We start from the raw sequence: 193,583 nt of genomic DNA on the forward strand, positions 1-193,583 counted from the left end.
AGGATTCCCAGTGTGATCGCATTGGCCCAGATAAAGTTTTTCCAGGTGAATTTGTAGTTTCTTGCATAATATACCAGGCAAACGGCCGGTACCGCAAGCATCCCCATCATGTGTACTCCTACAGAAAGTCCCAATACAAAGAAAATTAGGATGATCCATCTTTCACTGTCTTTTGCCAGGTATTCGTTTTCCCATTTGGTAATAAGCCATACCAGCAGGGCAATAAATAGGGAAGCCATGGAATATACCTCTCCTTCTACTGCAGAAAACCAGAAGGTATCCGAGAAGGTAAAGCATAAAGCCCCTACCGCTCCCGCAAAAAGAATGGAGATTTCCTGGTGTTTTGTAATTTCATCAAAATCCTTGTTCAACAGCCGTCTTACAAAATGGGTAATCGTCCAGAATAAAAATAAAATCGTCAACGCACTGAACAATGCAGACATCGCATTGATCACAATAGAATAATTTTCACCTTTTCCTAAAGCAAAAATGGCTGCCACGGCACCCACAATCTGGAATAAAGCAGCTCCGGGAGCATGCGTTACTTCAAGTTTTACAGCTGAGGAAATGTACTCGCCGCAGTCCCAGAAACTGAAATTGGGTTCTATGGTCGACAAGTACGTGAAAAATGCAATGACGAAAATCACCCATCCTAAAACGGTGTTCCATTGCCTAAAAGTCCAATTTTTCATAGTATTAAATCAATTACGCGAAAATAAGGCTTTTATACCATTCTGTGGTGTTTTTAACAAAATTTAAAAATTTTGGCGTAGTATTTGCGATTATACTTCAGCTAAGATTGCAAATCAGAAAATAAATTTTGCTGAATCGCTGGCTTGAAATCAAACAAAAGTTTAGTAATTATTTATTTTTTTGTATTTTTGCGGTCAGATTTTTATTGAAAATAACAAATAATGAGTAATGTTTACGATAATATTCTTGGCCTAATAGGAAATACTCCTATGGTGAAGCTTAATACTGTTACAAAAGATATTCCTGCAACCGTTTATGCCAAGTTAGAATCATATAATCCTGGACATTCCACAAAAGATAGAATAGCACTTCATATTATAGAAAATGCTGAACAAAAAGGTTTATTAAAGGAAGATTCTGTAGTTGTAGAAACTACTTCAGGAAACACCGGATTTTCTATAGCGATGGTCTGTATTATCAAAGGATATAAATGTATTCTGGCGGTAAGCGACAAAACGAAGCCCGAAAAAATTGCCTATTTGAAAGCATTAGGGGCTACGGTATACATTTGTCCTGCCAACGTGGCTGCAGATGATCCCAGATCTTATTATGAAGTAGCTAAAAGAATAGCTTCAGAAACACCAAATTCAGTTTACATCAATCAATATTTTAATGAATTGAATATTGATGCACACTACCAGACTACCGGTCCTGAAATTTGGGAGCAGACAGAAGGTAAGGTTACCCACCTCTTCGCCTGCACTGGAACGGGTGGAACATTGTCCGGTTCGGGTAAATTTTTGAAAGAAAAAAATCCGGATATCAAGATTATCGGTGTGGATGCTGACGGTTCTATCCTGAAGAGCTACCACGAAACGGGAGAAATCCATAAAGAAGATGTTCATCCTTATCAGATTGAAGGAATGGGGAAAAATTTAATCCCTTCTGCTCTTCTTTTTGACAAGGTAGATGAGTTTGTAAGGGTAAATGATGAGATGTCTGCGTACAGAACCCGTGAAATAGCCCTTAAAGAAGCTATCATGGGAGGATACACTACAGGAGCTGTCACTCAGGCACTGATTCAGTATGCCCAATCGCATGAGCTTACCAAAGATGATATTATTGTCCTGATCTATCCTGATCACGGATCGAGATATATTACTAAGGTATACAGCGACAAATGGATGGCCGAACAGGGTTTTGTAAATAACTGCGTACACAATTACGATGAAGTTTTCAAGACAGAATTTATTAAATAGATTTAAATAAACCACGATACAAATTAAGCCTTTTGTGTTCTGCAGAAAAGGCTTTTTCACTTAAAAATTACGATACAAATGTTAGATATTTTTGACCGCATCAAACAAAATCCAGGTCCATTGGGACAATTCGCTGATTACGCTGAAGGATATTTTGTTTTCCCAAAACTGGAAGGTCCGATTGGCCCAAGAATGAAATTTCAAGGTAAGGATGTCATTTTCTGGAGTGCAAATGATTATTTAGGACTTTGTAACCACCCGGAAGTTTTAGAAGCTGACGCAAAAGCAGCTGCAGAATTCGGAATGTTTTATCCGATGGGGGCCAGGGCTATGTCAGGTGAAACCCAACAACATCAGCAATTGGAAAAAGAATTGGCAGAGTTTACTCAAAAAGAAGCTGCTTATTTATTAAATTTCGGTTATCAGGGAATGGTTTCAGCCATTGATGCATTGGTTACAAGACATGATGTAATTGTGTATGATGCTGATTCTCACGCTTGTATTGTAGACGGAGTTCGTCTTCATATGGGAAAAAGTTTTACTTTCAAACATAATGATATTGCCAGCTTAGAAAAAAACTTAGAAAGAGCAACTAAGGTAGCCGAAGAAAACGGAGGCGGAATTCTGGTCATCACTGAGGGTGTTTTCGGAATGAGAGGAATGCAGGGGAAACTGAAAGAAATCTGTGATTTAAAATCAAAATTCAATTTCAGACTTCTGGTAGATGATGCACATGGTTTCGGAACTTTGGGTAAAACCGGAGCGGGAGCAGGTGAAGAGCAGGGATGCCAGGACCAGATTGATGTATACTTCTCTACTTTTGCCAAATCTATGGCAGGCTTCGGAGCTTTCCTTTCGGGAGATGAAACCATCATCAGGTTCTTAAAATATAATCTTCGTTCTCAGATTTTTGCTAAATCTTTAACAATGCCAATGGTAATCGGAGGATTAAAAAGACTTGAGCTTTTGAGAACCCGTCCGGAAATTAAAGCGAAATTGTGGGAAAATGTAAAAAAACTTCAGGACGGTCTTAGAGAAAGAGGTTACAATCTTGGAAATACCAATACCTGTGTAACTCCTGTTTTCATAGAAGGAACTACAATTGAAGCTACTCTTTTAGCTAAAGATCTTAGAGAGAATTATGGAGTTTTTACATCAGTGGTAGTATATCCTGTAATTCCTAAAGGAATGATCTTATTAAGATTAATCCCGACAGCTTCTCACACAGATTCAGAAATTAATGAGACTCTGGCTGCTTTTGACGGTATCCGTGAAAAATTAACTTCCGGACACTACAGAGAAATGGAAAAACAAATGAATATCGAATACAAGCAAATGTAATACGATATCATTATATAATATTAGAAAAACCACTGAAAGTAATCAGTGGTTTTTTATAAAATAAACTGGAATGAAATTAAAGGGTTATTTGTTAGGCATATTATCGTCCGTTTCATTCGGACTGATCCCTATTTTCATCCTGCCGCTGAAGCAGGCCCATTTTTCTATGGACATTACTCTGTTCTATAGATTTTTGTTTTCTGCAACAATGGTTGGCGGATATCTGCTCTATTCCAGAGAAAGCTTCAGAATCAATAAAAAAGAAACTCTGGTCCTTGCTGTTCTGGGAGTCTGCTATGCCCTTTCTTCAGAATTTTTGTTCATTGGCTATGATTTTCTTACCCCGGGAATTGCTTCTACCGTCCTGTTTATTTATCCGGTTATTGTAGCTTTGATCATGTTTTTCTTTTATAGAGAAAAGCTCACAAAACTTTCTGTACTCTCTCTGTTTTTGGCTTTTGCAGGAGTTATTGTATTATGTTTAAAAGAAAATGGTCTGGAAATCAATTTTGCAGGTCTTGGAATTGTGATGCTGAGTTCATTATTTTATGCGCTTTATATGGTGATCGTCAATAAATCTGACCTTAAAGTATCGGGATTCAAGCTTTCATTCTACTCTATGCTTTTTACTTCAGCATTTTTTATGATAAAAGCTTTTTCCGAAAGTGAATCTTTTGCCATTCCTTCCGTATCCATCTTCTTAAATTTTATAGTTTTTGCTTTTCTCACTACCGTCATTTCAAGTCTGTGTTTGGTATATGCCATAAAATATATCGGGTCTACTCCGACTGCTATTTTAGGAGCATTGGAACCTGTGGTCGCAGTAATGGTGAGTGTTTTTATGTTTCATGAAAAATTTACGGTAAATCTTCTCATTGGCATCGTACTCATCCTTTTAGGAGTCATCCTTAATGTCATTGCAGACAACAGAAAGCCGAAACTTAATGAACCCATATAAAAAGTGACTGCCTGACAATTATTATTCCATAACAATTTTTTATATTATATTTACTCATCAAACTGATGGGCAAATACAATATGCGAATTATTCCGAAGATCGTTTTTTCTCTTATTACAAGAATATTTTTATGTACAGCTTTGTTGTTTTCGGAACCGTTATCATGGCAGTTTAGATTTTTATGTGTGATCATTTTTTGTATTCCCTGGATAAGATTTTTCATGAATGATTTTGACAGGAAAAATATTGATCTGTATCTTAGCTATAAGCTTCTGTTTCTTACCACACCTGTTTTATACGGCCTTATCCTTTGGAAATTTTTTGAATTATATCATTTCAGTTTAATTACCCGGCTAATTTTATTTCTTTTGCCGGTAATAGTAAGTTTTTTTATTAAAACGAAAAGTAAAGATATTCCAGACAATGCTCAGAACATCTTACAAACCATGAGTTATTACTGTATTCCGTTCTTTTTAGCGGCCAATATAGCTTTTGATTTTTCCAAACCAGCATCGAAAGAATATTTTATTACCGATAAAGCCAGTCCTATAGAAGAAAAAATGGGATTCAGAAGGTTACTATAAAATTACGAACTATCAGTTTAAGGTTATTCCGAAAGAAAAAATGGATACTATTGAAGTTAAGAAATATAACATTCCTTCCAAATATAAAAACGACTATGAATATTTGAATTCATACTATTTAAAAGAATATCCAAAACCTCTTACCATATACGCAAACCGCAAAACGTATCATAAATTTGGAAAAGGAAATTATCTTGATATTGAAACCTATCCAGGATTATTTGGTTTAGAATGGACTTATTATCACTGGAAACTTAATCATTAATATTGATAAGGTGTAGAAAGAATTATCAAAATACTTTTAAACTTTCCTGCTTAGCTTTTTCATTTTAGGTGAATTTAAAATAACTTTGCAAAAATTTCCTGTTGAAAGATCTTCTTCTCATTACTCCGCCTTTTACCCAGCTTAATACTCCTTATCCGGCAACAGCTTATATAAAAGGTTTTCTGAATACCAAAAATATTTCCAGCTACCAAACCGATCTGGGGCTAGATGTTATTTTGGAGTTATTTTCGAAAAACGGACTTGAGAAAATCTTCAGCACAAAAATCAATCTTCAGGAAATATCAGAGAATTCACAGCGGATTTATGCATTACGGGAAGAATATATAAGGACAATAGATCAGGTTATTCCTTTTCTGCAGGGAAAAACCCCTACGTTAGCCAGACAGATCTGTAGCATGAATTTCCTGCCGGAAGCTTCCCGTTTTAATCAGCTGGATGATATGGATTTTGCATTTGGAAACATGGGGCTTCAGGATAAGGCGAAGCATCTTGCTACTTTATATTTAGAAGATCTTTCTGATTATATTATCGAAAATATTGATTCAGATTTCGGATTCAGCAGATATGCGGAACGCCTTGGAAAAAGTGCCAATTCTTTTGATGAACTGTATTCAAAACTATCCAATAATCCAACCTTTATCGACAGCTTTACCCTTAAAATTCTTCAGGAAAAGTTAGAATTGGTTCAGCCAAAACTGGTCTGCTTTTCAATTCCTTTTCCGGGAAATCTGTATGCCGGGTTCAAATGTGCCCAATTCATTAAGAAAAATTATCCCCACATCAAAACTGCTATGGGCGGCGGTTTTCCCAATACGGAATTACGGGAAGTAAAAGATCAGAGAGTCTTTGAATTCTTTGATTTTATCACTCTCGATGATGGTGAGCTTCCTCTCGAGCTACTTTACAACAGCTTACCTACCTCAAAAGAAACCGCCGAGTACAAGAGAACATTTTTAATTGAAAATCAAAAGGTTACTTATAAAAATAATTCTAAAAGACACGATTATAAACAGGCTGATATCGGTACACCGGATTATACAGACTTAAAGTTAGACCAGTATATTTCAGTGATTGAAATTGCCAATCCAATGCACAGTTTATGGAGTGACGGGAGATGGAACAAACTGACCATGGCCCACGGCTGCTACTGGGGAAAATGTACATTCTGCGATATTTCTCTGGACTATATCAAAATCTATGAGCCTATTTCCGCTAAAATTTTAGTGGACAGAATGGAGGAACTGATCAAAACAACCGGTGAAACTGGATTCCATTTTGTAGATGAGGCAGCTCCACCAGCATTAATGCGGGAAGTTGCCCTGGAAATTTTACGAAGAAATCTGGTTGTTACCTGGTGGACCAATATCCGGTTTGAGAAAAGCTTCACCCGTGATTTATGTTATCTGCTAAAACTTTCGGGATGTGTCGCTGTTTCCGGAGGACTGGAAGTGGCCAGCGACCGGTTGCTACAATTGATAGACAAAGGTATTTCTGTAGAACAAGTGGCAAAGGTAACAAGAAATTTCACCGAAGCCGGAATCATGATTCACGCATATCTGATGTATGGCTACCCTACTCAGACTATTCAGGAAACAGTAGACTCTTTGGAAATGGTAAGGCAGATGTTTGAAATGGGGATTCTTCAAAGTGCTTTCTGGCATCAGTTTGCCATGACAGCGCACTCGCCTGTCGGAATAAATCCTGAAGAATTTGGAGTGACTCCTCTGAAGCAGGAAATTCTGTTTGCCAATAATGATATTGATTTTAAGGATAAAACCGGAATCGATCACAGCCAGTTCAGCTTTGGATTGAAAAAATCTCTTTTTAATTATATGCACGGAATCAATTTTGAATTTCCGCTTCAGGAATGGTTTGATTTTAAAATTCCAAGGACAACAGTTCATCCTGATTATATTCATGACTGTCTTCTGGATGATACCCAATTCGGCTTTAAAGGCAACTCAAAGGTTGTTTTCCTGACCAAAAACGTAATCGCTGAGAATCGCATAAAAAATAAAAAGAAATACTCCGGTGCATATACGCTTCTTACGTTCCACTTAAAAACCAATATTGTAAAGGTAGATCTGGAGCAGGATAAAGCGGAATGGCTAATGAATGTGCTGGAAGAAAATTCTATAGAGAATCCGAAAAAAATTACAGCTCAGCAACTTAAGAATCAGTTTGAAGAAAAATTTGAAGATTTTGAATTATTCTGGTTTTCGAAGCCGATGCAGCAATTGAAAGATAATGGGATTATTCTGGCGTTATAAAAAACATGAGAATAATAAACCTGTTTAAACTTTTTCAGATAAAAGAGTTACCAGAAAATTAGCAATTTAGAGCTGCAAAAAAGAGCTAAAATCTGGAACTCATTAGCAAAAGATAAACTGGACAAATCAATAATCCCTTATATATTTTACCAGTCTGCAGGTACTGACTTTCTTTTTGTAACTGGTTTATTTCGGCAGGAGATAATTCTGTGAATATAATATTCCAGAAATTAACAAAAGGAAAAAGAAGACCATGCAGTTTTACATATTCACTCCTTCCATCCAAATTATTTCTTTTTAAAAGCTTCCCATATATCTTAATGTGAGGTTAGAAAGTACACCATTTGGAGTAATTGTAGAAGGAAATAAAAAACTTGCATCCCTGTAATACCTGTTGATAGAGAACCGGATCCTGTCATTTACATTTAAGGTCACAAACCCCGATATGGCTGTATTACTATCAAATACTGTTCCTCCAGTGGGAAAACCATATGCCGTTCTAAGATTGGGAACAGGCTCTGCCCCGTTAACCAGAACTATTCCTTCATAGGCATCTCTGGCCGCACTAGGGCTACTATTGGCACAATGAAGTGATATAACAGCTTGTATATGATACGTCCCTGCTTTTTTCACCACTAACTCTCCTGCCGCATTAACATCAAAATTACCTGTATCATTCGCAATTAATGTACTGCTGTCAAATCCTAATGTTCGTACATTGGTTGATGCTGAAGTCAATGCCCCTTCATCAAAGGTATTCTTACAGCTTACATAGGTAATGGTTTTATCCTGCGTCATTTTATTCATAGAAAAAAAAGGGATCCACGTACTGCTTGTATTGTTCCACCAGTAAAACCCTCTTTCAATAGCCTCGGTCAAAGGATCTTCAAAGTCAAGAAAAACCAGCAATCCATGTTGCTTTGCATCCGTTACATTCAGTGAGGTTACCCTGGGAATAATCACTCCTTCATTGTTCAGGGGATTATCTTTATCTTCAGTCATAATTTCCAGGGTCGTTTTCGGAGTATTGGTATTGATACCCACCTGAGAGCTCAATAACCCAAAACAAAAGAAACTACCCAGTACAAGTAAGGTTGAATTTATATTTTTCATAATTAATCTAAATAAGATAAGGTTAACGTATAAACGGATTCCGGCCCAATTGCTGTACTGCAGGAACTAGTTCTCCTTGTTTGCACAGAGATTCTCTGGCCTTTTGTAAATGTTATGATATTGGAAATCGTATGATTCGTACTTCTATTAGCATTATCAGCCGCAGGTAATGGGGATTTGGATATAAGGGTGGGGCTAGCTCCATTATCAATAAAAATGCCTACTTCTGTCGGGGTTGCCCCCAAATCCCCTATATTTTTATAGATTCCTCCGGTAAAGAATAATGAATAATTTCCGGTTTTTCCAATAATAATATCTCCGTTCTGCAAAGTATAATTGGCATCCGGTGCTTCCAATGACGTGAAAGTGGTTTTAAACCAGACATTGTTATTAGCATCGCCACTGGCTATCACCGGAAAGCCGCTTCCGGAAGCAATTGTTTTAAAAAGGTTTTTTCCCAAAATCTTGGTCTGGAATATATATTGCCATAATTTTTTGTTGTCATCCCAAAAATAGTACCCCTCAAAACCGGCAGCTCCGGTGCCGGAATTATCTAAAAAAACCAACATCGCATTCTGGATCTGGGCTGGATCTGTAGCCGAGAACCTGCTGACGGTAGGGAATAATATTCCTGCTGAATTCTCAGGTGTATCGGGAGTTTTTGCCTGAATATCCAGCATTGCCTTAGGAGAATTGGTATTGATCCCTACTCCACTTTGTGCATGCAGACTTATTAAGGGTATTATCAGAAAACAGGTAATAATTATATTTTTCATAGCTCTAAATCTTTTAATTAATCATTCAGATAAGTCATCGTAATGCAATTTGTTCCATAGCCTGTATAGACACTGCTTCCGGTTTCTGTTGTTTTTTGTATGGTAACCTGGATGAGGTCATTCTGAGCCATGGATACGATCCCGCTAAGCGCTACACTGGTTGCTGTCGTTCCTTCATTGGTTAAAGAATTGGAAGTCGTCAGAATGGTTGTCCCATTTTTTTTAATTCTGTAGGTATATATAGCTCTTTGTTCATTAGCAATACCTACTGTTTTCTTTAAAGCAGAATTAAAGCTGATCAGGTAGTTTCCGCTTTTTCCAACAGTAATCTGATCCCCCGAAACTGAAAAACCAGTCGGATTAAATGCTTTAAGAGTATTGAATAGAACAGCATTTTCTGTATCTCCTGATGCTGAATACCCACTTCCCGTTACCACATAAATAGCATCATCATAGGTTCGGTTAAAAGTGCTTAGAAAAGAAACCCAGTCTGTACCGTCCCAATAATAAAACCCATCAGGAAGCGTAGCATGCTGAAATAAAAAAACAGTATGTCCTTTAGCCTGAGCAACGGGAAAAGCCTTGACCCTGGGAATTAAAATTCCATCAATTCCTGTAGGTGACGAAATATTAGTCGGCTCTACGTGAAGAGTGGCAGATGGTGTCTGAGTTTTTATTCCAACCTGTGCCACAACTAAATGAAAAATTGCTGAAAGAAAAAAAATGATAATTGTTATTCTTCTCATATTGTGAATTTGTTAATAATAAACTTGTTTAAACTTTATTTTTTTGAGGAACAAAATAGAGAAAGCAATGTAATGCAAAGCTATCCAGCTCATTACTGAAGTTTAAAAGTATATTAATAACGATTTAAACTATCCAGCCGGGCATTTGCTTTATTGTTAGTCTAAGTTGATTTGGCTATTTAGACATCTACTTTTCTTAGTTATCTTTTGTGAATACAGTAGCAGAAAGGCTACCCTTACCCCAGTTAAAATTACTTCCTACTGCATCCCACATATTAAATCGAGTTTGTGTTACTGTAGCTTCTACATAACCATTAAGGGTATAGGTTACTGTAGTATCAGAAGCAGTATTGTTAACGATCTCTTCGGTAAAGCTGCCTGCAACACTCATCATGTGAGTGGCCGCATTTGCAAAGGGTACGGAATATTTTCGGGAACCTCCCTGTTCTTCTATTCCATTTTTCAGGAAACGAATCCCAAAATATCCGCTTACTTTTCCATTCGGATCAGACCCTACCACAGTAGCACCTATAGGATAAGTACCCATAGGTACACTGTATGACATTAAAATCTTCGCTGTTGAATTTGCCGGAATAGTTACTACAAGGGAAAGCCCCAAATCAATATTATTTATAGTACCTGCAGGGGCATCCACCGGACCTGTGGCAACATCTGCCAACACATCAGAAAGCCGAAACTCACTCTCCTGAACTGCAAGCTGAAGCCATTGTAAGGATGGACCGTCAAAATAATAGTACCCCCTACTGGTAACATTAATTGTTTGCCCTGAAGGAGAAGAATCGGGGGAAGTCACATATACAATAGCACCTTCCTGAGCTATCGTATAGGTTTTATTATTTAGCTGATCTCCTGTAATACGGGGCGCAATCACTCCATCTAATACAGAGGTGACGGCAGGCTTACCCACCACATCCAAAGTTGCCCGAGGGGATGAAGAATTTATACCTACTTGAGATTTAATAAGAACCCCAATTGTAAATGACATAAAAATAAATATTCTTTGCATTACTTATATTTTTTAATTTATGGACATAATTATAATAACTGATGCAAAGTTATAGATATGGCAAAATAACACCAACGAAAGGCACACTGCAAGACCAATGCTCGAATACTGCAAAAGCACTGCAGTAAGAAAAGTGTAATAGCTGATGAATTCTATAATACCAAAAAGGTCTACGTTTTATGACCTTATAATTCAATATTCAATTTGAAGATTTTGAATTATTCTGGTTTTCGAAGCCGATGCAGCAATTGAAAGAAAATGGAGTAATTTTGAGTTTGTAATTTTTTAAATAAATTAAAAAAAATCCCGGAAAATTAAATCTCCAGGATTTTTATGAGTATTCAAGGTCAATACAATTTTACTTTTCAGCATTTCCCTTCATAACGTCACCAACAATTACCTTTTCCTGAACTTTAATAAAGTTTGGGTCCATAATTGCCATTCTTTCTGCAATGGCTTTATAAGTAGGAAATTTTAACAGGGAAGCTCTGCCGGACATTTCCCTGTAAATGGTGAAAATTTTTCCGTTAGCCGTTTTGATCTGTTTTGTCGTTGTAATATATTTTCCGATGTATTTACTCTTAGCGTCATACACCTCAATATCTATAAAAGTTTTGTCCATAACAGTATCCTCAGAACCGAAACTTACAGGAAGGTTGGTAAAGTAGCCGACAGGAACACCATTGCTTATGATCTCTCCTACCTTATTGACTTCAATGTTCAGTTTATCAATTTTACTTCTTGTAGTATAGGCATCTTTGGTTTTGGTATCCAGCTTCCTTTTCGGAATATTTTTAAATATATCATCAAGGTTTTTAATATTGATCCCTTTATTATCAATAATTTTCAGACCCTTTATGGAGGTGTATACTGCTGATTTTTCTTCCCCGGAAAATGCTGACGGAGAAATATAATCCAGCTCTATGGCTTTATCCCTGTTGTAGACCCTGTTCAGTCTTATATAACTGTCTCTTACAGAATCCACTATACTTTTATCTATAAACTCTATAGTATACATCGGGGTATCATTCAGGTCCATGAATGTATAGATACTGGATTTATTGGAGAGCTTAGCAACATGAACGCCGTCAAGACTTATAATACCTCTTTTGGTTTTGAAATTTTGGGCATTACACAACATTCCCAAAACGGTAAAGAATATGATTATACTTTTCTTCATAGAATCAGACTTTTACACAGCATAAAAAAAGTGTAACCAAAGTTACACTTTCTTGAAAATATATTTAGCTTTTCATTTAATTATTCACAAAGGATGATTCCTTTATCATGATTAAATTCTACAACACCGCTTTTGATAGGGTAAGAAAAAACAGAGTCTTTATCATTTTCTTTAGTAAAGTTTTTAGCATAAGCTTCACCAACTGAAGATGTGAAAAGCTTTACTTTACCTCCGATCAAAGAAGAAACGATTGCAGCGTGATTTTTCATAATGTGGAATTCACCACTTTTTCCCGGCAACAATACAGAGTCTACTTCCCCTTCAAAAACTACGTATTCTGGTGTTAAAATTTTTATATTCATTTTTTTTATGAATTATAGATTATAGATTTTAAATTTTAAATGATTATTCAATCTAAAATCTAAAATTTAACATTTAAAATTTTCTTAAGCGTTTTCAGCTAACATTTTTTGTCCAGCCTCGATAGCTTCCTCGATAGTTCCTTTCAGGTTGAAAGCAGCTTCCGGTAAATGGTCTAGTTCACCATCCATAATCATGTTGAATCCTTTGATGGTATCTTTGATATCTACCAATGATCCCGGAATACCTGTAAACTGTTCAGCTACGTGGAAAGGCTGAGATAAGAATCTCTGAACTTTTCTGGCACGGTAAACTACTGATTTATCTTCTTCAGAAAGTTCTTCCATACCAAGAATTGCGATGATATCCTGAAGCGCTTTGTATCTCTGAAGAATTTCTTTTACTCTCTGAGCACAGTCGTAATGTTCATCACCGATAATTTCCGGAGCAAGGATTCTTGACGTAGACGCCAATGGATCTACCGCAGGATAAATACCCAATGAAGCAATTTTTCTGTCCAGTACCGTCGTTGCATCCAAGTGAGCAAACGTAGTTGCAGGAGCCGGGTCAGTTAAGTCATCCGCAGGTACATAAACTGCCTGTACTGAAGTAATTGAACCGTTTTTAGTTGAAGTAATTCTTTCCTGCATCGCTCCCATTTCAGAAGCAAGAGTTGGTTGGTAACCTACTGCTGAAGGCATACGACCAAGAAGTGCAGATACCTCAGAACCAGCCTGTGTAAAACGGAAGATGTTGTCTACAAAGAAAAGTACGTCTCTACCTTGTCCGCTTTCACCACCGTCTCTGTAGTACTCAGCCAATGTAAGACCAGAAAGTGCTACTCTGGCTCTTGCACCTGGCGGCTCGTTCATCTGTCCGAAAACGAATGCAGCTTTAGATTCTTTCATAGCTTCTAAGTCTACTTTGGAAAGATCCCAACCTCCGTTTTCCATAGAATGCATGAAATCATCACCATATTTAATAATTCCTGATTCAAGCATCTCTCTCAAAAGGTCATTTCCTTCTCTCGTTCTTTCACCTACTCCGGCAAAAACTGAAAGACCTCCGTGTCCTTTTGCAATATTGTTAATCAACTCCTGGATCAATACTGTTTTACCTACCCCGGCACCACCGAATAATCCAATCTTACCTCCTTTTGCGTAAGGCTCGATAAGGTCGATTACTTTAATACCTGTAAATAAAACTTCTGCAGAAGTTGAAAGTTGATCAAATTTTGGAGCTGGTCTGTGAATTGGCAGACCACCTTCTTTAGAAATATTTTGAAGTCCGTCGATAGCATCCCCAACAACGTTGAATAGTCTTCCGTTCACAGCTTCACCAATTGGCATTGTAATAGGATTTCCATATCCGATTACTTCCTGCCCTCTTTGAAGACCGTCTGTAGCATCCATTGCAATACATCTTACTGTATCTTCACCAATATGCTGCTCTACTTCTAAGACTACTTTTTCACCGTTTCCTTTTGTAATTTCTAACGCGTCATAGATACTTGGAATTGCTTCCACATCTGTGAAGACAACGTCGATTACCGGACCAATAATTTGAGAAATTTTACCTTTAATTTGGTTTGCCATTGCTAAATTTTTTCTTGGTGCAAATATAATGATTCTTCATAAACCTACAATTGGTAAAAAAAAGATTTTTATCATACTTTTTTATTAATGTACCAATCTGTCAATTGAGCAATATAGCAAATAATTATTGGTTAGAATATTGGTAAACTGTTATATTGATACATTGCTACATTATACATATATTTGCAGTCAAATTTTTTCCGTTTTGAAAGTTTTCAAGAATTTTAAAGATTATTCCTCCCAAAAGCCTTTAGCATTGTCTCTGGGAATGTTTGACGGAGTACATCTCGGGCATAAAAGTATCATCGATGAACTGATTAATGTGGGTACAGAGAATAATCTGGAGACAGCGATCCTTACTTTCTGGCCGCATCCGCGTTTCGTTTTTAACCCGAATGAAGATCTTAAGCTTCTGAATACGCTGGATGAAAAGAAACAGCTGATCGAAAAATACGGAATCAATCATCTGTTTCTGAAAGAATTTGATGAAGAATTCAGAAACCTTACGGGAGAAGAGTTTGTACGCCAGATCCTGATCGACAAGCTGAATGTAAAATACCTTATTATAGGCTACGACCATTCATTCGGGAAAAATAAGAGCGGAAATTTCGAACTTCTTCAAAAGCTTTCCAAAGAACTGGATTTTGTTGTTGAACAGATGGAAGCGATCAATATCCACGAAAACAATATCAGCTCTACGAAAGTCCGCAATGCTCTTCTGACTGGAAATATTAAAGAAGCCAATGAAATGCTTGGTTACTCCTACTCTGTTTCCGGCACCGTTGTTCACGGGAAAAAGATTGGGCGGACAATCGGCTATCCTACAGCCAATATTGATGCTGAATCTATTAAACTTCTCCCTAAAAAAGGAGCTTATATTGTAGAAACCGAGGTAAAAGGCCGGCGATATAAAGGAATGCTCAGCATTGGTACCAATCCCACTGTGAACGGAGAAAAATTAACCGTTGAAGTTTATATCCTTGATTTTGATGGCGATATTTATGATGAAGAAATCACGGTAAGATTCAGGGATTTTCTTCATGACGAGATCAAATTCGAAGGTCTTGAAAAATTGATTGAAAGGTTAGATGAAGATAAAAGGCTGACCCGGGAATTTCAATTCTAGCTATTTATAATTTCTTCTTTTGCTTTTTTCGTTAATGAATTAAAAACCAGTTCATAAGACTGATCTATTAACTTACAGATAAGATCTCTTTTCAAACCATCAACCATGACGGAATTCCAATGGGTTTTATTCATGTGAAATGCACCCGTGATCTGCGGATGCTGTTCTCGGAGTTCTGCACTCCACTCAGGGTCAGTTTTTACGTTGATGCTCAATGGCTGTCTTTCAAGCCCCATTAATAAAAACATTTTTGTGCCTACTTTCATCACAAGGGTTTCGTTATCAAAAGGAAAAGTTTCTGTAACTCCTTTTTTAGCAAGACAGTAATCTAGAATTTCGTCGGCATTCATGGATTTTTATAAATGATAAGTGATTAATGATTATTGATATTAATTTCAAATGTAGTAAATTTAAGAAAGAAAATACCATCTATATAAATCACAATTATTATGAAAGCTTTGGTCATTGGCGCAACGGGCGCTACAGGAAAGGATCTGGTGAAACAGCTGCTCAGCGATAAAGAGTTTGAGGAAGTCGATATCTTTGTAAGAAAGCCTGTGGATATTCAGAATGACAAGCTGAAAGTTCATGTGGTTAATTTTGAAAAGCCGGAAGAATGGAAAGATAAAGTGAAGGGTGATATTGCATTCTCATGCTTGGGAACAACGCTGAAAGATGCCGGAAGCAAAGAAGCCCAGAGAAAGGTAGATTTTGATTATCAGTATGAATTTGCCAAAGCAGCGAAGGAAAATGATGTGGAAGACTATATACTGGTTTCTGCTTATGGAGCAAACCCCACATCTAAAATCTTCTATTCTAAAATGAAAGGTGAACTGGAAGAGGCTGTGAAACAACTTCATTTTAATAAGATCACTATTTTTAAACCCGGAATGCTGGAAAGAAAAGATTCGGAAAGAACCGGAGAAGTTCTGGGCAGCAGAATTATAAAATTCGCCAATAAGCTGGGACTGCTGGAAAGTCAGAAACCTTTGCCTACAGATATTTTAGCAAAGGCGATGATCAATTCTTCCAAGATAAAAAGTAATGGGTATTCCAGTATTAAGCTTGGGAATATTTTTTGTTTTGCGGAGAAAAGCAATGATTAAAGTGAACAGCTTTGAATTATAAACGCTTCAGCTCCGTTCAGCGTGACATTTCTAATACTACTGTATTTTCTAGCTGTCACGCTGAACGGAGCCGAAGCATTGTTTTATAAATTATCTACTTCAGATATTTTGTAATAGCTTCATCCGTAGGTTTTGTAGTACTTACGAAAGTATCTACCAGTTTTCCGTTTTCATCGATGAGAAACTTTGTAAAATTCCAAAGGATGGTTGTATTTTTTACTCCGTTTAAGTCTTTTTCGGTTAAGTATTTGAAAATAGGTGCTGTATCATCCCCTTTTACAGAAACTTTAGCTGCCAGAGGAAAAGTCACCCCATAATTTTTCTGGCAAAAAGCCCCGATCTCTGTATTGGTTCCCGGTTCCTGGCCTCCGAAATTATTGGCGGGAAATCCTACAATAACCAGTTTGTCTTTATATTCTTCATACAGCTTTTCCAAATCTGCATATTGTGGTGTAAATCCACATTCCGATGCTGTATTGACAATAAGGATCTTTTTTCCTTTAAAATCTGCAAAGTTGATCTCTTTGCCGTCAAGGCTTTCAACTTTGAAATCATATATTGTTTTTCCCATAAGTTCTTTGGTTTTAGATTGAGAAACTTCACTTTTCTGATTGGTACAGCTCTGTAAAAATGCCACAAAAGAAAGCAGCAATAAGAAAATCTTTTTCATTCTTATAATTTTAGTTGGCAGTTTTGCCGCAGTTATTTTCAAAATATAATGCAGGATCTTTTAAACAGGTCTTATTTCCTTAATTAAAATTTAAATGTGTTGTAAGGAAAAACCTTATTGACATCAATCCTGTTTAAGACCATAACGAAGTCTCCATCCTTTTTAGTACTTGAGGATTCAATTCTGAAAGGCATGAAAAGATTTCCTACTTTCTTGTAATCGGCATATATCAACGTTTCATCTTTTTTGATTTCTTTTAAAAGCATATACGTTTTTACGTCAAAGTAATAGATGTTCTTATTTACATTTTTGGTAAGCTCCACTTTGTGGCAGTAGATTTCACCTACTTTTTCTTTTCCTGCATATTTAGCATCAAAACCTTTATTTTCCCAGTCAATGAAATCATTATCAAAGCTTTCAGGTATGTATTCAGGGTACACCTGAAGCTTGTTGGTTGCATAATTCATTGCGTATCCTTTAGCTCCGTCAAAGCCTTCAATTGCAGTTTCTTTTCCACCGATGCTGATCACCGTTTTGGTAAGATTGGGACGCTGCTGGTAAATTTTTATAGGATATTCATCTTTGATTCCTAAGATCACTTTCCCCTGCAGCAGCACTGAATTTAAGAGCTTCCAATTCGTTAATCCTCCGGACAGTTCTATATTTTTATCTATAATTTCTTTTGCGGTCTGAGAATATAATGAAGTGGCAAACGTTAAAAGGACTAAGTATATTATTTTTTTCATTTATTTCTTTTAAAATAGCTATCTAAAGAAGGTTTGAAGACAAATTCCGGCTCATTCCGTTTCTTTTTGGATACCAGATTTCCATTGGTATAAGTGAAAACGGTTCCCAGATCTTCATTAAAATCTATTGGTTTTGCAAGATATAATATTTTATTTTCAAATCTATAATTCACAGGAGTTTTTATACTCCGTTCTTGAGATGGTATGACCAAATACGATGGATATATTTTATTGTTCTTAAATTCCAGTACAAGAAAAGTATAAATATCTATAGCTCCCGTTGTTGTTGTTTTAGTGCTATGATTAATTTGAGCATAGAATTTTTTATTATTCAAATTCTGACATTTCAGATTTGAACAGTAAAATAATAATATTAAAAATAATATCCTCACTTATAGTTTATATATTCATTCAAATATAAGGGGAATTGTACGAAAAAACAAAAGACGATGAGCAATGCTTTCAGTATTTATTCTCAAATTAATTTCCGTGCTTTCTCCAGATCTTCGGGAGTATCGATCCCTACTCCAATGAAATTGGTTTCTATCAATTTTATCTTCATTCCGTATTCAAGATAACGGATGCATTCGATCTTTTCTGATATTTCAAGGGGTTTCATTTCCAGCTTTGAAAACTGAAGCAAGGCATGCTTCCTGAAAGCATACACACCAATATGTTTGTAGTAATTTATATCATAGGAAACTTCCCTGTGAAAAGGAATTACAGAACGGCTGAAATAGAGGGCAAAACCGTTATTATCCGTTATTACCTTGACATTATTCGGGTTTTCGATTTCTTCTTTTTCCGTTAGTCTGATTTTTAATGAAGCCAGAGAAATTTCCTGGTTAGCATCATCCTTAAAAACGTCGATAAGCTGTCTTAAAGGCTCCAATTTAAGGAAAGGTTCATCACCCTGAACATTGATCACAATATCACAATCGATATTCTGTACAGCCTCTGCAATACGGTCGCTTCCGGTTTCATGCTGCCCGGTCATCACGGCTTTTCCACCGTTTTTCACAATTTCATCAAAAATAATTTCTGAATCCGTAGCCACAAATACTTCATCAAACAATCCTGTTTCTGAAACATTCTGATAGGTTGTCATGATTACTGTTTTTTCACCTAACATCTGCATAAGCTTTGCCGGAAAACGGCTTGCTTCGTAACGGGCAGGAATGACAGCTATGATTTTCATTGATTACTTATTATTAAAGTTATAAATTAAAAGTTATGAATTATGAGTTAAATAATTCTCCAAAAAGATAATTCTGATTTGAATAGCTTAAAATTTAAGTTTCCAGGAAAGACTTTATGGGAAGTTGCACGAATACAACTGAATTTTATTTGTGTCTTACTATTAAAACGCTTCGACTCCGTTCAGCGTGACATTGCTAATACTAACTATTGACTATAACAATGTCATGCTGAGCAAGGTCGAAGCATCTGTTTTTTTTAATATAACAATCTAATCGTGTAACAGTTTATCAATAGTGTAAGTACCGGAATTATTACATTGATACATCGTTATATTGTTACATTAATTAAAAATTATTTAAGATTATTCAAAGCATTTTCAAGCTTCGGAAGCATTACTTTGATCTCGTCAACTGCTAAACCTCCTACTGAAGCACGGAACCAAGGCTCGGATTTTGCCTCTCCGAATGCTGAGAACGGTACAAGAGCAACTCCGGCATCATTAATTAAGTAAAATACCAGATCTGAAGAATTTTCAATCACAGATCCGTCCGGTTTTGTTTTTCCGATATAATCCAATCTGATCGTTAGGTACAGTGCTCCCATCGGTTCGATGCTTTCTACTGCCAGTCCTTTTCCTTTTAAATCCTGGATTCCACCGTGAAGAACTTTTAAGCTTTCTTCCAGTTTTCCTTTGAAATCTTCTACAAAAACATTTACATTGTCAGGGTTTTCAAAGAATTTCGCAGTAGCTTCCTGTTCAGGCTTCGGAGCCCAGGCTCCAACATGCGTTAACAGGGCTTTCATTTTATCCAAGATATGAGAAGGGCCAAATCCCCACCCTACACGTACTCCGGTTGCAGCAAGGCATTTAGAGATACCGTCGATATAAATGGTGTATTCTTTCAGTTCAGGGAAAAGAGAAACCGGATCCACATGCTGTGAACCGAAAGTAAGATTAGAATAGATCTGATCATACATCAGGTACAATGGTTTTTCATCTTCACCTCTTTTTTTGTTTTCTTCCAGAACCAGTTCACAGATATCTGAAAGCTGCTCTTTTGTAAACATTGTTCCTGTAGGATTCAGTGGTGAACACAGCGCCAAAAGAACTGCACCGCTTAAGTGCGGTCTCAGATCGTCTGCTGTAGGAAGGAAATTGTTTTCAGCAGTGGTCTTAACTTCTACAGCCTCTGCAGAAGTAAGGTAAGCATAATGGTTGTTGTTCCAGGATGGTGTAGGATATACTACTTTATCCCCTTCATCTACGATTGTTTTATAAACGGCGTAGATCAATGGTCTTGATCCGGCAGTAATTAAAATATCGTTGGGTGAATAATCCAGGTTCCATCTGTTTTTCAAGTCTTTGGAAACTTCTTTTCTTAAAGATAAAAGTCCGTTGGCCGGCGGATAATTCGTGAGATTATTCTGATATGCCTTCTGAATCTCCTCCTTCAGCAGTGCCGGGATGGGATAGAGATTAGAATTCAGGTCACCAATAGTAAGATTGGCAATTTCCGCTCCTTTTGCTTTTAAATCATTTACTTCATTACCAATTTTTACAATTTCTGAACCAATCAGGTTCGCCGCTAATTTTGAAACTTTCACTTTATTTTTATTTAAATTTATTTTTTTATGGGATTAGGAATTAGGTTTTAGGGCTTAGTTTCGGGTGCAAATTCCCTAATTCCTAAATCCTAATCCCTTATTTTCTTATGTCAACTGTAAATCTTTTCTTACGTCTTCTATTTTAGCTTCCAAAGATTTTAATTTATCTCTAAAATCAGCCTCAGAAGTAACCGCATCTTTTACAGAAATATAAAATTTAATTTTCGGTTCTGTTCCTGAAGGCCTTACGCAGACTTTGGTTCCATCCTGGGTATAATAAATCAGTACATTCGATTTCGGAATGTCATTCATTACTTTAATTTCATTCTTTGAAACAGAAAAACTGGTTTGTTCTTTAAAGTCCTTCACTTCTTCTACTAATGATCCGGCCAGTTCTTTCGGTGGATTTTCGCGGAAGTTTTTCATCATGTTCTGAATCTCTTCAGCTCCTTCTTTTCCTTTTCTTACAATGTTGACCAATCCTTCATAATACATTCCAAGATCCTGATAAATCTCGATCATGTATTGGTACATGGTTCTTCCGTTGGCTTTACACCACGCAGCGATTTCACATGCAACAAGGATGCTTCCGCATGAATCTTTATCGCGGACAAAATCTCCGGTCATGAAACCAAAACTTTCCTCACCACCACAGATGAATTTTTCCTTTCCTTCTGCTTCACGGATCATTTTTCCGATCCATTTGAATCCTGTAAGTCCAGCTTTACAGTCAACGCCAAACTTTTGGGCAATATCAAAGAAAATATCTGAAGTTACGATCGTAGAACCAATGAATTCTTTTCCAGTAATTCTTCCCTGCTTTCTCCATTCATTTAAAATATAGTACGTAAGAATTGTATTGGTCTGATTACCATTCAGAAGCTGCATTTCTCCATCAAGGTTTCTCACGGCAATTCCCAGTCTGTCCCCGTCCGGATCGGTTCCGATTACAATGTCTGCATTGGTAATTCTTGCCAGGTCCATGGCCATTTCAAGTGCTGCCGGCTCTTCTGGGTTCGGAGATTCTACCGTGGTAAAATTACCGCTTGGAATCATCTGTTCTTTTACCAGATCTATCTTTTTGAATCCTGCTTTTTCCAAAGCCTTTGGAATCGTTGTATAAGTTGTTCCGTGGATAGAGGTGAAAACAATATTTAAATTCTCTTTTCCTACATTCTGGTAGGTTGAGTTTTCAATACAGGCATCAATATACACATCATCCTGCTCTTCCCCGATCCATTCGATCAGGTCATCATTTCCGTTGAATTTAATTTCGTCGAATTTTACAGAATATACTTCGTTGATAATCGCTTCATCATGTGGCGGAACAATCTGTGCACCATCATTCCAATATACTTTATACCCGTTGTATTCAGGCGGATTGTGTGATGCTGTCAATACAATTCCTCCATTACATTTCTTATCTCTTACGGTGAAGGACAATTCCGGGGTCGGTCTGTGATCTTTGAAAAGAAGCACTTTAATTCCGTTTGCTGTTAGAACATCAGCAACCAGTTTCCCGAATTCTTTTGAATTATGTCGAACATCATAGGCAATGGCCACTTTAATTTCTTCTCCTTTAAACTGCTGGAGCATATAATTCGCCAATCCCTGTGTTGCCTGACCTAATGTATATTTATTCAAGCGGTTGGTTCCTACCCCCATGATACCTCTCATTCCTCCTGTTCCGAATTCAAGCTCCCTGTAAAAAGAGTCTTCCAGGTCCGGAGAATTGCTGTCGATCAATACCTGTACGGCATCTCTTGTCTCTTTATCGAATGTATCACTTAACCAAAGTTTCGCTTTTTCTAATGTTGTCATATGTGTATTTAAGTTTGGAAGCAGGAAGTTTGAAGATGGAAGGTATTCTGTACCAAATTCGCATATCCTGCTTTTATTTTTACTATTCTTTTTGTTATATTTTGTTGGAAGATGGAGGCTCGAAGATGGGAGAAATTCATGTCTCAGCTTCAATTTTCCACTTACTATTCACTTTATTTGTTTTAATTAATGTACTGCGATCACTTTTACCTTAATCTTCATCCATCCTTTAGCTGATTTCTAAATGCTATAATCTGATTCATTAGATTATAACTTTCATTATATATTATCTTAAATTCGTCTTCTGAAATATAATTTCGATTTTTCGCCTTATACAGGCAAGTTACAGTTTCAGCTAGAGAACGAATTGAGTACCCTAAGAATTTCTTAAATTCCGGTTTGGACTGTAAAATACTTCCCTCTGAAATATTAAGCGCTATAGAATCAGATGCTCTTCTTATTTGAGAGGTTAGGTTGAAAGCTTCATCTTTTGGGAAATTTTGAGAAAACTTGAAAATTGTTTCTCCAAAATTCATAGACTTTTGCCAAATAATTAATTTCTCAAATTTGAAACTCATCCGTTTTTTTTCCTATGATAACTTCCCTCCTCCATCTTCTATCTTCCTTTCTAATTATTCTAATTATTCTAATTTCTTATTCTCAACCTTGGTCGTCTTATCTATTTTAAATGCACGAATCGGGTCGTTATAGTAAATAAATTTGGCAGTATTCTGCACATGTCCTTTTAAAGAATCTTTTACGTTAACTTCTGCATAATTCCCGTTTTTAGAGTCAATATTCAGATTATCTATTTTCCAGTACGGCGCGATCAGACTTGCTGTGTCTGAGATCTTTATCACCGCATTTTTGGTAAGTCCCAAAAAGTTGGCGCGGCTTCTGTTCTGCATTTCCACTTCTGCTCTTCTCGTGTTCACTGAACCCATAAAAGTAGCATAATTTTTTAAATTAAGCCTAAAATTATCAGTCTTAATTTCACTTGAAATATTCATTTCTACAGAATCTGCCACTGACACTTTTTCAAGGTTATATTTTGAATAAATGGTCACATTATAAAAATCCACACCTTTTGTCCCTCTTTTTTCTTTGATAACAAGAGTTTTGTCTTTAACCTCTACATCCAGATTACTGGCTACGTTTGGGTAAGTTTCGATTTCTACAAAATTTTTAGCTCCTCTGGCATAAAAGACACGAAATTTGCCTTCCAGATCCAGATTCACAAATTCTGAAACATCTACATCTTTTCTTTCAATATTTCCTTTCGGAGAAACTTTCCCGCAGGATACCGCCGCCAGAAGTAAAAATGTGTATACTATTTTTTTCATATTCAAATTAAAATATTGTATATAAAATCAAACTTATGACCGTACTTTCCACTCCCATCAAAACATAAAGAACCAATACCCGCCACAGTAAACCTGGTTTTGAGTACGATTTTTTAAAAGCATTCCAATACGTAATTGCCGGGAAGAGAATAGAAAGACCGAATATAATTTTGTCGATGAGATCGAAAATCCATGAAACAGGTTTCCATAAACCGATCAGACTCACGATATCGTCCAACAAAAATAAGATTAAAATTCCTAAAAGACTTACTGTTCCGATGATAAAATGCTCTGCAATATTCAAATTTATTCTTTTAAATAAAAAATAAGCATTGATTGCAAGCATCGGAATAATAACAAATAAAATAGTTTTGGAATATTTGGAAAAAAAATTTTTCATATTCAGAACGTCATCCGAAAGAACTTCTGCGGGTGAAAATTTTTCGTAAAAATGATAGCCTAAAACATTAAAACCAAAAAGAATCAGTAACAACGATATAAAATTGTTGTATCTGATTCTTTTTCCTGAAATATAATCCATCGCCGTTTCTCCCGGTCTGAATGAAATATTTTTTAAAGTACGAAAAAATTTAGCTTCAACATGCCAAATCGATCCGAGAATATCATTTTTAACTAAAGAATGTGGAGTTATTCTTGCTGTGTCCGCTTTTTGTCCGCAATGAGCACAAAACTCATCGGAGACTGAACGACCACAGTTCAAACAACTTTTTTTATTCATTTTAATGATTTAATACATTTCTTTAACCATTTTCAAGTGAAGCCGAAAAAATTATAAGAGCAACAAAAGCTGCTGTTATGGCTATTCCAATTATCAAAGGTATCCAAATTGGCTTCTTTTCATATTGTTCTTCATTGGGAAGTATTTTGGGAAAAAATAATATGCAAAGAATACTCCCACCAATTAAACCACATAAATATGCATAAGAATTTTTCGGATTCTCCTGAAGTGTTCCTAAAAATATTGCAATGAATGTCAGCAAAATAGAAACTCCTAAAACAATATACGCTTCAGTCTTCTTTTTAGCTTCAATTAAATTTTTATATAATAAAACTCCACCGAAAAGTGTAGAGAAAAATATGGAAAAACCTAAAATAGCTTTTTTAGAATATATTTTCGGTAATTTACTTTCCATATTAAATCACTTCATCAATATTATAATTCTTATGTTCCCGGTTGGTCCTGATAATCATTTCGCCCAGAAATCCGGCTATAAAAAGCAGTGTTCCCATAATCATCATTGTCAGGGCAATATAAAACCACGGATTATTAGTGATCAAATGTCCGTAAATTCCTCTTGCCACATCAATCAGTTTTGAAATTCCCAGCCAAAGTGCAGAAAGAAATCCTACGATAAACATTACGGTTCCCACCGCTCCGAAGAAATGCATGGGTCTTCCCCCGAATCTGCTTACAAACCAAAGGGTTACCAGATCCAGAAAACCTCTGATAAATCTTTCGGTTCCGAATTTTGAGGTTCCGTAAGGTCTTGCCTGGTGCTGTACTTCTTTTTCCGTAATTCTTCTGAATCCGGCATTGGCAGCCAGTACAGGAATATAACGGTGCATATCTCCATATACATCTATGGATTTCACTACCTGTTTTTTATATGCTTTTAAACCACAATTGAAATCATGAAGATAAACTCCTGACACTTTTCTTGCCGCTGCGTTAAAGAGTTTTGACGGAACATTCTTCGTCATTACATTATCAAAACGTTTCTTTTTCCAGCCTGAAACAATATCATAATTATCTTCGGTTACCATTTTGTAAAGCTCTGGAATTTCTTCCGGAAAATCCTGTAAATCAGCATCCATGGTAATCACCACATCTCCGTTTGTTCTTTCAAAAGCAGCATGAAGCGCCTGTGATTTGCCATAATTCCTGGAAAATTTTATTGCATGGATCTGAGGATGCTGAACCTTCATATTTTCGATGATGCTCCACGACAGATCCGTACTTCCGTCATCTACGAACCAGATTTCATAAGACAGGCTGTTGGTATAACAGACATTATCAATCCTTGAAAAAAGCTCTTCCAAAGAATCTTCTTCGTTTAATAACGGAATAACTATAGATAAATTCATTTAATTTTAATAAAATTATTCTTGATTTTCTGTTTCCTGGTAAACTGTTCTTGTTCGGAAAAACGCTCCAAAAAACACTGACAAAACTACGTAAAATATAAGTATTGCTGCAAAATATCCTGAAAAATGACTTGCCGTAAGCATATCTTTTCCTTTGATGGCTTCAGGAGAGAAACTTGGCAGTCTTTCCTGATATTTTTTGTCTAATTCATCAATGTCTTTCTGATGTTTCATGATCTTTTTTGCAGACTGATACTCAGTGTCTAATTCGGTTTTCTGCCTCTGTACATACTGATAATTAAGTAATTTTTTAGCAGCAGGATCTACGAAATTAAGGAACGCATAAATGCTGAAAATAGAAAGAATTCCTCCGATAAACATCGGAATGAACGCCCTGGAAAATGCATCTTTAAAACTTACCACTCTATTTTTGTTCCAGAAAGATTTTACGGACCAAAAAGCACCGCCTGCATATAAAATAGGCAGAACAAACGCATTGATTTTCAAAGAGGTATCAAAATAATTGATGCCTGAGAAAAAGTAATAGGCTACAAAAAAAATGATCATTGTAGCGATAAAAAGTATAATTCCTAATGTTGATGGACTTTTCGTCATGTTAGATTTTTTAGAAAAAGTTGAAAAATTATTACACTAAATTCCAGCTGTTTAGCTTTGTTACTGCATTTTTTCGACTAATTTTCTTTAATTATATTTTGAAGTTTATAAATTATTCCTACCTTTGCAACGGCAAGTCCTAAACAACCAGCTCCTGAGAATCCTCCAGGGTGGGAACACAGCAAAGGTAATTGGTCGTAGCGGTGTGATTTAGGTAGCTTGCCATTTTTTTTTGGTTTAAGTTGAAGTAAGGTAATTGGAAAATTATCTTTTTTTGTTTCTATACTTTTCAGCATTTCAATTTCCAGATTACCCTTCATTTTTTATATTAAAATTCAAACTCCTCTCCCAGTTTAGGAAGAACAAGTTCTACATTTTTATCAGCAAAATGCTTTAATGCACTTTCGTGGTTGATCTCAATGGCGGGGAATGTATCAAAATGGCATCCGATAACTTTTGGCGTTTTCAATAATTCTGCTGCTGCAAAAGATGCTTTTCTCGGGCACATCGTGTAATGGCTACCGATGGGAAGGATAGACAGATCAATATTCCCGAAGAGTCTTGGGAAAAGCTCCATATCAGCCATAACGCCGGTATCTCCAGCCAAATAGATATTTTTACCTTCAGGAAGTCTGAAAATATATCCTACAGGAACGCCTCCATAGCTTCCATCCGGAAACGAACTTGTATGATGAGCCGGTACCATGGAAATTTTAAGATCGTCGATTTTTGCCGATCCTCCTAAGTTTACATCATCTTTATTTTTTGCGGTTTTAAAGTAAGCGCAGATCTCAGGAACCGCAATAATTGTTGCTTCCGGGTGAAACTGCAATACTTCCTCTACATCAGCAATATGATCACCGTGGGCATGGGTCAGCAAAATATAATCGATCTTCTGTGCCGATATATCAAAGCCGGATTGCGCTTTTTGGTAATTGTAAAAAGGATCACTTAAAATTGTTTTGTCTTTGTATGTAAACAAAAAACAGTTTTGTCCTAAAAATTGTATTTTCATTTTTAATTGATTTTTTAATTAATTTTTTTAAACATTTAAACACAAATAGCTCAAATATTTTTCACGAATATCACTATAAAATATTAGTGAAAATTTGTGTAAACATTGGTGTTATTTGTGTTTTATTTAAACGCAAGGAGCGCTAAGATTTTTTAATAGATTAAATGTTTAAATCCGCAAAGGTTTTATGTCAGATTATTTCTGTGGAAATTTATCCTCAATCAATCTTAAATTAATTCCGTGTTCTAAATAGGCTTTGCAACCATCGAGAACTGTTGTAAAACCACCTGTATTGTCATTGATTATTTTTAAAAGGTCTTCACCCGTCTGGCTGAACCCATAGCTTTTAATGACCACTAAAGTTCCTTTTTCCATTGTTTTAAATTCATAATCCACCTGGACAGCCGGATCTCCCCACTCTGTTTTTATCAGCTGGTTTGGAATAATCTGGTGAACTTTTACCTCAGATTTTGCGCCATACATTTCCCACTCCCAGGTAATGGATTTGCCTTCCTCTAATTTTCCGGTAGACTTTGTAAACCAGAATTGAGTAGTCACTTCGGGGTTGATAAATGCCTCAAAAACATCTTCAACCGGTTTTCTGATAAGCATTTGAGCTTGAACGTAGGTATCTGAACTCATAGTAATGGTATTTATTTAAAGAAATTAAGCCCAATTGCTGTAAGAACCGCCATTGTAAAGGTAAGAATACCCACCTGTTTTAGGAACGGATCTAAGTCTTTAGGCTCTTTTACAGACATAATTTTCCTTCTGAGCTTAGCAAATGGAATCAGCAGAATCATTACGATGAAAACATAATAGTTTTGAGACTGTATGAAACCGTTTAATCCTAAAAATATAAGAATTAAGACCAACGGAAGCTGTAAAAGGATCATTTCATAAATCATTGCATTTTTGAAACCAATCCTTAATGCAAAACTATTTTTCCCCGACAGTCTGTCGCTTTCTATATCTCTCATGTTGTTGAGATTAAGAACTGCCATGCTCATCATTCCTACGGCTGTTCCGGGCAATAGCATATCCCAGCTGAAGGTTTTTGTAAACAGGAAATAGCTTCCACAAACTGAAACCAAACCGAAGAATATAAATACGAAAAGGTCTCCCAATCCCATGTACCCGTAAGGTTTTTTCCCAACTGTATAACCAATTGCAGCCAAGATACAGGCTACTCCCAATCCTATAAAAATATAGAATTCGTTCATATAATCCGGAATGAAGGCAATATACAACAGAGCAATTGTGGCAATAAAGGATAAGGCAGAGAAAAGGATCACGGCATTTTTCATTTGTTTTGCTGTAATTTTCCCTGAAGCTACAGCTCTTGATTCCGCTTCATTTATTCTTTTTGTATCGGTTCCTTTTACACCATCACCGTAATCATTGGCATAGTTTGATAAAATCTGGTATAAAAGCGTCACCAGAATTGCCAAAGCAAAAATTTTCCAGTCCCATGTTCCACCTTCTCCGTAAAGTCTCCATTTTGCAATAAAGGCTCCCATTATAATTCCGCTTAAGGAAAGCGGTAAAGTTCTTAGCCTTGCGGCTTTTATCCAATCTGACATAAATATTTAGATGTTAGATATTAGAAGTCAGAAGTTAGATCAAAACCATATAAGTCTAGTATCTAATTTCTAACCTCTAACTTCTTATTTTAAGAGATCCACTGATTTTCCCCGAAGTCCGGTTTTCTTTTTTCAAGGAATGCATTTCTTCCTTCCTGCGCTTCTTCCGTCATATAAGCCAAACGGGTTGCTTCACCTGCAAATACCTGCTGACCAACCATTCCGTCATCTGTCAGGTTCATTGCAAATTTCAGCATTCTGATGGAAGTCGGGGATTTTGCCAATATTTCCTGGGCCCATTCGTAGGCTGTATCTTCTAATTCTTCATGCGGGATTACGGCATTAACCATTCCCATATCCAAAGCTTCCTGAGCGGAATAGTTTCTTCCTAAAAAGAATATTTCACGGGCCTTTTTCTGACCAACCATTTTCGCAAGATAAGCAGATCCATAGCCTCCATCGAAACTTGTAACATCGGCGTCGGTCTGTTTGAAAATAGCATGTTCTTTACTCGCTAAAGTAAGATCACATACCACGTGAAGTGAATGTCCGCCTCCTACTGCCCATCCGGGTACAACAGCAATAACCACTTTCGGCATGAAACGGATGAGACGCTGAACTTCAAGAATATTAAGACGGTGTCTTCCGTCTTCGCCTACATATCCCTGATGGCCTCTTGCTTTCTGGTCGCCTCCGCTGCAGAAAGCCCAGCCTCCGTCTTTGGCACTTGGTCCTTCTCCGGAAAGCAGAACAACCCCTATTGAAGAGTCTTCATAAGCGTCATAGAAAGCATCATACAGTTCTGAAGTGGTCTTTGGTCTGAAAGCATTTCTCACTTCCGGTCTGTTGAAAGCAATTCTGGCTACCCCATTACATTTTTTATAGGTAATATCTTCGTATTCTTTGGCGGTTTTCCACTCAATCATCTTATAAAAATTTTTCTCAAAGATACGGAATTGCAAAGAATTTTCAGGGTGAAATTTAACGATAATCAAGGTAAAAAATCAAGGCATGCTTCAGATGAAAAAAAACAAAACCGGAACATTTCTGCTCCGGTTTCATTTATGATTCAGGTAAGGAATATTATTTTGCTTTTGCTTTAAGCTCAGCTTCCTTAGCTTTCAGATCTTTAATTTTATCTGTATTTTTTGTTACGATATAGATCTCCTTCAATGCAGTAAGGGCATCAAGATTTTCCGGTGCAGCCTTGTACCATCCTTCAGCATATGGAAGTGCTTTAGTAAATCTTTCTCTTCTTGCATCGATCAGTTTCGTCGCTTCTTCAGGCTTTTCCTTTCTTAATGCATTGATCTGCTCTACAGTTTTTGAATCGTCTCCGATCACTGTATAAACAAGGTTCTGGTGAGCATTGTCAAAGTCAGGTTTGATTTCGATAGCTTTTTTGAATGACGCAAGGGCATCTTCTACTGTCGCAGGATTTTTAGACTGCATTACTCCAAGGTTGTACCAGTTGGTAGCATCATTAGGGTTTTTAGCCAGCTGTTCTTTAAGTGCTCCGATGAATTTTTCTGTATTTCCAGAATCGTAGTAAGCTGTAGCCTGCGCTTCTTTAAGTTTGGCATTATTTGGATATTTTGCCAGTCCTTTTTCGATAATCGCCAATGCTTCATTAGGTTTCTTTGCGTTCATAAGCAAAGTCGTTAATGTTTCATACAGTTCCGGCTCAACACTTGGTGTCTGCTCTGTTTTGAAATCTGAATAGTCAGGATTCTTTTTCATAAGCTCCCAGGTAGCTTTGTCTAAATTCACTACCTGACCGGATTTTTTCTCCTTCGCAGTATACGTGGTCTGAACTCCTGTAAAACCTGAATTGATAAGATCTGTATATATTTTGATGGATTCGTCGGTATTATTTGCCAAAGCATAGCTAAGTCCTGCATAATACATATATAACTTATCATCCTGGCCACTGGTTTTTAATAAGTTATAAACTTCTAAAAACTTAGGCGCGGCAACGGTATAATTTTTTGCATTATATGCATCCATTGCAGCTTTGTTCGCTTCCTGCAGCTTGGCATTTACATCGCCCTTCTGACCGAAAACGAAAGCAGAAGCTACGATTGCTATACCTAAAATGAGTTTCTTCATAATAACTATATTATATTAATTGTACGTTTTATTCTTCAGAATCAGAATTCTCATTTTCCTCAGCCGGGTTTTCTTTTTCAGCCTGCGGTTCTGTATTGTTTTCCTGGTTATCTACAATTCCTGTTTCTTCTTCATTTTCTTCAGAATCTTCTTCTACCTCTTTATCCATTTCTACTTTTGCAATGGCTGCAATTTCGTCATTTTTCTTAAGGTTGATCATTTTTACACCCTGGGTATTTCTTCCCATTACTCTCATCTCATCCATATTCATTCTGATGGCAACACCGGACTTATTGATGATCATCAATCCGTCTTCGTCTGTCACATTCTGAATAGCGATCAGATTTCCTGTTTTTTCGGTAATGTTCAGGGTAATAACTCCTTTCCCTCCTCTGTTGGTAATTCTGTAGTCTTCTACAGCAGTCCTTTTACCGTAACCTTTTTCGGAAACGACAAGTACTGTTTCTTTTTCTACATCATTCACAACAATCATACCAATTGCCTCATCATTATCGTCCATGGTAATACCGCGTACCCCAATGGATCCTCTACCTACTTCTCTTACTTTTTCTTCAGGGAAACGGATACATTTACCGTTTTTCGTAGCAATCATGATCTGGGATGTACCGTTGGTAAGGTATGCACCCAACAACTGGTCATTATCTCTGATCTCGATGGCATTAACCCCGTTAACTCTTGGTCTTGAATAAGCCTCAAGGGATGTTTTCTTGATCGTACCGTTCTTGGTAACCATCACTACGCTCATCTGGTTTACATATTCCGCGTCTTTCAGGTTGTTGGTTCTGATGTATGCTTTGATCTTATCATCCTGCTCAATGTTGATCAGGTTCTGTACTGCTCTTCCTTTGGATGTTTTTGAACCTTCAGGAATTTCAAATACCCTCAGCCAGTAACATCTTCCTTTTTCTGTGAAGAACAACATGTACTGGTGATTGGTTGCAGAAACAATATATTCAAGGAAGTCTTCATCCCTTGTCGTTGCTGCCCTGTTACCTACACCACCTCTGCTCTGAATTTTGTATTCAGAAAGTGAGGTTCTCTTCACATATCCTGCGTGTGAAATGGTAAGTACTACCGCTTCATTCGGGATAATATCTTCGATAGACATTTCTCCTCCTGAATAGTCGATTGCAGTTCTTCTTTCGTCGCCGTATTTTTCTTTAATTTCAAGCAATTCTTCTTTGATGATCTCAAATCTTCTCGGTTCATTGGCTAAGATATCTTCCAAGTTCATGATCTCTTTCATGATCGTGTCATATTCGTCACGGATCTTGTCAAGTTCCATTCCTGTAAGACGTGCCAATCTTAAATCAAGAATAGCCTGGGCCTGAAGGTCAGAAAGTTCAAATGCTTCGATCAAGCCTTCTTTTGCCGCCTGAGGGTTAGCACTGTGACGGATAATAGAAATTGCTCTGTCTAAGGAATCCTGAGATCCGATCACTTTCATGAAACCTTCAAGGATGTGAGCTCTCTCTTTGGCTTTCTTAAGCTCATACTGAGTTCTTCTCACAATCACTTCGTGTCTGTGCTCTACGAAATGGTGGATAATATCCTTTAAATTCAGCTGTTCCGGTCTTCCTTTAACCAACGCAATGTTGTTAACGCTGAAAGAAGTCTGAAGGGCTGTATATTTATATAGTAGGTTTAAGACAACATTAGGAATAGCATCATTTTTCAGTTCATAAACGACACGCAAACCATTTCTGTCCGATTCGTCTCTTATTTCATGAATTCCTACAATCTTGTCATCTTTTACAAGTTCCGCGGTTCTGGCGATCATGTCTGCCTTGTTTACCTGGTAAGGAACCTCGGTAACGATGATGGCATTTCTGTTTCCGATTTCTTCGAAATTCACTTTTGCTCTCAGCACTACCCGCCCTCTTCCTGTATGGAAAGCATCCCTTACTCCATCGTAACCGTATATAATACCTCCAGTAGGGAAATCCGGTGCTGTAATATGGTGCATTAATTCATCGATCGTGATTTCTCTGTTATCGATATAAGCACAGATTGCATCAATGGATTCTGAAAGGTTGTGCGGCGCCATATTGGTCGCCATACCTACTGCGATCCCGGAAGTTCCATTAACTAAAAGGTTAGGAACTTTTGTAGGCAGCACGGTGGGCTCCTGCATACTGTCGTCAAAGTTATTCTGAAAATCAACAGTTTCCTTGTCCAGGTCTGAAAGAATCTCATCAGAGATTTTTTTCAGTCTTGCTTCGGTGTAACGCATTGCTGCAGGCGGGTCTCCGTCCATTGAACCGAAGTTTCCCTGTCCATCTACCTGGGGATAGCGTAAGCTCCATTCCTGAGCCATTCTCACCATTGCATCATAAACTGAGGAGTCTCCATGCGGGTGATATTTACCCAAAACATCCCCAACGATTCTTGCAGATTTTAAATATTTTCTATTAGAAAAAACCCCTAATCCATACATACCGTAAAGTACTCTTCTATGAACGGGTTTCAGGCCGTCTCTTACGTCCGGCAACGCTCTTGAAACGATAACCGACATCGAATAATCGATATAAGACGATTTCATTTCATCAACAATGTTGATAGGAATCAGTCTTTCTCCTTCTTTTTGCATAAACAAATTTATTATAATGACAGTCAGACCTTTAGCTGTGCGTCTGAAAATTATTTATTTCCAATTTTTATTAACGGGCTAATTTACGAAATTTTTACCGATTTTTGTGCTAGAATTTATCCACAAAATCTTAAAAATTCATAAAATATGAGCTTATTGAGTATAACTTTCCACTGTACGAAAAACAATATCGAAGAATGGGAAAATTATATCGACGAAACACTGGTGCTGATGGCGGAAAACCTTATGGATGTCAATAAATATATTCTTTCTGATGTACACAGCGATTATATTGAAGAGGGTAAGAATTATAATCTGCTTCTGATGTTTGATAATGATGATCTGAGGGAAGATTTCATCAAAAGTGAGATGCTGAACATTTCGGAAAGAATTGAGAAAAAATTCGGAACGGAAGTTATGATCTTCAATACATTTCTGAATCCTAAGAAATCGAGATTTTAAATACAAATCAAAAGCCCTGAAAAATCAGGGCTTTTTTTATTTTTTTTAATCTCTGTGTCTTTTGTGTCCTTTGTTTTTATGATGATGACCTCTGTTGTCATAGTCATAATAGTACACTCGTTTTTTCACCTGTCCCGGAGCATAGTATCTTGCACTTCCTCCATACACTTTTTTAGCCTGCCCAGGTGGGAGTCTTCTTACATGATGCTCATGCACCACACATGATGTCATCATCAACATAACGGTTACCGCTCCTGCTACTTTCATTAAACTTTTCATATTTTCCACTTTTTCAAATTTCAACAGGGAGATAACAAGGTTAGTGCCAAAGTATACTTAAGCATTTTTGAGTTAGAAAATTTGAAGGTGAGATTAAATTTTTGTGGAGCAAAAAGTGAGTTATTTAATTATATTGAAAGATTTAAAGAACTGCCCGGTGCTTTATTATTTATTCTATACTGTCACTTCGTTTTTCAAACAGGACAACATCTTTCCACTGTCCGTTTAGTTTTCCTATCTTTTTCCTTACTCCTACGGTTCTGAATCCGTTTTTCTGGTGAAATCTTATGGAAGCTTCGTTCTCGGGAAAGATACTGGCCTGAAGGGTCCAGAAACCGTGGCTTTCGCTGTCAAGAATCATCTTTTTCAGCAGTACTGACCCTAAACCCTTGCCCTGGTAGGTATTGTCAAAATAAATGCTTACTTCGGCAACGCCTTTGTAACATTCCCTTTTGCTTACCGGCTTTAACGCGCACCATCCTACTATTTCATTGCTTTCATTTTCAAGCACCCAGCGACAATCGTTGAAATATTCCATATTCCATGCTTCGGCAGTGGGAACTTCTGTTTCAAAAGTGGATATCCCACCTTCTAATCCCTGCTTATAAATTTCCAGCACTCTTTTTTCATCACCAGGAAGCATTTCTCTTAATTCGTAATTCATTCTATTTAATAGTATTTTCTTTTATTCTTTCTTTTGATTCTTGAATAGTGGGTCTGCTTTTCTTTCTCATCTTCTGAAATAACGCTTATATTACCATCAACTTCAAGAATAGAAAGCTTAACATCTCTTATTTTCTCCACGCCGTGCTCTCTTATGGCTTCTTCCAGTTCATCTCTGGTAATCTTCACCCTGTTCAGAGCAGTCTGATCTATTACTCCATCCCTGATCAGGATTACGGGATCTTCTTCCATAAATGTTTCGAACTTCCGGTTGGAGAACATGAGTCGTTTTAGAATAAAGTTGGCTGCAAACAAAACAAGCGCTGCAATAAGACCGCCCTGCAGAGAGGTATCCGGCCCTACCATTGCATTCTGAACGGCATTTGAAATAAGGAGAAGCAGAACCACATCTCCTGCATTGAGCTGGGAAAGCTGGTTTTTACCAAAGAGACGGATAGCGATCACCATGAAAAGGTAAACGCATAGGGAACGTACAACAACATCAAGAATAGGATTCACTGATCATATTTAATAATCAAATGTATTAAATTTTATGATCGGCTGTTCAAATTATTTTAAACCGAAAGGATTAATTGAGGTTATTTTACAAAAAGTGTACTTAGTAAAATCTTGGATAGAAGGTCGGCAATATCTATTCTGTAGTACTGCAATTCTGAGAAACTGAAAAACTGGTCTGATTATTTACTCAAAGGCGAAACAATCATTAAACCTGATCATAAAAAAAGCTGCTCTAAAGGCAGCTGAATTTTTAAGGACATTGAGAGATTGGAACCTCACTGCATACTATTTTGTTCATCCATTCACAGTATACACAGTATTGTTTAGGCTGTCCTCCGTACACTGATTTTAAATCTGCTTTTGTCAGTTTTTTCAAATTTTTCATATTGTTTTAATTGTATGGTTGATTGAATATATAACGAATTTTTTAATGTTTTATTATCTATAGATCAAACCAACAGGTTATAACCTCCCTCTTTATCTTAACATAACACAAATATGTGTTTTAAAATTTATTTTATATCTTTAATCAACCAAACATCACACACTTAATCACTAAAAATATTAAAATGATCACACCAAAAGGAGCCCAGGTCGGGCAATTCGAACCAGCAAAAAAATCACTGATATCCAATGGCCTTCTTTCCGGGCAGGACGAGATGGCCAATTATAACAAGGGCGTATGCCACGATGTGGTAGCTTATGCCCTGTATATGAGAGGTGCAGCCATATCTCCGGATGAACTTGTACAGTTCCGTGCACAGGGATGGCTCAATAAATTCAATTATCCCGCAGGCGAGAAGTGGGATGGTTATGCTATAATTCCCAAAGGAAAAGCCATCGGTTTTTACAGGCTAAGAGATAAAACGTGGTTCCATTCGGCTGTCACTACCGGAAACGGTGCGGAGATCAGATCCGTGAACGGATTTTCACTGGGTACAGCATGGTCGGTTCCTGTAGATATGAAATGGGTTTTGGGTAAAAAGAATGAAGACGGAACCTTCAACTACGACGGTACAAAAATAGAAGTTTATATATCTTCTTTATAAACAGCTAAGCCCTAATTTAATTTCTATAATTTCATTGAAATTAAATTAGGGCTTTATTATTTTAAAAAACATAACAGTGATCAAGCTCTTTTTCAAGTACGTAATTCTAATTATTGTTTTAATATAAGTCAGTGTTTGTGGTAGAATAATTTTCTTACCTGTTATTGATTTCAACGGTTACAGGCATTTCATAGGTATAGGCAACTATATTTTCGTTTAGTTTTTTACGGTCTACCCTGTAATCAAGTTCACTTAAAACAGTTTCAATTTCTTTGCTTACGATTTTACAATCGCCATCAGAATGAACATTCACTATTTTTCCGTTTTTTGCAATATCAAATTTCACTACTGAGTTTACCACTCCTTGTTTATAGTCGGTGTTGGTAAGATCGAAGTTTTCCATCAATCTATTTCTTATTTCATTGAAGGTATCATTATTCTTACTCAACTGAATTTCCTCAATTGTATTATTATTTGATGTTTGTGCTTTAGCAGGATTTGTTAGAGCTATGAATCCACAAGCTAAAAATGAGGCGATGAATATTTGAATTTTATTTTTCATAACTAATTGGTTTTAAATATTATGTATATCTTTTTTACCAAAGTTATGAAATAATTCATATTAAATTCACATTAAGTTAACATTAAATTAATATTGAAAATTAATTATCTGATTTACAGCTAAATAAAATTAAAATAATTGAAAAAAAATTAATATTAGAAAGTGAAATAGCCTTGTTTTATCCTCGGTATTAACTCTTTATAATAGAAAAGAATCTGTGAAAGCAGATTCTTTTCTATAGTAAATAAATTTTCTTATTCTAGCTCTCTCTTCAGAAACTTTCCGGTCAAACTCTTCTTAGATTTCACAATCTCTTCAGGAGTTCCCTGAGCCACAATCTGTCCACCATGTTTTCCGCCTTCCGGTCCTACATCGATAATATGGTCTGCCAACTTGATCACATCCATATTATGTTCAATGATGATAAATGAGTTTCCTAATTCCACCAATTGGTTGATCGCTTCCATCAGGATCTTTACATCTTCGAAGTGAAGGCCGGTCGTTGGTTCATCTAGGATATAAAGGGTGTTTCCGGTTTGTCTTTTCGCAAGTTCTGTGGCCAGCTTGATACGCTGCGCCTCTCCGCCTGAAAGTGTTGTCGACTGCTGTCCAAGCGTAATGTAACCTAATCCTACATCCTGCAGGGTTTTTACTTTCGCAAAAATCTTAGGAATCGGCTGGAAAAAATCTACAGCTTCACCAATCGTCATATCCAAAACATCGGAAATAGATTTTCCTTTGTAGCGTACTTCCAGGGTTTCCCTGTTGAAACGTTTTCCGTTGCAGGTTTCACAATGTACATATACATCGGGAAGGAAGTTCATTTCAATCACTTTCAGTCCTCCACCCTGGCAGGTTTCGCATCTTCCGCCTTTTACGTTGAACGAGAATCTTCCCGGCTTATAGCCCCGGATCTTACTTTCCGGAAGTTCAGCAAAAAGATTTCTGATGTCCGTAAACATACCTGTATAAGTTGCAGGATTTGAACGTGGTGTTCTTCCGATCGGAGTCTGGTCTACATCTACAATTTTATCAATATTATCCAGGCCTTCAATCTTTTTGTACGGAAGAGGCTCCTGAACGGCTCTGTAAAAATGTTTGTTTAGGATCGGATATAAGGTCCCGTTGATCAGGGAAGATTTTCCGCTACCTGAAATTCCGGTTACCACAACTAGTTTTCCTAACGGAATATCAAGGGTAACATTCTTAAGGTTATTTCCAGTAGCTCCTTTCAACAGTATATTTTTACCGTTTCCTGCTCTTCTTTCTGAAGGAACTTCTATCTTTCTTTTTCCGTTGATATAGTCTGCCGTAATGGTATCTGCTTTTAACAGGTCTTTCGGTTTTCCCTGCCACAGTATCTCGCCTCCGAATTTTCCGGCTCTCGGGCCAATATCCAATACCTCATCGGCTTCCAGGATCATATCTTTATCATGCTCTACAACAATGACGGAATTCCCGATGTCTCTAAGGTTCTTCAATGAATTAATCAGTCTCTCATTATCTCTCTGGTGCAGCCCGATGCTTGGTTCATCCAGAATATACAAAACATTCACAAGCTGTGACCCGATCTGCGTGGCAAGACGTATCCTCTGGGATTCTCCACCGGAAAGGGTTTTAGAGCTTCTGCTCAAGCTCAGATAATCTAATCCTACATCCAGAAGAAACTGAAGTCTTGTTTCGATTTCTTTTAAAATTTCGTAGGCAATAATCTTATGTTTTTCTGAGAATTTATCTCTGACGTCGGATAACCATTCTTTTAAATCGGATAAGCTCAAGGCATTTACCTCAGCAATATTCTTTCCGTCTATTTTAAAGCTTAAGCTTGCAGGCTGAAGGCGGGTTCCACCACATTCAGGGCATGTTTCCTCAGTAGTAAAATGTCTTTCCAGCAATACTGCCTCGTAAGATTCTCTTTCCTCAATGATCTCTTCCATAAAAGTGATCAGACCATCGAAGCTTATTTTTATCTTCTTGGTAATTCCTGCATATTTCAGGTCTTTATTAAATTCTTTATGACATCCGTTGTAAATGTAGTCCAAAGCTTCTTCCGGAATATCCTTCATAGGTGTTGCCATTCCCAATCCAAAGATCTCAAGGATATTTTTGATCTGTGACAGGATCCATTTGTTGGATTTAATATCTTCCAGCGGCAATAGTCCACCCTGATTGATGGATAGCTTAGGATTCTCAATAAAGTAATCTGTATTGATCTTTTTGATGGTTCCCAAACCTTTACATTCCGGACAGCTTCCTTTCGGAGAGTTGAAAGAGAATGTATTGGGTTCCGGAAGTGCCAGTGAATGTCCTGTTTCTGCATCCATCAGGTTTTTTGAGAAGTATTCAATATCTGTACCTCCCAGTTTCTGGATTCCGATAATTCCCTCACCCATTTCCATTGCGGTGCGCAGAGATTTCTCCATTCTGGTTTCGGAGGCATTCTCACCGATGATCCACCGGTCGATCACAATGTCGATATCGTGGGTTTTGTATCGGTCCAGCTTCAGATCATATTCTATATCCTGCAGCTCACCGTCAATCCTTGCCTGGCCGTAGCCTTTTTTTGCCATCTGCACGAAAAGCTCATGGTAATGACCTTTTCTGGAACGTACTACAGGCGCAAGAAGCATTATCTTCTCGCCTTTATAATTTTCCTTGATGGTTTCCAGGATCTGATCTTCTGTATAACTTACCAGCCTCTTCCCGGTAGAAAGGGAATATGCATCGGAAACCCTTGCATATAACAGACGCAGGTAATCGTAAAGCTCGGTTACAGTTCCTACGGTAGATCTTGGATTTTTATTGGTGGTTTTCTGCTCAATGGCAATTACAGGAGATAAGCCTTCTATCTTATCTACATCCGGACGTTCCAGACCACCCAGAAACTGGCGCGCATATGCCGAAAATGTTTCGATATAACGACGCTGCCCTTCGGCAAAGATGGTATCAAAAGCCAAAGAAGATTTCCCGCTGCCGGAAAGCCCTGTAATTACTACCAGCTCGTTGCGCGGGATCTTTACATTAATATTCTTAAGGTTGTGCTCACGTGCTCCGTAAACTTCTATATATTCTGTTGATTTACTCATAATTTGGGGTGATCCTACCTGAAAATCACAATGTGCAAAATTACGGAATTTTATGGAATTGTATGAACCGGAAAGTTTTTATTAAAGTTTAATTTTAGTTAAATTTTTAAGCTTGATGAAATGATAATTCTTAACAAACTGTGATTGTCAACTTTTGTTTATGCTCCGGCTAATATTGCTGATATTAAGTTTACTTCTATACCGCAAATAAAAAAGACTGATGTAATGTATCAGTCTTTTTTTAGTTTATCTCTGTTCTTATTTCACAAATGAATTGTAAGCATTCAGTACAGATTCATAAGAGGAATCGAGCTGCTGGATATCGCTGTCAGAAATTTTTCCTGAGCCTTTAGCATTACGGATCAGTTTTCTGTAGGTATCCAAAAAGCTGGACGCACTTTTATTGAAGCTTTCAAACAATGATTTTTTATAAGAATACTGCGGATCTTTGACATTGAATTCTAATTTTGAATTGGCTTCCACTGCTTTGGCAAGCTCATCATACTTTTTCTGAGCTTCCGCTTCATTGAATTTTCCTGAATACTGTTTATCCAGTACATCAATATTAGAGTCCAGAGAATTCATTACTTTTTTGGAAGAAATGATATACTCTTTCATAGGATGATCTTTCAGAACCACTTCTTCTGCAGCATCTGTTGCAGGTTTGATCTTAGCCACTACATTTTCTCCCGCCGTAAATAAAGCCTGGGCTTCAGTTTCAATATCCTTTGTCAGGGCATCTGCTTTTGCTCCTTTATCGTCTTTATAGTCTTCAGAATTCATATAGGATTTAAGCTCTTCAAACTTTTTCTCTATACTTTCCTTTTTGGCTTTGTAGGTATTAAAGTCTGCTTCTATTGCTGCCTTGTCTTTGTCGAAACCTGACGGTATTTCTTTGATCTTGCTGAATGCATAATCCATAGAACCTATTACAGGCATTATCATGGTATTCCCTCCTTTTGCTTTCGCTACGGCTCCATCTGCATATCTCAGAATACTTTCTATATGTCTGGATGTATTTTTGTAAGAATCCAAAAAGTTATTATTGAAATCAATGATAGCATTTGCTTCGCCTGCACTGCCAAGATTCAAAACAGATTTGCCCAGTTTACTGACGTCTTTTTTACAGCTGATCACACTGACTGATATGAAGGTCAGAGCCATGGCAAGGACGATAATCTTTCTCATATTTTATAGTTTAAGTTTAGTTGTGATTTATATTTCGTCAAGATCGATATCTTCATTGCTTATTTTCACGACATATTCGATCCCGTCAATTGCTTTGGAAATGATTTGGTTTCTGAGAATATTGGCCATATTTTCCCAGTAAGCCCTTCCATAGAAGGAATAATTCTGCGGAATGATTTCTATTTCAACAGTTCTTACAAAGCCTTCTTTCGGGCGGTTGCTGATCATGGTTCCTCTTCTTACCCTTACTTCCTTTACCTCATCTTTCAGAATCATTCTACAGTAGTTTTTAACATCTTCCAGGGAAATGATTTTGTCTCTTGTGGTTAAAGCATACCTGTAAGCCTGAATACTGTCTGTACCTTTCTGTTCTTCGGACCCCCCTATAGTTTCTGTGAGAAGAACAACGGTCTGTGATTTCAGCTGATTGGAAAGTTCTGTTCCCGGGCGCATATGATTGGCCAGTGTGCAGTGTGTCACCCAAAATGAGGCATAAGTATGGTCTGTTTTTTCTACAGGCTCCATGATAACATAATTCAGCTCCTGTCTTATATTTCTTTTTGCATTGTTCACTTTCTGAACCATCGTCTTCATTTTGTCTGACATTTCGCTTAGAACTCCTTTGACATTATCCCTGTTTAAAAGTGAAAAAGCAGCAATCTCATCTCTTGTCAGCTCCAGAACATTGGCGATCATATCTACGGCATTTCTATTGGTAAAACGCTCCATTCCGCCCTTTCTTACCGTATACAATCCTTTTTTAAGATCATCTGCAGGAGTAAAAGGAATCTCCGTGTATTTTCTTCCGTCTCCATCCTGAACCTCATCTACATAAAGGAAATGTTCGCCTTCGTCCGTAACCAGAGGAATATTGTTTCCCATAATATCCAGACTGTATTCTGTTTTCTTCCAGCCTCTGTTATATATAGGGAAAGCATTCATTACAAATGAAAAATTATCTAAGATCTCAGCAGAAAACTGCGGCGGAAATTCAAAAGTTAGCCATAAATAGCGCTTGTCTCCGATCTGCTTTCTGATCTCCTCTTTTTCGTTCAGGAAGTCCAGATTTTGCGGCAATACTCCAGGCTCTGAAAAGAGGCTGCTTGAAAGTCCGGTGATCTCTATGAATTTATGACGGTAAATACTTTTGATATCTTCAATAACTTTATTCCGGATCGACTGTTCTCTGAACATCTGCTCATATCCGTCCTGTTGACTGCTGGTAAGATAGCTCAGTCCTTCTCTTACGAATAAGGGATTCCCATTACTGGTAACGGTAATATAAGGCAGCAGTTTATAAACGAAATCAATATGCTCAAAGGCAGGGTTGGAACAAAATACGCTGATATATTTAGGGAAATTTTCAGTAACATATCTGCTTACATCTACTCCTATTGTGACCTTCCTGTAATCTTCAGGCTTCCCCTGGAATCTCGCCACCGGTATTTTATTCAGTCTGTCATCTATACTGTAGCAGGTATTTCCTACAAACATTACGGCTGTCTGTATTTTATTGATTCTTACATTTCCTACCGGTGTAAAAGGGATATTAAGCTGTTTGTCCGATTCTGATTTTACCGTTGATGTCATCTGCTTACGGTAAAAAAATTCGGTATGTTCCAGTAACACTTCCGAAGACTCGTAAGGCAGCGTAAAGGCAACCGCATGAGCCGGAATCGGATGGGTATAAATGGATGGTGTCAGAAGCTTTGCCAGTTTCTCAAGGATTCTCGCATTTACGGTCTGAATTTCGTTATTAGCCTTAAAAACTTCTGTACTGAATGCATCTATCAGCAGTTTTACAAAAGGATCCAGAGACTGCGGGCTTTTCAGCCCCCACACTTTAGTGGCGTTCTGAAGCATTCTTGCCTTTACAGATTCTTTGGAATATATATTTTGATCTAAGTTCATAAATTTTTCTTGCTGTTAAAAACAATTAGTCAATAGACATCGGACTTAAAAATAATTCTGTAGAAAAGCTGAAACGCTCTCCCGTTGCCTCCATTTTTGCATTGATGGCAATTCTTACTTTCTTTTTGATCTCTGTGTGTTCTTTGGTATCGTAGCTGTGCTCTACAAATTGAATGTGTGCATCAATCTGTGGATTGACAATGCGGGGTTCATATTCCAGAATCTGTCTTCTGAGGCTTTTAATGAAAACGCTCTCCCAAACGGCGCTGGTAACTCCATTATCGAATTCCAGATTCCATACGTCGTTTCCATAATTGTCATCATATCTGTTTTCGCCTTTCTTGGTGGTGATCAGCAGCATGATATTATGCGCAATGCTTTCGCCCATGTCGCAGATATCAATGCTTCCGCCTTCAGTCATTAAAGTTGAAGGAACGAAAGGCATTCTGTAATTTGGTGTATCCATAGTCTGCTTTTTATTTTACTTCATAGTTTAGTTTAAAAAGAACTACCAAAATACACATTTTCATGAAATAAATAGGAAAAGAAATCAAAAATCTCATTGAAAAAAGGGCTTCCAAACGAATTTGGGAGCCCTGAAATATTATAAAAACGGTTGAATTTTATCCTATTAATCTGTCTGCTTTTTCCTGTTAATGAAATAATACACAGGAAGTCCCAGAAGCACCATTAAAAATCCAGGCCAGGTATATTGTTGTTTGTAGATCAGGAGAAGTACACAAAACCCAGTTCCTATCAAGAGATAGATAACAGGCGTCACCGGGTAAAGCCATGTTTTATAAGGCCTTTCAAGATCCGGCTTTTTAATTCTTAAATAAATAACTCCGAAAACCGTAATCATGTAGAAGAGAACGATCACAAAAGAGATCATGTCCAGAAGATTACCGTACTGCCCGCTAAGACATAACACAGAAGCCCAGATTCCCTGCATCCATAAAGCATTTTCCGGAACTTCATTCTTGTTGTTCTTTTCCGCAGACTTAAAAAACATTCCGTCTTTTGCCATTGTCTGAAATACTCTGGCTCCAGCAAGAATCAGCCCATTGTCACAGCCGAATGTAGAAACCATTACAAGAACTGCTATAATGATGGTGCCTGCACTTCCGAAAATATTCTGTGAGGCTGCCACTGCAACTCTGTCATTGGTGGCAAAAGCAATACTATCTCTATCCAGGGCATTCAGATATACATAATTAACGGCCAGATAAAGGATCATCACTGCAGAAGTTCCATAGATCATTGATTTCACAATATTTCTCTTAGGATTTTCTACTTCTCCGGAAACGAAAGTTACACTCTCCCATGCTACCGAACTGAAAACAGAGCCTACCATGGCTGCTGCAATTCCCCCAAGCAAGGTCATTCCACCAATCGGCTCCCACCCTTCTTTAAGGAAATTACCGCTTATGTCTTTTTTAAGATTATTAAATGAATCAAAACCCAGACTGAAATTTTCGGCCAGATGTGAAAAATCAACCAAAATAAATCCAACAGCAATTAAGCCCAGTAAAGCAATGATTTTTGACCCTGTAAATACATTCTGAAGCAGCTTTCCGCTCTGTACACCTCTTGTATTAATATAGGTAAGTAAAAGGATAACGGCTATTGCCAGAATCTGTATCCATGTAATTTTGAATTCTCCGCTCTGGAAAAGAGGAGCTGCATCATTCAGTGACGGCACCAGATAAGCTGTGAATTTACCGAAAGCCATTGCTACTGCCGCAATCGTTCCTGTCTGAATCACTGTAAATAAACCCCATCCGTACAGAAATCCCATCTTTTTTCCAAAGATTTCTTTGAGATAAGTGTACTGCCCGCCTGCTTTTGGAAACAATGCTGAAAGCTCTCCATAGCTGATTGCCGCTGCAACAGTCATCACTCCGGTGATGATCCATACTACGATCAGCCAGAAACCGGAGCCCAGGTTCCGCATCATATCGGCACTTACAATAAAAATTCCGCTTCCGATCATAGATCCCATTACCAGCATAATGGCGTCCCAAAGTTTCAGTTTTTTCTGCATAGTCAAGTATAGGCATCAAATATAAACAAATCTGAGATTGATTTTGATATTTGTTGAAAATTTACAACATCACCTGCTTTTTATCAAGTTTTTGTCGAATTGTTATTCAATTTTAATTAGTACTTTTGGAAAAAATATTAAAAATGAAATTCAAGGCTATATTATTCGCGGCAGCTGTAAGTGTTTCTACTTTAGCTTTTGCACAGGAGACATCACAGAAAAAGTCTGGACCACCGGCAGGAAATGCTATTGTAGGTGATGCATACGGAGCTGCCGTAACTTCGGAGTCTAAAGCCATTACAGTAGATAAGCTAAGCAAAAAGCTTAAAAAAGACAATAAAAAAGTTGAAGGCGTTGCAGTTAAAGGAAAAGTAACTGATGTATGCGAGAAAAAAGGATGCTGGCTTACCATCCAGACTGAAGACAATTCCCAATTTTTCGTAAAAATGAAAGATTATGCATTCTTCGTACCAACAGCCTTAAAAGGTAAAAATGTTGTATTGGAAGGTACTGCAGAAAGAAAAGTCACTTCGATAGACGAGCAGAAGCATTATGCCGAGGATGCTAAGAAACCTCAGGCTGAAATTGACGCCATCACATCTCCTAAAGAAGAGATCAGGTTTGTTGCCAATGGAATTAAAGTAGTGGACTAATTCCCTGTATAAAAATAATAACGTCCTCAAAAAGTAATACTTTTTGAGGACGTTATTATTTTATGCTCTCGCAGATCTTACGATGTTTATGTTAAGCCAAATTAAAAAACTTTAGACTCAAAAACTGATCAGATCAGATGCAGGCTCTATATTTTTAATCTTCTATGGTAAATTCTGCCGGTGCATCCAGTTTCGGATATTTGGTAGCGGCTACAAATTTCTTTCCTGTACAGTCTATTTCCAGCCAGCCTTTTCTTTTTTTCACATCTCCCACTTCCATCACAAAAGGTACAAATGATATTTCATCTTTTCCTTCTTCTATAATTTCGCGGTATTGAACTGCTACATCCAGAATGCATTCATGATCTGTATTCAGCTTTACGTTTCTGTAAATAATGTCGTAATGCGTTTCCTGGTTTTCAGGGATTTCGAGGTATTTCTTCCATCCTTCTGTATCCGAGTTCAGCTCACTGATTGCTTTTAAAGCATAATATAAAGCAACCGTATAGTATTTCCTCGTTCCAGTCCTTGTATAATCATCTATGAAATGCCCTCCCTCAAACAAAATAGTGGGCATTCCTGCCTTAATGAAGTTGTCGCCTGTGGAGGTCGGGTAAAATTCATCAGAATATCTGCCGATCTGGTCCGGAATTAATTCTTTTATGTGGTCGTAAATTTTACCAATTACAGCCATACATTTTTTCCTGTTATCAGTTATGGTACGTTCTTCATTTTCAGAAGGTGCCAAAAAGGAGAGCGTTGCCGGATGTATCCCGTCTGTCGTAAAAATTGTCCTTTGTTCATGCAGATTTAATGCATAATCATATTTTTTTGAGGCAACGGCTTTTTTTAGGAATTTAATTTCCGTACTCGACTCATTATGAAAGTCCCTGTTCAGATCAATATCTGCAGCATTCAGCCTTGTCCATCTTTCTGAACCGTCAGGATTGAGCATAAAAATAAAATCAAGCCTGATCTTACTGAAAAGATCTTCCTTCATTTCCGGAGCCTTATCCAAAGTTTCAAGAAGATCAAGCATTGCATGACTGGCATTGGATTCATTCCCGTGCATCTGCGACCATGCAAGAACGTTAATAGTTCCTGTTCCTATGCTTAGCTGGTATATAGGCTTATCTAAATATGATCTTCCAATCTCCTGAACATAATCGCTGAGATTAGTCTGTAAGTAAGAAAATAATTTATCAGGGGAAATATAGCGGTTTGAGAAATTAGGATTTGGAGAATAGAGCTGTTCAAAATTCATATAAGATAATTTACAAGAGTCAAATTTACTGATTTTTAGGCAAAAAATATTAGTTAACATTTGTAATTTATCTAAACAGACCTGACTGTCATTTTGTCTGTTGATAAAATTGTTAATTGAATATTTCGTAATTCAATTATTTTAATTTATTGAAATTCAATACTTTATAATGTTTATATCAATTATATTTAGAATCTTACTTTAAGTGAATAAAAGCCTATTAATCAGTAAATAGGCATAATATTACTAAACAAGATTAATGTGGAAAACTTCGTCAATTACAAGTTTATACAAATGTAAACTCTTGTTTTTTTGTATTTATTCTAGAAATTCGATCTAAATTTAGCTCTTATATGACTTTCACCACTCTCATCAGAAAATAAGGATCACTTAGTAGACTTAGCTTTAATATATTTAGGCTTAAAATGTTATTAATTAGATGTTTATATTTAAAATTTACGTTTGTATACAACAAATAAAAATATTTACCTACTTAAAATCTTTTATTTTCCAGTAAATATGCCATAACTCTGAATATATTTTAAAATATTACTAATCATGGATTTATCATATAATTAATAGGCAACCCAGCAGTATTGGAGTCTTAACAAAGTATAAGATTACAAAGTAAACAATTATGGAAATTACAAGATCAAAATGGGGTTTACTTTGTTAAATAGAGTTTTAGTAGTAAAAGAATTAATATAAATAGCTCTATTTAAGCCAATTATATCTATTTACATATGTATACTTATAAAATTAAATATTATTTACTTTTGTAATTTGCTTATGTAAATTTATTCATTTACATTTGTAAAGTAATTAACAACTTATTTTTATGAGTTTAAATGAGAGAATTTCCAAAGTTATAGAGTATTCCAATCTCAGTCCTTCTGAATTTGCAGATGAGATCGATGTACAGCGTTCTTCCATTTCGCATATCACTTCCGGAAGGAACAAACCGTCTCTGGAATTTATTATAAAGATCAAATCAAGCTTTCCGGAAATCCTCTGGGACTGGCTGGTTACAGGTGAAGGTGAAATGCTGAAATCTGAACTACCGGATGTAAAATCTGCTTCAGAAGAAAAACCGGAAGATGAGAAAGGGAAACCTACTCCGCTACCCGATCTGTTTACGATGATGAAAGATGATGAAGATTTCGGAGTTGAAGAGGAATCTGACACTCTGAAAGAGAGCCCGCGAGAATCGTTTATACCACCCCCATATAAGACTCAGGAAAATTTATCCAATTCTCAGCGATTAGAACATCCGAATAAAAATATCATTGATCAATTCGCTGATAATCAAGGAAATAAAATAAAAAGGATTGTGCTCTTCTATGAAAACGGAAAATTTGAAAGTTTTGAGCCATAAAAACCCGGCTACAGAAAATGGCCGGGGTAAAAAAATAATTGAAGAAGAAAACTAAAGCTTATTGTTTTATTAGTTTTGTAATTTTTGTATGTCCGCCTTCATTTCTGATCTTCAGAATGTAATTTCCTTTTGGCAAATCTGAAATGCTATAGTCTTCGGAACCTTTCAAGGTTCTTACTATTTTTCCGGAAACATCCATAATTTCCACACTGTTTATGTTGAGCCTTTCAGGATTATTGATTCTGAAACGGTCCCTTACCGGATTAGGATATACCTGGATCCTGTTGTCATACTGCATGGTTTCCTGTGTCCCTAGCGTAGTCGCTGTAAACGTAACAACAAATGGCATATCTAAAGGGACATCAGGAGCTGAAGAAGGATTTCCGGCATCAACTAGAGAAGTCCACGTTCCTAAAATGGCATCAAATTGTTTAGCATTAAAAGCAGGCAGTCCGCGGCTTCCAACGATAGTAACCGGTGGTAAAAAGCCTGCATTGGCCATCACCACATTCTGCAGCTGATACTTTATCCAGTAGGTTCCGGCTCCCAGAGTAACCGGTGTATTAGCTGTTATTTTCCATATTTTTCTGGTGGTACCGGGAACTGCAGCAGCGGGTACTACAGTATTTCCAGTCCTGTACATGGTAGCGTCTGCTCCTGCGGAAAACCTGTTGGTGGTGTCATCTCCAAATACACTTACAGCCCCTGCTACGGAAGGATCCGAACTGAATATGTTTACCCTTACGGTATTAAAAGGAGCCGTAGTTCCTGCATAATTCGTCTGATAGGCAAAAAAATCTATAGCTGTAATCTGCCACGAACTTCCGGCTGGAATAGTAAAATCATCAGCGAGAAAAAAACTTGCCGCAGCTGAACTGGACGTTCCGCCTAAACCAAGACTGGTATTGGACTCTGTAGTGTTTCCTGTATTATTCTGAAGTTCAGACCACGTGTATCCGGCAGGTGCCGCTGTTCCACTTTTAGAAGTTGCCCCGGTACTTAAGCCTCCGTTATTATAGGTTTGGGCGATGCCAAAATTAGCCGCTATAAAGGCAGCAATAAGTAATGCTTTTTTCATACTATTAGTTTTTAATGGTTTAAACCAAATATAGCTAATAACAATAAATAAAACATTATAAATTAAATATTTTTATTATATAATTAATTAATTAACGAATATAATAAATTATAATCAATACGAATAATGTTTGAAATTTGCGTTAGATACAGCTTTTATATGGATATAATAAATCAAAAGGCCTGCAGAAAAACTGCAGACCTCATATACTTTTTAAAGAAATACTACTATTTCTTTCTTCTTTCCAATTCTTTCTTGATAAGACCCAGTTCTCTTCCCGTCTGTCCGGCCACAGAAGTGTTTTCTCTGGCTCTTCTTGTAAGATAAGGCACAACATCCTTTACAGGTCCGTATGGAAGGTATTTAGCCACATTATAGCCTTTATCTGAAAGATAGAAGGTAATATTATCACTCATTCCGTAAAGCTGCCCAAAATAAATATGAGGATTTCCGTTTTCAAGCGTCTTGGATTTCATTTTATCCATAACCAATTCGGATGAGATCTCATTATGGGTTCCAAAGAATGCAGATACTTTATCCAGATGATTCATTACAAAATCAATTCCGGCATTATAATTCTTGTCTGAAGCTTCTTTATTAGGCTGGATAGGGTCTGCGTATCCTTTTTCTGCCGCTCTTGCTCTTTCCTTCTCCATATAGGCTCCGCGAACGATTTTATATCCTATAAAATAATTCTTTTCTCTCGCTCTCTGAAGATGGGCTTCCATATATTCCAGTCTTCCGGTTCTGTACATCTGGATCGTATTCCAGACGATTGGCTTTTCCCGGTTGTATTTCTCCATCATTTCTTCGCAAAGCTGGTCTGCCGCATCCTGCATCCAGGTTTCTTCGGCATCTATCATCACTTTTTTGTCATTCTCATGGCAAAGACTGCATACCTCATCAAATCTTCTTACGACTCTTTCCCATTCTTCTTTCTGACTTGAAGTAAGCTCAGCACCACTTCCTACTGCTTCATACAGATCAATTCTTCCAAAAGCAGTCGGTTTGAATACAATAAAAGGAATAGCAGGATTTCCCACAGAGAACCTAATGATATCTTTGATTTCTTTACATACCGCATCAAAGGTTTCTTCATCCTCTTTACCTTCAATAGAATAGTCGAAAATACTTCCCACTCCTCTTTTGAAAAGCTGTTTTACCGCCTTCATACTTTCTTCACGGGTCTCACCACCACAGAACTGTTCAAACAAAGTGCTTTTTACAATCCCGGTCACGAAAGGAAAATTATTGTGTACCGTAAAATTAAGAACAGAAGTTCCAAGGCTGGTAAGAACAGGCTGTTCAATCATTTTAAACATCCAGTACGCCTTTCTCAATTGTGCATCAGACTTGTCTGCAAATGCAACTTTAGTATCGTTAAAAATGGGCATTCCTTTTTATTAAATTTAGTTTGTAAAGGTAATAATAACTTCAGTTTATTTAAAGAAAATTTTCTACAATTTGCTTTCAATTCCATTCAAAAGCATAGCAATGATTCCTACAAAAACCCAGAATCTTAATATGTTGAGTGTGAAGAATTTACTTCTTCTTGTAGATTTAAGCAGAAGGTAGATACAGAAGATCATGACAAACAGGCCTCCGGTAAAGTAATACGCCATAAAACCTGATATCCCTGTTTTGGTGATAAGCTTCATGGAAACAGCCATTGTGGTAATCACCAGAGAAATGATGATGATCTGGGTATTTTTATTTTTAAAATAATTTGGAATGGTTGTATACCCGAATGCTTTGTCTACACTTTTCGTGAGCATATCTTTCACAATATCGATGCACAGAAGGATGAGAAAAAGGAAAACAGCCATCAGCAATACTTTTTTGGAAAAGGTTTCGTAATAAACCATCATTCCGAAAAAAGGATACAAGGTAAGGCTTACAAAAGTAAGGTTGTTAATGATCAGTAACCGGCTTAACTTATGGCTGTAAAACCACATAAAGAACTGGTACACAAGAAAAAAAACAAAAACCTTATGGGAGATCATCCATGCAACGCCAAGAGAAATCGCAGTAAGAGCAAGGTAAGCGTATAAAAAATATTTCTGCTTGATAAAGCTCTGAATCCTGGTCCGGAACGGTTTTACCACATGATCTTTTTCCAGATCATAAAACTGGTTGATGATTCCTCCCGCCAAAATGGTTATAACGGTACAGAAAATAATACCGTGTACTTTAAAATCGAAGACAAATTTACTGAATGTTTCATCCTGATTGAAAAGGAAAAAAGTAGATACATACAGCGCAAATGTAAGGAGTGCCGCTACAAAAAATCTTGCGCCGATCAGAAAGCCCACGAATTGTGAGAATCTGTAAAATATGGATTTAGAGATATAGTTTTTAGACTGGAAAGTTTCTTTTTCAGAATTCATTCCAGCCTGTTTAAAATCTGTAAATCACTTCTTTTTGGAAGCCATCAAGCATTTTTTCTGCTTTTGCGTAGTCTTTGGTGAAGCCCAGAATATATCCTCCGCCACCGCTGCCACAAAGTTTCAGATAGTAGGCGTTAGAGTCCAGTCCTTTTTTCCAGATGTTGAAAATACTTTCAGGGATCATTGGACGGAAATGTTCATAGGCCCAGTAAGAAAGCTTTTTCAGATTCCTGAAAAAAGGATTCATGTCTTTTTTAAGGAAAGATTCAATGCATGCGTTATTGTAACGGATGAATTCTTCTTTTAATGTTTTTCGGAAACCTTCCGTTTTCATTTTTTCAAAGAAAATCTGTATCATAGGCCCCGTTTCTCCTGTAATACCACTGTCGATAAGGAATATGGCACCTTTTCCTGCTTCACCATCCGGGATAGAGACCCTGTCCAGGTTTTCTTTATTCTCGATAAGGATCGGGAGGTTCATATAGCAGATCAGCGGGTCCATTCCTGAACTTTTACCATGGAAATAGCTTTCCATTTCTCCAAAAACGGTTTTTAATTTTTTCAGATTGTCTTTCGAAATCTGCTCAGGATCCAACTTATTGAGCGCATATTTTTCAAAAATAGCAGCTACCAAAGCTCCTGAACTTCCTACGCCATATCCCTGAGGAATATTGGAATCGAAGAAAAGTCCGGATTCAATATCACTTTTAAGGCTTTCGATATCTAATTTAAAATCATCAGAAAGGTCAAGCGTTGCAAGGAAATCAGAGTATTTCTGCAGATGTTTGTTCGATTTAAGTTCAAATTCAGAACTCAAATCTGAGAATTTCAGGGTTCCTTTATAGAAACTGTAAGGTACTACAAGCCCCTGGGAGTCTTCAATCATCCCATATTCTCCAAAGAGAATTATTTTTGCATAAAATAGAGGGTTCGTCATCTTGACAATAAATCTTTTTGCAAAGTTAAAATTATTCCGCTGAATATAAGCAAAACTCACGCCGAATTCCAATTTATTTACATATAATTGGTTTTCCTATTAATAACTTAGAAATAGAAGTCATTTTCGATGAACACAAAAAAAAGCCTGAAATCTCAGGCTTTATTATTGAATGGCGTAAAATACAATTAATGCTTGATTAATTTTTTATTCACTGTTTCTTTCTCTGTCTCCACCGTTACAATATAGTTTCCTGTCTGGATGGATGAAATATTTATTTCCTGCTTATTTCCTTTTAATGAAGATCCTGACATTATGAGCCTTCCTGCTTCATCATAAATTTTATAAGATTTTAAAGCATCTTTAGAAGAAATAACAATTATATTTTTAGCAGGATTTGGATAGATATTGATAGCATGATCATTTTTAGTTACCTCATTAACTCCAAGAACATTGCAGGAAAAATTCGCTTTCCAACCATTATCTGTAACTCCCGGGTCCGATACAAATTTTACCGTAATAGCTCCTGAAGAATGTGTAGAAGTAAAGGGACCCGGCACTGTATTTCCTGTCAGGTTATTTCCATTGGCAAACAAGGGAGATGCTGTAGAAGGCCCATTATACACATACATAAAATCATAATCCTGCTCCAATGCAAACTCTGTAAATGTCATGGTAAGCGCACCTGAAACCGGGTAAAATGTTTTAACGATCGTTTCATCATTTTTGTAACCTGCAGTCTGGCCTCCTGTATCTGTAAACAATGCACCGTCGCACCAGGAAGCATCCGTAAGGAATATCTGTGTTTTTTGGAAAGCATTAGATCCTGAACAGGTTGTTCCTACCGATAATTTATAATAAGTTGCAGGCTGAAGGCCGCTGAAACTAAGGTTCTGTGAACTCGTAGTCCCTGATGTTACAGAAGTTTCATCCATTTTGGTAAGCTTATATTTCCATGATGTAGAAACAGCATCCGTAAAGGCTGCATTGGCTGAAACCTGGGTAATGTTTGCAACATTCACTCCTGTGACGGTTGACGTACAGGCAGTGGTACAGTTTGTACCCAGGCACGGCTTCGAATCAACCGTATTCCTGATCAGGGCAGCAGGCTGTGGCCCAAAACCATTATTGAAACTGATTCCTACCCCTGAAATCAGGTGGCAATAACTCATAATGGTTCCCTTCTCTGTTGTGGAAGGAATCGGTCCTGTACAGCCTTCACTGTAACCTGCCTGAGCTCCACAGCCATCAATGGCGGTATCATTGCCGTTCCAGGCACAAGCATGGGTATGAGGAGAGCCTAAGCTATGCCCCATTTCGTGCGTCATCGCCTGAATAGTCCATGAATATACAGGTACGTTTGAATAAGTCTGTGAAATACCGGAATAAGCATGTTTATAAGTTCCGCATAAAGAATTCACATAAGCAACACTTGTAGTGGCTGGTGCATTGATAAGATGGGCTAAATCACCATTAAACGTCTGTCTGTTATTTCTAAAATTCCCAAGATTGGCATTAGGGTTTCCGGTATAAGGATCCGGCGTTGTCCAGATATAGATCTCATTTAAAGCCACTTTAATATCGTCGTTACTGTAAAGAGTGGCAATATTATTATGAACGGCTGTAAGCCAGTTAGTAGTGGTCGTGATGTCTGAATTATTATTCTGATAAGGCTTGTAGCATACCTCATAATAAATTCTTACACAATTTTCCGTCATCGCTTTCTTGCTTACAGACGGGTCGAATGATACTTTTTTGGTCTGGTTTTCTTTCAGTTCATCCACACCGCAGACGAAAGGATTGGCACCGGTGAGTTTTGACTCAGAATAGCTCACAAAATCTTCAGTATTCTTTGCTTTCCCCAATACCACATTCCCAAGCCCGGAAGTAGAAGCCACTCCTACAATATCATTATTAAAAAAGCTGAAAGCTGCAATAGAGGTGTTATCACCTTTCACGATTCCGATATAATAGGCACCCGGGGTATAGTTTACGATTTCTCCTTTATTGGTAACCACCTTAAACTCATTGGTAAAGATCCTGTTCTTATAGAGCTCAACAGTAATCTGCTTATCACCTTCGAAAGGAAAGCTTATTTCAAGGTATTCAGGTTTTTCGTTAATCAGCCTTTTCAGTTCAGCAGATTTTACGTTCATGACGGTAATGTCTGTCGCTGCTCTTTTATATTCTGAGAGCTTTTGTGGTGCCTTATTCACTTCGAACAGATCATACTTTTGAAAAGTATTTTTCTCAGCATGAAATTCAGAAATTTTCTGTGCAACGGGTCTCAGTTTCTGAGCAAAGCCAAAGACCAAGCATTGCAGAAGACATAGCAATAGGATTTTTCTTATCATTTTTACTTAATTAGATGTGCAAATAAACAAAAAAAATCAAATTAGAGTGATAAATAATTAATATTTTAAGATAATTTTTTACTCAGACCGCAATAAATACAAAGATGAAGCTATATTTCTTAAATTGAGACAATATGGGATTTTGAAGCAAGAAAAAAGGCGTTATCAAATAACGCCTTAGTATTTATAAAGTATCTCTTTCTTTCCGCATATTGACTTTAAGAAACCGGATCAGAACAAGTCCTGCCGCGAAAAACAAAGTCATGGATAAGGCTGCGATACGCATATTATTGAAATGTTCAATCAGTGTGGCAAAGATGAATGTACCGATAATGATTGCTATTTTTTCCAATACATCATAGAAGCTGAAATACGTGGTATTTTCCATAGAATCTTCAGGAAGAAGCTTTGAATAGGTTGATCTTGACATAGCCTGAAGTCCACCCATTACCAATCCTACTACCGCTGCCACTCCATAGAACTGATATTCTACCGTAGGATTTTCTTTGTTAAGGAAATAAGCCCAAAGACAAGCAACAATCCAAAGTACGATAGCAATAGAAATCACGTTTCTGTTTCCTATTTTTCTTGATAACCTGGAGAATATGACGGCTCCGATAATCGCTTCGATCTGAATAACCAAAAGGGTTCCGATCAGTTTATCCTGGGCCAGGTTGATTTCACTTTTTCCAAATAAGGTAGCCATCAGGAAAATGGTCTGCATCCCGACACTGTAAAAGAAGAAGCTGGAAAGGAAGAATTTTAGGTTTTTATCCTTAAACAATACTCCACCTACTTTGAAAAGCTCATGAAAACTTTCTTTAGCAATGTCTTTATAAAAGCTCATATTGTCTTTAAGAACTTCAAAGAAACCACCCTGCTCTTCATGTCTTTTAAAGATATTCTTATAGTTTAAAAGGACAAGGTCTTTAGGCAGTTTTTCTTTAACATCTCCAAACTGAGGAAGATGTTTAAATGTGTATTGGGAAAATCCAAACCACCATGCACCGGTCAACAGGAAGCTTATTCTTGTAAATAACAGCTGCTGTGCGGCTCCTTTTGCAAAAACCTGAATAAGTACCAGACAGATCACCACAAGAACGACAGAACCTATATATCCGTAAACATATCCCCTTGCAGACAAAGCATCCTGTTTATCACGGGTTGCAATATCCGGCAGGAAGGAATTATAAAATACCAAACTTCCCCAGAACCCGACACTCGCCGTAATACTGAATAGAAGGCCTAAAAAAACATTATGCATTCCCGTAAACATAGCCAGTCCCATACATGAAGTCGCTCCAAGATAACAGAAAAACTGCAGGAATGATTTTTTATTCCCGATAGTATCCGCTAATGATGACAGAAATGGAGACAGTAACACTACAATAAAAAATGATATGGTCAATGAATATCCATAGACTGCATCCGGCTGATATTCTTTCCCGAAAATCTTGATCATGTGTCTTACCGGAACATCAATCCATGATTTTGTTTCTTCCACATACTCCTTTTTTTCGTAAGCAGTTGTCAGTATGGAATAGTAAATAGGGAAAATAGTAGAGGTAATAACCAATGAGTAAACAGAGTTCGCCCAGTCGTATACAGCCCAGGCTTTCATAATCCTTGGATTATTCTTTATGTTTTGAGGCTGTTGATTCTCAATTTCAGACATTTCAAATAAATATTAGTAGCACAAAAATAGAAAAACCATTAAGAAATCGATTAGAATTTAGAAAAATTATCGATTCCTTAATGGTAAAATATTCCTCGAGAGAATATTACATATTTTCAATCACGATAGCAGAAGCTCCTCCACCACCGTTACAGATAGCTGCGGCACCGTATTTTGCATTATTCTGCTTCAATACATTAATCAGTGTTACGATAATTCTGGATCCTGAACTTCCCAGGGGATGTCCAATTGCAACTGCTCCACCGTTTACGTTTACTTTGGATGCATCCAATCCTAAGATCTTATTATTGGCAAGACCTACTACAGAGAATGCTTCGTTGAATTCAAAGAAATTAATATCAGAAATTTCCAAACCTGCTTTTTTAAGAGCAATCGGTAAAGCCTTTGCAGGGGCAGTCGTGAAGTTTTCAGGCTCCTGAGCTGCATCAGCATAAGAAATGATTTTAGCTAAAGGCTTTAGACCCAATTCTTCCATTTTTTCTTTAGATACAAGGATCAGGGCAGAAGCTCCGTCATTTAATGTAGATGCATTGGCAGCAGTTACCGTTCCTCCTTCTTTTTTGAATACGGTAGGAAGCGTTGCAATCCTGTCGAAGTTTACCGCTTTGTATTCTTCATCTTCAGCAAAAATTACCGGATCTCCTTTTCTTTGAGGAATTTCAACAGGAACCACTTCTTCAGCGAATTTCCCTTCGCTCCAGGCTTTTGCAGATCTTTTGTAAGATTCTATGGCAAAATTATCCTGATCTTCTCTTGAGATACTGTAATCTACAGCACATTTCTCTGCACAAACTCCCATATGCACTTTACCGTACACGTCTGTAAGGCCGTCCAATACCATTCCGTCCTGCATTTTGATATCGCCTAACTTAGTGGCAACTCTTGCATTATAGTAATGTGGAACCAATGACATATTCTCCATACCTCCGGCAACGATCACTTCAGCATCACCTGCCTTGATAGCCTGTGCCGCCATAGTTACTGCTTTCATTCCGGAAGCACATACTTTATTGACTGTGGTAGAAGGTGTCTCAATAGACAGACCTGCACCCAAAGCCACCTGACGTGCCGGCGCCTGGCCTTCTCCTGCCTGCAGTACATTTCCCATATAGATCTCCTGAACATTCTTAGGATCAAGATTAATTTTATCTAATGCTCCCTTTACAGCAGCAGATCCCAGCTTTGTAGCAGGAACGGTTGAAAGGCTTCCCATAAAACTCCCGATAGGCGTTCTTACTGCGGAAACGATGAATACTTCTTTCATGTGTATTATATTTTACTTTTTTTAACAAATGCTGCCTTCCGGCTGCATTATACTATTCTATTTTTTTGCTTTTATGTAAATAACCTCATACTGGTTATTTTCAATTTTAGTATGTATTTTCAGGGCATTATCCTGAGTTTCCACAATTTTATTACTGAAAACATCTCCTATACGGATACGGTCATCATTGGCGGTCTTATCCAGCACAATCGCTTTATAATTGCAGTCGTCCACAAAAACTAAAGTGGATTTTATGTAGTCTTTACCATTATTGAAATATTCGGTCTGAATATTATCTTTAATGGTCATATACCAGATTCCCGCCGGATAATTCGGGCGAAGGAACTTCCCTTCTCTTATATTTTTGCATTTAGCCGGTTGGTCCGGTTTATCAAATGCTGTCTTTTGAGATTTTGCCTGTGAAAATATCAGCATCAATAAGGCTGCTGATCCTATTTTTAAATGCTTCATATCTGTGTCCGTTTATTTACTTTTTTATTTCCTGTAGCGAAAACCATAAGGAAAGCTCCCAGAAATTCTACAACCCAGCCCCACCTCAATTTTACAACTCCTGCAAAAGCCTCTCTCCATGATTTAAACGGCAGAAAGCTGAAATATTCCAGAGACTGCATCTTAACGGCAACGAGTGTAAATGCAAAGAGCAGAATCAGCAATACACCAAAGAATCTTACTACTTTCGCACTGCTGTTCACAATACCAAAGACTGCACATGCTGCGAAAATCCAGCACGCAATAGCCAGATAATGATCCAGTTTCCAGTAGTTCCAGTTCCCGATAACAGGAATATGAACAAGAGGTAAGAAACTACCCGCCACTACTAATAATAATCCTAATAACTGAATATTTTTCATATTTACTAAAGTGCCAAAATACAAAAAAAAACACACTTTTAAACAGTGTGTTTCAAAAACGGATGATTGGCATACAAACATTCGTTAGTATCAATAAAAATCAATTAAAATTATATTATATCTAAAAAATATTGCATTTCATTATTTAATTAAAAAATGACATTGACGAATTCTATACCGATCTGGACTCCGTATTTATTCTTTAGAAGAGCACTGTCATTGAATATAGGCGTAAAATCTTTCTGAACAAATATTTTAAGACCTCCATAACTGATTCCGAACTTTCCACCGACGATGAAGTTGTTTACCCCATGCATTATCCTTTCTCTTTCTACAATTCTTCCGGAGTTTTCATTTGAATATTTTATGTAGTCCACACTTCCCACTTTCACACCGCCATAAATCCCCATCACCAGGCTCAACTGTCTTTTCTTGTTATCAAGATACTGAACTCCGTCATATTCTGTATATTTCGGATTCAATACAAATCTCAAATCTACAGGGATATACAGATAGGTAATGTTGAGTTGGGTCTTCTTTAAATTTCCCTTGTCAAAATCATCTACGAACAAAGTGCTGTCTTCCTGTTTAAAAACTTTTCCGTATTTGGGAACATACTGATCGAATCTAACCCCTAAGCCAACACGGTAAAATACAGGACTTTTAAAGCCCCCGATCTGATCTTCATATCTGATTGCCATTTCTGAAGAGTTGATGATGGTGTTTCTGGTATCAGAATCTTTATTGTAAAAGTTAAAAGGTTCATTTTTTGAAGTCAGGCCTGCTCCCATTATACTGCCGGATAATTCTAAAGTCTGTAAGGACTGCTTGGGATTTTTTGCTTTCTTTTGCCCTAATTTCATATTAAGACCATTAAATCCTAGCCACATTTCGTTTTTACCCGTACTGTCCCGATCCATAAAAACAGCATTTCTGACCATTTCTGTAGTGGCAGCCTGCAGCTCGCTTTGCTGTGCATCTACTTTTTCATTGATGGATTGCTGATATTTTGAAGCAATTTCGGAACGCTGTTTCTCCTTTTCCTCCGGTGTGATTTTATTATCTTTAAAATCTTTATCAACGATATCCAGTTCTGCATTCATTTTGGACTTCTCAGCAACTACAATGCTGTCAATTTTTTTCGAATAGAGTTTAATCTGCAGATTCATATCCGGCTTTTCCTGGGCAGCGCTGTATGTAAAAGCCATTACAGCAGCCATAAAGATCAACTTTGTTCTCATATTTTATAATTTTTAGACCATATTTTAGCTCTGTCCTTATTTCAGGGCAGTATTTTGATTTTATAAAAAGTTCAGATTATTTGGATTCCAGATAGACCGTTACTCCTAAAACAGTTACATTGCCTACATTCGGAACAATATTATCAAATTTGAAGGCTCCAAGCTTACGTTCATCTTTACTGGCTTCTTGCCGGGCTTTATCATATTCTCTGCCTAAAAGAAGTTCATCAGGATTGATATAGTTTGATTTTGCCTTCTTAACTTCTGCCAGTAAAGGAGGATTGGGAATCATAATATTTGCCGCTTTTTCATTTTTAATGATATTATTTTCCGGTTGAACAACTATATTTTGCTCTTCTTTATGTTCAGCCACCTGAGTATCGTCCGATCTTTCTTTTTTCGGAATTAATACATGATCAGAATTAATTTTTTCCAGATTGTCTTTTACAATTTTTCCTGCATTCTCCTGCACAGGCTGATCATTCGAAACAAGCGTCTGGTCTTCCCCATCTGCATTTATGGGATCTGAGGTTTTTTCAAGAGGTTTTTTAACAATATAATCTGTTTGCTTGTTGTCTAATTTCGTTTTATAATTGTTATAATAGATCAATGTTCCTGCAGATACAAAGAGCAATACAACAGCAGCATACTTCCACCACTGAAAAGGCTGTTTTAATGGGATTTCAGAGGTCTGATCCAACTTCTGGTCTAATCTGTCCCAAAGATCTGCAGAAGGCTTAATTTCGAGCCCTTCGTAGTCAGACTTTAATTGTTTCAGTATCTCTTTTTTCATTTTCTTCTGCTTTTAAAAATTCTGTGAGCCATTTTTTTGCTTTGCTTAGCTGGCTTTTGCTTGTTCCCTCTGAAATATTCAGTATTTCTGCAATTTCCTGATGCTTTTTTTCTTCAAAAACATATAAATTGAAGATCAGCCTATATCCTGCCGGCATCTTTGAAAATATTTTCTCCATATTAATTTCTTCCAGCCGTTCATCTCTATCTTCATCGGGATACTCGTCTGCAATTTCTATATCGGCATAAAGAATATTCCTGTTCTTCCTGACAAAACTGATAGAATCATTGACAACAATTTTTCTCAGCCAGAACGGAAAGCTTTTCCAGTCTCTACATTCGTCCAGTTTGGTAAAGCATTTCATAAATGCACCGATCAGGATATCTTCTGCATCATGCAGGTTATTCGTATAAGAATTTGATATGGCAAGCATTTTAGCCGAAAACATTTCGTAGAGAGCCTTCTGGGCCATCCGGTCCTGCTTTTTAGCCAGTAAAAAATTCTTTTCGAGGTTCTCCATGTATCGGTTTCTAACTATAAGACGGAATTATTTGTAAAAGGTTGCCCCGAAAATAAAAAAATTGCACTTTTTCTCAAAAGTGCAATTCATATTTTAATAATCAGTTCTGCAGAATTAATGCTTCACCGGAGAAATTTCTTCCGGATTATGTTTATGTCTGAATAAAACAGCAAAGAAAATGGCAAGAATCAATGCATAAATTGCAAATGAGAGCCATATATTCTGCCAGTCTTTCACCATTACTGCAGATGAAAGAGTTCCGTCAGCATTTACTGCTGAATTGAAGCTGTTTTTAAGGATTTCCAGGAAAGTAGGATTATCAGCTGTTGTGTCAAGGTAAGCAGAAAGGTCTGAAGCATTCGTAAATTTGTGCGTGAAAAATTTGTCGATAGCCCAGCCTGCAATATAGCTTCCGAAAAGGGCGCCAAAACCATTGGTCATCATCATAAACAATCCCTGAGCAGATGATCTTATCTTTTTATCAGTAGTCGTTTCTACGAAAAGAGAACCTGAAATATTGAAGAAATCAAATGCCATTCCGTATACAATGCATGAAAAAATGATCAGTGAAAGCCCGAATCCGTCCGGAACACCATAAGCAAAGAATCCGAATCTAAGTACCCAGGCCAGCATAGACATCAGCATTACTTTTTTAATTCCGAATTTTCTCAGAAAGAATGGAATTGCCAGAATAAATAAGGTTTCCGAAACCTGTGAAATCGACATGATAATCGTAGACCTCTGTACTACAAATGAATCTGCATATTTTGGAAAATGTGAAAATTCACTCAAGAATACATCTCCGTAGGCATTAGTCAGCTGAAGCGCTGCTCCTAAAAGCATTGAAAACAGGAAGAACAATGCCATTTTATAGCTTCCGAAAAGCTTAAATGCATTAAGGCCTAATTGTTCAGATAACGGAGCGTTTTTATCGATCAGTTTCTGAGGCGGACATTTTGGTAAAGTCAGAGCATAGATTCCCAGAAATATAGCAATAGCCCCGCCAATATAGAACTGTCCTTCTGTAGCCTTATTTCCTGTAAGATTGGTAATCCACATCGCTACAATAAATCCGATAGTTCCCCATACCCGGATAGGCGGGAAATCTCTCACGACATCCAGATTACTGTTTTTCAGAATGGTGTAAGAAATGGAGTTCGCCAGGGCAATGGTAGGCATATAAAAGCACATTGCCAGAAGCATCAGCCAAAAGAAAGAATTAGGATCTGCGGAATGAGGCAATACAAAAAGGATAGCCCCGTAAAGGATATGCAGTACAGAAAATATACGTTCTGCATTCACCCAGCGATCGGCAATAATCCCGGTAATGGTCGGCATAAAAATAGAAGCTATTCCCATGGTTCCGAAAACGGCTCCAAACTGGGTTCCGTCCCAGTGTTTTGTACCGAACCAAAAATTAGCCATCGTAATCAGCCATGCTCCCCACACGAAAAACTGAAGAAAGCTGAGGATGGTAAGTCGTAATTTTAAATTCATAGTTTAGTATAAGTGTTCTTTTAGTCAATTCTCTTTTTCCTCCTTTTAATTTCTTCCTGAATTTCCAGAGCGGTGTCAAAGTCCTCCTCTTTTACAGCTTCATCCAATAATTTTTGCAGCTCTTCCATAGATACCGCTTTTAAATTATCTTCAGACTGTTCGGTTTCGGAGAACGGCTGTTCTTCTTTGGAAACGTCTTCCAGTTCAAGAAGGATTCCGGCTTCATTAAGAACCTGCTGGGTGGTAAAAATAGGGGCGTCAAATCTTACGGCCATTGCTACTGCATCAGAAGTTCTTGCATCAAGGATCAGCTCTTCGTTATTAGCTTTATTTTTGAAATTAATATTAGAAAAAAATACGCCGTCTACGATCTGGTAAATAATCACTGAAACCAATTCATAATGAGCAGAAACTATAAATTTTGTGAATAAATCATGGGTAAGCGGACGGGGCGGATGGATGTCTTTTTCCAGTCCCAGCGAAATAGACTGAGCCTCGAAATTTCCTATAACAACAGGTAATTTTATATGTGATTCTTCATGTTCCAATAACAAAGCGTAAGCCCCCGATTGGGTCTGGCTGTACGATATTCCGCGAATAATTAGCTGCTTATAATCCATAGCTACAAATATAGATTAATTTTTTATTGTGATTTTAGTTTTTACGCAAAAATAAAAGCCCGGAAAAGCCCGAACTTTTATTTTTATGTGAATTGTAAATCGTGAATTACTTCGTGCCAATTTTAAAATTCACTATTGACTTGCGGAGCAAAATTCACTATCGATTTTATCCTTTTATTGCTTTGATCTTCTCTGTTAATGCAGGAATAATCTGGAATGCATCTCCTACTACTCCATAATCCGCAGATTTAAAGAATGGTGCTTCCGCATCATTATTAATTACTACGATGGTTTTAGAAGAGTTTACTCCGGCTAAGTGCTGAATAGCTCCGGAAATACCTACTGCAATATAAAGATTAGGTGAAATTGCTTTACCTGTCTGTCCTACGTGTTCTGTGTGAGGTCTCCATCCGATATCAGAAACCGGCTTGGAACATGCTGTTGCAGCACCAAGTACATTAGCAAGATCTTCAATCATTCCCCAGTTTTCAGGACCTTTCATTCCTCTTCCTGCAGAAACTACTACTTCTGCTTCTTTAAGGTCTAATTTACCTGAACTCTGTTCATGAGAGATAACTTTAGTATCTTCGTTAGCTACGGATAGATTTTTAACTTCTTCTGATCCTGATACAGCGCTTTCTTTTACTCCGAAAGCATTTTGAGAAACGGTAATGATCACACCATTCCCTTCAGCTTTTGCATGCATAAATCCTTTTCCTGAGAAAGCTTTTCTTTTCACCTGGAACGGGGAAAGACTTTCAGGAGCTTCCAAAACATTGGTAATTAAAGAATAGTTCTTCATTACCGCAAGCATTGGAGCGATAGAAGATGCGTCTGTAGTGTGAGGGAAAACAATAGTGTTTCCGTCTGCCACTTCACTTACAGCCTGAGCGAATGCCTTTGCTGAAAAGCTTTTAAGACCTTCGTCTTTTACATTGATAACGTTTGATGCTCCATATTTATACAATACATCTGAAGAATCGGTAGGGTTTACAGAGATTGCCGTAACGGTGTCTCCCGCCTGGTCTGCAACTGCTTTAGCATAAGAAACTGCCTCTAAAGCTGCTTTTTTGTAAACTCCATTTATATTTTCTGCGTATACGAATACTGCCATTTTTTTTAAATTTAAAGATTAAAAAATTTAAGGATTAAAAGATTGGATCCGGTCCGGAATTTAAACTTCCTTTTGGGATTCCAGCTTTAATGTTTAGATTACTTTAGCTTCTTCGTGAAGTAACCTTACCAATTCATCCAAATTGTCAGGAGAAACCATTTTCACAGCAGCTCTTGGCGGCACACTGTCATAAGTTACTCCCTGAACTTTCACCTCAGAAGAAGCAGGCTCTACTACCTGTAAAGGCTTTGTTCTTGCAGACATGATCCCTCTCATATTCGGGATGATCAAATCTTTTTCGTCTACCAATCCTTTTTGTCCTGCGATTACAGCAGGTAATTTTACTGATATAGTTTCTTTTCCGCCTTCAATTTCTCTTACAGCTGTAGCTTCGCTTCCATTTACGTCTAAACCTACAGATGCATTAACGAAAGGCTGATTTAACAACTGAGCGAGCATTCCCGGTACTGAACCTCCGTTGTAATCGATAGATTCTTTTCCGCAAAGGATAAGGTCATATCCTCCGTTTTGAGCTACTGCAGCGATTTCTTTCGCTGTAGAATAGCTGTCTTTAGGATCAAGGTTCACTCTCACGGCATCATTGGCACCAATAGCTAATGCTTTTCTGATCACCGGTTCTGTAGCAGCATCTCCTACGTTGATCACTGTTACAGTTGCACCCTGAGATTCCTGAAGTTTAACCGCTTTTGTCAACGCAAATTCATCTAAAGGATTGATTACCCACTGAATTCCATTTTTGTCGAAAGCAGATTTATCTGCCGTAAAGTTAATCTTGGAAGTAGTATCCGGAACACTACTGATACAAACTAATATTTTCATGTGTACTATTTTATTTTTTCCCTTTTGGGCATAAAAACCTTAGTGTTTTATGCTGAGATTCTGTTATATTTTACGTTGCTAATATAATTAAAAAATATATTATGCATGCATAATACTTATTTTTTTACTATTCAATACATTAAATGTATTTACTAGGCTGGTTTTGTTGCCCTAAACTCTATTTTACTGGGCAAAACCCGCGGATTCATTTTTAAAATATCAAGGACAAGATTCCCCATATCTTCAGGCTGGATCTTCCAGCTGTCTTTTTCTGAAGGAACATTTCCGTTAAAATTGGTAGCTACCGATCCAGGCATGATAACTGTAGATTTGATGTTGTATTTTCTCAGATCAATCATTGCCGCCTGAGTAAATCCTACGACTCCAAATTTGGATGCATTGTAGCCTGTCCCATTTTCAAAGAAGTTGGCACCTGCCAGACTCGAAACGGTGATGTAATAGCCTTCTGTCTTTTTTAATTCTTCTACGGAAGCCTTTAATGTATAGAAAACACCTGTAAGATTGGTTTCTATCATATCATTCCACTCTTCGGCAGTGAGTTTATCTACAGGTTTGAATATTCCCAATCCTGCATTAGCAATTACAAAATCCAGCCTTCCGAACTTGGCGATGGTGTACTTTACAGCTTCTTCTTCACTTACCAGGCTTCTTACATCTGAAACGATACCCAAAACATTTTCTGAATACTGCTTCAGCTCTTCTTCCGCTTTTTCTACGTCATCTCTTTTACGTCCTGAAAATGCTACTGAAATACCGTTTTCCAACAATATTTTTGCTATTCCAAAGCCAATCCCTTTGGTTCCTCCGGTTATATAGGCTACTTTATTTTCTGGCATAATGTTTAATTTTAATTCTCTAAAATAACAAAAACGCTCCAATTGAAGCGTTTTATATAGACTAAGATTTATCAGGTATTATTTTTTGATGAATTGTTTAGTGTAGTTTCTTCCTTCAGTTTCTACATTTAATAAAAGTTATTTTTTAATAAACTTCTCAGAGAAATTACCGTTTTCAGTTCTAATATTGATCAAATATGTGCCAGCAGGAAGATTTCTAACATCTATTGCATCATTTTCTAGCCTCGACTGAACCTTTTTACCAGCCGCCTCATAGATTTCAATGCCTTCTATCCTGGCAGAAGCACTTATTTTAATAAAATCTGAAGCGGGATTAGGATACACAGCTACCGTATTTTTATTTACAGCATTATTTGCCACAGATAATATCGCTTGGTTATATACTTTAACATTGTCAATATAGGCTGTACCGTCTGCATTATCGTGTACAAAACGCAGCTGGTTTATATCTATTGATTCCACCGCAATACCGGAGTAAACCAAAGCTCCGTTCACATAGTATTTAACATCCGCGGCGGTTCCTACAACTGTAATATGATACCAGGAATTCGGCTGCCATGTTCCTAAAGCAGTTTCCATTACAGGACTCCCTGATAGTATTTTCAGTACTTTAATTGCACCGGAATTATCAAAATCGAGTCTGACAATATATTTTTCATCAGCGCTGCTTACTCCCTGAAAGCTAAAAATCGATCCATTAAGCTGGGACATACTGATATCGAAAGAAACCGTGAAACTGTTATAAGGAAGCAGTACAGGAAGATTATCAAATGCGCCGATAATGGGAATGGATTGGGTTCCATAAGTATTCTCTTTTACAATCTTCAGAGAATTCATTCCATCTGATGCATTATCTATAGAAATGATCTGGTTAAGCACATTCGGAGGCATATCACCAGTGGGTGTACTGATCCAGGTTCCCTGTCCGTGGATATTCCCGGTATAAAATCCGTCTGCATTTTCAAACGAAATGGTCTGCTGTGCAAAGGAAGATATTGAAAGCAAGCAGAATGCGACGGAGTAGTTTTTTTTCATAGCCATTATTTTAAGTTGAACTAAAAATAATCACATACATTAACTAAAAAAATACCATTTGATAGGGATATTACCATAAAAAAACGTAAAGCGCTCCGATTTTGGAACGCTTTACTGAATATGATTATAAAATATTTAATTATTTTGAATAATTCTCGAAGAACAACGGAATACTTTCAATTCCTTTATAGAAATTAAACAGTCCGTAATGTTCATTCGGTGAGTGAATTGCATCTGAATCCAGCCCAAAGCCCATCAGCACAGACTTTGCACCCAATACTTTTTCGAACATTGCCGTAATCGGAATACTACCTCCGCTTCTGTAAGGAAGAACTTCTTTACCAAATACAGTTTCCATGGCCTGCTTAGCCGCTAAGAATTCTTTGGTATCGCTTGGCAGAACATATGGCATTCCTCCGTGGTGAGGTGTTACTTTTACTTTAACATTCTCAGGAGCAATCTTTTCAAAATATTTTGTGAATTTTTCCGTGATTTCTTCAGGAGTCTGATACGGAACGAGACGCATTGATATTTTAGCAGAAGCTTTGGAAGGAATTACTGTTTTAGCGCCTTCTCCTGTATATCCTCCCCAGATACCGTTACAATCTAAAGTAGGGCGGATAGAGGTTCTTTCAAGCGTTGTATAGCTTTTTTCCCCTTCCACTCCATTCAGTCCGATAGATTTCTTGAATTCTTCCGGATTATCCTTCAGTTTGTTCATATCTGCTCTTTCAGCATCTGATACGGTTTCTACATTATCATAAAATCCATCGATGGTAATATGCCCGTCTTCGTCGATTAATTTAGCAATCATTCTGGAAAGCACATGAATCGGGTTCGGGACCGCTCCTCCGTACAGCCCTGAATGAAGATCCCTGTTCGGTCCTTCCACTTCAACTTCCACATAGCTTAATCCTCTTAAACCAGTCGTAACAGTTGGCTGTTCGTTGCTGTAAATATGGGTATCAGAAATTAAAATACAGTCGCAAGACAACTTTTCTTTGTTTTCATTAACGAAATCTCCCAAACTTACGGAACCTACTTCTTCCTCACCTTCCAAGATAAACTTGACATTACAAGGAAGAGAATTTGTCTTCATCATCGCTTCAAAAGCTTTTAAATGCATGAAAAACTGCCCTTTATCGTCCGCAGAACCTCTTGCAAAAATGGCTCCTTCAGGATGAAGTGCTGTTTTTTCAATATAAGGTTCAAAAGGTGGTTTTGTCCAAAGCTCTAATGGATCTGCCGGCTGAACATCATAATGTCCGTATACCAATACTGTTGGCAAATTTTTATCTAAAAGTTTTTCTCCAAAAACAATAGGATATCCTTTGGTTTTGCATACTTCTACATTGTCAGCTCCTGCATTTTTAAGATATTCTGCAACAACATCCGCACATTTCAATACGTCATTTTTATAAGCCGGATCTGCAGAAATAGAAGGAATTCTCAATAACTCAAATAATTCATCCACGAAACGCTGTTTGTTTTCATTGATGTAATTTAATGTCTCTTGCATTTTAAAAATTTGTTTCGTTAAAAATAAAAAAAATGCCCTGCTTGAGCAAGACATTCATATAATACTTTATTGTATTTAAATTATTTTGTAAATCTTACAGACATTTTTCTGTCAGATGCTCTTTCTGCATCAGATGCTTTTGCATCCACTTTTGCAAATTGGCTTCCATATCCCTCAGCTGAAACAATCTGTCCACCAGCACCTAAACCGGTAAGCTGAGCTTTGATAAAGTCTGCTCTTTCCTGAGATAATTTTACATTTTTAGCTTCATCTCCGGTTTTGTCGGTATAACCACCGATTTTGATTTTTGAATCAGGGTAAGCTTTCAAAATTTTAGCCAGGTTATTCAACTGCTCCTGAGAACCGGCTTCTAACTGATTGGCAGAACCCATTTTGAAGTTAACATTATCAAAATCATACCATACATTTTTCAATCCGTCTTCTGTGGCAGAAGCATATTGTCCGGATTTCAGGTATTTTACAATGCTGTCTTCCATTCCGTTAGCAAAACCTTTCAGAGCAACCCCATTTAAATCAATAGAAACCTGAGATCTCTTCTCAGCATGTTCAGAACCATGTCCTGCAGCAGCTTCATGACCGTGTGCTTCACCTCCACCCTGTGCATCGTCAGAATATCTTTCTATTCCTTCTTCCAGTTTCAGAGTATTCTTGTTTCCTCCGGCCTGGATCTTTTTACAGCTTACGGCTACTGTTGCAACAGCTAAACATATAATGAATTTTTTCATATGTAAAATTTATTTTTTAAATGTCATATGGAATCGCATTATTTTAGCCGGTTATCATATTTTAACAGCAAGCGATTTCATGCTTAAATTTTTGATTGCCCAAAAGTAAGAAATCCTGCTTTTTTCGGCAACATTTTTATACTGATTTTAAAATAATTTTACCTTTTTTGGATTGTGTAAAAATAAGGTAGCCTTCTCCACCGTCTTTTATGCCATATTTCTTTTTGATATCTTCAGGTTTTAAGGGATAATTCTTTGAAATGATATTAAACTGCTCTTTCTTTTTAATCTGCTTGGATTCAACAGCTTCCATTTCTAAAATCCTGCCGGGAAAATCATCGATCTTCTGATCTGAAGTATAAAGATGGGTATTGGGGTGAAGTTTTTTAAGTCCGAATCTTTCTGAGATCAGATTAAAAACCCCTGCTTTCAAAATACTGTTGTTGGGAATATATATGAATTTTTCAGGCTCAGCATATTCTGCCCGGGCATTTTCTTCCTCTCCGAATTTAAACAGAAAATCAGATTCTTCACTTTCCAGATTAATACAATTGACCGTTATCTCGCCTCTCTTTTCATTCGACAGAAAAATGACCGCTTCTTTAACATCGTTTTTTACGGCTATAATTTCAATCCTGAAAATACCCGGTAAGACTGAAACCAGATATTTCAAATCGATTAACGGAGACAGTTTTATAACTACCTGGTCTGCCGCCATAAGCAACTTTTCCTTAATCTGAATAACATCAGGCGAAAGATCTTCGAGCAGAAAAACTTTATTTTTGTTCTTGTCCCTTCTTGCAGGATCTAAATAGATAACATCAAAATATTCCTTATTGATGTTCAAAAAATCCTCCAGGTTTTGATTAATGAATGTAGCTTTTCGGTTTAAAATTCCCCAATTATGTTCTACAATATTCAACAATTCAGAATTCTGCTCTACCAAAGTAACTTCTTCAAAATTTTGGGACAAATAATAGGCATCAATTCCAAAGCCACTGGTCAGATCAATGAATTTATTTCCTTTAAGAATCTGTGATTTGTAGAGTGCTGTGTTTTCTGAGGATGACTGTTCTAAATTAAGCTGGGGCGGAAAAATAACTCCCTCTTTCAGCAGAAAAGGGAATTTTTTCCGGGCGGTCTGCCGACCTTTGATCTGCTGGACAATTTCCTGCATGGAAACCTCCGGAAACGGGGATTTTTTTAACAAAAGAGAATGCAGATCTGTGTTTAGATTTGCATTGATATAGTTTTGAATTTCTAAATTGGAATGCCACGAATGCACGAATACTTTATTTTAAATAGTTACTGCTTATAAAATGACTCTTTTATAATTTAATTTCAATTCGCCAAAATTAACAATCAATGCTAATTTATTTCCAGAAACTTTTAAATAATTAATTGCCTGTGCTAAATCAACATCCACAATCTGACTTTTGCCTTTTATTTCTAAAATAATTTTTTCATTAATTACAAAATCTGCATAAAATTTGTGCGGAAGAACGATTCCTTTATAAACTACCTCATATTCTTTTTCTCTTTCATAGAATAATCCAGCTTTTCGAAATTCTAGTTCCAATGCATCTTTATAAACAATTTCAGAAAAGCCATGACCTAGATAATTGTGAATTTCCATACAAATCCCAACAATCCGATATGACTCTTCCTTATAAATAATATTCATCTGATAATCCATTTGTGCCTGAATACAAATTTAATAAAATATATTCGGGTATTCGTGGCATCAAATATGATGAATACTTACTCAAACATTTCAGCCCATCGTACGGCTTTTATTTCTTTTTCGCTGTAAAGATCCTCAATTGATCTTTTAACGTCTAATTTGGGGTATAAATTGACTCCAATCAGTTTTATTTTGCCTTCTTCTACCCATTTTTGTTCTTCAACAGCATGGTCATAGATCTTTTTCTGAATAATTCCCTGCTTTAAAAGCTCAAGATAACCACCCGCTTCTTCCACTTCAACAAACAGTGCCCAAGATTTTTCTGCAATCTGGCGGGTAATGTCTTCTACATAATAACTTCCATTTGAAGCGTCCTCAAAAACATTAATGATGCTTTCATAAGCAAGAACAATCTGCTGCTTGAAGGAAATTTCTTCGGAGTTGTCAGTGCTTCTGTTTACAAGATAGTTGTTGCTGAATACCGCATCTGCCCCTGCAATCATTGCGGAAGCCAGTTCCAGTGTCGAACGGATCAGGTTATTTTCACTGTCTGCAACAGCCTTATTCCTTAAAGATGTTTCTGCAAAAATATATGGCGTTTCATTTAAACCATATTCTTTGGAAAGCTGGTTAAAAACTATTTTAAAGGCTCTCAGCTTAGCCATCTCAAAGAAATAATTTCCTCCGACTGCTATTCTGAAGATCAGCTTGTTCAAAATTTCAGTGCCATACGCTTCAGCAAGTTCCTTTGTTTTCGCCAGTGCGATTCCCAACTGCTGGTAAATTGCAGCTCCGGCATTCTGATGAAGTGAAATATCAACACTGATGTTTCTTCTGAAGTCTTTTGATAAAAGTTCTTTAGCCAGCTGATCATCAATGATGCCTTCTTTTTCCTTAAAAACATCAATCAGTGAAAAATACTGGTCTTCTTCTTTCGGGCTGATATGGCCGGCCAGATCTTTATTATTGACAAAGATTGTTTTTTGCTCAAGGTTTTCTACGTTGTGGTCTAAGATAAATGCAAATACATCTTCTTCCAGACTTTCGTGATATCTTGCCACGAGATGGGTATTTTCCTCAACTTTTGGCAGGTTTGCCAATGGTTTCTGAACTTCACTGTAAAAAGGTTTCACATCAATTCCTTCCAGATTTTCTTTATTTAAGACGGAATAAATGTCTTCTGTTTTAAGCTGTTTTTTTACTAAATTTTCCCAGTTTGGAAGTATATCTGCTGACATTGGCTGTTTATTATGGGTGAATGGTGAATTTGGAAAAATTAACTATTAACCATTGGCAATTCACTATTTCAGTTATAATTTTTCATTGTGAATGGTAAATTTTGCTTCGCAAGTCAATGGTGAAGTATTAAAATTGACTATTAACCATTGACCATTCACGATTACGTTTATAATTTTTGTGAATGGTGAATTTTGCTTCACAAGTTAATGGTGAATTTATTAAAATTGACTATTAACCATTGACCATTCACGATTACGTTTATATTTTTTATATGAATTGTGAATTTTGCTTCGCAAGTTAATGGTGAAGTATTAAAATTGACTATTAACCATTCACAGCAAAGCTAATTGACTTTTCACATTTCAAATCTCTTATTTTTTAGCACTGTTTGCGCTGTCCACTACCAAAATGAAGATTTCCTCATCCGGTTTTTTCATGAAATAATTTTCTCTTGCGTATTTTTCTTTTTCCGACTTATTGTTCATCAGCTTTTTATAAAAGGTATCATTTTTTTCGTACTCTTTTTTATAATATTCCAGCTGGTCTTCATATCGGCTGATTTCGCCATTCAGTTCATTAATAACAAGGAAAGAGGTTTTATCAAAGAAAATCATCCATATCAGGAACATACAGATCGTAATGGTGTATTTATTCAGAACATATTTCTGGATAATTTTGAATGTTTCAGATTTCGGCTGAATGTCTTTAATAAGTTTGTTTTCTTCCATTTTAATGTTTTCTCAACGAATTTTTAATAACAGTAGTTAAAAAATCAATCGCTACGGAATTCTGTCTCATATTCGGAATGATCAGATCTGCATCATTCTTGGACGGTTCTATGAATTCCTGATGCATTGGTTTCAGTGTGGTCTGATAACGGTGGAGGACTTCATTCAGGTCTCTTCCCCTTTCCTGGGTATCACGCCTGATTCTCCTGATCAGTCTTTCGTCTGAATCTGCATGAACAAATACTTTTAAATCAAATTCTTTCAGCAGTTCTTTGTTCGTCAATACCAGAATACCTTCTACTACCAATACATTTTTAGGTTCTACAGTGACGTGGTCGCCAGTTCGGGAATGGGTAACAAAGCTGTAAATGGGCTGTTCTATAGACTCATTATTTTTTAAAGCTTTTACATGTTTTATCATTAAATCGAAATCTATAGACTTTGGATGGTCATAATTGAGCGCCTCTCTCTCGGTCAGTGTCAGATTTGGGTTGTCGTGATAATAATTATCCTGAGAAAGGATATTCATTCCTTCAATATCAAGCTGTTGCAGTATCTTATCAACAACTGTAGTTTTGCCGGATCCTGTTCCTCCGGCAATTCCTATTACAAGCATTCTTTTTAGTTTCTTTATAGTTGGTACAAATATACTATTTTAGATGAATGCAAATAAAACAATCCCTGCAGAATTTAGATTAAACAAAAAAAATCCGATGCATGGATATCAGATTTTAAAGATATTTTTTTGACAAAATTACATTTCCAATAAAAAACTCTGCCGCGTGGCAGAGTTCCGTTTATACTATTTCGCTTGTTAATTCTCTTGAAAGGAGTTTCTCATGCATGGGCTTAAGGAGGTCCATAGAACCTGTTTTTACCGTGCATTTTCCTTTGTAATGAACCAGTATGGTACATTGCTCTGCCTGTTCCAGAGTATGCTTACAGATTTCGACCAGACAATCTATCACATAATCAAATGTGTGGATGTCATCGTTATGGAGAACCAGTTTATATACTTCATCTGTATCATCCAAAACCAGTACTTCTTCTTCATACTGGCGTTTTGGATCTTCGTAATCTTTTATACTATAAAAAATCATGTCTACCTTTTTAAACTTCCCCTATTTTATCGGCCAGATCATTAAATACATTCGGGCCTTCATATACTAATTCTACGAGCTCTACGCTCTTATTATTCATTTTCAGAATTTTGAAATGGTAGTTTTCCAAATCAAATTCATCGTTCTCCTCCGGAATATCTTCGAGTTCGTGCAGAATGAATCCTGCCAATGAGTTGTATTCACTTTCTTCGGAAAGAGGCAGTTTTTTAGGTAAATGCTCATTAATTTCGTCCAGCGGCTGTGTAGCCTGGACCCAATAAATATTATCCCCTATTTTATCCACCAGCTTATCTTCATCATCCTCTTCATCCTGTATTTCCCCTACAAGTTCCTCCAGGATATCTTCCAGGGTAATAATACCTTCTGTTCCTCCAAATTCATCAATAACGATCGCAAGGTGCTGCTTTTTCTGCTGGAAGGTCTTCAGAAGGTCTGAGATCTTTTTGCTGCCAACAACAAAGAATGCATCACGCATAAGATCTTTGAGATCCTCATGGTTAAGGTCTCCTTTTCTCTTTACAAATTCCCTGATGATCTCTTTGGTATAGAAAATACCTATCACATTATCTATGGAATCAAGATACACTGGAATACGGGAATATCCGCTATCCATAATCTTGTTGATAATTTCATTGATATCTTCTTCAAAGTCAATAGACGTTATATTCTGTCTGGGAACCATGATCTGCTTGGCGGAATGATCTGTAAAATCAAATGCATTTTTAATGATCTCATAGTTCTCTTCTTCAATCTCACCGCTGTCAGCACTCTGTTTTACCAGAAGCTGAAGTTCTTCGGTGGAGTGAATTTCCTGTTCTGAGGCCGGATGTATCTTAACTAATCTCAGAAATGTGTTCGACATCAGGTTCATTAACCAGATAAACGGCTTGAAAACCGTGTAAAAAACCCTTAATGGAACTGCTGTAGCCATTGTAGTTGCTTCCGATTTTCTAATTGCAATAGATTTCGGGATAAGCTCACCAAATACAATATGCATTACTGTAATCAATACAAAGCTTGTCACCACAGAGATTGTGGTAATTGTTGTCTGGGTAAGCTCCACATTCAAAGAATGGAAAATACTTTCAACCACGTGATGCAGGGCACTTTCACCTACCCAACCCAACGCAAGAGATGCCAGGGTAATACCAAGCTGTGTAGCAGACAGATATTCATCAAGATGCTTGATAATATGCTCCGCCTGTTTTGCCATAGAGTTACCTTCGGCTGCTTTTAACTGGATCTGTGAATAACGAACCTTAACAATTGAGAATTCTGCGGCTACGAAAAAGCCATTTAGTAAAACAAGAAATAAGGCTAGCAAAAGCCTGACTATATCCGAGTCCATTTAGAAGTTGTATAATATTTTAGTCTACAAAGATAGATAAAATATAAATAACAAAAAAAGCATCGACAATATCGATGCTTTAATATTATGTTAAAATAATTCTTTACGAATTTTTCAAAGCTTCTGCTCCGGAAACGATCTCTAAGATTTCGTTTGTAATGGCAGCCTGTCTTGCTTTGTTGTAGAAAATTACAAGATCATTCTTAAGTTCCTGTGCGTTATCTGTAGCTTTGTGCATTGCTGTCATTCTAGCACCGTGCTCAGAAGCAACTGAATCTAAAACGGCTTTGAAAACCTGTGTTTTAATCGCTTTAGGGATCAGATTGTCAAGAATCTCGTTTCTGTTCGGCTCAAAGATATAATCTGTTTCTACTTGAGTTTCTTCAGCATTTTCAGCCATAGAAATCGGAAGAAGCTGCTCGGCAGTTACTTCCTGGGTAGCGGCATTAACAAATTTGTTGTAAATCAGATAAACTTCGTCAAATTTGCCTTCTTTAAAGCTGTTCATTACTCCTTCAGTAACATGAGATACTGTATCAAAGTTTAAGTTATCAAAAACAGCACTTTCATTAGAGTATACCGTACGGGTTCTTCTTACCGCATCAAAAGCTTTTTTACCGATGGTAAGCACTTCAACTTCGTATTGAGACTTATCTCTAAACTGGTTGTTAAGCTCTTTTACGATAGATGAGTTGAAAGCTCCTGCAAGACCTCTGTTTGAAGTAACAGCGATGAAAAGAATCCTCTTCACTTCTCTTTTTTGAGCATAGACAGAAACCTGATCGGGATCAGAGCTAGAATTTACATTCTGGATGATTTCCTGCAGTTTCTCAGAATAAGGTCTTAGCATTACGATGGCATCCTGTGCTTTTTTAAGCTTCGCAGCGGAAACCATTTTCATAGCACGTGTAATCTGCATCGTAGATGAAATTGACGTAATTCTACCTCGTATTTCTTTTAAGTTTGCCATTAATTTGGGTTCAAAGTTTATGGTCTAAAGTTTAAGGTTTAAAACGGATTCTAAACCTTAAACAATGAAGATTTTAGTTATATTTAGAAGCTAAATCGTTAGCCGCCTGCTTAAGAACGTTGGTAATATCGTTGTCGATTTTACCTGCTTTAATAGCCACCATTGTATCAGGGTGCTTAGATCTCAGGAACTCGATATATTCAATCTGGAATTCTTTTACTTTTCTGATAGGAACGTTTCTTAAAAGGTTCTCCGTTCCAGCGTAGATCATAGCCACCTGGCTGTCTACAGGAAGTGGAGAGTTTACCGGCTGCTTAAGGATCTCAACGTTTCTTTCTCCTTTAGAAATTACTGCTAAAGTAGAAGCATCAAGGTCAGAACCGAACTTAGCGAACGCTTCCAATTCTTTATATTGAGCCTGATCTAATTTAAGTGTACCAGATACTTTTTTCATTGATTTGATCTGAGCATTACCTCCTACTCTGGATACAGAGATCCCTACGTTGATCGCAGGACGAACCCCTGAGTTGAATAGATCAGACTCCAGGAAGATCTGTCCGTCTGTAATAGAGATTACGTTCGTTGGAATATATGCAGAAACGTCACCAGCCTGAGTTTCGATAATTGGAAGTGCAGTTAATGAACCACCACCTTTTACGATTGGTCTTAATGAATCTGGTAAATCGTTCATCTGGCTCGCGATTTTATCATCAGCTATTACTTTCGCTGCTCTTTCCAATAGTCTTGAGTGAAGATAGAAAACGTCTCCAGGATAAGCTTCACGGCCCGGTGGTCTTCTCAATAGTAGAGAAAGCTCACGATATGCTACAGCTTGTTTGGACAGGTCATCATAAACGATCAAAGCCGGTCTACCAGTGTCTCTGAAGAACTCACCGATAGATGCTCCAGCCATAGCAGAATATACCTGCATTGGAACCGGATCGGATGCGTTAGCTGCAACAATTACAGTATATGCTAAAGCTCCTTTATCAGAAAGGGTTTTAACGATTTGTGCTACAGTAGAAGCTTTCTGACCGATAGCAACATATATACAATATACAGGCTTACCTGCATCAAAGAATTCTTTTTGGTTGATGATCGTATCGATCGCAACGGTAGTTTTACCTGTCTGTCTGTCTCCAATGATAAGCTCTCTCTGACCTCTTCCTACAGGGATCATAGAGTCAATTGCAACGATACCTGTCTGTAAAGGTTCTGTTACCGGCTGTCTGAAGATAACTCCAGGCGCTTTTCTTTCCAATGGCATTTCGTATAAATCCCCAGTAATAGGACCTTTACCATCGATAGGGTTACCAAGAGTATCTACTACTCTTCCTAACATTCCTTCTCCTACTTTGATAGAAGAGATTCTGTTTGTTCTTCTTACTGTATCTCCTTCTTTTACTAATTTACTTTCACCAAGTAAAGCAACACCTACGTTGTCTTCTTCAAGGTTAAGTACAATACCTTCTACATCACTAGAAAATTTCACCAACTCTCCGTATTGTACGTTTTCTAACCCGTATACACGAGCAATACCATCACCGATGGTTAAAACTGTACCTACTTCCTCAACGTTGGATTGAGTGTCGAAGTTGGCCAATTGCTGTTTTAAGATCGCAGATACTTCTGCCGGATTTATTTCTGCCATTGTATGGTTGTTTTTGTCTTATTTAAAAAGTTTAATTTTTAGATCTTCGTTAGAATATTTTGCTATGAACAGGTCAATTTTTGATTCGTCGGCATTGCCATTCTCATCAAATATACCGGACTTGTAAATATTTTTAATTATATCTTTATCTGATAAATCAGTAACAAGTTCTTTATTGTTTTTTAAAAATCTTACCGTATAAATTATTTTAGTCCAGTAAGGAGATTCATTGGGATAAATTGGAGGTGTCTTTTTCACTTCATAGGTTGATCCCAAAGCTGAAACAATTTCGTTATCCTTTACATCAGACAGGATAAAGTTATAATTATTAGTTTCAATATGATAGGTTTCCTTGTCATCAATAAACACTTTGTCCTTCTTGATTTTTACTTTTTGTCCAAAAGCAATACAAGAAAAGGCAAGCATAGATATAAATAAAACCTTTTTCATATTAGTTTAACTGAAAATCTTTTTTAACCTGGTTAAGTTTTGTCTTTACAGATGCATCGATCTGCTGATCACCTACTCTTAGAATATAGCCTCCTAAAATATCAGGCTTTACATTTAAATTCAGATCAAAGTTTGAATCTGATTTTACCAGATTGGTAGATCTTAGAATCTGATCAAGGTTCTCTTTAGAAAGCTGAGTTGCCGTAGTAAGAGTTATTCTCTGTACACCGTTGATATCCTCTACTTTATTGATGAACTCCTGAGCAATATTTTTCAGTTGGTTCTCACGTCCGTGCTTGATCACTAATCTGATCAGGTTCTGTGAAGAAACTGAAAAATCTTTAAAGATCTGGTCTGCTACCTCTATTTTCTTTTTTGCATCAATGTAAGGTGTAAGGAAGAATTTATTCAAATCTGCAGATTGAGACATGATCTTCTTTACATCTTTCATTTCAGAAAATACAGCAGCGGTCTGGCCTGTTTCATTAGTGAAATCAAGCAGTCCCTGTGCGTATCTTTTAGCTACTTTAGATGTAAGCATTCTTAGTTAAGGTTAGATTTGTTTAAATAATTTTGAACTAATTCGTTTTGAGCTTCGTTGTTATCCAATTTTTGCTTAAGGATAGATTCAGCGATGTTTACAGATAAAGCACCGATTTGAGTTTTGATGTCTGCCATAGCAGCATTTTTCTCAGCGTTGATTGTCTGTTTAGCTGCTTCAATCATTTTATCTCCTTCATTTTTAGCAGCATCTTTAGCCTCACCTACGATTCTATCTTTAATCTCTCTGGCTTCTTTAAGGATAGCGTCTCTTTCGATTTTAGCTTCACGAATAATTCTTTCGTTATCTTCTTTTAAAGTCTCCATCTCTTTTCTTGCTAATTTAGCTTGATTAAGAGCATCAACAATAGAAGTTTCTCTGTCATTGATTGATTTTAAAATAGGTTTCCAAGCAAATTTGCCTAACAAAAATAATAATGCTAGAAAAATAACAGACTGGATAATAAATAATCCTGATGAAAACTGGTGAATTAATTCCATTATATAAATGTATAAATAATTATTACTTTTTTTTAAATTAACATTGCTGCAGCCAACCGCTGCAACAATGTTTTTTTGTTTGGCTTATGATGCGAATAACGCAGCAAATGCAACACCTTCTACTAGTGCAGCTGCAATAAGCATAGCAGTTTGGATTTTTCCAGATTGCTCAGGCTGTCTAGCGATAGCTTCAAGAGCAGCAGCTCCGATTTTACCAAGACCGATACCTACACCAAGTACGATAAGACCGCCACCAATAATTCTAGGGATTTCCATAATAAATATAATTTAAAAAATTGTTTTTAATATTTTAAGCTTCAAACTTGTTCTTATTAATGAGCAGCATGATGTTCGTGCTCATGCTCTTCTACAGCCATTCCGATGAACAGTGCAGAAAGCATTGTAAAGATATAAGCCTGAAGGAATGCTACCAATACCTCAAGGATATAGATAACTAAAGTTAAGAATGGGAATGCAACTCCGGCAATCCAGTTCTTGAAGATATAAATTGATCCAATAAGCGTCATTACAACGATGTGTCCTGCCGTCATGTTGGCAAAAAGACGGATCATCAATGCAAAAGGCTTAGTTAAAGTTCCTAATAATTCAATAGGCAACATGATGAATTTCATTGGAACAGGTACACCCGGCATCCAAAAAATATGCTTCCAGTAATCTTTATTAGCTGAGAATGTTGTAATTAAATAAGTAAGAATTGCAAGGAAGAATGTCATGGTAATATTACCTGTAACATTGATTCCGAAAGGCATTAAACCTAAAACGTTTAAAAGTAAGATAAAGAAAAATACAGTTAATAAATAACCCATAAATCTTTTATACTTGTGTCCGATGTTCGGAATAGCAATTTCGTCTCTTACAAAAATAATCAAAGGCTCTAAAAATCTTGCAGCTCCTGTAGGAACAACGGATTTCTTATATGATCTTGCCATCCCTGTAAATAATACAAACATTAAAAGTGAAACTAAGAAAATGATCAGTACACTTTTAGTAATTGAAAGGTCTAAAGGTTTTTCATTTGTAGGATGACCATCTTTATCTAAAGTTAAAGTTCCTGCTGCGTCAGTCTTGTAGATTTTTTCATGGTGGAGTTTATAATAAGAACCATCTACTTCAGTTGTTTCACCATGCATGAAACCTTCTTTACTGTTGCTCATGAAAGCATGAAAACCGTTATCATAAAAAATAACAGGAAGAGGAAAACCAATATGGTGACCATCCTTATCCACCATCAATGTAAAATCGTGAGCATCCAACAAGTGATGAGTGATGAACTCCTTGTTTTCTTTAGTTGCTTTGTCTTTCTCAGAAAGCTCTTGGGCAGGAGCCGTCCCAGCAGTGGCCTCACCGTGCTGTGCAGACACTAAGTTTAATACAAAAATACTGTAGAATAAAACTGCGAATTTCTTAAACATTGATAGGTTTTTTTCGTTGTGCAAAAATATAATATTTTTTCTATTTTCAATAAATAATTTTACTGTTTTTTGTCATGATTAATCAGCTTAATTGCATAGTATGTAAGCAGTGTTGTCAGGACGAAATATGGTAATATAAAATGAAATTTATAGCCCGGAATCACTTCAAAGTTCAATTTTTTACGAATTAAGTACATCAAACCAAATTTTAATAGAATAAGCCCAATTACTGACAACCCTAAAAACTGAGGTACAGTTCTATTAATTATATTCACCAAAGTAATCATCATCATAAACATCACACTTAAAAAAAGATAAAATTTAACTATAATAATCTCATCTAAGTGAAAAACAAATTTCCAGAGGGAAAAATGGATCAGAAATGTTAAAAAGAATAATACCGTAACCAGGATATTAGGATTTAATTTCATTATACAACTTATTTTCAACCTTGTCAATGCTAAGGTTTATTTTAACTGATCACAAAAATAGACTTTTTCTATCGTATTTTCGTACGATTTGATTTTTATCATTTTTTGCATATATATAATATTACGTATCCCAAGGCTTTGGATATGCCTAAAAATTCCTTATTTTTGCAAACCTATAATTTACAATACATATGTTTAATAGTTTACAGGATAAATTAGACAAGGCTCTACATAATATTTCCGGACGCGGAAAAATCACAGAAATCAACGTGGCGGAAACCGTAAAGGAAATCCGTAGAGCGCTGGTAGATGCCGATGTTAACTATAAAGTTGCAAAAGATCTTACCAAAAGAGTTCAGGATAAAGCTTTAGGGCAGAATGTTCTTACTTCCCTTACACCGGGACAGCTGATGACGAAGATCGTACATGACGAGCTGGTAGATCTCATGGGAGGTTCTCAGGAAGGAATCAATCTTTCAGGAAAGCCGACCGTAATCCTTATTGCTGGTCTTCAGGGATCCGGTAAAACGACTTTCTCCGGAAAACTGGCCAATTACTTAAAAACAAAAAGAACTAAAAAGCCTTTATTGGTTGCCTGTGATGTTTACCGTCCGGCAGCGATTGATCAGCTTAAAGTATTGGGCGGTCAGATCGGGGTTCCTGTATTTACAGAAGAAGGTTCTACGAATCCGTCTACTATTGCTGAAAATGCGATCAATTTCGCAAAAGCAAATGGTCATGATGTAGTGATCGTCGATACAGCAGGACGTCTTGCTATTGATGAGCAGATGATGAATGAAATCAAATCTGTACACTACTTCATCAAGCCTCAGGAAACTTTATTCGTAGTAGACTCCATGACGGGTCAGGATGCCGTAAATACAGCAAAAGCATTCAACGAGGCGCTGAACTTTGACGGTGTTGTTCTAACGAAATTAGACGGTGATACGAGAGGGGGTGCTGCTTTAACGATCCGTTCTGTAGTTGAAAAGCCTATCAAATTCATCTCTACCGGTGAGAAAATGGAAGCTTTAGATCTTTTCTATCCGGAAAGGATGGCGGACAGGATCTTAGGAATGGGAGACGTTGTTTCCTTAGTAGAAAGAGCTCAGGAGCAATTTGACGAGGAGGAAGCTAAAAAACTACATAAAAAAATCGCTAAAAACGAATTCGGTTTTGATGATTTCCTTAAGCAGATCAACCAGATCAAAAAGATGGGGAATATGAAAGACCTTATGGGAATGATCCCTGGAGTTGGAAAAGCGATCAAAGATGTTGAGATCAGCGATGATGCCTTCAAACATATTGAAGCGATTATCTACTCTATGACACCAGATGAAAGAAGAAGACCTTCCATCATCAATACCCAGAGAAAACAGAGAATTGCAAAAGGTGCAGGAAGAAAAATTGAAGATGTAAATCAACTGATGAAGCAGTTTGAGCAGATGGGTAAAATGATGAAGATGATGCAGGGGCCTCAGGGAAAACAGATGATGCAGATGATGAGCAAAATGCCGAATATGCCGGGCATGGGCGGAATGATGGGGAAATAACAAAGCCTTCAACAACAAAAGACATAAAAAAACTCTCAGAAATTCTGAGAGTTTTTTGTTTTTTACTTGAATTTGTATCCTAACCCGATCTGGAAGAAATTCATCTTCAGTTTTTCGTCATTTATTGGATCTTTGATCATATTGGTCAGTCCGAAACTGTAACGGGCATCTACGAATAGTCCTTTGTATACATTATAATCAGCCCCTAAAACCAAACCGAATTCAGCAGACTTAAGGTTATCATCAAAATTCTTTTCAAGGAATTGTTCACCTTCATTGATAGCCTGTGGATTTGCCATTCCTCCTGACACATCAATATTCACTTTTGTACTTGTTCTAAAGCTTACAAAAGGACCTGCATATACTCCCAGTTCAGGGGTAGCATAATATCTGGCTGTTATTGGAACTACAATTCTGTTGAAATTGAATTTCTCCGTAACCGTGATTCCCATTGTTGAAACTTCAGCTTTTCCACCTAAATTGGCATATTGAACTTCTCCCTGTAATGCAAATTTGTTATTGAGCTTATGCTCTACCAAAGCTCCTATATAGAAACCAGATTTTGATTTCAAGCCTCCGCTTGCCCCCTCAAATGCGTCAAGGTCTTCGTTAGAAGTTAGTTTAGATAAAGCATAGCCTGCTTTAACTCCGAATTTTGTTTGTGCATTCATTCCTGCAAAAAATGCAAGTGCTGATGCTAATAAGATTTTTTTCATGGTTATTTATTTTATTTAAAAATTGTTTTTAAAGATAAAAAAGCCCTAAAAATAATTAGGGCTTCTATGTTGACAAATGTTTTTTTAATTACTTAGCAAATACATATTTAACTCCGAAAGTTACAGAAGATAAATTCAAACCGAAGTTATAGTTGTTAGTAGCATCACCATCTTTTGGCTTATAGTTACTGTAACCGAACTCTCCGATTGTAGCTTCGATAGACCAGTTTTTGTTTAAGAAATAATCTAAACCTGGCTTCACAGTAACACCAACCTGAGTATATTTAGCTTCAGTAGAAACTGAAGTTGTAGATGTAGTGCTTCCTGTTGTAACTACTGAATTGCTTTCTGTTTCAGTTTTTCCAAACTGCATTGGCACTGCCAATTGTCCGAAAATATATAACTTGTCAGATAAAGTCCAATATTTTCTTACGAAAGGAGCAACAACAAAAGCAGGCTTCTTAGTGATATCCTCGCTTACAACTGTAGCACCTGGCAATGTTGTAGTAGTTGTTTCAGTTGTTTTTTCAGTTTGGTAACCAACTCCAACTCCAACTGCAAGGTTTGTTCCTACGAAATATCCAACTGTAGGTAATACGTTGAAGTTTTCCTTTTTGTAGTTTCCGTTATCACTTTCTACTTGAGAATACCCAACAGAACCTGATAAATATGCAGTTCCTTTTGCAATCTGTGCATTAGATAAACCGAAAAGTGCAACAGCACCAACTAATACTAATTTTTTCATTTTATAATAATTTTAATACTTTCTGAGGGCAAATTTACAGTGGGTTCTGCGAATATTAAAATTTGTTAACGTGATTAATATCATCGGTAAACATTGGTGTTTTCCGGAAATAATGCATATTCATGATATGATTTTGATTTTTTCACAATGTTTAGAATAAAAAATTTACAATTTTTCAATAACAGCGGAATATATTTACTTTTTTAGATTTATCATTTTCTCATAAATCTTTTAATATTCGCGATTATCCTAATAAATACAATCTTAAAACGTTAATTTTTAAGAGGTTAGTCTTAATAATTAACCTTTATTATAGAACATCCCATTCTCAATTCATTAAAGCCCAGATCATTTAATAAAAACTCCGGCTTAAAAGCCGGAGTCTAATGCATTATTTTAAGATTTCCTTATTTCAGGAAGAAGTTGTACCCAATATTAATGGCACCAACATTCCAGTTGGATCTATACCATCCGTAATCACGCTTGTTGCTGATGGTCTGGTAGCCCAGATAAAGCTCACCTTTAGACATCTGGTATCCGAATTTAGGCTGTGCATAGAAACCACCGTCTACTCCGTCTTTTACAGATATTCCATACCCAAGATCTAATCCTACAAATATAGGCGCTCCTGAGAATTTGTATTTTCCGGAAACTGCTACAGGAATAAATCCGAAATCATCAAAATTATCTTTTCCAAAGAAATGAGAATATCCTGTGGTAACCCCAAGGTCAAGTCCTTTTGTAATGTTCCACATATAGGCAGCATCCACTCCTAACGTAAATGAAGAAGCATCGCTGGCATCACCTACCGGAACACCGATATGGCCTCCCAGTTTAAAACCTTCCTGCGCTTGTGCAGCACCTCCCAGCAATGCAAAAGCACCTAGTAAAAATAGTTTTTTCATTTTTTAAATAGTTTGATTGATCCTGCAAAATTACTAAATATTTTAATTATTAATACAAAACCAACGAAAGTCATTCATAGAAACAATAAAAAAGCGGACCAAAATTTTGATCCGCTCTATATCTTTAATTTCGTTTTAAAGAATTAGTTTCCTCCGAATTTGAAACCAACACCAACTTGCAGGAAGCTGTTTGTCATTTTCCCAGCATTGTCTTCTTTTACTAAATTGGAAACTCCCATATTGTATCTTGCATCAAAGAACAATCCGTTTTCAAGCATGTATTCAGCACCGATGAAAGGAGCAATATTAAGCTTGTTTACGTCATCTTTAATATCAACTTCATCATCACCTTCAAGTTCCAGACCAGGAATTCCTATTCCAGCATCAATAACAGTTTTTTGCTTGGCAGAAAGAATAATTCCGAAACTTGCCCCTGCAGAAACTGATAAACCTTCAGTTATGAAATATTTAGCAGAAACAGGAATTAATAAAGTACCGAAAGTAAGTTTGGTTTTCTCTCTGAAGTAAACATCATCCTGACTTGCATTGTAGTCTTCTTTTCCTCCAAGTGGAGAATATAATATCTCTCCCTGCAAACCGAATTTATCACTTATTTTATGTTCAACCAAAGCTCCTACATAAAATGTGTGACTAGGATCCGTATTTCTGGCTTCCAGATCATCCATTTGCTCATCAACCTTAATTGTGGACATTGAATAACCGGCTTTAACACCGAATCTTGTTTCTTGAGCGCTTAAATTAGCGCTTACTACAGCTGCTGCTGCAATAAGTAAAAATTTTTTCATGATTATTTTTTTAGTCGGTCACAAAACTAGGCTTTTTTTTTAAAACACCAAACAGTGGCTAAAAAATATATTCACAAACAATTAATACCAAATCTAAAATCATTAGATTCAAGCAGCTCTCAATTTAATCTTTCAGTCTTTTGTCCTCTTCATTGTATGCCAGAATGATCTTTTTCACAACAGGATGTCTTACAACATCTTCTTCAGTAAGGTGTACAAAACCGATTTCTTTAACGTCTCTAAGAATTCTCATCGCTTCCTTCAGTCCGGATTGCTGTTTCGGCGGCAAATCGATCTGGGTTGGATCTCCGGTGATGATGAATTTGGCATTCATCCCCATTCTTGTCAGGAACATTTTCATCTGGGCATGCGTTGTATTCTGGGCTTCATCCAAAATTACAAAGGCATCATCCAGCGTACGTCCCCTCATAAAGGCTAAGGGAGCAACTTCAATGACTTTCTTCTCCATGAATCCCTCCAGTTTTTCATGGGGAATCATATCTCTAAGCGCATCATATAAAGGCTGCAAATACGGGTCAAGTTTTTCTTTAAGGTCTCCGGGTAAAAATCCAAGACTCTCCCCTGCTTCTACAGCAGGTCTTGTCAGGACAATCCTTTTCACTTCCTTATCTCTCAAAGCTCTTGCTGCCAACGCAACACTGGTATAAGTTTTCCCGGTTCCCGCAGGTCCTATGGCAAAAACCATATCTTTTTTTTCCGTTTCTTTTACCAGTTTCTTAAGATTGGTGGTTTTAGCTTTAATAATCTTGCCGTTGACTCCCTTTACAATAATATCCTGATCGAAAATCAGCTGTTTTTCATTTTCGTCCTTGATATTCAGAACATTCTCAACATCTTTTAAAGCAATAGAATTGTTTTCAGAAATAAATTTTACAAGATTATCCAGTTTTTGTCTGAGTATATCTAAAGCCTCCTGATTGCCCATTGCGAAGACAAAATGATCTCTTCCGGTAATCTTAAGGGTGGGAAAGCTTGATTTTAATAAGTTGAAATATTGGTTATTAACGCCATAGAACGTCTTTACATCGATGTCTTCCAAATCATATGTTAATTCAAACATGCAGTATTTTATTTTTATTAGATTTTAAAATTAAAGCTTTTTTTCAAATTTAGATCAATTCTTTCTACAATCTTTTGGGGCTTTCTTTTTATTTTAAATAACTTTGCAGTAAACACCATTTATTCTACCAACGATTCATGTCAATTATTACCCTTACTTCGGATTTCGGAAATTTAGATTACAGAGTTGCTGCTGTGAAAGGCAAAATTCTGTCTTTAAATTCTAAGGTTAATATTGTTGATATAACCCACGATATCCAGGCTTTCAACCTTATACAAACATCTTATATCGTGCGTAATGCCTATAAATATTTTCCTAAAGGAACCATTCACATTCTTTCTGTAGACAGTTTTTACAACAGATCCAGGAAAAACATCCTGTATAAAGCAGATGGCTCCTACTTTTTAGCGGCGGACAACGGACTCTTAAGCCTTGTCTTCTTTGATATAAAACCGGAAGCGATATACGAGATCACTCTGAACAACCGCTTCGATGATGTGGTAAACTTTACCTCCACGGATGTTTTTGTGCCTGCAGCAGTACATCTTGCGAACGGCGGACTCCCGGAAGTAATAGGAAGGAAAATAGATTCGGCCAAGGAACTTCTTTTCCCGAAACCTGTCTTCAATGAATCTGAAAAAATGATCATTGGTGAAGTAACTTATATTGATAATTTCGGAAATATAATCTCAAATATCAGTAAAGATTTTTTTGAAAGCACCGGTAAAGGAAATGAAGGTTTTACTATAAAATTCAGAAATTTAACACTTTCAAGGGTATATTCCAGCCATACGGAAGTGGTTTCCGACTGGGAAAGGGAAACAGAATTCCACGGACAGTCTGCAGCGATCTTCAATGACAGTCAGCTTTTGGAGCTTACAATCTATAAAGGAAGTAAAAAAAACGGGGCCAAAAGCCTATTTGGGCTTAATGTAGGCGAGAATATCTACGTTGAATTTGTCTAAGATTATATATTCCATAAAAAAACCGATTTTTTTTATATATTTGTCAAAATCTAAAAATTAAAAATGGCAGAATACAAATTATTGCTTCCTTCCATGGGAGAAGGTGTTATGGAAGCGACAATTATCACTTGGTTATTCAATGAAGGTGATAATGTAAAAGAGGATGATTCCGTAGTTGAAATTGCAACAGATAAGGTAGATTCAGACGTTCCGACACCAGTTTCGGGGAAAATTGTAAAAATCCTGAAACAAAAGGACGAGGTTGCTAAAGTTGGTGAGGCCATTGCCATTTTAGAAATTGAAGGAGAAGGCGGAAATACAGCTTCAGAGGAAGCACAAACAGAAACTCCGGCGACCGCTCCGGATACAGAAACTTTAAAAGCTATTGAAGAGCCGTTACAGGCTGCAGCTTCCAATGTAGAATTTTCAGGAGATCTTTACCTGTCACCATTGGTAAAATCAATCGCACAGCAGGAAAATATTTCTGAATCCGAGCTTAAAACAATTAAGGGAAGCGGTTTGGAAGGAAGAATCACAAAAGAAGACATATTAGCATACGTTTCCAACAGAGGAAGCCAGCCGGCTCAGCAGGCAGTTTCTGCACAGGCAGCAGCTCCGGCAGCACCAAAAGCTCCGGCTTCTGCACCGGTTTCTACGGTTCCTGTAGCAGCAGGTGATGAAATCATTCCAATGGACAGAATGAGGAAGATCATTGCTGAAAACATGGTAAAAGCAAAACAAATTGCTCCGCATGTTACTTCTTTCATCGAAACAGATGTTACCAATGTTGTAAAATGGAGAAACAAGCATAAAGATATTTTCGAAAAACGCGAAGGAGAAAAACTGACTTTCATGCCGATTTTCGTGAAAGCTGTAGTGAAGGCTATCCAGGATTTCCCGATGATCAATGTTTCCATCAACGGTGAAAACATCATTAAAAAGAAAAATATCAACATCGGTATGGCTACTGCCTTACCGGACGGAAACCTTATCGTTCCTGTTATCAAAAATGCTGATCAGCTGTCTCTTTCAGGTTTGGCAAAAGCGATCAACGATCTGGCTTACAGAGCAAGAAACAAGAAATTAAGACCTGAAGACACTCAGGGAGCTACTTATACTATTTCCAATGTAGGAAGCTTTGGAAACCTGATGGGTACACCTATTATTCCTCAGCCGCAGGTGGCTATTCTAGCTATCGGTGCTATCGTTAAGAAGCCTGCTGTTCTTGAAACCAAAGACGGGGATGTCATTGCTATCCGTCAGCTGATGTTCATGTCTCACTCTTATGACCACAGAGTGGTAGATGGATCGTTAGGCGGAATGATGCTGAAACATGTTCATGATTATCTTCAGAACTGGGATCTGAATACAGAAATTTAACAGATGATGACGGATAAGTGACCTATTTTTTTTAAAAATCATGTGGAACTTATCAAAACATTTTACCATACAAAACCTTCGATCTTTTCGAAGGTTTTTTCTATTAAAAGATTATCTGTACATTTGAGTCAAATCATGAAACAAAATAATCTTAAATAAAACATCACAACCATCTCAAAATATGAAAAGAGTAACTTTGCTTGCAATAATTTCGTTATGTGTCATCATTGCAACTTATTTTGTTGAATTTATCATAGGATTTTTCAATACTGACAATATCATATACATATACCGTTTTTGCAGTGTATTGAGTCTATTGGGTTATGTTGGCCTCTTACCCTTCTTTATTAAGCTTTATCAAAAACAGCAATAATGGATAAAGAGTTAAGAGAACTTTTCGAAATCAAAGAAGATGAAAAAATATTAGTTTCAGAAGAGAAGCCAAATATTGCAAAGCATATCCTTATTCGTCTTGCCATATTTATAGCTGGAACTATTGGCTTTACTGTAATCATACTTAATTCCAGCGGCTGGGATGTTTTAGGTTACCTGATATTTATGTTTGCATTTCATGTTATATGGTTTATTGGTATTCTTATTGAAACATTCATCCTGCATATCAATAAAAAATACATTCTAAGGAATACTAATCTGATATTTTTGGCTGCTGTAGTGATTTTTTACTGTATAGCATATATTGCTGTTTTTAATCCACAGATTTAGTCATTATCAATATAAAAGCTTCCTCAAAAGGGAAGCTTTACTTTTGCAATGAACATAGAAAATTCTCGCTATAATGATTTTTAAAACTGAAGATAAATTCCTTTGGTCACTTCAAAAATCTGTAACATTTTATTACAAATACAAACTAACGATGTAATAGAATATCTTCTCAACTGTTTTATAATAAAAGCAAAAACCAATATTCCAAAAATATGAAACAAATTCTTCTGACAGCTTTAGCTTTAAATATTTCTGCCGTCGCTTTTTCACAACAAACCAATCAGTTCAAATTAATTGATAATTATGTAAAAGAAGCCATTAAAACAAATCAAATTCCTGGTTTGGCTATTGGCATTATAAAGGATGGTAAAGTAATTTTTGAGCAATATTACGGTGCAGAAAATCTGGAAGATCAAAAAAAAGTAAGCCAGAGTTCGATGTTTAGGATCTATTCAACTTCAAAATTAATGACCAACGTCGGCATTTTCCAGTTGATTGAACAGGGAAAACTATCTTTAGAAGACAATATTTCAAAATATGTCGAAAATCTCCCGAAAGACTGGCAAAATGTCAAAGTAAAGAACCTCTTAACCCATTCTTCAGGAATACCGGATTTTATTGCTTTCAGTGATATTTTGCCTGAATATTCCGGCTCTAAAACTATGGAACGTTTAAGCAAAGAAAAGATGGATTTTAAAACGGGAAATGAATTCAGATATAATCAAACGAATTATATGCTTCTTTCAATGATTATTGAGAAAATCACAGGTCAATCTTTCGAGAATTTCATTTTGGGCAATCAATTTTATGATGCAAAAAATCAGGTAGTTTTTTCTTCAAATGCTCTTGAAAAAATTCCAAACCGTATTATAAAGTATAATTATAATCCGGAAACAGAAAAATATGAAAAGTCTGCAGATGTCGAAGGAAAAAAGGCTCATCCGGGAAATGGACTCGCAATTACCCTACCCGCTTTTTTAAAATGGTGCAGCCATTTGAGTAAAAATGATTTTCTTAATCAAGGAACGAAAGACATGATGTGGCAGCCGTTTGAATACGGAAACAAAAAAGATGTTTTTGCCTATGGCTGGGAGATCAATAAGGCAAATAATATACCGTCTTACGGTTTTTCTGGTGGAAATGTCAATGCTTACAGGATTTTCCCACAAAATGATATGTCAATTATCATGATGTCAAACGGATATAATTTTTTCCCTGCACAATATCAGATTATTAATCATATTGCAGCTATTATAGACAAAAATTTAACTGATAATTATCTGCTGGCAGAAGAATCTATTATTGCTGAATTCGCTAAGCCGAATAATCCCGATGCTGAAAAGAACTACTATACGATCAAAACAAAAGACCCAAAATGGGATTTTGAAGGTACATTAAATAATATCGGATATATTTTACTCAGAAACTCAAGGGTTAACGAAGCCGTAAAAGTTTTTGCATTAAATGTTAAAGAAAAACCTCAATCAGCAAATGCTTTTGATAGTTTGGGTGAAGGTTATTTTTCAATTAAAAATTACACTTTGGCCCTGGAAAGTTATAAAAAATCTTTAGAATTAAATCCTGAAAATACTAACGCTTCAAATATGATTAATAAAATACAGAACTTAACAACAAAGAATTAAATAAGATTTAAAATCAAATCGTTCAATAAAATCAATCCCGCGAAAGTTGGGATTTTTTATTTGAAAATTTGGGTAATAATTTTATCTTTAAGACAAAACTGTTTAAAAAATTGAAAATTGAATTAAAATAAGTTTTTAAAGCAATTGGTCTAATTGAGAAACAAATTATATCATTGATAATTTAGCTGTAAATTCACACCACAAAAATACAAAATGCTGAAAATTCTCTTCCTCATCCGAAAAGGTCTTAAAAAGTCTTTTGACAATATCCGCAACGAGCAACTGAAAAACAACCTTCTGCAGGCCATTCCCTTCTGGATAGGTTCTGTGATCACCGGTTTTTTTGCAGTGATGTATGCTAAGATATTCGCATGGGGAGAACATCTGCTGCATTTTATTATGAACTGGCATGCCTGGATGATCTTTATCATTGCTCCCATTGGTTTTGTCCTTTCATGGTGGCTGGTAAAAGAATTCGCTCCCAATGCCAAAGGAAGCGGTATTCCGCAGGTGATGGCCGCTGTAGAGCTTGCCAATCCAAAGGAACATACCAAAATCCGGAGTCTTTTAAGCCTGAAGATCATTGTTTTTAAAATCATTTCTTCCGTAGTTCTGGTGATCGGAGGCGGAGCCGTGGGGCGTGAAGGGCCAACCATTCAGATTGCAGGATCTGTTTTCAGGAAAGTAAATGAATACCTTCCCCACTGGTGGCCGAAAATCTCCAAGAAAAATATGATCATGACTGGTGCGGCGGCGGGACTTGCGGCGGCATTTAATACGCCTTTGGGCGGTATTGTATTTGCTGTGGAAGAACTATCCAAAACCCATATCAATTATTTCAAGACCGCTTTATTTACGGCAGTAATCATTGCGGGCTTAACAGCCCAGACCTTAGCAGGTTCTTATTTGTATTTAGGATATCCGAAAACAAATAATGTCTCTCTGATGGTCATGTTTCCTATTATTCTGGTAGCAGGAACTGCCGGAATTCTGGCCAGTCAGCTTTCCGTCATGATGCTTAAGATGAGTGACTGGAAGAAAAGAAGGCTTAAAACCGATAAAGCCAATATCATCTTTCTGGTGCTTTGTGCCCTGTTTATCGCTTCTATAGCATATTTTATCAACCGTGAGATTCTCGGATCCGGAAAAGAAATCATGGAACGTGTTCTATTTACTAATGATAAGCATGAAGAATGGTATGTTCCAGTATTAAGAATGCTTGGCCCTGCCCTGTCCTTTACATCAGGTGGCGCTGGAGGAATTTTCGCGCCGGCACTTAGTGCGGGGGCCAGCATAGGGTCTGTGATCTCAGGGGCGATTCATCTGACAGCCAACGAAACCAATGTAGTCGTTCTTGCGGGAATGGTCGCTTTTCTTACCGGAATTACCAGAGCACCGTTTACTTCCGCTATTATCGTGCTGGAAATGACGGACAGACATTCCCTGATCTTCCATCTGATGCTGGCGGGAATGGTATCTTCTATTGTCTCCATCTTAGTGAGCAGACATTCTTTGTATGATGTTATCAAGGTAAATTTTTTAACGGAAATCAGGGAGAAGGATTAGTTTCGTGATACGGGGTTCGAGTTTTCAATTGTCAGTTATTAGTTGCGAGTTATGATTTTAAAGATCCTCTTATTGGAATAATTAGAAATGGTTTAAAGCTTTAAACTTAAAACCCTGAACTTTAAATGCTGAATTCGAAACCCGCAGCCCGAAACAATTTCACTCCAAATATTGTATATTACAAATATATTTTCTAATTTTGCACCTCGAAATAATTAACAAATTCATTTAACATTATGAACAATTACGAAACTGTTTTCATTTTAACTCCCGTTCTATCTGATGCTCAGGTAGAGGAAGCAGTGAAAAAATTTGAAGATCTTTTAAAAGAAAAGAACTGTGAAATCGTTGCCAAAGAAAACTGGGGATTAAAAAAACTAGCTTATCCTATTCAATTGAAAAAGAATGGATTCTACACTTTAATCGAGTTTAAAGGTGAAGGTAATGTAGTTGCTGATTTAGAATTGGCATTCAAACGTGACGAAAGAGTAATCCGTTACCTGACTACAAAACTTGACAAGCACGCTGTTGAGTACGCTGTAACTAGAAGAACTAAAATCAAAGCGGCTAGAGCTTAATTATTAACCCAATTTTTAAAAAAGACAAGACATGGCAATAGACGAAATGGCTAAACAAGCCTCAGCTGGAGGAGAATCTGAAGTAAAATTCCTTACTCCACTTGATATCAATACAAAATCTGAAAAGAAATATTGTAGATTCAAAAAATACGGAATTAAGCACGTTGATTACAAAGATGCTGATTTCTTATTACAGTTCGTAAACGAGCAAGGTAAAATCTTACCAAGAAGATACACTGGAACTTCTTTAAAATACCAAAGAAAAGTTTCTGCTGCTATCAAAAGAGCAAGACACCTTTCTTTACTACCTTACGTAGCTGACTTATTGAAATAAGACAAAAAAATAAATAAGAGAAGAGGGCAACCTCTTCTTTTGTTGCTGAATAAATAATTTAATTCTAACTTGATTTTAGATTTCAGATGTCAGAAACAAGGCTTTAAGTCTAATTTCTAATATCTAACTTCTAACATCTAAAAAAAGGACAACAACAATGGATATCATCCTAAAAAAAGACGTAGAAAACTTAGGACTTGAGTTTGATACAGTAAGTGTAAAGCCTGGTTATGCCAGAAACTTCTTAATCCCTCAAGGATTTGCACTTTTAGCTACTCCTAAAAACAAAGCTGCTTTAGAAGCTACTTTAGAAGCTAGAAAAGAAGAAGAAGCTAAATTAATCGCTGCTGCTAACGCTGTAGTAGAGCAATTAAAGAAAACTTCTGTTACTATTCCTGCAAAAGTAGGTTCTGGTGACAAACTATTCGGTTCTATTAACAATGCAGATCTTTCTGCTGCTCTTGAGAAAGCTGGAGTTTCTGTAGAGAAGAAATACATCAAAATCCCAGGGAACACTATTAAGAGAACTGGTAAAGTTACTGCAAACATCAGACTACACAGAAATGTTGAGTACAACTATGAATTCGACATCGTATCTGACGCTCCGGTAGAAGCTCCTAAACCAGCTGCACCTAAAGCTAAAGTAGTAGAAGAAACTCCTTCTGAAGAAGCTTAAGATTCTAAAGAGATTTTCTCAAATATATAAACCACTTCCTTTGAAGTGGTTTTTTTGTATTTTGTTGTATTGATATCTTTTAAATATCCGTCTTTTGTGTTGCAAAATATCCATCCCGAAGTAGGGTCAGGAAAAGCTTGAGGTAAATATTTATTTTCTTTTTTCCATAGAATTTCTCAAACACTACTCTATATCATGAATCAGAAATCACAGAGCCACCAAAAAACTCTCAAACCCTCAAACTCAAACTTCCCTCCCACACAACTTACCTATCCCCTTTCAGTTTCTGCTGATATTCCGTGGGCGGCACCCCGATTACTTTTTTGAAAATATTACTGAATGACGACAGGCTGTTGTAGCCTACCATCATCGCTATTTCATACATATTATATTTTCCTTCCAGCATTAATTCCAGGGAACGCGTAATTCTTAAAGCCCGTAAAAAACGAACGTAATTCATGCCCAGAATCTCTTTAAATTTCCGCGAAAGAGTTCTGGTGCTCATTCCGAATTCTTTAGCCGTAGATTCAATGGTGAGAGGCTTTTCGAGATTAGCATGGATGTATTTTGCAATCTTCAGCAGGGTTTCATCTTTTGGGAATGGATGCTGAACCGGAAAAGCCAGCTTTTTATCTCTTTTTTCAGGAAGAATTCCTTTTAAGGCTTTAAGGAAATAATATTTAGCTCCATCATTTTTTGTGATTTTCCCATCCCAGTCTTTGGTATATAAAATCATTTCCCTGAGTAAGTGACTGACGGAATAGATATTAATTTCATCAAAGAAGCCACTTTCATTTTCCTCTTTTTTAAAATAAAAATTGTACAAATCTACTTTTGGGCTGGTTGAGAAAATATAATGCGGCGTTCCTGCCGGGATCCACATAAAACATCTTGCCGGAAGATACCAGTGCTTAAGATCTGTAAAAACATGGACAATTCCGCCCTCAGCATATACCAACTGAGCAGAACTGTGATGATGGATGTCCGTAGTAACATCTCCTGTGAGCACATTATAAACATAAAATTCTGCATCATCCTCTTCTACTGCTTCAAAATGGCTGTCATTCATTGAATAAAGGTAAGAAGAAAATTTCAGTTTGGCGTAAATGAGCAAATCTTTTTCTGCTTTCACAAATCAGGTCCGATACTCCACAGCGTAACTTTGCAGCATCAAAATCATTTTAGCAAAAATCCTTTAATTAAATTATGAATATGATATTTAACGCTGGCAGATATCAGTGCATGGCGTTGTGCTTACTGTTGACAGGCAGTTTTGTACACTCACAAATGATCGATTATCAGCATCTCAGCCTTCAACAGGCTATTGAGACTGGTTTGAAATACAACAAAAACCTGCAGATAAGCCATTTAAAAAAGGAAATGTCTGCCACAAGAGAAAAAGACCTTGCCATGGAAAAGCTGCCAGATATAGAATTTCACACCAGCTATCACCAGGTGACCAATCTTTTCCAGTATCAAAACGGTTTTTTCAATAAAGCCACGAAATATGATGTCATTAACGGAATGTATGATTTTACCCTTTCAGCATCAATACCGGTCTATATGGGTGGGAAAATCAGGAATGCGGAGAAAAAAGCATCTATTGATACTGAAATTTCTGCTCTGAGAACCCATCAGGATGAAAGACAGCTTAAAATGGAGATCATTACGGCTTTTCTCCAGATCCATCATTTAAAGGAACAGCAAAATCTTATCAATGATAAAATGAAGGAGGATTCTGTAAATATCAAACAGGTAAAAGCTTTAAAAGCCAATGGAGTTGTGACGGTAAATGAAGTTCTGAGAACATCTTTGCAGCTTTCCAATCATACGATGAGCTGGACAGAGCTGGACAACGATATACAAATTGCCGAGCATCAGCTTAAAACCATTCTTTCGCTTCCGGAAAACCAGGAAATGCATGTAGATACAGAGGATCTTATTTCAGACAGAGCTGCTATTCCCTATATTGATGAACTGACGGAAACTGCTTTAAGTAATAACGAATCCGTAGAAATGACCCACAAAAATCTTTCGTTAAAAGAATTGGATCAAAAAATCACGCGGGCGAATTATTTACCCCAGATTACAGCAGGAGGAGAATACTTTATCAAATATCCCAATATGATGTTCTTTCCCCCTGAACCCTACGCCTACCGTTTGGGAATGCTTGGAGTAAACCTTACTTATCCCATCGAAAACCTGTATAAAAACAAATACAAGATGCAGGAAGCCCGGGAAAATATTGATCTGGCAAAGCTCCAGATTGAAGAGAATGATGAAAAGGTAAGACATACCGTTTATGAAGCCTATAAAAAATTCGAAGAAACCGATCAGAAAGTAAAGATTGCCGAAGAAGCTATAGGCCAGGCCAAAGAAAACTACCGCATTGTAAAGACAAAATATGCGAATAAATTAAGCCTGATCACAGAACTCATCGATGCAGATAATGCTTATCTGGAGGCTGAATCCAATCTTATTTCCGTAAAAATTAACCGACAACTAAAATATTACCAACTCCAGTACACGATTGGAAACTTATAAAAACTATGGCAAAGAAACAACTGACACAAAAAGAAAAAAGAATCAACAAATCGATTACGCTTCTGGCCTGGATCCTGATCATCAGTGGAATTACTGGGATGGTAAGCTTTTATCTTTTCTCAAGGAAAAATGTGACCACAAACGATGCCCAGATCGAACAGTATATTACCCCGGTTTCCAGTAAAGTTTCAGGATTCATTAAAAGCATACGGTTTGAAGAAAATCAGTTCGTGCATAAAGGTGATACCCTGATCGTGATCGACAACAGAGAATTCATCAACCAGGTAGAAATGGCTGAAGCCGGCCTTCATGCCAACGCTGAAAATATTGCGACCATTGAGAGCGGCGTCAATACAAAGGAAAGTGATTCAAAGATCATTGATGCCAAAATAACTTCAGCAAAAATTGATATATGGAGAACAGAACAGGATTTTAAAAGGTATAAAAACCTGGTGTCTGAAGATGCCGCCACCGAACAGCAGTTTGAACATGTAAAAGCTTCCTATGAGCAGGCCAAAGCCAGTCTTTTAGCTTTAGAACAGCAGAAAAATGCAGTAAAAGCCGGTGCTAATGAACAGCAGACAAAAGTAGCCCCGGTAAAAAGCCAGGTCCGGCAAAGCTCTGCCAACCTGAACAATGCGAAACTTTTTCTTTCATACACCGTGATCACAGCCCCATACGATGGCTGGGTAGGCAAAAAAACAATCCAGGAAGGACAACTGATCAAAGAAGGCCAGGCGCTGGTACAAATGGTAAGTAAAGAAAAGTGGATCATTGCCAACTATAAAGAGACACAACTCGGACAAATCGATACGAAGCAGGAAGTAACAATTACCGCAGATGCTTATCCTGATATTGAGTTTAAAGGAAAAGTGGTTTCCGTCTCGCCTGCATCAGGTTCACAGTTTTCTCTGGTAAAGCCTGATAATGCTACGGGTAATTTTGTCAAGATCGAACAGAGGTTTCCGGTAAAAATTCTTCTGGATCCCCATCAAAATAATGAAAAACTGCTTTCCGGGATGAATGTCCTGGTGAGTGCGAAAAAGATATAGCTTTTTTGTGTGGATGGTTTTAAGTTTTTAGAGTTTTAGAGTGAAAGATAGTAAACATCACAAGTCCAATTCCTACATCAATAAACAGTCGGATTAGATTTTTTTAGCGGAAAGACAGCACTGCAGCGACAGGCTTCTGATGATTCTTTAGCATTTGTCAATTTACCTTTTACTTTTACATTCTGCTCTTCTGTCTTTCCGCATTTTATTGCCGATGAAATAACGAAAAAGCATCTATGTGCTTCCATACCAACCTATTTTAACGAATCACCCAATCATCACATTTACAAATCCTCATGCAACATAATACAGTTTATCATAAATGGGTCCCTCAATGGCTGAAACTGCCACTTCTGATACTGGCTTTGTTTCCCCATCTGATGTTGTTGTCAATTTTACATTCCAACAGCGCCTTCACCTCTTCTTTTATGGATGTAGATTCCGATGACATCCAGTATTTAATGATTCTGATGTATGGAACCTTTGTGGTCACCCTTTTGGTTTTACAGAGATTTATGGCTTATTTCAGCGTTAAATATTATGTTTTGCTGATGTCTTCCATTTCAGTAATCATTCTTTATGCCCTGTCAGTTACCAATAATTACCAGGTCATTCTGGTCATACGGTTTCTGGAAGGCATTTTCGGACTGCTGGAAGGCGCAATTTTTCTGCCACTCATCATTGCTGAGTTGAAAACCAAACATGCCAAGGTAATTGCTTATCTTTTTATGTATACCATTATGCTGACAGGCGGTACGGTCACTACTTCATTATTGAAATCGAGCATTGAAAATTATGATTTCCGGCATATGATCTTAATGATGGTGTATTTTCACGTTTTCGTGCTGATTATCGGGATTGCTCTTTTCAATACCAACCGATTTTTCCCTAAAATGCCTCTTTACCAGCTGGATATCACAAGTTGGTTCCTGTTGTGGGCCTGCCTTCAGTCAGGAGGGTACGCGATTATTTACGGAAAAAGACTGATGTGGTTTGAATCGGATACCATTATCATGTGTTTTTTTATCTTCCTGCTTTCGGGAGGATTGTTTATGCTCAAGCAGAGGAATTCCAAAAGACCGATTTTTCATTTTGAAGTGTTCAGCTCAAAGAATGTGATTGCCGGGATGATCCTGTTTTTTATTTTTTATCTGATCCGTTCCGGCCTGAACAATGTCTACAGCATTATGGCAACGGTCTGGAAATGGCCATGGGATTATATCGTCAATATTCAATACTGGAATGTTGCCGGAACGCTTATTGGTATTGTTTTATCAGGAATCTGCCTGATGCGGGGCATTTCCTCAAGGATCGTTTTCTTTACCGGATTTCTTCTGCTGGCAGCAGACTGTGCATGGTTTACGTATACATTTTATCCCGACACTACCCTTTCTACGATCTGTCCGCCTTTGCTCCTGCAGGGAATTGCCCAAGGCTTACTGTTTACACCTCTCGTTTTCTTTCTCATTTCCGGAACGCCGGAAGAATATCTCTCCAATGCAACAGCTCTGGGGACTACGACCCGTTTCTGGACCACTGCTATCGGATATGCGTTAATGCAGAACCTGATGCTTCTCTTGACGTTAAAACATTCTGACATTTTAAGCTTTAATCTCACAGATACCAATCCTGTTTTTTACAGCCAGTGGAATCAGATTTTCGGAGCTCATCTCTCTCAACTTCCTGTGAATGAATCATTATCCATGACTGCCGGAGCCTTTAAAGCAAAAATAACAGCCCAGTCAATCCTGCTTTCCAATATGGAAATTTTCACCGGGCTGTTCTGGCTGGCATTAATCACTGCCTTCGCTTTACTACTGTATCATCCAGTAAAAATTGCAGTGAGAAATATTATGTAATTTTAGGCCGAAAATTTGCTGTACTTTCCGAAATTTGATCATATGGAAATTCAGGAAATCGTAGATCTACAGAAAGCTTTTTTCAAAACACAGCAAACGAAGAATATCAAGTTCCGGAAAATGTATCTTGAAAAGCTTCGTGATATGATTCTAAAGAATGAAGAGCTTTTGTACGAAGCTGTTTATAAAGATTTCGGCAAATCAAAATTTGATACTTTCACAACGGAAATTTCCTTTGTTCTGAATGATATTAATTATTATCTGAAGAATTTAAATGCACTTGCAAAACCCAAAAGAGTCAGGACTAACCTGGCCAATCAACCGGGGAAAAGTAAAATTTATCCGGAACCTTTAGGAAATATTCTTGTTATAGGTGCATGGAATTACCCTTACCAGTTATCCCTTTCTCCTGTTATTGCTGCGCTGGCGGCAGGAAACTGCTGTGTTTTAAAGCCAAGTGAAATTGCAGAAAACACGATGAAGATAATGGCCAGGCTCATCAATGACAATTTCCCTCCTGAATATCTGTATGTTTATGAAGGCGGTATTGATGAAACCACGGAACTTTTAAAGCTTAAATTCAACAAAATATTCTTTACCGGAAGCACTAAAGTTGGAAAGATCGTTTATCAGGCTGCTGCAGAACATTTGACGCCTGTAGTGCTTGAATTAGGCGGGAAATCTCCTGCCATTGTAACCAAAGATGCAGATCTTGAGGTAGCTGCCAAAAGAATTGTATGGGGGAAATTTCTCAATGCCGGACAAACCTGTGTGGCACCTGATTACCTGCTGGTGGAGGAATCCATCCACGAACAGTTTCTGGAAATGCTGAGAAAATATATCACAGAATTTAAATACGGTCCGGACTCTGAGCAGTATACAAGAATTATCAATCAAAGAAATTTCCAGCGGCTGATAAAGCTGATCCACAAGGAGAAAATTTATTTTGGAGGAAATTTCGATGAAAAGAAACTGTTTATAGAGCCTACCCTCCTGAATAACGTAAGCTGGGAAGATGATGTCATGCAGGAAGAGATCTTCGGGCCTATATTACCCGTTATTAGCTTCACCAATTTCAATCTGGCTCTTACTACTGTCCTGGAACTTGAAAAACCGCTTTCAGCCTATCTTTTTACCCGGAATTCTGAGGAAAAAGAGGCCTTCACCACGAAATTGTCCTTTGGTGGCGGGTGTATCAATGATGTGATCATGCATTTAGGAAACGAGCGTCTTCCTTTTGGTGGCGTGGGAAATTCCGGTATAGGAAATTATCACGGTGTTTATGGATTTGAAGCCTTTTCACATCAAAAATCCATTCTGGAAAAAGCAACCTGGGGCGAGCCGGATATAAAATATCCGCCCTACTCTGAAAAAAAATTAAACTGGATCAGGAAGCTTTTATAAATAAAAAACCGGGAAAAATTTCCCGGTTTTATTTTTTATGACTTTGGAGCCCATTGATCAAAGAACTCTTTTACTTTTTCTTTGCTGTATCCTTTTCCTTCTTCAAGAACTGAACTGTCTTTTAAAACATGGACCATTTTTCCGTTTTTATCTAAAACTATGAAAAAAGGATAGCCAAGCTTTTCTTTAATATCAACATATTTAGCAAAAACTTTTTCATTTTTATTTTCCGGAGAATAATTCAAATGATAATACAGATAGTTTTTATCTACAGTTTCCTTCAGTTCGGGAGTATTTTGAACAAAATTATTAAAACGGAGACACCAGATGCACCAGTTACCGCCTGCCTGAATCACAATATTTTTCCCTTCTTTTTTAGCCTGGGCAATCAATTTGTTAATATCAGCTTCAGCATCAGCTTTAGGATCATAAGGTTTGGGAAGTTTTGCTTTTTCCTCTGCTGCTTTTTTCTTCACATCCAGCTCTGCATGATCAGGTTTTACCAGAAGGGCATTATCCTGCTTTCTTACTTCCGGTGTTTTGGTATCCTGAGAAAAAGCAAGTACGCTTAGTCCAAGGAAGGCTATGATCGACAATTTTTTCATAACATAAAAATAAAAAAAATAATACTTATTGCAAGCAAAAATAGAACCATAATTTTATTATCACTAGATTTGCATGTTTTATGAATTTCCTAATCAAAATATTATATTTCATTTCTAAACTTCCGCTTAAAGTATTGTATATTTTTTCGGATGTTATGTTCTTCTTAAATTACTATCTGGTAGGCTACCGGAGGAAGATCATCACACAGAATCTCCGGAATTCTTTTCCTGAAAAATCTGAAGAAGAGATAAGAATCATAAGGAAGAATTTTTATCTGAATTTTTCGGATTATCTTGTAGAAACCATCAAATCTTTCAGTATCTCTGAGACGGAATCCCGTGTAAGAATGCAGCATATCAATCAGGAAGTATTCCATGAGGCCAAAGCAGAGGGTAAAAATGTTATCATGCTTGCCGGACATGTCTTCAACTGGGAATGGATGAATGCTTTTGCAAGAATTATTCCGCAGAAACACTGTCATCCCGTTTACAGAAAAGTGAACAGTGATTTCTGGGAGAACCAGATGAAGAAGGTAAGGAATAAGTTTGGGAACGAAGCCCTGGAAGCCAATGAAGTGATCATGAATATCTTCAGGTCTAAAAATGACGGTGAATCGGCCTATATGTTTGTAGCAGACCAGACTCCGCATGTTGCTCACGTCAATTATGGATTAAATTTCCTGAACCAGAGAACACCTGCATTTATAGGATATGATAAGCTGGCTACCAGAATGGACCTTGCCTTCATTTACTGTGAAATGAAGAAGGTAAAACGGGGATATTACCAGGTAAATTACCACAGAATCTATCCTGACGGTGAAAAATTTACGGAACATGAAGTGGTAAGGAAATTTCATAAGCTTCTGGAAAACACTTTGCACAAGCACCCGGACAATTATCTCTGGTCACACAGAAAATGGAAGTACCAGGAGTCTATCAAAACGTTTGATGCTGAAAAAATATAATTCTGATGCCGAAAAATTTAGCAGTTGTCATTTTAAACTGGAACGGTAGAAACTGGCTTGAAAAATTTCTTCCCGGTGTTGTCCGTTTTTCTCAGGAGGCGGATATTTATATCATAGATAACCTTTCTACCGATGATTCCATAGATTTTGTACATACTCATTTTCCTATGGTGAAAATCGTTATAAACAATAAGAATCACGGTTTTGCAGGGGGATATAATGAAGGTTTAAAGGAAATAAAAAACGAATATTACTGTCTTCTCAATTCTGATGTGGAGGTTACTGAAAACTGGATCAATCCTGTGTTGGATTTATTTCAAAAGGATCCTTCAATCTCAGCTGTACAGCCTAAAATATTATCTTTCAACAATAAAAAACAGTTTGAATTTGCCGGTGCTGCCGGAGGTCTTATTGACAATCTGGGCTATCCATACTGCCGGGGACGTGTATTTGACGACCTTGAAGAGGATAACGGTCAGTATGATGATGAAACAGAAATTTTCTGGGCTTCGGGATGCTGTTTTTTTGTTCGCTCAAAAGACTTTTGGGAACAAAATGGGTTTGATGAAAGATTTTTTGCCCATCAGGAAGAGATTGACCTTTGCTGGAGACTGATTAATTCCGGGAAGAAAATCTTCTATACAGGAAAATCAAAGGTATATCATGTTGGCGGTGGAACCCTGAATAAGCAAAGTGCGCAGAAGACCTATTTGAACATCAGAAACAATCTCTCTATGATGCTGAAAAACCTTCCTTTTCCTAAACTGATAGGACTTATATTTTTCAGACTATGCCTAGACGGAATTGCCGGAATTTATTTCGGATTAAAGAATGGATTTCCTCACCTGTGGGCTGTGGTAAGGGCTCATTTTGGTTTTTACGGACAGCTTCCTGGAACATGGAAATTACGCCAGAAGCATCAGAAAAATAAATTCTACCAGTCGGAATGGCTGATCTTCAGGCATTTTTTAGGTGGAAGGAAGTAGGTTGCAGGTTTTAGGGATTAGGGATTAGGGATTAGGGATTAGGGAAATAAAGTACAATATCTTACGGTTAAAGGAGTATAGTATTTTACAGGAAAAGTTCTTAACTTCAAAAACTTTAAACTTTAAACCCTGAACATTAAATAAAACCAGCATCTAACCAATCAGCAACACATAATTCTTAACTCATCACTATAAAAAATGGATTTCTGCGCAATAGATTTTGAAACAGCCACTCACGAAAAAAGCTCAGCATGTGAAATGGGTATTTGTGTTGTTCAGGATTCGAAAATCGTTGAAACGAAAACCTGGCTGATCAAGCCACCCAGCTTCCCTTATTTCAGCAGATTTAATATAAACGTTCACGGAATAACTCCGGAAGATGTGAAGGATGCTCCTACTTTTGATGAGATCTGGTATGAAGCTGAAGAAATGATGTACGGAACGCTGATGATTGCCCATAATGCAAGCTTTGATGCAGGGGTTTTAAGAGGATGTTTTGAGCATTACGGGATGTTTACCCCGAAACTGAATTACCTTTGCAGTATTCAGCTGGCTAAAAAATCCTGGAATTATCTTCCGAAATATGGTCTGAAACATCTGGCGGAACATCATCAGATTAGCCTTAACCATCACCGGGCCGGAGACGATGCTGAAGCCTGCGCAAAAATTTCGCTTCTGGCTTTCGAAAAATTAATCATCACCGAGAATGAAGAAATACATAGCTGTTTCTTAAATAAGTATATTAAAAAACTATAACAGAACGTCTTTATTTCCGGCTGCTATCCATAATCTGTATTATTTCCTATACCATCTCAACAAGGAGTAGTTCTAATTGCTTAACACTTCAGACAGCAGGTTGAATTTTGGAATCTCAATTTCAAAAGTTTCCTGGGTATCCATGTTTTTAACAAGGTATTTTCCGCTCATATTCCCTACTCCGGACCGAAGCATTACATTGGAGAAATAAGCGAAATTTTCACTTACAGGAATCTCTGGCGTCAACCCTATCACCCCATCTCCTATTATCTCAGTGTATCCAAAGCCTACATCGAAGATCAGCCATTTTCTTTTCAGTACTTTAATCGGAAAGCTGCCATCGTTTTCTATTGTAATATTATACTTGAAGACATAACGGTTTTCAGATGGATAACTGTTTTTACTATCATATTCAGGTATTACTGAAACTTTGATATTGGAAGTCATTTTTGAGAACATCATCTTAGTATTTTCCTAATAAATACAAAAATCTCGCCTTTTTAAGGCGAGATTGTGTTAATATTAAAATTTCTTAAAATTTATAATCCAAGACCTTTTCTTTCGTCACCACCCATTAGTATTTCAACAGGGTTGTCAATACCTTCTTTTACCGCTACAAGGAATCCTACAGATTCTTTTCCATCGATAATTCTGTGGTCATAAGACATAGCCACGTACATCATTGGTCTGATCACTACCTGCCCGTCAACCGCTACCGGTCTCTGGATGATATTGTGCATTCCAAGGATAGCAGATTGCGGAGGGTTGATGATTGGTGTAGACATCATAGATCCGAAAGTACCACCGTTTGTAATGGTGAATGTACCGCCAGTCATTTCATCAACTGTAATTTTACCGTCTCTTACTTTGGTGGCAAGATCTTTAATATTGGCTTCAACTCCAGCAAAAGACATGTTTTCAGCATTTCTCAATACCGGAACCATTAATCCTTTAGGACCTGAAACTGCAATTGAGATATCACAGAAATCATAGTTGATCTTGTAATCTCCGTCGATAGATGCATTCACATCCGGATACATCTGTAATGCTCTTGTTACCGCTTTTGTAAAGAAAGACATAAAGCCTAATCCTACTCCGTGCTTTTGAGCAAATTCTTCTTTATATAGTTTTCTTAATCTGAAAATTTCAGACATGTCAACTTCGTTGAAAGTTGTCAACATAGCTGTTTCGTTCTTAACAGAAACTAATCTTGAAGCGATTTTTCTTCTCAGAACTGAAAGTTTAGTTGTCGTAGTGGTACGCGCACCTGTTGCAGTAGAAGGGCTTCCTCCTAAAGCAGGAACAGCAGCCAATTCTGCATCAGTTTTAGTGATTCTTCCGTCTCTTCCGCTTCCTGAAACCTGTCCAGCCTCAATACCTTTCTCATCAAGAATCTTTTTAGCTGCCGGAGATGGTGCTCCTGTAGCATAAGTTTGTGGAGCCGGTGCCGGAGCAGCTGGTTTTGGAGCCTCCTGTTTAGCTGGTTCAGCAGCCTTTGGAGCTTCTTCCTGTTTTGGAGCTTCAGCAGCTGGAGCGCTTGCGCCTTCAGGTTTTGCAGCATCCATATCAATTAAACAAACTACCTGGCCAACCTGTACTACATCACCCTCTTCTGCTTTTAACGTGATTACACCGCTTTGTTCTGCAGGCAATTCAAGAGTTGCTTTATCTGAGTCTACTTCTGCGATTGGCTGATCTTTTTCTACATAATCACCATCTTTCACAAGCCAAGTTGCAATTTCAACTTCTGTAATGGATTCTCCCGGTGAAGGAACTTTCATTTCTAAAACTGACATATTGAGTATTTTTTATTTTTTTAATTGGGTATTATTCTTAATTACGCTGTAACGGGTCTTTTTGCAGGAGCATCATCTCTGTCGAAAACTCTGTTGATCACTGCATTCTGGTTTTTCTCAAACATTTTGTGGCTTCCCGGAGCCGGAGCACCGCTTGGTACCGGAGCTACTACCTGGATTCCTGTATCTCTGAAGTTTCTCAGGATATAAGACCATGCTCCCATGTTTTCAGGTTCTTCCTGAGCCCAAACCAATTGTGTTCTGTTCTCATATTTGCTGAAAATTGTATCCAATGCGTCTGCCTGAAGCGGATACAATTGCTCTAATCTTACCAGCGCAATATTTTCACAGTTAAGTTCTTCTTTCTTCGCCAATAATTCGAAGTACAGTTTACCTGAACACAATACTAATTTTTCTACTTTTTTAGGATCTGCTGTAGGATCGTCCAATATCGGCTGGAAAGAACCGTTTGCAAAATCTTCTAATGGAGAAACCACTTTCGGGTGTCTCAGCAGGGATTTAGGGCTCATTACGATCAACGGCTTTCTGAATGTCCATTTCAGCTGTCTTCTTAATAAGTGGAAATAGTTGGCAGGTGAAGTGATATTGGCTACCACCATATTTTCATTCGCACAAAGCGTTAAGAATCTTTCTAATCTTGCTGAAGAGTGTTCTGCTCCCTGGCCTTCTGAACCGTGAGGTAACAGCATTACCAATCCGTCCTGAATCTTCCATTTTTCTTCTGCTGCAGCCAGATATTGGTCAACAATGATTTGAGCACCGTTCACAAAGTCTCCGAACTGAGCTTCCCAAATTGTCAGTGTGTTAGGAGAAGCCATTGCATATCCGTAGTCGAAACCTAGAACTCCGTATTCTGAAAGGTGAGAGTTGTATACATCAAATCTGCTTTCTGATACATGTCTTAACGGGATATATTCTTCTTCTGTATCTTCAGTTTTCACTACCGCATGTCTGTGGGAGAATGTTCCTCTCTCCACATCTTCTCCGGAAATTCTCACGTTGTGCCCTTCTACAAGAAGTGTTGCATAAGCCAACCATTCTCCAAGCGCCCAGTCTAATGAATTCCCTTCGATAGCCTTCACACGGTTATCAAACAGTCTTGTAATTTTATTGATGAACTTTTTATCAGCCGGAAGAGATGACATTTTAATGGCCAGCTCTTTAAGCTTTTCCAGGTCATATTTCGTATCTACAGGAATCTGTACTGCCCCTCTTTTTCCGATCGGATAATTGGTCCAGTCCTCTGCCATGAAAAGATCCATTGCATTTTTTTCGATCTCTTTGGAAGCATCAAAGTCTTTATCTAAAAGCGCTTTGAAGTCTGATTCCATTTTTGCAATAAGATCATTGGACGTAATGCTGTCCTTAAGTAATTTATCTTTATAAATTTCTCTTGGGTTCGGATGTTTAGAAATCAATTTATACAGATTAGGCTGCGTGAATCTAGGCTCATCACCTTCGTTATGCCCATACTTTCTGTATCCTAATAAATCGATATAAACGTCTTTGCCGAATTTTGCTCTGAAATCTGCTGCAAAATGCATTGCATGAACTACTGCTTCAGCATCATCAGCATTCACATGCATTACCGGAGATTCGGTAACTTTTGCAATGTCTGTACAGTATGTTGAAGATCTGGCATCAGCATAGTTTGTCGTAAATGATACCTGGTTGTTGACAACGATATGAACAGTTCCTCCTGTTCTGTATCCCTCTAAGGTCATCATCTGAGCCACTTCATACGCAATACCCTGACCTGCAATAGCACCGTCACCGTGGATTACGATAGGAAGGATCTTGGAACCGTCTCCTTTGTATTTGTCATCTATTTTAGCACGGCAGATCCCTTCTACAAGAGCTGCTACGGTTTCAAGGTGAGACGGGTTCGGCGTAAGGTTGATGGCTACTTCTTCTCCAGAAGCTGTTTTTACTTTTTTAGATGATCCCAAGTGATATTTAACATCCCCAGAGAATACATCTTCTTCAAATTCTTTTCCTTCAAATTCTGAGAAGATCTGCTTGTAAGATTTCCCGAAAATGTTTGACAATACATTCAGTCTTCCTCTGTGGGCCATTCCTAATACCACTTCATCCACTCCAAGTTGAGAAGATCTTGAGATCAGCTGATCCAATGCAGGGATTAAAGTTTCGCCTCCTTCCAGAGAGAATCTTTTCTGTCCTACAAATTTTGTGTGAAGATAGTTTTCAAAAGCTACTGCCTGATTCAATTTTAATAAAATTTCAGTTTTCTCATTCGCAGACAGGCTTGGGTGGTTTTCGTTCACCTGAAGCCATTTCTTAATGAAATCTTTTTCTTCAACGTTGTTGATATACGTATACTCTACCCCGATAGAATCGCAGTAGATATTTTCCAAATGCTTGATCAGGTCCTGTAATGTAGCAGGTTCTTTCATTCCTGTTTCAACAGCACAGTTGAATTTTGTATTTAAATCCTCCTTGCTCAAACCAAAGTTCTCGATGTCTAAAGTAGGGGTATAATGCCTTCTTTCTCTGACAGGATTTGTTTTTGTGAACAGGTGCCCTCTTGTTCTGTAAGCCTCGATAAGGTTTACTACCTTGAACTCTTTTTTGATGTGCTCAGGAACTTCTCCGCCGGCTACTGCCTGAGAGATCTGCTGTACTGCCGGAGCAGCGTTGGCCGGGGCCTGGATATATTGGATGTTATCGTCATCTCCATAGTTCTCCAAAGCAAAATCAAAGCCTTGAAAAAAGGCTTTCCATGATGGCTCTAAAGAATCCGGGAATTTTAAGTACTGTTGGTATAAATCCTCAATTAACTGAGAATGAGCTGCGTTTAGGAATGAAAATCTGTCCATTATTACAGTTTATCTATTATTAAAATTTATTTTGTAGAATTAATCTTCAAATTTAATAAAAAAAACCGAGTTAAGACAGCCTGAAACCGTTAAAAAAAATTAAGAAAAAAATAATCTGAAAAAAACTACTTAAATACTGATAATGAGAGCTTAATATTCACTTCCTGCCCCTCTATGGGACGCTCAATAAAGGTCTGACGGATATCTCCGAAGCGCATCTCGTCTTTTTTGGCCTTCTGAATCAGCTGCTGGACTGCCCGTATTCTGCCCTCATAGCTTCCTTTGTAATACATTACATAATTTTGAGAAGGATTTACTGTCCGGAAATTGAAATTATTATCCGGAACTCCTATCTTTTTGGAAAGGGGAATTCCCAGGAAATAAGATACTTCTTTGTCTTTGTAGTTATCAGCATCGGTAATCAGGACCGGAAAACCGAATTCATCGTCTTTTTTACCAAGATCCATGGTGACATAGTTATAAACTTTGCTGTAATTCATAACGATGTTTTTATACAGTGCTTCTTTTTTGTTTGATGCGCTTACATTGATGCCCAGCAACAGCTTATTCTCTTCATTTTCCACCATGAGACTGTCATACTTGATGGAAGCCATCTGGTTGTCCTTTTCCACTTTATTGCCCAACACATTTTTCAGATTGACCATGCTTTTATTAATATTTTCGGCAAATCTATCTTCGGTCCAGAAATTTTCAACTCTTCTGAATACAGAAAGCTTAGGCGTGTGCACATACCACGTAATCTTTGTTTTGTCTGCTGAAACAGGCTTGAATTGGACATCCACTACCGTTGGACTTTCATTCCTGTCTTCAAAAAGCTGGTATCTTAAGCTTTTAGCGGGATTTTCATACCGGATGAACATTTCTCCGTCCGTATCGTTTTTCGGATCAACATAGCTTATTGCACTTCCCTGGCCTTCGTAAGGGGTATAATAATCGATATCAACAGATGGCGAACTTGTAAAAAAATTGTTCCAGCGGGTAAAGTTCTGAAGATTATTAAACTGTGAAAAGACTTTATCTATAGGATAATCGACTTCTTTTTCTATCTTGAAATCCTTGTTTTCTTCCACAAAAAAATACATGGAAGCAGCATAGGCTCCTACCAAAAGAACAAGAATTACGGCTATTATTTTAAAAAAACGCATCACGCAAAAGTAAGACAAATAAAAAAATTGACCAATATAATAATTCCTTTGATTTTTAATTTTAACTGAGGCTTTTTATTATTCTGATGATTTTAGCTAATAAAAAAGCCGGAAATTCCGGCTTTTCACTTCTTAGTTCTATTCAGAATTATTTTAATCCGAAGTTCTTAGAAATTCCCACTCCTACTTCTTTACCAAAAGACAGGTTGAATCTATTATTTTTAAAATCAGCCCCATCCTGTTTCAAATATCCATATCTGATTCCTCCAATATTAAAGTTTAATCCAAAGCCATTCTTAAAGTTGATAAACAATGCCGGCGTAAAGTTGGCATAAAACCCGTTAAGCTTTATTTCATTGGAATTGGATGCTACAGTATAGGTATTCTTCATGCTTTGATATCCCGCTCCTAAGTCACCATACACCGCAAAAGTCTGGCTTAATGGCACTGCATAACGAACAAATGGTCCAATAGCAAAACCGTTTTCTTTTAATGTTCCAAAATCTGCAGGTCTCTTTCCTGAGGTAATGGAAGAATTGATCCCTACTGTCCAGTGATCACTAAACTGATATCCAACTGTAGGAGTGAAGCTAAAGGATTCTACTTTGCTTTTTTCTCCGGAAATACTGGTATTATCACTATTGTAACCAATATTACCGCCTAATAACAAAGTGTTTTTTTGAGCACTCACCATTCCGAATGCAGCTACAGCTGCAATAACCAAAGTTTTTTTCATAATTTCAAAATTTGTATTTTTTAGAGAGCTATTAACAATCCGCGTGCCAAATCATAAAATATGTTAAAAAAACTTCCTCAATAGATTTGAAAGTACTTAATATTTTATCAATGGGATATTATATTCAAGTTATATTTATCTATCGTAACCAACCATAAGAAGTTAGGACTTAACTATTAAAAACAAAAAAAGTATCCCAAATGAGATACTTTTTATTTAACTGATACTGGGTTTCTATCCTATATGGGTTCCCGAAGGAAGAACGGCTCCTTTTTTCACCACCACAATTCCATCCTGTACGGAATGGGTTCCGTAATCGCCATCCGGAATATGCTTTCCGCCGATAATTTTTACATTGTCGCCGATATAGCAGTTTTTATCAAGAATAGCCATTTCAATATAGCAGTATTTTCCGATTCCCATGTTCGGATACCCATTTCTGTCGTTGAGCACAATTTCGGTTGTATTCTGGTAGAAATCAGCTCCCATTACGAAAGAATTCACGATCGTGCTTCCTTTATCTATTCTGGTTCTGTTCCCGATCACGGAATTCTCAATCTTATCCGCCATGATGATGCATCCATCACCGAAAACAGCTTTGCTCACGTATGAACCGTTAATCTTAGACGGTGGAAGCATCCTTGCTCTTGTATAAATCGGCGAGGAGGAAAACAGGTTAAACTGCGGAAAGTCCTGACACAGATCCAGGTTGGCTTCATAAAAAGATTCTATGGTTCCGATGTCTGTCCAGTAGCCTTCATACTGGTAACTCAGTGTTTTGTATTTTCCGATCGAATTTGGAATAATATCTTTCCCGAAATCATCCCCGGCTCCTTCTTCAAACATTTTTTTAAGAATGGTTCTCGTGAAGATATAAATTCCCATCGAGGCCAGATATTCTTTTCCTTTACGTTTGTTTTCTTCTGAAACTTCAGATTTTAAGCTGTCCAGAATATCATATTCCGGTTTTTCGTAGAAGGATGTTATATTTCCGTCGTCATCAGACTTTAAAATTCCGAATCCTGTTGCATCTTTTGCCACCACGGGAATGGTAGCAATCGTCACATCGCCTCCATTTTCAATATGAAAATCGAGCATTTCCCTGAAATCCATCTGATAAAGCTGGTCACCGGAAAGGATCAAGATATAATCATAATCATATTTTTCCAAGTGCTTCATCGACTGGCGCACAGCGTCTGCTGTTCCCTGGTACCAGCTGTCGTTTTCCACATTCTGTTCTGCTGCAAGAATATCTACAAATCCTTTGCTGAAAATATCAAAGTGATAAGAATTCTTGATATGTGAATTCAAGGAAGCTGAATTGAACTGCGTTAAAACCAGGATCTTATTGAGCCCCGAATTCAGACAGTTGGAAATAGGAATATCTACCAGCCTGTATTTTCCTGCAATAGGAACTGCCGGTTTCGATCTTGAATATGTTAACGGGAATAATCTTGTCCCCCTGCCGCCTCCCAAAACAATGGAGATTACATTTCGTTTCATAGGTATCTTGCGTTTTATTGAATTAAATTTACTGTTTTTTCTTAGTACTTACCACTACTCTAAAGCACTCTTTATTTTCATATGCGAGTTCATTATTATACACAATGACCCTAAATTCACCTTCATTATCTAGTTCCAGTATTTCTTTAGTCTGCATCATAAATTTCTATATTATGATTAGCAAAAATCCGGAAACTTCCATGATATCAGTTACTGTATAAAGCTATATATTTTTCGGCAGATTTCTCCCATGCAAAATCAAAATTCATGTTGGCATGGATAAGACCTTCCATAACTCCTTTTTGGTTATAAATTTCCAATGCCCTGTTCATGGCATGTACTATATCGTCTACTCCCGGGTATGTAAAATTTAATCCCGCCCCTCCGGTTGAAATATCTTCCACTGTATCTCTGAGGCCTCCGGTATATCTTACGACAGGAACCGTCCCATACCTCATGGAATACATCTGGTTCAGCCCGCATGGTTCCACTCTTGATGGCATCAGCAGAAAGTCTGCGGACGCATAGATTTTGTGGGAAAGATATTCTTTATACCCCAAATCCAGCGCAAAATTGGTATACGTATATGCATATTCCTTAAGCTTATTTTCAATATAAGCATTTCCTGAACCCAGAATCATAATATTCAGTGCCCCATAACTCTGCTTAATACTTTTCCAGACTACATCCGGCAGAAAATCAGCTCCTTTTTCGGTGGCAAATCTTCCAATAAATGCAAACAGAGGAAGCTCCGGCTTTAAACCATATTCTTTGCAGAGCTTTCCTTTATTTTTCTTCTTCTGAGCTACCGCATTTTTAATATTAAAATTAAAATCCAGCATCGGATCAGTTTCAGGATTCCATATTTCCGTATCAATCCCGTTGATGATTCCATATGCTTTTCCAAACTCCTGACGCACCAGGCTTTCCAGCCCGCGGAAGCTGATGAACAGTTCCTCCAGGTATCCTTCTGAAACTGTTGTAAAAGCATCGGTACATTTGATCATACTTGCCAGTGGATTGATGAGCCCGTTCCAGTCCATCAGTCCCCATTTGTAGGAATCAAAAAGAGGCATATAATTCGCCATATTCCAGCTCATCATTCCCTGGTACTCTCCATTATGAATGGTGCCTATGGTTTTTACTCCTTTTAAAAATTCAAATTCAGGACAATACTGCGTCATAAAAGGAACCAATCCTGTATGATAATCATGGCAATGCAATACATCCGGACGGATCTTCATAGCGCTCAGCCAGTGAAGCAACCCATGCTGAAAGGCTAAAAACTGAAAGCTTTCATCCTGATATCCGTAAGGATTTTCCCTGTCTAAAAGCCCGGGAATTTTTACCATATACAATTCAAATCCCAAAGCATCTGTTTTCTCCTTCATCACCTGAACCTGAAGCATATTTCCCCCCTGATGAATAAAGCCATCAAAAACTATGTCAAACTCATGATCATGAACAAAAGATTTATTATACCAGGGCATAACAACCTTGGCTTCCACTCCCTTTATCTTATTCTGATATTTCGGCAGCGCTCCCACAACATCTGCAAGACCACCTACTTTTGCTACCGGATAACATTCTGTACTTAAATGATATATTACCATAATTTCACTGTCATTTATATCAAGCCCTATTTTAGGCCCTCAGCATCAAAATGATTATTTCTTATGCTGTTTTATTCTATGTAATTTATATTTTTTATCTTTTTTCTGTCTTAAAATAATCCCTGCCATTGGCGGAAGTTTTACTGTGACAGATTTGGGACGTCCCATCCATTCTTCCTGTTTTTCATTCAGGATATCAGCATCTACACCGCTTCCGTTATATTTTGGGTTATCAGAGTTGAATATAACCTCCCAATGAGTTCCTGCATTCACTCCGATGGTATATTCCAACACCTTTGGAATCATGTTCAGAACAACCATCAATACATCGTCCCTTCTTTTGCCTTTTCTGAGGTATACATACACGGAATTCTCGAGATCATCCGCTTCTACCCACTCAAATCCGCTTTTATCAAATTGATTTTCATAAAAAGCGGGTTCATTCCTGTACAAATGATTCAGGTCTTTAACGAGCGTCTGCATTCCCTGATGGACCGGATATTGCAGCAGATGCCAGTCTAGGCTCCTGGTAAAATTCCATTCACCTGTCTGGGCAAATTCGTCTCCCATAAAGAGAAGCTTGACTCCCGGGTGGCTGTACATATAGACATACAGCGTACGGAGATTGGCAAATTTCTGCCATTCATCACCCGGCATTTTATAGATAAGGCTTGCTTTTCCGTGTACCACTTCATCATGCGAAAGCGGCATCATATAATTTTCATTATACATATACACGGACGCAAAAGTAATTTTATGATGATGATACTTTCTGCTTTCCGGAGCTTCTTTAAAATAATCAAGTGTATCATGCATCCACCCCATCATCCATTTCATTCCGAACCCTACGCCGCCAGTATGAACCGGTTTTGTAAGCATAGGAAAATCTGAGCTTTCCTCAGCTATTGTAATAATGCTGTCTCCAAATTCCTTATAAACTGCTGTATTGAATTCCTGCAGGAAAGCTTTTGCTTCAAGATTTACATTTCCACCTTCTATATTAGGCTCCCATTCCCCTTCATTTCTTGAATAATCAAGATGAAGCATAGATGTGACGGCATCTACGCGAAGTCCGTCTGCATGATAGCGTTCCAGCCAGAACATGGCATTAGAAATAAGGAAAGATTTCACCTCATTTCTGCCATAGTTGAAAATATAAGACTTCCAGTCGGGATGAAATCCTTTTCGGGGATCCTCATGTTCATACAGGTAGGAGCCGTCAAAGCGATGGAGCCCGTTGGCATCTCCAGGAAAATGGGACGGTACCCAGTCCAAAATAACTCCAATATCATTTTTATGAAGCTGATTAATCAAAAACATAAGATCCTGCGGCGAACCGAAACGTGAAGTCGCTGCATAAAAGCCGGTAATCTGGTATCCCCAGCTCGGATCGTACGGATATTCCATAACAGGCATGAATTCCACGTGTGTAAATCCCATTTCCTTTATGTAAGGAACAAGTTTTCCAGCAATATCACGATAATTCAAATATTTGTCCGGAGCATCGCTTTCTCTTATCCAGGAACCCAGATGCAGCTCATACACAGATATTGGTGCATTCAGACTGTTGTTTTTCCAGCGTTTTTCCATCCATTCCTCATCACTCCATTCATACCAGGTCGTGGAAACCAGTGAGGCTGCCTGCAGATTTTGCTCCCAGCTTAAGGCATAAGGATCACTTTTCTCCAGAATTTCTCCTCTGGCAGTTTCTATTGCATATTTATACAATGTTCCCCAGGTGAGCCCGGCAATGAAACCTTCCCAGATGCCCGACCCGTCCCACCGCGGAAACAGGATATGATCTTTATGATTCCAGTTGTTGAAGTTCCCGATTACGGAAACTTTTTTTGCATTGGGAGCCCAAACCGAAAAATAGACACCTTTTACACCCTCTTTTTCAACAGAATGTGCTCCAAATTTCCCATACAGCTTATAATGCCTGCCCTCTTTGAAAAGGTAGATATCATGATCCGTGAACAGCGTATAGGTTTTAACAGAATTCATCAAGATATAGTTATACTTTATTTTTCTTTGAAACTACGAAAATTCCCTGCAATAACGATAAATAATTAATCAAATAATTATTATGTTAATTGAGTCCGGAAATAAGATACTGCTTATCATAGAGTCAGAAACCCAATAAACAACAATCAAGATGCCGGACATCAGATTTCAGACATGAGATTTTTAGGTTAAAGCGTAAATCAATGTTAGAAAATACTAATGGTGAATTTTAAGTTGTAAAAGTTGGGAAGCATCCGTTTAATGTACTCAATCAAAACTCTCAGACCCTAAAACTCTCCGACTTTCAAATCCGTAACCCGCAACTCCTTTTGGGCACATTGATCAAATATATTATTTTTTATATTTATTTTTTTATGATTTTAAAACAATCTTTTTTATAAATTTAGCTTCAAAATTATATTAAACACATAGGATGAGGTTTGAACTTTATACTGAAGAAAGCGACGACAGAACGGTGTACATCACCGGAAATTTCAACAGCTGGAACCCCAGAGATTCCAATTATCAGCTTCAAAAGCTGGATCCGCACAATTATTTCATAGAAATTGACGGCGAAATACTTCCAGATACCGTAGAATACAAGTTTACAAAAGGAGGCTGGGAAAATGTAGAGCTCGATAAATACGGAAATATCACACCCAACCGGAAAGCTGAAAAAGCATTAGGAAAAACATCTGATATCATAGAAAAGTGGAGGCTCAATTGGGGACCTTTCAAAAAGGAATTTTTCCCGATCGCAGAAGTTATTTCCGAGGAATTCTATATCCCACAGCTGGAACGTTACCGGAAGGTCTGGGCTGTTCTGCCATATGATTATTATGTATCCGATAAAAGTTACCCCGTACTTTATCTTCAGGATGCCCAGAACCTTTTCAACGAAGGAAGCGGCTACGGAAACTGGGAAATAGATAAAAAGCTGTCTATCCTTGCTGAATACGGCCGCGGTGATGTGATCATCATAGCTATAGAACACGGCAGCGAAGAACGTATTAAGGAGTATATTTTTGACAACGATAATATTGCGAACGGCTCGGAAGGAAAAAAATACATCCGCTTCATTGCCGATACTTTAAAGCCTTTTGTAGATGAACACTACCGAACGAAAAAAGACCGTGATAATACAGGAATCGGAGGCAGTTCTTTGGGTGCACTGATCAGTATTTACAGCGGATTCCTTTATCCTGAAGTGTATTCCAAACTGCTGATCTTCTCCCCTTCACTTTGGGTGGAACCTAATAATAATTTTCCGATGATGAATTTCAGGGTTCCTTTTAAAACCAAAATATATCTGTATGGCGGCGGTCAGGAAGGCTCCAAAATGGTAAAAAGGATCCATGTTTTTGAAGATTATTTAAAACGGTGGGAAAAGAAGAATCTTTTTGATTTCGAATTCAGAACCAGCATCAATCCGGAAGGAACCCACAGTGAATTTTACTGGTCGCAGGAGTTCCCAAGAGCAATTGAATGGCTCTTCTATAACAATACAGAAAACCCGGTAGAAGTAACACCACAGCAACAGAGCGCTAAAAATTAAATTATGAAATTAATCAATAAAAAAAATAAAAAATACACCCAGGTTTTTCAGCTTTTCACAGAGGAAGAATGGACGAAATCGGGAAAGAATTACAACAAAAATGTTGCTTCTTTTTTTACCGGAAAAAAGCATGAGGTTTTCATTCACACTGATGAAGAAAGTATTGTTTATCTTATCGGTTTGGGAAAATCAACGCTGCAGAATTTTGAAGTACAGCAGGTTGCCGTTAAATTTGCTCAAATCCAGAAAGAAAAAATCCAGACAGCGCCAACCTTGGTTTTGGCAGATTTCCTGAATGAAAAACAGTTTGGAGAGTTTGTAAAAGGTTTACTTTTAGGAACATACAATTATCCTTTTGATAAAAAGCATGCTTTCTGGAATCCAAAATTTGAGATCCATTTCGAAAATCTAAGCCAGAAAAAACTGGATGTAATCAGTTCAAAAGCCGAAGCACTGGCTAACGGACAAACAGCCTGTCAGGAATGGCTGAATAAGCCTGCCAATCTTAAAAAACCGGATATTTTAAGTCTGTATCTTAAAAATTTAGCAAAGAAATATGATTTAAAATATACCGCGTTCAATAGAAAAAAATGTGAAGAACTGGGCCTTGGAGCCTATCTGTCGGTTAATCAGGGAAGTGCTTATGATGCTGCTTTTACCATCATAGAATATAAAACTACGGTTAAAAATGCCAAGACATTCGGGCTGGTAGGGAAATGCGTCCTTTTTGATACAGGAGGTATTTCACTGAAGAATCCGGACAATATGCATTATATGAAGTCTGATATGGGTGGAGCTACAGCTGTTATCGGAACACTGATCTACGCGGCAGAAATGAAGCTTCCCGTCAATATTGTTGCCGTACTTCCTATTACGGACAATGCTATTTCCGAAAGAGCTTTCCTTCCAAGTGATGTCATTACGGCGTATAACGGAAAAACCATTGAAGTCCTCAATACAGATGCTGAAGGCAGAATGATCCTTGCAGACGGACTCTCCTACCTTGCTAAAAATTATAAAACGGATTTCCTGATTGATCTTGCCACTTTAACGGGAAGCTCTGTAAGGATGTTTGGTGATACCTGCGGGGCCATGTTCTCCAATAACGAAGGACTGAAAAATCTTCTGGTAAAAACCGGTGACAATACCAACCAAAGAGTATGGAACCTTCCTTTATGGGAGGTATGGAAAGACGATATACAGTCTGACGTTGCGGACCTTAAAAATATTTCTATGAAACCTATCGGAGACTGTATCGTAGCAGCTAAATTTCTGGAGCAGTTTATAGAAAACCATCCTAAATGGGCTCATCTCGATATTGCCGGAGTCGCCTTCGGAAGTGTGGGATATGCCAAGGAAAAAGCAGCAACCGGCTTTGGAGTACAGTTGCTGGCCGATTTAATTGAAAATTATCATTAAAAATTAGTTTTTTTCAAAATTTCTCTGTATACTTGAGTAGGTATTTTTCAAAAACGCAGCTTATTACGGGTTTTTAACATTAATTAATCAATAAAAAATTGCTTTTATTTTTGATAATTTACTAAAAATTAAAAAACATTATATGGAGGAGAAAACTATAGTATGTATTTCGTGCTATTACAAGGGCTATGATTTCATGGATGAAATGAAGAAGCTCGGTAATAAAATTATCTTGATAACATCAGAGGGCCTTAAAGAAAAAAACTGGCCATGGCATGCTATTGACGAGGTATTTTATATGTCTGAATTAAAACCGTCTGTATGGAACCTGGAGCATCTGGTCCAGGGGTTTTCGCATCTGATGAAAACCAGAAAAGTAGATGCTGTAGTGGCTCTTGACGATTATGATGTAGAAAAAGCAGCCCTCATCCGGGAAACATTCCGTATCCCCGGAATGGGACAGACCACACACCGTTATTTTAGAGATAAACTGGCTATGCGCCAGAAAGCAAAAGATTCGGGAATCAGTGTTCCGGAGTTTACAGCAGTTTTCAATAATGATGAAGTGAACAGCTTTATAGAAAAAGTTCCGGCTCCGTGGGTATTAAAACCACGATCAGAAGCATCAGCCTCAGGCATTAAAAAGTTTTCTTCCAAAGATGAGCTTTGGAACGAGCTGAATGCCCTTGGTGAAGAACGTCATCTATTTTTGCTGGAAAGCTTTAAACCGGGAGATGTCTATCATGTAGACAGTCTCACCTTTAATAAAGAAATTGTATTCACCTCTGCCTCGAAATATCTTGCTCCTCCTATGCAGGTTTCCCATGAAGGCGGTGTTTTCAGGTCTAAGACACTGGGAAGATATTCTGATGAATTTAAAGCTCTTGATGAAGTAAATGCCAAAGTCCTTTCCAGTTTCGGATTGCTAAACGGAGCGACTCATACCGAATTTATCCGTGGAAAAGCAGACGGAAAGTGGTATTTCCTTGAAACATCCTCCAGAGTTGGCGGTGCCCATATTCCGGACCTTGTTGAAGCCTCAAGCAATATTAACATCTGGCGCGAATGGGCAAAAATAGAAGATGCTCTTCTGCGTGGAAAAACTTACCAGGCTTCAAAACCTACAGGCTATTATTCAGGTCTGATCATTGCCCTCATCAAGGATAAAGATCCCGATTACAGTGTTTTTGACAGTGAGGAAGCTGTAAAGTTCCTTCCAATCGACCACCATGTCGGAATTGTTTATAAATCCAGCGATCCGGACATCATACAGGAAAGATTAGACAGCGCTGCAGAAAAAATCCAGTCAGAAATGCTGAATATCCTGCCTCCAAAAAGCAAACTGACAAGTTAAAAACCATAACAAAAGAAATTTATCAATGCCGCATATAGAACATACAGATTATTATTCAAACATATTAGGAACAAGTCTTAAAGTAGAAGTTACCGGACATTACGGGCACCCGATCATTATGTTTCCGACTTCTCAGGGACAGTATACCCAAAATCATGATTTCCATCTTAACGGAAGCATCAACTGGTTTATAGAACAGGGGAAAGTAAAGCTTTATAATGTTCAGACCATTGATGCGTGGAGCTTTTATGATGAAAAGATTTCACCTCAGAAAAGAATAAAGAATTACGAGCTGTATGTACAGTTCCTGATCCAGGAATTTATTCCGTATATCCAGAAGATCCACCAAACACACCGTGTAGCAGTGGCCGGGGCTAGTTTCGGAGGTTATCATGCCGCAAATTTCGCCTTCAGGTTTCCTGATGTGGTTTCGCATCTGTTCTGCCTTTCAGGGGCTTTCAGCATAAGGAATTTCATGGACGGATATTCGGATGAGCTTGTTTATTTTAACTGTCCAAGGGAATTTGTGAAAAATGATGAAGCCTGGAAATATAAGCATATGCACATCGTTCTTAGCACTTCCGATCAGGATATCTGCAGGGACAAAAACATCGAAATGGCTGAAATCCTGAGCTCAAAAGGGATTGATTTCTGGTACGATGAGAGAAAATGGATCAATCACGACTGGCCGTTATGGAGAATGGTCTTTCCAACATTTATAGGTGCGTTTTTTTCCTGAAACAGCACATTTAATAAGATAAAATAATACAACATATACCAATTTAAAAACAGAAATTATGGCAAAAAAAGTGGGAATTCTATTCGGTATGGAGGATACATTTCCTTGGGCGTTTATCGATAAAGTAAATGAACTGGGCGGTGGAGAAATCATTGCTGAACCGGTAAATATCGATAAACTGGAACAAGGTGCTGATTACGGCTATGCAGTCATTATCGACAGAATTTCGCAGGATGTTCCTTTTTACAGAGCATATTTGAAAAATGCTGCACTTAACGGAACTTATGTAATCAATAACCCATTCTGGTGGAGTGCAGATGAAAAGTTTTTCAATAACGCATTGATGACAAAACTTGGAATTCCGCTTCCCAAAACAGTGCTTCTTCCTTCGCACGAAAGACCTACGGATACCTCGGAAACATCATTCAGAAACCTGAAATTTCCTCACGACTGGGAATATATCTTCAATTACGTAGGGTTTCCTGCCTATATGAAACCTCATGACGGCGGTGGATGGAAAAGTGTGTACAGAGTGGAAAATCCTGAAAATCTATGGGAAAAATTAAGCGAAACGGAACAGCTGGTGATGATGGTACAGGAAGAGATTGTTTTCGATGATTATTACAGAGTTTACTGTCTGGGCAAAAAATATGTTCACATTATGCCTTATGAACCACGTAATCCACATCACCTGAGGTATGCCACGACACATCAGACCAAAGGAGAGGAACTTGAGAAATTGTTAAAAACAATCCATGACTACACTATTACAATGAATGAAGCTCTGGGCTACGATTTCAATACGGTGGAGTTTGCTATCAGAGACGGAATTCCATATGCGATAGATTTCTGCAATCCAGCTCCTGATGCAGATAAAAACTCGGTAGGTGAAGAAAACTTTGCATGGATCGTAGAGCATTCTGCTAAACTGGCTATTGAAAAAGCAAAAGAATATGTGCCGGGGAAACCTAATATTTCCTGGGGTACTTTTGTAAAAGACTCCGTAAAATAACCGTTAAAAAAATAAAAAAACACGAAAAAAAATGCATCAGTTTACTATAGGAATCGAGGAAGAATATCAGATCATTGATGTTGAGAGCAGAGACTTAATATCTCATGTTTCGAAAATAATTGAAGGTGGAAAAGCCGTTTTAAGCGAAAATTTAAAACACGAGATGCACGAATCCATGATCGAAATGGAAACCGGCATCTGCCAAAATATAAAGGAGGCCAGAGCAGAACTGACTAACCTGAGAAGACATTTAATCAACACAGCCCATGAACAGGGCCTTCGCGTTTCCGGGGGCGGAACCCATCCTTTTTCAAACTGGGAACATAACACCATCACAGACGGTGAACGTTACAATAAGATTGTAGATGATATGGGAGATGTTGCCCGCGGAAATTTGATTTTCGGGCTCCATGTCCATATCGGAATCCCAAACCGTGAAGAAGGGGTAAGAATTCAGAATGTGATGCGTTATTTTCTTCCGCACGTCTATGCACTTTCTACGAACTCGCCTTTCTGGATCGGAAGAAATACAGGGTTCAAATCCTACAGACAGGAAATTTTTGTAAAATTCCCGAGAACCGGTATTCCCAGCTATTTCAATTCACTCGCTGAATTTGACAGCTATGTAGAGCTTCTGGTAAAAACCGGAACCATAGATAATGCTAAGAAAATCTGGTGGGATCTGCGTGTCCACCCTTTCTATCCTACCATTGAATTCAGAATCTGCGATATGCCTTTAAGGCTGGAAGAAACGGTTTGTCTCGCAGCCATTATGCAAAGCTTAGTAGCAAAAATCTATAAACTTCATCAGCAGAACTTAAGTTTCAGAAGCTACAGAAGATTATTGCTGAATGAAAACAAATGGAGAGCATCCAAAAGTGGCATTGAAGCACACCTGATCGATTTTGGAAAAGAAGAATCCGTTCCTTATCCTCATCTCTTGAAAGAGCTTCTGGAATTTATTGATGATGTTGTAGATGAGCTTGACTGCAGAAAAGAGGTTGAGTACGCCTGGACTATTTTGGAAAACGGAACAGGAGCCGACAGACAGCTTAAAGTCTTTAATGAGACCGGAGATCTTACCAAAGTGGTAGATTATATGATCTCTGAAACGGAGTATGGCATAACACATGGTGAAACGGCTTCATAATATTTTTGGTAACTTTGCAAAAAATATGAAGTAGTATGAAAGATATTCGAATCGCTCTTATTGATATGAACAACAACCATGTCAATCAAGGCTTTAGAAATATTAAAGAGATTTCAGAAGCATTCCAACAGAACTCTGAAGAAAATGTGACTATCGAAACATTTGATGTAAGGTTTAAGAATGAAATGCCGAACATTGAAGATTTTGACATCTTTATTTCTTCAGGAGGACCGGGAAACCCACACAGAGAAGGTCTGGAATGGGAAGATAGGTATGCCCGTTTTCTGGATGCCGTTTTAGAGCATAATAAATATAATGAAGATAAAAAATATCTGTTCCTGATCTGCCATTCTTTCCAGCTGGCAAGCATTCACTGGAAGTTGGGAAATATCTGCAAAAGAAGATCTTATTCTTTCGGGGTAATGCCGGTTCACAAAACCGAAGAAGGTGAACAGGAATTTTTGTTCAAAAACCTTCAGGATCCCTTCTATGCTGTAGATTCAAGAGCGTATCAGTTCATTGAGCCGGATATGGACCGTTTTGATGAGTTGGGCATGAAAATTACGGCTATCGAAAAATTCAGACCGCATATTAATCTTGAAAGAGCAGTAATGGCTGTTCGTTTTTCTGATGAGATATTCGGGACACAGTTTCATCCGGAAGCAGACCCTAAAGGCATGATCGAGAATCTGAAAGACGAAAAAAATAAAACGGCGATGATCGAGAACTTCGGAATGGAGAAATACCTTGAAACGGTAGACAGAATAGACGATGAAGACAAGATCATTCTTACCAGAAACCAGATTCTTCCGAGATTCCTTCAGTCAGCAAAAAAAAACATTTTGAAGGGAAGTGAAGCTTTGGCTTAAAAGAAAAAACGACGATTTAAAACAAATTGATTTAATATAAAACCACAAAAGTCACAAAAATTCAGACACTTAAAAGTAAAGATAAGTAAGTATCCGTTGAGAAGAACACTTTAAATTTTTTGAAAATCTTTGATTTTCATCTTATGTGAACTTTTTATACATCCATCATATTCAAACTTTCTTAAGTGATCTAAAGCTTCTAAATTTTTGTGACTTTTGTAGTTAAAATCTATCTGAGATTTTATATTAAGCTTTATTTTGGAATCACGTTAAAAATTTAAAAAGTATTAAAATCGGGCAGAAATGTTCGATTTTTTAAAATAAAAACCACAAAGAAAAAATATGATCCCAAAATACAGAAAACAGTTCAACCAGGAGTTTTCACAGGAAAAATACGAACAGCTTAAAGCACGTCTTGCTCAGAAAGGAGGTATTGCCCCTGCATTCAGAATTTCAGAAAGCCCGCTTTTTCTTTCTCACGAATTTAAAAACAAGCTTCTTGACGCCAGCGAGAGTATTATTGACCAGATCAAAGCACTTCCTTCTGAAGTACTTTACAAGGCTGTTCCGGATAATTGCAGAGTCCCTAATGATACGCTTCAACCTCACTTTTTCACTATTGATTTCGGGATCTGCCGGGGTAAAAACGGAGAAATTGAGCCCCAGCTGATCGAGCTGCAGGCTTTTCCTTCACTGTATGCTTTTCAAAAGACTTTTGAAGATACATTCTGTGAGGTTTACCCTTTTCTTTCCGAACTCAGGAATACAATGCCTCATGCTGAGTTTAAAAATCATTTAAAAGAACTGATTATCGGAAATGAAAACCCTGAAAATGTTATCCTGCTTGAGATTTTTCCGGAAAAACAGAAAACAGCCATTGATTTTGCTTTAACAGAACAATTATTAGGGATAAAAACAGTCTGCCTGACCAAAGTAAAAAAAGAAGGCAGAAAGCTGTTTTATGAAAACAACGGTAAATCTGTTGAGATCAAAAGGATCTATAACCGTGTTATTTTTGATGAGCTGGATAGAATTCCGGATCTGAAAGCCGGGTTCGATTTCCGTGATGATATTGATGTAAAATGGATCACACATCCTAACTGGTTTTTTAAGATCTCAAAGTTTCTTCTTCCGATTCTGAAGCATCAGTTTGTTCCTAAAAGCTACTTTCTGCACGAATTTCCGGAGCATGAAAGTTTAGAGCATTTTGTACTGAAACCTTTATTTTCATTTGCCGGAAGTGGCGTTAATTTAAATCCGACAAAAGAAATTACAGAAGCTATTGAGGATAAGGAAAATTATATTCTACAGAGAAAAGTCACTTATGAACCTATTTTTGAAGATATTAACGGCGAGTTTTCAAAAGCAGAAATCCGACTGCTTTATATCTGGCACGAAAATGACGAACGCCCTATTCTACTGGAAAACCTGGGAAGAATGACTAAAGCTGCGATGGTAAATGTAGATTTTAACAAGAAAGATGCTATATGGATCGGGAGTTCGAATGCTTTTTTTGGAGAAGGATAACCTCAACCGTCAAAAGAAAAAAAACTAACTAATACAACAAATCCTCCTGAGATCAGGGGGATTTACTATTTTTGCCAGATCGGATTTTCGATACCAATCTCTTTATTTAGATGAAGCTGATTGAAACAGTGGAAAATAAAAAATTTATAATGAATCTTAAAAATGTTGATGAACTGATTTTTCTGCCGCTTGGACTGAAACTTTTAAATGTAGAAGAAGATATAGAAGCTAAAGATTATTCAGGTTGCAGTTTTGTTCTAAACCATCTGAATATTAAATTCCGTACAGCGAAGATAACACCAACTAAAACAGGGCAGTTTGTTACCATCTGGAAACGCAATGAAAAAGGAGAAACAGCTCCGTTTGATTCCACTGATGCTTTTGATTTCTATTTAATTTCAGCATCCACAGACAATGATAGAGGAATTTTCATATTTCCTAAAGAGGTTCTGATAGAAAAAGGAATTCTGTCCTGTGATCAAAAGATTGGTAAAAGAGGAATCAGGGTATATCCAAGCTGGGATCTTGCGGAAAGTAAACAGGCTAAAGCTACTCAAAAATGGCAGGCAGAATACTTTCTTGATCTTTCTCAAGCTGAAGAATCGTATCTCCAAAAAGCTGAACTATTATTTAATTTGAAATAAAAACAGCAGGTCCGTATGCTTTTTAAACGCAAAGATTTCCATTAGCACTGTATATTCTAAGTTTGCAAAGACGGAATCAATTACATTGATTTTATTTATCGAACGTTTTATCCATATAGCTTCATCAGTGGCTTTGCCGCTTCCTTTACATTTCTTAAACTAAAGCGTGTTTTTCATGAAACTTTGCATTAGAGAAACCTCTCGCAAATTAAACAGATATACTGTTTTATGAATTTATCGAATATGAAGAGTAAGAGATTTTGTAAAAGTAAAAAACGGCTGAAAATTCAGCCGTTTTTGTATAATCATTTATTTTATGAATTTTTATCATCTTCCATAATTTCCCGGGTCTGGTACTCCTGCACCAGATCAATGGCGTTGGAAATAACGTCACTTAAAGCAGTGATAAAGGTTCCTTCTTCAGCCATTCCCATAGCATGCTTTAAAGCTTCAATTTCTTTAGGAATAATCTCATAGCTCACATCCCTTCCGGCTTCATTAATACCGTCGATGATCAATCCGTTGATCTCTTCTTCGGTTCTTCCTCTCAGGTGCTTTTCGTTTCTGATGATGATATAATCAAACATTCTTCCGGCAATCTTTCCGCATTCTCTGATATCACCGTCCCGTCTGTCTCCCACTCCTGAAATAATACCTATTTTCTTGGTAGATTCCACATTTTTAAGGTAATCTTCTATGGCCTGATAGCCTGAAGGATTGTGTGCAAAATCGATCAGTACTTTAAAGTTCTTAAATTTAAAAATATTAAGTCTTCCCGGTGTAAGCTGTGCACTTGGAATGAAAGTTCTTAAGGAATTGGAAATATCTTCGATTCCGAAACCATAAAGATAACTAGCCAAACTCGCCGCCAGAACATTTTCGATCATAAATCGGGCTTTGCCTTCCATGGTAATCGGGAAGTCTTTTGCCTTTCCTATTCTGATTTTCCAGTCGCCTTTTTTAATCGTTACGAAACCTTCTTCATAGATGCACGTGATTTTTCCTTCTTTGGCAAACTTTACAATATGAGGATTGTTTTCATTCATGCTGAAGATCGCAACATTGCTGTCAAGATCATTAATGATCTTCATGGAATATTCATTATCAGCATTCAGTACGCTCCAGCCATTTTTCTTAACGCTGTCCAGGACTACTCTTTTTACTTTCGTCAGATCTTTCAAATTATGAATGTCATTCATTCCCAAATGATCCTCTTCAATATTGGTCAAAACCCCGATATCACACTGTGAAAATCCTAAGCCTGAACGCAGTATTCCTCCTCTTGCTGTTTCAAGAACGGCAAATTCTACCGTAGGATCTTTCAGAACAAACTCGGCAGAAAGAGGACCTGTCGTATCTCCTTTGGAAAGCATTGTATTTTGTATGTAAATCCCGTCAGAAGTAGTAAAGCCTACTCTGTAACCGTTGCTTTTTACGATATGAGAGATCAGTCTTGTCGTCGTTGTTTTGCCATTCGTTCCCGTTACCGCAATAATTGGAATTGTGAATGGTTTTCCCTGAGGATACAACATATCCACCACGGGAGCAGCTACGTTTCTCGGCAGGCCTTCGCTTGGCGCCAGGTGCATTCTGAATCCGGGAGCTGCATTCACTTCAATAATGGCAGCACCGCTTTCCTTAAGAGGCTGCGTCAGGTTTTCTGCCATGATATCAATACCGCAGACATCCAGACCAATAATTTTCGAAACCCTTTCGGCCATAGTGATGTTCTCGGGATGTACCATATCAGTAACATCTATGGATGTACCTCCCGTGGAAAGATTGGCCGTAGATTTCAAATAAACAACCTCTCCTTTTTGCGGAACAGTTTCAAGGGTATATTGAAGCTTTTCAAGAAGCTCCAGGGTATCTTTGTCCACCTCTATTTCTGTAAGGACATTTTCATGGCCATACCCTCTTCTCGGATCTCTGTTTTCTTTATCAATCAGCTCCTGGAGATTGAGCTCACCATCGCCAACAACGTGTGCGGGAACTCTCCTTGCCGCAGCAACCATTTTATTATTAATAACCAAAACCCTGAAATCATATCCTGTAATGTATTTTTCTACAATGACTTTTCTGGAATATTTCTGAGCATGCTCCAATCCTATTTTTGCAGCTTCCCAATCGTTTACATTGATAGAAGAACCTTTTCCGTGGTTTCCATCCAATGGCTTTAGTACGATAGGATAGCCTATTCTTTTTATAACACTGCTCAATCCTTCTTCATCTACCACCAGATCTCCTATAGGAACCGGTATGGCAGCATCATGAAGCATTTTTTTCGTCAGTTCCTTATTGCATGCAATATCCACCGCAATAGAGCTTGTTTTTCCTGTAATAGTAGCCTGGAAACGCTGTTGGTTCACACCATAACCAAGCTGTACCAAAGAGTTTGTTCCTAATCTGATCCAGGGAATCCTTCTGGAAACAGCTTCTTCCACGATACTTCCTGTAGAAGGTCCCAGGCGGACACGTTCTCTGATCTCTTTCAATTTCTGTATACAGGCATTAATATCATATTCTGTATTGTCGATCAAAGCCTGCGCTATATTTACTGCTTCTTCAGCAGCATAAATTCCGGCATTCTCTTCAATATAATTAAAAACAACATTGTATATTCCGGGGGACTTTGTTTCACGGGTTCTTCCGAAACCTACGTCCATACCTGCCAGTGTCTGTATTTCCAGGGCGATATGTTCAATGACATGTCCCATCCAGGTTCCGGTTTCTATTCTGTGAAAGAATCCGCCTTCCACTCCTTCTGAACATCTGTGGGTAAACAGAGACGGGATCAGTTTTTCAATTCTTTCTCTGAAACCGTCTATTTTATTAGTAGGATAATTCTCCATTTCTTCAAGATCCAATCTCATCTGTATCAGCTTCTTTCTTCTGATGCTCCAGATGTTTGGTCCCCGTAATGCCTGTATCTTCTCAATTTTCATAATCTATTTGCATTTTTATCAGTTAACAATAACTCCTTCAAAAATCAAAGATAATGTAAAACCCTAAACCAAACTATACCACATTTAAAGATTTCTCAAAAAAAAATGAAAAGAAATTAACAATTTTAAAACATTAAAAATCATTAAAATGTGGCATGAATTTCGCCAAATGTTAATTATTTTTTAAATTTGCACACTATGATGAGACCCGTTGGAAAATTAATTATTATCGGAGGAGCTGTAAACAAAGGAAGCTTTGCAGAAACCGATTTCGACCAGAACATTGAAAAAAACCTGAATTTTTTTGAAAGAGGAATCTTAAGAAAGATCATTAATGAATCTAAGCTTAAGGAAGATTCTGTCATCGAAATTGTAACCACAGCCTCTCAGATCCCTCAAATTGTAGGCACAGAATACAAAAAAGCTTTTGAATTTCTTGGCGCCAGAAATGTAAATATCCTTGACATCCACAACCGTGAAGAGGCTAATTCTGATGCTATGGCTTCAAGGGCCAATGCAGCAGACGTTGTCATGTTCACAGGCGGGGATCAGCTTAGGCTGACTTCTATTCTTGGCGGAACAAGATTCCATGATACTATTTTACTGAAATACCAGGAACAGGATTTCATCTATTCAGGGACTTCTGCCGGTGCGGCGGCAGCTTCTGAAAATATGATCTACCAGGGGAGCAGCTCTGAATCTCTTTTAAAGGGAGAAATTAAAACAACACAGGGATTGGGTCTGATTGATAATGTAATCATTGATACACACTTCGTACAGCGTGGCAGAATCGGACGACTTTTCCAGGCTGTAGTCAATAATCCGAGAACATTGGGAATAGGGCTTGGTGAAGATACCGGACTTTTTATTCATAATGATGTCATGACGGCTGTAGGTTCTGGTCTTGTGATTTTAGTAGACGGAAGATTTATTAAGGATACCAACCTTACGAACATCAACCTGGGCGAGCCTATTTCAATCGATAATCTTACGGTACATGTGATGTCTATGAATGACCATTACGATCTTACCACAAAGAAACTTACGATCGAAAATTCACAGTTCAACCCTATCCCACAGGATAAATAAAAGTTAACGGTCAATGGTGAATAGTGAATTTCACCAGTTACAATTTTTATACTTAACTTTAAAATTGACCATTAACTTTTCACAATTGGCAAATACAATATTATGAAAATCATTATCCATGGCGGTTTTTTCTCTGAAAGTGATCAAAGTCATGAAGTAAAAACAGCAAAACAAAACTCTTTAAAACAGATTACCCAAAAGGCTTTTGAATATCTTCAGACGCATTCTGCTTTTGATACGGTAGCTTATGCCGTTTCTCTTCTGGAAGACGATCCGCTATACAATGCAGGTATCGGTTCCCAGATACAAAGTGACGGTGTGATCCGCATGAGCGCAGCCATTATGGATGGGCAAACACAGAAATTAAGCGGCGTAATCAATCTCCGGGATGTAAAGAATCCTATTTTTGTAGCAAAAAAGCTGATGAAAGAGGACGACAGGGTTCTGGGCGGTAATGGTGCTAAAATTTATGCCTCTGAACACGGATTTGAAAATTTCTCAACTGAAATTCCTCAGCGAAGAAGTGAATATGAAGCTAAACTTAATAACGGCGGGAAAGGTACTGTGGGCTGTGTCGCTCTTGATAAAGAAGGAAAGCTTGCCGTAGCAACCTCTACCGGTGGAAAAGGATTTGAGATTCCGGGAAGAATTTCAGACTCTGCAACAGTGGCAGGGAATTATGCCAATTCCGTTTGTGCCGTGAGCTGTACAGGTGTGGGAGAAGATATTGTAAGTAATGCTACTGCTGCAAAGATTGTAACGAGAACGACTGACGGAATGAGTCTGGAACAGGCTTTTAATAAGACATTTGAGGAGCTTAAAACCATAGATGGCTTCGCAGGGGCTATCGCCATTGATAAAGACGGAAATATCTACCATCAGGATTCTTATCCTACCATGGTCTTTGCAAGCTTTGATGGAAAAGACTTTCAGGTCTTTCAATAATTTTAACATTTTTTTATTATCCCATTTAATTTTTTGGCACGTATTTTACATGTTTACTAATAACAAGTTTTAATATAAATCATTAAAAATAAAAAATCATGGGAAATAAAACAAAAGGGCTATTAGCCTTACTAGGTATCGGTGCTTTAGCATTTTGGAAATATAAAAATTCTACACCTGAAGAACAGCAGGCTGTTAAGGATAAAATCAATAACGCTAAGGACAATTTGAACAAATGGGGAAGTGATATTAAGAGCAAAGCTAATGATGTAGCATCCCAGGTTCAGAACAAAGTAGACGAAGCTAAAACAAAAGCTGAAGATTCTTTAAGCTAAAAGCAAATTAGTTTTTTTAACATTCATATATGAAAAGTCATCGTAATCTCAGGATTATGATGACTTTTTATATTATATTGAAACAATAAAAAATTATTTTTTATTTCCTCTCAAGGCATATACCAAAGGTAATTTATTTCCAAATGTTGCAATTCTCCATTTCCCTTTTTCAAATTCCTGAACCTGATTGAAACATGGATAAGGCGACCAGTCGAATTCCTGGAAGACCTCCAGTTCTATAGTATGATTGATCAGATTCTGCAAAACCTCAGCTAAGGAATGGTTCCACATCACATATTCCTGAACAATATCGGCAGATTTATCAGCATAGGTTCCTTCGTAGGTTTCAATAATAGGCTTTTCATTAAAATAGTTATATACTATTTTTGTAAAACCGTCATCAAACATCCAGACTGCAGGATGAAATTCGGCCATTATAAACTTTCCTCCTGGCTTTAGATAATGACTGATGACACCTGCCCACTTATTGAGGTCAGGAAGCCAGCCTATCACGCCATAACTGGTGTAGACAATATCGAATTTTTGATCGAGAATTTCCGGAAGGCTATATACATCCGAACAGATAAATTCTGTATCGGTCCCGCATTTTTGAGCTAAATCCTTTCCAGCCTCAATTGCTTTATCTGACAGATCAATACCTGTGACTTGAGCTCCCATTCTTGACAGGGAAATAGAATCCTGTCCGAAATGGCATTGCAGATGCAGAATACTTTTACCCTTTACATCTCCCAAAAGGTCCAGCTCTATTGAATTGAGCGAGCTTTTTCCTTTTAAGAACTCATCTACAAAATAGAAATCCGATTTCAGGTGCGGATCTACTTTGGCATTCCAGGAATTTTTATTGATTTCAAGGTAATTTTCCATGGTGTTTGTTTAGATCTGATTTAATATATGTTTTAATTACAGAGATTTATGAAGATTATTTACCCAGGAATAACAATCGATGTATAGGGACTGTAAAGCCCCCATCCTATTGCTTTATAAAGTGATTTTCCCTGCTCTGTGGCCACCAAAAAATTATTGTGGATACCATTTGATAATGCAATTTTCTCCAGTTCCCACATCAGAAAAGTCGCGAGACCCTTTCTTTGATGGTTTTCTTCTGTTACAATTCTGTCATACACTGCCAGATCATCTACAATAACAATGCGGCCGACAGAGGCCTGCTCACCGTTTTCTGCAATAATTCTGACTACTGTTGTGGAATTATATTTTTCATACTCAATTCCATAGCCCTCACAAAGAGGTCTAGCAGAATTCCTCATCGGTCCAAAACAGTTCATCATGTATCCGGGAGGCTGAATGATCCAATTTTCGGATACTCTATTTTTTATCTCATCCGGAGAGGCGCAGACCTTGAGGTAAATCCAGGGTTCATCAATCTGTTTTGAGAGCTCAATAAAATCATCATTAATCTCAGGAAAAACATATCTTATTTTTTGCTTTTCTTCTCCTACCTCTACTTTGAAACCGGATTTGTATCTTATGGGAAGGGCAAGTTTTCTGGACAGTGACCAGGCCTTCAGCCATTTTTCAATAATATCATAAGATACAGTGTCCGTCATGATTTGATGATTACATTTATTAAAGCTTGTTCAATAGTTTCTTTTTCTGTTCTGCAAATTCTTCTTCACTTAAAATTCCACTTTCTCTGAGTCTTCCCAACTGTTCCAGTTGATCTAAGACTGAAGGTTCTGGTTTGCTTTGAAAATATTCTTTAGGGCTGGCCATGAAGTCCCTTACTTTTTCACAAAACAATTCTGCATAATATTTTCCTACACCATCGATCTCGAGGACGTTTTCTGAAATATGAATATCAATTGAAGCCAGCATAAATTCTTTTTCGTATTGAATTGAACTGACTTTATCGTACGAAAAATCTTCAACTTTTAATCCGTACATGAATTCTTTATCAACAAAAATTAACCTTCTATCAGTAGCGACCAAAATGATGTGGTGTTTGGTCAGTTTATTTCTTCCTTCAACCAGATAAACAATTTTCTCATCTTCCGAAAGGACATCCGGTAATGCATGAATTTCTTTTCTGGCAAAAATGGTAGGATTGATGTCTAATTGTTCCAGCTCATCTTTTATTTCGTCAAGTCTTGATTTTTCACTCATTATTTGTTTTTTATAAATGGCAGATATTACAAATTTAATTTTTTTCTAAAATACAAAAGCATTACCTAATAGATAATGCTTTTTAATTGATATTTTCCAGAATATTACCCTAAAAATTCTTCCAAAGAAACTGTTTTCTGTTCTCCGGCAGTAAGGTCCTTAAAAGTAACTGTTCCGTTTTTAATTTCTTCTTCTCCTAAGAAAACAAGATTTTTAATCCCTTTCTTTTCAGCGTATGTAAACTGTTTGTTCAGCTTTGCATTTTCCGGGTACAGCTCAGCAGAAATTCCTTTCTTTCTCAGCTGCATGATCAGTTTTAAAGCTTCTGCAGTTTCTTCTCCTCCGAAGTTAGCAAACAGATATTCTACTTGAGTTGATGCTTCTTCAGGGAAAAGATTAAGCTCTTCCATAACCAGATATACCCTGTCCAAACCAAATGAGATCCCGATTCCCGGAATATTTTTAACTCCAAATACTTCTGTAAGGTTATCATATCTACCGCCACCGCCGATGGATCCCATTGCCACCTCATCTGCTTTCACCTCAAAAATAGCTCCGGTATAATAATCTAAACCTCTGGCCAGTGTAATATTGAACACAAGATTCTGCATATCTACTCCAAGATTCAGAGATTGGGTAAGAACAAATTCCAGCTCTTCTACTCCCTTTAATCCAACTTCACTATTGGCAAATTTCTCTTTTAACTGAAGAAGATTTTCCAGCGCATCATCTGACTGATTAAATAAGAATTCCAATTTATCAATAGATTCCTGAGAAATTTCTCTTTCCAGTAATTCTTTAACGACTCCTTCTTTTCCTATTTTATCAAGCTTATCCAGAGCCACAGTAAAGTCAATCAGTTTATCAGTAATACCTGCATATTCTGCCAGACCGGAAAGGATCTTTCTGTTATTCATATGGATGGTGACAGGAATCCTCAGATCGGAAAATGATTTTAGATATAACTGAACCAAATCCACTTCCTGTAATAGGCTTTCACTTCCTACCACATCGGCATCACATTGATAAAATTCTCTGAACCTTCCCTTCTGTGGACGGTCAGCTCTCCATACTGGCTGGATCTGGTAACGTTTATAGGGAAATGTGAGCTTACCATGATTCATCGCAACGAACCTTGCAAAAGGTACGGTAAGGTCGTAACGGAGTGCTTTATCTGAAATTTGAGAAATGAGCTTCTTATGATTTTTATTATCCCAGTCTTCCTGATTCACTTTTGAAGCGTATTCTCCTGAATTTAAAATCTTAAAGATCAGTCGGTCACCTTCTTCTCCGTACTTTCCTGTCAAAGTAGAAAGATTTTCAAAGCTTGGGGTTTCTAATGGCTGAAAGCCGAACAATTCAAAATTATTCTGTAAAATATTGATAATATATTTTCTTCTTGAAACTTCCTGTGCTGTAAAATCTCTCGTTCCTTTTGCTAAACTTGGCTTCATTTGCTGTATATCATTTTGATGAATGCAAAAATAAGCAATTGAAAGGACTTTTCCGAAAGATAAAAAAGCTGGGAAAGATTACTCTCCCAACTTTCGATGCATTATCATTACTACATCCAAAAATCAGACGCTTTCAAGAATCTCCAGAATCTCTTCACCATAGTTTTCAATCTTATGCTTTCCGAAACCCTTGATCTCAAGCAGCTCTTCTTTTTTCACAGGTTTATACTTAGCCACAGACATCAGCTCTTTATTACTCGCGATAAAATAAGTGGGGAGATTCTGTTCTTTCGCCTTCTCTGATCTCCAGTACTTCAGGGCATCTAAAATTTTTTCTTCATCGGAGTTTAAAACATCATTATCTGCAGAGTACTTTACTGCCTTTGGCTCCTTCACTGTATTTTTAGCTATTTTCAGCTCTTCAAAGTACAGGATTACGGACCAGTAACATTCATCATTTACAAAAGCGGTTTCCACTTTTATAATTTCGTTCACTTCAAGAAAATCATCAAGCATTTTTTGATCTCTATGGAGAAATTCCTTGGAAAGTCTGATTTTAAAAACTTTTACATTCATCATTTGTGTTTTTAGAATTATTTGCCTCCTAAAAGCAGGATCTCATCGATTCTGATCTCGGTTATATAACGCTTAACGCCGTCTTTGTCATCATACGATCTGTATGTAAGTTTTCCTTCAATGGCAATTTCTTTTCCTTTGGGTACATATTTCTGAAGGATTTCAGCTGTTTTTCCAAAAGCAATCAAGTTGTGCCATTGTGTTTCTTCCACTTTTTCGCCTTTTGCATTCGTGTAATGATCGCTGGTGGCCAATGATACACTTGCTTTTACATTTCCGCTTTCGAAGTTTACGGTTTCAACTTCTTTACCTGTGTAACCAATTAATGTTACTTTGTTTCTTAGTGACATAACTTTAAAATTTTTTAGATTAATAATACAGATAAGAGACGTTCACTGTCTTTCTCAAATCTCTGTTGCAAAGATTGTTACACCGAAGCATCTTAGTCGGTTATAAACTATTTAAATTCATTTGTATTCGTTTGTTGTCGAATATTTCCGTATCTTTGATCAAATCACGCTATGAAAAAGGACATCAGAATTTTTGAGTTTCCTCTCAATCTGGGACTGAAGAAAAAAGAGCATGAAACTGAACCAGGTGTTAGAAAGCTTCCGGAATGGCTTAAAAAATTTGATTTTCATAAGGAAATCAATCCCAAAAATATTCTCACATTAGAGGCTCCGGAATATTCTATGGAACTCGATCCGGAATCTGGTGTTTTAAATGCTGATGCCATTATTACCTACGCTCAAAAACAGGCAGATCTTATTATGAGCAATCATCAGGAAGCTACCTTTAGCATTATGCTTGGAGGTGACTGCAGTATTTTGATCGGAACCGCTCTTGCTTTAAGGAAACTTGGAAATTTTGGTCTTTTCTATCTGGACGGGCATACTGATTTTATTCCGGTCAGTCTCTCTTCCACCGCTGCTGTTGCAGGAATGGATCTCGCTATTATCTCAGGAACCGGACATGAAAAATTAACCAATATTCAAGGGCTTAAGCCTTATTTTTTAGAAGAAAATATCTTCTGTGCAGGAAATGCAGAAACTGATGATGAAGAGTATGTGAAACAGATCGTTAATTCTGATATCCAGTATTTTGATATTGAACATCTTAGAATGAACGGTTTTAAAAAAACGGCTGAAGATTTTCTAAAAATGGTAGAGAGTAAGGATCTGGACGGCTTTTTTATTCACCTAGATGTTGATATCCTGAAAGATGAACTGATGCCTGCCGTGGATAGCAGAATGGAAGAAGGAATCGATTATGAAAACCTAAAAGAGATTCTAAAACCTTTGATCCATTCTCCCCTATGCTTTGGAATAGAGGTCACGATTCTTGATCCGGATTATGATAAAAACGGAACATATACGAAGCCTTTTGTCAAAAATTTAATTCAAATAATAAAAAATAAAGAAGATTAATGAAGAAGACTATAAAAAGAACATTCAGAGTTTCCAAATATGTAATCTATAAGGAGACGCTGGTTGATTATAAAGAGCATTTCTGGTCCTTTCTGGGCGCATTTGTCGGGATCGGTATTATTGCATTTATTCAGTCCCATACTTTGGCTGCCACTGAAAATATATTTCTGATCGGTTCCTTCGGTGCATCAAGTGTTCTGATCTATGGAGCTATTCAAAGCCCCCTTGCCCAGCCCAGAAATTTAGTGGGCGGACATGTTATTTCAGCACTTGTAGGAGTTACCGTTTATAAAATCGTTCCTGATATCATATGGCTTTCTGCACCGTTAGCAGTAGCTTTTTCTATTGTACTGATGCAGTATACCAAAACCCTTCATCCTCCCGGAGGAGCAACTGCCCTTATCGCAGTCAGTTCTGCAGGGAAAATTCCAGAACTGGGATACTGGTATGTACTTTCTCCGGTTTTATCAGGCTGTATCATTCTTTTACTGGTCGCCCTTTTATTCAACAATATAACACCAAACAGAAGCTATCCTTCCCATACAAGGTTTAAACGGTTGTTAAAGAAAAAACATGAACATATACACAAACTGAAAAAATAAAAACTATGAACTGTCTTGAATGCGGCGAAAAAATTATCGGAAGAGCAGATAAAAAATTCTGCAATGATGCCTGCCGGAATGCCTACAATAATAAGCAGAATAAAGATTCTACCAATCTGATGCGGAATGTCAACAATAAGCTACGTAAAAATTACCGTATCCTTTTGGAGCTGAATACGGACGGGAAAGCAAAAATTGCCAAATCAAGGATGGATGGCTTAGGTTTTGATTTCGATTATTTTACCAATCTGAAAGTTTATAAGAACGGTTCTGAATACAGGTTTATTTATGACTACGGCTATAAACTTCTGGAAGATGATTTTGTACTGATCGTAAAGAATCAGGCATAATTCCCTACTTACCCTTAAATATTCGATTATGAAAGAAATTGTTCTTATAACCGGTGCCGGCGGAATGATCGCACAGAAACTCTCAAAAAAGTTAGAAAATGAATACACCGTACGCTTCCTGACCCGAAAGAAAAAACATGCCAATGAATTTGAATGGGATATCAAAAACGGAACAATAGATGAATCTGCTCTTGAAAATGTTTCCCATATTATTCATCTGGCAGGCGCCAACATTTCAGAAAAACGATGGACTAAGGAAAGAAAACGTGAACTGATATCCAGCCGTGTAGATTCTGCCGGACTTCTTTTAAAGACCTTAAAAAAGAAACAAATAAAGCTTAAATCTTTTATTTCCGCTTCGGGAATCAATTATTATGGTACGGTAACAACAGAAAAGGTTTATACAGAAAAAGATTCTCCGGGTAATGATTTTCTGAGTGAGGTCGTGGTTTTGTGGGAAAGATCGGCAGATGATTTCAAAGAACAAAACCTGGCAGAAAGGGTTGTAAAAATACGGACAGCCGTTGTTCTTTCCAAAGAAGACGGGGCACTGAAAAAAATGGTTCCTACCATAAAATACGGCATTGGGTCTGCTTTAGGAAGCGGAAAACAATATATGCCATGGATTCATATTGATGATATCTGCTCGATCTATGAGGCAGCTCTGAAAAATGCTGATATGGATGGGGCTTACAACGCAGTTTCCCCTCAGCATACTACCAATGAGAATTTAACGGAAAAAATAGCAGAAGTTCTGGAAAAACCTTTATTTATGCCTAACGTTCCTACATTTGTTTTAAAACTGATGTTCGGAGAGCTGGCTGATGCTTTGCTGGAAGGCTCACGGGCTTCTTCACAAAAAATACAGGATACAGGATTCCAATTTAAATTCCCTGATCTGAAAAAAGCTCTGGAAGATCTTTTGAGAAAAGAGAAATAAAACGATTATTTGTCTTTATAAAGCGGTATTAGATTTTCATATTTTCCAGAATCTTATTCAATAAAGCTGTTAATGTTTCCAATTCTGTTTTGTCCAGGATAGCAGAAGCCTGATCTGCTACGGTTTTTCGGAAATCTTCAGAATTATTGATCAGAAATTTACCTTTTTCTGTAGCAGAAAGATTAAAAATTCTTCTGTCGGAAGTACTTTGTTTCTGTTCGACCAGCTCATTACTGATCAGAAATTTGATCTGTTTTGAAATGGCTGGCTGGCTGACCTTAAATGCCGCAGCAATCTGTTTTCCGGTAACCTGATCCTTACGGTATATGTATTCTATAATGTTGTAATGTGTTGCAGTGACACCACTGATGTTTCCCTTGTTCATATTAGCCAATATAAAACACTGAAGATCTGTAAACACATTGAAAAATTGATTCTTTTCTATTTGCATAAAAATACTTAACTTAGTTAACTATTAACAAAGTTAATGAAATTATTATGAAAGAAATCATCATCACTCACGCAAGGCAGAATAATCTGAAAAATATTTCATTACGCATTCCAAAAAACAAAATTACTGTCTTCACAGGAGTTTCAGGATCCGGAAAATCATCGTTGGTATTTGAAACGATAGGTGCCGAAGCTCAACGCCAGATTAATGAGACCCAAAACAGTTTCATAAGAAACCGCTTACAGCATTTTGGAGTTCCGAATGTAGAAAAAATAGAAAACCTTAATGTACCTTTTATCATCAATCAAAAGAGGTTGGGAGGAAATGCTCGTTCAACAGTAGGAACAGCAACAGATATTTATGCTTCTCTCCGGCTTCTTTTTTCCAGGATAGGAAAACCATTTGTGGGATATTCCAATGTATTTTCTTTCAACAATCCTCAGGGGATGTGTCCTGAATGTGAAGGCCTAGGATATGTGCAAACCGTGAATACGGAAACTCTTTTTGACAGAAACAAATCACTGAATGAAGGCGCGATACGGTTTCCCACATTTCAGCCCGGAGGCTGGCGGCTGACACGTTATATTTATTCCGGGTATTTTGACAATGACAAAAAGCTTAAAGACTTCACAGAAGAAGAATGGGAAATGTTACTGAATGCCAAAGAGCATATTCCAAAAAATCCCACCAAAGAATGGGGAAAAACAGTCCGGTATAAAGGGGTCATTCCCAGAATTGAAAGCTCATTTCTGAAAAAGGATTCTAAAGAGAATATTACCCGAAAAGATATTTTAAAAAGGGTCATCATTACCAAACCATGTCCGCTTTGCCAAGGGAAGAGGCTCAATTCAAAGGTTCTGTCCTGTAAGATTGAAAATAAAAGCATTGCAGACTGTACGTCACTGTCCGTTGACGAACTGCTCCTTTTTATTCAGAGCTTATCATCTGAACTGTATTCTTCTATAATCAATGAACTGACAAAAAAGCTTCAGAATCTCATTGATATAGGCTTGCAGTATCTTACGCTGGACAGACAAACTGACACCCTGTCGGGAGGGGAATCCCAACGGATAAAAATGGTAAAACAGCTGGGTAACAGCCTGGTAGATCTGTTGTATATTTTTGATGAACCCAGTATCGGACTCCATCCTAAAGATATTGACCACATTGTAGACATCATCAAAAAAATAAGGGATAAAGGCAATACCGTCTTAATTGTTGAGCATGACCCGGATCTTATCAAAATAGCTGATCTCATTGTTGATATGGGACCTGATTCAGGGAAAAACGGCGGTGAAATTATGTATCAGGGAACTTTTAATCATTTAAAAAATGCAAAAGGTAAAACAGCCGGCTATTTCAACAAAACCCGTACTTATAATAAAACTCCGAGATCTGCAAAGGGTGATCTGGAAATAAAGAATGCCCATCTTCACAACTTAAAAAATGTGAGTGTAAAAATACCTAAAGGCATAATGAATGTCGTAACCGGCGTGGCGGGATCTGGGAAAAGCACTTTAATTAATAAAGTTTTACCCTTGTCCTATCCGGTAACCGTAGTAGACCAATCTGTTTTTACAGCCAGCAGCCGTTCAAACCTGCTAACATATCTCAATCTGTCAAATACTGTCAGAAAACTCTTCTCCATTGCCAATAATGTTTCTGAAAAGCTTTTCAGCCGCAACGGTGAAGGTGCCTGTTCCAATTGCAGGGGATTGGGTGTGGAAAAAATAGATCTTGCTTTTATGGATGATATTGAACAGCCCTGTGAAGTCTGCCACGGATCAGGATATAAGCCTGAAGTTTTACAATATCTATACCATGGTAAAAATATTGCTGATATCATGAATATGACCGTTCTGGAAGCCCTGCAGTTTTTTCCGGGGCCCGGATTTGAACATGAGCTCAGCCTGCTGATTAAACTGGGACTGGATTATCTGACTCTGGGACAAAGGCTGGACAGCTTCTCCGGAGGTGAAAGACAGCGTTTAAAGCTGACTAAAGAGCTGAGCCATACAGATAAAATCATTGTTCTGGATGAACCCAGTACCGGCCTCCATCCTATTGATAATGAAAAGTTGCTGTCTTTCTTTGATGAACTGGTGAATAATGGCAATACCCTCATCGTCATAGAACATAACCTGGATATCATAGCTCAGGCAGACTGGATCATTGATATCGGCCCCGGAGCCGGAAAACTGGGCGGCACTATTGTATTCGAAGGGACTGTGGAGAACCTTTTATCAGCAAAGCATTCTGAAACTTCTGCTTATTTAAGAAAACATCTGGAAGCATAGGATGCTGTAATTCCCTTATTTTATAAATCATTTTATAATCCTGTAGATTTTAAAGGTAATTTTAAATGTCTGTTGGAAAAGAAATATTAATTTAGCACTTAATATAATGAAGCCAGTCAGGCATTATCACTTAATATAACATAGAACAAGCCCAATGCAGAATCCGAACATTAGTATTCTTAAAACAGAAATTTTATCCGATAACTGGTATACTTTAAACAAAGTGACCTACACCATTGCCAAAAAAGACGGAACAACAGAAACCCAAAGTAGGGAAGCTTATGACAGAGGAAACGGAGCGGTTATTCTGCTTTATAATAAAATTTCAGGCACGGTGATCTTAACCAGGCAGTTCAGGCTTCCTACTTTCGTCAATGGCAATGCCACAGGGATGCTTATTGAGGCGTGTGCCGGCCTTTTGGATAATGACAACCCCGAAGACTGTATAAAAAGAGAGACAGAAGAGGAAACAGGCTATAAAATTTCAAAAGTAGAGAAAGTATTTGAGGCCTATATGTCTCCCGGATCCGTAACGGAAATCTTACATTTTTTCATCGCTGAATATTCTTCTGAAATGAAGACCGCAAACGGTGGCGGACTTGAAGAGGAAGGTGAAAATATTGAAGTTTTAGAACTTTCTTTTAATGATGCCCTTGCTATGATAGACAGCGGAGAAATCATGGATGCCAAAACCATCATGCTGCTACAGTATTTACGCATCAAACGCATTGTATAGTAATAACAAACGGTGTGAAACATACTTATAGCCGCCTATTGCTAAAACTATTTTAAAAGGATGACAATTAGGATCATCAGGATATTTGCTGCCGCAGCCATCTTTATTTTCAGTATTCTGATGCTGAAGACGATCTCCCAATATACAGGTTTTGATAAAAATGTGGGTTTTCTCATGTTTAAACAGAAAGTGGTCAGTAATCCGTATTGGATGACATTTTTTTACATTCACATTTTTTCAGTCACGCTTTGTTTATTGGCTGGACTCACTCAGTTTTCAAACCGGTTTTTAAGTGAAAACACAGCACTTCACAGATGGATAGGAAAAATTTATGTTTACAATATTCTGATCATCAATGTTCCGGCATGTTTTGTATTGGGATTATTTTCAAATGGTGGAATCATCGGGATTACAGGATTTATGCTTCAGGATATTCTCTGGGCTTATTTTACGATTGCTGCAGTTCTCTTCATTAAAAAAGGGAATATTGTAAGGCACAAAAAATATATGATCCTAAGCTATGCAGTTACCACTACAGCTATCACTTTCAGGATTATAAAGAATCTATTCTATCAGGAAAATCTGCATGATTATGAGCTGTTTTATGGACTGAATGTCTGGGTTTCCCTGATTCTCAATCTTGCAGCAGCTTATTTTATTTTCAGAAGCCAAGCATTATCTCTCAAAACTTACGTTCATCATCAAAATAATAAATGAGATAAACAGCAACAATGCATAGGAGATAATGAAGATCAAACCATTCAAGACTATTCTGTGTTGAGACTTTGCTGTCCACCGGTTAAAAAACCGCATCACCAGATAAGATAATCCAGCCAGGATCAGTAAGGTAAAAATAAAAAAAACAAAGCTCGAATCCATAGATATTAATTTATACCAAAACTATTATTTTTAAATTTAAAAACATAATAAGATCTCTAAATTAAACCCAGGTTCAGAATATTTCCGAATAAAGCCTACAACAAAATATATGAAAAAATTACTTTTTACACTCTCATTTGCTCTTTCTGCAATGGTATCAGGACAGAAAACTTCTGGTAAAACCGGTAATCTGGTACTCTACTCTTACCAGACCTTCAACTGCGATAATAAAGGATATTTTGATCCAAAAAAATATAAAAAAGAGGAAATAGACGGGATTTTTAAGCTTCTGTATAAGTTCAACAGTGGTTTGTTTGACAATCATACGGTCTTTAAACTCCCGGATCTTGAAGATGTCCGAAAAAATAAAAACATCTATCTGCAGCAACTGGAAAAACAGTATCAGGAAAAGAAAAAAGAACTGTATGGTATACAGGTCATCAATCTTCCGGAGTGGACAAAGCTCCGCCAGGAAACTATTCAGATTTTTGAAAATGAATATCAGCTGAAAAAGGAAGAGCTTATTGCCTACTCTGATCCTGCATCACTAAAAAACAGCAGATATTACAATACCTGCAAAGAATATATTGACGCGGTTTCTTCTCCCGACAAGCAGAAAATGTACGCCGTCTGGAAAAACTTTGTCGAAGCCAAAAGCAAAGATAATGCTGACCCGCAATTAGTAATCGATAAATTCAAAGCCCAGTTCAACGATCCGAAGAAAGATGATTATGCGCTGATTCAATTGATCGGTTTCGGCTTTTACAACTGTGCCAACGGAAGTTTCAGGCCAGATCCTAATGACGAGGGAACGCTCTATGAAAAATTTGACAAGCTCTTTACAAAGCTAAAGCAGGATTGTGATGAACCATAATTTTATTTAATGATTCAAAATTTAATGATTTAAAAATCAGGCAGCATTCGTTTTCGGATGCTGCTTTCTGTTTCTGTAAGAAATTTCTATTATTGAGCCTGAAAAAAATGATTGGCTTTTATTTCAGACAACTGAACCGATGTGGAAGGAATTCCAAATTTTATCAGCCTGTCAATAATATTTTCGAGATGGGAGCTGTCTTTTAAAACACAATCAGCAATGAGGCAGTATCCCCCGGTGATCCTTTTACAGCTGATAATTTCGGGGAACAGTTTCAGGTGATCGATAAATATTTTAAACTCATCATTTTTAAACTTCAGGTGAATAATCACTTTCAGGCTGTAACCTAGAAGGGCATAATCAATATCTGCTGTAAAACCTTTGATAACTCCGGTGTCGGTAAGGTTCTGCACCCTCTCTTTTGTGGCAGACTGGGAAAGAGAGATGCTACGTCCTATTTCGGCATAGCTTAACCTGGCGTTTTCAGTCAATAACCGTAAGATTTTATAATCAAATTCATCTAAAACTATTTTCATTGCATTTTTAAATTAAATCAGTAGAAATCATCAAAATTATAAAATTTCACCATTAAATCCACTTTAAAATCACATGAATTAGACGGAAATTTGACATAAAAAAATTATGACAACAATTGAACTTTCAGACAATGGAAACACACCATTTGAAAAGCTGATCGGGCACAATCCGGAAATACTTGCTAACTGGAACCGTCTTGAAGAAACTTTTTTTAAAAATGCAACCTTAGATCCCCGTTTACTCGAACAGGTGCGAAGGGCTCTTGCTTTTGGAAATGGCTGTGAATACTGCATGGTAAAAAACGGAAGGCCCGATTTCAGTCAATCAGATCTTAAAATTTCTGTAGCGGTAAGTTTCGCAGAGCTATTCTGTACAGATCACCGTTCCATACTCAAGAGTCATTTCAGCATGCTGAGCGAATTCTTTTCCGAAAAAGAAGTTTCAGAGCTTTGTACGTTTATCAGTTTTATCAGTGCTTCCCAAAAACTGGGGAAAATTTTTAACCTGACAGAAGAATATCAAAAAAATGCAGTGATAGAAATGGAACAATTGAATTTATTTAAGGATTTAAAAATTTAAGGATTTAAAAATCAGGCAGCATTCGTTTTCGGGTGCTGCTTTTGCTTCTAAATACTTACCCCATGAATATTTTTTACCTCAGCCATCACAAAGGTGCTGTGTGCACTTCCGATGGAATCCAGTGAGCCCAGTTTATTAAAGACAAAATCCTGGTAATGTTTCATATCCCTTACCTGAACTTTAAGGAGAAAATCGAAGTCTCCAGAAATATTATAACATTCAGCAATTTCATCGATCTGTAAGATATCTTCAACTAACTGATTTCCGACAGAACGGTCATGTATCTTAAGCTTGATCTGGCAAAAAACGGTAAATCCCCGGTTCAGCTTTTCTGCTTCCAGAACGGCTGCATAATGCTTGATATATCCTTCCTGCTCCAATCTTTTCATCCGTTCGAAAACAGGGGAAGGTGAAAGATTTATTTCTTTTGCAATCTCTTTTACGGTCAGTTTAGCATTCTTTTGCAGGATTCTGAGCAATTGCAGATCCCTTTCGTCAAGTCTTTCCACAGAATAATATTCTTTTTGAGGTTATGTTTTTCAAATGTACAGAATATTTAACTCTATAACACCCATCAAACAAAATTATATTCTGAATTTTAATAATTCTACCAATCAATCCACTTAATCAATACCTTTGGCTAGATTTTGTTCTTTAACATTCTTCATCAGACAGAAGAGGTTTTACATAACGTAAATTAATAGGGAATCGTGTGAGAATCACGAGCTGTCGCGCAACTGTAAGTAGCACAACAAAAGTTTTTATCCAGAATATCCACTGCCAACAGCGGGAAGGATGATAGAAGCCGTTACAAGCCAGGAGACCTGCCTGTTCTGAATTGACAATGCTTTCGCGGTCTGAAGCTTTTAGGTCATACAGATGATACATTTTGAACGTTTAATTGTGAATGATTTGATTTTAAACGCAAATATTTTTTTATAAAAACTCCTTATTTTTAAGGAGCAAAGAACTGCAACTTTATCGCTGATGAAGCTTATGGATAAAACCTCCGCTTCAGAAATTAACTCTTTGCCCTCTTAGAATATAAAGCATGTTGAATTAAAACTTGGCGTCAAAAAAAGAACCTTTAAGCCAATTCTCTTATTTAAAGGAAATAACGTTTTACTGTATCTACTTTGTTCCTAAAACTCTCTCTCCGAAAGTATTCTGAAGCATTATAAAAGAACTTTTAAAATCATGATTGTTTAATTTAAAAGTTTAAAAACATGCAAACACACATTCTTGGCAGCCCGCGTATTGGCCGCCACAGAGAACTCAAAAAAGCCTGCGAGCAGTATTGGTCAGGCAAGGCATCATTAAATGAACTCCTGGAAACCGGGAACAGCATCAGCCTTCAAAACTGGAAACTGCAGCAGGAAGCAGGAGTAGACCTTATCCCCTGCAATGACTTTTCTTATTATGATCAGGTTCTGGATATGACCCTGACTGTCGGAGCAATTCCGGAACGCTACAAAGAGATTGCCTTAAGAGCATCCGATTCTGAACTTGACCTGTATTTTGCAATGGCAAGAGGCTACCAGAAAAATGGCCTCGACATTACCGCCATGGAAATGACAAAATGGTTTGATACCAATTACCATTACATCGTTCCTGAATTTCAGAAGAACCAGCAGTTCGGATTATTTTCTAAAAAAATCATCAGTGAATTCCTCAGGGCAAAGCAAGCCGGAATAAATGCCAAACCTGTGATTATAGGACCTCTCACCTATCTTCTTCTGGGAAAAGAGAAAGAAGAGGGTTTTGATAAACTGGACCTCATAGAAAATCTGCTTCCGGTATACATTGAAATTTTAAAAGAGCTTGAAAAAAACGGAGCGACATGGATTCAGTTTGACGAACCGTTTTTAGGTCTCGATCTTACTGAAAAAGCAAAAGAAATTTACCAATCTGCTTATGATGAAATCAGAAAACAGTTTCCGGACCTGAAATTCATTGTAGCGACTTATTTTGAAGGCTTAAAAGACAATCTTTCATTAGCAGCTTCACTTCCTGTGGATGTTCTTCATATTGATCTGGTACGCTGCCCTGAACAGCTGGATGAAGTCTTACATACCATTCCGGATACTTTAAGCCTTTCTTTGGGAATCGTTGACGGAAGAAATATCTGGAAAAACGATTTCAGCCGATCTCTGACTTTTATTCATAAAGCTATAGAGAAAATAGGTTCTGAAAGGGTCCTCATCGCTCCATCCTGTTCACTCCTCCACTCACCTTTCGATCTTGATCTGGAAACGAACGAAAAGACACTGTCTCCTGAAATCAAACAATGGATGGCTTTTGCAAAACAAAAAGTCTCCGAAATTGTTACGTTAAAAAAACTCGCTTCAGAAAATCCGGATTACAATGCTTTACAAGAATTAGCTGAAAACAAAAAGGCGATTGAAAACCGTAAAACGTCAATTTTAATTCATAATCAGGAAGTAAAAAACCGTGCTGATGTGACCACCAAAGAAGATGCACAAAGAAACAGTTCTTTCAATATAAGAAAAGAAAAACAACAAAAAGTGTTGCAACTTCCTTTGTTCCCGACAACAACCATCGGCTCGTTTCCACAGACAAAAGAAGTAAGAACATGGAGATCAAAATTTAAAAAAGGTGAACTGACTGCTGAACAATATGATGATCTTCTTAAAAAAGAGACGGAAAGAACCATCCGCTGGCAGGAAGAAATCGGGATTGACGTTCTGGTTCACGGAGAATTTGAGCGAAATGATATGGTGGAATATTTCGGGGAACAATTGGAAGGGTTTGCCTTTACTCAAAACGGTTGGGTGCAAAGCTACGGAAGCCGTTGTGTGAAACCACCGGTGATCTATGGTGACGTTCACCGCCCGCATCCTATGACTGTTTACTGGTCCAAATATGCCCAATCTTTAACTCAAAAATGGGTAAAAGGAATGTTGACGGGCCCCGTAACGATTCTTCAATGGTCTTTTGTACGTGACGATCAGCCCCGTTCATTAACGTGCAAACAGATTGCCTTGGCGATTCGTGATGAGGTGAGTGATCTGGAAAAAGCAGGAATCAGAATCATCCAGATTGATGAGCCTGCCATTCGTGAAGGATTACCGCTGAGAAAATCCGACTGGCAAAATTATCTGAAATGGGCAGTTGAAGCTTTCAGAATTTCAGCAAGCGGTGTAGAAGATGCCACGCAGATTCATACGCATATGTGCTATTCTGAATTCAACGATATCATTCAGAATATTGCAGATATGGATGCCGATGTGATCACAATAGAATGCTCCAGAAGCCAGATGGAACTGCTGAATGCTTTTGCAGATTTCAAATATCCGAATGAGATCGGACCGGGAGTTTATGATATCCATTCACCTAGAGTTCCGTCAAAAGAAGAAATGGTAGAATTGCTGAAAAAAGCGCAGGCCGTTATTCCTGCACAACAGCTTTGGGTAAACCCTGACTGCGGTTTGAAAACCAGGCATTGGGATGAAACGGAAAAGGCATTGATTGCGATGGTGGAAGCTTCAAAAGAAGCTGCAGAAGCCTTTGATAAAGAAAGAAATTTAGTTAATTAATTGGATTCGGCAGGAGTTTTTAAGCTCCTGCTTTTTTTTGGTCAAAAATATTTATAGCATCTTTATGACTACTTTTCCTTTTGCATGGCCACTTTCTACATATTTTACTGCTTCATTAGTATTTTGGAAGGAAAAAACTCTATCTATGACAGGTTTTATTTCTCCTGCTTCTATCAGCTTTGTAATTTCTCCTAACTGTTTTCCATCAGCTTTCATGAAAAGAAAAGAGTAATTAATGTTTTGCTTATCCGCTATTTTTCTGATTTTACGGCTCAACAATTTTGTAGCAAATTTTACATACCAGGGTAGATTAAATTCATCGGCAAACACAGGTGTTGGCGGACCGGAAATTGAAATAATTTTCCCTTCTGGCTTCAGGATATTGAATGATTTTTCCAGGGTTTTGCTGTCCTGGCTGTTCAGCACGACATCATAATCAGTCAGAATATCTTCAAAATTCTGTGTTTTATAATCGATTAGCACGTCTGCACCAAGGTTCTTTAATAGTTCAAAACTTTTTTCACTGGCAGTGGTAGCAACCGTTGCTCCCAGATATTTTGCCAACTGTATAGCAAAAGTTCCTACACCACCGGATCCGGCCTGAATAAAAACTTTCTGACCGGCCTGAACATCGGATTTCTCAATCAAAGCCTGCCAAGCCGTTAATCCCACCAAAGGAATTGAAGCTGCTTCTTCCATCGTCAGGTTTTTAGGCTTCAAAGCAACATCTTTTTCATTAATAGAAATAAATTCTGTGAAAGTCCCTATATGAAAATCTGCTACCCTTGCATAAATCTCATCCCCCGCTTTAAAGCTTTTTACTTTTGAACCTACTTTTGTGATGACTCCTGCCACATCGTGACCTAAAATCAACGGCATTTTATAAGGCAGGATAAGCTTAAACTCACCACTTTTTATTTTAGAATCCAGGAGATTGACACTTACTGCATAAATCTGGACTAAAACCTCATTTTCTCTGACACCGGGTTCGGGTACATCTATAAGTTGCAGCTCACTGTCTTTTTTATAACGGCTAATGCTAAATGCTTTCATACTTTGAGTTTTTATTTTAGGATATGTTGTACTTTCCCAGGGTTTATAAGTCTTCAGCAGATATTCTTTTATCAATTCTTTCCGCAGTCATTTCTGTGGCGACAGGCTATAAGCGTTAAAAAGAATATTCTCTTTTGTATTTAAAAATTAATTGGGTAAATTCGCTTGCATTTTACAAGTACAAATCTATACAATAACTTTTAAAATGCAAGTTATTTTTTTTAATTGTTAAATTTATTTTATGTCAACTTCAAAAAAGAGATCAGATTGTCCTATCAGCTGCTCACTGGATATCTGGGGAGACAAATGGTCACTGCTTATTATAAGAGACCTTATGTATGCCAAACAGTGCACTTATGGGGATTTTCTAAAATCTGACGAAAAAATAGCAACCAATATTCTGGCTTCCCGCCTTCTTATGTTAGAAGAAAACAAGCTCATCACCAAGCTGGACCACCCGGAAAGTAAGGCTAAAGTACTCTACAAACTTACTCAAAAGGGTATTGATCTGCTCCCTGTCCTGATTGAAATTAATCTCTGGGCCGAAAAATATTCTGACATTCCGGAAAATCAGAAACTGATGTTAAAAGAAGTAAAAAAGGATAAAGAGGCTTTCGTAAATAAGCATATTAAGGAGCTGAGTAAAGAAATATATTAGGACTATAAGTTTCGGAAGATTTCATGCACAACTTGAGGCTCCTTGCTGATCACATTGGCGGATGATCTTAGAAGTGCCTGTTAATATAGCGGACGATAGACTGAAGAATCATTAACTATAAATATAATATTTTTAAATTCCAACTTTCTTTCTAATAAATAATCACATTAAACATAATTAATTGATAATATTCACAGCATTTGCTATTAATTAAAAAAAAATTTAGTTTAGACAAAAAAAAAAATGAATGACTAAATATTTTAATCAAATTTGTGAATTTCGTCAAAAAAATCCTATAATCAAAGGTCGTGCTATTAGAACTGACAATCCGATTCTACATGATGTTAAAATTGCTCTTAGTAATTTAAAAGACGAACTGGATAAAAGATATAAAAAATTTGAAGGTATTGATTTTACAGTAGAAATATCTAAGGGAGCTGCTAATTTTCCAAATATAACTCATGTTTGCATTCTTCCTCCAGGACAAAGAGTATCGGACGGAATATATGTTGCGATTTGCTTTGATAAACTAGGGAAAGGAGCTGTAGTTGGTTGTGCAGAATCAAAAACTAATTCTAAAAGTTTAAATATTGTGGTTAGAAAAAAAGGGAAATATATTCCGATTTTGGACATTGATGGAGGAAGTGAAAAAACTAAATATAATAACGTATATGAAAATCCAAAAGATTTTTATTACAAGTTAGAAAACGAAGTTGAATTAGAAAATCATATTAAAACATCATTGAGTCTATGTCTATATAATCTAAAATTGACAAAATACTCACAACATCTTCAAATTAAAAATTATTTGAACTCTACAATTAATGAAAATGAAATAGAATATTTTAATATAAATAATATTCAAGACGATAGAAAAAAAATTGCTATTCAAATTCATGCGAGGAGAGGTCAAAAACTGTTTAGGAAAAAACTTATTGATACTTATAATAAAAAATGTGCCGTAACAAATTGTGAAATTGTAGAAATGTTAGAAGCAGCGCATATATATTCCTTTAGAGGCTCCGATACTGATAAAATACCTAATGGGCTTTTATTACGCTCAGATATTCATACGTTATTTGATTTGGGACTAATTAGTATTAATCCCAATAATTATCTTATTCAAGTTAGCAACAAAATAATTAACGATGAATATTATGCTAAATTACATGGATTAAAAATTAATTTGCCTAAGAGAAGTGAAGATTATCCAAATCAAGATTCCCTTAAACTCCATTTTGAAAATGTTTTTGATATATAAAACAGCCACAAGATTATACCGATAGCATAAAATTTTTTTTAAGTTCTTTATGTAATTTATTCCAACCGATTGCGATTGCCCTCAAAACAAATTAATAATCAAAAACTTACAGTTTCTCAATTTAAAAGCTTAATTTTGCACCCCGAAATAAGGATCATACATTATAAAAATTGCCAATAGCAGTAGTGTACAAAAATGCGGATGAAGATAGCGATTGTATATGACCTTAAAAATCAATAAATATCTACATATGAAAAGAGTTGGTGAGCATAGAAAGCTTCTTGGGGTCGATAAAAACGTTACGTTAAAGGAATTAAAGACCATTTACAGAAATACGATGAAAGATTCGCATCCAGATAAGTTTGCTAATGACGAAGCCGGAAAACTGGAAGCAGAAGAAAAAAGCAAATCTGTGATTGAAGCTTACCACTTTCTGGTAAGTATTAACGAGGAAACACAGGAAAAATATAAAGAAGAATACACGGAAACCATCACAAAATCTAATATCCAGGATTTTTATCTGGAGAAAGCGGTTTTAAAAATTCAGCATCTGAACGGAATGATGTACGAATATATTGGGGTTCCAAGAAATACATATATCAAAATGGTTAACTCTGATTCGCCAAGCCGCTTTGCAAGAAGACACATTTATGGAAACTTCATCTACAGAAAGTCTGGTGAGGTAATGGCAGACTAATTTCCTGCATATAATAATATAAGCAAAGGCTTCCAGAATGAACTGGAAGCCTTTTTTAGGGCTAAAAAACAATGTTTGAACCCATTTTATGCTTTTTTTGACGCAAAGGATTAATTGTTATAATTCATAATAAGGAAGCAAAGAGGGAATCAATCAAAAATTGATTCGATTAAGGTTCATGGCTACCTGATAGCTTAATCAGCGGCATAGCCGGGTATTCTTTGCCTTCCTCAAAATAAAAGTACAGAATAGAAACTTTGCGTTAAAAAACTGAGGTACTTAAGATCAAAAAAGCGCATCAGAAATCTGATGCGCTTTTAGGTTAATTAAGGTTGCATATTTTAGTCTATGTGTTTCGGAGTGTATCCGTCTTCACTTAGTTCTTTATGTACATAGTCTGCTTTCATTTCAGTTTCGTAGTCTACTTTTTCATGTTGACCCATTCTTCTCAGAATGGAATCAAATAATGAATATACTACCGGTACAATGATCAGCGTCAGGAATAATGATGATGTCAAACCACCGATAATTACCCAAGCCAGACCGTTGTTCATCTCCGCTCCTGCTCCTTTTGCAATCGCAATCGGGATCATACCGAAGATCATCGCAATCGTTGTCATCAGGATCGGACGAAGACGTGCATGGTTCGCCTGAATCAGTGCATCATGTGTATTGGCACCTGCCGCTTTTCTCATATTCGCAAAGTCGACAATCATAATCGCATTCTTCGCTACCAAACCAATCAACATGATCATCCCCAGCATCGTAAAGATGTTTAATGAATTTCCGGTGATGGCAAGGATCACCATCACCCCAATCAATGCCAGAGGAATAGAGAATAATACCACGAACGGATATACAAACGAGTCATACAATGAAACCATTACCAGATAAACCAATACGATAGCAGCCAGCAATGCGATTCCTAAGGTACCGAAACCTTCGGTCTGGTTTTCCATATCACCACTCCAGATATAGCTTACGCCTGCCGGCTTGGTTTTTTCGTTATCCATAAACTGAGCAGCCCATTCGTTGGCAACATCTCCTACAGGACGACCCACTACTTTAGATTTTACCTTTACAGAAGGTGCTTTATCTCTACGTTCCAATAAGCTCGGTCCTGAACCCATTTTCACATCAGCAAACTGGCTCAGTCTGATCTGCTCACCCTGAGGATTCGTAAACATCAGATTTCTTACATCGTCAATGGACTGTCTGTTGGCATCACCAAAACGGATGTTGATGTCATATTCATATTCTCCGGCTCTGAATTTCCCGTCTGTATTTCCATTGAATGCAGTCTGCATTGTTTGTCCTACACTGGAAAGATTTAAGCCTAAAGACGCCATTTTATCCCTGTCGATATTCACCTGAACTTCCGGACTTCCAGAGTCAGTTGATAATTCTGCATCCACAGAACCAGGAACCTTTTTAAGCAATTCAAGAATTCTGTTTGCTTCTTTATTGGCTGTTTCGTTATCCTGAGCGGTTACTACCATTTCAATTGGCGCATTATCTGCTCCCATTAATCCGATCGGTGCCGTTTTAAATTCAACTCCGGTGAATTTTTCTTCCAGTGCTCTCTTGATTTTTGCAGACTTGATATCTGTGCTTTCATTACGCTCAGATTTATCTACCAGAATTACCTGGATCTCTGACTGATACAAGGTAGCCTGCGCTCCACCAAATCCTGATGACTGCTGACCAACTGTGGTAATCATATCTACAACATCTTTATCATTTCTCAGGTATCTTTCAACCGCTAAAGTAATCTGGTTGGTCTTTTCTACAGAAGCATCTTTTGGAAGCTCCATTTGAACAAGAAACTGGCCTCTGTCCATTTTAGGGAAGAATTCACCACCAATAAATCCGAAAGCTACCAGCATAAATGAAGAAATCAGGATAATGAAGGTTACAATCACTGTCATAATCCTTCTTAATGTTGTCTTTAACGCCCACTCCAGAATTCCTGTGATCCAGTGAGTGAATTTCTCCAGTTGTTTTTCAAACCAAAGGATAAATTTCTCAAAAGGATTTTTACCTGTTAAATGCACCAGCTTACCATATCTTGAAGATAACCAAGGAATGATGGTAAATGAAGCTAACAATGAAAATAATGTCGCGATAACCACCGTTACGCAGAACTGTGTCAGGATATCAGAAACCAAGCCTGAACTCATCGCAATCGGTAAGAATACCACCACAATTACCAGGGTAATAGCCGTTACCGTAAACCCAATTTCTGAAGCCCCATCGTACGCTGCACGAATTCTGCTTTTCCCCATCTCCATGTGACGGTAAACGTTCTCCAAAACTACAATCGCATCATCCACAAGAATACCAACCACCAATGAGAGTCCTAATAAACTCATCAGGTTTAAGGTATACCCCATCAAGTACATTCCGATTACCGTTGCAATCAATGACATCGGAATAGAAACCATTACGATGAATGCGTTTCTGATGTTGTGAAGGAACAATAACATAACTACTGCTACCAGGATAATCGCTAGGAATAAGTCGAAAATTACGTGGTCTGCAGCTTCAAGCGTAAAGTCTGTGGTATCATCTACAATATTGATTTTAATCGCCTGAGTTTTATAGTTGTTCTGAACATCAGCAATTGTTTTCTGAATGGCATCTGAAACGGAAACCGCATTGGCATCAGACTGTTTTTTTACCTGAAGTAAAATCGTTGGATTCTGATTGTATCTTGCCACTTTCTCCACATCTTTTTGGGTGTCGAAAACAGTTGCAATATCAGATAATCGTACCTGAGCTCCATCTTTATTGGAAACCACAAGGTTATTCATCTCATCTACACTTTTATACTTTCCGGAAAGTCTGATTGTAGATCTTGAAGTTCTCGTCTTCAAAGCCCCCGTCGGGAAATCCAGGTTGGATGAAAGAATGGCCTGCTGTACATCTGCGATGGCAATACCATAACCCTGCATTTTCTTTTCATCTAAGTTTACCTGAATCTCTCTCTCCTGTCCTCCTACAAGGTCAACCTGAGCCACACCGTTTACACGGGAGAAAATAGGCTCTATTTTTTTATCTAAAAGGTCATAAAGATCTTTATTATTCAGCTTGTCGCTGGAAATACTCAACGTCATGATCGGAAGATCATCCAGTGAGAATTTTTGCAAAGAAGGAGGATCTGCATCATCCGGAAGATCTGCCAGAATAGCATTTACCTTTCTCTGTGCATCATTCAAAGCATAGTTTACATCGGCACCGGTATTCAGCTGAACCATAATAACCGATAAACTTTCGTAAGATGAAGATTCTACTTTTTTTACGTTTTCCAGGGAACCCACGGCATCTTCAATCTTTCGGGTTACCGAAGTTTCCACTTCAGCAGGCGAAGCTCCCGGATATACCGTAGAAATGGTTACCATATTGGTTTCAAACTTCGGAATCAACTCGTACCCCATCATGGAGTAACTTAATAAACCACCCAATGTAAGTATCGTAAACAATACGATAACAAGGGAAGGCCTTTTAATGGATATTTCTGCTAACTTCATCTTCTGTTACTTTACGATATTGATTTTTGAACCGTTATCAAGGTTGATTTGTCCGCTGGTAACTACCTGTTCGCCACCATTCAGCCCGCTTAAGATCTGAACTTTGTCACCGTATACTTTTCCGGTTTGTACTTTGATCAGTTTAGCCGTTCCATTGCTTACGATAAATAATTGTCCTGAACTTACTCCGTTTACAAAAGCTTGTGCAGGAACGGTCAGCATATTCTGAGTTTCAGCACCATGATTGGTTTTGAACAAAGCTGTTGCATACATACCCGCTTTCAGGTTTCCTCTGTTCTGAACTTCAATTTCAACAGGGAAATTTAAAGAAGCATCACTTTTAGGAGCAATGAAGGTAATTCTTCCGCTGAAAGATTCTCCAGGTAAAACATTTACATTGATTGGAACCTCCTGGCCCAACTGGATTCTTCCAACCTGGCTTTCGTCTACCAATACAGAAAGTTTAAGACTGTTGATGTTAACGATTTCAAACATGGAAGTCCCTACGGAAACCACTGTTCCTGGTTCTACCATCTTTTTGTTGATCGTTCCGCTGATCCCTGCACGGATGCTGGTATCATTTACTCTTACCCCCTGTGCTCTTACGGCTGCCTGGGCATTTTTCAGCTGCAGTCTTGAGTTATCAACCTGCTGTTTGGTAACCCCTCCGGTTTTGAAGGCATTTTCGTAACGCTGGTTATCAATAATCGCATTTTGCAAATTATTCTGAGCCTGAGAAACATCCACTTCGATCGCGTCTTTTTTGATCACGGCCAGAGTCTGTCCTGCAGAAACTCTTGATCCTTCTTTTACCAGAACGCTTACAATACGTCCGGCAATTTCAGAAGACTGATTCATTTCCTGCTTTGGAATGAAAGTTCCGTTGGCAGTATAATCTGTGTCGATATTTTCTCTTGCTACAGTGACAACATTTACGTTGATTTTATCCACCTGTTTAGCAACTTCTTTTACTTCTGTTTCCTGTTTTTTCTTATTATCAGCGATTTTATATGCACCTAAACCTATAAGTACAGCTGCAACGATGATATATATTAAGGTTTTTTTCATAGTTTATTACGGGTTTTGTAGTGTGTTTAATTCTCCTTTAGCCTTGATTAATTTTATTTCCGCCTGTTTGTAATCCAATAAAGCATTTGCATAGTTCTGTTTCGCCTGGGTAAGAGCATTTTCAGCATCTAAAACCTCTGTAAGCGTTGCCAGACCATACTGATAGTTGGCCTGAGTATTTTTCTGAACTCTTTCTGCCAATCCTACATTATCTTTCATACTCTCGATATTGATTAATGCATTTTCCATATTGGTAATTGCATTTTTATAATCTAAACTTAGGCTCAGCTGAGTATTTTGGATATCCAAATCTAAATCCTGGATATCAATTTCTGCCTGATTGATTTTAGCTTTGGTAGCTCCCCCTGTGAAAATAGGAATGTTCACATTCAAACCAATCGCTGAATAATCACTCCAAAGAACTCCGTTGTTAATCCCATTGGTAAGAGGGAATTTTCTACCTTGTCCTCCCCAGCCGTAATTGGCAACAAGATTCACTGTCGGGTATAAATAAGCTTCCGTAGCTTTTTTGTTAAACTGCAAAAGTTCTCTGTTTTTATTTAAAACTTTGATTTCCGTACGGTCGTCCAGGTTTACGTTGCTCGCTATCAGTTCAGGTCTTGGCTCGATTGTTTTCTCTTCAAGCTCGATATCTGTAGAAATAGGAATTCCCATATAAAACTTCAAAGCATTTTTTGAAAGTTCAACGGAATTGATCAACTGCTGCTTATTGGAACCGATATTGGTAAGCTGTACGTTGGTACGGTCTAAATCGATGGCTTTTGCCAAACCGTTATCAACCAGGCTCTTGATTACATTTCTCGTTTTTTCCGTATTGGCATAGCTGGCTTCAACCGTTTTAAGATTCTCTTCCTGAACAAAAACCTGATAATAAGCTGTTGCTACATTTTCAATAATTTGTTCATTCGTTAACTGAGCATTTAAAACATAGAATTCTCTTGTAGATTTTGCTGCTTTAAGGCCGGTAAAAACCCTTTGATCAAATAATGCCTGCTGAAGCTGTACAGAAGCTGTGGAGCTCCATGGCTGTCCCAACTGCGCCCTGATTCTCTCTCCGCCAAATTCAAGCAAAGATTCCTGAATAATCGGATTGTAAGTTAAACCTGCAGTAGCACTTATCTGCGGTAAAGCTCCAGCTCTGGCCTCATCAATTTTATATTCAGCTTTTTTGATCTGTAATGCTGCTTTTTTAGCTTCTGCTTTATTTTGCAGTGCCTGTTTGATGGCTTCCTGTAAAGAAACCTGCTGCTGGGCAGATACGGATGAAAAGCCGAAAATCATAAATGCTGCAGCTATCCCAATTTTTAGCTTATTAGCAGTTATACGTTTTCTTTTCATAATTTTATACTTCGTTTATTTTTTTAATGTAATTTTTCCTGACAATGTTTTTATTTCTAAAGGACGATTCATTTCTTAAAATACTTTAACATTTTTTTAATTTTTGAAAAGCATGTTAATGATGATCTCTTTTCTTTCGGAAATAATTTTGTCATATTCTTCATCACTGATCATCAGATTCTCCATAAATAAAGGTCTTATGGCACTTGGAAACACGAGTAACGAGACCATATTCAGAATAAATTGTACAGGGGCCATTTTTTCAATATTCCCCAGTTCCATTTCTTTTTCGATGTCTTTATAAAGAGTATCCAATACATCTTCTTCTATTTCTCTCTGATGGCAGTTCCCCTTATTGATCTGTGAAACGATATAGGTTTCCAAATATGGGTACTGAAGGCTTGTAGAAAGACTTCCTTCTATAAACTTGCTGATCTTTACCTTAAAAGGCAGATCTGCATTCTGGATGATCTTAGATTTTTCCTGTTCCACCCGTTGAGCTTCATCAAAAATGATCTGAATCAGATTATCCCTTGAGCGGAAATAATAATTGATCAGTGTTCTGTTCACTCCTGCTGCATCTGCGATCTCTTGGGTCGTAGCGTCAAACTTCCCTTTCACAAAGAATAAATTCTTCGCTGTCTCTTTTATTAATTCCTGTGTTTGGTCTTTTTTTGCTTGATTTGACATTATTGTTAAACAATTTTGTGCAAATTTAAATCAAATTTTATTTTTGACAAAATTGTTAAACAAAATAATTAAACAAATTTGTCATGATTTACATCATGTTTTAAAAAACAGAGATGCATCAATAAAAAACTGAATTTAGATCATTCGGAGAAATATTAATAAGGATATTTTAAGCAAAGTAATAGAATAGACTTCTCTGTGGAAACAGTTAAATTACGGATGCAAGAACTATAGAGCATGGCCTCTGATAAGAAAAGAGGACAGTTATTAAAACAAAAACGGGCAGAAAATTCTGCCCGTTTTTTATTTTACAATAATTTTATTTTATCTTCTGAAATATCGACGACCTTATCTTTATAAAGTCCGCCGAGTGCTTTTTTAAAGTTTTTTTTGCTCATCTGAAGCTCATCTTTGATCTCTTCAGGAGAAGATTTGTCCGACAGATAGAGAAGTCCATAGTTTTCCTCCAGCTTGTTGATAATCTTCTGTTTGAACTCATCTATATTCTCGAAACCTTCCGGCTGTAGGGAAACATCAATTTTACCGTCTTCACGGATAGCTTTGATGTAACCGCCTTCTTCTGATAAAGGATACAACTTTTTGAATACGTCTGATGCATAAACAAGCCCGATGTATTTTTTATTGATCACCACATTCCATCCCAGCTCACTTTCATTCATCATCAAAAGGTCTACTTTATCTCCTTTCTGGAAAGGAAGATCCTCATACTGTGGATTTCTTTTGAATTTTGTTGTTCCTGTAATCAAATCAAGGTCTTCATCCACATATAAATACACCAGGTATCTTTTTCCTTCAATAATTTTGGATTTCTGCTGTTTATAGGGGATAAAAAGATCTTTTATGATTCCCCAATCCATAAAGGCTCCGCTCGGAAGACTCTGCACGCAGCTCATTACGGCATATTCACCTACTTCAGCCAATGGAATTTCAGTGGTTGCCTTTAATTTACCGTCGTCCTGATAGACAAAAACTTCAACATCATCACCAATTTCTTTTTCATCACTGGTGAAAACCTTAGGCAAGAAAGCTTTTTCGCCTGATTCGTCCGCCAGGATCCATCCTGAATAGTTTTTTTCTGAAATTTTTAAAGTCTGGGTTTTTCCGAGTTGCATTGAATATAAAATTAGCCACAAAGGTACGCAAAATTGAAGATTTTAAACTATGCATCCTTTTTCCTGTTTTTATATTCTCCAATTAAGGTATATTGAAATGAGTCCGGATCTCTTTAAATTTTGCAGCTCCGGGAGTTTTTTAAAAGGCTTTTTTACCCAAAAATTAAGCTTGCCTGTGCTTTAAAATAGTTCAAAATAGAAAATCATAGAGACCAATTAATCATTTCAGTTCACAAAAAAAGAGAAGCAAAATGCTTCTCTTTAATCTTTAAATATTTGAATTTTAAATCTTTCAATCAAAATTACATATGGATAGGTCTCTTCCCTGTTGCATCCAATGCCGCTTCTTTAATAGCTTCAGCATAGGTTGGGTGGGCATGAGAACTTCTTGCGATGTCTTCGGCACTTGCACGGAACTCCATAGCAATTACACCTTCTGCGATAAGGTCGGCAGCTCTGGCCCCGATGATGTGCATTCCTAAAACTTCGTCAGTTTTTTCGTCTGCAATAATCTTGACAAGACCGTCGATATCACCACTTGCACGGCTTCTACCTAGCGCTCTCATTGGGAAAGAACCTACTTTGTAAGCTACTCCTTCTTCTTTCAGCTGTTCTTCCGTTTTACCAACTCCGGCAACTTCAGGCCAGGTGTATACAACACCAGGAATCAGGTTGTAGTTGATATGAGGTTTCTGGCCTGCCAGTATTTCAGCCACCAAAACTCCTTCTTCTTCAGCTTTGTGAGCAAGCATTGCACCTTTGATTACATCACCGATCGCATAGATATTCGCAACATTGGTCTGCAAATGATCATTTGTTTTTACTCTTCCTCTCTCATCAAGTTCTACCCCTGCTTTTTCAAGAGCAAGACCGTCTGTATAAGGTTTTCTTCCTACAGATACCAAACAGTAATCTCCTTCTACAGTTACTTCCTCTCCTTTTTTATCTTTAGCAGTGATTTTTACAGTATCTCCGTTTCTTTCAACAGCAGAAACAGCCGTAGAAAGCATAAATTTCATTCCCTGCTTCTTAAGAACTTTAGTCAGTTCCTTGCTTAAAGCTCCATCCATTCCAGGAATGATCTTATCCATGAACTCAACAACAGTTACCTGAGCTCCCAATCTTAAGTATACAGAACCTAATTCAAGACCGATTACTCCTCCACCGATTACTACCAGGTGCTTAGGAATTTCTTTAAGGTTTAAAGCTTCTGTAGAAGTGATCACCCTTTCTTTATCTAAAGAAATGAAAGGTAATGAAGACGGTTTGGAACCGGTTGCGATAATGATATATTTGGATTCGATGGTTTCAGAAGAACCGTCGTTTTTCGTTACTTTGATCTGAGTAGCAGATTCGAAGCTTCCCAATCCTTCAAAAACAGTGATTTTGTTTTTGCTCATCAGGTAGTTGATTCCATCTGTATTCTGCTTTACCACTTCGTTCTTACGCTCGATCATTCTTGCGATATCAGCCTGTGGCTCATTGATAATGATTCCGTGGCCTGCGAAGTTGTGCTTCGCGTTTTCGAAATGCTCAGAGCTGTCTAAAAGCGCTTTTGACGGAATACATCCAACGTTAAGACAAGTTCCGCCTAAAGTTGAATATTTTTCAATAATTGCTGTTTTGAAACCTAACTGTGCTGCACGGATTGCAGTTACATAACCTCCAGGACCAGAACCGATTACGGTAACATCGAATTGACTCATGTTATTATATGAATTTGTTTATTATTATCTTTCTTAATTCTCACAAATTTACATATAAATTACCAAGCACCAAAGTGAGTTTTGTCAATTTTGAGATTGATAATTCAGATGGTTTGATTGCGGAACTGTTATTTTAATAATTTTATATTTTCTTCATTCCCCTTTTTCAGATAGATTGCTGTAAAAATGAGTGGCTTTTCTGCGGATGCATTATCAAAATGAAGGATTTTTACATTTTTAGGCTCATAGAAAGCATCTCCTTCATGAAGTATAACTTTCTGCTGACCTTCTATCTGGAAAACGGCTTCCCCGGATTTTATTACTCCTAAAACGGGACACGGGTGCAGATGTTCAGGAGCTCCTTGTCCTGCAGCCATTGTTATTTCCTGAATTTCTGCCGATTTAACGCTCTGACCAATAGCCGTTTTTAATAATTCTTTTCTGGAGATTGTCTTCTGCTGAGCCATCATTACAGCAGAATTCAGTATCAAAATAACGATGATAAATGGCTTTATGAAATTTCCCATTTTATTTATACTTAAATTATATGCTAAGTCTTTCGTGGCTTATGAATCAATCTACATTCAGTTTTCCCTGGCCAAAAGTTCCGGTACTTTCAAAAAATGAACCTCCATATACATACCATTCAAGATTTTCTAAATAGTCAACCGCATTTTCAGGGGTTATTTGTGAGCGATCTTTTTTCGAAACGATTCCTTTGTACCATCTTCCTGATTTAGAATAATGTTCAAATTCAACAAAATAACGGATCCATATTCTTTGACAAAGTTTGCACTGTTGAATCGTTACCTCTGCATATCTTCCGTTAGTATGGTCTATTCCTAATTCAGAACTTCTGTATTCAGTATAGTTTGAATTCGGCTTTTCACAAGCACATCCAATTTTTGGAATTTTATTCATTGATGAATATTGATTTTAAATAAAATAATGAAGGTCAAATGTAAAAAAAATGAATCCATAACGCAAATTCAGAAATTATTGCTTCATCAGATCCAACAAAACCTTCTCATATTTGTTCAGAATAATATCCTTCGAAAATCTTGATCTTATCGAATTTTTTATTCCATCACGGTTATAATTTCCCTGTAAAACTTTCATAATTTTTTGGGAAAAATCTTCATAATTTTCAATATTAGAAACTTCGCCGTTTACCTGGTGCTGGATGATTTCATTGATCCCTCCCGGACAGTTATTGGCCAAAGAATAGGTTCCGCAGGCTCCTGCTTCCAAAAGAACGTTCGGAAAGCCTTCATATCGCGAAGAGAGGACAAAAAGATCTGCATATTTTAAAAACTGGTAAGGATTATCCTGTCTGCCATGGAAAATAACATTTTTCAGTCCCAGAAAATCCTTCATCTGAAGCAGCACATCTTTATCTTTACCGTCACCCAGGATATGAAGCATAATATTTTCATTTTTAAGCCTTGAAAATACTTTCAGCAGATTGTCAAAACCTTTTCTGGCCGACAGGTTTCCTATGGCCACAACGTTTTTATAATTGTATTTAAAGCATTCGGGTTTGGCAGAAGTTCCCAGTTTTGCATTGATAAAATCAAAATCGACAGGGTTGTTTATTTTAACAATTTTCTTCTTTTTAATGTTGAAATTATCAACAAGGTCATGCATCATGTCATCGCTCTGAGCAATGATTTTCTGATAGTTATTGTAAAAATTATAGAAAAATTTGATTTCTTTTCGCGTTACATGCTGTGTTACCACATTCGTTTCCCTGGCAATGAATTTCGTTCTTGGAAAAAGCTTAATGAATAAAGCCAGATAAGCATTTACTTCACCAAAACCCGAAAACACAATATCCGGTTTTCTACGGTAAATCTCGCCTAAAATAGGCTTTAGAGAATGCCTGATTCTTTCAGTATTGATATCAATGATTTCAACATCTTTTTTCAGAAAATTAAGATATCCGCCCTGTTTGCGAAGCAAAAGGATTTTGGGTTCAAACCGGTCTCTTGAAAGATGATTGGCTATGGTGGTAACAATTCTTTCTGCACCACCGGTTTCCAGATCCGGCAGAATAAATATGACAGATATTTTTTTCATCAGTTAAAGTTACTAAAAAGTTTTATTAAGTTTCAAATATTGATATTCGGAACATTTCAATAAAGTTAAATCTTAAAAAAAGCCCTTCCAAAGAAGAGCTTAGATATTAAATATATTGGATTTCTTAATTCGCTACATCGCTGATGAATTTTATCCTCAGCATTCTCACTTCTTCATCAGACAGTTCATCCCCGAATTCATCGAGAAGCACTTTCATGCTGTCACTTTCAGATTCGGTCATGAATTCCATGAAGCCATCTACAATATCTTCATCAAAATTATCTTCAATATAATAGTCGATATTCAGCTTTGTTCCCTGATAAACAATACTTTCCATTTCTTTTAAAAGCTCGTTCATGGAAAGGTTCTTAGCCCTTGCAATATCTTCCAGATCAATTTTTTTATCGGTACTCTGGATAATGAAAACTTTGTGGCTGGATTTGTTGGCCACCTGTTTCAGTACCATATCCTGAGTACGTTCGATATTATTGTCTTCTACATATTTATTGATAAAATCTGCGAATTCTTTACCATATTTCTTAGCTTTTCCTTCCCCGACTCCGTAAATTTTTGTGATTTCGTCTACCGTTATTGGATACTGAACGGTCATATCCTCCAGACTTGGATCCATGAAAACCGTGTAAGGTGGAATTCCATGTTTTTTGGCCACTTTTTTTCTCAGATCTTTTAACTGCCCAAAGAGGTTCTGGTCCAGACCTGTACTGGCCTGCATTTGTACCTGTTCGCTCTCTGCTTTGGTCTGGGAAAGATCAAATTCCCTGTCTTCAGCAATTAAGAATGGCTTTTTAGACTGTTTTTCTAAGAAGTTTCTTGCTTTATCAGCCATTTTTAAAACGCCATACGTTTCAATATCTTTCTGCAGAAAACCCTGAACCGTTGCCTGTCTCAAAATGGTTTTCCAGTAGTTGTCCTTTTCCTCTTTTCCGAAACCGAAATGAGAAGTCTGCTCTAATTTATATGATTTTGTAACTGCATTTTCTTTTCCGACAATTACCGAGATCAGATCTTTGGACTTGAATTTTTCTCCGGTATCTTTAATAAGTGTCAAAACCTTTTTCAGATCCGGTGTTGCTTCTTTTAATTTTGGAGGGTTAGAAGAGTTGTCACACATATTGGCTCCATCTCCTTTTACCGGGTCAAAGTTTTCACCGAAATAATAAAGAATATACTGTCTTCTGCTCATTGAGGTTTCAGCATAGCCCACCACCTCATTTAAAAGCTGTAATCCGATTTCTCTTTCGGATACTGGTTTCTGTGCAAGGAATTTTTCCAGTTTCTCAATATCCTTAGGATCATAAAATGCAAGGCAATGACCTTCGCCACCGTCCCGTCCTGCTCTTCCTGTTTCCTGATAATAGCTTTCCAGGGATTTAGGAAAGTCGTAGTGGATTACAAAACGTACATCCGGCTTGTCGATCCCCATTCCGAAGGCTATGGTAGCAACAATAACATCTACTTCTTCCATGAGAAATTTATCCTGATTGGCTACCCTTACTTTCTGGTCAAGGCCGGCATGGTATGGAAGCGCATTAATCCCGTTTACCTGCAGCAGCTGGGCAAATTCTTCCACTTTTCTTCTGCTTAAACAGTACACAATCCCCGATTTCCCTTTATGCTGATTGATAAATCGTACGATCTCCTTGTCTACATTGACTTTCGGACGCACTTCGTAATAGAGGTTCGGACGGTTGAAACTTTCTTTAAAAACTAACGCATCGCTCATTCCTAAAGTTTTCTGGATGTCATCCTGAACTTTTGGAGTTGCAGTCGCTGTCAAAGCGATCACCGGAACTTCGGCAATCCTGTCTATAATTGATTTCAGGTTCCGGTATTCCGGCCGGAAATCATGTCCCCATTCTGAAATACAGTGCGCTTCATCAATAGCTACAAAGGAAATCTTAACTTCTTTAAGGAAATCCAGATAATCGTCTTTGATCAACGATTCCGGAGCTACATATAAAAGTTTGGTTTTACCGCCTCTGATGTCGTCAAAAACCTGTTTGGTCTGTGTCTTATTTAATGATGAATTTAAAACGTGCGCTACCCCGTCATCAGAAGAAAGGCCGTTTACCGCATCTACCTGATTCTTCATTAACGCTATTAAGGGCGATACTACTATTGCCGTACCTTCTGAAATAAGTGCCGGAAGCTGGTAACATAATGATTTACCTCCTCCTGTCGGCATTAAAACAAATATATCCTTCCCACTAAGTAGGTTTTCTATAATTTGTTCCTGCTGGCCTTTAAATGTAGAAAACCCGAAATACTTTTTCAATTCGCCTGATAAATTGGCTTTTTTTGCGTTCATCTAATTTTCTATTGCTAAATTTGCATCCAATCCAAAGTTATAAAAATTCTGCTTAAAATAAAAGCGAACGAATTTATAAAAAATAAAACTTATATTAAATATTCTTTTTTAAATATAACGTTTTTCAATGGATTTTTTGTATACATTAAAATTTTAAAATGGAAAGAGCCGACCTTATTTCAATTGCAAAGAGCACTTTAGAGATAGAAATTTCAGAACTTGAAAAATTAAAGAACAGGATAGGTGAAGATTTTGCCAGCGCAGTGGAGATTATTCATTCGGCAAAAGGGAAATTAATTGTTGTAGGAATCGGGAAATCTGCCCATGTAGGCAATAAAATTGTTGCTACTTTAAATTCTACCGGTACACCATCGCAGTTCCTTCACGCTTCTGAAGCCATCCACGGAGATCTTGGCGTAATCCAGAAGCAGGATGTGGTTTTATGCATCTCAAATTCCGGGAATTCACCTGAAATAGCTAATCTTGTTCCTTATTTAAGAGATTATTCTTCTGCCCTGATCGGGATGACGGGCAATAAAAACAGTAAACTCGCCGAATTTTCCGAAATTGTTCTGGATACTCATGTAGATGTAGAAGCATGCCCCAATAAACTGGCACCCACAAGTTCCACGACAATCCAGATGGCACTTGGAGATGCTATGGCGGTTGCTTTGATGGAGCTAAATGATTTCAGGGAGAATGATTTTGCTAAATTCCATCCGGGAGGAAGCTTAGGAAAGAATCTGGTGTCAAAAGTAGATCAGTTCTTATCTCCTCAGAAGCCGCAGGTTGAGGAAAATGCACCGGTAAGAGATGTTATTATCTCAATCAGTGCATCAAGCCACGGGATTACAGTGGTAACACGGGACGAGAAAATCATTGGTGTGATCACTGACGGGGATTTGAGAAGAATGCTTATGAAAGGGGATGATATCACTAAAATTCAGGCAAAAGACATCATGTCAGCCAACCCTAAAACCATTGAAAGAGATACCCTGGCCAAGGAAGCTATGAAAATCCTGAAAGAAAATAATATCGGTCAGCTTATCGTTACAGAAAACGGGAAATATTTCGGGATCATTGATCTTCATACATTGCTTGATGAAGGGATCAATTGATTCTGTTTAAAATTATTTTATTGACCACAATAATTAGTATATGGTATCTGCTTTTTTCTGAAAACCAGACATAAAAGAATTTCCCTATAAACTTAAGCAAAATCACATTCAATAATTCTAAATACTGATTATTATTTCATAATTTCGCAAACTTAAACGGCTTATCTTTTACGGGTTTGCTATTTTAGAGAGACTTAGTATATGGACGAAAAAAAAGAAATGTCCTTTTTGGGACATATTGGAGAATTAAGGGGCCACCTTGTCCGCTCAATTATTGCTATTATAATTGTTGCTGTGGCTGTAGGATTCAATATCAACTGGATCATGGACCATATCTTTTTCGGTCCGACCCGAAATGATTTTCCAACTTTCAGGGTAGTCAACCATTTCTCAAGAATGCTTTTAGGGGAAGACAGTATTCACCTTCCGAAGGATTTTCCGGTTCGTGTACAGCGCCTTTATCAGCAGTTCAATGTGATGATGGCTGTTTCTGTTTTCGGCGGTCTGGTAGGTGCTTTCCCTTATATCGTATGGGAATTATGGAGGTTCATAGGACCGGCTCTTCATCCTAAGGAAAGAAAGAATTCTATTTTTATTATCAATGCGGTATGGATCCTGTTTATGACAGGTGTTTTGTGCGGTTATTTCCTAATCCTTCCGTTCGCCGTGAATTTCGGGGTTATTTTTAAGATCTCTGACATTATCATTCCGCTGTATGATTTAAGTGATTATACCACCCTATTTTTACAGGTAATTTTAGGTATGGGAGTTATTTTCCTCTTCCCTATTCTTATCTATTTCCTTACCAGCATAGGAATTCTGACCCCGATGTTTATGAAGACCTATCGCCGCCATGCTATTGTTCTTATCATGGTCGTTGCTGCGATTATTACACCGGCAGATGTTTTAAGCATGCTGATGGCTGCTTTTCCTCTTCTTATTCTGTATGAATTCAGTATCATCATGTGTTCTTTTACTTATAAAAAAGTACAGAAGAATGCTGGAAACCTTCCAACCGTTCAATAGCACAGATTAAATTAAAACTATCAAATACTATTAAACAACTCTTTTAATGTAAAGAGTTGTTTTTTTACATTTTTTATTTTCAATAATTACTGAAAGTTCAAAAATATTTCTATCTTTGATTAAAATTTAAACAGTGTAAATTATTAATCCCATGAAAAGCATTTATAACATATTAAATTACGGTATTGCCGCAGTCTGGATTATCAATGGGCTTTTCTGTAAAGTATTGAACTTAGTACCGCGTCATGAAGAGATTGTTGCAAGAATTTTAGGCGATAGTTATTCGAGAATATTAACCCTACTGATCGGATGTTCAGAAATTCTGATGGCTATATGGCTTTTAACGGGAATTAATTCCAGATTCAATGCCATTGCACAAATCGTAATCATTGCAGCTATGAATATGCTGGAATTTATATTAGCTCCGGACCTGTTGCTTTGGGGAAAATACAATTCATTATTTGCTTTTCTCTTTATTGTACTTATTTATTGCAATGAGTTTTACCTGAATCCAAAAAAACTGAATCATCATGTTTGACTTTTTAAAAAACCACCCGTTTGCGGTTGAAGCTTTTTTCGAAAGCTCTCTTGTTCTGACCTTTGCAGTTCCTAAAGAACAATTGCAGCATCTTATTCCGGAGTGCCTGGAGCTTGACACCTTCAGGGATCAATGGGCTTTTGTAGCAGCAGCGATGGTTCAGACAAAAGACTTACGCCCGAAAGGATTTCCAAAGTTTATGGGAAATGATTTTTTCCTGATCGGCTACCGGGTATTTGTAAAATACAGGAGCAATAGCGGAAAAAGATTACGTGGATTGTATATTCTTAAGTCCGAAACGGATAAAAAGAAGATGGAATTCATGGGGAATTTATTCACGCATTATAATTATTCAACCACAGACATTCAACAAACGGAAAAAGAAAACATGAAAGAGATACAGTCTGTTAAATCAAAGTTTAAAGTCAGTATCGGCAAAACAGAGGGAAATATTCTCTTACCTGCAGATTCTCCCTTTGCAGACTGGAAGGAAGCAAGAAGGTTTGCAGGGCCGTTACCTTTTACCTTCACCTACAATAAAGAAACTCAGGAAGTTCTTATTATAGAAGGAGTACGACAAAACTGGACTCCTTCACCGGTACAGATTCTTGATTATAATTTCGGATTTTTAGATACGCTGAAACTGGAAAACCCTGTTTTAGCCAATGCTTTTATCATTAAAAACATTCCATACTACTGGAAAAAAGGAAAAATTGAACCATGGAAACAACAAGAAGAAAATTTCAGGGTGTTTTAAATATTTTAAGCTTTAACCGCCATTTTTATATCATAGGAATTGGGATTTTAGCTTTAATCACCATCAGCCACCAAATATTTGAATGGTCAGATCTTCTGTATTGGATCATCATCGCTGCATTTCTTTACGGATTGATCATGCCATTAATCGTATCAGCCTATGTTTATGATTTTTCGGGATATTATAATTTTCAATGGCTGAAAGACTGTTTTATTGATGAATCTAAAGTACAACAGATTGTAAATATCAATGCCGGCTTTGATGAAACGAGCTATATCATTAAAGAAAACTTTCCACAGGCGGATTTAAAAGTGTTTGATTTTTATGATGCCAAACGGCATACAGAGCCGGCTATAGTAAGAGCCCGCAAAGTGAGTATGGTTTATCCGGACACTCAACAGATACAGTCAAATTCTATTACTTTGCCTGATCAGTCGGCTGACATTATTTTTCTGCTTTCTGCTGTACACGAAATAAGATCAAAAGAGGAAAAAATCCTGTTCCTGAAAGAGTGTCGCCGCTTATGCAAAACCGATGGAAAAATAATTATGGTAGAACACCTGAGGGATTTTCCCAATTTTTTGGCTTTTTCAGTGGGTTTTACCCATTTTTTCTCAAAAGCTGTATGGAAAAATGCTTTTAGCACTGCTGGTTTTGCCTCATTCAAAGAAGTAAAATTCACTCCTTTCATGTCAATTTTTATCTGTACCCCTTAGTCATTTAATACTATGGAACTTCATTTGCAAATAACCGGAATGCTTCTTATTGTTTTAGCATTCGTACATCTTATTTTCCCTAAATATTTTAACTGGAAAAAAGAACTCCAGCCACTGAGCCTGATGAACCGGCAAATGATGTGGATTCATACCCTGTTTATTGCCTTAACGGTATTTCTCGTAGGTCTACTCTGTATTACTTCTCCACATGAATTAACGGAAACCGGCCTGGGTAAAAAGATATCTGTTGGATTAGCTGTCTTCTGGACCATCCGATTATTGATTCAGTTTTTCGGATATTCCAAAGAATTATGGAAAGGAAAAGCTTTTGAAACCATTATCCATATTATTTTTACCTTACTTTGGATATACATAAGTGTTTTGTTTTGGATGATCTATTTCAAAGACTAGAATAAATTATTTTGTTTTTAAAATCTGAATTACTGTCATTAATTTTTCTATTTTTGATAGAATTTAATTTGATTCTAAATGAAAAAGCTGACCTATACACTTTTATTTGCTTCGGGACTTGTTTTCGGGCAGTTCTTTGAAAAAGATAAAGTTTTCACAAAGCAGGATACACTGAAAGGTTCTGATACCCAGTTCAGGAATTTTTGGGATGTCAAAAAATATGACCTTTCCGTAGAACCGGATTTTGCACAGAAAAGTATTAAGGGATATAACAAAATCAGTTTTGAGATCACCAAAGATATTACCAACCCTGTTTTCCAGATCGATTTGCAGAAGCCGATGAAGGCAGATAAAGTGGAAGGTAATTTCCCAATTGCCAACTATAAGCAGGATGGTGATTTTATTTTCATCACAGCCAAAAAGAAATTCAAAAAGGGGGAAAAATACAGCATTAATGTAACCTATTCCGGAAACCCCTTGATTGCAAAAAATGCGCCCTGGGACGGAGGCTGGATTTTTACTAAAGACGAAAAAGGAAATCCGTGGATGAGCGCTGCCGATGAAGGAATCGGAGCCTCCATATGGCTTCCGACAAAAGATATCTGGAGTGATGAGCCAGACAACGGTATTGTTATGAAAATCATTACCCCTAATGACCTTGTAGGTGTAGGAAACGGAAGACTGACCGGCAAAAAAACAGAGGGCAGCAAAACAACTTATACCTGGGAAGTAAAGAATCCGATTAATGCTTATTCTATTATTCCGAATATTGGCAAGTATGTTAATTTTAAAGATACATTTAATGGAGAGAAAGGAAAGCTTGACCTGGATTACTGGGTAATGGACTACAACCTTGAAAAAGCAAAAAAGCAGTTTCAGCAGGTAAAACCGATGCTCTCTGCATTTGAGTACTGGTTCGGACCATATCCGTTCTATGAAGACTCATACAAACTGGTAGAATCTCCTCACTTAGGAATGGAGCACCAAAGTAGTGTTGCTTACGGAAACAAATATCAGAACGGCTATCTGGGACGGGACACTTCAGGAACCGGAGTCGGTTTAAATTTTGATTTCATTATTATTCATGAAAGCGGGCATGAATGGTTTGCCAATAATATTACAGCAAAAGATCAGGCAGATATGTGGATACATGAAAGTTTTACCAATTATTCCGAAACTCTTTTTACTGAAAAGTATATGGATAAGAAATCTGCAGAGACCTATGTTCAGGGAACCAGAAAAGGAATCAAGAATAATATCCCTATTATCGGGCAATATGGAGTAAGAGAAGAAGGAAGTTCTGATATGTATCAAAAGGGCGGTAATATGATCCATACAATCAGACAGATTATCAATAACGATGAAAAGTTCAGACAGATCCTGAGAGGATTAAATAAAGATTTCTACCATCAGACGGTTACCACACAACAGATCGAAAATTATATATCTTCAAAAGCTGGTATTGATTTTTCAAGTATCTTCAACCAGTATTTAAGAACAATAAAAATTCCTAATCTTGAGTATTCCCAAAACGGAGATTCCTTAAAGTTCCGGTACACAGATGGGGTTAAGGGTCTTAAGCTTCCCATCATTATTAACGGTGACCAGACCATCAATCCTACCGAAAACTGGCAGACAGTAAAACTTAAAAAAGCTATACCGGTAGAATTTAACAAGAACTATTATATCAATTATCAACAGGTTCAGTAAATAAAAAAATCAAAAGGCAAAATCGTTACAGTACGGGTTTGCCTTTTTTTATTTCAGCTATGAAGCTTTCTTCAATTCCCCAAAATCAGTAAGGTTCTTTAGAATTTTAAGAAAAGTTTAATACCGAACGCCGTAACAAAATGATCAAATAAACTACTATTTAACTATAAAGATTTAAACCTAATGAGAAAAACAGCAATCAGTCTGGGTCTTTTCGCCGCTTTTTTGGCCAATGCCCAATCTATAAAAACAACGATTGATCTTGTGAATGTAAAAGACGACAAGGTAGCCGTTACCATGGAGTTTCCGAAAATGAAATCCGGAGATATCAAGTTCCATTTCCCAAAAACCGTTCCCGGTACTTATTCTGTAGATGATTACGGCAGATTTGTGGAAGGGATCAAATTTTATGATAATAAAGGAAGAGAATTAACCTACACAAAAGTTAATGACAATACATACTCATTAAAAAACGCTAAAGATCTGAGCAAGGTAACCTATCTGGTGAATGACAGCTTTGATGATGAAATGGATAATTCTAAGCATAAGGCTGTGTTTTCTCCTTCAGGAACTGATATTGAGGAAGGCAAAATATACATGATCAATACCCATGGCTTCATTGGGTATATCGACAATATGCAGGATGTTCCGTATCAGCTGATCGTTCAGAAACCTGCGGGCTTCTATGGAACAACAGCGCTGGTAGATCAGGATAAGTCTGACGCTACGGATACCTTTACACTGGCCAATTATGCTAAAGTAACAGATTCTCCGCTGATGTATACCAAGCCGGATTATATTACCTTCAATGCAGGAGGAATGGATCTGGTGCTGGGCGTTTATTCTCCTACCGGAAAATACAAGGCCGCAGACTTTAAAGACAATCTCGAAAAAATGGTACTGGCTCAGAAGAAATTCCTGGGTGATATGAATACCAATAAAAAATATGCAATCATGCTTTATCTTTCGGGAGGCGACGGACCGCAGATTAAAGGTTTCGGAGCATTGGAGCATCACGAATCAACCAGTGTTGTGCTTCCTGAAATGATGCCTAAAGAGGCGATCGATAAAACAATTACCGATGTGGTTTCGCATGAGTTTTTCCATACTGTGAATCCTTTGAAAACGCATTCTGAAGAGATCCATTATTTCGATTATGCAGATCCTAAGATGTCTCAGCACTTATGGATGTATGAAGGCGGAACAGAATATTTCGCCAATCTTTTCCAGATTCAGGAAGGCCTGATCAATAAGGACGAATTCCTTCATAGGATCAATGAGAAGATCACCAATTCAAAGAATTATAATGATACGATGCCGTTTACGGTCATGAGTAAAAATGTTCTGAAAGATGAATACAAAGATCAGTACAGAAATGTTTATGAAAAAGGAACATTGCTTACTATGTGTCTTGATATTGAACTGAGAAAACTGTCTAACGGAGAGATGGGCTATCGTGATATGATCAGAAAGCTGTCCCAGAGATTCGGGGAAAACAAACCTTTCAAAGATGATAAGCTGATTGATGAATTGGTAACAGTAACCGGTTATCCGCAGGTAAAGGATTTCTACAATAAATATATCGCAGGAAACCAGCCTACACCTTATGCCGAATATCTGAATATGGTAGGCGTAGAAGCCAAAAAGCAGGATACACCTCCCCTTTTCTGGTTCATCAAAGATCCAAATCAAACAGGTTATAATGATAAAAACAACACGTTTGTCTTTGATGAAAGCTCCGCATTATCTCCTTTTGCAAAGAGTATAGGATTTAAGATCACTGACGAAATTGTTGCCCTGGATGGAAAAACAATTGATATTCAGAAGGTGCAGGAGTTTATAGGTTATACCAAAACAATTAAGGAAGGACAAAATGTTACCGTTACTATTCTCAGAAAAAACGGTGATAAAATGGATAAAATAGACCTGAAAGGAAAAGCTATTTTAGACAAAATGACGATTGAAAATCTACAGTATAAATCCAACCCAACCCCGGCAGAACTGAAGCTGCAAACTCAGTGGCTGACCGGAAAGAAATAATACCGTAAAAAATTAATGGTATAAAAAAGCGGAGAAAGTTTCTCCGCTTTTTATTATTTAACGCCTTGCTTTTCCAACAGTTCCAGCGTATGCTTCACATGGTCGTTGCCTTTCCATTCATCGTGACCGGGAATCACCTTTGCACTGGAAGGATATTTAGCCTGCAGATTTTTCATCGTCTGTGGCCATTGCTGTACATTGGCTTCTCCAGTGTAGCCAAGATCTGTTGCAGCACTGCTTTTTATCAGGCAGCCTCCATCCAGAACATTATATTTTGGAAACCAAACCACTACATTATCTGCCGTGTGGCCTTCACCCAGGAAATCCACAACAAATTCTTCTCCTCCTATTTTATATTTCTTTCCGACTTTTATTAAATTATTTGAAGTTGCTTTACCCTCTTTTTTTAATAATTCGTTGGTTTTGGCAGTAGCATAAGTTTTGATGCCTTTATTATTGTAAAAGCTCAGATCTCCGGCTCTGTCAGCATGTGAATGTGTCGCAAATACAGCAATTACCGGTAAATTATGTCTCTTCTTTATAGTATCCATAAGGCTTTGATACTGGGTTTTCTGCCAGGGAACATCAAAAAGAACAACTCCTTTTTTGGTTATCAGGTAAAGTGCATTGGTTGAATATTCTTTACCTCCAAAAACTCCGAATGTCTTATACAGATAAAGTTTTGAGCTAAGAGGCGGTTCAATAACGAAATCGCGCACCTGTGCATAAAAAAAATTGCTCAGGAATAAAAACAACACTGCAAAAGCCTTAACACCTTTCTTCATAATTTTTTATAGTATTTAATTGATTAGATTAATCGTACAGAATATTGGAATATTTTGTGTTTTAAGAGAAACAAAGGTATTTATAATTTGTATAATTAATTCACAACAGAAACGATTTAACTTTTTTTAATACTAAAAAAGGTGCAAAGATGGATATTATACTCCAGAAGTAAATTGATATATTGACAGTAAAGTTTTAAACAAAGGCTCAATGGAATTCATCATAAAAACTGATGGTGAGCTGAAGTATGCCAACAGTGGAATATTTTAAGACTTCCTGATTGTTATTCTGAATGTGGTTCCCTTTCCTACTTCGGTTTGGGAAATTTTAATGTCACCTTTATGATATTCGTGAATAACCCTTTTTGCCAGTGAAAGTCCCAGTCCCCAACCTCTTTTTTTAGTTGAATAACCTGGTTTAAAAGCATTTCTTGCCTGTTGTTTTGTCATTCCGCTTCCGGAATCTTTAACCTCGATCAGGATATTTTTGTTTCTTTCAAAAACGTACATCTCCAGTGTGCCTTCTCCTTTCATTGCATCTACTGCATTTTTCACCAGATTTTCGATTACCCAGCTCATCAGGATCTTATTGTGGGGAACAAGAATAGTATACGTTGGAAGATGCAGGCTGAAATCTATTTTTTTTGAGATCCTTGTTTTGAGGTAATTATAATTCTCCACAATGGTCTCATTAAAATTCATGTCGTTCAGTTCAGGAACGGATCCTATTTTAGAAAAACGCTCGGAAATGGTCCTCAGTCTTTCAATATCTTTTTCAATCTCATATACGCCTTCAGACTCCGGATTATCCAGTTTCATAATTTCCATCCACCCGATCATGGATGATAAAGGGGTTCCGATCTGATGGGCAGTTTCTTTGGCCAATCCGGCCCAGAGATAACCTTCATCCGTTTTCTTAATTGTTCGGAGGAACCAGAATGAAAACAGAAAATAGCACAAAATAAAAAAGCCCAATATAAAAGGGGAATATCTTAAATCATTAAGCAAACGTGAGTTATCATAATAAACAAACTGATTATTTCCGTCAGGGATTTTTATTTCAATAGGCGGATAGCTTTTTGCCATTTTTTTTGCCAGAAGGGTGATCTGGACCGGGTCATTCTCTATTTCCTGCGGAATATTTTTATGAACCATAGGCCGGTCATCCCTATCCAGCACAATCATTGGAATCGTGTTATTAGAACTGTATATTTTGAGAATCAGTTCCTGAACTTCCAGGCTGGGAGTTACTTCCTGCTGAAATTTCAGCGCACTTACCAGGATATCTACACGCTTGATTTCCTCTTTTCTGAGAAAATTAATAAGAATTGTTGAGGCAACCACAATAGTGACAACTACCAAAGTCATCAGTAAAAATATAATCCAGTTATTCAGTCTGGTAAGTATGGATTTCCTCAAGCTGTTTTTATTTTAAGACATTCAGAATTTTCTGCAGTTCTGTATTTCCGCTTCCCTGATAGTTATTAATAATGATTGAAAATACATATTTTTTTCCGTCTTTGGCTGTATGATATCCTGCAAAAGATTTGGTATCCCTCATTGTTCCGCTTTTCATCTTCATTCCATTATCCTGGATCGGGAAACCGTCATAATAAGCATCAAACCAGGTCTGTTTCCTGGCATACAGCAAAGCCTGAACTTCAGCTTTGGCGGCAACATAATTTTGCGGCGAAAGTCCGCTTCCATCGGCAAAATTGATCATATTCGGATTGATCCCTTTAGATTTCCAGAATTCTTTTAAATAAGCAACTCCATTCTTAAAACTGGAATTCCCGTTCTTTTCTTTTCCTAAAGTTTTAATCAGGGCCTCCCCATAAAGATTGACACTTTTCCGGAGAAACCAATAGACTATTTTATCCAAAGTTGGAGATGCATAAGTGAGAATTACATTCTTTGGAGCTACCGGTACTGCTTTTCCTTCCAGTTCTAGCTCTGAACTGGTGGTTACTTTTCCTGAAAGCTCAATCCCTGACTCTTTAAGCCATTGCTGTACTTCCGTTCCCAGCTGCAGCGGCGGATTGGGAAGAGCACCGGACACCGTAACTGTTTTTCCTGCTGGCAGTGTGCCGTTAATTAATGCTACATCAGAATGTGGCGCCGTAAAAATAAGGCTCTGATCAGAACTGCCGCCGGCCTTCAGATCGTTCAGCCATTTTACATTTTCCAGTGGATAAGAAAAGCCTTTAAACTCTGTCCCGTTAATGTTGATGTCAAACTGGTTTTCTCTCCAGTTGATTCCCCAAACTCCGGCTCCGTAATAGTTGCCGAGGTCATCCCAGGGCCATCCGCCCGGAATCGTCTGATGGTCAAAATAAGAATCATCAATCACCAGATTACCGGAGATCTTTACAATTCCTGAGGTTTTAAGGGCATCAATGAGCTTCTTTTTAAAGTTTTCAGGTTTGTAGGCATCATACCGCCAGCTTCCCAAAGTAGGATCACCATTGGAACTGATCATAAAATCCCCGTTAAGAATTCCTTCAGATACATTTCCGGAATAGCCGGCTGTTGTTTTATAGGTGTAATTTTTTCCCAACGTCTCAAGCGCTGCACCGGCAGTGAAAATTTTCTGTGTAGAAGCTGTTGACAGGCCTTTACTCCCCTGATATTCGTAAATGAATGTCCCGTTTTCATCGGTAACATAAAATGATAAACCGGATGACACAGCCCCCGAAGAATCCATAAGATCTTTCGTGGCTTTATCCAGCTTCTGCGCAATATTCTGGGCAGACAGTACCTGAACCGACAGTATAAGAACTGCAAGTGTTTTCTTCATTGCAAGGCTTTTATAAATCTAAACTTATAGGCATGCTTCGTAGACTGCACAAAGCACCTATTATTCAATTCCTGATCAAATATAATAAAAATAACAGCTAGTTTTGACGGCTTAAAGGATAGTGCCCGCCTCTATTTCATAAGGTTCTTTGCCTTTTTCAAAGATCCTTGTCATTTCACTGCCCTCTACTGTAATCTTATCTCCGGTTCTTCTGATCCAGTTTCCTTCACGAAGTCCGATTACTTTCGTATCATTCTGGGTAAGGAATTCCCTGATTCTTGTTTCTCTTGTTTCTCCGTTATGCTTTAAATCGGGATTCGGGTCCAGGTAATGCGGATTGAGATTGAACGGAACAAGACCCATACAGTCGAAACTTGGCGGATAAACAATAGGCATGTCATTCGTGGTTTTCATATTCTGACCTCCGATATTACTTCCGGCACTGCAGCCCAGATAGGCTTTTCCACTTTCAACATTTTTCTTCAGAACAGACATCAGGCCTTCTTCATGCAGTGTTTTTACCAGCAGGAATGTATTTCCCCCACCTGTAAAATATCCCTGCGCATTATTTAAAGCTTCTGTCTTATTGTCAAATTCGTGAAGACCTTTCACCTTAATGTTGATGGTTTCAAAGAAAGAACGTGCCTTTGCTGTATAATCCTCATGTGAAATTCCGCCGGGTCTTGCAAAAGGAACAAAAATGATTTCATCAACACCCTTATATAATTTAACTAATTCTTCTCTTAAATATTCTAAATACTCTCCTCCGAAAAGTGTGGAAGTGGATGCTAATATGATATTCATACAGGGAAATTATATTGATTATTAAAAAAATTGTTGAGTTACAAAGATAAACTCAATCCCTGACGAATCAAAAATTAAGCTAAAAAAAAACATTGATCCGTTAATATTTTCTAAAAAAACTTAAAGGCTCTAAAATTTAATTTTTTGTGGAATTATTATTGAATTTTAGACAATAGAATTTTAAAAATGTAAGATTATGAAAATGGCTAAAATTAATATTAAAAATTTGTTTTTAGGTTTAATAATTGCAGGAAGTGCAAGTCTTGTCAATGCACAAACGACTAAAGCAGACACTGCAAACAATACATCGAATACAGCTGCTACAGCTCAGGCAGGAAGCAATTCCACTATCGATGGTCTTAAGAAACAAATTGAAACCAATCCAAAAGATACGGAAGCACTCTCAAAATTAGCAACAGCTTATCAGGAGGCTTCAGACTGGACCAATGCAGTTGAAACATGGAAAAAAATATCTGTCTTGTTACCTGACTGGGCTCCTTCTTATTACAGCCAGGCTTACGCCTATCAGTCTGCTAAAGATGATGCCAATGCCAAAATTGCTTATGAAAAGTATATTGCCACTGTAAAACCGGAGGAGGTAGAGCAAAATAAGAAAAACCTGGCTTATGCTTATTTTTATCTTGCCTTTACAGAACAGAAAACTGACCCTAACAAAGCAAAAGAACATATTGCTAAATCTATAGAGTATGATCCTACCAATCAGGACGCTCTAAAACTTAGCAAAGTTCTAAATTCATAATAAAAAAATAAAATCCGGAAAATATTTCCGGATTTTATTTTTACCAATTTAATTCCCAGCGGCTTATTTCAATCAATTTTTTTACCGAAGAAATCCGTTTCTCCATGGAGATGCCGGATAATTTTTTCAATATTCCTTTCGATACCGGCATCTGTTTTAAGATTGTTGATATACCGGATCAGTTCGTTTCTTCTGGATGGGATAAGGTTTTCAAAGTTACGGGTTGCTACAGCACTTCCTTTAATCGCAGCATCCAGTTTGGGGTGAATAGCAATTGTCCGGTCTGAATCATCAAATTCAATAGTAACTTCAATTGTTTCCCCTATTCTTTTGGGAGAGTTTTTAAGCATCAGAAGATTGACATACAGTCTCCATTCCCCTAAATATTTCATCAGGTTCTGCCTGAATTCTTTTCCGTTTATGGTTCCTTTCACAGGAACAGGGCTTTTATCCTTCCCTGCTGCCCTGAAAATTTCAGTTAAGATCTCTTCAGGAACAAAAACAAAAGGATTGATACCTATAATTTCCAGTACGGCTGTAAAACTGCAGTTTTTCATGTTTAACAAAGATAATATTTTATATGAAATGAGTTGCTGATACGTGATACGAGGTTGTGAGATTCAGGTTACAGTTTATAAACATTCCTTCAAACCTTCCCACCTCTAACTTCTAACTTCTAACTTCTAACTTCTAACTTCTAACTTCTAACAAAATTAAAATTTTCCACTCACAAAGGGAATCATTATCTTTGCAGCAATAAATCTAAACGAACGAAATGAAATTTTTTATTGACACAGCCAATTTAGAGCAGATCAAAGAAGCAAGAGACCTTGGAATTTTAGATGGGGTAACCACCAATCCTTCATTAATGGCAAAAGAAGGAATCCAGGGGAATGAAGCGATCAAAAATCATTACAAAACGATCTGTGAACTTGTAGACGGAGATATTTCTGCTGAGGTACTTTCTACTACGTATGAAGAAATGATTAAGGAAGGTGATGAATTGGCAGCAATCCACCCGAATATTGTGGTAAAGATCCCGATGATCAAAGACGGGATCAAAGCTTTAAAATATTTTTCCGATAAAGGAATCAAAACCAACTGTACGCTTATTTTCTCTGCAGGCCAGGCTCTTTTAGCTGCTAAAGCAGGAGCTACCTATGTTTCTCCTTTCTTAGGAAGACTGGATGATATCTCAACGGACGGATTAAACCTTATCCAGGAAATCAGATTAATTTTTGATAACTATATGTATGAGACTGAGATTCTGGCAGCATCTATCCGTCACTCTATGCACATCATCGACTGTGCTAAAATCGGGGCAGATGTGATCACCTCTCCACTTCCTCCGATCTTGAGCTTGCTGAAGCATCCGTTAACAGACAGCGGACTGGCTCAGTTTGTTGCAGATTCTCAAAAATTAGCTTAATTATTGACAAGCTATTCAGATATAAACTCCCGGAACTTTTTCGTTCCGGGAGTTTCTTTTATTTCAACAGATCAAGTTCAAGAATATTATTTTCCTTTTTAATTTGATTAATCAATTGCGTTTCTCTGTCTTTTCTCTTCGCATTAGAAGTTTTTACCAATTTTCCTGAATCATCAATTTCCAAAACATCACGGCTTTGTGCCTGCATCAGCTTTTCACTTTTCATTGGATCTTTACAGTAGTCCTTAAAAGCTTGTTTATATTTTGTTTCATTCAATTTAATAAGGGGGTCAAAACCATCCTTATTCTTTCTGGAACTCTTCCATTCATATCCTTCCGGAAGCTTTTTAATTCCCTTTAGTTCGAATGAATGCGTCTGGCTGGAATCCTCTAACTTTACAATCAGTCCGGGAAGCCCATAGAATTTATAAGGTCCGTCCTGAATGAGCACCTCTGTGGTAAACCATGCAATCCATTTTCTGCCAACAAATTCGCAAACAGCTTTTTGAGCAGTCAGTTCTCCGATCTTTGCTTTGTCAGGAAGAATTTTCCATTTTTGCTTTCTTCCCTCCTCTACCATATACATATCAATACCCAGAGAATTGAAAAAACTTACCGAATAATCAGGATATGACTTTTCAACACTATAACGAATTTTACCTTTGAACTTAATTTTTGAAAGATCCGTTTCTATTCCACGCTTAACATGTAAATCCATAGCAGCTGCCCAGATAGAATCCGATTCAGAGACCTCTTTACTGTAAAACTTAGATCCTTTAGGAATAACATCCAGAAACATTATTTCAGTCTCCTGGACATCTCTTGCTGTAGAATCAATGCTAAACCTATACTCATAAATGAATCTTTGACTCTGAGCACCGACTGAAAGGGTTAATAGGAGAATGAATAAGGTGATTACTTTTTTCATAATAATGATTAATATGATTTTAAATTTTCTTCAACATTTTTAATTACCCTGCAGGGATTTCCCACAGCGACAACATTATCAGGAATATCTTTGGTGACTACACTTCCCGCTCCTATCACTGCATTATTTCCAATGGAAACACCAGGCAGGACGACCACATTTCCTCCGAACCAGACATTATCTCCTACGGCAATCGGACGCGCATATTCAAGGCCTTCATTTCGTTGTTTTGCATCCAGGGGATGTCCTGCAGTATAAAAACTGCAGTTCGGGCCGATAAAAACATTGTCCCCGAACTTCACTTTTGCGCAGTCTAGAACAGTCAGATTATGATTGGCATAAAAGTTCTCTCCGGTCTCGATATTATAGCCGTAATCGCACCAGAAATTGGGCTCAATGTAAATATTTTCTTTTGTGCTTCCCAGGATTTTTTTGATTAATTCGTTTCGGTTCCGGGTATCGGAATTTTTCAGCTGATTATACTCCAGACACAGGTCTTTGCATGCCATACGTTCACTGATCAGCTGTTCGTCATAGTTGGCATTGTATAAAAGCCCGGCTTCGCATTTTTCCTTTTCCGTCATAGTATTTAGATTCAAGGTTTAAGGTTTAAGGTTTAAGGTTTAAGGTTTAAGGTTTAAAGATAGTAACAATAACAAAAAAACAGAATAGTTATTAATAACCATCCTGTTCTCTATTCAAAAATTATGCAGACTACTTCACCAGATCAGGTTCGATCGGGTTGTTATTTTTCTGAAGCGTTTCTTTGGTCCTTTTTTCCATTTCCTTGAACACCTGATTGGGATCCGACAGCTCTTTTCCGTCTGGAGTTTTCATTTTAAATGCCACTTTTGTATTTGAATCGCCGCCATTTCTCATCAACATTTCTCTCATATTTTTGGCCGGATCATTTATATAGGCTTTCCATACTTTTTTGTACTGGTCTTTTGTGATTTCCAGTTCTTTTCCGCCCATTCCCAATATTCTGACATTACCCGGAAGCTGTGCCTCTTTTTCCTCTGCAGGATTCTGTATTGTTTTATTTCCTGCCAGTGTCATAATGTGTGAACCTGTTGCATCTTCCATCTTCACGATAAGTCCCGGAAGGCCATAGAATTTATACGGTCCGTCCTGAAAAGGAATATCTGATGAAAACCATGCGGTCCATTCTCTTCCTCCATAGCTGGTAACAGCTTTCTGGGTATTGTATTCCCCAATTTTCTGCTTGTCAGGAAGAATTTTCCATTCCGGCTTTTTATCTTCCAGCACCTTATATTTGTCTGTACTGACCGTTGTGAAAAGATAAGTTTTGAAATCGGGATAGCTTTTTGTTATTTTATAAGAGACCTGGCCGGGCTTTTCTCTTCTGTTGATGCTGATGTTACTGCTGCCTGAGCTTATCTGTTTCTGCACCTCTGCCGCGGACGTAGAATCTGAAACAAATTTGTCTTGGCTGTAATAGGATGACCCTGTTTTACTGATATCCAGAAGCATCATTTCCTTTTTCACATCTTCTTTATTGTTGGAATCGGGAATGAATTTGTATTCATAAAAAAACCTGTTGGTCTGGGCCTGGGATAGTATGCCCAGAAGGAAAAAAAATAAAATTTTAGTTTTCATCATAATTTGAATTTAATCATAAAAAAAGCTCTGTCAATATAGTATTGACAAAGCTTAATGGTACTTATTTCTTTGTCTGAATTCTTATTTCGCCACGTCTGATATTGGCTCCATTTTCTTTATTAATAATGACGCTTGCAATATTTTCAGGTTTTATGGCGTCCATTTCACTTTTGGTGATCTCTTTTCCATCCAGGAAAATCTTAGTATCATCCAGGCCATTCACCTTAAACTTTTTTACACCATTCATGGCAATCATTCCGTTGGCATCTTTCTTAATGTAGTCTGCCTCCAGCTCCATGGTTCTGTTTACTGAACCCGGCTGAGCAGTATGGGTGCTTTTGTAAAAATAGACATTTCCTTTGGCACCTTCCGAAATTCTTTTTAATGCCTCCAACCGGACTTTCTCGCCAGCTTTTCTTGCTTTTTCTCCTTCAAGCCTTGCTCTTTCACCGGCTACTCTGGCCTGCTCTCCGGCCATTCTGGCTGCTTCACCCTGTATTCTTCCTATCTCTCCGGCTTTCATCCCTTCAATTCTGGCCTTCTCTCCCATTTCTCTGGCCTTTTCACTCAATTTCATGGCTTCAATTCTCGCTTTTTCTGCTTTTTTGCTGGCCGTTTTTCTTTCTCTGATCGCTTTCCTTGATGCTTTTGTATCCCCTGAGTCCCAATTTTGAAATTTCATTATTCTCACTCTCGGAGCATTCGGAGCTGCAGGAGGTACCGGAACATCTGGAAAGTCAATGTCCAGGTCGGAAAGATCAGGCATTTCCACACCAAGATCTTCAAGGTCTTTAGTCCTGTTTTTCCATTCATCAGATTTAAAGAAATCGTTTATTCTTTTTGATTCTGTACCAGGGATGGTAAAAGCCATTTTAAAATCATCAGAATTGGTAATTCTTCCTATTTCTCCTGAAAGTTCACCAATCTCATCCACCTTCTGCTGAAATTCTTTACTTTCCGGTTTCAGGGTTTTTAAAGCTTTACTTTTTTCTTCGATTTTCTTTCCGAGTTCTGCTATTTCTTTCTTACTTGAAGATTCTTTGAAGAATTTCGGACTTATGATTTCTCTTTTTTCAGTTTGCTGTGGGGTAATGGTATCTCTTTTAATCTGAGAAACAGCTTCCTTAATCGCTATATTCGTTTCTTTAATCTCTTTGTTCTTGGCATTTACCATATAGGCAAAAGCTACTGAAAATAAAACCGGTAATGCAAAAATTCTACGCGCATATCCGAATTTGGTTTTTGGTTTTTGTAACATTTTGAGTCGTTTTTTTAGATTTGAACTTAGAAACGGACTGGCAGCAGGCAACTGTGTTCCGGAAAAGTGGCTTGCTAAAAGCATCTGCGCAAATGCTTTGGTATCCGATTGTTTTACAGCCTTTTTATCGGCCAGGTATTCGTGGATCAGACTGATCTCTTTTTTAATGATATGAAAAAACGGATTGAACCAGAAAACAGAGGTGATAATCTCAATAAAAATCTTATCGAAGGAATGTTTCTGCTCAATATGAACCATTTCATGTTTTAAAATCTGCTCTCCCACATCGGAATCCAATGTGATGGTGTTTTTCCAGAAAAGATTTTTAAAGTATGAAAACGGAGCTTCTGTCAGGTTTGTACGGTAAAAATTGATCCCGTCAAAACTTTCTTTCTGAAACTGCTTTTTAAGCTTCTGGATCTTGAGGACCCCGAAAATCAACTTCCCTAAAAAGTAGAGAGAAACCAGTCCCAAAGCTGAAAAAATAATTCTAAAATAAATGTGGCCATTGTCTATGTTTTTTTCTGTATTAAAATTCTGTATTTTGTCAAGAAGCATATACATATCACTGTTCACTTCTATTGTAAAGTCATCTACCCTGATCAGGGGTAGCAACAGGGATACGACCATTGCAAACAGGAGGTAAAATCTGTTATAATGATGAAATGTCTTGTCTTTTAAAGACAACTGGTAGTATAAAAACATTACACCGGAGCATACAATTACTTTTCCCAAGTATAAAAATACAGTTTCCATGATCAGTTAGTTTTTCTTTTTGAGTTCGTTCAGGAGCATTTCAAGGTCTTCCACGGTCATTTCGTTCTTTTCTACAAGGAAAGAAACAGCGCTTTTATAAGAACCTTTGAAATAGTTTTTCACCAGGCTTTTCATGGTTTTCCCGGAGTATTGTTCTTTGGTAACCAACGGGAAATATTCATGCTGTCTGCCATACACATGATAATCTACAAATTCTTTATCCTTCAATACTTTTAAAATTGTAGACACAGTATTGGTATGGGGTTTCGGTTCCGGAAAGAGGTCCAGAATATCTTTAAGGAACCCCTTTTCGAGTTTCCATAAATACTGCATTACCTGTTCTTCTGCTTTTGTCAAATTCTGAATTTTCATATCCTTTTCATTTATCATTAAAGTCAATAGAATTTTAATAGAATTCTATATCACTAAGAAATTAGTTATACAAATGTAGAAATAAAATCGAATCAAACAACTAATTTTCTAGTGATAAAAGGCAGGCAGGTATAATCAACTGATAATCAAGCAAATAAATTTTATTAAAATATGTTAAATTTTTATCACACCTCATTTATTGCCTGTTTAATATGCATAAAAACTTAATATTAGTCTCTAAATTCTTAAAACTTGTTAATTTTTATTAAATAAAATTAAAATGAATTTGTTTAAACTGAGAAAATATATTTATTTTAGTGCTTTAAAAATTTCTCATGAAAAGATATAACTTATTGATTGTACTATTACTGCTTATTTTTAATGTGACTACAGCTCAAAAGAAAAATTCTCCGGCTGCAGATCTCAGTATCTTAAAGGAAACCAAAACGAAAATCGAAAACACTGTTCCATTGGTCATCAAGCATCTTCAGGCTATTGCTGATAAGGAAGGCAATACCCAAATTGTTACCAACGGAAAGACTGCTTTAGGAAAAGAATACGGTATTCTGGAATCCGAATGGTTCCTGTACAGAAATAATATGAAGAACTGTATTCTTAACAATTCATCCAAAAAAGCTAAAAAATGTATGGAATACCATACACAATACCTAAGAAATACATTCATCAACTACAACAATTATATTTCAAACCTTACAAGAAAGAACGGCTACCTTGGTGTGGAAGGGGATACAAAATTCGATTTCAAACCGGCAGAAATCAGTACAAAACTAAGCGAGGCTTATTTCGGTGCCAATGATGCAGCAGGAAGAATGAAAAGTGGCCAGAAAAAAGAGTTTCTGGAACAGACCATGTCCGAAGATAACAAGCTTACTCCTTACGGTCAATTGGCTCAATAAATATTAACTACATGATAACGAATCCTGCTTTTGTAAGCAGGATTTTTATTTTAATGCAATCCGTTATTTTCGATCTTTTGCTGATAACCTTCGCAAATTTTTAGTATTGTGTTGGGATGTTCTTCAAATTTCCCCAACCCGATAGAGTAATAATTTTTGCTGTACTTTTCAAAATCAGATACTCCTCTGTTTGTATTCTTTATCTTAACCATGAGGCTGTACTTCGTTGAAGTAGTATACCCGCCACCTTCAGTCGGTTCCCGGCGTTCATAGGCATCAATCTGAAATCCTGTGATTTCTGTCCAGAGAATTTCATTATCAGGAGGTATGGAAAAACAGCCTTCAAAATGCATAATGTCAACAAAATTCCGCCCGTAACATAGCTTTATTCCATCTTTGGATACAATTATTTTCTGCTTTACATCCCAGATATATCCGGAAATAATCACCACAGGCAGAAACAGAGTCACAATGATTAAAAAGATGATAAATATTCTTCCTTCTTCAGCCAAAATCAGCCATTTGATAAGAAAAAATAGAGGAACTGCACAGAATATGAAGAGCAGTATTGAATCGGTTATAACTGATTTTTTCTTTTCTGTAATAATAATGGTTTCCATAGGCCTGGAATTTATAATGAAACAGGATAAAAATAAACTTTATTTTACCGTACCAAGTTAATCTAAAAACATTGCAAATGTTTAAAATAATAAAGAGAACCACAAATGCAGTTCTCTTTTAGTTAGAATATATACAAAACATTAATCATTATTATATCCTGATGAAAAATTTTAAGTTATGGAAAACGATCTCCGCCGGAAGGCTGTTATGCATTAATCATAAAAACATTCAAAAAAGTAGAAAATGAAGGCGGAGATCATTAAAACATAAATAGACTCTTTAACCAGTTTCCCGGCTATTGAGCGATACAAAAGTAAGCTTCAGATCTGTTCCGGTAAAAAATATATTGTAGAATTAAATAAAACACTTTGTAGAAGTTATACTACTTTTGAGACAATAGAATGATAAGTCAAATTTTATTTAAACACTTCATTTCATTTATCCAGCCAATAAAAACAACATGTTTCGGATTTTATAAAAGCAATGCGCTTCAGAAATTTGCATTATAAAATATAAAATAATGAATGATATTATCCGAAGAATAGAAAATGCAGACTGGCAAACGGTTACTGAAAATATGCATCAAAATGGATATGCCATAATACCCGGTTTGTTATCAGATCATGAGTGTGAAGCATTAAAATCAGATTATGATAACCCGGCCTTATATCGTAAAACAGTTGTAATGGCCCGTCACCGGTTTGGGCTGGGAGAATACAGATACTTCAATTATCCGCTTCCTTATCTTATTCAAACAATAAGAACACATATATATCCACACCTCGTTCCTATAGCTAATGCTTGGTTTAAAGCGTTAAAGGTCGATGTGGATTTTCCATCGGAACATACGGCATTGCTACAGCAGTGTCATGATAACGGCCAGCAGAAAGCAACGGCTTTAATCCTGAAATACGGAAAAGGGGGCTTCAATACCCTGCATCAGGATCTTTACGGAGATATTTACTTTCCCATCCAGATCGTTTTAATGCTGAATGAGCCGGAAAAAGATTTTACAGGCGGAAAATTTGTACTTACCCAGCAGGTTCCAAGAGCACAGTCCAAAGCCATAGTTCTTAATCCAAAGAAAGGTGATGCCCTGATTTTTACCACCCATTTCAAACCAGAAAAAGGAACTAAGGGATATTACAGAGTAAATATGAAGCATGGCGTAAGTGAAGTGAAAAAAGGCAATCGATGTACCCTTGGAATTATTTTTCATGATGCTGCCAATTAACTAATGGAAATGCATACAGAAATCCCTGACACGATCTTAAGAAGTAAAATCAAAAGCCGGGAAATTAAATTCGGAGGAAACCGGAAGCTAAAAATTTACGGACTGCTTCATTGTTCGTCCGGTAAAAGAATGAAACGGGAAAACAGGGTCTTTTTTAAATCTGAAAAAGAAGCATTGGAAAACAATTACCGCCCGTGTGGACACTGCATGAAGGTGGAATACAAGCTATGGAAAACTAATTGTGGGATTCTGTAATGATAAATACCTTTTTTTCAATATCATTGTAAAATCAACAGAATGTTATAGGTATGAGAATCAAAATATCAGTGTTCCCTATTTTCGGTTTTATTTTTATTGGTGGTCAGACAGCAGTAATGGAAATCAATTATGAAACTAAAATCATACAGGACAGTATCCATAAAAGTCAGATAAATGTATATGCTTCCACTTTATTATGTAATAATCTGGAATCATCCTACTACAGCCGTGAGGCTAAAGCTTTTTATAACAGAAATTCTAAAAGAACTCCAACGATCAGCACAAACTATGGGGCCATTCCTAAATATCCTAAATCAGTCATCAGCGTTTATAAAAGCAAAGAAAATTTGGTGGTATCCATACCTGTTGGCAGGTATATTTTCACTTATGAAGAACCTAAGCTGAAATGGGAAATACTGAACGAAAGAAAAGATATACGAGGTTTTAAAAGCCAGCTGGCAAAAACCATAACGGATACAGGTGAAACCTTTTTTGCCTGGTTCACAGATGATATAGCTATTCCTGACGGACCTTTCAGATTTAAAGGCTTGTCCGGCCTGGTTCTGGAAGTATATAATAAAAACAGAACGATTGAGATTTATGCTACTGATATCAGGAAATCTGAAGAAATAATAGAACCGCTGAACTACGGAAATGATGTCAAAGCAAAAACTAAAAAGCAATTCCTGGAAGCAAGGAAGAATTATCAGGACAATCCATCCATCTACAATGGAAATATGAGAGTATTTGACGAAAACGGAAATGAAACCACTAAAAAGATGACCGATCGTATAAAAAGCTATACTACTTTCCTGGATTAAAATCTGAATGCTTTATTTTTCTTGTTGTTATTCCAAAACACAAGCTTATTTTGGCAACTCAAGTTTGTGTTAAAAAAAACTATTGAGCTACGCCATAAAAGAATTCTATTTTACATAATATAAAAGTTTAAAAAAATGTATATTCTCATAACTGTGAATAAAAATTAAATTGTATACTTGTCTTCAGATTGCAATCCAAAAAAAATAACAATTTAAAAATTAGACAATTATGAGAAAAATTATTTTATTAGCAACTTTCGGAGTTGCAGGCCTTATGGGGGCTAAAGAAACAGTTGAAAACAAAATTGAAACTAAAGGAAGTGCTGAAGTTGTATTTCAATTATGTGGAGTAATGGTAACTTATTTTAATGCTGCAGGGGAACCTACAGATCAAAAGTGGTTTACCAGTGATCAACCTACTCTATCCGCTTGCCAATCATATCAAGACGGAGTTATTTCCAATTTACAAAGTCAGGGATATAGAGTTGAAAAAGCTGCTACTGGGGCAAGTACTGATCTAAATTAAAATTATGAAAAAGTTTCTTTTTCTTTTTTCTCTTACTATTTTTGGATATTTAGTTGCACAAAAACAGTTACATATACAATATTTAAATGTTAGGTCCACGGTAGCAAATGTGTATGAAGATCTTTACACAGATGGCAAAAATGTTTTATCCAAACAGGACGGCAATATAATGTGGACAAATCCCGCCTTTGATAAAAAGAAAAAAGGGATGGATCAGTATTACATTTCAACCCTATCTACAGAAGAAAGAAATTTTTTCTTTACCACACAATTAGATAATGTAGGCAATTATTTTGTATATGATAAAGTTCCACAAATTAAATGGTCAATTGATAAAGAGACCACAAAGAAAATTCTGGGCTACAAATGTTTTAAGGCAACCTCTATTTTTAGAGGCTCACCGATAACAGCATATTTTACTGAAGAGATTCCTTATTCTGTTGGTCCTTTTAAATTCTTTGGGTTGCCTGGAGCAATTCTTGATGTGAGAGTAGATGATAAAAATTATGATTTATGGAAAGCTGTTAAAGTGGATCTTTTTGATGCAACCAAGATTGATTTCCAACCAAAATTTCCTGAGTTTAAAAAGATAAACATGGAAGACTTTGTAAAATTGAAGGATAAAGTCTATTCATCAAATCAGTCAACAGTTCCTGGTAGCATAAGTAAAACAGTAAGTGTAAGATTAGGAGTAGAAAAAACTTTCGAATGGGAAACAAAACCCTCCCATTAGAATAAAAAGAAGTATCTATTAATAGCCTAGCTAATACTTGTATTATATAACATAAAAAACCTGTATAACTTGCTGTTATACAGGTTCCTATTTAATTTAGTAGCGGGAACCGGACTCGAACCGATGACCTTCGGGTTATGAGCCCGACGAGCTACCTACTGCTCCATCCCGCG

General features: G+C 37.2%; 189 protein-coding genes, 1 tRNA gene, 1 other RNA gene and 1 riboswitch. Of the genes, 70 read left to right on the forward strand and 121 right to left on the reverse strand.

Features of this window, described 5'->3' with window-relative positions:
- A partial coding sequence (locus AC4IFE_RS13955; RefSeq protein WP_490757769.1) for a glycosyltransferase family 117 protein occupies window positions 1–692 on the reverse strand: 692 nt, incomplete at its 3' end.
- Between the two features lie 222 nt (window positions 693–914).
- Between AC4IFE_RS13955 and AC4IFE_RS13960 the strand changes: the two genes are divergently transcribed.
- From AC4IFE_RS13960 to AC4IFE_RS13985, 6 genes are all read left to right on the forward strand, one after another.
- Window positions 915–1,952 carry a PLP-dependent cysteine synthase family protein gene (locus tag AC4IFE_RS13960; protein WP_490757770.1) on the forward strand — a complete coding sequence of 346 codons (1,038 nt, stop codon included), beginning with the start codon at window positions 915–917 and terminating at the stop codon, window positions 1,950–1,952.
- A gap of 78 nt (window positions 1,953–2,030) precedes the next feature.
- Window positions 2,031–3,293 (forward strand): aminotransferase class I/II-fold pyridoxal phosphate-dependent enzyme, encoded by a 1,263-nt coding sequence (locus tag AC4IFE_RS13965; RefSeq protein ID WP_490757771.1) that lies wholly within the window; start codon window positions 2,031–2,033, stop codon window positions 3,291–3,293.
- 70 nt (window positions 3,294–3,363) lie between these two features.
- Window positions 3,364–4,251, forward strand: coding sequence for a DMT family transporter (locus AC4IFE_RS13970; RefSeq protein WP_490757772.1), 888 nt, complete (start codon window positions 3,364–3,366; stop codon window positions 4,249–4,251).
- Between the two features lie 221 nt (window positions 4,252–4,472).
- Window positions 4,473–4,835 carry a hypothetical protein gene (locus AC4IFE_RS13975; RefSeq protein ID WP_490757773.1) on the forward strand — a complete coding sequence of 121 codons (363 nt, stop codon included), beginning with the start codon at window positions 4,473–4,475 and terminating at the stop codon, window positions 4,833–4,835.
- Window positions 4,836–4,875: 40 nt separating this feature from the next.
- Complete coding sequence (locus tag AC4IFE_RS13980; protein WP_490757774.1) at window positions 4,876–5,100, forward strand: hypothetical protein; 225 nt, start codon at window positions 4,876–4,878, stop codon at window positions 5,098–5,100.
- Between the two features lie 101 nt (window positions 5,101–5,201).
- Complete coding sequence (locus AC4IFE_RS13985) at window positions 5,202–7,391, forward strand: B12-binding domain-containing radical SAM protein (protein ID WP_490757775.1); 2,190 nt, start codon at window positions 5,202–5,204, stop codon at window positions 7,389–7,391.
- Between the two features lie 297 nt (window positions 7,392–7,688).
- Here AC4IFE_RS13985 and AC4IFE_RS13990 read toward each other — a convergent pair whose 3' ends face one another.
- The 7 genes from AC4IFE_RS13990 to atpD all read right to left on the reverse strand — a co-directional run bounded on the left by AC4IFE_RS13990 (window position 7,689) and on the right by atpD (window position 14,188).
- On the reverse strand, window positions 7,689–8,504 hold the full coding sequence (locus tag AC4IFE_RS13990; protein ID WP_490757776.1) for a phage tail-like protein: 816 nt from the start codon (window positions 8,502–8,504) through the stop codon (window positions 7,689–7,691).
- Between the two features lie 2 nt (window positions 8,505–8,506).
- On the reverse strand, window positions 8,507–9,280 hold the full coding sequence (locus tag AC4IFE_RS13995; RefSeq protein ID WP_490757777.1) for a phage tail-like protein: 774 nt from the start codon (window positions 9,278–9,280) through the stop codon (window positions 8,507–8,509).
- A gap of 17 nt (window positions 9,281–9,297) precedes the next feature.
- The gene (locus AC4IFE_RS14000) at window positions 9,298–10,026 is read right to left on the reverse strand and encodes a phage tail-like protein (protein WP_490757778.1); all 729 of its coding nucleotides are present in this window, start codon (window positions 10,024–10,026) and stop codon (window positions 9,298–9,300) included.
- Window positions 10,027–10,222: 196 nt separating this feature from the next.
- Complete coding sequence (locus AC4IFE_RS14005) at window positions 10,223–11,053, reverse strand: phage tail-like protein (RefSeq protein ID WP_490757779.1); 831 nt, start codon at window positions 11,051–11,053, stop codon at window positions 10,223–10,225.
- A 358-nt stretch (window positions 11,054–11,411) separates the two neighbouring features.
- Entirely contained in the window at window positions 11,412–12,233 is an 822-nt protein-coding gene (locus AC4IFE_RS14010; protein WP_490757780.1) for a hypothetical protein, read from the reverse strand.
- Window positions 12,234–12,313: 80 nt separating this feature from the next.
- On the reverse strand, window positions 12,314–12,595 hold the full coding sequence (locus AC4IFE_RS14015; RefSeq protein WP_490757781.1) for a FoF1 ATP synthase subunit delta/epsilon: 282 nt from the start codon (window positions 12,593–12,595) through the stop codon (window positions 12,314–12,316).
- Window positions 12,596–12,679: 84 nt separating this feature from the next.
- Window positions 12,680–14,188, reverse strand: coding sequence for a F0F1 ATP synthase subunit beta (gene atpD / locus AC4IFE_RS14020; protein ID WP_111957933.1), 1,509 nt, complete (start codon window positions 14,186–14,188; stop codon window positions 12,680–12,682).
- A 205-nt stretch (window positions 14,189–14,393) separates the two neighbouring features.
- Between atpD and AC4IFE_RS14025 the strand changes: the two genes are divergently transcribed.
- Window positions 14,394–15,314, forward strand: a complete 921-nt coding sequence (locus AC4IFE_RS14025) for a bifunctional riboflavin kinase/FAD synthetase (protein WP_490757782.1) — start codon at window positions 14,394–14,396, stop codon at window positions 15,312–15,314.
- On the opposite strand, the gene AC4IFE_RS14030 is transcribed toward AC4IFE_RS14025, so the two are convergent.
- Window positions 15,311–15,664: an MmcQ/YjbR family DNA-binding protein gene (locus AC4IFE_RS14030; protein ID WP_490757783.1), complete on the reverse strand. Its 354-nt coding sequence runs from the start codon at window positions 15,662–15,664 to the stop codon at window positions 15,311–15,313. The genes AC4IFE_RS14025 and AC4IFE_RS14030 overlap by 4 nt on opposite strands.
- Window positions 15,665–15,763: 99 nt before the next feature.
- Between AC4IFE_RS14030 and AC4IFE_RS14035 the strand changes: the two genes are divergently transcribed.
- On the forward strand, window positions 15,764–16,420 hold the full coding sequence (locus tag AC4IFE_RS14035) for an NAD(P)H-binding protein (RefSeq protein ID WP_111957940.1): 657 nt from the start codon (window positions 15,764–15,766) through the stop codon (window positions 16,418–16,420).
- 115 nt (window positions 16,421–16,535) lie between these two features.
- Here AC4IFE_RS14035 and AC4IFE_RS14040 read toward each other — a convergent pair whose 3' ends face one another.
- The 12 genes from AC4IFE_RS14040 to AC4IFE_RS14095 all read right to left on the reverse strand — a co-directional run bounded on the left by AC4IFE_RS14040 (window position 16,536) and on the right by AC4IFE_RS14095 (window position 26,547).
- Window positions 16,536–17,111, reverse strand: coding sequence for a glutathione peroxidase (locus AC4IFE_RS14040; protein ID WP_490757784.1), 576 nt, complete (start codon window positions 17,109–17,111; stop codon window positions 16,536–16,538).
- Between the two features lie 83 nt (window positions 17,112–17,194).
- Entirely contained in the window at window positions 17,195–17,857 is a 663-nt protein-coding gene (locus AC4IFE_RS14045; RefSeq protein WP_490757785.1) for a histidine kinase, read from the reverse strand.
- Window positions 17,854–18,030: a hypothetical protein gene (locus AC4IFE_RS14050; RefSeq protein WP_490757786.1), complete on the reverse strand. Its 177-nt coding sequence runs from the start codon at window positions 18,028–18,030 to the stop codon at window positions 17,854–17,856. The genes AC4IFE_RS14045 and AC4IFE_RS14050 overlap by 4 nt, the downstream gene beginning before the upstream one ends.
- 302 nt (window positions 18,031–18,332) lie before the next feature.
- Complete coding sequence (gene kdsB / locus AC4IFE_RS14055; RefSeq protein ID WP_490757787.1) at window positions 18,333–19,055, reverse strand: 3-deoxy-manno-octulosonate cytidylyltransferase; 723 nt, start codon at window positions 19,053–19,055, stop codon at window positions 18,333–18,335.
- 353 nt (window positions 19,056–19,408) lie between these two features.
- A complete protein-coding gene (locus AC4IFE_RS14060) occupies window positions 19,409–20,662 on the reverse strand; it encodes a pyridoxal phosphate-dependent aminotransferase (RefSeq protein ID WP_490757788.1) in 1,254 nt (417 codons plus the stop codon).
- Window positions 20,663–20,767: 105 nt separating this feature from the next.
- On the reverse strand, window positions 20,768–22,483 hold the full coding sequence (locus tag AC4IFE_RS14065) for a phospho-sugar mutase (RefSeq protein WP_490757789.1): 1,716 nt from the start codon (window positions 22,481–22,483) through the stop codon (window positions 20,768–20,770).
- Window positions 22,484–22,701: 218 nt separating this feature from the next.
- A complete protein-coding gene (locus AC4IFE_RS14070) occupies window positions 22,702–23,061 on the reverse strand; it encodes a four helix bundle protein (protein ID WP_490757790.1) in 360 nt (119 codons plus the stop codon).
- A gap of 63 nt (window positions 23,062–23,124) precedes the next feature.
- Window positions 23,125–23,826, reverse strand: a complete 702-nt coding sequence (locus AC4IFE_RS14075; RefSeq protein ID WP_490757791.1) for a GIN domain-containing protein — start codon at window positions 23,824–23,826, stop codon at window positions 23,125–23,127.
- Between the two features lie 7 nt (window positions 23,827–23,833).
- Window positions 23,834–24,565 carry a DUF3667 domain-containing protein gene (locus AC4IFE_RS14080; RefSeq protein ID WP_490757792.1) on the reverse strand — a complete coding sequence of 244 codons (732 nt, stop codon included), beginning with the start codon at window positions 24,563–24,565 and terminating at the stop codon, window positions 23,834–23,836.
- Window positions 24,566–24,587: 22 nt separating this feature from the next.
- Window positions 24,588–24,980, reverse strand: a complete 393-nt coding sequence (locus tag AC4IFE_RS14085; RefSeq protein ID WP_490757793.1) for a hypothetical protein — start codon at window positions 24,978–24,980, stop codon at window positions 24,588–24,590.
- Between the two features lies 1 nt (window position 24,981).
- Window positions 24,982–25,932 (reverse strand): glycosyltransferase family 2 protein, encoded by a 951-nt coding sequence (locus AC4IFE_RS14090; protein WP_490757794.1) that lies wholly within the window; start codon window positions 25,930–25,932, stop codon window positions 24,982–24,984.
- A 15-nt stretch (window positions 25,933–25,947) separates the two neighbouring features.
- Window positions 25,948–26,547, reverse strand: a complete 600-nt coding sequence (locus AC4IFE_RS14095) for a DUF4199 domain-containing protein (protein ID WP_490757795.1) — start codon at window positions 26,545–26,547, stop codon at window positions 25,948–25,950.
- 130 nt (window positions 26,548–26,677) lie between these two features.
- Here AC4IFE_RS14095 and ffs point away from each other — a divergent pair.
- An RNA gene (gene ffs / locus AC4IFE_RS14100) (signal recognition particle sRNA small type) lies at window positions 26,678–26,775 on the forward strand.
- Between the two features lie 100 nt (window positions 26,776–26,875).
- Here ffs and AC4IFE_RS14105 read toward each other — a convergent pair.
- The 6 genes from AC4IFE_RS14105 to gyrA form a co-directional block, all read right to left on the reverse strand.
- The gene (locus AC4IFE_RS14105) at window positions 26,876–27,562 is read right to left on the reverse strand and encodes a metal-dependent hydrolase (protein ID WP_490757796.1); all 687 of its coding nucleotides are present in this window, start codon (window positions 27,560–27,562) and stop codon (window positions 26,876–26,878) included.
- 195 nt (window positions 27,563–27,757) lie between these two features.
- Entirely contained in the window at window positions 27,758–28,204 is a 447-nt protein-coding gene (locus AC4IFE_RS14110) for an SRPBCC family protein (protein WP_490757797.1), read from the reverse strand.
- Between the two features lie 11 nt (window positions 28,205–28,215).
- Window positions 28,216–29,145 (reverse strand): 1,4-dihydroxy-2-naphthoate octaprenyltransferase, encoded by a 930-nt coding sequence (gene menA, locus AC4IFE_RS14115; protein ID WP_490757798.1) that lies wholly within the window; start codon window positions 29,143–29,145, stop codon window positions 28,216–28,218.
- An 89-nt stretch (window positions 29,146–29,234) separates the two neighbouring features.
- Window positions 29,235–30,071, reverse strand: a complete 837-nt coding sequence (locus AC4IFE_RS14120; protein ID WP_490757799.1) for a 1,4-dihydroxy-2-naphthoyl-CoA synthase — start codon at window positions 30,069–30,071, stop codon at window positions 29,235–29,237.
- A 157-nt stretch (window positions 30,072–30,228) separates the two neighbouring features.
- Window positions 30,229–31,254: a tetratricopeptide repeat protein gene (locus tag AC4IFE_RS14125; protein WP_490757800.1), complete on the reverse strand. Its 1,026-nt coding sequence runs from the start codon at window positions 31,252–31,254 to the stop codon at window positions 30,229–30,231.
- Between the two features lie 28 nt (window positions 31,255–31,282).
- Window positions 31,283–33,865: a DNA gyrase subunit A gene (gene gyrA / locus AC4IFE_RS14130; RefSeq protein ID WP_490757801.1), complete on the reverse strand. Its 2,583-nt coding sequence runs from the start codon at window positions 33,863–33,865 to the stop codon at window positions 31,283–31,285.
- Between the two features lie 147 nt (window positions 33,866–34,012).
- Here gyrA and AC4IFE_RS14135 point away from each other — a divergent pair, with 147 nt between their 5' ends.
- Window positions 34,013–34,327, forward strand: a complete 315-nt coding sequence (locus AC4IFE_RS14135) for a DUF4286 family protein (protein ID WP_490757802.1) — start codon at window positions 34,013–34,015, stop codon at window positions 34,325–34,327.
- A gap of 45 nt (window positions 34,328–34,372) precedes the next feature.
- Here the strand turns inward: AC4IFE_RS14135 and AC4IFE_RS14140 are convergent, their stop codons facing one another.
- The 4 genes from AC4IFE_RS14140 to AC4IFE_RS14155 all read right to left on the reverse strand — a co-directional run bounded on the left by AC4IFE_RS14140 (window position 34,373) and on the right by AC4IFE_RS14155 (window position 36,173).
- Window positions 34,373–34,606 carry a hypothetical protein gene (locus tag AC4IFE_RS14140; RefSeq protein ID WP_490757803.1) on the reverse strand — a complete coding sequence of 78 codons (234 nt, stop codon included), beginning with the start codon at window positions 34,604–34,606 and terminating at the stop codon, window positions 34,373–34,375.
- 169 nt (window positions 34,607–34,775) lie between these two features.
- A complete protein-coding gene (locus AC4IFE_RS14145; RefSeq protein ID WP_490757804.1) occupies window positions 34,776–35,270 on the reverse strand; it encodes a GNAT family N-acetyltransferase in 495 nt (164 codons plus the stop codon).
- 5 nt (window positions 35,271–35,275) lie between these two features.
- Window positions 35,276–35,788: a DUF421 domain-containing protein gene (locus AC4IFE_RS14150; RefSeq protein WP_490757805.1), complete on the reverse strand. Its 513-nt coding sequence runs from the start codon at window positions 35,786–35,788 to the stop codon at window positions 35,276–35,278.
- A gap of 250 nt (window positions 35,789–36,038) precedes the next feature.
- Window positions 36,039–36,173: a bacteriocin-like protein gene (locus AC4IFE_RS14155; RefSeq protein ID WP_490757806.1), complete on the reverse strand. Its 135-nt coding sequence runs from the start codon at window positions 36,171–36,173 to the stop codon at window positions 36,039–36,041.
- A 184-nt stretch (window positions 36,174–36,357) separates the two neighbouring features.
- Between AC4IFE_RS14155 and AC4IFE_RS14160 the strand changes: the two genes are divergently transcribed.
- Window positions 36,358–36,837 carry a hypothetical protein gene (locus AC4IFE_RS14160; RefSeq protein WP_490757807.1) on the forward strand — a complete coding sequence of 160 codons (480 nt, stop codon included), beginning with the start codon at window positions 36,358–36,360 and terminating at the stop codon, window positions 36,835–36,837.
- Window positions 36,838–36,991: 154 nt separating this feature from the next.
- Here AC4IFE_RS14160 and AC4IFE_RS14165 read toward each other — a convergent pair whose 3' ends face one another.
- The 6 genes from AC4IFE_RS14165 to AC4IFE_RS14190 all read right to left on the reverse strand — a co-directional run bounded on the left by AC4IFE_RS14165 (window position 36,992) and on the right by AC4IFE_RS14190 (window position 45,628).
- Window positions 36,992–37,399: a hypothetical protein gene (locus tag AC4IFE_RS14165; protein WP_490757808.1), complete on the reverse strand. Its 408-nt coding sequence runs from the start codon at window positions 37,397–37,399 to the stop codon at window positions 36,992–36,994.
- A 254-nt stretch (window positions 37,400–37,653) separates the two neighbouring features.
- Window positions 37,654–40,485 (reverse strand): excinuclease ABC subunit UvrA, encoded by a 2,832-nt coding sequence (uvrA, locus tag AC4IFE_RS14170; RefSeq protein WP_490757809.1) that lies wholly within the window; start codon window positions 40,483–40,485, stop codon window positions 37,654–37,656.
- 258 nt (window positions 40,486–40,743) lie between these two features.
- Window positions 40,744–41,673, reverse strand: coding sequence for a DUF3829 domain-containing protein (locus tag AC4IFE_RS14175; protein WP_490757810.1), 930 nt, complete (start codon window positions 41,671–41,673; stop codon window positions 40,744–40,746).
- A gap of 27 nt (window positions 41,674–41,700) precedes the next feature.
- Window positions 41,701–43,584, reverse strand: coding sequence for a type VI secretion system baseplate subunit TssF (locus AC4IFE_RS14180; protein WP_490757811.1), 1,884 nt, complete (start codon window positions 43,582–43,584; stop codon window positions 41,701–41,703).
- A 25-nt stretch (window positions 43,585–43,609) separates the two neighbouring features.
- On the reverse strand, window positions 43,610–44,050 hold the full coding sequence (locus AC4IFE_RS14185; RefSeq protein ID WP_490757812.1) for a GPW/gp25 family protein: 441 nt from the start codon (window positions 44,048–44,050) through the stop codon (window positions 43,610–43,612).
- 165 nt (window positions 44,051–44,215) lie between these two features.
- Window positions 44,216–45,628: an APC family permease gene (locus AC4IFE_RS14190; protein ID WP_490757813.1), complete on the reverse strand. Its 1,413-nt coding sequence runs from the start codon at window positions 45,626–45,628 to the stop codon at window positions 44,216–44,218.
- A 143-nt stretch (window positions 45,629–45,771) separates the two neighbouring features.
- Here AC4IFE_RS14190 and AC4IFE_RS14195 point away from each other — a divergent pair, with 143 nt between their 5' ends.
- Window positions 45,772–46,281, forward strand: a complete 510-nt coding sequence (locus AC4IFE_RS14195; RefSeq protein WP_490757814.1) for a DUF4920 domain-containing protein — start codon at window positions 45,772–45,774, stop codon at window positions 46,279–46,281.
- A gap of 154 nt (window positions 46,282–46,435) precedes the next feature.
- Here the strand turns inward: AC4IFE_RS14195 and AC4IFE_RS14200 are convergent, their stop codons facing one another.
- Complete coding sequence (locus tag AC4IFE_RS14200; protein ID WP_490757815.1) at window positions 46,436–47,545, reverse strand: M14 family zinc carboxypeptidase; 1,110 nt, start codon at window positions 47,543–47,545, stop codon at window positions 46,436–46,438.
- 838 nt (window positions 47,546–48,383) lie between these two features.
- Here AC4IFE_RS14200 and AC4IFE_RS14205 point away from each other — a divergent pair.
- Window positions 48,384–48,920 carry a helix-turn-helix transcriptional regulator gene (locus tag AC4IFE_RS14205; RefSeq protein WP_490757816.1) on the forward strand — a complete coding sequence of 179 codons (537 nt, stop codon included), beginning with the start codon at window positions 48,384–48,386 and terminating at the stop codon, window positions 48,918–48,920.
- 58 nt (window positions 48,921–48,978) lie between these two features.
- Here the strand turns inward: AC4IFE_RS14205 and AC4IFE_RS14210 are convergent, their stop codons facing one another.
- The 34 genes from AC4IFE_RS14210 to atpB all read right to left on the reverse strand — a co-directional run bounded on the left by AC4IFE_RS14210 (window position 48,979) and on the right by atpB (window position 81,976).
- Window positions 48,979–49,998: a T9SS type A sorting domain-containing protein gene (locus AC4IFE_RS14210; protein WP_490757817.1), complete on the reverse strand. Its 1,020-nt coding sequence runs from the start codon at window positions 49,996–49,998 to the stop codon at window positions 48,979–48,981.
- Window positions 49,999–50,225: 227 nt separating this feature from the next.
- Window positions 50,226–51,392, reverse strand: a complete 1,167-nt coding sequence (locus AC4IFE_RS14215; RefSeq protein WP_490757818.1) for a proline dehydrogenase family protein — start codon at window positions 51,390–51,392, stop codon at window positions 50,226–50,228.
- A gap of 63 nt (window positions 51,393–51,455) precedes the next feature.
- Window positions 51,456–52,385, reverse strand: a complete 930-nt coding sequence (locus tag AC4IFE_RS14220) for a UbiA family prenyltransferase (protein WP_490757819.1) — start codon at window positions 52,383–52,385, stop codon at window positions 51,456–51,458.
- Window positions 52,386–52,395: 10 nt separating this feature from the next.
- Window positions 52,396–53,322: a mevalonate kinase family protein gene (locus AC4IFE_RS14225; protein ID WP_490757820.1), complete on the reverse strand. Its 927-nt coding sequence runs from the start codon at window positions 53,320–53,322 to the stop codon at window positions 52,396–52,398.
- A 188-nt stretch (window positions 53,323–53,510) separates the two neighbouring features.
- The gene (locus AC4IFE_RS14230; RefSeq protein WP_490757821.1) at window positions 53,511–55,676 is read right to left on the reverse strand and encodes a T9SS type A sorting domain-containing protein; all 2,166 of its coding nucleotides are present in this window, start codon (window positions 55,674–55,676) and stop codon (window positions 53,511–53,513) included.
- Between the two features lie 184 nt (window positions 55,677–55,860).
- Complete coding sequence (locus AC4IFE_RS14235) at window positions 55,861–57,351, reverse strand: MFS transporter (RefSeq protein WP_490757822.1); 1,491 nt, start codon at window positions 57,349–57,351, stop codon at window positions 55,861–55,863.
- A gap of 106 nt (window positions 57,352–57,457) precedes the next feature.
- Window positions 57,458–58,636 carry an acetyl-CoA C-acyltransferase gene (locus tag AC4IFE_RS14240; protein ID WP_490757823.1) on the reverse strand — a complete coding sequence of 393 codons (1,179 nt, stop codon included), beginning with the start codon at window positions 58,634–58,636 and terminating at the stop codon, window positions 57,458–57,460.
- Between the two features lie 57 nt (window positions 58,637–58,693).
- A complete protein-coding gene (locus AC4IFE_RS14245) occupies window positions 58,694–59,107 on the reverse strand; it encodes a hypothetical protein (RefSeq protein WP_490757824.1) in 414 nt (137 codons plus the stop codon).
- Window positions 59,104–59,508, reverse strand: coding sequence for a hypothetical protein (locus tag AC4IFE_RS14250; protein WP_490757825.1), 405 nt, complete (start codon window positions 59,506–59,508; stop codon window positions 59,104–59,106). The genes AC4IFE_RS14245 and AC4IFE_RS14250 overlap by 4 nt, the downstream gene beginning before the upstream one ends.
- 149 nt (window positions 59,509–59,657) lie before the next feature.
- A complete protein-coding gene (locus AC4IFE_RS14255) occupies window positions 59,658–60,749 on the reverse strand; it encodes a hypothetical protein (RefSeq protein WP_490757826.1) in 1,092 nt (363 codons plus the stop codon).
- A 76-nt stretch (window positions 60,750–60,825) separates the two neighbouring features.
- Window positions 60,826–61,542, reverse strand: a complete 717-nt coding sequence (locus tag AC4IFE_RS14260) for a hypothetical protein (protein ID WP_490757827.1) — start codon at window positions 61,540–61,542, stop codon at window positions 60,826–60,828.
- Window positions 61,508–62,062: an RNA polymerase sigma factor gene (locus AC4IFE_RS14265; protein WP_490757828.1), complete on the reverse strand. Its 555-nt coding sequence runs from the start codon at window positions 62,060–62,062 to the stop codon at window positions 61,508–61,510. The genes AC4IFE_RS14260 and AC4IFE_RS14265 overlap by 35 nt, the downstream gene beginning before the upstream one ends.
- Window positions 62,063–62,176: 114 nt before the next feature.
- A complete protein-coding gene (locus AC4IFE_RS14270) occupies window positions 62,177–63,559 on the reverse strand; it encodes a nucleoside permease (protein WP_490757829.1) in 1,383 nt (460 codons plus the stop codon).
- A 20-nt stretch (window positions 63,560–63,579) separates the two neighbouring features.
- The gene (locus AC4IFE_RS14275) at window positions 63,580–64,179 is read right to left on the reverse strand and encodes a bifunctional nuclease family protein (RefSeq protein WP_111958051.1); all 600 of its coding nucleotides are present in this window, start codon (window positions 64,177–64,179) and stop codon (window positions 63,580–63,582) included.
- Window positions 64,180–64,345: 166 nt separating this feature from the next.
- Window positions 64,346–65,293 carry an electron transfer flavoprotein subunit alpha/FixB family protein gene (locus tag AC4IFE_RS14280; RefSeq protein WP_490757830.1) on the reverse strand — a complete coding sequence of 316 codons (948 nt, stop codon included), beginning with the start codon at window positions 65,291–65,293 and terminating at the stop codon, window positions 64,346–64,348.
- Between the two features lie 93 nt (window positions 65,294–65,386).
- Complete coding sequence (locus tag AC4IFE_RS14285) at window positions 65,387–66,133, reverse strand: electron transfer flavoprotein subunit beta/FixA family protein (protein ID WP_490757831.1); 747 nt, start codon at window positions 66,131–66,133, stop codon at window positions 65,387–65,389.
- A gap of 152 nt (window positions 66,134–66,285) precedes the next feature.
- On the reverse strand, window positions 66,286–66,990 hold the full coding sequence (locus tag AC4IFE_RS14290) for an SDR family oxidoreductase (RefSeq protein ID WP_490757832.1): 705 nt from the start codon (window positions 66,988–66,990) through the stop codon (window positions 66,286–66,288).
- Window positions 66,991–67,128: 138 nt separating this feature from the next.
- Window positions 67,129–68,046, reverse strand: coding sequence for a T9SS type A sorting domain-containing protein (locus tag AC4IFE_RS14295; protein WP_490757833.1), 918 nt, complete (start codon window positions 68,044–68,046; stop codon window positions 67,129–67,131).
- Window positions 68,047–68,185: 139 nt separating this feature from the next.
- Entirely contained in the window at window positions 68,186–69,565 is a 1,380-nt protein-coding gene (locus AC4IFE_RS14300) for a dipeptidase (RefSeq protein ID WP_490757834.1), read from the reverse strand.
- A gap of 80 nt (window positions 69,566–69,645) precedes the next feature.
- Window positions 69,646–70,311 carry an OmpA family protein gene (locus AC4IFE_RS14305; RefSeq protein WP_490757835.1) on the reverse strand — a complete coding sequence of 222 codons (666 nt, stop codon included), beginning with the start codon at window positions 70,309–70,311 and terminating at the stop codon, window positions 69,646–69,648.
- Between the two features lie 136 nt (window positions 70,312–70,447).
- Window positions 70,448–71,521, reverse strand: coding sequence for a class I SAM-dependent methyltransferase (locus tag AC4IFE_RS14310; protein WP_490757836.1), 1,074 nt, complete (start codon window positions 71,519–71,521; stop codon window positions 70,448–70,450).
- Window positions 71,522–71,623: 102 nt separating this feature from the next.
- Window positions 71,624–71,995: a GxxExxY protein gene (locus AC4IFE_RS14315; RefSeq protein WP_490757837.1), complete on the reverse strand. Its 372-nt coding sequence runs from the start codon at window positions 71,993–71,995 to the stop codon at window positions 71,624–71,626.
- Window positions 71,996–72,072: 77 nt separating this feature from the next.
- On the reverse strand, window positions 72,073–73,233 hold the full coding sequence (locus AC4IFE_RS14320; RefSeq protein WP_490757838.1) for a methylmalonyl-CoA mutase family protein: 1,161 nt from the start codon (window positions 73,231–73,233) through the stop codon (window positions 72,073–72,075).
- A 372-nt stretch (window positions 73,234–73,605) separates the two neighbouring features.
- A complete protein-coding gene (locus AC4IFE_RS14325) occupies window positions 73,606–73,962 on the reverse strand; it encodes an FtsB family cell division protein (RefSeq protein ID WP_490757839.1) in 357 nt (118 codons plus the stop codon).
- A 1-nt stretch (window position 73,963) separates the two neighbouring features.
- A complete protein-coding gene (gene udk / locus AC4IFE_RS14330; RefSeq protein ID WP_490757840.1) occupies window positions 73,964–74,578 on the reverse strand; it encodes a uridine kinase in 615 nt (204 codons plus the stop codon).
- A gap of 181 nt (window positions 74,579–74,759) precedes the next feature.
- Window positions 74,760–75,062 carry an ATP-dependent Clp protease adaptor ClpS gene (locus tag AC4IFE_RS14335; protein WP_490757841.1) on the reverse strand — a complete coding sequence of 101 codons (303 nt, stop codon included), beginning with the start codon at window positions 75,060–75,062 and terminating at the stop codon, window positions 74,760–74,762.
- Window positions 75,063–75,072: 10 nt separating this feature from the next.
- Complete coding sequence (locus AC4IFE_RS14340) at window positions 75,073–76,431, reverse strand: hemolysin family protein (RefSeq protein ID WP_490757842.1); 1,359 nt, start codon at window positions 76,429–76,431, stop codon at window positions 75,073–75,075.
- A 103-nt stretch (window positions 76,432–76,534) separates the two neighbouring features.
- Window positions 76,535–77,401, reverse strand: coding sequence for an ATP synthase F1 subunit gamma (gene atpG, locus AC4IFE_RS14345; protein WP_490757843.1), 867 nt, complete (start codon window positions 77,399–77,401; stop codon window positions 76,535–76,537).
- A 73-nt stretch (window positions 77,402–77,474) separates the two neighbouring features.
- Window positions 77,475–79,052: a F0F1 ATP synthase subunit alpha gene (atpA, locus tag AC4IFE_RS14350; RefSeq protein ID WP_490757844.1), complete on the reverse strand. Its 1,578-nt coding sequence runs from the start codon at window positions 79,050–79,052 to the stop codon at window positions 77,475–77,477.
- Window positions 79,053–79,070: 18 nt separating this feature from the next.
- Window positions 79,071–79,502 carry a hypothetical protein gene (locus tag AC4IFE_RS14355; protein ID WP_490757845.1) on the reverse strand — a complete coding sequence of 144 codons (432 nt, stop codon included), beginning with the start codon at window positions 79,500–79,502 and terminating at the stop codon, window positions 79,071–79,073.
- A 1-nt stretch (window position 79,503) separates the two neighbouring features.
- Window positions 79,504–80,043, reverse strand: coding sequence for an ATP synthase F1 subunit delta (gene atpH, locus AC4IFE_RS14360; RefSeq protein ID WP_111958087.1), 540 nt, complete (start codon window positions 80,041–80,043; stop codon window positions 79,504–79,506).
- Window positions 80,044–80,045: 2 nt separating this feature from the next.
- A complete protein-coding gene (locus AC4IFE_RS14365; protein WP_111958089.1) occupies window positions 80,046–80,543 on the reverse strand; it encodes a F0F1 ATP synthase subunit B in 498 nt (165 codons plus the stop codon).
- Between the two features lie 84 nt (window positions 80,544–80,627).
- Entirely contained in the window at window positions 80,628–80,819 is a 192-nt protein-coding gene (gene atpE / locus AC4IFE_RS14370) for an ATP synthase F0 subunit C (protein ID WP_040994829.1), read from the reverse strand.
- 56 nt (window positions 80,820–80,875) lie between these two features.
- Window positions 80,876–81,976, reverse strand: a complete 1,101-nt coding sequence (gene atpB, locus AC4IFE_RS14375) for a F0F1 ATP synthase subunit A (protein WP_048504313.1) — start codon at window positions 81,974–81,976, stop codon at window positions 80,876–80,878.
- A gap of 622 nt (window positions 81,977–82,598) precedes the next feature.
- Here atpB and ffh point away from each other — a divergent pair.
- Window positions 82,599–83,960, forward strand: coding sequence for a signal recognition particle protein (gene ffh / locus AC4IFE_RS14380; RefSeq protein WP_490757846.1), 1,362 nt, complete (start codon window positions 82,599–82,601; stop codon window positions 83,958–83,960).
- A 62-nt stretch (window positions 83,961–84,022) separates the two neighbouring features.
- Here the strand turns inward: ffh and AC4IFE_RS14385 are convergent, their stop codons facing one another.
- From AC4IFE_RS14385 to AC4IFE_RS14405, 5 genes are all read right to left on the reverse strand, one after another.
- Complete coding sequence (locus tag AC4IFE_RS14385) at window positions 84,023–84,676, reverse strand: porin family protein (protein WP_490757847.1); 654 nt, start codon at window positions 84,674–84,676, stop codon at window positions 84,023–84,025.
- An 88-nt stretch (window positions 84,677–84,764) separates the two neighbouring features.
- Window positions 84,765–85,421: an outer membrane beta-barrel protein gene (locus AC4IFE_RS14390; protein ID WP_490757848.1), complete on the reverse strand. Its 657-nt coding sequence runs from the start codon at window positions 85,419–85,421 to the stop codon at window positions 84,765–84,767.
- A gap of 407 nt (window positions 85,422–85,828) precedes the next feature.
- Window positions 85,829–86,326: a hypothetical protein gene (locus AC4IFE_RS14395; RefSeq protein ID WP_490757849.1), complete on the reverse strand. Its 498-nt coding sequence runs from the start codon at window positions 86,324–86,326 to the stop codon at window positions 85,829–85,831.
- Between the two features lie 143 nt (window positions 86,327–86,469).
- The gene (locus AC4IFE_RS14400) at window positions 86,470–87,132 is read right to left on the reverse strand and encodes a porin family protein (RefSeq protein ID WP_490757850.1); all 663 of its coding nucleotides are present in this window, start codon (window positions 87,130–87,132) and stop codon (window positions 86,470–86,472) included.
- Window positions 87,133–87,256: 124 nt separating this feature from the next.
- Window positions 87,257–88,213, reverse strand: a complete 957-nt coding sequence (locus tag AC4IFE_RS14405; RefSeq protein ID WP_111958101.1) for a PhoH family protein — start codon at window positions 88,211–88,213, stop codon at window positions 87,257–87,259.
- Window positions 88,214–88,350: 137 nt separating this feature from the next.
- Here AC4IFE_RS14405 and AC4IFE_RS14410 point away from each other — a divergent pair, with 137 nt between their 5' ends.
- From AC4IFE_RS14410 to rplI, 8 genes are all read left to right on the forward strand, one after another.
- Entirely contained in the window at window positions 88,351–89,178 is an 828-nt protein-coding gene (locus AC4IFE_RS14410; RefSeq protein WP_116012539.1) for an SAM hydrolase/SAM-dependent halogenase family protein, read from the forward strand.
- Between the two features lie 63 nt (window positions 89,179–89,241).
- Window positions 89,242–90,558, forward strand: coding sequence for a dihydrolipoamide acetyltransferase family protein (locus tag AC4IFE_RS14415; protein ID WP_490757851.1), 1,317 nt, complete (start codon window positions 89,242–89,244; stop codon window positions 90,556–90,558).
- Window positions 90,559–90,930: 372 nt separating this feature from the next.
- Window positions 90,931–91,281, forward strand: a complete 351-nt coding sequence (locus AC4IFE_RS14420; RefSeq protein ID WP_490757852.1) for a hypothetical protein — start codon at window positions 90,931–90,933, stop codon at window positions 91,279–91,281.
- A 212-nt stretch (window positions 91,282–91,493) separates the two neighbouring features.
- Complete coding sequence (locus tag AC4IFE_RS14425; RefSeq protein WP_490757853.1) at window positions 91,494–92,924, forward strand: serine hydrolase domain-containing protein; 1,431 nt, start codon at window positions 91,494–91,496, stop codon at window positions 92,922–92,924.
- 213 nt (window positions 92,925–93,137) lie between these two features.
- A complete protein-coding gene (locus AC4IFE_RS14430) occupies window positions 93,138–94,490 on the forward strand; it encodes a chloride channel protein (RefSeq protein ID WP_490757854.1) in 1,353 nt (450 codons plus the stop codon).
- A gap of 236 nt (window positions 94,491–94,726) precedes the next feature.
- Window positions 94,727–95,068, forward strand: coding sequence for a 30S ribosomal protein S6 (gene rpsF, locus AC4IFE_RS14435; protein WP_490757855.1), 342 nt, complete (start codon window positions 94,727–94,729; stop codon window positions 95,066–95,068).
- A gap of 31 nt (window positions 95,069–95,099) precedes the next feature.
- A complete protein-coding gene (gene rpsR, locus AC4IFE_RS14440) occupies window positions 95,100–95,402 on the forward strand; it encodes a 30S ribosomal protein S18 (RefSeq protein ID WP_034706728.1) in 303 nt (100 codons plus the stop codon).
- 157 nt (window positions 95,403–95,559) lie between these two features.
- The gene (gene rplI, locus AC4IFE_RS14445) at window positions 95,560–96,078 is read left to right on the forward strand and encodes a 50S ribosomal protein L9 (protein WP_490757856.1); all 519 of its coding nucleotides are present in this window, start codon (window positions 95,560–95,562) and stop codon (window positions 96,076–96,078) included.
- Between the two features lie 265 nt (window positions 96,079–96,343).
- Here rplI and AC4IFE_RS14450 read toward each other — a convergent pair whose 3' ends face one another.
- The gene (locus tag AC4IFE_RS14450; RefSeq protein ID WP_490757857.1) at window positions 96,344–97,147 is read right to left on the reverse strand and encodes a helix-turn-helix domain-containing protein; all 804 of its coding nucleotides are present in this window, start codon (window positions 97,145–97,147) and stop codon (window positions 96,344–96,346) included.
- A gap of 143 nt (window positions 97,148–97,290) precedes the next feature.
- Between AC4IFE_RS14450 and AC4IFE_RS14455 the strand changes: the two genes are divergently transcribed.
- A complete protein-coding gene (locus tag AC4IFE_RS14455; RefSeq protein ID WP_490757858.1) occupies window positions 97,291–98,622 on the forward strand; it encodes a TolC family protein in 1,332 nt (443 codons plus the stop codon).
- A 5-nt stretch (window positions 98,623–98,627) separates the two neighbouring features.
- Complete coding sequence (locus tag AC4IFE_RS14460) at window positions 98,628–99,674, forward strand: HlyD family secretion protein (protein WP_490757859.1); 1,047 nt, start codon at window positions 98,628–98,630, stop codon at window positions 99,672–99,674.
- Between the two features lie 77 nt (window positions 99,675–99,751).
- Here the strand turns inward: AC4IFE_RS14460 and AC4IFE_RS14465 are convergent, their stop codons facing one another.
- A complete protein-coding gene (locus tag AC4IFE_RS14465) occupies window positions 99,752–99,922 on the reverse strand; it encodes a hypothetical protein (protein WP_490757860.1) in 171 nt (56 codons plus the stop codon).
- A gap of 48 nt (window positions 99,923–99,970) precedes the next feature.
- On the opposite strand from AC4IFE_RS14465, the gene AC4IFE_RS14470 reads away from it, so the two are divergent.
- The gene (locus tag AC4IFE_RS14470) at window positions 99,971–101,533 is read left to right on the forward strand and encodes an MFS transporter (RefSeq protein WP_490757861.1); all 1,563 of its coding nucleotides are present in this window, start codon (window positions 99,971–99,973) and stop codon (window positions 101,531–101,533) included.
- 18 nt (window positions 101,534–101,551) lie between these two features.
- Window positions 101,552–102,937 carry an aldehyde dehydrogenase gene (locus AC4IFE_RS14475; protein ID WP_490757939.1) on the forward strand — a complete coding sequence of 462 codons (1,386 nt, stop codon included), beginning with the start codon at window positions 101,552–101,554 and terminating at the stop codon, window positions 102,935–102,937.
- Window positions 102,938–102,972: 35 nt separating this feature from the next.
- On the opposite strand, the gene AC4IFE_RS14480 is transcribed toward AC4IFE_RS14475, so the two are convergent.
- The gene (locus tag AC4IFE_RS14480; protein WP_490757862.1) at window positions 102,973–103,542 is read right to left on the reverse strand and encodes a thioredoxin family protein; all 570 of its coding nucleotides are present in this window, start codon (window positions 103,540–103,542) and stop codon (window positions 102,973–102,975) included.
- 80 nt (window positions 103,543–103,622) lie between these two features.
- On the opposite strand from AC4IFE_RS14480, the gene AC4IFE_RS14485 reads away from it, so the two are divergent.
- From AC4IFE_RS14485 to AC4IFE_RS14495, 3 genes are all read left to right on the forward strand, one after another.
- Complete coding sequence (locus AC4IFE_RS14485; protein WP_490757863.1) at window positions 103,623–104,507, forward strand: lysophospholipid acyltransferase family protein; 885 nt, start codon at window positions 103,623–103,625, stop codon at window positions 104,505–104,507.
- A 5-nt stretch (window positions 104,508–104,512) separates the two neighbouring features.
- Window positions 104,513–105,493 (forward strand): glycosyltransferase family 2 protein, encoded by a 981-nt coding sequence (locus tag AC4IFE_RS14490; RefSeq protein WP_490757864.1) that lies wholly within the window; start codon window positions 104,513–104,515, stop codon window positions 105,491–105,493.
- A 198-nt stretch (window positions 105,494–105,691) separates the two neighbouring features.
- The gene (locus tag AC4IFE_RS14495) at window positions 105,692–106,249 is read left to right on the forward strand and encodes a 3'-5' exonuclease (protein ID WP_490757865.1); all 558 of its coding nucleotides are present in this window, start codon (window positions 105,692–105,694) and stop codon (window positions 106,247–106,249) included.
- Between the two features lie 72 nt (window positions 106,250–106,321).
- On the opposite strand, the gene apaG is transcribed toward AC4IFE_RS14495, so the two are convergent.
- From apaG to glgB, 8 genes are all read right to left on the reverse strand, one after another.
- On the reverse strand, window positions 106,322–106,711 hold the full coding sequence (apaG, locus tag AC4IFE_RS14500) for a Co2+/Mg2+ efflux protein ApaG (protein WP_490757866.1): 390 nt from the start codon (window positions 106,709–106,711) through the stop codon (window positions 106,322–106,324).
- A 77-nt stretch (window positions 106,712–106,788) separates the two neighbouring features.
- The gene (gene odhB / locus AC4IFE_RS14505; protein WP_111958135.1) at window positions 106,789–108,045 is read right to left on the reverse strand and encodes a 2-oxoglutarate dehydrogenase complex dihydrolipoyllysine-residue succinyltransferase; all 1,257 of its coding nucleotides are present in this window, start codon (window positions 108,043–108,045) and stop codon (window positions 106,789–106,791) included.
- A gap of 41 nt (window positions 108,046–108,086) precedes the next feature.
- Complete coding sequence (locus AC4IFE_RS14510; protein WP_490757867.1) at window positions 108,087–110,903, reverse strand: 2-oxoglutarate dehydrogenase E1 component; 2,817 nt, start codon at window positions 110,901–110,903, stop codon at window positions 108,087–108,089.
- Window positions 110,904–111,028: 125 nt separating this feature from the next.
- A complete protein-coding gene (locus tag AC4IFE_RS14515) occupies window positions 111,029–112,069 on the reverse strand; it encodes an SRPBCC domain-containing protein (RefSeq protein ID WP_490757868.1) in 1,041 nt (346 codons plus the stop codon).
- Between the two features lie 148 nt (window positions 112,070–112,217).
- Window positions 112,218–112,805 (reverse strand): outer membrane beta-barrel protein, encoded by a 588-nt coding sequence (locus AC4IFE_RS14520; protein WP_490757869.1) that lies wholly within the window; start codon window positions 112,803–112,805, stop codon window positions 112,218–112,220.
- Between the two features lie 234 nt (window positions 112,806–113,039).
- Entirely contained in the window at window positions 113,040–114,308 is a 1,269-nt protein-coding gene (locus AC4IFE_RS14525) for a glucose-1-phosphate adenylyltransferase (RefSeq protein ID WP_490757870.1), read from the reverse strand.
- Between the two features lie 206 nt (window positions 114,309–114,514).
- A complete protein-coding gene (locus tag AC4IFE_RS14530) occupies window positions 114,515–115,921 on the reverse strand; it encodes a glycogen synthase (RefSeq protein ID WP_490757871.1) in 1,407 nt (468 codons plus the stop codon).
- Window positions 115,922–115,975: 54 nt separating this feature from the next.
- Window positions 115,976–117,925, reverse strand: a complete 1,950-nt coding sequence (gene glgB / locus AC4IFE_RS14535; protein WP_490757872.1) for a 1,4-alpha-glucan branching protein GlgB — start codon at window positions 117,923–117,925, stop codon at window positions 115,976–115,978.
- A 433-nt stretch (window positions 117,926–118,358) separates the two neighbouring features.
- On the opposite strand from glgB, the gene AC4IFE_RS14540 reads away from it, so the two are divergent.
- From AC4IFE_RS14540 to AC4IFE_RS14580, 9 genes are all read left to right on the forward strand, one after another.
- A complete protein-coding gene (locus AC4IFE_RS14540) occupies window positions 118,359–119,480 on the forward strand; it encodes an alpha/beta hydrolase-fold protein (protein WP_490757873.1) in 1,122 nt (373 codons plus the stop codon).
- 3 nt (window positions 119,481–119,483) lie between these two features.
- Window positions 119,484–120,899 (forward strand): leucyl aminopeptidase family protein, encoded by a 1,416-nt coding sequence (locus AC4IFE_RS14545; RefSeq protein ID WP_490757874.1) that lies wholly within the window; start codon window positions 119,484–119,486, stop codon window positions 120,897–120,899.
- Window positions 120,900–121,041: 142 nt separating this feature from the next.
- The gene (locus AC4IFE_RS14550; RefSeq protein WP_490757875.1) at window positions 121,042–122,253 is read left to right on the forward strand and encodes an ATP-grasp domain-containing protein; all 1,212 of its coding nucleotides are present in this window, start codon (window positions 121,042–121,044) and stop codon (window positions 122,251–122,253) included.
- Window positions 122,254–122,278: 25 nt separating this feature from the next.
- Window positions 122,279–122,992: an alpha/beta hydrolase-fold protein gene (locus tag AC4IFE_RS14555; protein WP_490757876.1), complete on the forward strand. Its 714-nt coding sequence runs from the start codon at window positions 122,279–122,281 to the stop codon at window positions 122,990–122,992.
- Between the two features lie 58 nt (window positions 122,993–123,050).
- Window positions 123,051–124,004 carry an ATP-grasp domain-containing protein gene (locus AC4IFE_RS14560; RefSeq protein WP_490757877.1) on the forward strand — a complete coding sequence of 318 codons (954 nt, stop codon included), beginning with the start codon at window positions 123,051–123,053 and terminating at the stop codon, window positions 124,002–124,004.
- Between the two features lie 31 nt (window positions 124,005–124,035).
- Window positions 124,036–125,154: a carboxylate-amine ligase gene (locus AC4IFE_RS14565; protein WP_490757878.1), complete on the forward strand. Its 1,119-nt coding sequence runs from the start codon at window positions 124,036–124,038 to the stop codon at window positions 125,152–125,154.
- 35 nt (window positions 125,155–125,189) lie between these two features.
- The gene (locus AC4IFE_RS14570; RefSeq protein WP_490757879.1) at window positions 125,190–126,023 is read left to right on the forward strand and encodes a type 1 glutamine amidotransferase; all 834 of its coding nucleotides are present in this window, start codon (window positions 125,190–125,192) and stop codon (window positions 126,021–126,023) included.
- Window positions 126,024–126,365: 342 nt separating this feature from the next.
- Window positions 126,366–127,550, forward strand: a complete 1,185-nt coding sequence (locus AC4IFE_RS14575) for a hypothetical protein (protein ID WP_490757880.1) — start codon at window positions 126,366–126,368, stop codon at window positions 127,548–127,550.
- 149 nt (window positions 127,551–127,699) lie between these two features.
- On the forward strand, window positions 127,700–128,194 hold the full coding sequence (locus AC4IFE_RS14580) for a MepB family protein (RefSeq protein WP_490757881.1): 495 nt from the start codon (window positions 127,700–127,702) through the stop codon (window positions 128,192–128,194).
- Between the two features lie 314 nt (window positions 128,195–128,508).
- Here the strand turns inward: AC4IFE_RS14580 and cphA are convergent, their stop codons facing one another.
- Window positions 128,509–131,139: a cyanophycin synthetase gene (gene cphA, locus AC4IFE_RS14585; RefSeq protein WP_490757882.1), complete on the reverse strand. Its 2,631-nt coding sequence runs from the start codon at window positions 131,137–131,139 to the stop codon at window positions 128,509–128,511.
- A gap of 198 nt (window positions 131,140–131,337) precedes the next feature.
- On the opposite strand from cphA, the gene AC4IFE_RS14590 reads away from it, so the two are divergent.
- The 3 genes from AC4IFE_RS14590 (at window position 131,338) to AC4IFE_RS14600 (ending at window position 133,508) form a co-directional block, all read left to right on the forward strand.
- Window positions 131,338–132,228 (forward strand): cyanophycinase, encoded by an 891-nt coding sequence (locus tag AC4IFE_RS14590; RefSeq protein ID WP_490757883.1) that lies wholly within the window; start codon window positions 131,338–131,340, stop codon window positions 132,226–132,228.
- A gap of 102 nt (window positions 132,229–132,330) precedes the next feature.
- On the forward strand, window positions 132,331–133,173 hold the full coding sequence (locus tag AC4IFE_RS14595; protein WP_490757884.1) for an isoaspartyl peptidase/L-asparaginase: 843 nt from the start codon (window positions 132,331–132,333) through the stop codon (window positions 133,171–133,173).
- 98 nt (window positions 133,174–133,271) lie between these two features.
- Window positions 133,272–133,508: a YtxH domain-containing protein gene (locus AC4IFE_RS14600; RefSeq protein ID WP_048504351.1), complete on the forward strand. Its 237-nt coding sequence runs from the start codon at window positions 133,272–133,274 to the stop codon at window positions 133,506–133,508.
- Window positions 133,509–133,601: 93 nt separating this feature from the next.
- Here the strand turns inward: AC4IFE_RS14600 and AC4IFE_RS14605 are convergent, their stop codons facing one another.
- The 6 genes from AC4IFE_RS14605 to AC4IFE_RS14630 form a co-directional block, all read right to left on the reverse strand.
- Window positions 133,602–134,393 carry a class I SAM-dependent methyltransferase gene (locus AC4IFE_RS14605; protein WP_490757885.1) on the reverse strand — a complete coding sequence of 264 codons (792 nt, stop codon included), beginning with the start codon at window positions 134,391–134,393 and terminating at the stop codon, window positions 133,602–133,604.
- 59 nt (window positions 134,394–134,452) lie between these two features.
- Window positions 134,453–135,094: a GNAT family N-acetyltransferase gene (locus AC4IFE_RS14610; RefSeq protein ID WP_490757886.1), complete on the reverse strand. Its 642-nt coding sequence runs from the start codon at window positions 135,092–135,094 to the stop codon at window positions 134,453–134,455.
- Between the two features lie 19 nt (window positions 135,095–135,113).
- Entirely contained in the window at window positions 135,114–135,650 is a 537-nt protein-coding gene (locus AC4IFE_RS14615) for a PH domain-containing protein (RefSeq protein WP_490757887.1), read from the reverse strand.
- A gap of 104 nt (window positions 135,651–135,754) precedes the next feature.
- Window positions 135,755–137,104 (reverse strand): histidine--tRNA ligase, encoded by a 1,350-nt coding sequence (hisS, locus tag AC4IFE_RS14620; protein WP_490757888.1) that lies wholly within the window; start codon window positions 137,102–137,104, stop codon window positions 135,755–135,757.
- Window positions 137,105–137,227: 123 nt separating this feature from the next.
- A complete protein-coding gene (locus AC4IFE_RS14625) occupies window positions 137,228–137,683 on the reverse strand; it encodes an HRDC domain-containing protein (RefSeq protein WP_490757889.1) in 456 nt (151 codons plus the stop codon).
- Between the two features lie 14 nt (window positions 137,684–137,697).
- Entirely contained in the window at window positions 137,698–138,030 is a 333-nt protein-coding gene (locus AC4IFE_RS14630; protein ID WP_048504355.1) for a single-stranded DNA-binding protein, read from the reverse strand.
- 171 nt (window positions 138,031–138,201) lie between these two features.
- On the opposite strand from AC4IFE_RS14630, the gene AC4IFE_RS14635 reads away from it, so the two are divergent.
- From AC4IFE_RS14635 to AC4IFE_RS14650, 4 genes are read left to right on the forward strand one after another with little or no spacing between them, the layout of a single operon-like run.
- Window positions 138,202–139,107, forward strand: coding sequence for an arginase family protein (locus AC4IFE_RS14635; RefSeq protein ID WP_490757890.1), 906 nt, complete (start codon window positions 138,202–138,204; stop codon window positions 139,105–139,107).
- Complete coding sequence (locus AC4IFE_RS14640) at window positions 139,107–139,709, forward strand: HPP family protein (RefSeq protein WP_490757891.1); 603 nt, start codon at window positions 139,107–139,109, stop codon at window positions 139,707–139,709. Before AC4IFE_RS14635 ends, AC4IFE_RS14640 begins: the two co-directional genes overlap by 1 nt.
- 5 nt (window positions 139,710–139,714) lie before the next feature.
- A complete protein-coding gene (locus AC4IFE_RS14645; protein ID WP_429934252.1) occupies window positions 139,715–140,059 on the forward strand; it encodes a hypothetical protein in 345 nt (114 codons plus the stop codon).
- 28 nt (window positions 140,060–140,087) lie between these two features.
- The gene (locus tag AC4IFE_RS14650) at window positions 140,088–140,999 is read left to right on the forward strand and encodes a TIGR01777 family oxidoreductase (protein WP_490757892.1); all 912 of its coding nucleotides are present in this window, start codon (window positions 140,088–140,090) and stop codon (window positions 140,997–140,999) included.
- A 28-nt stretch (window positions 141,000–141,027) separates the two neighbouring features.
- Here AC4IFE_RS14650 and AC4IFE_RS14655 read toward each other — a convergent pair whose 3' ends face one another.
- On the reverse strand, window positions 141,028–141,384 hold the full coding sequence (locus AC4IFE_RS14655) for a MarR family winged helix-turn-helix transcriptional regulator (RefSeq protein ID WP_490757893.1): 357 nt from the start codon (window positions 141,382–141,384) through the stop codon (window positions 141,028–141,030).
- Between the two features lie 113 nt (window positions 141,385–141,497).
- Between AC4IFE_RS14655 and AC4IFE_RS14660 the strand changes: the two genes are divergently transcribed.
- From AC4IFE_RS14660 to AC4IFE_RS14675, 4 genes are all read left to right on the forward strand, one after another.
- Entirely contained in the window at window positions 141,498–143,747 is a 2,250-nt protein-coding gene (locus AC4IFE_RS14660; RefSeq protein ID WP_490757894.1) for an ATP-binding cassette domain-containing protein, read from the forward strand.
- 154 nt (window positions 143,748–143,901) lie between these two features.
- Complete coding sequence (nudK, locus tag AC4IFE_RS14665) at window positions 143,902–144,483, forward strand: GDP-mannose pyrophosphatase NudK (RefSeq protein ID WP_490757895.1); 582 nt, start codon at window positions 143,902–143,904, stop codon at window positions 144,481–144,483.
- A 60-nt stretch (window positions 144,484–144,543) separates the two neighbouring features.
- The gene (locus AC4IFE_RS14670; RefSeq protein ID WP_490757896.1) at window positions 144,544–145,200 is read left to right on the forward strand and encodes a DUF2306 domain-containing protein; all 657 of its coding nucleotides are present in this window, start codon (window positions 144,544–144,546) and stop codon (window positions 145,198–145,200) included.
- Window positions 145,201–145,471: 271 nt separating this feature from the next.
- Window positions 145,472–146,236 (forward strand): hypothetical protein, encoded by a 765-nt coding sequence (locus tag AC4IFE_RS14675; RefSeq protein ID WP_490757897.1) that lies wholly within the window; start codon window positions 145,472–145,474, stop codon window positions 146,234–146,236.
- 89 nt (window positions 146,237–146,325) lie between these two features.
- On the opposite strand, the gene AC4IFE_RS14680 is transcribed toward AC4IFE_RS14675, so the two are convergent.
- The gene (locus AC4IFE_RS14680; RefSeq protein ID WP_490757898.1) at window positions 146,326–146,772 is read right to left on the reverse strand and encodes an Lrp/AsnC family transcriptional regulator; all 447 of its coding nucleotides are present in this window, start codon (window positions 146,770–146,772) and stop codon (window positions 146,326–146,328) included.
- A 106-nt stretch (window positions 146,773–146,878) separates the two neighbouring features.
- Here AC4IFE_RS14680 and AC4IFE_RS14685 point away from each other — a divergent pair, with 106 nt between their 5' ends.
- Window positions 146,879–147,352 carry a carboxymuconolactone decarboxylase family protein gene (locus AC4IFE_RS14685; RefSeq protein ID WP_490757899.1) on the forward strand — a complete coding sequence of 158 codons (474 nt, stop codon included), beginning with the start codon at window positions 146,879–146,881 and terminating at the stop codon, window positions 147,350–147,352.
- 47 nt (window positions 147,353–147,399) lie between these two features.
- Here AC4IFE_RS14685 and AC4IFE_RS14690 read toward each other — a convergent pair whose 3' ends face one another.
- Window positions 147,400–147,861: an Lrp/AsnC family transcriptional regulator gene (locus tag AC4IFE_RS14690; protein ID WP_490757900.1), complete on the reverse strand. Its 462-nt coding sequence runs from the start codon at window positions 147,859–147,861 to the stop codon at window positions 147,400–147,402.
- Window positions 147,862–148,013: 152 nt separating this feature from the next.
- Window positions 148,014–148,198: riboswitch (cobalamin riboswitch) on the forward strand.
- Window positions 148,199–148,578: 380 nt separating this feature from the next.
- Between AC4IFE_RS14690 and metE the strand changes: the two genes are divergently transcribed.
- The gene (gene metE, locus AC4IFE_RS14695; RefSeq protein WP_490757901.1) at window positions 148,579–150,909 is read left to right on the forward strand and encodes a 5-methyltetrahydropteroyltriglutamate--homocysteine S-methyltransferase; all 2,331 of its coding nucleotides are present in this window, start codon (window positions 148,579–148,581) and stop codon (window positions 150,907–150,909) included.
- A gap of 51 nt (window positions 150,910–150,960) precedes the next feature.
- Here the strand turns inward: metE and AC4IFE_RS14700 are convergent, their stop codons facing one another.
- On the reverse strand, window positions 150,961–151,962 hold the full coding sequence (locus tag AC4IFE_RS14700) for an NADP-dependent oxidoreductase (RefSeq protein ID WP_490757902.1): 1,002 nt from the start codon (window positions 151,960–151,962) through the stop codon (window positions 150,961–150,963).
- 241 nt (window positions 151,963–152,203) lie between these two features.
- Between AC4IFE_RS14700 and AC4IFE_RS14705 the strand changes: the two genes are divergently transcribed.
- From AC4IFE_RS14705 to AC4IFE_RS14715, 3 genes are all read left to right on the forward strand, one after another.
- Window positions 152,204–152,620 (forward strand): winged helix-turn-helix transcriptional regulator, encoded by a 417-nt coding sequence (locus AC4IFE_RS14705; RefSeq protein WP_490757903.1) that lies wholly within the window; start codon window positions 152,204–152,206, stop codon window positions 152,618–152,620.
- A 247-nt stretch (window positions 152,621–152,867) separates the two neighbouring features.
- The gene (locus AC4IFE_RS14710; RefSeq protein WP_490757904.1) at window positions 152,868–153,881 is read left to right on the forward strand and encodes an HNH endonuclease; all 1,014 of its coding nucleotides are present in this window, start codon (window positions 152,868–152,870) and stop codon (window positions 153,879–153,881) included.
- Window positions 153,882–154,131: 250 nt separating this feature from the next.
- Entirely contained in the window at window positions 154,132–154,578 is a 447-nt protein-coding gene (locus AC4IFE_RS14715) for a KTSC domain-containing protein (RefSeq protein ID WP_307209117.1), read from the forward strand.
- Between the two features lie 341 nt (window positions 154,579–154,919).
- Here AC4IFE_RS14715 and AC4IFE_RS14720 read toward each other — a convergent pair whose 3' ends face one another.
- From AC4IFE_RS14720 to recQ, 10 genes are all read right to left on the reverse strand, one after another.
- Window positions 154,920–158,108, reverse strand: a complete 3,189-nt coding sequence (locus tag AC4IFE_RS14720) for an efflux RND transporter permease subunit (protein ID WP_490757905.1) — start codon at window positions 158,106–158,108, stop codon at window positions 154,920–154,922.
- Between the two features lie 6 nt (window positions 158,109–158,114).
- Entirely contained in the window at window positions 158,115–159,176 is a 1,062-nt protein-coding gene (locus AC4IFE_RS14725; protein WP_490757906.1) for an efflux RND transporter periplasmic adaptor subunit, read from the reverse strand.
- 6 nt (window positions 159,177–159,182) lie between these two features.
- Window positions 159,183–160,535, reverse strand: coding sequence for a TolC family protein (locus AC4IFE_RS14730; RefSeq protein ID WP_490757907.1), 1,353 nt, complete (start codon window positions 160,533–160,535; stop codon window positions 159,183–159,185).
- 96 nt (window positions 160,536–160,631) lie between these two features.
- The gene (locus AC4IFE_RS14735) at window positions 160,632–161,225 is read right to left on the reverse strand and encodes a TetR/AcrR family transcriptional regulator (RefSeq protein WP_490757908.1); all 594 of its coding nucleotides are present in this window, start codon (window positions 161,223–161,225) and stop codon (window positions 160,632–160,634) included.
- A 308-nt stretch (window positions 161,226–161,533) separates the two neighbouring features.
- Window positions 161,534–162,358, reverse strand: coding sequence for a CvfB family protein (locus AC4IFE_RS14740; protein WP_490757909.1), 825 nt, complete (start codon window positions 162,356–162,358; stop codon window positions 161,534–161,536).
- A 302-nt stretch (window positions 162,359–162,660) separates the two neighbouring features.
- Window positions 162,661–164,064, reverse strand: coding sequence for a dihydrolipoyl dehydrogenase (gene lpdA / locus AC4IFE_RS14745; RefSeq protein ID WP_490757910.1), 1,404 nt, complete (start codon window positions 164,062–164,064; stop codon window positions 162,661–162,663).
- Window positions 164,065–164,192: 128 nt separating this feature from the next.
- Window positions 164,193–164,591, reverse strand: coding sequence for a cupin domain-containing protein (locus AC4IFE_RS14750; RefSeq protein ID WP_490757911.1), 399 nt, complete (start codon window positions 164,589–164,591; stop codon window positions 164,193–164,195).
- Window positions 164,592–164,637: 46 nt separating this feature from the next.
- The gene (locus AC4IFE_RS14755) at window positions 164,638–164,985 is read right to left on the reverse strand and encodes a hypothetical protein (protein ID WP_490757912.1); all 348 of its coding nucleotides are present in this window, start codon (window positions 164,983–164,985) and stop codon (window positions 164,638–164,640) included.
- A gap of 75 nt (window positions 164,986–165,060) precedes the next feature.
- Window positions 165,061–166,143 carry a glycosyltransferase gene (locus AC4IFE_RS14760; RefSeq protein ID WP_490757913.1) on the reverse strand — a complete coding sequence of 361 codons (1,083 nt, stop codon included), beginning with the start codon at window positions 166,141–166,143 and terminating at the stop codon, window positions 165,061–165,063.
- Window positions 166,144–166,267: 124 nt separating this feature from the next.
- A complete protein-coding gene (gene recQ, locus AC4IFE_RS14765) occupies window positions 166,268–168,472 on the reverse strand; it encodes a DNA helicase RecQ (protein ID WP_490757914.1) in 2,205 nt (734 codons plus the stop codon).
- Window positions 168,473–168,630: 158 nt separating this feature from the next.
- On the opposite strand from recQ, the gene AC4IFE_RS14770 reads away from it, so the two are divergent.
- From AC4IFE_RS14770 to AC4IFE_RS14805, 8 genes are all read left to right on the forward strand, one after another.
- Window positions 168,631–169,590, forward strand: a complete 960-nt coding sequence (locus AC4IFE_RS14770; protein WP_490757915.1) for a KpsF/GutQ family sugar-phosphate isomerase — start codon at window positions 168,631–168,633, stop codon at window positions 169,588–169,590.
- A gap of 201 nt (window positions 169,591–169,791) precedes the next feature.
- Window positions 169,792–170,616, forward strand: a complete 825-nt coding sequence (gene tatC / locus AC4IFE_RS14775; RefSeq protein WP_223559308.1) for a twin-arginine translocase subunit TatC — start codon at window positions 169,792–169,794, stop codon at window positions 170,614–170,616.
- Window positions 170,617–170,767: 151 nt separating this feature from the next.
- Window positions 170,768–171,154, forward strand: a complete 387-nt coding sequence (locus AC4IFE_RS14780; RefSeq protein ID WP_490757916.1) for a DoxX-like family protein — start codon at window positions 170,768–170,770, stop codon at window positions 171,152–171,154.
- Complete coding sequence (locus AC4IFE_RS14785) at window positions 171,147–171,911, forward strand: DUF2071 domain-containing protein (RefSeq protein ID WP_490757917.1); 765 nt, start codon at window positions 171,147–171,149, stop codon at window positions 171,909–171,911. Before AC4IFE_RS14780 ends, AC4IFE_RS14785 begins: the two co-directional genes overlap by 8 nt.
- Window positions 171,875–172,627, forward strand: coding sequence for a class I SAM-dependent methyltransferase (locus AC4IFE_RS14790; protein ID WP_490757918.1), 753 nt, complete (start codon window positions 171,875–171,877; stop codon window positions 172,625–172,627). The genes AC4IFE_RS14785 and AC4IFE_RS14790 overlap by 37 nt, the downstream gene beginning before the upstream one ends.
- 39 nt (window positions 172,628–172,666) lie before the next feature.
- Window positions 172,667–173,038 (forward strand): hypothetical protein, encoded by a 372-nt coding sequence (locus tag AC4IFE_RS14795; RefSeq protein WP_490757919.1) that lies wholly within the window; start codon window positions 172,667–172,669, stop codon window positions 173,036–173,038.
- Between the two features lie 78 nt (window positions 173,039–173,116).
- Window positions 173,117–174,748: a M1 family metallopeptidase gene (locus AC4IFE_RS14800; protein ID WP_490757920.1), complete on the forward strand. Its 1,632-nt coding sequence runs from the start codon at window positions 173,117–173,119 to the stop codon at window positions 174,746–174,748.
- A 183-nt stretch (window positions 174,749–174,931) separates the two neighbouring features.
- Window positions 174,932–176,788, forward strand: coding sequence for a M61 family metallopeptidase (locus AC4IFE_RS14805; RefSeq protein ID WP_490757921.1), 1,857 nt, complete (start codon window positions 174,932–174,934; stop codon window positions 176,786–176,788).
- A 53-nt stretch (window positions 176,789–176,841) separates the two neighbouring features.
- Here AC4IFE_RS14805 and blaIND read toward each other — a convergent pair whose 3' ends face one another.
- The 4 genes from blaIND to pepE form a co-directional block, all read right to left on the reverse strand.
- Window positions 176,842–177,573 carry an IND family subclass B1 metallo-beta-lactamase gene (blaIND, locus tag AC4IFE_RS14810; protein ID WP_490757922.1) on the reverse strand — a complete coding sequence of 244 codons (732 nt, stop codon included), beginning with the start codon at window positions 177,571–177,573 and terminating at the stop codon, window positions 176,842–176,844.
- A gap of 267 nt (window positions 177,574–177,840) precedes the next feature.
- Window positions 177,841–178,992, reverse strand: a complete 1,152-nt coding sequence (locus AC4IFE_RS14815; protein ID WP_490757923.1) for a sensor histidine kinase — start codon at window positions 178,990–178,992, stop codon at window positions 177,841–177,843.
- Window positions 178,993–178,999: 7 nt separating this feature from the next.
- The gene (dacB, locus tag AC4IFE_RS14820) at window positions 179,000–180,370 is read right to left on the reverse strand and encodes a D-alanyl-D-alanine carboxypeptidase/D-alanyl-D-alanine endopeptidase (RefSeq protein WP_490757924.1); all 1,371 of its coding nucleotides are present in this window, start codon (window positions 180,368–180,370) and stop codon (window positions 179,000–179,002) included.
- 111 nt (window positions 180,371–180,481) lie between these two features.
- Window positions 180,482–181,174, reverse strand: a complete 693-nt coding sequence (gene pepE / locus AC4IFE_RS14825; RefSeq protein WP_490757925.1) for a dipeptidase PepE — start codon at window positions 181,172–181,174, stop codon at window positions 180,482–180,484.
- Between the two features lie 196 nt (window positions 181,175–181,370).
- Here pepE and AC4IFE_RS14830 point away from each other — a divergent pair, with 196 nt between their 5' ends.
- On the forward strand, window positions 181,371–181,934 hold the full coding sequence (locus tag AC4IFE_RS14830) for a tetratricopeptide repeat protein (RefSeq protein WP_490757926.1): 564 nt from the start codon (window positions 181,371–181,373) through the stop codon (window positions 181,932–181,934).
- A 68-nt stretch (window positions 181,935–182,002) separates the two neighbouring features.
- On the opposite strand, the gene AC4IFE_RS14835 is transcribed toward AC4IFE_RS14830, so the two are convergent.
- Window positions 182,003–182,491, reverse strand: a complete 489-nt coding sequence (locus tag AC4IFE_RS14835) for a DUF1905 domain-containing protein (RefSeq protein WP_490757927.1) — start codon at window positions 182,489–182,491, stop codon at window positions 182,003–182,005.
- Window positions 182,492–182,709: 218 nt separating this feature from the next.
- Between AC4IFE_RS14835 and fsa the strand changes: the two genes are divergently transcribed.
- Entirely contained in the window at window positions 182,710–183,363 is a 654-nt protein-coding gene (gene fsa, locus AC4IFE_RS14840) for a fructose-6-phosphate aldolase (protein ID WP_307209089.1), read from the forward strand.
- Between the two features lie 58 nt (window positions 183,364–183,421).
- Here the strand turns inward: fsa and AC4IFE_RS14845 are convergent, their stop codons facing one another.
- The 5 genes from AC4IFE_RS14845 to AC4IFE_RS14865 form a co-directional block, all read right to left on the reverse strand.
- Entirely contained in the window at window positions 183,422–184,291 is an 870-nt protein-coding gene (locus AC4IFE_RS14845) for a GLPGLI family protein (RefSeq protein ID WP_490757928.1), read from the reverse strand.
- Window positions 184,292–184,299: 8 nt separating this feature from the next.
- The gene (locus tag AC4IFE_RS14850; RefSeq protein WP_490757929.1) at window positions 184,300–184,875 is read right to left on the reverse strand and encodes a sugar O-acetyltransferase; all 576 of its coding nucleotides are present in this window, start codon (window positions 184,873–184,875) and stop codon (window positions 184,300–184,302) included.
- A gap of 130 nt (window positions 184,876–185,005) precedes the next feature.
- Window positions 185,006–185,914, reverse strand: coding sequence for a GLPGLI family protein (locus AC4IFE_RS14855; RefSeq protein WP_490757930.1), 909 nt, complete (start codon window positions 185,912–185,914; stop codon window positions 185,006–185,008).
- 61 nt (window positions 185,915–185,975) lie between these two features.
- On the reverse strand, window positions 185,976–187,928 hold the full coding sequence (locus tag AC4IFE_RS14860) for a M56 family metallopeptidase (protein WP_490757931.1): 1,953 nt from the start codon (window positions 187,926–187,928) through the stop codon (window positions 185,976–185,978).
- Between the two features lie 6 nt (window positions 187,929–187,934).
- Window positions 187,935–188,300, reverse strand: coding sequence for a BlaI/MecI/CopY family transcriptional regulator (locus AC4IFE_RS14865; RefSeq protein WP_040994660.1), 366 nt, complete (start codon window positions 188,298–188,300; stop codon window positions 187,935–187,937).
- 335 nt (window positions 188,301–188,635) lie between these two features.
- On the opposite strand from AC4IFE_RS14865, the gene AC4IFE_RS14870 reads away from it, so the two are divergent.
- Window positions 188,636–189,217 (forward strand): hypothetical protein, encoded by a 582-nt coding sequence (locus tag AC4IFE_RS14870; RefSeq protein ID WP_490757932.1) that lies wholly within the window; start codon window positions 188,636–188,638, stop codon window positions 189,215–189,217.
- Window positions 189,218–189,267: 50 nt separating this feature from the next.
- Here the strand turns inward: AC4IFE_RS14870 and AC4IFE_RS14875 are convergent, their stop codons facing one another.
- Window positions 189,268–189,837, reverse strand: coding sequence for a hypothetical protein (locus AC4IFE_RS14875; RefSeq protein ID WP_490757933.1), 570 nt, complete (start codon window positions 189,835–189,837; stop codon window positions 189,268–189,270).
- 521 nt (window positions 189,838–190,358) lie between these two features.
- On the opposite strand from AC4IFE_RS14875, the gene AC4IFE_RS14880 reads away from it, so the two are divergent.
- The 5 genes from AC4IFE_RS14880 (at window position 190,359) to AC4IFE_RS14900 (ending at window position 193,410) form a co-directional block, all read left to right on the forward strand.
- Window positions 190,359–191,072 carry a 2OG-Fe(II) oxygenase gene (locus AC4IFE_RS14880; protein WP_490757934.1) on the forward strand — a complete coding sequence of 238 codons (714 nt, stop codon included), beginning with the start codon at window positions 190,359–190,361 and terminating at the stop codon, window positions 191,070–191,072.
- A gap of 3 nt (window positions 191,073–191,075) precedes the next feature.
- Window positions 191,076–191,327, forward strand: coding sequence for an Ada metal-binding domain-containing protein (locus AC4IFE_RS14885; RefSeq protein ID WP_490757935.1), 252 nt, complete (start codon window positions 191,076–191,078; stop codon window positions 191,325–191,327).
- Window positions 191,328–191,380: 53 nt separating this feature from the next.
- Window positions 191,381–192,151 carry a GLPGLI family protein gene (locus tag AC4IFE_RS14890; protein WP_490757936.1) on the forward strand — a complete coding sequence of 257 codons (771 nt, stop codon included), beginning with the start codon at window positions 191,381–191,383 and terminating at the stop codon, window positions 192,149–192,151.
- Between the two features lie 229 nt (window positions 192,152–192,380).
- On the forward strand, window positions 192,381–192,677 hold the full coding sequence (locus AC4IFE_RS14895) for a hypothetical protein (protein ID WP_490757937.1): 297 nt from the start codon (window positions 192,381–192,383) through the stop codon (window positions 192,675–192,677).
- A gap of 4 nt (window positions 192,678–192,681) precedes the next feature.
- On the forward strand, window positions 192,682–193,410 hold the full coding sequence (locus AC4IFE_RS14900) for a GLPGLI family protein (protein ID WP_490757938.1): 729 nt from the start codon (window positions 192,682–192,684) through the stop codon (window positions 193,408–193,410).
- Window positions 193,411–193,510: 100 nt separating this feature from the next.
- Here AC4IFE_RS14900 and AC4IFE_RS14905 read toward each other — a convergent pair.
- Window positions 193,511–193,583: transfer RNA gene (locus AC4IFE_RS14905), tRNA-Met, on the reverse strand.

Source organism: Chryseobacterium sp. UF-81, assembly GCF_058245105.1.

What these genes read in the sequence shown, in the direction of transcription:
- AC4IFE_RS14845 (WP_490757928.1), bottom strand. Translation starts at nt 184,291, where the DNA reads ATGAAAAAAGTAATCACCTTATTCATTCTCCTATTAACCCTTTCAGTC.
- AC4IFE_RS14040 (WP_490757784.1), bottom strand. Translation starts at nt 17,111, where the DNA reads ATGAAAAAGATTTTCTTATTGCTGCTTTCTTTTGTGGCATTTTTACAG.
- AC4IFE_RS14525 (WP_490757870.1), bottom strand. Translation starts at nt 114,308, where the DNA reads ATGAAACGAAATGTAATCTCCATTGTTTTGGGAGGCGGCAGGGGGACA.
- AC4IFE_RS14030 (WP_490757783.1), bottom strand. Translation starts at nt 15,664, where the DNA reads ATGAATGCCGACGAAATTCTAGATTACTGTCTTGCTAAAAAAGGAGTT.
- AC4IFE_RS14385 (WP_490757847.1), bottom strand. Translation starts at nt 84,676, where the DNA reads ATGAAAAAAATCTTATTAGCATCAGCACTTGCATTTTTTGCAGGAATG.
- rpsF (WP_490757855.1), top strand. Translation starts at nt 94,727, where the DNA reads ATGAACAATTACGAAACTGTTTTCATTTTAACTCCCGTTCTATCTGAT.
- AC4IFE_RS14250 (WP_490757825.1), bottom strand. Translation starts at nt 59,508, where the DNA reads ATGAAAAATATTCAGTTATTAGGATTATTATTAGTAGTGGCGGGTAGT.
- AC4IFE_RS13980 (WP_490757774.1), top strand. Translation starts at nt 4,876, where the DNA reads ATGGATACTATTGAAGTTAAGAAATATAACATTCCTTCCAAATATAAA.
- AC4IFE_RS14900 (WP_490757938.1), top strand. Translation starts at nt 192,682, where the DNA reads ATGAAAAAGTTTCTTTTTCTTTTTTCTCTTACTATTTTTGGATATTTA.
- AC4IFE_RS14135 (WP_490757802.1), top strand. Translation starts at nt 34,013, where the DNA reads ATGAGCTTATTGAGTATAACTTTCCACTGTACGAAAAACAATATCGAA.
- AC4IFE_RS14800 (WP_490757920.1), top strand. Translation starts at nt 173,117, where the DNA reads ATGAAAAAGCTGACCTATACACTTTTATTTGCTTCGGGACTTGTTTTC.
- AC4IFE_RS14165 (WP_490757808.1), bottom strand. Translation starts at nt 37,399, where the DNA reads ATGAAAAATAAAATTCAAATATTCATCGCCTCATTTTTAGCTTGTGGA.
- AC4IFE_RS14155 (WP_490757806.1), bottom strand. Translation starts at nt 36,173, where the DNA reads ATGAAAAATTTGAAAAAACTGACAAAAGCAGATTTAAAATCAGTGTAC.
- AC4IFE_RS14085 (WP_490757793.1), bottom strand. Translation starts at nt 24,980, where the DNA reads ATGGAAAGTAAATTACCGAAAATATATTCTAAAAAAGCTATTTTAGGT.
- AC4IFE_RS14655 (WP_490757893.1), bottom strand. Translation starts at nt 141,384, where the DNA reads ATGAACAAGGGAAACATCAGTGGTGTCACTGCAACACATTACAACATT.
- AC4IFE_RS14650 (WP_490757892.1), top strand. Translation starts at nt 140,088, where the DNA reads ATGAAAGAAATTGTTCTTATAACCGGTGCCGGCGGAATGATCGCACAG.
- AC4IFE_RS14365 (WP_111958089.1), bottom strand. Translation starts at nt 80,543, where the DNA reads ATGGAATTAATTCACCAGTTTTCATCAGGATTATTTATTATCCAGTCT.
- AC4IFE_RS14875 (WP_490757933.1), bottom strand. Translation starts at nt 189,837, where the DNA reads ATGGAAACCATTATTATTACAGAAAAGAAAAAATCAGTTATAACCGAT.
- apaG (WP_490757866.1), bottom strand. Translation starts at nt 106,711, where the DNA reads ATGATGTTCTCAAAAATGACTTCCAATATCAAAGTTTCAGTAATACCT.
- AC4IFE_RS14595 (WP_490757884.1), top strand. Translation starts at nt 132,331, where the DNA reads ATGAAAATCATTATCCATGGCGGTTTTTTCTCTGAAAGTGATCAAAGT.
- AC4IFE_RS14570 (WP_490757879.1), top strand. Translation starts at nt 125,190, where the DNA reads ATGAAAGATATTCGAATCGCTCTTATTGATATGAACAACAACCATGTC.
- AC4IFE_RS14740 (WP_490757909.1), bottom strand. Translation starts at nt 162,358, where the DNA reads ATGCAACTCGGAAAAACCCAGACTTTAAAAATTTCAGAAAAAAACTAT.
- AC4IFE_RS14175 (WP_490757810.1), bottom strand. Translation starts at nt 41,673, where the DNA reads ATGAGAAAGATTATCGTCCTTGCCATGGCTCTGACCTTCATATCAGTC.
- AC4IFE_RS14255 (WP_490757826.1), bottom strand. Translation starts at nt 60,749, where the DNA reads ATGAGAACAAAGTTGATCTTTATGGCTGCTGTAATGGCTTTTACATAC.
- AC4IFE_RS14320 (WP_490757838.1), bottom strand. Translation starts at nt 73,233, where the DNA reads ATGTCAGCAGATATACTTCCAAACTGGGAAAATTTAGTAAAAAAACAG.
- AC4IFE_RS14005 (WP_490757779.1), bottom strand. Translation starts at nt 11,053, where the DNA reads ATGCAAAGAATATTTATTTTTATGTCATTTACAATTGGGGTTCTTATT.
- AC4IFE_RS14530 (WP_490757871.1), bottom strand. Translation starts at nt 115,921, where the DNA reads ATGGTAATATATCATTTAAGTACAGAATGTTATCCGGTAGCAAAAGTA.
- AC4IFE_RS14715 (WP_307209117.1), top strand. Translation starts at nt 154,132, where the DNA reads ATGAAAAGAGTTGGTGAGCATAGAAAGCTTCTTGGGGTCGATAAAAAC.
- AC4IFE_RS14140 (WP_490757803.1), bottom strand. Translation starts at nt 34,606, where the DNA reads ATGAAAAGTTTAATGAAAGTAGCAGGAGCGGTAACCGTTATGTTGATG.
- AC4IFE_RS14755 (WP_490757912.1), bottom strand. Translation starts at nt 164,985, where the DNA reads ATGAATAAAATTCCAAAAATTGGATGTGCTTGTGAAAAGCCGAATTCA.
- AC4IFE_RS14000 (WP_490757778.1), bottom strand. Translation starts at nt 10,026, where the DNA reads ATGAGAAGAATAACAATTATCATTTTTTTTCTTTCAGCAATTTTTCAT.
- atpA (WP_490757844.1), bottom strand. Translation starts at nt 79,052, where the DNA reads ATGGCAGAAATAAATCCGGCAGAAGTATCTGCGATCTTAAAACAGCAA.
- AC4IFE_RS14855 (WP_490757930.1), bottom strand. Translation starts at nt 185,914, where the DNA reads ATGATGAAAACTAAAATTTTATTTTTTTTCCTTCTGGGCATACTATCC.
- AC4IFE_RS14805 (WP_490757921.1), top strand. Translation starts at nt 174,932, where the DNA reads ATGAGAAAAACAGCAATCAGTCTGGGTCTTTTCGCCGCTTTTTTGGCC.
- AC4IFE_RS14220 (WP_490757819.1), bottom strand. Translation starts at nt 52,385, where the DNA reads ATGAATTCTGAAAAAGAAACTTTCCAGTCTAAAAACTATATCTCTAAA.
- gyrA (WP_490757801.1), bottom strand. Translation starts at nt 33,865, where the DNA reads ATGCAAAAAGAAGGAGAAAGACTGATTCCTATCAACATTGTTGATGAA.
- AC4IFE_RS14070 (WP_490757790.1), bottom strand. Translation starts at nt 23,061, where the DNA reads ATGAGTTTCAAATTTGAGAAATTAATTATTTGGCAAAAGTCTATGAAT.
- rplI (WP_490757856.1), top strand. Translation starts at nt 95,560, where the DNA reads ATGGATATCATCCTAAAAAAAGACGTAGAAAACTTAGGACTTGAGTTT.
- dacB (WP_490757924.1), bottom strand. Translation starts at nt 180,370, where the DNA reads ATGAAGAAAACACTTGCAGTTCTTATACTGTCGGTTCAGGTACTGTCT.
- AC4IFE_RS14870 (WP_490757932.1), top strand. Translation starts at nt 188,636, where the DNA reads ATGAAAAGATATAACTTATTGATTGTACTATTACTGCTTATTTTTAAT.
- AC4IFE_RS14420 (WP_490757852.1), top strand. Translation starts at nt 90,931, where the DNA reads ATGGATAAAGAGTTAAGAGAACTTTTCGAAATCAAAGAAGATGAAAAA.
- AC4IFE_RS14015 (WP_490757781.1), bottom strand. Translation starts at nt 12,595, where the DNA reads ATGAATATAAAAATTTTAACACCAGAATACGTAGTTTTTGAAGGGGAA.
- atpG (WP_490757843.1), bottom strand. Translation starts at nt 77,401, where the DNA reads ATGGCAAACTTAAAAGAAATACGAGGTAGAATTACGTCAATTTCATCT.
- AC4IFE_RS14575 (WP_490757880.1), top strand. Translation starts at nt 126,366, where the DNA reads ATGATCCCAAAATACAGAAAACAGTTCAACCAGGAGTTTTCACAGGAA.
- AC4IFE_RS14515 (WP_490757868.1), bottom strand. Translation starts at nt 112,069, where the DNA reads ATGCGTTTTTTTAAAATAATAGCCGTAATTCTTGTTCTTTTGGTAGGA.
- AC4IFE_RS14640 (WP_490757891.1), top strand. Translation starts at nt 139,107, where the DNA reads ATGAAGAAGACTATAAAAAGAACATTCAGAGTTTCCAAATATGTAATC.
- atpD (WP_111957933.1), bottom strand. Translation starts at nt 14,188, where the DNA reads ATGGCAAACCAAATTAAAGGTAAAATTTCTCAAATTATTGGTCCGGTA.
- AC4IFE_RS14075 (WP_490757791.1), bottom strand. Translation starts at nt 23,826, where the DNA reads ATGAAAAAAATAGTATACACATTTTTACTTCTGGCGGCGGTATCCTGC.
- udk (WP_490757840.1), bottom strand. Translation starts at nt 74,578, where the DNA reads ATGCTTGTAATAGGAATTGCCGGAGGAACAGGATCCGGCAAAACTACA.
- AC4IFE_RS13960 (WP_490757770.1), top strand. Translation starts at nt 915, where the DNA reads ATGAGTAATGTTTACGATAATATTCTTGGCCTAATAGGAAATACTCCT.
- glgB (WP_490757872.1), bottom strand. Translation starts at nt 117,925, where the DNA reads ATGAATTCTGTTAAAACCTATACGCTGTTCACGGATCATGATATCTAC.
- metE (WP_490757901.1), top strand. Translation starts at nt 148,579, where the DNA reads ATGCAAACACACATTCTTGGCAGCCCGCGTATTGGCCGCCACAGAGAA.
- AC4IFE_RS14430 (WP_490757854.1), top strand. Translation starts at nt 93,138, where the DNA reads ATGCTGAAAATTCTCTTCCTCATCCGAAAAGGTCTTAAAAAGTCTTTT.
- AC4IFE_RS14735 (WP_490757908.1), bottom strand. Translation starts at nt 161,225, where the DNA reads ATGTCAAATCAAGCAAAAAAAGACCAAACACAGGAATTAATAAAAGAG.
- pepE (WP_490757925.1), bottom strand. Translation starts at nt 181,174, where the DNA reads ATGAATATCATATTAGCATCCACTTCCACACTTTTCGGAGGAGAGTAT.
- AC4IFE_RS14795 (WP_490757919.1), top strand. Translation starts at nt 172,667, where the DNA reads ATGCTTCTTATTGTTTTAGCATTCGTACATCTTATTTTCCCTAAATAT.
- AC4IFE_RS14895 (WP_490757937.1), top strand. Translation starts at nt 192,381, where the DNA reads ATGAGAAAAATTATTTTATTAGCAACTTTCGGAGTTGCAGGCCTTATG.
- AC4IFE_RS14550 (WP_490757875.1), top strand. Translation starts at nt 121,042, where the DNA reads ATGGAGGAGAAAACTATAGTATGTATTTCGTGCTATTACAAGGGCTAT.
- AC4IFE_RS14200 (WP_490757815.1), bottom strand. Translation starts at nt 47,545, where the DNA reads ATGAATTTTGAACAGCTCTATTCTCCAAATCCTAATTTCTCAAACCGC.
- AC4IFE_RS14180 (WP_490757811.1), bottom strand. Translation starts at nt 43,584, where the DNA reads ATGAACTTAGATCAAAATATATATTCCAAAGAATCTGTAAAGGCAAGA.
- AC4IFE_RS14205 (WP_490757816.1), top strand. Translation starts at nt 48,384, where the DNA reads ATGAGTTTAAATGAGAGAATTTCCAAAGTTATAGAGTATTCCAATCTC.
- AC4IFE_RS14080 (WP_490757792.1), bottom strand. Translation starts at nt 24,565, where the DNA reads ATGAATAAAAAAAGTTGTTTGAACTGTGGTCGTTCAGTCTCCGATGAG.
- AC4IFE_RS14280 (WP_490757830.1), bottom strand. Translation starts at nt 65,293, where the DNA reads ATGGCAGTATTCGTATACGCAGAAAATATAAATGGAGTTTACAAAAAA.
- AC4IFE_RS14865 (WP_040994660.1), bottom strand. Translation starts at nt 188,300, where the DNA reads ATGAAAATTCAGAATTTGACAAAAGCAGAAGAACAGGTAATGCAGTAT.
- AC4IFE_RS14545 (WP_490757874.1), top strand. Translation starts at nt 119,484, where the DNA reads ATGAAATTAATCAATAAAAAAAATAAAAAATACACCCAGGTTTTTCAG.
- AC4IFE_RS14885 (WP_490757935.1), top strand. Translation starts at nt 191,076, where the DNA reads ATGGAAATGCATACAGAAATCCCTGACACGATCTTAAGAAGTAAAATC.
- AC4IFE_RS14145 (WP_490757804.1), bottom strand. Translation starts at nt 35,270, where the DNA reads ATGAATTACGAATTAAGAGAAATGCTTCCTGGTGATGAAAAAAGAGTG.
- AC4IFE_RS14495 (WP_490757865.1), top strand. Translation starts at nt 105,692, where the DNA reads ATGGATTTCTGCGCAATAGATTTTGAAACAGCCACTCACGAAAAAAGC.
- AC4IFE_RS14245 (WP_490757824.1), bottom strand. Translation starts at nt 59,107, where the DNA reads ATGAAGCATTTAAAAATAGGATCAGCAGCCTTATTGATGCTGATATTT.
- AC4IFE_RS14790 (WP_490757918.1), top strand. Translation starts at nt 171,875, where the DNA reads ATGGAAACAACAAGAAGAAAATTTCAGGGTGTTTTAAATATTTTAAGC.
- menA (WP_490757798.1), bottom strand. Translation starts at nt 29,145, where the DNA reads ATGTCAGATTGGATAAAAGCCGCAAGGCTAAGAACTTTACCGCTTTCC.
- AC4IFE_RS14455 (WP_490757858.1), top strand. Translation starts at nt 97,291, where the DNA reads ATGATATTTAACGCTGGCAGATATCAGTGCATGGCGTTGTGCTTACTG.
- AC4IFE_RS14095 (WP_490757795.1), bottom strand. Translation starts at nt 26,547, where the DNA reads ATGACGAAAAGTCCATCAACATTAGGAATTATACTTTTTATCGCTACA.
- rpsR (WP_034706728.1), top strand. Translation starts at nt 95,100, where the DNA reads ATGGCAATAGACGAAATGGCTAAACAAGCCTCAGCTGGAGGAGAATCT.
- AC4IFE_RS14260 (WP_490757827.1), bottom strand. Translation starts at nt 61,542, where the DNA reads ATGAAAAAAGAGATACTGAAACAATTAAAGTCTGACTACGAAGGGCTC.
- AC4IFE_RS13975 (WP_490757773.1), top strand. Translation starts at nt 4,473, where the DNA reads ATGAATGATTTTGACAGGAAAAATATTGATCTGTATCTTAGCTATAAG.
- AC4IFE_RS14160 (WP_490757807.1), top strand. Translation starts at nt 36,358, where the DNA reads ATGATCACACCAAAAGGAGCCCAGGTCGGGCAATTCGAACCAGCAAAA.
- AC4IFE_RS14035 (WP_111957940.1), top strand. Translation starts at nt 15,764, where the DNA reads ATGAAAGCTTTGGTCATTGGCGCAACGGGCGCTACAGGAAAGGATCTG.
- AC4IFE_RS13995 (WP_490757777.1), bottom strand. Translation starts at nt 9,280, where the DNA reads ATGAAAAATATAATTATTACCTGTTTTCTGATAATACCCTTAATAAGT.
- AC4IFE_RS14105 (WP_490757796.1), bottom strand. Translation starts at nt 27,562, where the DNA reads ATGAAAATACAATTTTTAGGACAAAACTGTTTTTTGTTTACATACAAA.
- AC4IFE_RS14615 (WP_490757887.1), bottom strand. Translation starts at nt 135,650, where the DNA reads ATGAGTGAAAAATCAAGACTTGACGAAATAAAAGATGAGCTGGAACAA.
- AC4IFE_RS14835 (WP_490757927.1), bottom strand. Translation starts at nt 182,491, where the DNA reads ATGAAAAACTGCAGTTTTACAGCCGTACTGGAAATTATAGGTATCAAT.
- AC4IFE_RS14235 (WP_490757822.1), bottom strand. Translation starts at nt 57,351, where the DNA reads ATGTCTGAAATTGAGAATCAACAGCCTCAAAACATAAAGAATAATCCA.
- AC4IFE_RS14705 (WP_490757903.1), top strand. Translation starts at nt 152,204, where the DNA reads ATGTCAACTTCAAAAAAGAGATCAGATTGTCCTATCAGCTGCTCACTG.
- AC4IFE_RS14785 (WP_490757917.1), top strand. Translation starts at nt 171,147, where the DNA reads ATGTTTGACTTTTTAAAAAACCACCCGTTTGCGGTTGAAGCTTTTTTC.
- AC4IFE_RS14770 (WP_490757915.1), top strand. Translation starts at nt 168,631, where the DNA reads ATGGAAAGAGCCGACCTTATTTCAATTGCAAAGAGCACTTTAGAGATA.
- AC4IFE_RS14325 (WP_490757839.1), bottom strand. Translation starts at nt 73,962, where the DNA reads ATGGAAGAAAACAAACTTATTAAAGACATTCAGCCGAAATCTGAAACA.
- AC4IFE_RS14700 (WP_490757902.1), bottom strand. Translation starts at nt 151,962, where the DNA reads ATGAAAGCATTTAGCATTAGCCGTTATAAAAAAGACAGTGAGCTGCAA.
- AC4IFE_RS14215 (WP_490757818.1), bottom strand. Translation starts at nt 51,392, where the DNA reads ATGCCCATTTTTAACGATACTAAAGTTGCATTTGCAGACAAGTCTGAT.
- kdsB (WP_490757787.1), bottom strand. Translation starts at nt 19,055, where the DNA reads ATGAAAATCATAGCTGTCATTCCTGCCCGTTACGAAGCAAGCCGTTTT.
- AC4IFE_RS14830 (WP_490757926.1), top strand. Translation starts at nt 181,371, where the DNA reads ATGAAAATGGCTAAAATTAATATTAAAAATTTGTTTTTAGGTTTAATA.
- fsa (WP_307209089.1), top strand. Translation starts at nt 182,710, where the DNA reads ATGAAATTTTTTATTGACACAGCCAATTTAGAGCAGATCAAAGAAGCA.
- AC4IFE_RS14195 (WP_490757814.1), top strand. Translation starts at nt 45,772, where the DNA reads ATGAAATTCAAGGCTATATTATTCGCGGCAGCTGTAAGTGTTTCTACT.
- AC4IFE_RS14860 (WP_490757931.1), bottom strand. Translation starts at nt 187,928, where the DNA reads ATGGAAACTGTATTTTTATACTTGGGAAAAGTAATTGTATGCTCCGGT.
- AC4IFE_RS14185 (WP_490757812.1), bottom strand. Translation starts at nt 44,050, where the DNA reads ATGGATACACCAAATTACAGAATGCCTTTCGTTCCTTCAACTTTAATG.
- AC4IFE_RS14045 (WP_490757785.1), bottom strand. Translation starts at nt 17,857, where the DNA reads ATGAAAAAAATAATATACTTAGTCCTTTTAACGTTTGCCACTTCATTA.
- AC4IFE_RS14675 (WP_490757897.1), top strand. Translation starts at nt 145,472, where the DNA reads ATGAAAAAATTACTTTTTACACTCTCATTTGCTCTTTCTGCAATGGTA.
- AC4IFE_RS14635 (WP_490757890.1), top strand. Translation starts at nt 138,202, where the DNA reads ATGAAAAAGGACATCAGAATTTTTGAGTTTCCTCTCAATCTGGGACTG.
- AC4IFE_RS14590 (WP_490757883.1), top strand. Translation starts at nt 131,338, where the DNA reads ATGATGAGACCCGTTGGAAAATTAATTATTATCGGAGGAGCTGTAAAC.
- AC4IFE_RS14090 (WP_490757794.1), bottom strand. Translation starts at nt 25,932, where the DNA reads ATGAATTTATCTATAGTTATTCCGTTATTAAACGAAGAAGATTCTTTG.
- AC4IFE_RS14425 (WP_490757853.1), top strand. Translation starts at nt 91,494, where the DNA reads ATGAAACAAATTCTTCTGACAGCTTTAGCTTTAAATATTTCTGCCGTC.
- AC4IFE_RS13965 (WP_490757771.1), top strand. Translation starts at nt 2,031, where the DNA reads ATGTTAGATATTTTTGACCGCATCAAACAAAATCCAGGTCCATTGGGA.
- AC4IFE_RS14315 (WP_490757837.1), bottom strand. Translation starts at nt 71,995, where the DNA reads ATGAATATTATTTATAAGGAAGAGTCATATCGGATTGTTGGGATTTGT.
- AC4IFE_RS13990 (WP_490757776.1), bottom strand. Translation starts at nt 8,504, where the DNA reads ATGAAAAATATAAATTCAACCTTACTTGTACTGGGTAGTTTCTTTTGT.
- hisS (WP_490757888.1), bottom strand. Translation starts at nt 137,104, where the DNA reads ATGAAGCCAAGTTTAGCAAAAGGAACGAGAGATTTTACAGCACAGGAA.
- AC4IFE_RS14450 (WP_490757857.1), bottom strand. Translation starts at nt 97,147, where the DNA reads ATGAATGACAGCCATTTTGAAGCAGTAGAAGAGGATGATGCAGAATTT.
- lpdA (WP_490757910.1), bottom strand. Translation starts at nt 164,064, where the DNA reads ATGAGTCAATTCGATGTTACCGTAATCGGTTCTGGTCCTGGAGGTTAT.
- AC4IFE_RS14725 (WP_490757906.1), bottom strand. Translation starts at nt 159,176, where the DNA reads ATGAAAAAAACCTTAATATATATCATCGTTGCAGCTGTACTTATAGGT.
- AC4IFE_RS14010 (WP_490757780.1), bottom strand. Translation starts at nt 12,233, where the DNA reads ATGAAGAAAAGTATAATCATATTCTTTACCGTTTTGGGAATGTTGTGT.
- AC4IFE_RS14340 (WP_490757842.1), bottom strand. Translation starts at nt 76,431, where the DNA reads ATGGACTCGGATATAGTCAGGCTTTTGCTAGCCTTATTTCTTGTTTTA.
- AC4IFE_RS14265 (WP_490757828.1), bottom strand. Translation starts at nt 62,062, where the DNA reads ATGGAGAACCTCGAAAAGAATTTTTTACTGGCTAAAAAGCAGGACCGG.
- AC4IFE_RS14670 (WP_490757896.1), top strand. Translation starts at nt 144,544, where the DNA reads ATGACAATTAGGATCATCAGGATATTTGCTGCCGCAGCCATCTTTATT.
- atpE (WP_040994829.1), bottom strand. Translation starts at nt 80,819, where the DNA reads ATGGAAATCCCTAGAATTATTGGTGGCGGTCTTATCGTACTTGGTGTA.
- odhB (WP_111958135.1), bottom strand. Translation starts at nt 108,045, where the DNA reads ATGTCAGTTTTAGAAATGAAAGTTCCTTCACCGGGAGAATCCATTACA.
- AC4IFE_RS14510 (WP_490757867.1), bottom strand. Translation starts at nt 110,903, where the DNA reads ATGGACAGATTTTCATTCCTAAACGCAGCTCATTCTCAGTTAATTGAG.
- tatC (WP_223559308.1), top strand. Translation starts at nt 169,792, where the DNA reads ATGGACGAAAAAAAAGAAATGTCCTTTTTGGGACATATTGGAGAATTA.
- atpH (WP_111958087.1), bottom strand. Translation starts at nt 80,043, where the DNA reads ATGCTTACATCTAAAGTAGCTAAAAGATACGCACAGGGACTGCTTGAT.
- AC4IFE_RS14460 (WP_490757859.1), top strand. Translation starts at nt 98,628, where the DNA reads ATGGCAAAGAAACAACTGACACAAAAAGAAAAAAGAATCAACAAATCG.
- AC4IFE_RS14680 (WP_490757898.1), bottom strand. Translation starts at nt 146,772, where the DNA reads ATGAAAATAGTTTTAGATGAATTTGATTATAAAATCTTACGGTTATTG.
- AC4IFE_RS14395 (WP_490757849.1), bottom strand. Translation starts at nt 86,326, where the DNA reads ATGAAAAAACTATTTTTACTAGGTGCTTTTGCATTGCTGGGAGGTGCT.
- AC4IFE_RS14630 (WP_048504355.1), bottom strand. Translation starts at nt 138,030, where the DNA reads ATGTCACTAAGAAACAAAGTAACATTAATTGGTTACACAGGTAAAGAA.
- AC4IFE_RS14625 (WP_490757889.1), bottom strand. Translation starts at nt 137,683, where the DNA reads ATGATGAATGTAAAAGTTTTTAAAATCAGACTTTCCAAGGAATTTCTC.
- AC4IFE_RS14780 (WP_490757916.1), top strand. Translation starts at nt 170,768, where the DNA reads ATGAAAAGCATTTATAACATATTAAATTACGGTATTGCCGCAGTCTGG.
- AC4IFE_RS14240 (WP_490757823.1), bottom strand. Translation starts at nt 58,636, where the DNA reads ATGAAAGAAGTATTCATCGTTTCCGCAGTAAGAACGCCTATCGGGAGT.
- AC4IFE_RS14270 (WP_490757829.1), bottom strand. Translation starts at nt 63,559, where the DNA reads ATGAATTTAAAATTACGACTTACCATCCTCAGCTTTCTTCAGTTTTTC.
- AC4IFE_RS14295 (WP_490757833.1), bottom strand. Translation starts at nt 68,046, where the DNA reads ATGAAAAAAAACTACTCCGTCGCATTCTGCTTGCTTTCAATATCTTCC.
- AC4IFE_RS14110 (WP_490757797.1), bottom strand. Translation starts at nt 28,204, where the DNA reads ATGAGTTCAGATACCTACGTTCAAGCTCAAATGCTTATCAGAAAACCG.
- AC4IFE_RS14225 (WP_490757820.1), bottom strand. Translation starts at nt 53,322, where the DNA reads ATGACGAACCCTCTATTTTATGCAAAAATAATTCTCTTTGGAGAATAT.
- ffh (WP_490757846.1), top strand. Translation starts at nt 82,599, where the DNA reads ATGTTTAATAGTTTACAGGATAAATTAGACAAGGCTCTACATAATATT.
- AC4IFE_RS14465 (WP_490757860.1), bottom strand. Translation starts at nt 99,922, where the DNA reads ATGGAAGCACATAGATGCTTTTTCGTTATTTCATCGGCAATAAAATGC.
- AC4IFE_RS14275 (WP_111958051.1), bottom strand. Translation starts at nt 64,179, where the DNA reads ATGGATTATAAGCAGCTAATTATTCGCGGAATATCGTACAGCCAGACC.
- AC4IFE_RS14405 (WP_111958101.1), bottom strand. Translation starts at nt 88,213, where the DNA reads ATGTTTGAATTAACATATGATTTGGAAGACATCGATGTAAAGACGTTC.
- AC4IFE_RS14390 (WP_490757848.1), bottom strand. Translation starts at nt 85,421, where the DNA reads ATGAAAAAATTAGTATTAGTTGGTGCTGTTGCACTTTTCGGTTTATCT.
- atpB (WP_048504313.1), bottom strand. Translation starts at nt 81,976, where the DNA reads ATGTTTAAGAAATTCGCAGTTTTATTCTACAGTATTTTTGTATTAAAC.
- AC4IFE_RS14565 (WP_490757878.1), top strand. Translation starts at nt 124,036, where the DNA reads ATGCATCAGTTTACTATAGGAATCGAGGAAGAATATCAGATCATTGAT.
- AC4IFE_RS14645 (WP_429934252.1), top strand. Translation starts at nt 139,715, where the DNA reads ATGAACTGTCTTGAATGCGGCGAAAAAATTATCGGAAGAGCAGATAAA.
- cphA (WP_490757882.1), bottom strand. Translation starts at nt 131,139, where the DNA reads ATGAAAATTGAGAAGATACAGGCATTACGGGGACCAAACATCTGGAGC.
- uvrA (WP_490757809.1), bottom strand. Translation starts at nt 40,485, where the DNA reads ATGAGTAAATCAACAGAATATATAGAAGTTTACGGAGCACGTGAGCAC.
- AC4IFE_RS14890 (WP_490757936.1), top strand. Translation starts at nt 191,381, where the DNA reads ATGAGAATCAAAATATCAGTGTTCCCTATTTTCGGTTTTATTTTTATT.
- AC4IFE_RS14850 (WP_490757929.1), bottom strand. Translation starts at nt 184,875, where the DNA reads ATGACGGAAAAGGAAAAATGCGAAGCCGGGCTTTTATACAATGCCAAC.
- AC4IFE_RS14470 (WP_490757861.1), top strand. Translation starts at nt 99,971, where the DNA reads ATGCAACATAATACAGTTTATCATAAATGGGTCCCTCAATGGCTGAAA.
- AC4IFE_RS14305 (WP_490757835.1), bottom strand. Translation starts at nt 70,311, where the DNA reads ATGAAAAAATTCATTATATGTTTAGCTGTTGCAACAGTAGCCGTAAGC.
- AC4IFE_RS14480 (WP_490757862.1), bottom strand. Translation starts at nt 103,542, where the DNA reads ATGAAAAAATTGTCGATCATAGCCTTCCTTGGACTAAGCGTACTTGCT.
- recQ (WP_490757914.1), bottom strand. Translation starts at nt 168,472, where the DNA reads ATGAACGCAAAAAAAGCCAATTTATCAGGCGAATTGAAAAAGTATTTC.
- AC4IFE_RS14335 (WP_490757841.1), bottom strand. Translation starts at nt 75,062, where the DNA reads ATGATTTTTTATAGTATAAAAGATTACGAAGATCCAAAACGCCAGTAT.
- AC4IFE_RS14210 (WP_490757817.1), bottom strand. Translation starts at nt 49,998, where the DNA reads ATGAAAAAAGCATTACTTATTGCTGCCTTTATAGCGGCTAATTTTGGC.
- nudK (WP_490757895.1), top strand. Translation starts at nt 143,902, where the DNA reads ATGCAGAATCCGAACATTAGTATTCTTAAAACAGAAATTTTATCCGAT.
- AC4IFE_RS14720 (WP_490757905.1), bottom strand. Translation starts at nt 158,108, where the DNA reads ATGAAGTTAGCAGAAATATCCATTAAAAGGCCTTCCCTTGTTATCGTA.
- AC4IFE_RS14560 (WP_490757877.1), top strand. Translation starts at nt 123,051, where the DNA reads ATGGCAAAAAAAGTGGGAATTCTATTCGGTATGGAGGATACATTTCCT.
- AC4IFE_RS14290 (WP_490757832.1), bottom strand. Translation starts at nt 66,990, where the DNA reads ATGCCAGAAAATAAAGTAGCCTATATAACCGGAGGAACCAAAGGGATT.
- AC4IFE_RS14410 (WP_116012539.1), top strand. Translation starts at nt 88,351, where the DNA reads ATGTCAATTATTACCCTTACTTCGGATTTCGGAAATTTAGATTACAGA.
- AC4IFE_RS14610 (WP_490757886.1), bottom strand. Translation starts at nt 135,094, where the DNA reads ATGACGGACACTGTATCTTATGATATTATTGAAAAATGGCTGAAGGCC.
- AC4IFE_RS14685 (WP_490757899.1), top strand. Translation starts at nt 146,879, where the DNA reads ATGACAACAATTGAACTTTCAGACAATGGAAACACACCATTTGAAAAG.
- AC4IFE_RS14540 (WP_490757873.1), top strand. Translation starts at nt 118,359, where the DNA reads ATGAGGTTTGAACTTTATACTGAAGAAAGCGACGACAGAACGGTGTAC.
- AC4IFE_RS14300 (WP_490757834.1), bottom strand. Translation starts at nt 69,565, where the DNA reads ATGCAAGAGACATTAAATTACATCAATGAAAACAAACAGCGTTTCGTG.
- AC4IFE_RS13970 (WP_490757772.1), top strand. Translation starts at nt 3,364, where the DNA reads ATGAAATTAAAGGGTTATTTGTTAGGCATATTATCGTCCGTTTCATTC.
- AC4IFE_RS14880 (WP_490757934.1), top strand. Translation starts at nt 190,359, where the DNA reads ATGAATGATATTATCCGAAGAATAGAAAATGCAGACTGGCAAACGGTT.
- AC4IFE_RS14600 (WP_048504351.1), top strand. Translation starts at nt 133,272, where the DNA reads ATGGGAAATAAAACAAAAGGGCTATTAGCCTTACTAGGTATCGGTGCT.
- AC4IFE_RS14065 (WP_490757789.1), bottom strand. Translation starts at nt 22,483, where the DNA reads ATGACAACATTAGAAAAAGCGAAACTTTGGTTAAGTGATACATTCGAT.
- AC4IFE_RS14400 (WP_490757850.1), bottom strand. Translation starts at nt 87,132, where the DNA reads ATGAAAAAATTTTTACTTATTGCAGCAGCAGCTGTAGTAAGCGCTAAT.
- AC4IFE_RS14605 (WP_490757885.1), bottom strand. Translation starts at nt 134,393, where the DNA reads ATGGAAAATTACCTTGAAATCAATAAAAATTCCTGGAATGCCAAAGTA.
- AC4IFE_RS14750 (WP_490757911.1), bottom strand. Translation starts at nt 164,591, where the DNA reads ATGGGAAATTTCATAAAGCCATTTATCATCGTTATTTTGATACTGAAT.
- blaIND (WP_490757922.1), bottom strand. Translation starts at nt 177,573, where the DNA reads ATGAAGAAAGGTGTTAAGGCTTTTGCAGTGTTGTTTTTATTCCTGAGC.
- AC4IFE_RS14125 (WP_490757800.1), bottom strand. Translation starts at nt 31,254, where the DNA reads ATGAAGAAACTCATTTTAGGTATAGCAATCGTAGCTTCTGCTTTCGTT.
- AC4IFE_RS14285 (WP_490757831.1), bottom strand. Translation starts at nt 66,133, where the DNA reads ATGAAAATATTAGTTTGTATCAGTAGTGTTCCGGATACTACTTCCAAG.
- AC4IFE_RS14730 (WP_490757907.1), bottom strand. Translation starts at nt 160,535, where the DNA reads ATGAAAAGAAAACGTATAACTGCTAATAAGCTAAAAATTGGGATAGCT.
- AC4IFE_RS14710 (WP_490757904.1), top strand. Translation starts at nt 152,868, where the DNA reads ATGACTAAATATTTTAATCAAATTTGTGAATTTCGTCAAAAAAATCCT.
- AC4IFE_RS14660 (WP_490757894.1), top strand. Translation starts at nt 141,498, where the DNA reads ATGAAAGAAATCATCATCACTCACGCAAGGCAGAATAATCTGAAAAAT.
- AC4IFE_RS14355 (WP_490757845.1), bottom strand. Translation starts at nt 79,502, where the DNA reads ATGAAAAAGGTTTTATTTATATCTATGCTTGCCTTTTCTTGTATTGCT.
- AC4IFE_RS14760 (WP_490757913.1), bottom strand. Translation starts at nt 166,143, where the DNA reads ATGAAAAAAATATCTGTCATATTTATTCTGCCGGATCTGGAAACCGGT.
- AC4IFE_RS14230 (WP_490757821.1), bottom strand. Translation starts at nt 55,676, where the DNA reads ATGATAAGAAAAATCCTATTGCTATGTCTTCTGCAATGCTTGGTCTTT.
- AC4IFE_RS14490 (WP_490757864.1), top strand. Translation starts at nt 104,513, where the DNA reads ATGCCGAAAAATTTAGCAGTTGTCATTTTAAACTGGAACGGTAGAAAC.
- AC4IFE_RS14415 (WP_490757851.1), top strand. Translation starts at nt 89,242, where the DNA reads ATGGCAGAATACAAATTATTGCTTCCTTCCATGGGAGAAGGTGTTATG.
- AC4IFE_RS14555 (WP_490757876.1), top strand. Translation starts at nt 122,279, where the DNA reads ATGCCGCATATAGAACATACAGATTATTATTCAAACATATTAGGAACA.
- AC4IFE_RS14120 (WP_490757799.1), bottom strand. Translation starts at nt 30,071, where the DNA reads ATGATTGAGTGGAAAACCGCCAAAGAATACGAAGATATTACCTATAAA.
- AC4IFE_RS14485 (WP_490757863.1), top strand. Translation starts at nt 103,623, where the DNA reads ATGAATTTCCTAATCAAAATATTATATTTCATTTCTAAACTTCCGCTT.
- AC4IFE_RS14580 (WP_490757881.1), top strand. Translation starts at nt 127,700, where the DNA reads ATGAATCTTAAAAATGTTGATGAACTGATTTTTCTGCCGCTTGGACTG.
- AC4IFE_RS14520 (WP_490757869.1), bottom strand. Translation starts at nt 112,805, where the DNA reads ATGAAAAAAACTTTGGTTATTGCAGCTGTAGCTGCATTCGGAATGGTG.
- AC4IFE_RS14190 (WP_490757813.1), bottom strand. Translation starts at nt 45,628, where the DNA reads ATGCAGAAAAAACTGAAACTTTGGGACGCCATTATGCTGGTAATGGGA.